Below are 230,686 nucleotides of genomic sequence, written 5' to 3'. Positions count from 1 at the left end.
GTAGTGGCACTCGATGGAGGTGCCCAGCGTGCCCAGCATCTTGCACCACGCCGCGGGCACCGACAGCCCGCGCCCGCCCTGATGCTGGCGCGAGAAGGCGAAGAAGAGGAAGGTCACGCTCATGACGAGGTTCACCATGAACGCGCCCATCAGCCCCAGCATGTCGTGGTACTGGACGTAGAAGGCATACAGGCCGAACGTCGAGAGCATCACCGTGCCAGCAACAACCGCGTAGAAGCTGTTGCGAATCTCCGGAATCGTCTGCAGCTCCCGGCCGTAGCGCAGCAGCTGGTAGACGATGACCAGGTCCACGAAGAACCACACCCGGTCGAAGAAGTGCCAGAGCGGCACCGGATTGGGGATGACCCACGAGGCCAGTGTCTCCCAGGCCAGGTTCATGCAGATGGCCACCAGCGGCAGGCCGTAGGACTTGTCCTGGAAGCACTTCCGGATGATGAGGACGTAGGCGAGAATCCAGAAGACGCAGCCAATCTCACCGATGACGTTGAACCACGCGAACGGATCGAACGGACCGCCGCGAACCTGCTCGAAGGTGAAGGTCGGGTGCATGGTCAGACCACCTTCTTGCTGGAGTCGTTCTGCTCGGAAGTCCGGTGCTGGGCGGCCGCCGCCGATAGGAGCGCCGCCTCGGTCTCGCTCCTGCGCCGGGCGTTCGCGGCGCGGGTGCCCGCCTTGATGCGCCACCGGTCCTGCAGGTGCTCCGGGATGTAGAAGGGCGTGCGCTGGCCTCCGCGTTCCACGAGCAGCATCCCCTCGACGATGTCCTTGCTGATGAAGCGCAGCAGCTTCGCCGCGACGAAGGTGTTGTCACCCACCCAGTCCGTGAGCTCGCCCACGTACTTCACGGCCTGGGGAATGATGGCCGTCCAGTCCGGCTTGGGCACCTTCAGCATGTCCGCCACGTTCAGCCCCTGCCACTGGTCCTGGTCCAGGAAGAAGTGGATCATGCTCGCCGGCAGCCCATCCAGGATGTCCGGCGTGAGTGCCTGCATGCCCTCGATGAGCTCGGCCGTCATGGCCACGCCCTCCTCCGAGTACGCCACCTGCCGCTGGCGGATGAGCCGGGTGAGCTGGCGCGCCTCGTCCACGTTGGCCGGAATCAGCCGCTCGTCCACGCCGATGATGCGCCCCACGGCCGTCCACGCGTAGAGCCACGCCTCCTGCTGCTCCGGCGTGAGCTCGATGTGGAGGGCCTTCATCCCCTCGAGCACCACGAAGGCGAAGGTCATCAGCGTGCCGGCCAGGTCCTCCTGGTTGATGGGCTCGCCCAGCTCCCGCGCGTCCCAGGGGTGGCGCGTGTCGTGGCGGATCATGTAGCGGACGGCCGCATGCATCAGCCGCACCTTCTGCGTGGTGCACACGCCTCGTCCGTCGGGCTCGAGGCCGCCCTCGGTCATTACATCCACGACCATCTGGGCCGTCTCGAAGACGCGCCGCACGGGACGCTTCTGCAGGAATCCGGTGCGGTAGAGCACCTGGACACCCTTGCGCGCCGCGTACGCCGCCGGCAGCGAGTAGAAGCCGAGGATCATCATCACCTCGGGGCCGAAGAGGTCGAAGAGCTCCTGGCCCTGGCGCAGCTTCTCTGAATCCAACCTCGGCACGGACGCCCGCGTGCGCGCGAGGTAATCCCTTACATAGGGTGGCAGCTGGCTGGATGGCAGATCATCGTTCTCGACGAGGGTCCTCATCAGCCGGTTGACCGCGTCCACCTTTCCTTCAGTGAACAGTCTTTCGATCACTGCATCGGCGAGTGGATCCATCCTCGTCCGCATCTCGTCCATGAAGTCATGGGTCCAGAGACTCGACGGCATGTGGTGCGCTCCCGCGGGATGATGTGAAACGTTCCCCCCTCCCGCTGACCTTGAATTGTAGTCGGCGGGTTCCGCGATGCTGTGAAGCGATTCACAGGGAGTGAGGATTCAGGACAACGTCTCGACGGTCTGCAGTGCGCCCGTGGCTCCCAGTCGCTCGAAGATGAGGACGGCCCGGGACTGGTGGATGGCGCGGGTGCCGCCGGGGGCGCGGGCGGTGCGGGCCAGCTCGTAATGGGCCAGTCCCTCATCGGTGGGCATGCGGTAGGTGCGCGCGTGGTCGATGGCGCGCAGCCACAGGGACTGGGCACGCTCGGTGCGGCCCTCCAGCCATGCTTGTGTCCCCTCCAGGCGCGCGGCGCGGCTGAGCGCGGTGGGGTAGAGCCGGCTCGCCTTGCGCAGCGCTCGGAGGGACTCGGCGGCCAGGGCCCGGGACTCGGCCTCCAGGGGAGTTCCCGTGCCTCGCTTCTCCTCCCAGAGCTCCAGGCACGCCTGGACCAACGCCGTCAGGGAAGTGAGGTCGGACCACACCACCAGCGGGCGCTTGCTCAGCATGCGCAGGGCCTCGCGCGCATGGACGATGACGCGGGCGTGCTCGCCCGTGCGCCGGGCCACGAGCGCCGAGTTGCAGTGATAGCGCGCCACGGCGAGCGGATCCGCCCACGGCAGCAGGAACTCCGCCTCGCGCAGCCGCTCCACCGCCTCGTCCAGCCTCGCGAGCAGCAGCAGCGTGGGCGCCATCTCCGTGAGGGCCCACATCATGTTGACGGCGTTGGAGGCCTCGTTCGCCACCCGCAGCATGGACTCGCGCACGTACTGCGCGGCGCCCGGCTCGCGCGCCATCTCCAGCCCCATGCCCAGCACCTCCAGGCCCATGCACAGGGTGGAGCGATCGTTGCTGCGGCCGGCCGCGGCGACGCCCGTCTCCACCTGGTCCAGACCTTCCTCCCAGCGCCCGAAGGTCAATTGGTAGGCGCCATGGACGATGTCGGTGATGGGCGGCCGGGTGTCTTGTTTGATGCTGGCCCGGCGAAAGTACCGGTCCGCCAGCCCATGCATCCGGCCCAGGCCCACCATGTACCCCACCGCGTTGTAGGCGAGCGTCGCCGACGCGTAGTCGCGCGCCGCCTCCGCGTTGTTGACGGCGACGAAGTTGGACGTCATGTGCTCGAGCATCCGGTCCGCGAAGAAGCTCTGCTCGGAGAGCGTGCTGAAGATGCTCGCGGCGATCGCGAGCCGCTCCCGCTCCTCGGGCGTAGCCGGCTCCGGCAGCCAGCGCCCCAGCGTCATGTGCGAGGCGTGCCGCATCAACTCCCACGCCAGCCGGCCACCCCAGCCCCACGGCGTGGAAGGCCGCGACAGGCCCAGCAGCCTCAAGGCGTTGTCACAGTGATTCCGGCTGTGCTCCGTTTCACCGAGGATGTAGTACGCGTTGCCGAGCCGCGCGTTCCAGCGGGCGCTGCGCAACGCGTCCACCGGCTCGGAGCCATTCGTGGACAGCTCCAGGGCCCGCTTGAGCAGGGCGATGGTCTCGGCATGTGCCCCGCGCGAGAAGGCGGCCTCCGCGGCCTGCTCCAGGTGCTCCAGCGCCCGCCCGGGCTCCTCCGCCAGCCGCCAGTGGTGCGCCAGCAGGGGCTGCAGGGGCTCGCCCCGCTCCTCCTGCTCGCGCTCGTGGAGGAGCGCCACCGCCCGGTGCAGCTCCCGGCGCTGGGAGAAGGCCATCAGGTGGTACGCCGCTTCCTGCACGAGCACGTGCTTGAAGGCATACACCGCGCCGCCCATGGAGTCCTCCTCGCGCTGCACCAGGCCCAGTTGCTCCAGCGCGGCGAGCTGCTCGGGCAGCGTGGCCTTGTCCTGCTCCACCGGGTGTACGGCCCGCAGCAGCTCGAAGGAGAAGGTGCGGCCGAGCACGCTGGCCACCTTCAAGGTGAGCTGCTGCTGCTGCGTGAGGCGGTCGATACGGCTGGTGAGCAGGCCCTGGATGGTGCCGGGCAGATCCAACCCCATCTTCTCCACCGAGCGCGCCACCAGCCGGCACTCGTCGCGCTCGATGACGAGGTAGCCCGCGTCGCGCAGGGCACACGCCAGCTCCTCGCTGAAGAAGGGGTGGCCCTCGGCACGGTCGCGGATGAAGGTGCCCACCTGGGCGGGAAGGTGGCGCACGCCGAGCCGCTGGCGCACCAGGGTCAGCACCTCCTCGTGGGGCATCCGCTCGAGCGGCAGGTGCACCGTGCCGGGCGCGTCGCGCAGGGCGCGGTACTCGGGCGGGACGCTCTCGCCCAGAGGCCGCAGGGAGAGCACCAGCAGCAGCCGCTTCACCCGCCGCTGCACCGCCTGCGCCAGCTCCCAGGAGGAGGAGTCCAGCCAGTGCGCGTCCTCGAGCACCACCACCCGCGGACGCTCCGCGGTGCACTCGTCGAGCAGTTGTACCAGCAGCTCGCGCGTGTTGGCGCCGCGCAGGCTGGCGGACATGCTCCGCACCACCTCGTTCTCCGGCACCTCCACCGGCAGCACCCCGTTGAGGAGTGGCGCCCAGGCATCGCGCTCGGGCCTCGCGCGCAGCCGCTCCATCAGGAGCGCGGTGCGGGCGGCCTCGTCCGGCAACCCCTCCAGCCCCAGCAGGCGCGAGAGCACGGGGCGCCACGCGCGGTAGGCCGAGGCGTGCTCCATCGACGTGCCCGCTCCCAGCGCCGTGGAGAGGCCCGCGGTCCGGGCCCGCTCCAGCACCTCGCCCACCAGCACGGACTTGCCGATGCCAGCCTCGCCCTCGAGCAACACGGTGGCGCCCACGCCCCGCTCCGCCAGCGCCCGCACCCCCGAGGCCAGCCGCGTGCGCTCCTCCTGGCGTCCCACCACCCGCGTGTCCCGCGTGGACGCCTCCGCTTCCCGGGTGCTCTCCTCGGGGCGGAACACCGGCACCGGGTGTGTGATCCCCTTCATCCGCAGCGGCGCGAGTGTCTCGAAGCGCAGCCGCGAGGAGACCAGTCTCAGCGTGGTGGCGTCGCAGAGCACGTCGTCCGCCGCCGCCTGCATCAGCCGCGCGGCCAGGTTCACCGTATGGCCCACCATCACGTACTCGCGCCGCGTGGCCCCGCCCGTGGTGCCGCAGAAGACGCGCCCGGTGGCCAGACCCATGCTGTGGCGCACGCCCTGCTCCCTCAACGCCACCCGCAGGTCGAGCGCCGTCTGCACCGCCCGCGCCGCGTCGTCCTCGTGCGAATGCGGCGGCAGCCCGAAGGCCGCCACCACCACCACGCCCTTGTCGTCCACCACCACCTGGTTGGCGCTGCCCTCGTAGCGGAACAGCACCGACTGGAGGGTGCGCAGCGCGCGCTGCAACTCCTCGGGCTTCTGGCCCGCGGCGAACTCCCGCGCGCCCAGGTTGATGAACAGCACCGTGACGGTGCGGAACTCGGACAGCCACTGGCCATGCCCGGCCTCCAGCCGGTGCGCCACCACCAGCGGCAGGTAGGCAAGCAGCGCCGGCTCCAGCTCCGGCCCCGGCTCCAGCGGGCGCACCTCCGGCAGCGGCACGGGCTCCATCTCCACCAGCTTCCAGCCCGCCGTCCCCCGGGGCTCCGCCTGGGCGCCCTCCAACAAGAGCCAGGCGCGCGGGCCGAGGATGATCTCCCCCGGTTGCGCCGCCTGCTCCGCCTGCGTCATCTCCAGCAGCGGCTCGCCCGAGGCGAGGAACTCCCAGCGTCCCTTCTCTCCGCCCACGTCGGAGAGCCGCACCGTGCCCGCGCCGATGCCCACCTTCAGCCGCAGCCGTACTCCGTCCACCGGCTCGCTGCCGTCGATGAGGGCCTGCGCCACCTGGGCGCCACGGGCCGCCAGACGCACCGCGCGTGACAGCCCTCCGCTCGGATCCGCCGGCCACAGCGCCACCAGCGCGTCCCCGGCGAAGCGCAGCACGTCACCGCCGTGGACGGTCAGGGTGTCGATGAGCCGTGAGAAGCACGCGTCGAGAATGCCGCGCAGGCGCTCGGCGCCGGACGGGCCGCTCTTCTCCATCGCCTCGGCCAGGGCGGTGAAACCCGTCAGGTCGGCGAAGAGGACCGCGCCCTGCTGCTCGCGCCAGGCCCCTTCTCGCGGGCGCGCGTCATCCTCCAGGAGGGCACGCACCAGCGAGCCGGGCAGGAACGCCGACAGTGCGTGCAGCCTCGAAGGGGAAATCATGCCGGGCCCACCGCCGCCGGGTGGGGTGCCGGGGCGGAAGTGGGCCCATTCGTAGCAGATGACCGCCGCTCCGGCCACCCTCGCGGCCGGGGGGCGGGTGAGCAGGCAGGCAGGCAGCTACGCGGGTTCGCGCTCCGTGCGGATGCCGTCCAGACTCCGTCATGCGAGGGCTCCGTGCCGCGGCCCCTGATACACCAGCTCCGCGCCGTTCTCGGGGGCGTGCGTGACGTTGCGGCGCACCGGACGCTCCTGCTCGCCGCTCGCGAGCGCGAAGCGGTGCGCCGCCAGCAGCGTGCCCAGGGCGATGCGCATTTCGTACAGGGCGAAGGCCGCGCCGATGCAGCGCCGCGCCCCACCACCGAAGGGCAGGTACTCGAAGGGCGAGAACTTGCGCTCCAGGAAGCGCTCCGGCCGGAAGCGCTCGGGCTCGGGGTAGAGCACCGGATCCCGGTGCACGACGCAGATGGCGGCCATGATGCCGGTGCCCGCGGGCAGCTCACGTCCACGCAGGGTGAAGGGCGCCACGGTGCGGCGGCCCACCACGGGGATGATGGGGTGCAGGCGCAGCGACTCGTCGCACACCGCGCCCAGGTAGGGCAGCTTCGCGAGCGCCTCCGGCTCGGGCACCGCTCCCAGGGGGGCCAGCTCCTTCAGCAGCCGCTCGAGCGTGTCGGGGTGGTGGTGCAGGTGGTGGAGCGCCCAGGCCAGGCCGATGGCCGTGGTCTCGTGGCCCGCGAGCAGCAGCGTGCGCAGCTCGTCCTTGAGCTCCGCGTCCGTCATGGGCTGGCCTTCCTCGTCCCGCGCGCCGAGCAGCAGGCTGAGGATGTCCTCGTGCCCCTCCTCGTGCCCGCGCCGCGTGGCGAGCTCCTCGGAGAGCATCCGGTCCAGCTCCGCCACGTGGCGCTGGAAGCGCGCCCAGGGACCCAGGCCGCCGAAGGAGCGCCGCAGGGGCTTCGCCGCCATCAGCAGGGGCGTATAGGACTCCATGTAGACCGACAGGGCCTCGCGGAAGCGCCGCATGCGCTCCGGCTCCTCGATGCCGAAGACGGCGCGGATGATGACGTCCAGGGAGATGGCCTGGGTGACGTCCTGGGCGCGGAGGGTGCTTCCCGGCCGCAGGCCCTCGGCCGCGCGCAGGGTGATGTCCCGCATCAACAGTCCGTAGGCGCGCATGCGCTCGCCGTGGAAGGGCGGCATGAGCAGCTTGCGCTCGCGCTTGTGGCGCTGCCCTCCCATCAACAGCAGCGAGTTGTCCCCCACGGCCGGCGCCAGAATCAGGTGGCCCAGCGGCTCGAAGAGGGCCGGGTCCGCGCTGAAGATGTCCCGGACGCCCTCGGGGTCCCCCGTGACGACCACGTCGCCCACCGGCAGCGCCGCGGTGAAGGGGTCCCCGTAGCGCGAGCGGCACTCGGAGAGGAAGGCCGTGGCGTTCTTGAGGAAGCGGAACGTCTGCAGGGGCTTGAGCTGGCGGGGCCCGGGCGGCAGCTGTGGGGGGGGCATGGCGCGTCCTCCTGGTGTGCGAGCGGCGGAAACTCTGGAAACTTATGCCTCAGCCGGCGAAGGGCGAGAAGTTCACCACCACCTGCCGGTCGGGGACGAAGGTGCGGCGCGCGAAGTCCCGCACGGCCCCTCGAGGTAGGCGCGTGGGAGGAATCAACAGCCGTGCTGGATTCAGGGGGCCCGAGCGCGGCTGGGCCACCTCGCGCGCCAGCTGGGTTCCCCGCCCCAGGTCATCCTCCTCGCGCTGCGCGTACTCCCGCTGGATGTGCCGGTCCACCAGCTTCTCCTCCGCGGCCGTCGGGGGCTCCGTCGCCAGCCCCGCGAAGGCCAGCTGCATCCGGTCCGGCAGCGTGCTCGAGTTGATGGAGGCACTGAAGGCGAGCGCCATCAGGAAGGTGTTCCCCCGCAGCGTCATGCACTGCACCTCCATGCCCATCGCCATCGGCTCCTCGATGTGCAGCGAGCGCAGCAGCCGCAACTTCAGCAGGGCCGCCGCGCGCGGGCACGTGCCCTGGTCCCTCGGCGCCACCGCGTACCCATACGCGATGAGGCTGAAGTAGGCGCGCGTGGTCTGCTCGATGGGCAGCAGCGGCGGCGGCACCTGCGCGGGCTTGTACTCTCCGGGCCGCGAGGGGGGCAGCCGCACGGAGCGCTCCAGCATCCCGAGCACCTCCTCGCGCTTCACCCCGCCCGTGACGACGATGCTGGTGTTGGCCGGGAGGTAGTGCCGCGTGTAGAAGCCCGACAGGTCCTCGCGGGTGATGCCGTTGAGCGTCTGCTGGGTGCCGAGGATGGAACGCGAGCCCGGCCCCGCGAAGAGCGTGTCCTCCAGGTGCTCGTGGAAGCCCGGGCCCTGGCCGAAGTACTGGCTCTCGGTGCCAATGATTTCCACCTCGCGCTGCATCTGCCGCGGGTCGAGCTTGGGGCTGGTGACGATGCGCACGAGCTGCTCGGCCAGTGGCAGGAAGGACTCCGCCGGAGCCTCCAACACGTAGGTGGTGGAGTGGGCGCTGGTGAGGCCATTGAATCTACCGCCCGCGGCCTTCACCGCCTGCTGGAAGTCATCGCCCCGCACGTCGAAGGTGCCGTGGAAGATGAGGTGCTCGAGCAGATGCGCCAGCCCTTCCTTGCCCCCGGGGTCGTTGCGCGAGCCGGTGCGCACCACGTAGTGCAGCGAGGCCCACGCCGCCTGGGGACGCAGCGCGAGCACCAGCTCGCTCCCATCGGGGAGCTTCTCCACCGTCGGACGCAGCGTCGGGGCGGCCTCCACCGCGCCACGGGCCCGGGCTCGGGCCCGGCCACGGGCCAGGGACACGGTGGAGAGGAGCACCAGGGCCAGCAGCACGGCCCGGCCCGCGAGGGGCATCAGCGGGTTCGTGCGCACTAGCGGCCCTCCATGACGGTGAGGAAGTGGATTTGAATGGAGGACTCCTCGCGCAGCCAGGCGGAGGCCACCTCGCGCAGGGCCTCGGGGGTGAGGGACTCGAGTGCCGCGGGCAGCTCCGGGCCGTACCAGGCCGGCCGCTCGCGGGCGGTCCTCAGCGCCTCGGCCACCTCGAGCGGTTCGCGATCGGCCAGGCGCAGCCGGATGAGGTTGGCCTTCTGGTGGCGCTCGAAGGCGCCGGGCTCGAGCTGGCCCTCGCTCACCGCGCGCACCTCCTCGCGCAGGAAGGGGCCCAGGTCGATGCCCGAGCGCTCCGCGGCCGGGAGGATGAGCGCGAGCGCGTCGAGCGAGGCGGTGAAGACGGGCTCGGAGGCGAAGCTGTAGCCCACCCCGGCGTTGCGGAAGCGCTGGAAGAGCCGCTCCTCCAGCAATGTCGCGAGCACCCGCGCCGCCGCCGCGTCGCGAGCCGTCTGGATACGGAGGGGATAGGCGAGCACCTGCACCTCGCGCGAGGCGGGCGTTCGGCGCTTGTAGGGCAGCTTGAACGTGGGACGCTTGCGCTCGAGGACGGTGCCGCCGCGGAAGCCCGACACCAGCTTGCGCAGGGCCTTGGCGTCGAAGCGCCCGGTGGCGATGACGGTGGCGTTGCACGGCGCCAGCATCTTGGAGAGGTGCTCGCGCACCGCGTTCAGCGGCATGCCCTGGGCGTCGGACACGGAGCCGAGGTGCGGATCCCTGTAACGCGTCTCCTCCTCGAGCATCGCGCGCACCAGCAGCAATTCCAGCCAGACATCCGGGTCGAGCGGCTGCGCGTCGTTCTCGGCCCGCTCCAGCGCCGCCTCGTAGCGCCGCGGGTCGAGCTTCGGCGAGAGCACGGTGGTGAGGAGCGTGCGGGCGAGCGCGTCGAAGTCCTCGGGCGAGGCGGTGAGGGTGAAGCGGCTCTCGTGCAGCCCGGTGCGCATCTCGAGCGTCGCGGCGGCACCGTAGAGCGCGGTGTACAGGGACGCGTAGCTGCCGCGCGCGTTGGCGTGCAGCAGCGCGTGCTGGGAGATGCGCGTCAGCCCGTTGACCATGCCGTCATCCGCGGCGCCCACGTTGAAGACGATGGTGAGCGTGGAGCGCTTCGCCTCGCGCGGGGCGAGCACCAGCAGCGGGTGGTGGGGCGAGGCGCGGGACGTCTCCACCTCGAAGGGCGCGGCGAGCACCGAGGGCGCGAGCAGCAGGAGGGCCACCGAGGCGGAGAAGGAGAGCGCGAGACGTGTGGAGCGCATGACGCCGTGGGGACTGGTAACGGAAGGAGGGTCGAGGCAGGCTGGCCCGCGAAGACTGCCATGAGCACCGCCCTTCCGTCCTCCTGCCCCTCCTGCCAACACCCGCTCTCCCTGTACCAGGGCCGCTGCGCCCGCTGTGGAGCGCTCCTGGAAGACTCGGGCTCCGGGTTGGAGTTGGACCTGGGCGGGGATTCCGGGTTGGAGCTGGACCTGGACAGGGGCCCCTCTCGAGGGCGCCAGGGATTGGACCGGGATGCACTGCCCGTCCGCGCGCCGCAGTGGAGCCCGCCGTCTTCCTCTCCCACGCCTCCGGTGAGGAAGGCGACACCTCCGGTCTCCGTCCCGGTGGGCCGAGGAGCCGCGGCGCCTGTCGAGGCCGTGGAGCCCGTGGTGGCGCCGCGACCGGGAGCGGCCCGGAAGCTCTTCGCCGTGGGCGTGCTGGCGCTGGTGGGGACGGGGGCCGTGTTGCTCACCCAGGGCCTGCTGCCCGCGCGCTTCCCGCCGCTGCTGACGATGCTCGTGTGGGTGCCCGCGCTCACGGGGGCGCCTTCGGACTTCTTCGCGCCCTCTGCGTGGGTGCTGTCGCTGCTGCCGTGGGGCCTGTTCGCGCTGGCGCTGGCCGTGGGACACCGGCTGTCGCTGTGGGCCCGAGTGCCCATGGAGCAGGGCCTGGTGGAGTGGTTGGCGCTCGCGCTCGTGCCGGGCGTGCACCTGGTGGGAGGACCGCTGGTGCTGGGCGAGCTGGGCTCGTCCGCCGAGTCCCTCGAGCCCGGACTCCGTCTGCGATTGAAGGTGAGGACCGTGGCGGCCGTGGCGCTCGACGTCCTCTCCGTGTCGTTCGGAATTCAAGCGGCGCGCGAGCCCGGGGAGGTCCTCTTCGTGGCGGCGTTGGCGCTCCGGGTGCTGTCGGTGGCGGCCTTCGCCGGGGTGCTGTTCGGGGTGGGAAGGGCACTTCGGGTGCTGGCACGCGGCAGCGAGGCACCGGTGACCACGGGAGGGAAGGGACGGGGCTGGGGCTCGGCCGCTCGAAGGGGTGGCTCCAGGGGGCCGCTCGTCACGGCGGCGTGGGCAGTGGCGCTGGGAGTCTGCGTGGTGGCGGTTCCCCTCGTGTGGTTCATCCGGAGCGAGGCGAGGACGTGCGAGTCGGGAACGGCGCTGCGCTCCACGCAGGGAGCCGGGGGCCGGTGGGTGGGCGCGTGCGTGCTGCCGGATGGACGGAGGCAGGGACGGGCGCAGACGCGAGCCTGGGACGGGCGGCTGCTGGAGAGCGGCGAGTACCGGCAGGGACAGCGGCACGGCACCTTCCGCATGTGGAGCGAGCGGGGCGTGTTGCTGGAGGAGTCGTCCTACGCCGAGGGGCAGCCGGACGGGAGGTGGAAGCTGTACAGGGCGGACGGGCAGCGCGCGCTGGAGATGGGGTACGCGGGAGGACAGCTCTCAGGAGAGAGCACCACGTACTACGCGAACGGGAACCCGAGGTACCGCAAGAACTACCAGCGAGGCGTGGTGCACGGGCGGCACGCGAGGTGGTTCGAGTCGGGGCTGGTGGAGGTGGAGGGCGCGTTCAACCAGGGGAGGCCGTCGGGGTGGTGGGTGCAGCGGAACGCGGAGGGCAAGGTGGTGAAGCAGTGGAGCGAGGGCGGCCTGAGCGCGGACGAGGAGACGGCGGGCGTATCGGCCGTGTTCATGGGAGATGCCACGCTGGCGTCGTCACGAGTGATGGGCCCGTCCGATGTGGTCGAGCTGCGAGCGGGCCACACGCGGGAGTGGTGGCAGAAGCGGCTCGGAGAGCTCAAGATCGAGGCGGGAAGGGATTCAGAGAGCGCCGCGCTCTACCAGCTCACGTTGCGGCGAGCGCGGGCCAACGGCTTCGTTGTTTTCGAGAAGACCGAGGGCGTGGAGCTCGCGCTGGAGCCCGTGCACTGATCAGCGGGGCTCGGGTCTGCGCACCCGGGCCACCTGCTTCGTGTGGGCGATGGCCTCGAGGTTCTCCTCGCGGAGGGGATTTGCACGGCGTAGGGCTTTCGTTCTGCGTTCGGCGTCTTCGAGCAGGGTCCAGGCCTCACGGGCCCGTTTGGGGAACAGGTCCAGGGACTGGACGTAGAGACAGGCCGCATGCACGCGGTCGTCCGAGTCGGAGAGCCCCAATCGCTGGAAGCGGCGCAGCGCGCGTCCGAAATCCTTTCAGGGAAGGCCGAAGGCGAACGCTTCGGTGAACAGGGTCCGGGCGGTACGCGCCCGGATGAGCCTGCGCTCGCTCTCCGTGCGAGCTTCACGCAGGAATTGTTTCTCCTGGGCCAGGAGCGCGCGCTCGAACTCAGCGTAGGGAACCCTGGCCGCGAACAGCTCCTGATGAAGTTGATCCCTTCGCATCGCGACCGAGCGCCACCAGTCCTGCCGGTTACGGTTCATGCTCATGTCCCCCGGCAGATCTTGCCGTTGACCCGAGCAGGCAAGAAGCCTCTCCGGTAGCCCACGCATTTTCAGGCCCCCCATAGGAGGAGTGTAGCGCCTGGTGAGGTGGCGAGTTGGATGGGAGCTTCGATGCGTTCGACTCGTGACAGCAGGCGCTTCGAGCCGCGTTACGCCTCGCGCTTCTCCAGCGCGGCGAGCCGCTCCAGCAACGCGCGGCCCTTCGCCGGATCCGTCATGTGGATGAAGGCGGCCATGCCCTTGAGCTGCTCGAGCGTCTCGCCTTCCTTGCCTTGCTTGCCCTTCTCCCGGTTGTGCAGCGCCGCTCGCAACTGGCGCAGCACCTCGCGCGGCACTCGCGCTCCGGGCTGGCCCTTCGGGGCCTCGTTCACCACCAGTCCCGTCACCACCTGCCGGTTCCCCGGACGCATCACTCGCGTCTTGTCCGGGTGCACCCGGAAGCCCTCCGCCTCCAGCACCTTCTCCACCCGGGCGATCAGCACCGCCACTGGCGCTTCCGTCTTCCCCCGGCTCCTGCGCCAGGAGAACGTCATGTCGTCCGCGTAGCGCGTGTACGTGAAGCCCAACCGCCTCGACAGCGCCGACAGCCGCTTGTCCAGACGCAGGCACAGCGCGTTGGTGATTCCCGGTGACGTCGGCGCCCCTTGCGGCAGCGCGCGCGGCCCCTTCGCCACGTACAGCGTCTTCCCGCGGAACTGCACCACCTCGCGCGGCGCCTCCGTGGCCATCAGCGCCAGCAGCGTCGCCGAGCCCTCCGCCAGCCCTCCCTTGCGCAACAGGCCCTTCACCCGCTGCCACGTCACCGACGGGAAGAAGTCCTTGATGTCCATCTTCACCACCACGTCCGCGCCCTTGTGCGCCAGCGCGTTGGTGACGATGGAGCGCCCCGCCACGAAGCCGTGCGCTGCTCCGTGCACCGGCAGCCGCTCGATGACGTTCGCCAGCACCCATCGCTGCGCCTGCTTCAGCTCCTTCTTCGGCGAGGTGATGGTCCGCTTCCCACCGTCCCGCTTGGGAATCTCCCAGCTGCGGTAGTGCGTCCCCGTGTCCACCTCCCGGTGGTAGCTGAACCAGCGCAGCCTCGCCACGCTCAGCCCCAGCGCCTTCGCCAGCGTCTGGGCCGACTCCAGCTCCGGCAATCCGTTCGCCTTCGCCCGCTCCTCGCGGTCCTTCAGGTCGAACTTGTCCGGGCCTCCCGCCTCCTCCCAGTGCACCCCCGCGCCCAGGTGGTTGATGTGCGCGGTGCGCCACGCCTCCCACGCCAGGCGCTTCAACGCGCGGCGCTCGGCGGCCTCTGCCTTCTTCTTCTCCTTCCAGGCCGCCTTCTCCTTCTCGGAGAGGCCGCTCGGATCCTCGTGCTCGGGCGCGAGCCCCTTGGCCTTCAGCTCGGCCTCGACCCACGCCTCCTGGCCGCCGGCCTCTTCAATCGCCTTCCAGCGAGCCAGCCGTGCCTGCTCCTCGCGCTGGCTCACCTCGCGTTGGGCCACCACGTTGGCGGAGGCGGGAACAGGGGCGGGGGCGGGCACCACCACGGGGGCCGCTGCGGGGACGAACGTCTCGAGCTTCGCGGTCATCGCGGCACCTCGGTACGGCGAGGAGACGTCATGGGGGACGGGGGGGCGCGAGCGGTCGAGAGAGGCCTGGAATCCACCACCTGCTCACCTGGGGCACGGTAGCCTCACCGGCTCTCCCCGGTAGAGGGGCATGGGCCCCTTGGGGAAACGGCGGTTGCGTCGTTGGCTCAGCTCCCCGAGGGGCCCATGCCCCTCTACCGGGAGAGAGCCAAGAACAGGCTACCTTGCGGAGAGTGTCCTGCATTGCTTCCAGAGCGGCGCAGCGCCGCTCCCGCGCTCGAGGCGCGAAGGCTGATGCTTTCCGGACCTCTCTCGACCACTCGCGCTACCTGGCGCGTTCGCCGTGCTTCGTCGCGTCCACCCCTCCTGAGGGGTTTTCTACACCATCCCGGATGCCGAGTCGATGAAGGCCGTCAGGTCTCCCACGGGCGCAGGGGCGTGAGCAGGCCGGCCTGGGCGAGGCGCTCGGCCACGTCGCGCGCCAGCTCCACGTGGGCGGGGTTGGAGGCGGTGAAACGCTCGGGGGTGAGGATGACGAGCGTGCCCTTGTTCTCCACGGCCTCGATGTGGACGGGCGGAGGCAGGGGGGGCAGTGGGCCGCGCCGGTGGGAGAAGTACATGAGCCAGCCGACGAAGGTGCCGGCCCTGGCGGATTCCGGCGCCACCAGGTTCCGATGCTGAGAAGAGGTGGCGATGCCCCACTCGGGTTCGAAGGCCATGGCCATGGCGCGCAGTATCTGGGCAAGCACGGAGGTCTGGAGTACGCGCTCCTCGGCGGGGCCTTCCTCTGGCGGGTTGAACAGGCACGAGTTGGAGACCCAGACGGATGCATCACCACAGAGGAGTGACAGGGTGCTCGCTGCCTCGTGGGTCTGCCCATTCCAGCCCCTCAGCGAGAAGCCGTCGTCGGCGAAGCGTCCTTCCTTCTGCGCTTGCTGGTGGAATACCTTCGCGAGACTCGCGGCATCGGGTTCAAGGCGATGCTTCAGCGCCTCTTCGAGGGTGCGGCCTTTTCTGAACCAGTGAGCGAGGCTCGGGTCGCACGAGGCCAGCAGACGGAAGAAGGACTCCGCACGCTGGGCGCAGGTCTCGGCCGACTCCCGCCGGGATAGCCAGTAGGCTCCCACGTAATATGTTTCCTTCATTCGAGTGAGTCCTCACCGTGCATGGGTATGGATGACCTTGATGCTGCCGGAGTTCTGTTGCTTGAGCAGCTCGCGCATGAAGTCCGCTACCTCGCGCTCGGCGAAATGCCATTGGATGGGAGTCCCACGGGCTGCTTTGACCTGGCGCTCGGCCTGTTCGAGCATTTCCTCGACGCCCTCGAACCACTGCTTGCCCTGCATTTTCTCGAGGAGCTTCTTGTAACCAGGGCCCTTGACCTCGATGAGCACGCCGTCCTTGAAGCCGTCGAAGTGCACGTAGTCCTTGGGTCCGGGGCCTGTGCGGACGCGGTAGACCCAGCCCTCCGGGGCACCCGTCATCTCGGACTGGAATCGCTTGGCCTCATCGCTCATGTGCTCCGTCTTCTGAATCCACTGGCCGGGCCCTTCGGGAGGCGGAGGCCAGGACTTGCTGCCCCCGGTCACCTCGCTGCCCTGCGCCATGAGGACGATGGAGATAGGCGTAGCTCCGGTCCCGACCACCGCCGTCACGGCTCCGGCGGGTACGGCCACCTCGTGCACCGCCAGTGTGCCCCTTGCCGAGAGGGCGAGCACCGGCAGCCGCGTGGCGGAGGCCAGTCGCAGTCCCACCGTAGTCGCACCTCCCTGGAGCGTCAGCACGTGGGTGGCCAGCCGTGCCGCCTCGCGAATCTGGTCCTCCAGGTTCATCGCCCCGTAGCGGGCGAAGTACTCGGGCGAGCTGGCGATGAGACCCGACACCGCTGTGGGCAGGTGGGCCAGACCTTCCAGGGTGCGAGCCGGCTCGGTGAGGAGGGCCGCCAGTCCCCGTGCCATCTCCTCCAGTGCGGCCTCCGCACCCAGCAGTGCAGCGGTGGCGGGGTCTCTTCCCGCGCCCCGTTCGCCCACGGGTGGTGACTCCTGCTTGTGCAGGGCCTCGTCCACGATGAAGTAGACGCCACCCCCGTCGAAGTGGAATGCGCCCACGCGCATACGCTGCACGTACAGCTCCCCCTGCTGAAGGGTGGGCTGTCCCAGCCAGGAGATGGGCGTGCCGGTGAGCGCCACGGCGCAGTAGCCATCCGGCCGGGCCACCACCAGACGGCGGAAGCGCTCGGTGCGGGCGAGCAACTCGGCGTAGGGCAGGGTTCTGCCAGTGGCGGAGGACTCGTGTAGCAGGCGCGCCAGGGTGGTGCGGGGGGCGAAGGTTCTCAGGTTGGCGGGGCCGTCCACGAGTCCCCGCCAGAGGGCCTGGGCCTTCTCCGGGGTGAGGGGCTGGCCTGGTGGCAGGTAGACGGACTGCGGCAGTCCGCTGTGCCGCAAGAGCAACTGGAAATCATCCGCCTCAGCGGCGAGGGCACCGGAGGCCAGCAGCAGCAGCACGGCGGCCAGGTGCGCGGCGGATGTCAGCGGTCTCATGGCTTCATGCTGACAGGTGGCGCGTGCAACAGCCACACGGACTGGTCGAGCGGTGACGCGCATGGGGGGATGAATATAGAAGGCGCCCCCATGGGTGAATGGGGACAGGCGACGTTCTTCCGGACCAACGACCTCGATGCTCTCGAGCGAGCCATCCGCGACCTCTGCTCGGAGGAAGGCCTCGTGGCGGCGCCCTACGTGCGGCGCGAACGCGAGACATGGGACAGGATGCAATATGGAACGGGGGCGACTTCCGATCGGTGGGCTCTTGCGCTCGGGGCCAGCCGAGGCGGCTGGTCCGTCGTCAAAACCGCGCCTCTCGACCTGCTGGCGAAGCCGGGGCCGTCGGGCGAGCATCGGCTCGGCATCATCGCGCGCGCTTTGCGGTGCGACGCCCTGCACGTGTCGCTCCAGGACGGCACGGCGATGGTGATGGCGCAGCGGGAGGAGCACCCGGGGGACTTCCAGCACTGGGCACGAGAGGTGAGCCGAGCCCCGCGCACAGTGGATGACCGCTACTCGAGGTATGACCTACCGATGCTCTGGGCCGGGCCGCATGCGGTCGTGGTCGCCGACGCGAGCGCTGGCACCAGTTGGCGCACGGACGAGGGGGAGACGCTGGCCGTGCTCGACCGGCGCACGAAGCAGCGGCGCCCCCTCTTCGACGCGGCGGGTCTCGAGCCGCTTGCTTTCTCCGCGAGCGGCTCGCGGTGCCTCGCGAGAGCCGGTACGCGGAGGCTCTTCGTCGGGAGCATCGGCTACGAGCGAGCGTGAGCGCTTCTGGTCGGGTCCTACCAGAAGCACTATGGTGGAACGACACACGATGATTACGCGCCTCTTCGTCGACAACTACCGCTGCTTCGAACGGGCCACGCTCGAACCGGGCGCGCTCACGTTGCTCCTGGGCCCGAATGGTGCAGGCAAGAGCGCGGTGTTCGAAGTCCTGTTCAAGCTCCGGCAGCTCGTCGTTGACGGTAGCCCCGCGGCGTCGCTGTTCCCGGATTCGACGCGAACCCGTTGGCTCGACAAGAGCATCCAGACGTTCGAACTCGAGCTGCGAGGACCGGATGGAGCCTATACGTACCGACTGGCCATCCGTCACGAGCGAGGTCAGGACAGCTTCATCGAGCGTGAGGAGATCCTCCGCGAGAACCAGGTGCGCTATTCGTTTTCTGGAGAAGAGGTGAAGGTCTGGCCCTGGACTGGTGGTGTTGCCTTCACCTTTCCGGCAGGGTCCAAGGTGTCGCCGCTGTCGAACCTGCCGAGCAAGTACCGGTCGGAGGGGTTGACCTGGGTGACGGACAGGTTGGCGCGTATCTGGGTCTTCCGACCGGTGCCGCAGACCCTGGATGCCGTGGCTCGGGAAGGCAAGGGAGGCTTCCTGGAACGAGACCTGTCCAACTTCGCTTCCTGGCTTCTGGCCATGCAGGACGCTCGTGCGGCGTTCTCACGCAACCTCAAGCGAAGCCTGCGCATCGTGCTCGAAGGGTTCCGGGATTACGAATTCGAGCAGCAGGGGCGTGGCAGTCATCTGCTCCAGTTCTCGTTTGCCTCACCGCGACGGCGTGGGCGCGTCGTTTTCGCCTTCAACGAGCTCTCCGAGGGGCAGCGCGCGCTGGTCGTGCTCTACGCGTTGCTGCACGCGGTTTCCGGTGAGGCGAGCACGCTCTGCATCGACGAGCCGGAGAGCTTCCTCTCGCCGCGAGAGATACAACCCTGGCTCAATCGCCTCATGGACGAGACGGAGGCGGGTGGCCAGGCGCTGCTCATCTCCCACAACCCCGGGTTGATCGACTTCCTCGCGCCCACGCAGGGTCTTCTTCTCGAGCGCGAGGGCGGTGGGCCAGCACGGGTACGCACGGTCCCTGGCGATGGCGCGGGGTTGCCCGTGTCCGAATTGCTCGCGCGAGGGTGGGTCGATGAGTAGCCGACGCGTTCGTGTGGTGGTCCTCTGTGAAGGTGTGGCTGACTACCGGTTCGCTTATCGGTGCCTCCGGCAGTGTGGATGGAGAGAGGACCAGATCACCGCGAACATCTCCAGGAGTGGAAGGGGCTCGGCATACGACCACGTGCTTGGCGCCTATCCGGCGGAGGTTCATGCCAACCGCAAGGGCGGGGGACAACGAGATCTTCTCGTGGTCATTGATGCGGATACCCAGCCAGAAGGAGGAAGGGAGCGGCAGCTCGCCGAGCGCTTGCGAGTCGCGGGTGAGCCGGCGCGAGGAAGAAAGGAGCGGATCTCCCTCTGGGTACCCCGGCGCCAGATGGAGACCTGGGTTCACTTCCTGAAGCACGGGAAGGCGGACGAGCAGACCGACTACAAGAGGCTCCATGCGGTTCGGGACGAGGATCGCCAGCCCGCAGCGCAGAAGTTCGCGCGGATGCTGGCAACGCGGCAACCGCTGCCTCATGGGGTGGTGCGCTCGATGCGGAAGGCCGTGGACGAGTTCGAACGAATCCGGGCCGCACCGGTTGGGTGGAGTCCGGTGCGGCGTAAGCGCAAGGGGCGTTGAGCAGGCTCCTGGCGGTTACACCGTCCCGCCCACCGAGTCGATGAAGCCTTCGGCCGCCAGCGACTCCAGGCGTGTGAAGTAGGCCGTGCGCGCCTCCGAGTCCGTGTCGAACCACAGCCGCTGGTGGCGCTGCTCGCCCAGGCGCGGGCCCCACTCGACCGACACCAGCTTGCCGTCCAGTGACACCCGGTACACCTGCTCCTGGCCGGACTCGTCGCGCCGCACGTACGAGCGCGTCTCCGCGCGGATGAGCGCCCGGCCCTTCGGCGTCTGCCGCAGTGCCTCCTCTTGTGCCCTCTGCCTCGCATACGCCAACCGCAGGGCGATCATGTGCTCGCACGGACCCTCGCGCAGCCCCGAGCGCCGGTAGGGCGGGCAGCCACAGCTCGCCTCGCGCACCCGGCCTTCCAGGTCCAGGAGGAAGCTCGGGAAGAAGCTGCGCACCGCCTCGCGGTCCACCACCTCGCCGTGGAGCTTCGTGCCCACGCCCACCACGTCGTGCACCTTGGTGAGCTTCACCTCTCCCGCTCCCGGGCCGCCGTCGCCCAGCAGCCGGTGTGCCCGCTCCTCGCGCTCGTTGCCGTAGCGGATGACGGCCTCGTCCACGGGCGTGGCGAGCAGCTCGCGCGGCCGGTACGTCCCCCGGGCGATGTCATAGAGGACGCGCCCGCGCAGGCACTCGAGCTGTAGCGCCGCTCGCACCGCTTCCTTCGGCGCGTCCGTGCCCGAGGCGAGCTCCTCGAAGGTCCGAGGGCCCTCCGTGCGCAGCCGGTTGCGCAGCTTCTCCGCGAGCCCGTCCGGCACCGCGCGCGGCATGAGCGCATCGAAGGCCGCGGCGCTGGACCAGCCGCTCTCCGTCCACCCGGTGAGCGCCAGTGTCAGCGTGGCGGGACCGAGATCAATCACCCAGAACACCGGCAGCCCGGGCCCGAGCATCTGCACGCGCACGCCCTGGGCGTGGGGCAGCAGTCGCGCGAGGGCCGCGAGCCGCTGCCGCCCGAAGGTGCGCACCACCGCGGGCGTGCTGCCCTGGTACTTCGGCCCGTGGCACTCCAGCACCAGTTCCCACGGCTCCAGCACGAGCCTCGGCTGTGCGCCGGGGACGAGCTCGAAGCGCAGCGCGCGCGGTGCCTTCTTCGCCTTCCGGGTGCGCAGCGCGAAGAGCAGGTTGTACAGGTCGATCGGCGCGAGCGTGCAGGTGCTCGCGGGCAGGGTGGCGGCGGACTGCACCTGGAGGAAGCCGCGCAGCCAGGCGTGGGGCACCTCCACATTGCGCGGGGCTCGGGCCTGCTCGGTGCTTCGCGCGGGCAGGGCCACGTGGGCCTCCAGCGACACCGGCACGTAGGTGCGCAGCCGGTCCACCTTGGCCAGCAGGTCCGCCGGCACGTCCAGGAAGGTGGAGCCGTGCGCGGCCTCGCGGCCCTCGAAGAGCGAGTTGTCGAAGGACAGGCGCGCATAGGCGCTCTCGTCGCGGGAGAACACCTCCAGCGACACCTGGTCCGGGTCCACGGTGAGCAGCGGATCCAACACCGCGTCCGCCTGCTTGTCGCCCTCCAGGGACTGCTCCAGGAAGGCCTTCTGGGCCTCCCAGATTTGAGCGGTGGCGCGCTTGCCCTGCTTCATCAGGTACGCGAGGTACGCGGTGCGGTCCTTGCCCCGGTAGCGCAGGTCCGAGGCGAGGATGCCCAGCGTGGCGGCGAGCGCGTCGCGGAAGAGGGCGGGCTCGCGGACCCGGCCGCGCACGCCCACGGTGCCACGAGAGCCCTCCAGGGCGAGCAGGACGCGCGAGGCGTCGGCGATGGCGTCCACGTCACTCGTGGTGGCGTAACGCAGCTCGACGGCGTGGTGGGTGGCGGTGCTCACGACGGGCTCCCTTCGTTCTTCCGGGCGCGCTCGGCGGCGCGGAGTGCTCGTTTGTGGGCGCGGTAGGCGGCCTTCCGCAGCTCCACGGATTGCGACTTGTCGAAGGCCTGGCCGCGCAGCAGTTCCGCCGCGTCGGTCCCTCCCAGGCGGCCCAGCGCGGCCCACGTATCCTGCCGCACCTGCTCGTCCTTGTGGGTGGCCAGCGGGCGCAGCGGCTCCAGCTCCTTGCCGGCCAGCACGGAGGGCAGGGCCATGCGGCGGGCCTCGGAGGTGGCGAGCTGCTTCGGGCCGCGCACCGTCGCACCCGCGGGGCCCGTGGCCACCGGATCGAACGGCTGCACCGCGAGCGCCCACTCGGCGGCTCGCTCCGGGGCGATGCTGGCCAGGGCGGTGGTGGCGGCCTCGCGCACCTCGGCGTCCGGGTCCGTGAGCGCTGCACGCAGGGCCTCGGGGGCCGTGTTCAGCCGGCCCAGCGCTCGGGCCGCTTCGAGGCGCACCCCGGCGGGGGCCTTGGTCTCACCGCCCTGGAGGATCTCCTTCGCGGCCCTGGCCAGCTCCGTCACGCCCAGGCGAGAGCCCGCCCACAGCAGCCGCTCCCAGGCCTTGGCGAGGGGCTCGCGCTTGGGGGCGGGCGTGGAGGCCCACTCGGAGGCGGTGCGGCGCTCGGCGGTGGTGATGGAGCGGCCCAGCGAAGCGCGCTCCTCCGTGGACCAGGCGCGGGTCGTGTCCTGCTCACCGGTGCGCGCGCCCACCAGCCACGCGGCTTCCTCGCGCGCGGAGGGCTTCTCGTGGCCGAGCAGCATCGCGAGCGCTCCAGCGGGCAGTGACGCGCGCCGAACAAGTCCCCGGCGCAGCCGCTGCCGCAGCTCTTCCTTGTCCAGCGTGGCCAGGCGCGGCAGGAGCTGCATCGGGTCCGCCTCGGTGGCCAGGTAGCTGGCGGCGGGCTCGGAGATGTCCTCCTGATCGCTGGCCACGGCGAGGAACTCCACCCGGATGCGCTCCTTGGGGAAGAGCGCGTCGAGTGCCTTGCGCGCCTCCTTGCGCAGGTCGTCATCCCAGTCGTTCAGCACCGAGGCCAGCGCGCCCTCGGCCGCGGTGTCTCCCAACCTGCCCAGCTCCTGGGCCGCGGTGGTGCGCACCTCGTTGTCGGTGTCGTCGTCGCGCAGGAGCGTCTCCAGGCGCGAGCGCGCCCGCTCGCCGCCGATGAAGCGCAGTCCCCGGACGCCGGCCTTCTGAAGCGCGCTGTCCCGGGCCTCCAGTGCGGTGAGCTCCACCTTCTCCTCGACGCGGCGGCGGTCCTCGCCCTCGGGTAGCTTCGGGGCGAGCCGGCCCAGTCCCTCGAGGGCCGCGGCCACCATGCTCGTCTCCACCGGAGCCTCGGGCGTGCCACCGGCCGCCACCTGCTCCAGCTCGGACAGGGCGCGCGCATCACCCAGCGTGCCCAGGGCCAGCAGTGCTCGCTCGCGCTCGCCCTCCTCGCCCGCGCGCACGTACAGCAGCAGCGGGCGCAGGGCGCTCGTGCGACCCCGGGAGGCCACGCCCTCGGCGGCGGGCAGCATCAGCTCGCGTGCCCCTCCGAGCAGCACCTCCTCCAGTGGCTCCACCTTCGCGCCCTTGTTCATCACCCGCGAGGCGTAGCGCGCCACCGACTCCATGCGCACCGTCACGTCCCGGTCCGCGAAGAGGCCGGTGAGCAGCTCGTCCTGGCCCACGTCGTCGCCCTGCTCCAACTCGGTGGCGGCGGCCTTGCGCACCATCGGGTCCGCGCTGCGCACGGCCGAACGGAGGAAGCGCATCGCCAGGGCCATGTCGCGCTTGCGCTCGCCCTTCTCGTCCTTCTCGGGCGGGGTGGCCACGTCCATGGCCGCGCTCACGCAGGCGTGGCGCACCAGGGGCGTCTCATCGTCGAGCTGCCGCGCCAGGGCGTCCACGGCCTCGGGGCGACGGGTGCGTCCCAGCGCCTTCACGAGGGCGAGACGCTCGGTCGCGTCCGTCGCGACACGCAGCCGGGCGGCGAGCGCCCCCACGGCGACGGCCGAGCCGAGCCGGGCCAGCGCTTCCTGTGCTCGCTTCACCGCGGCGGCGTTCTCCGAGCGCAGGAAGGCGGCGAGCACTTCCACTGCCCGGTCATCCTGACGCCATGCCAGCAGCTCGGCGGCGCGCAGGCGCAGGTCCTCGTGCTCGCTGCCCGCGGCGCGGCCGAGGGCCTCGGTGACGCGCGAGTCATTGGCACCGGCGAGGCGCTCGATGACGCCCACGCGCAGGTCCGCGTGCTCGCTGCCGAGTGCGGCCAGCAGGGGCTCCAGGCTGCCCGGAGGGCTGAGGCGCTCGAGCAGCTCGAAGGCGTACTTGCGCACGTCGGCCAGGGGCGAGTTGAGCGCGGCGGAGATGCGGCCCTTCGCGGACTCCCCGCGGGTGGCGAGCTCATCCAGCGCGGCGCGCGCCACGTCCGGAGAGAGCGAGGCCAGGGCGAGCGCCAGCGGCTCGTCGGAGTCGGCGGGGTACAGCTCCTTGAGTCCGGAGAGGGCCGCCTTGCGCACCAGTTGGTGCGGATCCTCCAGGGCTCGCAGCAGGGCGGCCACGGCGGCGGGCGTGCCGGCATGGCCCTCCTGGGTGAGCTTCACCACGCGGTCCACGGCGTCGCGGCGCACGCGGTGGCCCTCGTCATCCCCCGAGGACACCTGTCGCAAGAGGCCCACGTAGGCGCCGAAGGCGAGCCGCCGCAGGTGCTGCTTCTCGGCGGAGACGAGCGCCTCGGGCGAGGGCTCGGCGGTGGCGGCCTTTCCGGTGCCGGTGGAGAAGAGGCGGCGCAGCCAGTTGCGCGCGGGCTTCTCCTCCTCCACTGGCCGGGCCTGGGTCACGGGCGACGTCTCGGGCTTCCAGGGGGCCTCGAGCGAGCGCGGGCGGGCCACCTTCGCGGCCTCGCGGAAGTAGTCGAGCGGCTTGTGGCGCAGTTGCAGCACCTGGGCCGCCGCGTAGCGCTGCTCGGGCACGTCGCTGGCGAGCGCCTCGGCGAGCCCCACCATGTTCCGGGCGCGCTCGTTCTCGGCGGGCCAGTCCTTCATGTCGCCGGCCTTCTCGGGGCGGGGCGGCTGCAGCACCTCCACGAGGTGGGCGTGGTACGCCTCCGTCTCGGTGCGCAGCTCCAGCGCACGGGCCGCGGCGTAGCGCACCTCGGGGCGAGCGCTGGAGAGGGCGCTGGTGAGCAGATCGGGCGGCTCGCCCCGGCGCGAGGCGCGGAGGTCGCGAGCGAGGATGATGGCGAAGACGGCCTCCTGTACCTCGCGGGCCTTGTCCTCCAGGCCGTGCAGGAGGCCACTGTCCCCGTCCGGGCCGAGCGCGGCGAAGGAGAGGATGGCGCCGATGCGGATGGGCTGGTGCTCGTGGCGCAGGTTTCCGGTGAGGACGGGCAGGGCGCGCGTGTCGCCGAGGCGCGACAGGCCATCCGCGGCCCACGAGCGCACGGCGACGTCCGAGTGTCCGAGCGCATCCAGCAGGTAGCCCTCGTCGCCCCGGCGGCTGGCGGTGGCGAGGCCCCGGGCGGCCTGCTCGCGCACCTCGCTGGCCTCGTCCTTGAGCAGGGTGGTGGCGAAGAAGGAGAGCAGCCGGCGCGAGCCGAGCGTGGCCAGGGCCGTGGCCGCGCGGTGACGCAGCGGCGCGAGGAAGGCCGGCGGGTGGATGCGCTGCAACTCCTTGTCGGTGAGGAGGTTGCGCATCGGCTCGATGATGTCCTCGGCGCCGCGGGCGGCGAGCAGCTCGGCCGCGCGCACCTTGAGGGGCAGCTCACCCGAGCCGAGGCCCGCGAGCAGGGGGCCGTTCTCGTTCTTGATGAGCTTGTCGAGCGCCTCGATGGCGGCGAGGTAGACCTGGGGCTCCTCGGCCAGCAGCAGCTTGAGGAGCGGCGAGCGCACCGCCTCGGCGGGGGCCTGGGTGGCGTTCTTCGCGGCCAGGGCGCGCAGCGGTGCATGCGCGGTGTCCATGGCGGCGAGGTGCGGCTCCGCCTGCTCCTTGCCCGCGTGCTTCACCCACGCCTCGTAGGCGGCCTGGGCCACGCCGGCGTCGCGGTCGCCCACGGTCTTCTTCAGCCGCTCCAGCGCCCAGTCCTCCTTGAGACGGGCGGCGAGCTCGTCCACGGCGCGGCGGCGCAGATCCGGGAAGCGGCCGGAGAGCGCGCGGTCCAGCGCCTCCTGGGGGTTCTTCTCGTTCCACGCCCAGAGGGTGCGGAAGGCCTCGTCACGCACCTTGGCGGACTCGTCCTCGAGCGCGTCGCCGAGCAGGTGCACGGCGGCCTCGGAGCGCTTGCCCGGGAGCTTCACGAGCCGGTCGAGGCCCCGGACGCGCACGTCCTCGAAGGCCGAGCGCAGGGCGGCCTCGGCGCTGGAGAGGGGCGCCTCGGTGTCGAGCGTCACCACCGCGTCGAGGGCGGTGGCGCGCACGTCGGCGTTCTCGTCGTCCAGCATCCACACGAGGCGTTCGCGGGCGCGGGAGTCCTGGAGGGCGCGGAGAGCGTCGGCGGCCTGGCGGCGGATGGCGGCGTCGGGCTCGCGGGAGAGCTGCAGCAGCGCGCCGAGCGCCCGGGCATCCCCGAGCTGCGCGAGGCCCCGAGCGCCCCGCACGGCGGTGTCCGGAGTGCGGCAGGCCATGGCGGCGAGCAGCGGCTCCAGGCTGGCCTCGGAGAGGGGCTCACCGGCCTTGCCGAGGGAGGGCATGGCCTCACGGGCGGCGCGGGCCTCGCCATCGGTGGGACGGGGGCGGCGGGAGAGCCGCCGTGCGACGTCGAGGGCGGCGCGGGCGAAGTCCTCGTCCTTCTCCTCCAGCACGTGGGCGAGCGGACGGCGCTCCAGCACGCGCACGGTGAAGGCCACGCGGCGCACCTCGGCATCCGCGTCATCGAGCGCGCGGGCCACGAGGGGCTGCAACCGCGGCGAGCCCAGCCAGCCGGCACCCGTGGCGCGGATGAGCACCTCGGTGCGCAGGTGCGCGGGGCCGCGCTCGAAGGCCGTCTTCAGTGGCTCGGTGCTGTCCTGGGGGAACACCTGCGTCAGCGCGTCCAGCGCGGTGAGGCCCACGCTGGTATCCGCGTCCGTCAGCTTGCTGGCGATGAGGCCTGGCACCAGCGGCGAGACCTTCGCGAGCGAGGCCAACTGGCGCAGACCGGCGATGCGCGTGTCCGGGTAGCGCGAGTCCAGCGCGGCGCGTGGCGCGGCGAGCGGAGACTCCTTCTCCAGCGCGGTCAGGGACGCCAGCGCGGCGGCGCGCACCAGCACGTTCTCGTCGTCCAGCCGCTCGCGCAGCTTCGCGCGGGCACCGGTGCGGCCGAGCCGGCCCAGCTCCTCGGCGGCCAGCTTGCGCACCTCGTACTCGCGATCCGTGGAGAGCACGGAGAGGACGAAGTCGAGCGCCTCGGGCTCCTCGAGCGCGGCGGCCTCGCGCACGGCGGCCTCGCGCTTGGGACGGTTGCCCCGGCGGGACTCCTCCAGCAGGTTGAAGCCGTGGGCATACGTGGCGATATCGGTGGCGGGCTTGCCCTCGGTGTCGAGCTCGAAGCGGCGCACCGTGCGATCCTCGCCGCCCGCGTAGAGGGAGCCGAGCTGCGCCTTGGCCATCCGCGCGTTCACGGGCGGCGCGAAGACGAGCGCGTGCACGGGCTTGCTGCCACAATCGAGCGTGCGCGGCTTGCGGCGCTCGTCCAGGCGCCACGCCTTCACCTTGCCGTCGTCACCGGCGGAGAAGACGCGGTCCGCGGCCTCCTCGCCGCGCTCGGCGGAGGGCGTGGGCGGGAAGAGGAGGGCGAGCACGGCGCCGGCATGGCCGGAGTCCTTGTCTCCACGCACCTCGGACTCGACGGCGCCCACGAGGTACCAGATGCGCAGCTTGCCGTCGTCGCCAGCGGACACGAGGCGCCCGTCGCGCGGGGTGAAGGCGAGCGCCCGTACCGCGCCCTCGTGGCCCGGCATGTCACGGCGGGCTCCAGTGGCGAGCGTGAAGGAGCGCACCACGGAGTCATCTCCGCCGCACGCGGCGTAGGTGCCGGAGGGGTCCACCACGACGGCGCGCAGGGGCTGGGGCGAGGCCTGCCATTCGTGCACGCGCTTGCCCTGCTCGAGCGTCCAGGCGCGCAGGGCTCCATCCGTGCCCACGGTGAAGGCGCGGGTGCCGTCCGAGGTGACGGCGATGGCGGTGCAGGCGCCGCGGTGGGCCTCCTTCAGCTCGCGCTGCACGGCTCCATCGCCGAGCGCGCCGATGCGCACGGTGCCATCCGCGCAGGCGGCGATCCAGCTCTCGCCTGCGAGGGCGAGCCCAAGGACAGCGGCGGGAAGCTCCACGCTCCAGGCCACCTTGTTGGTGGCGGGCTCGAAGGCGGTGAGGCGGCTGTTCACGGAGGCGCGAGCACCCCCGACGAGCAGCAGACGCGCGTTGGCCGCGAGCGCGCGGACCTTCTCGTATTGGCCGATGGCGAGTGAAGCCATACGTCAGATTCCTCCGAGTTCCACGCCGGGGTGCGCCGGTGCCAACCGCTCCACGTCTACTGCCGTCAGCTCGTCGCTCGTACCCATCGAGTGGAGGGGTTTAGCACAGGTGGACAGAGAGACGGCGGGAGCGGAAGGGGCACGCACTGCTTCGAGTCAGGTCTTCACGAGCCTTCTGGATGGCTGGGAGCGGGCTCTGGCGTACCTGGCACGGTGGTCGCGGGTGGTGGCGACGCGGGAGGTGGTTCCGCCGGAGGCGGAGCTTCAGGCGCGGGTGATGGAGTCGGAGTGGGCGCTTCGGCTTCCGGAGTCGAGGGCGGAGTGCCAGGTTGCGGTGCCTGCTCGGGCTGTGCAGGTGTGCTGCTGGGAGGCGCAGGGGAAAAGAAGGAGTCATCCGCGGGTGGGGGTGGGGCCTCGGCCACCACTTCCCCTTGAGGCGTGACCGCGTACACGTACCACCAATCGAGCACGCGGTAGCGTGGGCCGCTGCACCGATCGAAGCGTTCCTCCAGCATCACATAATACAGGCCCGGCGTTGGACCTCTGTAGACGGCGACGTCCAACCCCTGCTCAGGACTGGCGCACCCCCAGAACATGCCTGGATCCATGGCAAGACCCTGTTTCACCATCTCGCGGATGGCAGCTGCCGCGGCGAGTGCAGCTCCCGCTTCCATGAACGGGACGATGTTCTTGCCCGAGTAATCGTCCGGCCACTCGACCGTTCCCTTCCAGGCAGTCCTGGGCACGGCACATCCGGGAAGCACCGTTACGAGCCCTGCGAGCGCATACGCCTTGAGCATTTCTCTCTCCTGGACTGGCGTCTACTCATGCAGCAGCCGCAGAGGTTGATCGCATTGGGGCGGGCGCCCCTCTGTGCCTGGAGTACAGCGGCCGAGGGTGACCCAGCCAGTCTTTGCCGCGCTCCACTGCTGGAGTTCGCCCGTTGGGAAGTAGCGCAGATAGAGACGTGTCCCACCCTGATGCTCCGCGACCAGCGCCGAGGCCATCTCGATGCCTGTGTCTTTGTAGGTAGCCGGAGCCGGGTTGCCTGGAATCAGACGGACTTCCGCCATGGCCACAGAGGGGTCGAACGCATCTGTCGGCCAGACTCTGATGTCTCGCGAGGAGGGAGGCGCACCACACGGATGGTTGTGGATGTATCCCACGACCCATACCTGCGAGGCTGGATGGTCGTCGTCCTTCACCGCGAAGCGAGGGAGGCATGAATTGTGGCTTCCCTGGATGGGCTCTGTCACACGCCAGGAAAGTGAATCGTGGTCGCCAGCGACATAGACCGTCGAGCAATACTCGGTGGACAATCCCACGATGGGGCGCTTCGTCATCGGGTCACAGACCTTGGCTCCAGGACGCTCGAGGAGCGCATCGGCCACGTCCCGGAGCAGGTCGATGGGGATGGAGGTGTCCCCCGTGGGCATTTCGATGGCGGGCACCTCGGACCAGGGGCCTCGGGCGACTCTTTGCTGCTGGGCAGAGGTGTTCAGTGAGGGCGAGGTGGCGCAACCCACCGCCAGCATGAAGCCCACCGTCACGAGAGGCGGGAGCGCGCCGCTCATGGACATGCTCCCTCGGGGTGGACCATACGTCAGAATCCTCCGAGCTCCACGCCGGGGTGCGCCGCGCGCAGCCTCACCAGCGAGGCCAGGCAGCTCTGCCACTCCCCCTTCGCCAACGAGCCGGTGAACTCACCGAGCACGGGGGCGACGACGCGGGCGAAGCTCTCGTCCTCCAGTCCCAAATCCCTCACCAGTTCAATCACGCGGCGCTTGGCCTCGCTGGCCGAGACCCTCCGGGCCACGTTGCCCTCGCGGGCCTCCTTGGTGCGCCCCGGCGGCAGGCCGAAGAGCATGCGGCGCAAGAAGGTGCGCAGGGCCTCCACGTTGGCGAAGCGCTCGGTGGCGCCCACCGGAGACTCCGTGGCCCCCGAGGGCTTCCACCCCTCGGGCAGGTGGAGCGGGCGGTGCTTCTCCCAGAGGAGGCGGATGGCGAAAAGGCCCACCTCTCGGTCGGCGCTCTCCATGAGCCAGGCGAGACGCTCGGGCCCGCCCAGGCGCGCATAGTGGCGGCGGATGAGCTCCACGGCCACCTCGCGGGTGGAGCGCTTGGTGCTCTCGGTGAGGGTGAACACCTTCACGGCATCCAACTCGTCGGGGGTGAGGGTGCGGCGCTTGTCGGCGCTCTCCTCGCCCGCGTCGAGCAGGGCGTCATAGGCGAGGTTGCGCACCTCCTTGGCGTTGGCCTCGGCGAGCTCGTACACGCGGGTGTGCCAGCCCCAGGCGCGCAGCTCCACGCGCGTCACGGCGAGGGCGAAGTGGCGCACGTCGTCGCGGGCATCGAAGAGGGCGGACCAGAGGCGCTCGGGGGTGTACGCGTTGCGCGGCGCCCGGGGCTTGAGCTGGTAGGATCTGGACTCGGGCTGCTCGGGGCCGATGACGGGGTGGTGGCAGCGCAGGTACGTCTGCGCGAAGGCGCGCACGGGCGCGGGCTGCTTCGAGCCGAGCGCCAGCTCGAAGAGGCGCTCCAGGCCCGCGTTGGCATCACCGGACTCGCTGAAGTCCGCGGGCACCACGTTCTCCAGCAGGTAGCGGTGGGCGAACTGGTGCAGGGTCGGGTCCGCGCGCCGGGCGAGCGCCAGCAACCAGGGAATGCCCATGTCGCGCGGGGCGAAGAGCTTGCGGTTGCCGAGCAGCTTCAGCGCCACCTCGCGGTACTTCGCGTTGAAGACGAGCCCCTTCACGCGCTCCACGTCGAGGCCGGGCAGGGCGTCGGCCTCGGTGAGCCAGCCGGAGACGGTGTCGCCGAAGCTCGGGTGGATGGAGCGGTCGAGCAGCCAGTCGGCGCCGATGTCCGCGGGCTTGAAGGCCCCGAGCGACTCGAGGGCCAGCTCCTCCACGTCGCTGCCGTACTCCTCCAGGCGCTCGTCATCGAGCAGGGCCTTCCAGAAGGACACGGGCAGCTCGCCCTTGCCGTATTTGGACTTGAGGTACTTCGCCGCCCACTGGAGCTGCTCCTGCTCGCCGAAGAGCATGTCGAAGAGGAACTTCTGGGTGAGCTCGGCGCGGTCGAAGCTCTGCTCGAGCGCCTTGGCGGCGAACTTCGCGGTCTGCCTGTGGACGAGCAGCCGGCCGAGGAAGTCCGGGCCGAGCTCGCGCGGGTTTCGCTTCTCGAGCACGGCGGCGGCGAAGGCCTTCACGTCGGAGGAGTCGCTCTCGAGCAGCTCGGCGAGGCGCTCGGCGGGGAGGTCCTGCGCGTGGGCGCGGGCGTACTCGATGGCGTAGGCGCGGGCCTTGTTGCTCGGGGACACGAGCAGCGCGAGCACCGCCTCGTGGAGCCCGAGCTCGCGCAGCTTGCCCTGGTGGAACTCGGGCGAGCCCTGGAGGGTGTCGACGAGGAACTCGTGGGCGCTGGCGAGGGGGCGGCGGGCGAGCCTGTCGAGCCAGGCGGGGGTGACGTTGTTGCGCAGGACGTCTGGGAAATCCTTGCGCAGGCCCTGGATGGCGAAGCGGGCGGCGGGATCCGACTGGCAGGTGTCGAGCAGCCGCATGAGGGCATCGGGCGAGCGCTTCCATGCATCGGGGAAGGCGCGCTTCTTCACCATGTCGCTGGGGGGCTCGATGGGGAAGGAGTCGGCGTGGTAGCTGTCCGTCTCGTGGGCCCAGATGTGGTTGGAGACCCAGCACGAGCGCCACGAGGTATCGGGCTCGTAGTGGCGGAGCACCTCGACGGCGAACTGGGGATAGAGCTCGGGGACTGCCTGGCCGAGCTGGCGCAGGTAGCGCCAGGCGCGGCGCTGGAGATAGGTGAGGGTGCCCTTGGAGACGTCGCGGGTGCGGTAGGCGTTGGAGCGCTCGGTGTCGAAGCGCCAGGCGAGGACGCCGAACATCTCGGCGTCGTGGCGCTGCTCGGCGAGCTTGTAGATGCGCTTGAGGCCGCCCCAGAGGCCGAAGCGGAGGTCGGCGCGGCGAGCGAGCTCGAAGAGGGCGGCGCGGGAGGCGCTGGTATTGCGCTCGTAGAGGGAGACGAGCAGGTCGGCGAGGGCGAAGCGCGCGGGGAGCGGGACGTCCTTCTGGGCGAGGTAGCGCTGCCAGGCGTCGCGGGCGCCGGAGTGGCGGGCCTCGGCGCTGTGGCGGGCCTGGGACTGGCGCAGGAGGTTGAGGAGCCCGTCGAAGGTGAGGGCTCCCTGGGGGCGCTTTTCGGGGACCTTGTCGGGTTGGCCGAGGAAGGCCAGGACGGCCTCCGCGAGGTCGGGCGCTTCCGCCCGTGACAACCGCTCCAGGTCTGCTGCCGTCAGCTCGTCGCTCGTGGCCATCGGGCGACGGGTTTAGCACAACCGGACAGTCGAGCGGCGTGGGACCGAGGAGATGGCGCTCTCCTGGAATGGCAGCGAGCTTCGAGCGAAAGGGCGCCGTGGGCAGCCTCATCGAAGCTCCTGGCCAGATCGGCTCCGCCGGGCGGTGCATCTCCAGGAGCGCCGCATCCTCAGGACGACCTATTTGCGCCAGCATGTTGGCCGCCCGGGTGGCGCAGTTGAGAGACGTTGCCGCGAGCAGTCCCCGTGCCACGGTGTGCAACCTGGAGCGTGCTTCGGGTGAGAGCGTTGAGACGACTCGCTCCTGGTTGAGCAGAAGAATGAGCAGACGCTCGCGGTAGTACGCGGCCTCGCTATCGTGGCTCACGGCCGTATCGAGCAGGGTCCCCGCCGTGGAGATGAACGCAGGGAGGGTGGGCACCCATGCCTCTGGCACCTCTTCTTCGAGCACCGTGAGCACTTCCGTCTTGTACTTCACGGGCACCGACGCGTCCTGGGCCCATGCGCGGATTTCCTCTGGTGTCTTCTCCAGGATCAGTCGCAGGCCCTGGTTGCAGTCTGCGCACCAGGATTGTCCGTGCACCTGCTTCCTCAATCCGACCCAGCGCCTGGGTGATTGCTTCTGTTACCGCGCAGGCTTGTTGATGGAGATGTGAGCACGCTTGTTGATGGTCACGCGGCGAGGGTGGAGTCACCGCACTGGGTGATGGAATGGGCCGGGCGGCGAGCCACCGGGAGCTGAGCGAGGGTGGCTCGCCGGGGCAGGAGGCTGCTACGCCAGCGAGGGGCTGTGCTGGCGCTCGAGGACCTCGCGGACGACATCGGAGTCGACGAGCTTGCGCTTGCGACGTGCGGCCTTTTGCAAGCACAGGGAGGCGAGCCGGTCGAGGTCGCGATGCAAGCTTTCCGCGGGCCTCCGGGTCATAGGGGCGGGCGTGGAGCAGGGAGGTGCCCAGGCGGGCGCAGGCGGTGGCCAGGGCCTTGCCCGAGTAGGTGGAGCCGTTGTCGAGGTAGAGGGCGTCGGGGCGCCCAAAGCGGCGCAGGGTGGCAGGCGGAGCGCCAGCGTGCCTGGCGCTGTGCAGCAGTCGTTCTCCCCTGCACTGAGCCCGGCCGCGAACCTTGAACGTACTGCGGCGAGGACACTTCCCTCGCCTCTTGCCGCGTGCTGCCTGAGACCCTACTGTCCTCGAGCTGGCTCCCCCGGTATGGGGGTCCACCGGTCTATGATCTTGTTGGTGTCCTGCCCCGGTTGCCGGGGGTCCACCACTTGAGCGCACCGCAGAAACACCCTCCCCGTTTCCGGGGTTCCTCCGTGCGGCGTGCAAGTTGCAGCACCCTCCCCGTGTGAGCGGGGATCCACCTCTGGGCCTGAATGCGGTAGTGGCTTGGCGGAATTCGCCCCGCGCGAGCGGGGGCCTCGTGCAGCACCAAACGCATCCTCGCGGCCCGCTGGTACTCCCAGTGGGCCGCGGGTGCGTTCAGGGTCCGTGTCTGAACCACCGGCCGCGCAGTCGCTAGGACCCGCAGCATACTCTGCCTCGGAGAGCTCTTCGTCCGGCCTGCGGCATGGAGAGGCGAGCTGCGACCAGCAAGGGGACCTCGAGCGCTTGGTGTGACGTGCGCCCGAGTGATGGGCCCGCCTCGGCATGGAGCCCAGGAAAGATGGAGAAAGCCGACGGAAGCACACTATGAAGTCGGGCCGCCAACTCCGACTTTCAAGGTAGATTTCTCCCGGCTTGTCCTGGTTGTCCTGACTATTCGATGCGTCCTGCTAGAATGGGAGCACTCCGTCAGGGGGCCTGATGATTTCCACACTGCTGGCGCTGCTGCTGCTGTCCCAGGTGGAAGGGCCGACCGCCTCCCCCGCTGGAGCCGCGCCTGCGCTGCTCGCGGCATCCAGGGTGGGAGGGTGGCGCTACCTGACATGCCTGGAGGCCACGGGGCTGGCGCTGCTGCCGAGCGGTAGAGGGGGAGGAGTAGAGGGTTATGCCCAGCTGACGCCCATGCTGGTGGTGGACAGGGGTGAGGCACTCGGCCTCAACCTGGGTGCCCCGGTGCGGCTGCGTCTGGCAGGCGGCGAGCTGGGCGCTGGGCTGGTGCGCCGGGAGGACTGGGACAGCCTCTCGGACTGGGGGCAGTTGGTGCACGCCCTCAAGATCGGCTCGGATACTTCCCCGGTGGGCCTATGGGTGGGTGCCCTGGAGGGCTACAGCCTCCTCTCCGGGCACCTGGTGCGGCGCTACTCCAACCGCGCCAACCCGGACTACCACCCGGCGGGCGCTTCCCTCACCGGCACCCTCGGCCCCCTCTACGTGGAGGCCTTCGCCTCGGACGTACTGGGCGCGCGCCTCATGGGCACAGGTCGAGGTGGACTTGCAGCACCTCTTCACCGGCCCACCGAGGCAAAAGGGCCGCTACACGCTGGGGCTGTCGGCGGTGCATGACTGGGGCAGGGCCGGAGGAGTGTCACCGCCGGTGACGCTAGCCCACCTGGACGGGACGGCTGTGGTGGTGGTGCGCCCAGACTTCGAGCTGCACGTGCTGGGTGGCTGGGGAGACCGCCCGGGTGTGGGCGGCGCCTGGGGGGCGGTGGCCGGTGTGGGGGCAGACGCCCTTTCCCCCACCCTGGACATGAAGCTGCGGCTGGAGGTGCGCAGGCAGCACGGGGGCTTCCGCCAGGGATACTTCGGCTCGGACTACGAGCTGGGGCGCCTGCGCGCGGTGGGCACTCCCGGGCTGCCTCTGGCACAAGCCACCTTCCCCGACGGGTATTCCACCTACGCCGAGGCGATGGTGGCCTGGGACGGGGTGCGGCTGGGTGGGCTGCTGCAACGCCACCTGCACCTCTCTTTGGGCGTGGAGGTGTTTGGCTGGAGCCGGGTGGACGTGGACGGACGCCTTGCGGTGCAGCTGGCCAACCGCGGCGTGGAGGTGGCCCTGAATGGGTTGGCGATCGGCCTCGGCCAGGTGGGGGCACGCCACCTGTACTCCGGCCAGGTGCGCTGGCGCTTCGGCAACACGCTGTACGCGTTGGCCGAGGGCGGCACGCTGCTGTACCCGAAGGCGGCCGGGGCGCTGCACCCAGGTGCGTACGCCGCCTTGGGCCTGGGGGTGGACAATGCGCGCTGAGGCCCTGGCGCACAGGTGGGTGTCGCTGCTGCTGGGAGCCGCGCTGCTCACCACTGGCTGCGTCACGCTGGCGCCGCAATCAGGCGGGAGAATCTCCGAAGGCCCGCGCCCCCTCTCTACGTTGCGAGAGACGGAGGCCAGTACCCTACTCGAGGCTCCCTCCCCTCTCGCTTCCACGGAGACAAACGAGCCGGGGCAACTCTCGTCCGCCGAGCCAGGCGAGCAGGAGCGGCTGCACCGCCGTCGGAGCGCCCGTGGACTGGGCCCGGATGCCGCGCTGGCGAGCACGGGCGAGGCACCACCCCGCGAGTTGGTCAGCGCGGAGACTGCCATCCAGGGTCCACCCTCCTGCGGAGGTGTGGCCGTGCCCCCAGGCTGGCCCGACCTCTCCTCCGATGACAGGGAGGCCCTCCTTGCCCCCTTCCTCACATGCACCTCACCCGCGGAATTCCTCGCGCTGCAGGAGCGCGTGGACATGCCCCGCCTCGTGGAGTCCTTGGATGACTGGCGCGCCGTGCGCCTCGGCGCCCAGGGCACACCGCGCGAGGACGCCGCCCGCCTCCTCAACCGCAAGCGCACCTCCTTCCTCGTGGAGGCCACCGAGGATTATGGAACCGTCAGAACCGAGGTGCTCGCCGTCTTCGTAGTCAACTCGGCCCATGACGACGACCTGAGGGAGATTCTCTTCCTGTTGGCCCAGGACAAGCGGCTGGAGGAGCTGCTCGCACTCCTGCCCGCCTTCCAAGTGGCACTGGAGAAGAGAGGGCTGAAACCCACGGCCCGGCCCGACAGGGACTTTGAATGGAAGGACGTGGGCCGAGGCCTTGCCCGCGCCGGCAGGGACGCGCTCTCCAGCGCCCCGATGAGCGGTGACGGGGCAGCCTTCGCCTTCTCCACCGTACGAGGCCAACTGCCGCCGGAGTACCAGGAGGCCCTCGACGAGGCGGAGAAGAGGTGGGCAGCGCAGCACTTCTCGGCCGGCGACGTGGTGCTGGGCGGCTTCGACCACCTCACCTTTGGCGTGCCGCTGGGTTTCTACGGACTGCTGGCCAGCACGGGCCATGGCGCGCAGTCGCTGGCACAGGGTAAGTACGAGCAGGCCACGCGCGAGCTGGCGCCGGCGGCGCTGCTGGTGGCCCTCTATACGGGCAGCAAGGGCGTGCGCTACCTGTCCGAGGCCCGAGGCGCACCAGGTATGGGGCTGAGCCTCCTCACCGGACTCGAGGCGATGGAACTGCGGCTGCGGGCCCTCAAGGACACGGCGCGGCAATTGGAGGGGCTGCTGGGCGTGGAGGGCCTGCGGGAACTGGCCCGGTACCTACAAGCCAGCCGTGAGGCGGGCCGCTTTGTCGCCGTAGGCGGGGCGGACGCCGCCCTGGCTCTATACGAGGCCCGGGGGGATGTGGCCAAGGCACGGCCGCTGATGTCCAAGGCCAGTCCCGAGGCTGCAGGCCCCTCGCCCGGGAAGAGCGGTGCGGGGACAGGCACCGGGGAGGCGGCCACCGTAGCGGACGAAGCCGCACGCCCCTCTCGCTCCTCCAACGAGGCCCGTGGCGTGGAGCGCCCGGGCAGCCTGGCCTCGCTGGTGGACGACGGGGCCGGCCACACGCGGGAGGTGGTGGAAGCAAAGCTCTCGGCGGTGGAGCTCGAGTCCACGGGTCCGCGCCTTCCCAAGGACGTGGGCGTGCTGGAGAAGCAGCGTCCCTCCCTCGATGTCCCGCCTCCCGAGGCTCGGGGCAACCCACGCTGGCGCGAATACGTCGACTACTACGAGAAGCGCCTGGGAGAGGTGAAGGAGGGCAAGGCCGCCAAGGGCCCCCTGCCGTGGGAGGCCTACGAGCAGATGCGGGCGTGGTTTGCCCGGGGGCTGGCCTTCGAGCGCGTCATGGTGGCACTGCTGGAGGCCGACGCACAGCTGCCCCGCGCGCAGCGCCGCTTCCTCGGGGACTTCGACAAGCCCCGCATTGAAACGAATGTGGGCGTGAGGAAGCCGGGCCCGGGCCTGCGCTTCGCGGATGTGCTCGTCATTGAAACGGGCGAGCTCGCCGGACGGCCCCGTCGCGTGGAGACGTTCAGCTTCAAGAGCCGCGACCTCTCGGCAATGGGGGAAAAGGAGCTCACAGCGCAGATGACTACCGACGCGAGCGAGGCCCTACAGAAATATGGCGAAACGCTGGATATCCGCCGAGGCCCCCTCCAGTCCCTTTTCCCGGGGGGGAGTGAGGTGCAGGTCCCGAGAGTCCGCCTCATCTACGAGGGGGGCGACCTCAAGCCCAAGAATGGAATCCTGTTGGAGAGAGCCGTGAGCGAAACCAAGGAAGCGGTTCCGGGAGTCGAGGTGGTGTTTCAATGAAGCGGCTGAGCGTGCACGATTTGCAGCCGGAGGATCTCCTCTGGCTCACTTTCGACACTGTATTCGACCAGCACGGGGCGCTGGAAGGACAGTTGGAGCCCTTTCTCCAGGCGCTCGAGGAGTACGCCGACGGGTGGATGCCGGACGTCGTCGAGGGTAAGCGGCGACGCAAGTACTCCCACGCCGCCGTCTGGAAGTCCCTGGAAGAGGAGCGCGGCGAAAGAACATCGGGGATCGGACTTTATCGGACGAAGTGGCCCGCGCTGGACATGACGCTACGACTCCGGTTTCCGCCGCTGCCACCCAAACTGGGAATCTTCATCAACGTGAAGCCCCTCTCCTTCTTTGCGGAGGCGGAGCGCTGCCACCACCTCGTGGAAATGGTGCGCGCCTGGGCGTCCCATTATCCCGTCACGCATGCCGTGGCCCACAGCATTGATGACATGGAGTTGGCGGGCTCTCCCAATTTCGGCCGCGACGATGAGACTCGACGCAGAGATGGTTTCGACAAAATCTACGAGGTATTCTGGCTCAACGTCTTCGGCCCCAAGCTGGTGGAAACCGTGGGACGCGAGCGCATGCTGTCCACGCCGGCTCACCGGGTGGAGGAACTCCCCAACGGCTCCATCCTCCTGGTGACGTGGCCCACCGTGGCGGACTTCTCCAGCAAGGAGGCACGGCGCGCACAGGCTCGCGCTCACACCCACCTCCGGCCGGACCTCGACTTCGACACCGTGCTGCGCACCTTGCATGAGCGCAGTGCCATGCTGGCCCCCGTGGAGCCCCGCTTCCACCCGGACCTGGCCCCGCTCCTCTCGCGTGTGGTGGACCGCGCCGCCAGTCACGTGCGCCAGCGCAGGATTGCCGAGCTCAACGCGTGGCAACCACCCGAGCCCGAGGAGTGGCGTCCCGCCGACTCCGCCCTACCTTCGGACGTAGACGACCCGGAGGGCGCTCGCGAGCATTACAGTACCCTCGCCGAACACCTCGTGGCGCTGCTGCACAGCAAGGTGCCCTCCGTCTTCGAGGCGACGCCCGAGTCCCTCACGGACGCCGACTTCTACTTCTGGCGCGAGGAATTCCCGAAGAGCCGCCTGCGCGAAGCCATTGAAGAGCACGCGGTGCCTGCCATTGGCGCGTACCTGGGTGAGGTACTGGTGCGCAACCTGGGCGGCCAATGGATTCCGCGAAAGAAGCTCGACGAGGCACAGGTGCTCGTGGGTAATCGCGTCTGGCTACCCTTTGCCCGGGCACGCCACTACATGCGCTCGCGACAGGCACTGCTGGACTACTCCCTCACTCAGCTCTACCGCGTAGCCGAGCGATACCGGGATTGAACAAGAGCAGACCCGGTGCGGTGCCGTTCGTCCCTGCTCCGCGTCGACTTGCCGGTGCTCTACCCTTTTACGGGAACGTGATGTTCCCCAGGGTGACGGTGCGCTGGCGATCCGCGTGTCGCTGAACATGAAGAAGCGCGGGAAAATGAACCAGCCGGTTTGGGCGCGAGGAGCGGTGGGGCTCGCGCTCCGAGGAGGCCCGCACCGCAGTTGGGTGCGGGCCGGAGCGGAGCCACAGGGTATTGCCGCGCACACTTGTTGATGGAGATTTGGACCGGCTGGTTGATGGGCATCAGCGAGGACGCACGGGCGCGCATCACACTCGTTGATGGGGCCCTCGCCGGACGTGAGCGGTGGGAGCGCACGTCCGGCGAGGGCTGTCCTCATGTGCTACCGCTCCCGGTGAAGCCGATCGAGTCGCTCGTCGCCCGCGGTGGCCATTGGCTCCATTCTAGCCTCGGTTCAAGCACTCGAAGGGTAAGGTACGCAGGAACGATGAAGTTTAATAAGTCATTTGTTTCTTGAATTGAGCATGCTTACGATGAGGAATGCTCACGGCTGAATCTCGAGCGCTGTTCGAGAGTGGGTGCATCTACCGGGCCGTAGGCATGTCGAGACGTAGGCGCTCCATCGCGCACATTCCCGGTCCACTGGATGCGCGGCAGGGGAGGACACGGAGTTTCCAGTGGGCCGGATCCACGCACACCGGAGAGACGTCTTCATGCGAATCACGAAGAGCGCAGTCCTGTCACTCTCCTGCTTCGCCCTGACGGCCGGCGCGCAGGAGCCGGCCCGGGCGCAGGTCCCTGCCCCCGTCATCCCAGGCAAGTTGCTGAAGTCCGCCGAGCCCATCGCCGGGCAGTACATCGTCGTGCTGAGGGACTCCGACGTGGCCCTCGCCAGCGTGTCCTCGATGGCCCAGGGGCTCGCCGCCCGCCATGGTGCCCAGGTCACCCGGACCTACTCGCACGCGCTCAATGGCTTCGTGGTGCGGACCAACGAGGCCGGAGCGCGCGCACTCGCCGCCGAGCCTCAGGTGTCCTACGTGGTGGAGGATGGCTACGCCTACGCCGTCGGCTCGCAGAGCGGTGCCACCTGGGGGCTGGACCGTATCGACCAGCGCGATCGGCCGCTGAACAGTGTCTACAATTACAATATGACCGGCAGCGGGGTGCACGCGTACGTCATCGACACGGGCATCCTCACCACCCACTCGGACTTCGGCGGCCGCGCCACGGGTGACTTCACCTCCATCAACGACGGCCGCGGCGCCTCGGATTGCAACGGGCACGGCACGCACGTGGCCGGCACCGTGGGCGGCTCCACCTGGGGAGTGGCCAAGAACGTCCGCCTGCACGCGGTGCGCGTTCTCGACTGCAACGGTTCGGGCTCCTGGTCCGGCGTCATCGCGGGTCTGGACTGGGTGACGGCCAACCACACCAAGCCGGCGGTGGCCAACATGAGCTTGGGGGGCGGGGCCAACCAGGCCGTGGATGATGCGGTGCGCCTCTCCATCGCCGCGGGTGTCACCTATGCTGTCGCCGCCGGTAACGATACGGCCGACGCGTGCACGAAATCCCCGGCTCGCACGGGTGAGGCCCTCACCGTGGGCGCCACCGACAGCTCGGACACCCGGCCTTCCTGGTCCAACTACGGCTCGTGTGTGGACATCTTCGCCCCGGGCGTGGGCATCACCTCGGCCTACCACACTGGTGGCACGGCCAGCATGGATGGCACCTCCATGGCTTCCCCGCACGTGGCTGGCGCGGCGGCCCTGTTCCTCCAGAGCAACCCGAACGCCTCGCCTGCTGCGGTGAGCTCGGCGCTCCTCAACAGCTCGACGGGAGGCAAGATTGTCAACGCGGGGAGCGGCTCGCCCAACCGTCTGCTCTTCAGCGCCGCGACAGCTCCGTCTGCCTGTGGCGTTCTGTTCGCGGACCAGGCGCTGGGGCGCGAACAGTCGCTCTCGGCCTGCAACGGCAAGGCCGTGCTCGCTCACCAGGGGGACGGGAACGTGGTCATCTACGACCGTCTGGGCGCGCTCTGGTCGACGAACACCTGGGGCTCCACGACGTCGTCCTTCGTCATGCAGGGGGATGGAAACCTCGTGCTGTACTCGAGCACGGGGAGCCCCCTCTGGTCGTCGAACACCTATGGGCGCCCGGGGGCCTACGTGGCGATGCAGGACGACTGCAACCTCGTCGTGTACGACGCCAGCGGTCATCCGCTCTGGGCGAGCTACACCTCCTGCCGGTAGCGCGGCATCCTGGTGCCTGACGGAGGGTCCTCCTCGGGCAACCTTATGGGGGTGGTGGCCGCGGCCCAGTCGCTTCCCCCGCGTCACCGCTCCCAGAGCGTGGCGAGCTTCAACGGAAGTACCGCGAAGGGGTCGGCGTGCACGGTGGCTCCCCCGCTCCAGTGACCCTGCCGGTTCCAGCGCCGGCCCTCCAGCCGGTAGACCTCCAGCGCCTGCTGGAGGGGATCCACCAACCACAGGAGACCCCCGCCTTCACGGGCATAGGCCTTCATCTTCTTCTCCCGGTCCAGCACCGCCGTGGAGGGCGAGAGCACCTCGCACACTCAATCGGGAGACAGAGTGAAGGCCGCCGTATGCGGCATTTCTGGCATGCGCTCCCGGCGCCAGCCCGCCAGGTCTGGCTCCAAGGCGTCGTCTCCCAGGTGCAGCTCGGGCTCGACCAGGATGAGCCACCCTCCGGGTCCTCCCTCGCCCAGGTCGAAGGGACCGCCCAACAGCATTCCGAGTCGGGAGGCGGCCCGTCCATGGGGTGACGCCGGGCGGGGGCTCACGTACAGCTCGCCATCGACGATCTCCCCCACACAGTTGGGAGGGACGGTCTCCAGATCCTCGTAGGTGGCCCTGCGCTTCGACCCACTCATGCCTGGAGCATGGGGAGTCGAAAGCGCTTCTTCAAGCGGCCTCCAGGGATTGTTGCTCACGCCATGACCCATGCAGGCAGTCCAGACATGACTTCATACGTTGGCGACTATGACCCAATATGGAAAGTCACCTTCACCGAGCGGGGGAAGCCGTGGAGAGCAGGGAGACGTTGCTCCCGTCGAGTCCCGGCTTCTTCACGGGGGACCGCAGCTACCGCTCGCGTCGCGGTTGTTGGCGTCGAAGTCGTGGACGCGGAATTTCTTCGCTTGCGCCCGGGTGGTGAAGGTGGACCCGTGCGGGTGGCACGCGTCGCATTGCCACGTTCCCGGTTCCTCTCCCGGCTTGAGCTCCAGGAGGGTCGCGGTTGGCTCACGGGTGTACGGCATCACGACCTTGAGCCGATAGGCCTTCTCTCCGGTCTTCTGGATGGACTGGATGTCGTGGATGTCAGTGTCCTGGGCGAGGACGGCATGCAGCTGCCATCCGCCGTCCTCCGTTTGTTCGATGCCCAGGGCGGGCGTCTGTGAATAGCAGTACCTGGGCCGGACCCACTCCCCCTCATGCCGCACCAGGACGAGCAGTCTCCCCGGCAGCCGCTCGAGCAGCGCGCGCTCCGAGTCCAGAAGGGAGGGCGTGCCGGGCTTCCACTCCCTCCTGAGGCGCTCGAGGGTGGGCCCCAGCTTCTCCAACGCCGCGTCGATGATGGCCGCCCCTCCCTTGGGCGTGGCGATGGCGAGAGGCGAGCGGCCGAAGGTCGCCTCGGAGACGACGAGGGGCGAGCCGCGCACGGCCAGGTGAAGACCCACGTCCTCGTAGGCCACGAAGTCGGCCTGCCCCTCCTCCACCATGCGAATGCATTGGCGCAGTCCTTCGCAGTCCACCGCCGTCGCCTCGGGCAGCGCGGCCTCCACCGCATCACGGACCGCGGCCGATGGTACGGCCACCCGGCCCACGAGCCGCCGCAGCTTCTCCGTGGAGATGCCGCCCTTGCGCCCCGCCAGCCGATAGGACAGCTTGAGATAGGGGCGGGTGAAGTCCACCAGTTGTGCCCGCTCGGGCGTCGGGGTGATGGAGTTGAGGCTCACATCCACCTTGCCCTCGGCCACTGCTTTGAGCGTGTCCAGCTTGAATCGCCGCTGCGTATCGACGAACTCCACCTCGCGCCCCAGCTCCCGGCCCAGGGCCAGGGCCAGCTCGGCCTCCAGGCCCACCCTGCCGCTCCGGTCCGATCCGTGCAGCGGCATGTAGTTGCCGGACAGGGCCACCCTGAGGGGCTCGCCCTCGGCCCACGAAGCCATGGGCAGCACCAGCAGGGCGATAGCGCCCCACGTTCCAATCCCGCGTGTCATGAATCCCTCCCCAGGGCGCGAGGATAGCCGGGCATGGCCACCCGGAACACCTGGGGGAAATGCGCCTGGCCGCGCGGGGCCACCCCTCAAGGCGTGGAGGCCACGTCCTTCGAGCCGCCGGCGGGCACCAGGTCGGAGTAGCGCGCGGTGATGCGCAGGTGCTTGCGGTAGAAGAGCAGGCCGCCCTCGGCGTCCACGTGGAGCGTGTCGAGCACCTGGCCCACCGCCGGGTGGGGACGGAAGTCCATGCGCACGTCCACCCGGTCCGCCATGTGCGGCAGCTGCGTGGGGCTGTAGCTCAAGCGGATGAGCTGTCCCGTGCTCGGGTCCACGAGCGCCTCGCCCTTGTGCACGGAGGGCGCCTTGTCGGCGCGGGGCTCGAAGCGCAGGCGCAGCCGGTTGGGCTCCTTGGGATCCCTCCCCGCCAGCGAGAAGCGGTGCTGCCCCAGGTAGGAAGCCGCGAAGGGCAGGTTGACCGAGTTGAACTCCGCCCGGCCCTGGCCCTTGCGCTGGCGCTCCTCCAGGTCCTTGCGCATGGCCTCGGTGGCGTCCTGACCGTCCTTGCGCGCCTGGAGGATTTCCCGGTGCTGCTGGCCGTCCTTCACCCGGAGCCGGTCCACCCGCTCCTGGGTGTGCTTCACGTTGCCGTCCCCGTCGAGCTCCTCCACGCGCAGGGTGATGGTCATCTCCTCCACCTTGCCGGCGAGCAGCTCCTCCATGCCCCACGTCGTCTCACCCAGCCGCCGGGCGAGGGTGTCCGCGTCCATGGTGGGTGTGGAACCTTCCTGTGCCTGCACAGGTAGGAACGAGAGCAGGAGACTCACCAGGGTGAGCGCGCGAAGCATGCAGGGCTCCTGGATGTAACCGCGCGAGGCGGCGGGGGGGCGGGAAGATGCACCATGCCGCGCGCCAGCGGAAGTGCGCATTCCACGAGTTCTTCCCGCCACCCCATGTGAGCCCGCTGGACCCTGCTCGCCCGGCGATGCTCACCCTCCCGAGGGCGGAGCCGCGTCGATCGGCTCGGGGGCCTCCACGGGCGGGCGGCGCTGCTCCTGCTCGGGCGTGGGCCGCTGGCGCTTCTCGAAGGGCTCCAGCCGCACCGGCCGGCCCGACTCCGCCGACGTGTAGAGCGCGCGGATGATGCGCACGTCGGCCAGCCCCTCCCAGCCGTCGGGCTCGACCCGCTGGTCCTTCAAGATGCAGTCACTGAAGTACGAAATCTCCGGGCCGATCTGGTCGCGAGCGGGCAGGGTGCGCTTCTGCTTCTTGCCCTTCGTCTCCAGCTCGAGGGTCATCTTCCCCTTGTAGTCGTAGGCGTTCTCCAGGCGGAGGCTGCCCTTGGTTCCCACGAGCTGATACGTGGACGTGCCCGCGGCGCCGAAGCTGATGTTGAACGAGGCCAGGCGCTCCTCCGGGAAGCGGAGTACCGCGGACACGGCCTCCTCGGTGTCGGCGAAGCGCGGGTCCGTGCCCTTCACCTTGAAGGCGAAGACCTCCTCGGGCTCGGCGCGGAAGAGATAGCGCGCCGCGTTGACGCAGTAGACGCCGATGTCCCACAGCACTCCACCCCCCTCCTCGCGGTCGATGCGGATGTTGGGGCCTTGAATCTGGAAGCTGAAGGACGAGCTGAACAGGCGCGGCTCTCCAATCTTCCCCTTGCGCACCGCGTCCACGGCACCCAGGTTGGCGGACTCGAAATGCAACCGATAGGCCGTCATCAATTTCACGTCGCTGTCCTCGGCGGCGCGAATCATGTCCAGGCACTGCTGCTCGTCGAGCGCCAGGGGCTTCTCGCACAGCACGTGCGCTCCGGCCCTCGCCGCGCGCACCGCGTACTCGGCGTGCAGCGAGTTGGGCAGGGCGATGTAGACCGCGTCCACCTCGGGCAGGGCGAGGCACTCGTCGAGCTGGTCATAGCCGTACACGGGGACACCGTGGCGCTTGCCCAGCACGCGGTGTTTTTTCGCATCTCCCGAGACGAGTGCCACCAGTTGAGAGTTCTTCTTGGCGTGTTTGAACGCGGGGAGGATCGCATCCTGCGCGAAGTGTCCGAGCCCCACCACCGCGTAACCCACCTTGCGGTTCTTCGTGCGCGTGCGCCGCGCTTGCTGTCCTCTGTCCTGCGTGCGAGCCATTGCCATTCCTCCTGGAGAACGTCGGGTCGGCAAGCTCCGCATCGTGGGGTGCGCCGACAACCCACCTCCGCTCGCGAGTGGAACTCCTGTCGGAGGCAGGACGCCCTGGCCTGGAAGGAGGGCCGCCAGGCGAGCAGCGGGTGGGAGGGGGAGAAGCGCTCCGCGCCGGGTGTTTGCTCGTGTCCAGGTCACGACGCCAACGGGCGCCGGCCTGGCGGACGGAGACCGTGCCGATATGAAGCCAGAGCCCACCCGTAGAATGGGGGGAGGGCGTGGGTCCGCGTTCGCCCGCATGAGCGGGGTCGGGGCCATGCTGCTCCTCGCATGTGGATTGAGCGCCGCGAAGGAAACGAAGGACATGGCAAGGACGGGAACACGGGCGGAAGCCCCACATGACGAGACGAAGGAGGGCCGGCTGCACGCGCGTCCGCATCTGCCCTCGGTGGAGGCGGAGCCGGCGCGGGGCCCGAGGCCGTTGGGGTTGGGCGGAGAGCGCGACGGGCTGCTCTACATCCCCAAGGGGTACCAGGCGGATCGGCCCATGCCCCTGGTCGTGATGTTGCACGGCGCGGGAGGCGATGCACGCCACGCGCTGAGTCCGTGGCAGGAGCTCGCGGACGAGGTGGGCCTCCTCCTGCTCGCGCCGGAGTCCCGGGGCCCGACGTGGGATCTCATCAGCAGCGAGATCGGCTTCGGGCCGGACGTGGCCTTCATCGACCGGGCGCTGGCGTACGTCTTCGAGCGCTACGCGGTGGATCCGGGGCGCATCGCCCTCGAGGGCTTCTCCGACGGAGCGTCGTATGCCCTGTCGCTGGGCCTCACCAACGGGGACCTGTTCACCCACGTGGTTGCGTTCTCACCGGGCTTCCTCGAAACGACGGCGCGGCGGGGCGAGCCGAAGCTCTTCATCTCCCATGGGGTGAAGGACGAGGTGCTGCACATCGACCCGTGCAGCCGGCGCATCGTCCCGCGCATGGAGGGGGCGGGCTACGCGGTGCGCTACCGCGAGTTCGACGGGCCCCACACCATCCCCGACGACATCGCGCGCGAGGCGTTGGCCTGGTTCCTCACGCCGTGAGTGCTACGTGGGGAAGCCGGCCGCGTCCTCCGGAGAGGTGTAGCGGGGCGCGGGGGGCTGGACGTCCCGGTGCTTCCACGCGCGCGCGGCGGCCACGCACCAGGCGGTGACGAGGACGCCCTCGGCCAGCGCATCCAGCAGGTACACGGGCGAGATGCGTTGGGGCGAGTAGACGACGTCCACCGCCGCGAGCGAGGCGGCGCTCCCCGCGGCCAGCAGCATGAGCTCGGGGGTGACGCGGCGGCGCAGGCCCGCGGCCAGCAGCGTGCCGCCGACGACGGCGATGAGCGCGCCCACCGTCTTCACCAGCCAGCCCTCGGGCTTGGGGCCCGTCACGGCCTCGAAGCTGCGCAGGTGGACGATGGGCCAGACGCCGCTGGCGAGATAGAAGACGCCCTGCGCCACGCCCAGGCCGGATGCGAGGGGATCCTGCTCCAGCTTCAGCTCCTCGACTGCCTCCATGTGCTCCTCCGGTGCTCTGGAGGGAGAAGATGGGGATGCTCCTCCGCAATCGCTTGCTCGTCTGGTGTCCTGACGGGCCTACCGCGAGGGGTACAACACGGGCTCCACCGTGCGCAGCACCGCCTCCAGGCACGGGAGTCCCCGCTGGCGCACGGCCTCGGCCGCCTCTCTCGCCCAGGACAGCACCTCGCCCCGGTCCTCCTCGGGCATGCCGTGGAAGCGCGCGTCGCCCGAGCGGAGGTCCTCGGCCACGTGCGCCGCCACGCCCAGGTTCCGCCCCACCTCCACCGCCCGCCCCGCCAGCGCCGTGCCCTCCCACAACACCCGCAGGTACAGCGCCCACTGCGCTCCGGCGATGCCCTCGGCCACCTGTTTGAAGCGAGGCGCCGTCCACGTGGCCGTGCGCACCTCGAGCACCTGCAGCCCCGCCGCCGTCACCATCCTCCCCGCCGTCTCCGCCAGCAGCGACGCGGGCAGCTCCGCTCGAGCCAGCGTGGCGAAGCAGAGGGACTGCAGCGCGAACTGCACCCCGGGGCCCACGCGCTGGGGCTCCGCGAGGTACGTGCACTCGCCATCCGTCAGGTCATCCGACAGGTTGGCCGCGCAGGAGCAGAGGAAGAGACCCGCGGCGCGCCGCAGCAGCACCTCGCGTCCGAGCCCCGCCTCCGCCCCGGCCGCGTACAGCAGGGCCAGGGGCCCGGGCCGGCCCGCCTCCAGGGCCCGGAGCACCTCCCGCTCGGCCTCCTCCGGAAGCTCCTGCCGGCGCAGCGCGCGCAGTGCCTCCTGGAAGACGGCGCCCGCGCTCATCGCAATTCCCTTGGCAGCAGGATGCGCAGCTGCGCGCCCGTCGGGGTGCGGTTGTTTCGCTCCAGCGTGCCCCCGCTGGCGCGGATGAGGCACTCGGAGGTGTAGAGGCCCAGGCCCGTGCCGTTCGGCTTGGTGGTGGACAGGCCCTCGATGGGGGCCCGCAGCTTGTCCGGAGGGAAGCCCGGCCCGTCGTCCGCGATGAGCAGCTCCAACCGTCCGCTGAACGGCTCGGTGCGCGCGAGGATGTTCACCGTCGCCGCGCCCTGTCTGCCATCACCCTCGCACGCGTTGAGCACCAGGTTCTCCACCACCCGCCGCAGCGTGGTGACGCCCCCTCGTACCAGCGCGTGCGACGCCTGCTCCTCCACCTTCACCTGGATGTTCACGTCCGGGAAGCGCCACCCCAGGCTGGTGCGCACCGACTCCAGCACGGGCACGACGTGCACGTTCTCCGGCTCGCTGTTCACCGAGCGCCGCCCCTTCTGCCGGATTTCAATGACCATCTCGCGGATGCGCGCGAGGCCGTCGTTGAGCTCGCGCACCAGCTCCTCGAACTCGGCGCGCGGCAAGGTGTTGCGCTGCACCCCCATGATGGAGAGCATGTCCGCCGCCGCGCTCACGCTCATCAACGTGTTGTTGATGTCGTGGTTGTAGCCGAGGATCTGAACCATGGCCTGGGACAGCCGGCCCACGTCGCGCTCCTGCTGCTCCAGGATTTGCGCCTGCACGGCGGCGCGCAGCTGCTCGGCCTCGGCGCGGGCCTGATCGTGCTTCAGGGCGAAGGCGCCCGTGTACATCTCCAGGATGATGGCCAGCGGCCCCATGACGGCGAAGAGCGCCACGTGCTCATCCGTCCGGGCCATCAGCGCCGCCAGGCCCAGCGCCACCACCGAGCCCAGCGCGACGAAGGGCTGGCTGGGCGCCACGCGGTGCAGCCGGCCATAGTAGCCCGCGACGAAGAGCAGCACCGCCGCGAACACCATGGCTCCCGGCATCGCCGCCAGGGCCATCAGCGCCGCGAGGGAGAACTGCAGGGCGGCCGTGCCCGTCAGCAGGTACAGCCAGCCCCACGTCTCGATGCGCTGGCGGCCCCGGTGCAGCAGGGCGAAGCCAACACCCAGCGCCATGGAGGGCGCCAGACATGCCAGTGCCTTGACGAAGGACAGGTCGAAGAAGCGCTCCGCCCCCGGGGCCCAGGTCGCCAGCGCCAGCACCGCCGGCATGATCAACGCGGAGATCAGCCAGGCCCGCAGCGACGACGCGGCCAGCACCTCCTGGGTGTCCTGCGAGCGCACCCAATGTTTGAAGGACTCCTGGAGAAGTCGGCGCCAGCGGACGGGGAGGCTCATAGGGTCGCGGTCAGATAGAAGCCGGCCGCCTTGTTGATGGCATTCGCCTCTTGCCCCACCTGCTGCACGCGGCGGTTCAGCTCGTTGACGATATCGGGGTTGCCCCGGTGGAGGACCTTCACCTCCACCGAGCCGCCGGAGAGCACCTGGTGGAGGGCCTCCAATATCGGCCTCACCTCGGGGCTGAGCTCCAGCTCCCCGTCAGGACCTTCCACGGCGCCCAACTCCTGGATGCGCATCATGTACTCGTTGAGAGAAGAGGCCACGGACAACCCCACCACGCGGGGTCCTCGTATGTCGTTGTAGCTCATTGCTGCGGTTCCTCCGCCAGCTCGAAGGCTGGACTGTTGTCTGCGTGAAGGGGGGCGGGCAGGGGCGTCCCTGCTCAGGGGGTCGGGGGAGAGCGGGTGAGCAGTGCCTCCAGCTCCCGGCGCCCGAAGGGCTTGGCCTGGAACCACTGCCTGCCGGGCTGCTCGATGAAATCGGGAGGGCAGTGCGTGCCCGAGATGAGCACGCGCCGCGCGCGGGGGACGTGGTGCTCGACCCAGCGCAGGAACTCGGTGCCACGCTCGCCGGCATCCAGGTGTTGGGCCGCGAGGATGATGTCCACGGCCGGGTCCTCCTGGAGGAGGGCGCGCGCCTCGGCGGCGGAGGTGGGGCAGCGCACCTCATGACCGAGCACCTGGAGGGTCCGCTCCAGACCGCGAGACACCCGCGCATCACAGTCCAGGACCAATACCTTCATGGGCGGGCCTCCTCTCCTGCTGGGCGGGGCAGTGGAACCAGCCGCGAGGCGGCGCGAGGTACAGGCCGCCTCCCACGGCGGTGGCGTAGCGGAGCATGGCGTCCGGTGTCTGGCCATCGGCGCCCAGCAGCGCATCCAGCGCGCGCCGGTAGCCGTCCGGATCCGCGGAGGCGGCCAGGAAGGCCAGACCCTCCTCGCCTCCATGCCGGAAGGGGAAGCCGCGGCGGATGAGGAGCTGGTTCTCCCCGGCGCCGGACGCGCGCGCCCGGAGGATGTGGGCCTCGGCGGGCGCATCCACGACGAGCTCACCTTCGCGGGTGCGGCCCACCACGCGCTCCTGGGCCTGGGTCCTGAGGTGGTTGAAGAGGTCCAGATCCTGCTGGAAGCGCAGGTAGAGCAGCCACGAGGCACCCGCCAGCGGGCCCGAGGGCACGATGGCGGTGCGCCGCACCTGCTCGCGGGTGGGCTTCAGCAGTCCGTCACGGAAGCCGAAGGGCTCCCTCCCCACGCCGATGCGGCCGCCGAGCAGTTCCTCCTCGAGGTAGAGCACCCCCTTGGACAGCGCGAGGACGCGCCGCAGGGCGCACAGCAGCAGCTCACGCTCGCACGTGCTCATCTGGACGAGCACGTGGGCCTGGCTGGAGGGAAAGCGCGCCGTGGGCCCCTCCCGAGGCAGGAGCGCGGGCTGCGTGGGTGACTCGGGGAGCAGCGCCGGCTCCAGGCCGAGCACCATGCGCAGCCCCTGGGTCGCGCTCAGCTCCTCGTGGATGGAGGAGACGACTTCCCGCAGCTGCGGGAGGGCCGCGTTCCGGGTGAGCCGGAGCACGGCCAGGCCACTGAAGGCGCCGGGTGAGTGGAAGATCCCTTCCTGCGGCATCATCGCTGTATCCCCCCACCGCCGCGCCGGTGTCCTGGCTCGACGGTTGTGTGTGCGTGGCAAGGACTGCCTGCCCCGCATGGGCAAGCAGAACCCGGCCGGTCAGGTGAAGTCAAACGGCGCCCGGGAAAAGTGTCGCTTTCGTGTCGTACCCGGGAGATGGCAGCCCCATGGATTGTTCGCGAGCGGGCGCTCACGAGGTGGCGGCGTCCCGCTCGAGGTGCTTCAACAATCCCAGGAGGCCCAGCACATAGCTTTGTTTTGAAAACCCACCGACCTGTCCGATACACACCGGGGCGATCACCGAGTGTCCGCGGAACTCCTCTCGGGCGTGGACGTTGGACAGGTGGACCTCGACGGTGGGCAGGGCCACCGCGCTCAAGGCATCTCGAATGGCGATGCTGTAGTGGGTGAGTCCTCCCGGATTGATGAGGATGCCTCCCCTGGCGGTCTCCATCGCCTCCTGGATCTTGTCGATGATCGCCCCCTCGTGATTGGACTGGAAGAACTCCAACTCGACGGCGTGCTGCCGGGCGATTTCCGAGAGCAGGCGGTTGATATCCACCAGTGTATCGGAGCCGTAGATCTCCCGCTCCTTCCTTCCGAGCAGATTCAGGTTGGGGCCATGGATGACCAGGATTCTCGCCATGGTGTTTCCTTTCGTGGGCCGTGAGCGTGTTAGCCCGCGCGCGGAAGAGAGACAATCGCCCCGCGGGGCTGGACATCCAGATTGTTCAGAGAGCTCGCGAGGGGCCGAGCTTCACGGGCGCTCGGAGTTGATTCGCATCCCGTCTGGACCCAGCTTGTCCATGGTTCGTAGCGGGTGAGTCCCGGCCCATGCACCGGCTGCGAGGCTTCGGCTCCCTCCCTGGAGGGCGGCGCGGATGTTGGCTGGGGTACGTGTTTCAGGAGGAAGTAGGTATGCGTCGCATCCTGAAGATGATTCGTGTCAGCCGTGCTGTTCTGGGGATGGTCCGCGATGCCGATGATCCCAATCACGTCTTCGATCTGATCGAGGCGATGTATGCCTCGACGGACACGGCGCGGACGGTGGTGGAGCGGATGTCCCGGGACCCGGAGCTCGCGCGGGTGCTGCGGGAGCGCCCCCGGCTGGGGCACGTGGATGTGGAGGCCCTGTGCCGGCTGCCCGAGGGCACACTGGGGCGGGCCTTCGTGGAGCTGCTGCGCGAGTATCGCCTGGATGCGAACGTGCTGCGCGTGCAGAAGGCCGACGACGCGGGCAGCTACGTGAAGGCCCACCTGTTCGAGACGCACGATCTCTGGCACGTGGTGACGGGCTTCCGCCCGGACTCGGCGGGAGAGATGGGGCTGCAGGCCTTCTACTTCGCGCAGAACGGCTCACGCGTGTCGATGGGCGTCTTCGTGGTGGGCCTGGCCTTCACCTTCCTGCGCAGATTCGAGCTGTGCGAGGTGGTGATGCCACAGGTGGCGCGGGGGTGGCTGTTGGGGCGGCGGGCGAAGCGGCTGTTCGGTACGGATTGGAAGAGATTGATGGACAGGCCCCTGGCGGAGGTGCGCGCCGCGTTCAATCTGGATCTCGACTCGGTGGACAGGATGCTGCGGGAGATCGAAGTCTCCAGATTTTCCGTGGTGCCAGCGACCGTTTGAGGCAGTCGGGGGAGTGAGTCTTCATCACCCCTCCCCGAAGTCGTCCTGCCTCGCGGACGGATACTGCCTGACGAGCGGGGCGATAGCGCCCGGAAGAGTCGTGTCCAGATTGTCCCCGCCCAAGCCCACGAGTTGGCTTGCAGCAGAGGAAAGGTGCCAGTCATGCGCTCGAGTTTTGAGAAAAGATTGCGGAACCTGCAGACGCCTCCCGTCATCTCCCGCTACTTCTCCGGGGAGGGCCAGGCGGACTGCATGCCTCCCGAGACGTTGGCCTGGTATCAGCGCGAAGCCCTCGAGGCCGTGGTCCGGCGCGCGTATGACCATTCTTCCTTCTATAGGGAAAAAATGGACCGGGCCGGGGTCTCTCCGAAGGACATCGAGTCGCTGGAAGACATCACCCGGCTCCCCTTCCTGACGAAGGACGAGCTCCGCGGCAAACCCTGGCTCCTGCTGACCTGCGACAAGAAAGACGTCGTGCTCATGCAGGTGTCCACCGGGACCACGGGCGGTGAAGAGATCTACATGGCGTACACATGGAATGACTACCTGCTCAATGATCTCTCCCCGCGGTACACGAAGCTGTTCCCGGTTGGACCCGGCGACGTCTGCCTCAATGCCCTTCCGTACGAGATGAGCACGGCGGGGCTCGCCTTCCACAAGACCTTCATGGATGGCTATCAGTCCACGGTCATCCCGGCCGGAAAGGGGGGGGCGTACTCCACGCCCAAGAAGACCCTCAAGATGGTCCGGGATTTGCGTCCCAACGTCGTCGTCACCAGCCCCTCCTGGTCCATGGTCCTGGCGGAGGAGGCGGCGCGAGGCGGGTTCGATTTGACGAGTCTGGGAATCAAGAAGATGTGGTTGACCGGCGAGGGCTGCTCGCCTGCCTTCCGCGAGCGCGTGGAGAAGATCTGGGGGACCACGGCCAACTACTTCTATGGCTCCCTCGAGTGCGGGATGCTCGGAATCGAGTGCGATGCCCAGAGTGGGTACCACCTGGCCCAGGCCCACGTCCTCATGGAGATCGTGGACCCCAAGACAGGGGCGAGCCTGCCACCGGGGGAGATCGGAGAGATCGTCGTGACGGCGCTCCTGCGCTACGACAGTCCCATCATCCGGTTCCGCACGGGGGACCTGGGTTGTCTGGAGACGGCCCCGTGCGCCTGCGGCTCCACGCTCACCCGGTTCCACATGAAGGGCCGCGCGTTCGATCAGATCTACTTCCGGGGCAAGCCGTTCTCACCCTTCTTCGTGGAGGAGTTCCTGATGCGGATTCCCGAGGTCGGTAACTGGTTCCAGTTCGTCATGCCGGCCTCGGACAGCGCGCGCATCAAGATTCGCTGCGAGCTGGCCAACGGCGTCCTGCCCTCCGCGGAGCTGGCCTCCATGATCGCCAACAGGATGGAGGCCTCGACCGGCCTGCTCTTCGACATCGAGCTCGTGGATTACCTGCCCCGCCCGACGGCCAAGGCGACCCGCGTCGTCCGTGAGTGATTCACCCGAAAGTCCCAGGAGTCCTTTCATGATCATCGACGCACATGCACACGTGTCTCCCACCACCTATGGCGCCACGGAGCAGTACCTGAAGGTTCTGAGGCAGAGCGGTATCGAGCAGGCGGTCATCTGCCCTGGCGCCATGCTGGATGTGAGGAAGATGAGCGAATACGTGTCCGGCCAGAAGAAGCCGGACGCGGTCCCGAAGAACGACTATGTGAGCCAGTCCGTCCAGTCCAGTCCCATGCTGATCGGAATGGCTTGCGTGGACCCGTGCGATCCCCAGGCCGTCGAGAAGCTGGAGCAGTACCTGGAGCAGGGGTTCCGGGGCCTGATGGTGTCGCCCCTGGTCCACAAGTTCTCGTTCCCGGATGAGCACATGGCCGCCCTGGCCACGCTCTGCGGCGAGCGCGGCGTGCCCATCGTCTCCCACAACGGGTGGAGGCCGGGGGCGAACACCGCCGACTACGTCCTGCTGGCCAGGAAGTTCCCTCGCACGAACTTCATCCTGGAGCACATGGGGGCGCTGCCCACGGACCTGGAGGCGGCGAACGCGGCGGCCGAGCTGGACAACTTCTTCCTGGAGACGTCGCTCAGCAGCTACCTGCACGTCGTGGAGACGGTGAAGAAGACGGGGGCGAGCAAGGTCATCTTCGGCTCCGAGTACCCCCTCTCCCATCCGGCCCTGGAGCTGCGGAAGGTCTTCCTGCTCCCCCTCTCGGACCGTGAACGCGAGCAGATTCTGGGCGGGAACATCCGCGGGCTGCTCCACCTGGCCTGAACACGAACACGGGGGGATTCACCCATGGCAACATCAGAAGAGCACCTGGAGCGCATCAATCAAGTGCTGCGGCATGCGCGCGGCTCCGCCTTCTACCGGGAGCGCCTGCCGGATACACCGCTTCGCTCCTGGGAGGAGTTCCAGCGGCTTCCCTTCACGACGAAGGAAGACCTGCGCCAGCAGTCACCTCACGGCCTGGTCTGTGTCCCGCCCCAGGAGCTGCGGCAGTACCACGAGTCGTCCGCGACCACCGGCACGCCCGTCTCCTCCTGGTTCAGTGGTGACGACCTGGAGGAGATCCACTCGCGGTTCTCGGAGTGGGGCGTCGGGTTCACGCCCGGGGATCGGGTGCTCATCCGCTTCCCCTATGCGCTCTCCACCATCGGGCACTTCGTGCATGGCGCCGCCCAGCACAAGGGCGCCTGCGTGATTCCCGCGGATAGCCGGACGAGCATCACCCCGCTGCCGCGAGTCATCGAGCTCCTGAGGAAGTTGCAAGTCACCGTCCTCGCCACCATCTCTCTGTCGGCGGTGATGATCGCCGAGGCGGCGGAGATGGCGGGGCTCGAGCCCCGCAGGGACTTTCCGCACCTGCGAGCCATCTGCTGCGCCGGGGAGCCACTGACTCAATACCGACGCCAGCTCCTGGAGGATCTCTGGGGCGTCCCCGTGTATGACAATTATGGAATGACGGAGACGGGGCCCCAGGCCATGGATTGTCGGGAGCAGCGGCTCCATCCCTGGCGGGGGCACTTCTGGATGGAAGTGCTGGATGAGCGGCTCGAGAAGGAGGTGGCACCGGGCGAGACGGGGAACCTGGTCGTCACGTCCCTCACCCGGAGGGCCTCGCCGATGATCCGCTACATCACCGGGGACCGCGTCCAACTCCTGGAGAAGCCCTGCGGGTGTGGTGAGCCGGCGACCCTGCGGATCCGCGGCAGGGAGGACGACCTCCTGTGGGTGAAGGGCAGGCCGTTCGACCTCTGGAAGTTGGAGGAGATCGTCTCCCAGCTGCCCAGCCGGCGCTTCTGGAGGGTGAATACCGAGCCAGACGGGCGGCTGCACTTCGTGGTGGAGAGGGAGCGGGACGGGGACTCGCTGAGGCCAGCGCTCCTGTCCCGGTTGGAGGAGCACCATGACGTCCGGTTGAAGGTGGAGCTCGTCCCCAAGGGGACCCTCTACGACCGCAAGGAGCTGATCTCCTTCGGAATGGCGGGCAAGCCCATCTACGTGTCCTCGTCACGGCCGTAGCTGGAAGTGGTGTTTGGCGACAAGGATTCCGTCCGCGGTACTCATCCCGGCAACACATTCGCCGCGGGCGGTTCTCATCCAATGGAGCGCCGGGGGGGAAACACAAGTCATGACCACGATCATCACCAACAATGTCACTGACGCCGTGTCCATGCAGAAGCGGGAGCGCATCCGGCTTGAACGCATCGAGGGCGACCGCAACCGCGTGGAAGACGCGAGCGCCCTCATCGTCTGGTTCGACACGGCGGGCCTGACCACGCCCAATGACAACGCGGGGCTGCTCGCGCGGATCGTCAACCTGGCCTACACGGGCGTCCTCCTCTACCCGGACAACATCGAGGCGCTCGCGCCCGCCATCCCGGCGCGCATGCTCAAGGTCTTCAACGCCCGGAGCGTCGAGGACCTCGAGCGGCTCAAGTCCTTGAAGCAGCTCGGCGGGGACGTCGTGGTGGCCAGCTCGGAGCACCTGGTGCTGCAGAAGGCCGCGGAGCTGGGGCTGAAGACGTGCTTCCGGGCCTACGTGGACGACGGGGCCAGCCTGCACCAGTCCATCCAGGACGGCGCCAGCCACGACTACCTGATCGTCCGCTTCAGGGATCCCACCAACATCCCGCTGGAGCTGGTGATCGCCTCGCTGCAGGCCACGCACACCGTGCTCATCAAGGAGATCAACACGCCGACGGACGTGGATGACGCCATCGTCACCCTGGGCGTGATGGAGGTCGGCGCGGACGGCGTCATGTTCTCGCCGCGCTCCCACGAGGTGCTCAGCGAGTTCACCTCGCGGCTCGGCAAGCTGGACCGCGCGGACGTGAAGCTGGAGGTGGCCACCCTGGTGCGCAGCGTGCCCGTGGGCATGGGCTACCGCAGCTGCATCGACACCTCGACGCTCTTCTCCCCGACGGAGGGCATGCTGGTGGGCTCCACCTCGCAGGGCGGAATCCTCTGCTGCCCCGAGGTCTTCTTCCTGCCGTACATGGAGCTGCGCCCCTTCCGGGTGAACGCCGGCGCGGTCCACAGCTACGTGTACAACTTCGGCAACCGCACGGACTACATGAGCGAGCTGCGCGCGGGCGCGCAGATCATGATCGTGGATCGCACCGGCAAGGCGCGCCGGGCGAGCGTCGGCCGCATGAAGACGGAGGTGCGCCCGCTGCGCCTCATCGAGGCCGAGTTCCAGAGCGGCGAGCGCATCAACATCCTCATGCAGGACGACTGGCACGTCCGGATCTTCTCGGACGAGGCCAAGCCGCTGAACATCACCGAGCTGCGCCCCGGTGACAAGGTGCTCGCGCACCTGGCCCGGCCGGGCCGCCACGTGGGCATCAAGGTCGACGAGCACATCATCGAGACCTGAGGTGCATCGCGCGGCGCACCTCATGATCCAGGGATTTGGAGGCTGAAAAATGAATGGCGTTGCCAAGCAGATCCGCTGGTCGCACTTCCTGGACCGGCGGAGTGGTAGGGGGATCATCGTGCCCATCGATCATGGATTGTCGATCGGGCCGGTGGAGGGGCTGGCCAGTGTGGAGCAGGTGTCCCGGTGGATCGGGCACCCGGGAATCACTGGCATCATCGCCCACAAGGGGATGGTGGATCGGCTTGGGAGCAACGAGTTGCTGAAGGGCATCGGCGTCATGGTCCATCTCAATGGCATGATGTCGCTGGCCTCGAGCCCGGACCGCAAGGAGAGGTTGACGTCGGTGGAGGCCGCGCTCCGGCTCGGAGCGGACGCGGTCTCCCTGCAGCTCAACTTCGACGGGACGAACGACGCCCACAACCTGACGCAGCTGGGGACGGTGGTGGACGAGGCCCAACGCTACGGCATGCCCGTGCTGACCATGCTCTACGACAAGGTCTCCTGCGACAAGCTGGAGCACCGGCTGGCCAGGCAGCGGCACCTGATACGGGCCTGCGTGGAGCTGGGGACGGATGCGCTCAAGCTGGCCGCCCCCGATGATCTCTCGCTGATGCCCACGCTGCTGGAGGGCATCCTGGAACACACGGCCGTGTTCTTCGCGGGAGGGGCGGTGCGCTCGGAGGAGGAGATCCTCTTCCTGGCGGAGGAGGTGGTACGCTGCGGCGCCACCGGCCTGTGCGTGGGGCGCAACATCTTCCAACGCGAGTCCGCCCGCGCCACCCTCACCCGCCTGCAGGAGATCATCCTGGGGCGCGCCGGGAGCATCGACGGGGAGCCGAGGCCGCGTGTCTCCTGGGATGACCTCCCCAACCGTGCCCCCGTCCAGTGGTCCTCCGTGGTGGAGGAGGTGGTGAAATGAAGCCCACCGTGATTGGGGCGCCACCGGGAGGTGGCGTGGCGTCCCCGGGTCAGCGGCGGCCCCTGATCGTCAAGAAGTTCGGGGGGACCTCCGTGGCGGGCATCGATCGCATCCGGCGCATCGCCCGCATCGCCCTGGAGTGCCAGCGGGCCGGCAACGACGTGGTGGTGGTGGTGAGCGCCATGGCGGGCGAGACGGATCGCCTGTTGAAGCTGGCGCACCAGCTCCTCCCCCTGCCGGACTCGCGGGAGCTGGATGTGATCGCCGCGACGGGGGAGCAGGTGTCGGTGGCGTTGACCGCCCTGGCCATCCAGGCGGAGGGAGGACAGGCCTTCTCCCTGCTGGGACACCAGCTCCCGGTGCTCACCGACAAGGCCTTCACCCGGGCCCGCATCCAGTGGGTGGAGCAGGGCCCCATCCGCCGGGCCCTCGCTCGAGGGCAGATCGCCGTGGTCGCTGGCTTCCAGGGGGTGGATGCGGAGAACAACATCACCACCCTGGGACGAGGCGGTTCGGACACCACGGCGGTGGCGGTGGCGGCGGCGCTGAGGGCGGACGTCTGTGAAATCTACACGGACGTGGACGGGGTCTACACGGCGGACCCCCGTATCTGCCCCTCGGGCCGCAAGCTGGGGGCGGTTGCCTACGAAGAGATGCTCGAGTTGGCTTCCCTGGGAGCGAAGGTCCTCCAGGTGCGCAGTGTGGAGATCGCGATGAAATACGAGGTTCCCGTGCACGTACGCAGCTCGTTTTCGGAGGAGGAGGGGACGCGGATCCTTCCGCGGGAGCAGGTGCTGGAGGCCAGGAGGCTGACGGGCCTGGCCTGCGAGCGGGGGCAGGCGCGGGTGGAGGTGCTCGGGGTGGAGTGCCGCCCGGAGCAGGTGGCGGAGCTGACGGACCTGCTGGCCGAGCTGAACGTGAGCGTGGACATGCTCTGCCATGCCCGCTGCTCGCCGGAGAACACCCTGGCGAACATCAACTTCACCCTCCCGGAGGCGGACCTACGCCGCTCTCTGCAGTCCCTGGAGCAGTTCACGACCCGGCTGGGAGCCCGTGAGCTGCGGGTGTCGGACGGCCTGGCCAAGGTCTCGCTGGTGGGCATTGGCCTCCGCTCGGATCCGGGGATCGCCGCGCGCCTGTGCCGCTGCCTGAATCAGCACGGCATCTCCGTGTCGGGCCTGGTGGTGAACGAGCTGCGGGTGAGCTGCCTGGTGGAGGCGGCGGCCGCGGACAACGCCGTCCGCCTCCTGCATGAGCTCTTCGAGCTCGCTGGCGAGGCGCCCGTCGAGACCGAGCCCCTGGTCTCCAGCGCTCCGGCCTGAGCGGCGGACGCGTGGAGTCCTCACCGCGGGCTGTCCGGCCCCTCCCTGCCGGGCAGCCCGCGGTGCCGTGCTCAGTGCCCGTGGTGTCCGCCGCCGCCGCCGCCGCCACCGTCGCCGCCCGTCGAGTCCGGCGGGACGATCTCCTGCAGCTCCATCATGCCCATGTCCTCATGGTCCAGGATGTGGCAGTGCATCACGAACCTTCCGATGTAGCGCTCGTAGCGGGTGCGCACCCGGGCGGACTGGTTCGCTCCCACGAAGAGGGTGTCCTTCCAGACGTGCTTCCCATTGCTCTTCATCACCTGGAAGGGATTGACGTGGATGTGGAAGGGATGGCCCTGGTGGCTCGAGGAGGAGATGAACCACTCCTCCACGTTCCCCAGCACGAGCCGGCGGGGAGGGGCATTCGGGTCGAACGGTTTGCCATTGATCAGGAACCTGGGGGGGGTGACGCTGAGGTCCATGTCGAACTTCACCTCCTGGGTGCCGGTGAGCTCCTCGTTCGTGATGGGTTCGAGGGGCACCAGCGTGGCGAGTGCCCGCTCATCGGGCAGCGACATCTGGACGCTCGGGCCCTCCACCACGACGCGAGCCAGGATCTTGCGCGTCTCCGCCACGCCATTGAGCGAGCGCTCGGGAGGGCTCGCCTCGTCGATCAGCAGGTAGGTGTCCGGCCTCTGCTCGGCCTTCACCATCACGTCCACCCGGTAGCCGGGGTACATCTCCGTCTCCGTGACCGTGTCGATCCGGCCGCTGGTGATGCCATCGTGAGCGATCTGATGCTGCATCATCACGGTCCGCGAGTCGCTCTCTCGCAGGAGCTTGAGCCGGAGCGACTCCATGGTGCCCGCATGGATGAACCTCCAGCGTTGCACCTCTCCGGGCTTCATCTTGAAGGTGGGCACGAACTCCCCATTGATGAGGGTCCGCCGGCCGGACAGCTCCCAGTTGTTCGGGGTGAACACCTGGTAGCTCTCGATCATGTTGGCCTGCGTTCCGGGGACGTAGGGGTCATCGACCAGGGCATAGGGGATCTGCTCGAAGACGAAGATCCGCTCCTGGGCGGCCTTGATGACGGGGAGCTCGTCGATGTTGCCGCGGATGATCAACGCGCCGACCATGCCGCTGGAGACCTGGAGGGCCACCGAGCCGTGCTTGTGGGCGTGGTACCAGTAGGTCCCGGCGGGGTGGTCGGTGGGAATCTTGATCTCATACTCGAACTCCTCCTGGGGGCCGAATGCCAGCAGCACGTTGTCCGAGTTGCCCTCCGGAGACACGTGCAGGCCATGGGTGTGGAGGTTGGTGACGTTGAAGCCGTGCGGGACGTTGGGATCGGGCGTGGGGGGCCGCGGCTCCGGCGGGAGCTGGTTCTTCAAGTGGATATGCAAGGTGTCCCCGGGTCGCGCCTCGATGATCGGACCGACGAGCCCGCCGTTGTAGGAGCGCAGCTTCACCGTGTCCCATTCCTTGCACTTGCCCTGCTCCTTGACCCGGCAGATGCGGTTGGTGGCGTACTGGACCACCAGCTCCTCGTAGATGTTCTGAATTGGCCATGGCCAGGGTTGTGGTCTGGGTCTGGCACCCGCCGCCGTGCCTCCCATCAATCCGATGATCAATAGCAGCATGCCACGACTCTCGAGAGTCAATAGCCACCGCTGTACGGGATGACGCATGGAGCGGGTGTGCCGCCCTCGCTCGACTTCGGTCCGCTTGCTCTTGGGGGCCAACTTCATTCCTGCACTTTCTCCCATTTGAATCCAACCAGGCATGGGGAGAGGCAAGGTAAAGCGGGCTCGGCGCCACGCTCGGGTGGAAATGCTGGAGCTTATTCTGGCAAACGGCGCCAGCGTATTGGATTGGAAGATTCATTGTCATGCGATCAGGAAGTGATGAAGGATTGCCCCGTTGCCCTGGGGGAGGGAGCGTCTGAGCGCTTCCCGACCCTGAAGTGGGGCTGGCTGCCTGGCGGGCTCCTCTGTTCACCCATGGATGCACGGCCCATCTTCCGACCGGAGGAGGTGCGTCCATGGCCGGACCCAAGCAGGTGAGCGAGCGCGATGCGCACGGAGACGTGGAGCGGGTGCTCTACGAGATGAGGCAGTCCCTGCGGGTGACGGGGCTGGACGTGACGGTGCGCACGTGGGCGGGCTTCGAGCGCTTCCTGGTGGGGATGTGGGAGGCGATGGGGCCGAACACGGAGACGCGGGCCTTCGAGTTGGCCGCGGACGAGGTGCGGGCGCAGGCGGTGGAGGCGGTGAATCGCCTCGGGCGACTGGGGGCGTGGGACGCGGTGCGCCTGGGGGAGAGTCAGCGCTACCAGCTGCGAGGCGCGCTGGCGCTGTACCACTACCTCAATCCGAAGATGCTGGTGTTCACCTCGGCGGTGAAGCTGGCGCTGCAGGACGAGCGCGTGGGGGCGTTGCAGCCCCTGGGGAGCGCGGAGCGGATAGAGCGGGGGCCTCCGGCGCGGATGATGGCGATGGAGTGGGTGCCGGAGTGGCCGGACGACGCGCGGCTGCGGAGGCTCTTCACGGACATCCTCGAGACGGTGGGCCCGCCCGCGGTGCCGGGAGAATTCCGGGGGCTTGCGTTGTGGCCGGACTACCTGGACGCGGTGTGGGAGCGGCTGCGGCCTCGGATGAGGGGGGAGTCATGGGCTCGTGCCTGTGACGCGCTGTTGGCCACGTCCCGGCGGCTCGCGCGGGAGCTGCCGTACGAGGTGGCGCTGTCGAGGGAGCGCCTCGTCATGCTGCGCGAGGACGCGGAGGTCATCCTGCGGGTGACGGATCAATGCGAGTGGCGGTTGCCCGTGTTGGTGCTCGGGATGGCGACGCTGGTGAGCGACGTGGGCGACCTGGAGCGGCGGCAGCCCTTCCCGGCGGAGGCCCGCCTGGTATCGGACTTCGTGGCGGCGGAGGAGCTGCGATGAATTGGCGCGACTATCAGTCGATGCAGCGGGTGGTGGAACTGGGCCACCGCTTCATCAGCTACGTGGACGAGGGGCGCGGCGAGCCGCTGGTGCTCCTTCATGGGATTCCCACCTGGGGTTTCCTGTGGAGTGGGCTGCTACCGGCGCTCTCCCTGACGCACCGGGTGCTGATTCCGGATCTGCTCGGGTATGGATATTCGGACAGGAGGGAGGGCTTCGAACGCTCCATTACACGGCAGGCGGAGGCGGTGGACGCGTGGATGGACCGGCTGGGGGTGAAGAACGCGGTGGTGGTGGGGCACGACATCGGCGGCGGCGTGGCGCAGCACCTGGCGGTCCGGTTTCCCCAGCGGGTGTCGAGGCTATGCCTGATGAACAGCATCTGCTTCGACTCGTGGCCCATCGAGATGATGGTGCAATTGGGACACCCTCGCGTGGCGCGGAGGCTGTCGGCGCGGGTGGTGTACCGGGCGTTGAGGATGGCGCTGAAGCGGACGGGCTTCGCGACGGCGCCGCCGGACGGAGTGCTGGAGGGACTGCTGGAGCCGTACGCGACGGAGGTGGGCAAGACGTCGCTGGTGCGCAACGCGGCGGCGCTGGACACGAACCAGACGCAGGAATTGGTGGCGAAGCTGGCGCACGTGGCGGTGCCCACGCGGCTGGTGTGGGGCGTGGACGACACCTTCCAGCCGGTGAAATGGGGCGAGCGGCTGGCGTGGGAGATTCCAGGCGCGAAGCTGGTGCGGGTGGCGCACGCGAGGCATTACGTAATGTGGGATCAGCCGCACGCGGTGATGACGGCGCTGTATGACTTCCTCGGGATGGAGGCGCGGCCGATGCTGGAGGGCGCGGGCGCGCTCATTTGATCGGCATGCGCAGGCTCCTCGCCTTCCTGGCCCGCTTGGGGCTCAGCTCGACGCCCACGGCCTCGAGCCCGAGCTCATTGGCGACGGCGAGCACGGTGCCATGGCCGCAGAAGGGATCCACGATGGTGCGCGTGGGGGTGTTCTCCAGCACGTAGCGGCAGGCGACGAGACAGGCCTCGACGCCCATGCCTCGCGTCCAGGTCACCTCGCCCGCCTGGGGGAGCACGTCGGCGGTGGACTTCGAGAGGTCGGCGCGAATGCCTCGCGAGAAGCACAACATGTGCGAGTACGCCGGCCGCCCGAAGGTGACGCCTCCGGGCGGCGCGCGGCAGACGACCTTGTGCCACAGCAGCGCGTGTCCCTGCTGCTCGGCGGCCTTCTGGACCAGGTAGCCCTTGTCGACCCAGGTCCCGTCCTTCTTGATGTCGGTCTGGTAGAAGACCGTGACGCCGTCGTCCGGGCAGCGCGAGAGGACGAGCGCGGCGGTGCGGATGAACCAGTCCTTCCACCCGGCGAGGGAGAGCGAGGGGAACTCGGACACGTCGGGCATCGAGGTGATGAGCGAGCATCCGGCGAGCACGCCCTGTCCCTCCAGCCACGCCAGGGCGTCCGCGCAGTGAACCGTCCTCTTGCTCTCGTCGGAGGCCATGCCCGTCAGCGGCGCTTGACGTTGAAGGGGCCGAAGCCCTGGTCCGCCGGCATGACCTCGACCACGTTGATGTTCACGTGGGCGGGGCGGGTGACACACCACTGCACGATGTCGGCGATGTCCGCCGCCGTGAGCGGCTCCATGCCCTCGTAGACCTTGTGGGCGCGGTCCGCGTCGCCCTTGAAGCGCACCACCGAGAACTCGGTCTCCACCATGCCGGGCTGGATGTCGGTGACGCGCACGCGCGTGCCCGCGAGGTCGGCCTTCAGGTTCTCCGTGAATTGATGCACGAAGGCCTTGGTGGCGCCGTAGACGTTGCCGCCGGGATAGGGGTAGGTGGCGGCCACGGAGCCCAGGTTCACCACGTGCCCGCGGTTGCGCCGCACCATGCCGGGAAGGAGGGCGCGCGTCACGTAGACGAGCCCCTTGCAGTTGGTGTCGATCATCGTCTCCCAGTCATCGAGCGACGCCTGGTGCGCGGGCTCGAGGCCGAGGCCCAGGCCGGCGTTGTTGACGAGCACGTCCACGTCCGAGAACCCGGGGGGCAGGGAAGCGAGCGACGCCTCGACGTCCTGGCGCGAGCGCACGTCCAGCACGAGCGGGTGCGCGGGCGTCTGGAGTTTCGCCGCCAGGGCCTCGAGCCGGTCTCCCCGGCGCCCCGCCAGCACGAGCCGCGCTCCGGCCCGGGAGAGAGCAAGGGCACAGGCCTCGCCGATTCCCGCGCTGGCCCCCGTGACGAGGGCTGTCCATCCTTGAAGGGTCTGCATGGGGCGCGGATTCTATTGAGACGTCCGGAGAGTGCACGCCTCCCGTGTGTTGGGTGGAGTCCATTTCATGAATGAATCCGAGAAGCGGGCTTTCCGGGGACGTGCTCGCGATAGACTGGCGCACATGACGCCATCCCGAGGGCTCACCGCGCTGCACCTGCGCCAGGGCCACCCCGACTTCCTGGATCTGCCATGGCACCTGCCGCTGGCGGAGTGGAACCCGAAGGTGTGCTCCCGGTTGGTGGAGGTCCCCCGCGGTCTCTCCCGGCACACGGTGGTGTTCGTCAGCTACGGCTCGGACATCTACGCCCTCAAGGAATTGCCCGTGTCCGTGGGGCAGCGCGAGTACGACGTGCTGCGCGGGCTGGAGGAGCGCCGGCTGCCGGCGGTGACGGCGGTGGGGCTCACGCGGGTGCGGGCTCCGGAGGAGTCCGGGGAGGAGCTGGCCATCCTCCTCACCCAGTACCTGCCCTCGTCGCTGCCCTACCGCGTGCTCTTCATGAACAGGGGCCTGGAGCGCTACCGCGAGCGGTTGCTGGACGCGATGGCCAGCCTGCTGGTGCGGCTGCACCTGGGCGGCTTCTTCTGGGGTGACTGCTCGCTGTCCAACGTCCTCTTCCGCCGCGACGCGGGCGAGCTCCAGGCGTACGCGGTGGACGCGGAGACGTCGGAGCTGCACACGAAGCTCTCCGACGGCCAGCGCGAGCTGGACTTGCTCATCATGGAGGAGAACGTCACCGGGGGGCTCGCGGACCTGGCGGCGATGGTGGAGCTGCCCTCGACGCTCGACGTGTACGCGACGGCCCCGAGCATCCGCCAGCGCTACGAGCGCCTGTGGACGGAGACGCACAAGGAGATCTCCATCTCTCCGAGCGAGAGCTACCGCATCCACGAGCGCATCCGCGCGCTGAACGAGCTGGGCTTCTCCGTGGGCGAGGTGGACCTGGTGGCGAGCGGAGACGGCAGCCAGCTGCGGATGCGGACCATCGTCACGGACCGCGAGTACCACCGGCACCAGCTCCACAACCTGACGGGCGTGGTGGCCGAGGAGCGGCAGGCGGCGCTCCTGCTCAATGAAATCCGCGAGATGAAGGCCACGCTGACGCGCGAGGTGAACCGGAGCGTGCCCTTGAGCGTGGCGGCGTTCCGTTGGCTGGACGAGCGCTTCCGGCCGACGGTGAACCGGTTGCACAAGGAGCTCGGACCCGCGGCGGACGAGGCGGAAATCTACTGCCAGGTGCTGGAGCACAAGTGGTTCTTGTCGGAGCGGGCGAAGCGGGACGTGGGCCTGGAGGTGGCGGTGAAGGGCTACGTGGCCCTTCGCCGGGAGCAGCCCGCGCTGGCGCTCCTGCGCTCGGCGAACGCGCCGCTGGTCACCGTGGAAGCCGAGGCCGCGTCCGAGCCCGCCCCGGCTCCCACCGACAAGGCCTCCGCTAGATGACGGCGTCGGTGGCGCGGCGGACGCGGCCCCAGTCGAAGTTGTCCGCCGGGTCCACCTTGCGGCCCGGGGCCACGTCCTTGTGACCCAGGATGTTCTTCATGGGGACGTTGTACGTCTTGGCCAGGTACGGCACGAGCTTCTCCAGCGCGCGGTACTGGGCCTCGGTGAAGGGCGTCTTGCCGCTGCCATCGTTGGTGATTTCAATGCCGATGGAGCGGGCGTTCACGCTGGGGCTGGTGTCCCCGTGCAGCGACGACTTGCCGGCGTGCCACGCCGCCATCTTGTCATCCACCAGGTGGTAGATGGTGCCGTCCTTGCCGATGAGGTAGTGCGCGCTCACGTCCGTGCCCTTCTTGGTGAGCGTGGCCAGGTCCGACGAGACGTTGTTGGAGGCGGTGTGGTGCAGGATGATGCTGTCGATGTCCGCGCCGTTGCGTGAGCCGTAGTTGGCCGAGGGCACCCACTTCATGTCCGGCTTCGTCACCTTGCCGGGCGCGGGGGTGGAGGGAGTGGAGGGCGCGGGGGTGGAGGGCGCGGGGGACGACGCGGGCGGCTTCTGGCCGGCGAGCGCCTTCTCCAGCGCGGCCTTCGTCTTCGGGCCGTACTCACCGTCCACGCCCAGCTTCCACGTGGACTGGAACTTCTTCACGGACGCTTCCGTCTGCGGGCCGTAGACGCCCGGGCCGGTGTTCATCTGGGTCTGCGTCATGAAGCCCAGCTTCACCAGGGCCGTCTGCAGTTGCTTCACCGCGGCGCCGCTATCGCCGCGCTCCAGGCCCGCCGCGGGCGCGGTGACGGAGGGGGCCGGCTTGCCGGTGGAGGGGGCCGCCGGGGTGAGGTCCTTGAGCATCGCGGCGCGCGTCTTCGGGCCGTACACCCCGTCCGCCGCCAGCTTGTTCGCGGCCTGGTACTTCTTCAGCGAGGCCTCCGTCTGCGGACCGAAAGTGCCCGGGCCGGTGTTCATCTGGGCCTGCGTCATGAAGCCCAGCTTCACCAGGGCTGTCTGCAGTTGCTTCACCGCGGTGCCCGAAGCCCCCTTGGAAAGGGTCCCCGTGGGCAGGGGCGGAGTGGACGACGCGGCGGTGGTGCGGGCGAGGTGGGTGCGGAACGAGGCGGAAACGGTGCTCACTGTGACTCCGGGGGGGGCGCACTGAAAAGCGATGACGACGATGAAATTGTCGCCGAAGCGCCACGAAAGTTTCGTCCCCACCTTCTCCTACCGTCTCGCAACCCGAGACGACCCCGACGCTCTGTCGCGCCGGGGTCGCACGGAGTGTCGCGGGAGCTACTTCGCGATGAGGACGATGAGGCCGCGTCCGCACACGGTGTAGTTGTTGCCTTCACCGCCGACGTCTGCCTCGGTGCCAGGGCTGGCCACCTGGTTGGTGCCCTCGGCCCAGTTGCAGGTATCCGTCACGCGGTACCAGCGCTTGCCCGCGAAGGGCCAGGGCAGCGAGAACGCCACCGGGTCCTGCCAGCCGTTGTAGGCCACGTAGATGGCGGCGGCCGGATCACCGAACTCGGTGCCGTCGATGCGGAAGGCGAGCGCGTGATTGCCGCTGTTGCCCATGTACGCGGAGTCGGCCACGGCGCCGCTCGGCTGGAACCAGCGCATCTGCTCCATCACGTTGTTGTTGTTGTCCACGCCGCTGAAGAAGTTGGCCGGACGCAGCGCCGGGTGGGCCTTGCGGAAGGCGATGAGCCGCTGGGTGAACGTCTTGAAGTACGCCTGCTCCGTGCTCAGCGAGTAGTTCAGCCAGTTGGCGCTCGAGTCCAGGTTGTACACGTTGTTGTTGCAGTACTGGGTGCGCAGGAACTCGTCGCCGCCAGTGAACATGGGCGTGCCGGCGCTCAGCATCAGGAAGGCCAGGCCATTGCGCGCCGCCTTGCGCTGATCCGCGGCCACCCCACCCTGGTCCCAGCTGTGGTTGTTGTCCTCGCCCCCATCGGACGGGCCGTAGGGCCACGGCTGGCCGTTGTTCTTGCTGTTGCAGCTGTAGAGGTCCTTCAGCGTCATGCCGTCGTGGGCGACCATGAAGTTGATGGAGTTGTAGGGCTTGCGGCCGTCATCCCCGTACAGGTCCGAGGATCCCGCGAAGCGCGTGGCCAGGTCGCCCGGCGTCACCGCCTCCACGCCCATCTGGTTCTGGTCCTTGCGGAAGGTGTCGCGGTACTTGCCGTTCCACTCGGACCAGCCGCTGGGGAAGTTGCCCACCTGGTAGCTGTTGCCGCCAATGGCCCACGGCTCGGCGATGAGATCCGCGCCGGTGCCGCCGCCCGCGGGCCGCGGGGACAGGTTGCTCCAGATTTTGTTGAGCGCCGTCTCGGCGTTGGTCTTGTCGTAGTTGAAGCAGCCGTGCTCGCAGGTGTTGCCCAGCACCGAGGCCAGGTCGAAGCGGAACCCGTCCACGCCCAGCTCGTCCTTCCAGTACTTGAGCGAGTGGAGGATGAGGTTGCGCGCCGTCTCGTTGCGGGTGTTGAAGTTGCCGCCCACGCCCGTGTTGTCCCAGCTGTTCTGCATGTCGCTGGTGAGGCTGTAGTACGTGGGGTTGTCCAGGCCGCGGAACGAGATGAGGTTGTACGTGTTCTTGTCCGTGGAGCTCCACGCGCCACCCTCACCGGTGTGGTTGTAGACCACGTCGATGAAGACCTTGATGCCGTTGTCGTGGAAGGCCTTCACCATGGCCTTGAACTCCTTCGTGGGGCCACCCGCCGACTTGTCGCAGGCGTAGCGGCGGTCCGGCGCGAAGAAGTTGAGGGTCATGTACCCCCAGTAGTTGTCACCCTCGGTGGAGGTGGCGTTGACGTCGTTGTCGTCGTTGTCCGTCTCCTGCACCGGGAGGAACTCCACGGCGGTGACACCGAGCGCCGCCAGCGACGCGGCCTTCTTCGCCGCGCCCGCGTAGGTGCCGCGGCAGGAGGTGATGCTCGAGTCGCCCTGGGTGAGGCCGCGCACGTGCACCTCGTAGATGATGTCATCCTTGAGCGCGCGCGTGGGCTTGGTGCCGTAGCTGGTGGTGTCCGGCGCCAGGACGATGCCCTTGGGCGCCTTGGCCCCGCTGTCCTTGAGCCGGTGGGAGGGGCCGGAGGCGAAGAGGGTGCCGTCCGTGTTGTTGGCGTTGGTCGGGTCGTGGCTGATTTCCAGCGCGTACGGGTCGACGAGCAGCTTGTTCGGATTGAAGCGGTTGCCGTTCGCGTCGACGTCGGCGACGAAGCCCAGGCTGGAGCCCTTGGTCCAGCCGCTGTTGTACGTCCAGTTGGGGCCCCAGGCGCGGTAGCCGTAGTACACCGGGCCGGTGATTTTATGGGTGTTCTGAATGGTGGAGACGGGGAGCGTGAGCGTCCACACCTTGGTGGTCTCGTTCTTCGTGAGGGCGTACTTCGCGACTTCCTCGGCGCCGTAGGGCGTCTGGTAGAGGTAGAGCTCGATGCGCGTGGCGCGCGACGAGTAGACGTTGAAGGTGATGTGGCTCTTCGTCGCGTTGTACTGGGCGCCGAGCGTCCAGGAGATGGCCTCCTGCTGCGTCGTGCCCACCGTCTCCTGGACGCCGTCGAGGGTGCGGACCTCGGCCTCCTCCGGTGTCGGGCCGCAGGAGAGGAACGGTGTGGCGAAGAGACCCGCGGTGAGCAGGGCCCGCCACGAGCGGCGGTTTCCGGTTGCTGACTTCATGGAGTGACTCCCAGGCGCGATGATGGGGGGGTAACAGTCGGACGTGCGGGCCCGCGCCTACCCGGCTGCTCCAGTTTCCACACCCCTCTGACCCACGAGTCAATCCGGGGTGGAACGGACTCGCCCCGGCACCGCGGCTCTGCCCGCTTGTGAGCAGCGGGTGGACCCCGGAGTCGCGTGCGTGCCGCGCCGTGTCAGTTCCCCGCGGACAGTGCCGCCCGGCGCACGTCGTTCCGCGGCGCCATGTCGCACGGTGTCAGGTTACGTAGGGTTCGGTGCGGACGACTCGTCACGGTGGACGGACTACACTCCCAGTGGGGATTTCGCGTAGCATCCGCGCCCCTTTTGGTTGTCCCTCGCCGCGGCACCCCCACCGCGGAATCCCCCTGGAGGGAGGCATCCCATGGCTTGGAGAATGTCCTTCGACTACGACGAGGTGCACGACGTCGTCACGGCGACCTTCGAGGACTGCATCCTCAACAACGCGCTGGACGTGGCGCGCTGGCGCACCGAGGTGGAAGGCCACCTGTCGCGCTTTCCGTCGAAGGTGGATCTGCTCATCAACCTGGATGGGTTGGTGGTGAAGTACACGGCGGGCCGGGTCTTCGGGCGCGAGCGCACCGAGGTGCTGGCGCGCTACACCCAGCGCTCCTTCCGCTACGGCGGCGACGAGATGACGAAGATGTTCGTCAGCACCAGCGGCGTCATCAACGGCGCGGCGGTGAACGTCTTCAACTCGCGCGACGAGGCCCTCGCGGCGCTGCTGGCGGATCGGAACGCGCAGGCGGGGGGCAAGAACTCGCCCTCCGGCTCCGGCAAGAAGGCCGTCTGAGCGGGCTCCCCTCTCCCGGAGGGAGAGGGAGCATGCGGACCCTACTTGAAGAGGTGGGAGAGGGAGAAGTGACCGGCAAAATAGGATGCGGGTTGACTTGACGTGCGGGGTAGATAGGGTTGTTGCCACCATGCCAAGTCATGTGCCCCTCGAAGTCCGGAAACGATTGGCCCAGGCCATCCGGAAGACCCTTCGCTCCGTCCGGTTGCTCTCGGAGCTCACCCAGGCGGAGATGTCCCAGCGCATTGGCATGAGCGCGCAGGCCTATGGTCGTTTCGAGCGAGGCAGCCCGAGCATCGTGCCGAGCGCTCCGACCCTTCGTCGGATGTACGAGGTGCTGTGCGGCTCGCTGCAGGACCTGCTGGGTCTGGAGGTCCCCGGGAGCGCGCGGGCCCCACGTCCGGTGGCGAAGCCATCCTCCGGCAGGAGCCGCCCCAGGCCGCCCGCCTCCTCACGTCCGGGTTCCCACTCGCGCACGAGGCAGACGCGGCGTCTGGCGCTCCGGGTGGACATGGAGTGAGGTGCGGCCCATGAGCCAGCGGCTCCCGGCGCGGCGCTTCCTGTACTGCCTCCTGCAGGGGGATTCCTTCTCTCCCTCGCTCGCCGAGGAGCGCACGGGGCTCCTCCTGGTGGACAAGAACGAGCCCGGCGAGGTGGCTCCCTCGGGGCGCTACGACGGAAAGGCCCTGCCGTATGGGAGCGCCATGCTGGTGTTGCTCGACGATGACCTGGAGCCCGGTGCCACCGCCCTGGAGCCCCTGCGGGCCTTGAAGGCGCGGCTGCCGGACCTCCGGGCCGTGGGGGTCACCGGGGTGTCGCTCTTCCTGGTCGTCGCCTACGAGGGACAGTGCCACTTCGAGCTCTCGCCCGAGGAGTTGGGGGAGATCGCCGGGCTCGGCGTGCCGCTGGCGGTGTCCTGTCATCCCGCGGCGACGTAGTCCGTACGCGCCTGCCCCCCGGACGGCCAGGGCCCGCGGGCGTCGAAACCCTTCCCGCGAGGTCCTGAGTCACGCGCTACACTGACGCGTCCGACTCCCATGACCCGCAACGCCGTCGCCTCCGTGCTCCTGCTGTGCATCGCGCTCGCGAGCGTGGTGGTGGGCGTGGTGCACCTCATCCGCAGGGATCGCGCGGCGCTGGTGGAGCAGTTCGCCGCGGACCGGAAGGCCCAGGTGGAGGCCGCGGCGCGCGAGGTCGCCGATGCGCTCGACGACGCGGCCGATGACCTGCGCTTCGCCGGTGAGCTGCTCTCCCGTCCCGGCTCCATCACCGAGCACCGGCGCGAGCTGCTCGCCCTCCTGGAGGTGGTGGGGCAGTACAAGGCCATCCTCGTCCTGGACTCGGAGGGGGCGCAGCGCTTCGCCATCATGGACCGGCGCGCGGGGCCGGCCGTCACCCGGGGGGCCGTGGGCACCGTCCTCACGGAGACGGCGCGCGAGGCGCTCACCCGGACGCCTGGAGACATCCTCACCTCGCCCCCGGTGGCCGCCGCGCCCGGCGGCTGGTCCCGCGTCTTCGCCACCGCCTATGCGCCCTCCGAGGACGGGCCCGGCGGCGCGGTCGCGGTGCTGGTGGACACCGAGCCCTTCTTCGCGCCCCTGAAGCTCATCGCCACGGAGCCCGAGGCGAAGCTGCTGCTCATCGGCGCGCACGGCGTGCCCACTCCGGCGAGCGACACCACCCTCATCGACTGGTACAAGCGGTTGGAGGCCGAGGCGGGCCGCGTCCCCTCCTTCGCCGAGCTGGTGCGGCACATGCGCGCGGGCGAGCACGGCACGGTCCGCATCCCCGAGGGCGAGGCCGCGTGGCTGGGCCTGGGCGCGGCCGATGCCATCGCCGCCTATACCCCCATCCGCATGCGCGGTGGCGTCCACTGGGCCGTGGCCACGCTCGCCACCACCGAGGAGCTGCGCGCCCACGAGCGCGGCGTCATCCTCCGCGTGGCCCCCGGCGCCATCCTGGTGACCTTCTTCCTCGTCGTCTTCGGCGCCTACGTCATCGTCGCCTCGCGCCGCGCCGTCGCGCTGCAGGAGAGCCGCCGCCACGCGGACCGGCTGGCCCACCTGCACGAGAAGACGCAGAAGATCCTCGACAACATCCCCACGGGCGTCCTCGCGCTCTCCGCCACCGGACACATCACCGCCGTCAACCAGGCACTGCGCGAGCGGCTGCCTCCCACCGCCGTGGGCGCCTCGCTCCCCGAGGCCTTCCCCCACGCGCCCGCCGCCGTGGTGGACAGACTCACCTCGCTGGTGGAGGGCGCCTGCTCCGCCGAGCGCGTCCTCAGCCTGCATGGCGAGCCGCTGCCCCTCTTCGGGGAGGAGGGCCAGTACCGCATCCACGCCGTGCCCCTGGAGCGGCTGGACGCCGAGGTGCGCGTGCTGCTCGTGGTGGAGGACCTGAGCAACGTGCATGCGCTCGAGTCGCAGCTCTTGCGCGCGGAGAAGCTGGCCACGGTGGGCATCCTCGCCGCGGGCATCGCGCATGAGATTGGCACCCCGCTGGGCGTGGTGCGAGGCCGGGCCGAGTACGTGCTGGGCAAGCTGGGCGCGCAGCACCCTCAGGCCACGGGCGTGCAGGTCATCATCGAGCAGATAGACCGGGTGAGCCGCACCATCCGCCAGCTGCTGGATTTCTCGCGGGTGCAGCCGGCGCCGGTGCGGGGCGTGGCGCTGGGGCCGCTGCTGCTGGGCGCGCAGGAGCTGCTGCACGGCGAGGCCGAGCGGCGCAAGGTGAAGGTGGAGGTGGACGTGCCCGAGGGGCTGCCACCGCTGTCGGCGGATCCGGATCAGCTGCAGCAGGTGGTGCTCAACCTGGCCCTCAACGCGTGTGACGCGTGCGAGCCGGGGGGCACGGTGCGGCTCGGGGCCCACGTGGAGGCGCCGGGCGAGCCGGGGGCGTGGAGCGGGGTGCGGGTGACGGTGCGGGACGACGGGTGCGGCATTCCACCGGAGAGCCTCAACCGCGTCTTCGATCCGTTCTTCACCACGAAGAAGCGCGGCCAGGGCACGGGGTTGGGCCTGACGGTGGTGGCTCAAATCGTGCGCAACCACGGGGGCCGCATCGAGCTGGAGAGCGAGCCCGGCCAGGGCACGTGTGTCACGCTGTGGTGGCCCGCCACGCCCCTGCAGAGCGAGGAGCGACATGCCGTCTGAGGGACGAGTGCTGGTGGTGGATGACCACGTGGAGATGGCGCGGCTCTTGGCCGACTATCTCTCGGACGCGGGCTACACGGTGGACGTGGCCACCAGCGGGCAGGAGGCGCTCGCCGTGGTGCGAGGGCGCGTGCTGGACGCGGTGGTGTGCGACCTGCGCATGGAGCAGGTGGACGGCTTCGACGTGCTGGCGGCGGTGCGCGAGGTGGACCCCGCGCTGCCCGTGCTCATCATGACGGCCTTCGGCGGGGTGGAGAACGCGGTGGAGGCCATGCGGCGCGGCGCCACGCACTACTTCACCAAGCCCTTCCGCCTGGACGAGGTGCTGCTGTACGTGCAGCGCGCCATCGCCGAGCGGCGGCTGCGCGAGGAGAACCGGGCCCTGCGTCAGGCGGTGGGGGACCGCTCCGCCTTCGCGGCGTTGATCGGCCGCAGCGCGCCGATGCGCACCCTGTACGAACTCATCGAGCGCGTGGCGCACTCCCCCGCGCCGGTGCTGGTGCGCGGCGAGAGCGGCTCGGGCAAGGAGCTCGTCGCCCGCGCGCTGCACTTCGAGGGCCCTCGCAAGGCCGGCCCCTTCGTGGCGGTGAACTGCACGGCCATCCCCAACGCGCTGCTGGAGAGCGAGCTGTTCGGCCACGTGAAGGGCAGCTTCACCGGCGCCACCACGCCCCGGCGCGGCCTCTTCCTGGAGGCGGACGGGGGCACGCTCTTCCTCGACGAGATTGGCGACATGGCGCCCGAGCTCCAGGCCAAGCTGCTGCGCGTGCTGGAGGACGGCGAGGTGCGCGCGGTGGGCGCGGATGCCTCGCGCAAGGTGGACGTGCGCGTGGTGGCCGCCACGCACCAGGAGTTGGAGGCGCGCGTGCGCGAGGGGAGGTTCCGCCAGGATCTCTTCTACCGGCTCAACGTGGTGCCGCTCCTCGTTCCGCCCCTGCGCGAGCGGCGCGAGGACATCCCCCTCCTGGTGGAGCACTTCGTCGCCCAGTCGCGCAAGCGCAACCCCCGCGCGCGCCTCACCGGCTTCACCCCCGAGGCCCTCGCCGCGCTCGCCGCCGCTCCGTGGCCCGGCAACGTGCGCGAGCTGGAGAACCTCGTCGAGCGGCTCGCCGTCGTCACCGTGCAGGAGTCGGTGGACCTGCCCACGCTCCAGCTCCACGCGCCCGGTGTGACGGTGGAAGCCCATCCCCTGTCACGCGCCCAGGCGCGGATGATTCCGCTGCGACAGCTCGAGGGCGAGTACATCGCGTACGTGGTGGCGCAATGCGGTGGCAACAAGACCAGGGCAGCGGAAATCCTGGGCATTGACGTTTCCACCATCCACCGCCGGGAGCGTGAGCGGAGCGGAAACAGCGCGTAGTCGCACGCGCGGTGGTAACACTCCGGGCCTCTCTTCTTCACTGGAGGCCCGACGTGTCACTGCCCGGAGACGCCACATCTCGAACCCTCATGTGCGTGCTGAGTGCGTTGCTCGTGCTGGCGAGCGCCGCGTGTGAGCCGGAGCGGAGGCCTCCACCCGATGGGGACGTCGGCGGCCTGCCGCCGGGCAAGAATCCCAACAACAATTCGGACGGGGGCACGCCGCCGGACGGCGGGCTCGTGATCCCCAGCGACGGCTCCTCCTTCGCGGCGAAGCCCTCGTGCGAGAGCGGCGCGACATGCGAGGGAGCCTGCCCGGATGGCAGCACCCGCTGCGCGGGCAACTGTGGCTTCCTGGCCCCCGTGGAGTACCCGTTTGCCGGGGACCCGAAGGCCATCGCCATCGGAGATCTCAACGGTGACGGCCGGAGCGACATCGTCACGGCGAACAACGATGGCAGGGCAGTGGCCGTCCTGCTCAACCAGGGCGGGGGCCGCTTCCAGAAGCCCAGCTTGTGGACGGCCGGCAAGGATCCCTCGGCCGTGGCGCTCGTGGACCTCGACGGGGACAAGAACCTGGAGGTGCTCGTCGCCAACAGTGGGGACTCGAACCTCGCGGTGTACCGGGGCAAGGGCAATGCCTCCTTCCAGGCGCCGGTCACCCAGGCGGCGGGAGGCCTGAACCTCGATGACCTGGCGGTCGCGGACTTCGGCGCCGGGAGCAGGAGCGTCGCCCTCGTCCGTGGCTCCGCGGGCAAGCTCTCCCTGTTCCATGTGAAGGACGATGGCTCGTTGAGCACGGCGGTGGACTACCCCGCGCCCTCGAACCCCTCCGCCATGGCGGTCGCGGACTTCGATGGAAATGGCTCGCTGGACATCGCCGTCTCCCACCCGTCCAACTGTAGCGAGCCGACGAACAAGGACTGCCAGTCGGTGGGCGTGCTGTTGAACAACGGGGATGGCACGTTCCAGGAGCAGCGCCTCACGTCCACGGGTGGCTCGCCGCGCGCCCTCCTGGCGGCACAGCTCGACACCGGTTCGGCGATGGACCTGGTGGTCGCCGATGGGAGCAACAATCGGGTGCTTGTCTTCAGCGGAAGGAATGATGGTTCCTTCTACGAGCCGGTCGCGTACGCCGTGGGCAAGGCGCCCTCGCGGATGGTGATGGCGGACATCAATCGGGACTTCTTGCCGGACCTGCTCGTCGCGAGTGCCACGGGCAACGAGGTGAGCCTGTTGCTCGGCCAGGCGGGTGGCACCTTCGCACCGCAGGTGCCCATCACCGCCTGGCCCCAGGACACGGGACTCCAGGGTCTGGCCGTGTCGGACTTCGATGGGGACAGAGCACAGGATCTGGCCGTGCTCACCCGCAGCGGCATCCAGATGGTGTGGGGCATCTGCCATTAGTCCCACGTTCGGCGGCGCGTGGGCTGTCCGGGGGGAGTCGCTTCGGTTAGCCTCGTGGGCCGAGTTCGTCGTCCATGAGAATGGGGGGCCGCCATGGGATTTCTCTCGCGGCTGTTCGGGAAGAACGAAGCAGTTGCGAAGGGAGCGCCCATGGCCGTGCCCCGGGAAGCACCGGGGCACATTCCCGTGGCGGCCGTGTCGGAGGAGTACGCGTGGCTCCGGGACAGCCCCTGCGCGTGTGGCGGCGCGTGGTCCCTGGTGCGGCAGACGAGGGGCTCCAGCCCGGGTCTGCCCGAGCACCTGAAGTTGGACAGGCTGCAGGTGATTTGTAACGACTGCGGCCGGGAGTCCGTCTTCCTCTTCCAGGTGGACACCCACTCGCCGCAGTACCTCGAGGAGCAGCAGGAGCGGGTGAAAGGTCTCTTCGACGAGCCTTAATGGGTGCCGGAGGGATGGGTGTCCGTACCGAGCAGCTCCTTCACGCGCTCGACCACCGGGGGCAGCACCTCGCCGATTCCTGCCTCGATGCGCAGGTGGGCCAGCTCGTCGAAGGGCGTCTCGCCCCGGTTGAGGAGGATGAGCCGGGCCCCCATCTCCAGCGCCACGCGCGGCATCTCGTTGGCGGGTGACACCACCAGCGACGAGCCGATGGCGAAGAACACGTCACACCGCTCGGACTCCGCGAGGGACTTCTCTATCTCCCGCGCGGGCAGCGGATCCCCGAAGTTCACCACCGAGGAGATGATGCGGCCCTTGCACGCGGGGCAGTGCGGTTGTCCCTTCAGGGGGCGCTGGGTGCGGTAGCCCTCGCCCCATACGCGCCGGTCCCAGCCCACCTGCTCGAGGGTGTAGCGGCCGTCACAGGCCAGGCAGCGCATCTGCTTCCCGTTGCCGTGCAGCTCCGCGAGCTTGTCGAGCGGGAAGCCGGACTCCAGGTGGAGGTTGTCCACGTTCTGCGAGATGAGGAAGCGCAGCTTGCCCAGGCGCTCCAACTCGACGAGCGAGTGGTGCGCGACATTGGGCCGGATCTGCGAGGCGGGCTTGCCCCACTTGGGAGGAGGCAGGCCGGCATCGCGGCGGGTCCAGACGCCATCGGGGCCGCGGAAGTCGGGCAGGCCCGAGTCGGTGCTGATGCCAGCGCCGGTGAAGGCCACCAGGTGCTGGCTGGCGGCGATCCACTCGGCGGCTTTTTCAATCTGTCGATTCAGGTGGACGCTCATGGTCTTTCCTCGCTGGCCAGCGAAAAAGGCCAGACAGGTGGCAACCCACGAGGTCGGCCGGAGCATCCCGCGCCGAGGCCTTCGACTGCCAGGGCTCTGGCCGGACGGGCGTCTCCGGGTCCGGGTTGTCCCTCCCCGCCGTGGGGCTGACCTTTGTCCGAGGTGAATCGGCTCCATCCCAGGAGCCCTGGCGGAGGAACGACACATGGCGGATCCACGGAATGAATCCGGAAGTGGCGGCATGGGGCAGGGCCCGGAGCCGGGCTCTGGCGAGAAGCGCGAGGGCGCGAGCGAGAGCTCCAGTGAGCGGAGCGGCCTGCCCGAGCACCGGGACATGAGCGTGCGGCGTGACCTGGGCGAGGGAGACAAGGACAACCTCACCGAGCGTCTCGGCACGCCCACCGAGTCGTCGACGGAGTGAGCCCCATGCAGCTCAGAGGAGGAGGCGCTCGCCAACGGGCGGTGGGGTGAAGCGGCGGAGCGCGTCGTCCTTCCAGTGGAGGAAGACGAACGAGGAGTCCTCGAGCGGCTTGTCGAACGTGAAGCCGAGCCGCGTGGGGCCCTCGTCATCCGCGTCCAGCACCGTCACCGTCATGCCCGTCAACGCCACCCGCGCTCCCTTGGGTAGCGGATGGCTCCTGCCGCGGAAGACGATCTCGAACTCGTTGGTGAAGAAGTGGCCCCGGGTGAGCGAGAGCTCGAAGGAGGCCGGCCCCGTGCGGGTGAATGCGTGCGGCTCCGAGGACAGGGACAGCTGCCTCCAGGCGAGCGGCTTCGGCATGCCACGCGCGCCCATCATCATGGGCCCATAGAGACCGATGGCTGGATTCGGTATCGGGAAGAGCACCACGCGCTGCCCGGGGAGCCGTTGGTAGTCCAGCTCCTGCTCCAGGGTCTGGAGGATCGACTCCGTCTGCTTCCCCGCCTGCAGGAGGCCGAAGGTCATCAGCAGCCAGAGGAGCGGCGCCACCACGAGGTGCGTGAACGCGAGCACGCCGGCTCCCACCGCCACGCCCCGGGAACGCTCGCCGCGCGCCCGCGAGCGCCATGCGGACACGAGCACCACCGCCACGGCCACCGCGCCACCGAACCCCGGGACGAGCAGCAGGCGGCTGGCGGGAAAGACGGAGGCCACCGGCAGCAGAGCCAGCGCCGAGCCGAGGAAGAGCCAGCGGCAGTGCCGGCGCTCGTCCTCGGTGAGGGACGGCCACGCCGCGCGGAGCAACAGCGTGAGCAGGCCGAGCCCGAGCAGCCCCACGCCCACCAGCACGGCCCGGAAGGGCGGGCCCGCCACCCAGAGCTCCGGGGGCACATGCAGCAGCAGGCCACCGAGCAGCGTTGGCACCCGCGCCATCGCCCCCACCAGGAAGCGTCCGGGCTCGCCCACCGGGTCCAGGTAGGAGCCGGAGCCGTAGGCGCCGAACTCGCGCAGCTTGTACATCACGAGGTAGGCGAGCCCGAGCAGCGCCGCCGGGGCGATGGCGCGCAGCCGCTCCTTCACGCCGCCCCGGTCTCCGAGCAGCTCGTAGGCCAGCACGTACGCGAAGACACCCATCGCGCTCTCTCCGCCCAGCAGGCCCACGGCGAGCCCACCCAGGGACAGGGGCAGGGCCCACGGCCGGCGTGCCTCGCGCCACTCGAGGTGCATCCACAGGCCGAACAGCGCGGGCACGGCGGCCACCATCGCGTTGCGGTTGGCGAGCCACCCCACGGTCATGCAGTGCGCCCCGTTGATGGCGAAGAGGAACAGCGCGAGCGCCCCGATGGTGCCCGGCAGCAAGCGCCGCAGCAGCGTGCCGAGGAGCGCCACCGTTCCCAGGTACCAGGCCAGCGAGTGCAGGTGCCAGGCCACGGCGTTGCGGCCGAAGAGGTTGTAGTCCATCACCGTGAGCGCGCTCGACAGGGGGCGCCAGAAGGCGAGCCGCAGCTCGGGCAGTGTCCACCAGGGGTAGGGGCCCTCGTTGATGATCCGCCGCATGCGCTCGAGGTCACCGCCCGCGAAGCGGAACAGGTCGTAGCGCGAGCCCATGGCGGGCTGGCCCTCGAGGATGAGCAGGTGGCCGAAGTCATCGCTGAAGAAGCCGAGCCACACGGTGGGCAGGGAGAGCACCAGCGCGGCCAGCAGGGAGAGCCAGAGGACGCGTGGGAAGGTGAGCCACCGGCCCCGGGAAGGAGTGTCCATGCGTCTCATCTTGCCCGGTTCGTCAGCTTCGCCGAGAGCTGGTGCGGCTGCTCGCGGACCGGGGGTCCACCGCATCTGGAGCCGCTTCGACGCCACCTCCACCCACTTCTACCGCTACGCGAAGTACGTGCAGGACGCCAAGGTCATCCTGGACGTGTTCGTGAGGCACGTCCCCGTGGAGCCAGCCACGCTGCTCACCTTCTACGGAGACATCCACAGCACGGATGGCTGCGTGTCCGTCCTGGCCGCCCGGCAGCTGCTGGCCCGGGGGGTGAGCCCCATCGGGCGTCCAGAGCTGGTCACTCGTGCCCGCTGAGCCGGGGCTCCGGGTTTGTGGAGGGCGAGGACCCACCGGTATGTTGACTCCTGTTTCAAGCATGGAATGGGAGTCGCGTGACCATGAACCGAGCGGATGCGAAGCACCTGGCCCTCCTCGTCGTGAGCCTGTCGCTGGGGGTGGTGGGCTGTAGTGAGGAAGGCGCTCTACCCGTCACCTATACGCCGCCTGCGCCACCTCCCTCCCTCCAGGCTGTCTCCGCGTCGCCCGAGTCCGTGGGGCCCGGGGAACTGCTGCTCCTGAAGGCCACCGCCAATGCCCCGCACGGTGCCTTGTCCTTCTCTTGGTCCACGACCACGGGCTTCGTGCGCGCGCCGGAGAGTGACGCCGACTCCAGCAACACCGTCTGGATGTCTCCGTCCTGCCTGCCGACCGATGTGACCCCCACGGTGACGGTGACGGTCTCCGATGACCTGGGGCGCAGCGCCTCGCACTCCTTCCCGGTCAAATGGACGGGCCCTGCCTGTACGCGGCCCCTGTGTGCCTTCTCGCTCGAGAAGGAGCGTCTCGCGGCGGTGGCTGACTGCACCACGGACTCCACGCTGTTCATCCCGGACGCCTACACCTTCGATGGCCAGGGCCACTCCGTCACGGCGGTGGACCCTCCAGGCGGCCACTTCACCGGTGCCATCATCCGAAACCGGGGGAGCACCGCGCGCGTGCGCGGCGTGACCGTCTCCGCGAGCGGATTGAGGGACATCTGTGAGGGAGATGTGGCGAGGAGGCTGCGTGGCATCTTGATCGAAGGCGCCTCGGGAGAAGTCGCCGACAGCAGGCTGGGTGGTCTCTCCAGGGGCGATGGGAAGAGCGGCTGCCAGGAAGGTTTTGGCATCGAGGTACGCAATGATGACGCGAGCCGTGGCTCGTTCCAGGTGGACGTGCTGCGCAACCACGTTTCCGGGTACCAGAAGGTCGGCATCCTGGCGACTGGCGCCGTGGATGTGACGATCGACGGCAACACGGTGGATGGCGGGGGGGCGGTCGACTACATCGCTCGCAACGGCATCCAGATTGGCAATGGGGCCAGGGCACGGGTGACGAAGAACAAGGTCTCCGGGAATGCCTATACCGACACCCGCATCACCGTGGGCTCGGGTGTCCTGGTCAGAGTCGATGAAGGCAAGCCCCTGGTGACCGGGCTCGTCATCGAGGGTAACACCTTCATCGACAACGACGTTGGGATCTATCTCGCGCAGGACGTGGGAAACCCCATCGAATTGCCGGAGCGCGCGCGAATCGCCGATAACAGGCTCGAGAACAGCGAGGAGCCTCTTCCGACGGGGTATCAGGCCGCCATCACGGACTACTACGGGACGGGGAGCATCATCACCTCGAATGACATCAAGGGGATGGGTTACGACCCGGAGACGGTGCCCGATGTCACCTTCGCCGTGGATGTGTACACCACGCTGCCGGTGTCGAAGCTCTCGTTCCTCACGTCCTCATACGACATCGCGACCGGCGCCTGCTCTGGCAAGGTCACCGTGCAGAGCCAAGACGATCATGGCAACCTCGTGCCCTCGTCGGGGTCGTTCACCCTGGAGGCCGACGGGCCAGCGGCTTCTGGCGTCACCTTCCATGCCGACCCGGGTTGCTCCGGTGCAGCCATCTCCTCCGTGGACCTCTCCAATCCGCAGGCGGAGGCGATTTTCTATTTCAAGTCCTCACGGCCGGGCACGGTGACGGTGCGGGTGTCCGGCGGAGGCCTGGTCCCGGCCTCTCAGGACCAGATCATCCACTGAGCGAACTGAAGTCAGCCCTCTCCGGGGAGACCTCCTGCGCCAGGGACTCCGCGGCTCGTGCGGAGCCACGGCCTCGTATGCGCTGACCTCCGGCCGCGCTTTTCACGGACCTGTCCGACAGTCGGACAAGTGGCGGAGGTCCGTGCCCGGAGGGGCTCCGGGTCTGGCGTCATGCGGGCCCCGTGGCAATCCGCCAGGGCGGTCTTGCAGGCTGCCACGTCTCGCCGCGGTGCGTCGGAGCGCTCCCGAGGGAGAGGCTACGGGCATGTGGCTTGCTGATGCATGGGGGCGGAGCCTCCATGCACCCCTCCTTGCCGTGCTGCGTCATCCTCGCGCCGGATGCGGACGAGTCGCTGCGGTCGCTGTTGAGCGACGTGCTGAGCGACATGGGCATCGCCTTGCGTCCCTGGGGCGGTGCGGAGCGGCCGGACGTGGTGCTCGCGCTGGTGCAGCGCGAGGACAGTGTGTCGCGGGTGCTGGAGGTCGCGGGGAATGAGGCGGGCCCGGCCCCTGTCTTCGCATTGCTGCCCTTCGAGGACGAGCGGTTGCGGCGCCTGGCCATGAGCCTGGGCGCGCAGGGCTGCTACGCGCTGGGCACGCCGCTGGAGTCGTTGAAGGGGCTGCTGCGGAACGTGGCGGACGCATGGCGTACGCGGGGTGAACGCGGGGAGGCACGATGATGGAGCGGGAGACCGGGCTGGTGGCGCAGTCGCGTGCGAGGCCCGTGTTGAGATTGGTTCCCGCCCTGGCGCCGGAGCCACTCACCCCCTCGGGCGAGCGGGTGCTGGTGTCGGCCGAGGGCTTCCGGCTCACCAGTGAGCGGCTGGAGGCGGCGGGTCGCTCGTGGCGTCTGGAGGAGCTGCGCGGTTTCGGCACGCGGCACGAGGCTCCGGGTCTCAAGCTGCCGTTGTCGCTCGGCGCGGGGGCGGCGCTGGTGGTGCCAGCGCTGCTGCTGCAGCCGGGCTCGTTCCGGGTGACGGCCGCGCTCGCGGTGGCCACGGTGCTCGTCTTCTCCTCCATCGCTCGGCTGGTGATGGCGGCGGACACCTACTGGCTCACCGTGCGCACCGCCGAGGGCGAGCGCCTGGTGCTGTGCAGCCATGATCATCAGCTTTTCGCCCGGGTGGTGGAGGCGCTCGGCGAGGTCCTCTCGCCTCCCGAGCCCAGGCCCGTGACACCCGAGCCTGGAATGGCGGTTCGCCGGCTGGCCCTGGTGCGCTGAGGTTTCCCTCCCAGGGAAGAGCGCGCTTCTCCGGGCAGGAGTAGGGGAGTAGGGTGGAACGACATGACCGCGCATGTCGTGCTCTTCTCTCTCTCTGTGCTGTGGGTGGCTCTTCCGTCCCGAGCAGCCCCGTACGACCTTCCGGCGCTGGAGGCCGTGAAGGTGAGCGAGCACCCTGGTCCCGGTGAGGGCCGAGCGCTCACGCTTACGTTCAAGCGCCTCCCGCCGGAGCCGATCCTGGCCCGGCTCACCGTCGAGGAGGCACGAGCCTTCGTGGCGGAGCTGGAGGCGGCATTCGAGGCGCCGCGAGCAGGGCCTCGTCATCTGACAAGAAGCTCGGCATGTGGCGTGATCGCGAGCACCGCGCTCTGTCCACCGGCGAAGACGCAGGCTTCGGACCTGGAGCGCAGGCTGCGTGCGAGCCATGAGGAGATTTTCGGAGTCGCCTCGCTGCCACTGTCCGGCTCGCTGGAGGACAGCCGGTGGTTCCTGGCACTCAAGCTTTCGCCCCGCTACATGGGCGAGGGGGTGCGCGAGGCTGCGATGGAACTGTTTGGCTCGCCCACGGTCGCGTACTCCGTGGCCTTGTCCATGATGCTCTACATGATGGCTTGGGCCGCGCCGGAGCCCGTCTTCTCCAAGGCGTTGGCCGCGGCGGTCACCCTCGGGCTGATGATGACCTACACGACGGCGGAGCTCTACGCCGTGGGGATGGTCTGTCTGACGCTGTACCGGGAGGCGGAAGCCGCGAGGACCCAGGAGCAATTGGATGCGGTGGCCGAACGATTCGGGAAGGCGATGGGGGAGTAGGGCTACGGGTGTTGGTGACGGTGGCGGGGGCGAAGCTGGCCAGGGGACTGCCCGAGGTGCCCAAGGGAGGCATGTGGGCGCGCCTCTCTCCGCCACGCTTCGTCCTGGCGGGAGGTGTGATGGTGGGGGCGAGGGCCCGTGCGCAGGTGAGCGTTGCCAATGGCACGGTGGTGCTCATGGGCGTGTCGGCAGGTACGACGGGCGCCGCAGTGGCCTCGGCGGGAGCCTCGGCCCGGACGACGGGCGCCTGCCGGGATGCTTCGGACAAGGGCGACGCCAAGGGACACCACATCGCCACCGACAAGAACGATGTCTCCGATGCCAGCGGCGGTCCGTGGACCCCACGGTTCAAGGACCTTTTCGACCGAGCGGGGATGGGCCTCGATGAGCCCGCGAACATCGTTTATCTCATCGGTCATGTGGGGCCTCATCCCGAGGAGTACCATCTGAAGGTCTACGAGCGGCTCCAGCTCGCGTTGGGTCAATGCGGGACGAAAGCGGAATGCCGGAGCAGGCTCGTGGCGGAACTCGACAAGCTCGCGGCCGATATCTGCAAACCCGGTTCGAGGCTCAACAAGCTCGCGACGAGAAAACCATGAGTGCTCGAAACAGGTATTTCGCGCTGCGGGATGACATGCGCATTCCCGGCCGCTGGCATCTGAGGAGCCCTGTTGATGCGCAGGGGCAGTTGATCGAGCCCTGGCCATTCACGGAGGGGCTCGCTCTCGATACGAAGAGGGTGATTCATTTCCCCGTGAATCCATCTGGCTCCGCGCTCGATTTCACCCTGGCTTCTTTTTCGATTCCTGTCGTCAACGGCCGGGTCGCCTCTCTTCTCGAGCAGTTGGGGTTGGTGTCGTCTGAGGTGCAGCTCATTCCGGCTGTGGTGGAGGGGCAGTCGGAGCCCTATTTCGTTCTCAATACCCTGCAAGTCATCCGCAGCATCGACGATGCCCGTTGCGAAGAGGTGCTGTACTGGCTTCCGGAGGACAATCGCCCGGACAAGGAAGGCCAGTACAGGGATGTCAGTGGCTTGAAGGTGGACCCGGAGAAGATAGGAGACGCCAACGTCTTCCGTCCTTGGGGCTGGACGGTCGTCCTCATCGTCTCCGAGCGCGTCAAGCTGGCCATGGAGAGAGAGGGGCTCACCGGTCCCAGGTTCGTCGAGGTCTGAGCTACCCTCGCGTTCATGTCCGGCCTCTTCCGCACCCTGCGCCGCCGCCGTCTGCTGCGCCGCCCGTTCCCTCCCGAGTGGCTCGGCTACCTGGAGCAACGCGTCCCCTTCTTCCGGGAGCTCGCGCCTCCCCAGCGCGAGCGCTTCCTCGAGCAACTCAAGGTCTTCGCCTGGGAAAAGGAGTTCATCGGCGCCGGCGGCTTCTCCATCACCGACGAGGTGCGCGCGGTCGTGTCGGCCACGGCCGTACGTCTGGTGCTGTACCTGGACCTCTCCTATTACGACCGGCTCCGCGAGGTCATCGTCTACCCGGATGCCTTCCGGATTCCGGACCGCACCGGCGTGGTGCTCGGCGAGGCGAAGAACTGGGGCACCGTCATCCTCTCGTGGCAGTCGGTGCTGGCGGGGCTGCGCAACCCCCATGATGGCCACTCCACCGCCACGCACGAGTTCGCCCACGTGCTGGACCGGGAGGATGGCGCCTTCGACGGCACGCCCCAGCTGCGCCGCTACTCGCACTACCGAGCGTGGGCCTCGGTCATGGGCGAGCACTTCCTCAAGTTGCGCCAGGGCCGGAGTCTCGAACGTCAGGTGCTGGACGACTATGGCGCCCTCAACGAAGCCGAGTTCTTCGCCGTGGCCACCGAGTCCTTCTTCGAGAAGCCCCTCCAGATGCGCGAGAAGACGCCCGCCCTCTACGAGGAGCTGCGGCGCTTCTACGGTGGGGATCCCACGCCCGGAATGTAGGGGCACAAACGAGAGAACGGGCCGCTCGGGTTTCTGCTCGCTTCGGGGCCGTGCGGGTGCGCCAGCGGACAGCGGGACGAGGCGGGACGTCTCCTCGGAACGAGTGGGGGTTGCCGATGCGTCACTTCATTCCGAGCATGTGCTGGAGAGCGCTCGATGGGGGGTTCTCTGTTTCGAGCCGCTCGCGCATCGCGTCGCATGGCGTGCTCTCCTGGGAGGTGTGAGATGCGCTTCACCGATTACCTGTCGGAGGACTGCATCTGTCCGGACCTGAGGGTCCAGGACAAGGCGGGGGTGTTGCACGAGCTGGCCGGAATGCTGGCGGCGAGGACGAGAGCCCCGCGGCAGATGCTCGAGGAGCAGCTCGTGGCCCGGGAGCGCATCTCCAGTACGGCCATCGGTGAGGGCGTGGCCATTCCCCACTGCCGGTTCGACCGGTTGCGGCAGATCACCGCCTGTGTCGCCGTGGACCCCGAGGGGGTGGACTTCGACGCCCGGGATGGCAGGCCGGTGCGGCTCTTCGTGACGCTCGCCTCGCCGACGCATGCGCCGGGTACGCACCTCAGCGTGCTCGCGCGCATCGCGGCGCTGCTGAGGGATGCCCGGCTGCGGCAGGCGCTGGTGGAGGCCGGCTCTCCCGCCGCCATCCGCGCGCTCCTGGTGCGGGCCGAGGATGACTACCTGGCCAGCCAGTTCCCCCGTCACGACGTCAGCCAGCACGCCAGTGGCCTCTGAGGGGTGGCTCCTCCGCTCGCGCCTGTTTCCTTACCCTCCCTCCGTGGGAGCGCGGCCGTCTTTCAGGACGCAGGGTGAGGTGGGGGGTCATCGTGCAGGTTGCAACCGCGAGGGGAGACCCTGACGCGTAACCCCTCGGAATTCGAAGAGGTGGCGGGCCCGGGTCCTGGTACAGCGGGTGCTCTAGCGAAGGGGACGAGGTGCTCATGTCCCTTCTCGCGCTTCCCTGCTTGCTCTCTTTCGCGCTGCTTGGCCAGTCCGAGCCGCCCGCGCCGCAGTCCTCTGCGCTCGAGTCGCTCGTCTCGCGGCTGAAGCCCGAGGGCGGAGTCGACGTCTACTACGGCTACAACTTCAACCGGCCGGCGGACGGAGCCCACTTCATCCCCGGCACGGGGACCACGGCCAAACGCGACAACGCGCTCTCCCTGAACCTCGCCAGCCTGGGCGTGAGCCTGGAGCCGGCGCCGGTGGGCCTGCGCGTGCTGGTGGGCATTGGCACCGCGATGGAGGTGGTGCACGGCGCCGAGCCGGAGGGGACGGCGATCGGGCCCCAGGTGTGGCGCTTCCTCCAGCAGGCCTCGCTGTCCTACGCGCACGGGTCACTCACGCTGGAGGCCGGCGTGTACCCGAGCCACATAGGCCTCGAGTCCTTTCAATCCCAACTCAACTGGACGTACACGCGCTCGTGGATGGGCGAGCTGTCGCCCTATTACCAAACGGGTCTCAAGGGCACCTGGACGTTCTCCGATGCCTGGAGCGCGCAGCTCCACTTGCTCAATGGCTGGCAGACCATTGGCGAGAACAACCGGGGCAAGGCGCTGGGCACGCAGGTGGCCTACGCGGGTGAGCGGCTCTCCGCTGCCTTCAATACCTTCATCGGAGAGGAGGGCTCGGAAGACGCCACGGGCTTGCGCCTCTTCGGCGATGTGGTGGCCACCTATCAGGTGACGGACTCTGTCCGTGTCTCGGGCACGGCGGACGTGGGCACCCAGCGGCGCCCCGGGCAGGACGCGGCCCTCTGGTACGGCGTGGGCCTCAACGCTCGCGTGCAGGTGGCTCCTCCCGTGGCGGTGGTCGCGCGCGCGGAGCTCTTCGATGACCGGGAGGGCCTCATCTCCGGCACGGCCCAGCGGCTCGTGGCGGGCACCTTCACCCTGGAGGTGCGGCCCGCGGAGCACCTCGTCCTCAAGCTGGAGGCGAGGCACGACCGCTCCACCGTGGATGTCTTTGGCCCGTATCGCGACCAGACCCTCGTGGTGGGTGGCGCCACCGCCTTCTTCTAACCCGGAGCAACCCTCGCATGGACCTCGTCCTCGTACTCGTCACCGTCGGTTTCTTCGCGCTCGCGTGGGCCTACACCCACGGCAGCGAGCACCTCTGAAAGGCAAGCCGTCCCATGAGCTTCGAATACGTCGCCGGCGCCGCGCTCGCGGTGCTGCTCACCGTCTACCTCGTCTACGCCCTGCTGCGGCCAGAGCGCTTCTAGGGGCCTCGCCATGACTCTCATTGGTTGGTCGCAGATATTGCTGTTCTTCGCGCTGGTGCTCGCGGTGACGAAGCCGCTGGGCACGTACCTCTTCCACGTCCTCGAGGCGCCCACCCAGCCCCTGCCGAAGGTGCTCGGGCCGGTGGAGCGCCTGGTGCTCGCGCTGTGCGGCGGCAAGGACGCGCAACGCGAGCAGACCTGGAGCCAGTATGCCCTCTCGCTGCTGGCCTTCAGCCTCTTCGGGCTGCTCGGTACCTATGTCATCCAGCGGCTGCAGCACGTGCTGCCGCTCAACCCGCAGGGCCTGCCCGCGGTGGGGCCGGAGTTGGCCTTCAACACGGCCGCCAGCTTCACCACCAACACCAACTGGCAGTCCTACGCGGGTGAGTCCACCCTGAGCTACTTCAGCCAGATGGTGGGGCTGACCTGGCACAACTTCACCTCCGCGGCGGCGGGTATGGGCGTGGCGCTGGCGCTCGCGCGTGGCTTCACCCGGCGCCCCGGGCCCGAGGGGCAGAAGACGTTGGGCAACTTCTGGGTGGACCTCGTCCGCGCCACGCTCTACGTGCTGCTGCCCCTGTGCATCGTCTACGCGCTCTTCCTGGTGTCGCAGGGCGTGTTGCAGAACTTCGCGCCCTACCTGGAACTGACCACGCTGGAGGGCGTGAAGCAGACGCTCGCCATGGGTCCGGTGGCCTCGCAGGAGGCCATCAAGATGCTGGGCACCAACGGCGGCGGCTTCTTCAACGCCAACAGCGCCCACCCCTTCGAGAACCCCACGCCGCTCACCAACCTGGTGCAGATGCTCTCCATCTTCGCCATCCCCGCCGCCCTCACGTACACGTACGGGAAGATGGCGAGGGACACGAAGCAGGGCTGGGCCCTCTTCGCCGCCATGAGCCTGCTCTTCTTCGTGGGCGTGACCGCGGCCTACGCCGCCGAGTCCCAGTCCAACCCCGCAGTGGCCGCCGCGCAGGTGGCGCAGGCCGGGAACATGGAGGGCAAGGAGGCACGCTTCGGTATCTCCGCCTCGGCCCTCTTCGCCACCGTCACCACGGACGCCTCCTGCGGCGCGGTCAATGCCATGCATGACAGCTTCACCTCGCTGGGCGGCCTGGTGCCCCTGGTGAACATGCAGCTCGGTGAGGTCATCTTCGGCGGCGTGGGCGCGGGCCTCTACGGCATCCTCGTCATGGTGGTGCTCGCCGTCTTCATCGCCGGCCTCATGGTGGGCCGCACCCCCGAGTACCTGGGCAAGAAGATCGAAGCGAAGGAGATGAAGCTCGCCATGCTGTACGTGCTCATCTTCCCGCTCGTCATCCTCGGCCTGAGCGCGGTGGCGGCGGTGATTCCCCAGGGGCTGTCCTCGCTCAACAACGCGGGGCCGCACGGCCTGTCGGAAATCCTCTACGCCTTCACCAGTGGCACGGCCAACAACGGCAGCGCCTTCGCCGGCCTCAACGCCAACACGCCCTTCTGGAACATCTCCCTGGGCCTGGCCATGCTCGCCGGGCGCTTCCTGATGATCATCCCGGTGCTGGCCATCGCCGGCTCCATGGTGGGCAAGAAGGTGGTGCCTCCGGGTCCCGGGACCTTCCCCACGAATGGCGCGCTCTTCACCGGGCTGCTCGTGTGCGTGGTCGTCATCGTCGGCGCGCTCACGTTCTTCCCCGCGCTCTCACTCGGCCCCATCGTCGAGCACTCCCTCGGCCAGGCCGGAAAGGTGTTCTGATATGGCTTCTCCTTCCGCGAAGCCGGCCTCGCTCTTCGAGCCGGCGCTCCTGAAGCAGGCCTCCCTGGACAGCCTGCGCAAGCTGCACCCCCGGGATGTGGCCAGGAATCCGGTGATGTTCGTGGTGTGGGCCGGCAGCCTGCTCACCACGGTGCTGGTGGTGAAGGACCTCGTCACGCCGGGGCCGGCGGCCACGCCCACGTGGTTCACGGTCTCGGTGATGCTGTGGCTGTGGTTCACCGTGCTCTTCGCCAACTTCGCCGAGGCGGTGGCCGAGGGGCGTGGCAAGGCCCAGGCGAGCTCCCTGCGCAAGATGCGCAAGGACACCCTGGCCCGGCGTCTGGTGGATGGGAAGGAGGAGCGCGTCCCGGCCCCCAGCCTGCGCAAGGACGACCTCGTGGTGTGCGAGGCGGGCGACGTCATCCCCGGTGACGGCGAGGTGGTGGAGGGCATCGCCAGCGTGGACGAGTCCGCCATCACCGGCGAGTCCGCCCCCGTCATCCGCGAGTCCGGCGGCGATCGCTCGAGCGTCACCGGCGGCACGAAGGTGCTCTCCGACCGCATCGTGGTGCGCATCACCGCGGACCCGGGCGAGTCCTTCCTGGACCGGATGATCGGCCTGGTGGAGGGCGCCGCGCGCCAGAAGACGCCCAACGAGGTGGCCCTGCACATCCTCCTGGTGGGCCTCACCCTCGTCTTCCTGTTGGCGTGCGTGTCGCTGGTGCCGATGGCGCTCTACTCGGGCGTGAAGCTGTCGGGCACGGCGGTGGTGGCGCTGCTGGTGTGTCTGATTCCGACGACGATCGGCGGCCTGCTGTCCGCCATTGGCATCGCCGGCATGGACCGGCTCCTGCGCAAGAACGTGCTGGCCATGAGCGGTCGCGCGGTGGAGGCCGCGGGCGACGTGGACACGCTGCTGCTGGACAAGACGGGCACCATCACCCTGGGCAACCGCATGGCCACGGAGCTGCTGCCCCTGCCGGGCGTCCGGAGGGAGGACCTGGCCGAGGCCTCGCAGCTCGCGAGCCTCGCGGACGAGACGCCCGAGGGCCGCTCCATCGTCGTGCTGGTGAAGGACTCCTACCGGATGCGTCCGCGCGAGCTCCAGGCGCACCAGGCCACCTTCGTGCCCTTCACCGCGCAGACGCGCATGAGCGGCTGCGACCTCGTGGAGCCGCACCCTCGCAGCATCCGCAAGGGCGCGGTGGACGCCGTCATCCAGTACGTGGAGGCCCAGGGCGGCTCCGTCCCGTCCGAGCTGCGCGAGACGGCGGCGCGCATCGGTGATCAGGGCGGCACGCCGCTGGCGGTGGCCGATGGCGCGCGCGTGCTGGGCGTCATCCACCTCGAGGACGTGGTGAAGGGCGGCATCAAGGAGCGCTTCGAGCGCTTCCGCGCCATGGGCATCCGCACGGTGATGGTCACCGGCGACAACCCGCGCACCGCGGGGGCCATCGCCCGCGAGGCCGGCGTGGATGACTTCCTCGCCGAGGCCACCCCCGAGGCCAAGCTGGCCCTCATCCGCGCCGAGCAGGCCCGGGGCAAGCTGGTGGCCATGATGGGGGATGGCACCAACGATGCTCCCGCGCTCGCCCAGGCGGACGTGGGCGTGGCGATGAACACCGGCACCCAGGCCGCCAAGGAGGCCGGCAACATGGTGGACCTGGACTCCAATCCCACCAAGCTGCTCGAGGTGGTGGAGGTGGGCAAGCAGCTGCTCATGACGCGCGGCACGCTCACCACCTTCTCCATCGCCAATGACGTGGCCAAGTACTTCGCCATCCTCCCCGCGCTCTTCATGGGGGTGTTCCCCCAGATTGCCCCGCTCAACGTCATGGGCCTGTCCTCGCCCTACAGCGCCATCCTCTCCGCCGTCATCTTCAACGCGCTCATCATCATCGCCCTCATCCCCCTGGCCCTGCGCGGCGTGCGCTACCGGCCCCTCGGCGCGGCGGCGCTCCTGCGGCGCAGTCTCCTCCTCTATGGCGTGGGCGGCGTCATCGTTCCCTTCCTCGGCATCAAGGTCATCGACGTGCTCCTCACCGCCGTGGGCCTGGTCTGAAAGGAATCACCCTCATGGTCTCCACTCTCGTCACCGCCCTGCGCGCCTGTCTCGTCACCCTGGTGCTCACCGGCGGGCTCTACCCGCTGGTCGTCACCGGTCTGTCCCAGGTGCTCTTCCCCGACGAGGCCCATGGCTCGCTCGTCACCCACCAGAAGGGCCAGGTGGTGGGCAGTGCCCTCATCAGCCAGGGCTTCTCCCAGGCCGGCTACTTCCAGCCGCGCCCGTCCGCGGCCGGCAACGGCCACGACGCCACCGCCTCCTCGGGCAGCAACCTGGGCCCCACCTCCCAGAAGCTGCGCGACCGGGCCGTGTCCGAGGCCGAGCGCCTGCGCCAGGAGAACCCGGACGCTCCGGGCCCCGTGCCCGCGGAGCTCGTCACCGCGTCCGGCTCGGGGTTGGATCCGCACCTGTCTCCCGAGGCCGTGCGCTGGCAGGTGCCCCGCGTGGCCCGCGCCCGACATGTGGACCCCCAGCGCATCCTCGTCGTGGTAGAGGCGAACACCGAGGGCCGTACCTTCGGCGTCCTCGGAGAGCCCCGGGTGAACGTGCTCCTGCTCAATCTGGCGCTGGACCGTCAATTTGGCGAAGCGGCCCACCCGGTGCGCACGACGTCGGGAGGGCAATGATGGCGAAGGGGCGCGCCGAGGACTTCCTCGAGCTGGTCGAGCGCGGCCGGCGCGGGCGGCTGAAGCTGTACATCGGCTTCGCCGCCGGCGTGGGAAAGACGTACCGCATGCTCGAGGAGTCCCACGCGCTCCGCCAGCGCGGGGTGGACGTGGTGCTCGGCTTCATCGAGACCCACGGCCGGGCCGAGACCCAGGCACTCGTCGCGGGGCTGGAGGTGGTGCCTCGCGAGGTCTTCACCTACCGCGACGTCTCCGTGGAGGAGATGGACCTGGACGCGGTGCTGGCGCGCAAGCCCCAGGTGGCCGTGGTGGACGAGCTGGCCCACACCAACGTCCCCCTGGCGCGCAACCGCAAGCGCTACCAGGACGTGGAGGCGCTGCTGGCCGCCGGCATCAACGTCATCGGAGCCTTCAACGTGCAGCACCTGGAGAGCCTCAATGATCTCATCGAGCGCGCCACCGGCATCCGCGTGCGCGAGACGATTCCCGACAGCTTCCTCAAGAGCGCGGACCAGGTGGTGAACCTGGACCTGGCGGTGGAGGATCTGCACGAGCGGCTCGAGGCGGGGAAGATCTACGCGCCGGACAAGGTGCGGCACGCGCTGGAGGGCTTCTTCCGCCAGGAGAACCTGTCCACCCTGCGTGAGCTGGCGCTTCGCGAGGTGGCCGAGAGCCTGGAGCGGGCCACGGGCACCCGGGCCCGCCCGGGCGGGGAGCCACAGCAGAAGGGCGGGAGCTGGGGCCGGGTGATGGTGGCGCTCAGCAGCAATCCACCTCACGCGGCCACGCTCCTGCGTCGCGGCTCCCGCATGGCGGGACGGCTCAACACCGACTGGTTCGTCGTCTACGTGGAGACGCCGCACGAGGCCCCACACCTCATCGACGCCGAGGCGCAGCGCCATCTGCTGGGCAACATCGAGCTGGCGAAGGAACTGGGCGCGGAGGTGGTGCGGCTCAAGGGGGATGACCCCGTGGTGGCGTTGCTGGACTTCGCCCGTTCCCACGGGGTGGGCCACATCATCGTGGGCCGCTCGCGCCAGCCCTGGTGGAAGCGCGTGCTGGGGCGAGCCTCGGACGTGCGGCTGCTGCGCGAGGGCGAGGGCTTCGACCTCCACGTGGTGTCCTTCGAAGCGCCGCAAGAGGAGCGCCGGCCATGACCCTGCGCAACAAGCTGCTCCTGGCCCAGGTGCCCCTGGCGCTCGCGCTGCTGCTGTTGGGGGTGCTGGGCGTCAGCACGCTCGGGAAGTTGGGACGCGCCGGTCAGGAGATCCTCGCCGACAACTACCGCAGCGTGCTGGCCATGCAGCGCATCATCGAGCACCTGGAGCGCATGGACAGTGCCGCCCTCTTCATCGTCGTGGACGAGCGGCGGCGGGGTCTGGAGCTGGCGGACGCGCACCTCCAGCCGCTCGAGGCGGAGCTGAAGGTGCAGGAGAACAACATCACCGAGCCCGGCGAGGCCGAGGCCACCACCCAGCTGCGGCGGGCCTGGGCTCGCTACCGCTCCGCGTACGAGGCCTTCGCCACCGCGGAGGCGCCCGAGGCCCGGCGCTCGGCCTACTTCGACGCACTGGCACCGGCCTTCCGCGAGGCCAAGGGGGCCACCCAACTCATCCTCGCGCTCAACCAGGACGCCATGGTGCGCAAGAGCGACGCCTTGCAGCGGCGGAGCCGGCGGGTGAACACGCTCATGGTGCTGGCGGTGGTGGCGGCGCTGGTGGGTGGCTTCCTCGCCTCGGCGTCACTCACCCAGCGGGCGCTGCGGCCGGTGTCCGTGCTCTCGCGGGCGGTGCGGCGGTTGGGGCAGGGGGACCTGTCCACTCGCGCGGTGGTGGAGGGGCGGGATGAGATCGCCCAGCTCGCCCGAGACTTCAACGGCATGGCGGCGGCGCTGCTGCAATACCGTCAGAGCTCGTTGGGGGAGCTGCTCCAGGCCCAGGCCTCCTCCCAGGCCGCCATCGACAGCCTGCCGGACCCGGTGGTGGTGTTCGGTCTGGATGGGAGCGTGCTCAACATCAACCGCGCCGCGGAGGAGGTGCTGCGGTTGTCGTTGGAGGGCGGCGGCGCGCTGGGTCAGGTGACGCCCGAGGTGCGCGAGGTGCTGGAGCGGGTGCGCTCGCACGTCCTGGGGGGCAAGGGGCCCTACCTGCCTCGAGGTTATGAGGAGTCGGTGCGGCTGGAGGGTCCGGACGCGGACCGATGGCTGCTGCCTCGCGGCAGCCCGGTGTACGGCGAGGGCGGGGGGGTGGTGGGGGCGACCGTCATCCTCCAGGACGTGACGCGGCTGCGCCGCTTCGACGAGTTGAAGAATGACCTGGTGGCCACGGTGGCGCATGAGTTCCGCACGCCGCTCACCTCGCTGCGCATGGCCATCCATCTGTGCCTGGAGGAAGTGGCGGGCCCCATCACGCCCAAGCAGGCGGACCTGCTGTTCGCGGCACGCGAGGACTGCGAGCGCTTGCAAGGCATTGTGGATGACTTGTTGGATTTGTCGAAGCTGCAATCGGGGCGGCTGAAGCTGGAGGTTCGGCCGGTGTCCACGGAGGAGGTGCTGGAGGCGGCCCTCGTCCCGCACCGGGCGGTGGCGGATGATCGAGGCGTGCGGCTGTCCTCGGAGCGCGAGCTGGAGGTGGCGCGGGTGGAGGCGGACCCCGAGCGGTTGCAGTTGGTGCTGTCCAACCTGGTGGCCAACGCCGTGCGGCACACGTCGCACGGGGGCGAGGTGGTGGTGAGGGCCCGGCGCGACGGAGGGCGGGTGCGTTTCGAGGTGGCGGACACGGGCGAGGGCATCGCACCGGAGCATCAGCAGCGCATCTTCGAGAAGTTCTTCCGTGTCCCTGGCGCGAACAGCGGAGGCGCGGGACTGGGATTGTCCATCGCTCAGGAGATCGTCCAGGCGCACGGCGGGGAGATGGGGCTCTCCAGCCAGCCCGGACAGGGAAGCACCTTCTGGTTCACCCTGCCGGGCTCGCCGCGCGAGGAGGAACAGGGCTGAGGGACAGAGTGTCACGCGCGCCCGGAGTGAACGCGGGTCATTCTGTCAGTTCTGGGTTGCGCGAGAGGGGTGCTCTCCCTCGGACGCCTCGCATGGCATGTGCGCTGCAATCGTTCGCTGCATGCCGTTGGCCGGACGGTGAATGGGAGCGAATGTGTGATGCGGACGCGGATGCGTTGGACTGTGTGTGTCGTTGCAGTGGGGTTGGGACTGGTGCCGATGACGAGCCGGGCCGAGGAGGCCGTGGAGCTCGAGACGGCCAAGGAGGGGCGGAGCACGTTGGTGATGGCTCTGCCGCTGTCGGGTCTATCGAGTCAGGTGGGCGCCGGCGTGGAGCAAGCCATAAGCCCTCATGTGGCGCTCGCGGGAGCGGTGAGTACCTGGGGGTCGTTCTCGCGCCAGTACGCCTACATTCCCGTGGAGCGCGGCCTCCCCAATCATCACTGGGGCGTGGGGGTTGATGCGGGCGTGCACTTCTACCTCACCGGCCGTGCTCCGGAGGGCTTCTGGGTGGGGCCACATGTCGAGATGTCGATGACCCGCCAATACACCGAAAACCTGCTCGCTTTCAGCGGGGGGGGCCTGGCTGGGGCCAATGTCTACGCCTTTCACTCGCGGAGGGTCGATTACGGAGGGAGCATGCGTCTGGGCTATACCGCCATCGTTGGCCCTGGACTGACCGTTCAGGTGGGCGTGGGCCTCGCTGCGCTCTCGAGCCGCAACTCGGACTTCACCCCGACGATCGTGTCCACTGGGGAGGGGGAGCCGCGCCTGGGCATTTTTGCTTCGTCCCCCCCTCGCAGTTGGTCGGTGGCTCCTCGCATGACGGTGGGTCTGGGCTGGGCGCTCTGAGGGGGCGGCGTGCACACCCGGCGGCTCACTCCGTGCCACGAGGAATCTTGGTACTGCTCTGAGACGTGATGAGAGGGGGAGGCAAGAGGTTTCGGACCTCCTCAACGAACTTGGGCACGGAGCGGGCCATCCCCTCTAATAGCTTCGCAAGCGATATTGGAGGGTTCTTCAGAGCATGGGCTTGAGCCCGCAGCAGTTCTAGCATTGCGCCCCGGTCTTGGCTGAGCAGGTGTTGCAGGAACGTGTCTGGATCCTGGGCTTGGATACCGGGGGGCAGATGCTCTTTCCGAAAGTGGCGCAGGTTGCTCGTCACAATGGTTTGTGCGCCAACGTGCACCGCTGCGGCGAGGACGTGCCGATCATTTGGATCGTTCGTCATCGCCGGAATGAGTCCTTCATGCCCCGTCACCATTGCTTCGGGGAAGGCCCTCTTCATCGCGGCAACGCGCCTGGTTGCCTTCTCCTCCGTCAAGCCCATCGCCTTGACGAGGTTTTGCGTGTCTCTTCGAGAATCAGCTCCGTCCAGTAGAGCTGGACGAGCCCTTCGTTGGCTGCTCCCAACAGTGTGTCACAGATGGTGAGGGGGATGAGGACGTTCGCGTCGAGAACAACCGAAAACGGATCGTAGAGCACGGAATGGGAGAACCTTGCAGGTGCTAGCCAAGTTCGGGGTAGCCCCCTGCCTCCTGTGTCTCCTGCATCATCGCGTCGAGCTGTGCACGGCGCTCTGCCTTTCGTCGTGCACGAAATTCCAGCACATCCTTGCTGTAGACGCGGCGGTGGGTTCCCGTGCGGTGGAAGGGGATTTTCCCTTCATCCAGTAACTGCACGAGATACTGTCGCGAGACGTTGAGGAGATTGGCGGCCTGTTGCGTCGTCAGCTCCTTGTGAACGGGCACCACTGTGGCTGCGTCGCCAGCGGCGAGAATGGCCAGGAGTTGCTGGAGCAAGGTGAGTACGTCCGTTGGCAACTGCATGGACTCATGGTTGGGGCCAAGCAGTGAGAAGAGTGGCTGACCGCCCTTGTCGCGCAGCTCCTTGGTGATGAGCTGTGCGAGCCGCTGCACTTGCTGCTGCGTCGCCTCGCTCGTAGCGGCGACCGGCTCTGAAACACGCGGAGTGTCGAGCGGCGATAGAACATCTTCAGTGTGCGTAGTCATGGGCCCCTTCCTGGGCGGACGAACACATGCGACTTTCCTGGTTGGGCATAACCCTCTGGTTATAATGAGCATATCCGACGCAAACGCAAGTTCAGGCTGACTGGGTTGCCTGCGATGCTTGGGGTGTTGTCTAACCTGTTGAAATCAGGAGATTTCTTCGTCGTTTCGGAGGGCCCTGTAGCATTCCCAGCAGAGGGGACTGGGTTTTTCTGGGGGGTAGATGCCGTAAGTGCAGGTTGTGAGGAGGCGGGCAGGCCCTCGTGTGGAGGACTTGTGGATTGGCCGGCAAGTAGCCGCAGGGAACGAAGCAGGTCTGCTGCTAGAGGCCCCTGTGCCTCATGATTCCTGGGCCGTCTCGTACTTCTTGCGCTTGCGCCAGAGCGTGGACGCGTCGATGCCGAGGATGTGCGCCGCCTCGTCCAGCGTGGGGACGCTCGCCATCACCCGGAGGATGTGCTCGCGCTCCACCTCCTCCAGCGTGTGCGGCCCGCCCAGCGCCACCCCCGAGCCCGTCGCCGCGGCGATCCGCTCCGGAAAGGCTTGCGGCTCCAGCACCTCCGCTGGCCAGACGATGAGCGCCCGCTCCAGGGCGTTGCGCAGCTCGCGCACGTTACCCGGCCACGCGTAGGCCCTCAGCATCTTCTCCGTCGCCGGGGACAGCTCCGGCGCCGGCCTTTGCGCCGCCCGCGCGAAGAAGGCCACGAAGCGCCGCGCCAGCGGGAGGATGTCCTCGGGCCGCTCCCTCAACGCCGGCAGCTTCACCTCGATGACGTTGAGCCGGTAGAGCAGGTCCTCCCGGAAGTGCCCCCCGGCCACCGCCTTCTCCAGGTCCCGGTTGGTCGCCGTCACCACCCGCACGTCCGCCCGGCGCGTGCGCCCCTCGCCCAGGCGCTCGAACTGCTTCTCCTGGAGGAAGCGCAGCAGCTGCGCCTGCGGCCCCGGGCTCATCTCCGCCACCTCGTCCAGGAAGAGCGTTCCGCCCTCGGCCTGCTCCACCCGGCCCGGCTGGTCCCTCACCGCGCCGGTGAAGGCCCCTCGCACGTGGCCGAAGAGCTCGCTCACCAGCAATTGCTCGGAGAGGGTGGGGCAGTTGACGGTGACGAAGGGCCGGCGGCGCCGCGCGCTCAGTGAGTGCAGCACTCGCGCGAGCACCCCCTTGCCCGTCCCGCTCTCCCCGCGCAGCAGCACCGCCGCGTCCGACGCCGCCGCCCGGGTGATGAGCGCCAGGGCCGCGTGCATCGCGGGTGAGGCCGTCTCCAGCGTGGCCTCGGGGACGGACTGCGCGAGCTGGCCCTCCAGGTTGCCCAGCTGCGAGCTCAGCTCCCGGTGCGCCCGCGTCTTCTCCACGAGGTGGCGTATCTGCGCGGGCGTGAAGGGCTTGGGGAGGTAGTCGCGCGCGCCCCGCTTCATCGCCTCCACCGCCGTGTCGAAGGTGGCGTAGGCGGTGATGAGGACGACGTCCAGGGTGGGGGACTCGGCGAGCAGCCGGGGCAGCAGCTCCAACCCGCTCGAGGTCCCCAGGCGCAGGTCCACGAAGGCCAGGTCGGCCGGAGCCTGGGCGAGCGCCGCGAGCGCGGCGTCGGGCGTGGAGGCCTCGCGCACCTCGCAGCCGAGCCCTTCCAGGCACATGCGCAGCGTGGTGCGGATGTTCCGCTCGTCATCCACCACCAGCACCCGCATCGGGCGGGGCTCCACCACGGGCGCGACGGGTCCGGCCTCCATGTCCCTACTCCGCTTCCGGCTCGGGCGCGTCCTTGGCGGGCGTGCTGGCCGCCTTCTTCCGGGCGCCACCGCGCGAGCCCCGGGGCTTCCTGCCCAGGAGCGCCGGGCCACTCACCTCCTCGGGCATGAGGCCGGTGGTGGGCGTGCCCTCGCTCCGCGCGAGGCGGGGCTTGATGCGGCGAGGGGGGAGCAGGTCCGGCTCGCCGGGCACCTTCTGGGCGAGGAAGATGGCGGCGTCCAGCTTGTAGAAGTTGCGCGCCCGGTACCAGGAGAGCGCGGACTCGTTGTTCTCGGCCACCTCGAGCACCAGGTGGGTGCAGCCCCGGGTGCGCGCCAGGTGCTGGAGCTGCTCCATGATGAAGCTGCCCACGCCTCGTCCCTGGTAGTCCGGGTGCACGGCGAGCTCCTCGACGAAGAGGGGCCGCATGCCGCGCTTCTCGAACCAGCGCGGGTTGACCCAGTTGTCGTCACCCGTGGCCTCGAAGGCGCACTCGGAGTAGCCGACGATTTCTCCGTTCACCTCGTAGACGAGCTGCTCTATCCACTCCGAGGAGTACACCTCGAGGAAGCGCCGCTTGGAGCGGGGCCGTTGGTACTCCACCGTCTCCCGGTTGACGTCCCGGAAGACGAGCTTGAGGAACTCCCAGGCCCGGTTGAGGTCGCGGCGGTGGATGCGCCGCACGCGCACCTCCAGCGTGTCCTTCTTCTTGCGCGAGGGAGCTTTCGTCTCACCCATAGAATCCCAGTCCTAGCCGACTCGGAGGCCCGATGCGCGTGGAACCGTACGGGACTACCCACTGCCCACCATTGTCCGGGGCGGGGTGCGCTCCCGGACGGCCGGCTACCCGCCGGGCGGGGGGAGCATCCCCCGAGCCCCGCCAGGGTTCCCCCCTTACCCCGGGGACGAGGAGGCCCGGACGGGCAGTGGGGCGGCGGGCGTCGGGGGAGCGCATCCGGTATCCTGAGGTTCGCGCGGTGGACACCCGCCGCCAGGGTTGGAAAGAAGGAGAGTCATGTCCAGGCGTTGCTCGCCCCGGATCAAGGGGGGACGATGACGTTCAAGCAGAAGGTCACGCTCCTGCCGGTGGTGGCCACCCTCTTCCTCCTGGCCATCCTCTTGTTGTCGTTGAGGGTCGGTCAGGACGCCACGCGGCTGGCCGCGCGCATCGTCGACGGGTACACGCCGACACTCGCCTCGGTGCGGAGCCTGGATTCGCTGGCGGCCTCGCTCAAGTGGGACCTGCGTGAGGCGTACCATGCGCGGGACGTGTCCCGGCTGGTGCCGATGCGGGGGCGGGCCGAGGACTTCCTGGAGGAACTGGCGCACGGGGAGAAGAACCCGGTGATGGAGGCCTCGCGGCTCCAGTCGCTGCGCGAGTCCTTCGAGGCGTTCTGGTCCGAGGGCCAGCGCGCCGTGGAGCTGTCGGCCCGGGGGGAGCCGGGCGCGGAGGCGGCCTTCCTCCAGGCGTTGGAGCGCCACGCGACGCTGCAGCAGTCGTTACGCGGTGCGGGGGAGTGGGCCCAGGCCGGGCTGGAGCAGTCCTTCGATGAGATGCGCGTGTTGCAGCACTGGCGGCAGGGGTGGGTCATCTCCCTGGTGGTGCTGTGCATCCTCTCGCTGGGGTTGCTCTCGTCCTGGCTGGTGCGGGGCGTGGTGGGGCCGCTCACCCGGCTCACGGAGGTGACCACGCGCATCGCCACCGAGGGAGACCTCACGCAGTGCATCGACGTGGACTCGCGGGACGAGCTCGGGCAGCTGGCGCGGGGCATCGAGGCGTTGGTGGTGCGGCTGCGCACCGTGCCCGTCACGTTGCAGGGCACGGTGGACGAGCTGACGCAGGCGGCGGCGCGGCTCACCGAGGCCAGCCAGCGGCAGCTCGCGTTCCTCAACCACCAGTCGCGCAGCCTGTCCGAGGCGGGCACGACGATGACGGAGATCGCCCAGACGTCCAACCTGGCGGCGAGCCGGGCGGAGATGGTGCTGAAGGTGGCGGCGCAGGCGGATGCCTTCAGCGTGTCGGGGCGCAACTCCATCGAGAGCAGCGCGCAGGGGTTGCAGCAGCTCCGGGCACGCGTGGAGGCGTTGATGCGCAGCGTGGCGCACCTGTCCGAGCAGGCGGCGCGCGCGGGAGAAATCATCGGCAGCGTGCGCGACCTGGCGGACCAGTCGAACGTGCTGGCGCTCAACGCGTCCATCGAGGCGGCGCGCGCGGGTGACGAGGGGCGCGGCTTCGCGGTGGTGGCGCGGGAGATGCGGGCGCTGAGCGGCCAGTCGGTGCAGAGCACGCAGCGCATCGGGAAGATATTGCTGGAGATCAACCAGGCCATCCGGCGCGCGGTGTCCATCGCCGAGCAGGACAGCCAGCAGATGGAGGCGGGGATTACGCAGGTGCTGACGTCGGCGGACCGGCTGCGGGAGATAACGACGGTGGTGCACGAGAGCAGCCAGGCGGCGAAGCAGATCGTCTCCTCGGTGACGCAGCAGAACACGGGCATCGCGCAGATGACCGAGGTGATGACGACGCTGTCGCAGATGATGAGCGACGTGGTGGAGTCGACGATGAACGCGGAGGAGGCGGTGGTGCAGGTGAATGCCTCGCTGGAGCGGCTGAAGCAGGTGGCCGCCAGCTTCCGCGTGTGAGCTGCATGGCTCGGGAGGTGGGCGTGGCGGCTCACCGTCCCGCTCAGGCAGTTGCGCCACGAGCATGAAGCCGGCGACGCCGAGCACGAACACGCCGAACCCCTTGTGCAGCGTGGCCGGAGAGGCGTGGCCCGCCAGGGGTCCGCCGAGGAAGCTGCCCGCGACGGCGGTGCCCATCAGGGCGGCCGTGAGTCCCCACGGCAGGTGGACGTGGCCCAGGTGCCCGAGCAGTCCCGGGCTCCCTCACGTCCACCCGCCACGTCGAGTCCCCCGCCGCCGCCAGGGCGCTCACCTCCACGTCCCGGTAGCCCTCCGCGCGCGGCGTCCCCTTCTCGTGCAGTTCGCTTATGTCGTGTCCTCCCCGTGGTCCCGTGGCGTCAGGCCATGGCCTGGTGGGCGGGCTTGCCGCAGGCGCGGTTCGCGGGCACCGCGATGTCCAGCTTCTTGGGCGGCGCCAGCTTGCGGTTGTTCATGAACTCGATGAACGCCTCGCGGCTCTTGCCGGCCAGCCGCGGGTTGTGCCGCTTCTCCTCGCCAATGGTGCTCATCATCAGGCCCGCGTAGTCGTGGCCCGGGTACACCTCCGTCTCGTCCGGCAGCGTGAAGAGCCTCCCGGTGATGGAGTCGTAGAGCTGGCCCGCGTTCCCGTTCTGGAAGTCCGCGCGGCCACACGCCCGGATGAGGAGCGCGTCCCCTGTGAACAACTTGTTGCCCACGAGGAAGCTCAGGCTGTCGTCCGTGTGCCCCGGCGTGGCGATGACCTGGATGCGCAGGCCTCCCACCGCGAGCTCCTCCCCGTCCTTCACCTGGAGGTCCACGCAGGGCGCTCCCGCGGGGCTCGCCGCCACCCGCGCCCCGGTCCGCTCTCGCAGCTGGCCCGCCCCCGTGATGTGGTCCGCGTGCACATGCGTCTCCAGCACCAGCGTCAGCTTCAGGCCCAGCTCGGTGAGCAGCTGGAGATCTCTGTCCACCTGCTCGAGCACCGGATCGATGAGCGCCGCTTCTCGCGTCGCCTCGTCCGCGATGAGGTAGGTGTACGTCCAGGTCTCGGCGTCGAAGAGTTGTCGGAAGAGCATGCGCGAGGGTCAGTGCGAGCGCCGTGCCAGCCCCCGGTTTCACTCGGGGGGCACGGTGGTTAACGCGTTACCCTCACCCTGACCCTCTCCCGGAGGGAGAGGGGATTGGCTCGGTGAAACGTTTCATGAAACGGGGTGAAACGGGTGGGTGTTTCCCGGTGTCCCCGGCCGTCCGGAGCCGGCGCCAGAGCGTCACCCGGCTGATGCCCAGCTGCCGGGCGGCCTCCGTCCGGTTTCCTCCCGCCCTCGCCAGCGCCGCCCTCAGCTCCTCCGGGTCGTGCTCCCTTCCCGCGTGGTTTGGGTGCTCTCGCGGTGGTGGCGGGTGGGGCTCGGAGAACTCGGGGGGCAGGTCGGCCTCGTGCAGCACCGGGCCCTCGCCGATGACGTAGGCGTACTCCATCACGTTGCGCAGCTCGCGCACGTTGCCCGGCCAGCCGTGGGACTCCAGCAGCCTCCGGGCCCCGGGCGAGAAGCGCTCCACGTGCCGGGGGCCGTTCTGTTGCAGCTCGTCGAGGAAACGCCGGGCCAGGGGCAGGATGTCCCCCTGGCGCTCGCGCAGCGCCGGCAGGAAGAGGGGCACCACGCGCAGCCGGTACATCAGGTCCGCCCGGAAGCGGCCCGCCTCCACCTCGCGCCGCAACGGCCGGTGGGTGGCCGCGACGATGCGCACGTTCACTGGCACCGGCGAGCGTCCTCCCACGGGGATGATGGTGCGCGTCTCCAGCACCCGCAGCAGCTTTCCCTGGAGCTCCAGGGGAATCTCCGCCACCTCGTCCAGGAAGAGCGTGCCCCCGTCGGCGAGCCGGAAGTGGCCCGGGCTGTCGCGCACCGCGCCGGTGAAGGCCCCTCGCACGTGGCCGAACAACTCGCTCTCCAGCAGGCTGGGAGGCAGGGCGGCGCAGTTGATGGCGCGGAAGGGGCCCTTGCGCCTCGCGGAGATGGCGTGCAGCGCGTTGGCCACCAGCTCCTTGCCCGTGCCGGACTCGCCCCGCACGAGCACGCTGGACTCGGTGCGCGCCACCTTCTCCACGATGCGGAAGAGGCGCTTCATCCCCGGGTCGCGCGTCCACATGCCGTGGAACGTCTCCTCGGTGCCGCCCTCCGTGCCCTCGGTCTCCGTCTCCGCGCCGAGCAGCACCACCCACCCCAGCCGTCTGGTTCCCTGTTCCAGGGTGAGCGCCCGCACCTGCATCACGTGCATGCGTCCATCGGCGCGCAGCGTGGCCTCCACCTGGCGGCCCTGGGTGAGCAGCGCCTCGAGTCCCCTCGCGCCCTCGGTCACCTCGAGCGCCTCCCGCAGCGGCGTCCCCGGCCGGACGGCGGCGGGGCCCAGGCGCGTCTCCGCCTCGGGCGTGGCGACCATCACCCGCTGGTGGGCATCGACGAGGAGGACGGGGCCCGCGAGGGCCTCCAGGGCGGGGAGCACGAGCGGGGAGCTGGCGGAGGGCGTGGCGCGCGAGGTGGGCACGCCCGCATGCTATGCCCGTCCACGCAACATCAGCTTCCAGTAGAGCTGAGGCAGGCCGTACTTCTTGAGCAGCCACATGTCCTTGCGCTCCTTGAGGGTGTCGATGAGCGGGATGCTGGGCGTGGGCTTGCCGTCATAGTCGAACTCGGCGAGCAGCAGCTTGCCGTAGCCGGTGGTGAGCGGGCAGGACGCGTAGCCGTCGTACTTCGCGGTGGGGGCCCGGCCGGCCATGACGGCGAGCAGGTTCTCCACCAGCACGGGCGCCTGCTTGCGGATGGCCGCTCCGGTGCGCGAGGTGGGCAGATCCGACGCATCCCCCAGCGCGAACACCTCCGGGTGGTCCGGGTGCTGCAACGTGTACTTGTTCGCCTTCACCCAGCCCCTGGTGCCTCCGTCCTGCCAGGCGAGCGGGCTGCGCTTGATGAAGTCCGGTGCGCTCTGCGGCGGGCACACGTGGAGGATGTCGTAGGGGATGACCACCTCCTCGGTGCTCCCGTCCGCCAGGGTGCGCGTGAAGACGGCCTCGTTCTTGTCACCGCGGACCTCGGTGAGGTCGTGCTGGAAGCGCGTGTCGATGCCGTAGCGCTTCACCACCTGCTCCAGCACCTCCGCGAATTCCTTCACCCCGAAGATGGCCTTGCCCGCCGAGGCGAACATGACGTGCGACTTGTCCGCGAGGCCCTGCTTCCGGAAGTGGTCCGCGGCCAGGTACATGATCTTCTGCGGCGCCCCCGCGCACTTCACCGGCGTGGCCGGGTGCGTGAAGAGGGCCGTGCCACCCCGGAACGCGCGAATCATGTCCCACGTCCTGGGGGCGTAGCGCACGTCGTAGTTGCTGGAGACGTTGGGCCTCAGCTCCAGCGCCTCGCGCAGGCCCTTCACCTTGTCCCAGTCGAGCTGGATGCCGGGCGCCACCACGAGGAAGTCGTACTCGATGCGCTTGCCACCCCGGGTGCTCACCACGCGGGCGACCGGATCCACCTCCTCGGCCCAGTCCTGGAGCCACGTCACGCCCCGGGGAATGTAGCTCGCCTCGTCGCGGACGGTGTCCTCGACGCGGGCCTCGCCAGCGCCCACCAGCGTCCAGAGCGGCTGGTAGTAGTGGTGCGTGCTGGGCTCGAGGATGGCCACGTCCCTCTGCCCGGCGTGCGCCAGCCGGGCCGCCACGGAGATGCCCGCCGTTCCTCCTCCGATGATGAGGACCCGGTGCCGCTCGGTCCCCGGAACCCGAGCCACCGGTACCATCACTGGATCCCTGCACACCTGCTCGGTCACCACTTCACTCATCTCGGCCTCCCGCCCCCGAGGGGCAGCCCATGTTTCGTGAAACACCCGACTCCCTCTCACTGGAGCCCGGTTGGCTTCACGCGGATTTGTGCAGTCCGCGTGCCAGCGTTCGACGCCCGGCATTCGAGAGGTCCCGTGGCGAGCGGATGGTCGCGAAAGTGTTTCACGGTGTTTCATCCGTCAGCTGGAGACACCCGGCCGGGGAGGGGGGCCCTCGTGCTTTCCTGGAGGGCGGCCGGCACCCCTCGCGGCACCACCCGACTCCCTAACTTCCTGGAGTGAGCCCCTCCTTCTCCCGGGAGAGGTGTGGCCGCGAGGCCAGGGGAGGTGAGATGAGCAAGGATGCTCTTCGGGAGGACGTGCATGCGTGGACGTCCCTGGGCATGCGAGGACTCTCCGGTGCATCCGAGTCCGGTGACTCCTTCCTGAAGGAGGTGCTCCAGGTCGAGCCGTCGTCGAGACTGCCGGTCCCCGGGGAGAGGCTCGGGGGCCCGGAGGGCGGGCGCTTCGAGATATTGGCGCCGATGGGGCGCGGGGGAATGGGGCAGGTGTTCCGCGCGCGCGACGAGACGTTGCGGCGCGAGGTAGCGCTCAAGTTCCTGCTGCCGCGTCCGGGCTTCGAGGAGCTGGCGCTCGCCGAGGCGCGCGTGGTGGCCCGGCTGGACCACGAGAACATCGTCCGCATCTTCGACGTGGCGGAGTGGAGCCGGACACCGGGAAAGGACCGGGTGCCCTTCCTGGTGATGGAGTGCCTGGAGGGCGAGTCGCTCGCCGCGCTGCTCGTGCGCGAACGTCCGACGCTCCGGCGAGCGCTGGAGCTGCTGGAGGCCATCGCCTCGGGCCTGGCGCACGCGCACGAGCGGGGCATCGTCCACCGCGACCTCAAGCCGGGCAATGTCTTCCTCACGAGGGAAGGTACGGTGAAGCTGCTGGACTTCGGCCTGTCGCACCTGGCCGTGGAGCCGGTCGGCTCCGAGCTCCAACCCGCCGGAGGAACCCCGGCCTACATGGCGCCGGAGCAGTGGCGGGGCGAGGTGCAGGACGCTCGCACGGACATCTGGGCGGCCGGCGTGGTGCTCTACGAGATGCTCACCGGCGAGCCGCCCTTCCTGGCGGCCACGATGGGGGAGCTGCGCAAGCGGGTGACCTCACCGGAGCCCGCGCCGCTGGTGCGCATGCGCCACCCGGAGGTGCCGCGGCAGGTGGAAGTGTTGCTGGCCACCGCGCTGGCCAAGGAGCCGGCCCGGCGCTTCGCTTCCGCGCTGGAGCTGCGGGAGGAGCTGCGGGAGCTGCGCGGGCGTCTCTTCGGTGCCGGGCGTCCGGAGCGGGAAGCCGCCGCCGAGCCCCAGAGGCGGCAGGTGACGCTGGTGTCCTGTCAGCTCGGAGGACTCGCCGAGGGCGGAGCGGCGCTCGACGCCGAGGACGTGGGTGAGCTGGAGCTGGCCTTCCACGAGGCCTGTGTGGAGCTCGTCGAGCGGCACGGTGGCTCCGTGGCCCTGTCCGTGGGCGGAGAGGTGCTGGCGAGCTTCGGTTGGACGCAGGCGCGGGAGGACGACTCGGAGCGGGCGGTGCGCGCGGCGCTCCAGCTCACCGGGGAGCTGCGGGACAGGCTCCAGCGCCGGTTGCCGCACCTGCCCCTCTCGGGCCTGTGCGTGCGCGGCGGCGTCCACACGGAGTTGATGGCGGTGGGCACTCGGTTGCAGGGCGAAGCCCCGAATGTGGCCGCGTGGCTCGCTCGGCGGGCCGGGCCCGGTGGCGTGGTCATCAGCGAGAGCACCTGGACGCTGGTGCGTGGTGCCTTCCTCCACGAGCCGCTCGGTGCCTGGTCCTTCGAGGGGCTCTCGGGCAGCGTGCGCATGGAGGCCCACCGGGTGCTGGGCGAGCGGGAGGTGGTCTTCCGGTTCGAGCGGGCGCGCGTGGCCCGAGGCCTCTCGCCCCTGGTGGGACGGGAGCGCGAGCTGGGGCAATTGCTGGAGCTCTGGGAGCAGGCACGGCGGGGACAGGGCTCCGCCGTCCTGGTGAGCGGCGAGGCGGGTATTGGCAAGTCCCGTCTCATCGAGGCGCTGTGCGAGCGGGCGGCGGAGTCGTCCTCGCTGATTCGTGTGCAGTGCTGGTCGCGGTACAGCACCTACGCCCTGCATCCCATCATCGAGATGCTTCAGTCCGCGGTGGGCATCCGGCCGGAGGATGCTCCCGCGCTGCGCCTGCGGAAGCTGGAGGAGCGGATGCGGCAGCTGCGCATGCCCCAGGAGGACACGCACCTGCTGGCGCTGCTGCTGGCCCTGCCCGTCCCCAGGGACCTACCCGTGCTCCAGCTCACGCCCGAGCGGCTCAGGGAGAGGACCTTCGCGTCCCTCGGGAGCATCCTGCTGCGCTGTCCTTGTGATGCTCCGCCGAAGCTCCTGGTCGTCGAGGATCTGCACTGGGCGGACTCCTCGCTCTTGGAGCTGCTGGGTTACCTCCTGGAGCGGGTCGGGAGCGCGGGGTTCCTCATCGTGCTCAGCGCGCGGCCGGAGTTCCAGCCGGACTGGTCCCGGCGCGCCGGGTTCCACCGGCTCGTATTGGAGCGGCTGCCGGCCGGGTCCTCCGCGGACCTGGTGCGGGAAGTGGCCGCCGGGAAGCGCGAGCTGTCGGTGGGGACGGTCCAGGCGCTGGTGGAGAGGACGGATGGTGTCCCGCTCTTCATCGAGGAGATGACGCGCATGGTGTTGGAGGGCGGGGCGGCGGCGTCCATCCCGCTCACCCTGCACGAGCTGCTCCTGGCCCGGCTGGACATGCTGCCCTCGCGCCAGAAGGCCCTGGCGCAGCTGTGCGCGGTGGTGGGGCGCGAGTTCTCGCACGCGCTGCTCGTGGCGGTCGCCGAGCGGGAGGAAGCCTTCCTGCGGAGGGAGCTCTCCGGGTTGATGGAGGCGGGGCTCCTGCAAGAGCAGGAGGGGATGGATGGGCGGGCGTACCAGTTCCGGCACGCGCTGCTCCAGGAGGCGGCGTACCAGTCGCTGTCCCGGAGCGCGCGGCGGCGCCATCACCGGCGTGTCGCGCGGGTGCTGGAGGAGCACTTCCCCCAGGTGGTGGACAAGCGGCCCGAGGTCCTCGCGCACCACCTCCTGGAAGCGGGGGAGGATGCGCGAGCCCTCGACTACTGGGCGCGGGCCGGCCAGCTCGCCCTCGAGCGTCTGGACAGCTTCGAGGCGTGGGGGCATCTGTCCCGGGCCCTGGAACTCTTGCCCGCCCTGGAGGAGGGCCTTCCGCGCCTTCAGTCCGAGCTGAGGATCCGCATGGCCCTGGGCCTCGCGATGCTGCGGGTGCATGGCTTCGAATCACCCGAGGTGGAGCGGATGTTCGCCCGCGTCTGGGAGCTCCTCCACCAGATAGGTGAGGCACTGCCGCGGATCGGTCTGTCCCTCTGGGGTCTCTTCGCCTACTGCCGGTCTCGCTCCGACTACCAACGGGTCATGGAGTTGGCGGAGCGGTTCGTGGACCTGGGGCAGCGCCATGGGCAGCCGGGGCTGTGGAGCCAGGGGCTCTGGACGCGGGGGATCATCCTCTTCTTCTGGGGACGGCCGCGGGAGGCCGCACGGGAGCTGGAGCGCCTCCTGGGTAACTCGGACGTCCTCCTCGAGGAGCCGCGGGCGCCGTCCCTCCAGTATTGGGGCGCTCCCCGCCCGCTGGCGCTGGCGTGTGGCGCCATGGTGCAGGCGATGCTTGGCCACGTGGAGGCGTCGCGGCGGTGGGCTCGGGAGGCGCTGGAGTTGGCCGGTCGCATCAAGCATCCCCAGACCCTGCTCTTCGTGCAGGTCTATACGCTCATTGCCTGCATGATTCGCCGGGATGCACGGGAGGCGCTGAAGCTGGCGGAGCGGCACCTCGCCTTCGTGAGTGGGCGCGGCGGCTTCGTGCAGTGGCCCACCTGGGAGACGCTCCTTCGAGGCCATGCCCTGGCCGAGCTGGGGCGGCCGCGTGAAGGTCTCGTGCTCGCACGGAGGGTCCTCGAGTCCTGGCGCTCGCGCGGCATTCGTGACGGGGTCTCCTACTGCCTGGGGGTGATCGCGCAGCTCCATCTGGAATTGGGGCAGGTCCAGGAGGCGTTGGCGGCGCTCGATGAAGCGCTGGTCGAGAGCGAGGCGACGGGAATGAACATCTCCGATGCCTGGCTACACCAGCTCCGGGGCGAGGCGCTGCGGCGATTGGGACGGGAGGAGGCGGCGAGTGCCAGCTTCATCCGCGCCATCGCGATCGCGCGTGAGCAGGGGGCCGGCCTGTACGAGCTGCGCGCGACGGTGAGCCTGTGCCGGCTGCTGCGGGACAGGGGACGGCCGGAGGCGGCGCGGCGGATGCTGGAGCGGGTGTATGGCCGGTTCGCGGGGGAGGGCGAGTGCCGCGATCTCGAGGAGGCGCGGGCGCTGCTGGCGGACTGCGAGCGCACCCTCTCGTGCGGATGATCATTCCGCGTCGTCGGGCCGCACGTGCAGGACCTTGCGGAGGAACTCCCGGGTGCGCGGCTGCGTGGGCCGGGTGAAGATGACCGAGGGCGGGCCCTGCTCCAGGACGGTGCCCGCGTCCATGACGAGCACCCGGTGGGCCACCTCCCGCGCGAACCCCATTTCGTGGGTGACGACCATCATGGTCATGCCCTCGCGCGCCAGGTCCTGCATCACCTGGAGTACCTCGTCGGCCAGCTCGGGGTCGAGCGCGGAGGTGGCCTCGTCGAAGAGCATCACCTCCGGCTCCATGGCGAGCGCCCGGGCGATGGCCACCCGCTGCTGCTGGCCTCCCGAGAGGCGCGCCGGGTACTCGTCCTTCCTGTCGAGCAGCCCCACGCGCTCGAGCAGCCGCAATCCCCGCTCCTCCGCCTGGGCGCGCGTCAGGCCCTTCACCCGCATGGGCGCCTCGATGATGTTGCCCAGGGCCGTCATGTGGGGGAACAGGTTGAAGCGCTGGAAGACCATGCCGATGTGGGTCCGCTGGCGATCCACCTCGGCCTCGGGGCGGGGCACGAGCCGTCCGTTCTTCTCCGCGAGTCCCAGCAGCTCGCCGCGCAGCCAGATGCGTCCCTCGGTGGGCGCTTCCAGGTGATTGAGGCAGCGCAGCAGCGTGGACTTGCCACAGCCGCTCGGCCCGATGACGACGACGACCTCGCCCGTGGCCACCTCCAGGTCGATGCCCCGGAGCACCTCGCGCTCGCCGAAGGACTTGCGCAGCCCCTCCACGCGGATGATGGGCGCGCTCATGTGCCTCGCGCCTCCAGCCGGCGCTCCAGCCGCTGGGCCAGCGCCGTCAGCGCCACGACGATGAGGAGGTAGCCGACCGCCGCCCAGGCATACACCTCCGGGCGCAGGTACGTCCCCGCCAGCTGCCGCGTCTCGTAGAGCAGCTCGGGCAGGGCGATGACCATCACCAACGAGGTGTCCTTGGAGAGCGCCGCCAGCTCGTTGACGAGGGGCGGGATGAGGCGGCGGAACGTCTGCGGCAGGATGACCCGGCGCATGGCCAGCTCGTGGCTCATTCCCAGCGCTCGCGCCGCCTCCATCTGTCCCTTGTCGATGGACTCGATGGCGGCCCGGAAGATCTCCGCGATGTAGGCCGCGGCGTTGAGCGACAGCGCGGCGAGCCCCGCGGCCATGGGCCCCAGCCGGATGCCCACCATCAACGGCAGCGCGAAGAAGATGAAGAGGAGCTGCAGGAGCAGCGGTGTCCCGCGGAACAGGGTGATGTAGGCCGTGGCCACGCCGCGGAGGGCCGAGCGGCGGGAGATGCGCGCCAGCGACACGAGCAGCCCCAGGGCGAGGCCGAGCACCCCGGAGCCGAGCGTGAGCTGGAGTGTCACGCCCATCCCCTGAAGCATCCGGGGCAGCACCACCTCGCGGGAGAACGTCCAGAACCCCTGGGGCTTCCGGGCCTGTCCGAGCTCCCCTCCGAACCAGTGCTCCGAGAGCCGCTTCAGCTCCCCACCGCGCCGGATGTCCTCGAACGCCCGGGTGATGGCGGCGGTCAGGTCCGGGTCCGTCTTGTTGATGGCGATGCCGATGGGCTCCGCCTCGAGCGCCCGTCCGGTGACGACGAAGGTGTCATCCCGCCGGGAGAAGAACAGGCCCACGGGCTCGTCGATGACGATGACGTCGGCCTGGCCCGACTTCAGCGCGGTGAAGCACTCGATGGCACCCGGGAAGGCCTGGAGCTCCCGGATGGCGATGCCTCGCGCCACGCGCTGCTCCACCCACCGCTGCGAGGTGGTGTTGGTCTGCACCGCCACGCGCTGGCCCGCGAGCTCCTCCTCGGTGCGGATGCTCCGGCCCCGGGTGGTGACGAACACCTGGGACATGCGCGCGTACTCGACGAAGTCGACCTGCTGCTGGCGCTCGGGGGTGATGTTCATCGACGAGACGATGATGTCGTAGCGGCCCGAGGTGAGCCCGGCCAGGATGCCGTCCCAATCCATGACGATGAACTGCGCGGTGACGCCGAGCCGGCGCGCGAGCTCCCGGGAGAGATCCACATCGAAGCCCACGGGCTGGCCGTTCTCCAGGTACTCCATGGGCGGGTAGGTGGCGTCGATGGCCACCCGTAGCACGCCGGAGCTCTGGATGCGCTCCAGGGCGCGTGGCTCCTCCCCCGCGGCGGAGCTCGCCAGGAGGACCGCCAGCAGGAGACAGGCTGTCGCGAGACCCGAGCGCATCATGATGTCGAAGCGTCGATGATGAGCGCCCCCCTGGGGGGCCGCAAGCACGGGAGACGGAAATGTGCGCACTGGGACTCCTGGATACGCTCCAGGCGGGCGGTCCGGAACTGGTGCCCCGGACATCCGCTCTGTTACACCATGAGGCTCTCAGGTCATCGTCCACTCCACTGTCCACCGCGGTCCAGGGATGCGCACTGCTCGGGAAATTCGGAAGGAAATCGAGACACGCTTCGGGTTCTTCCCTCCCTTCTTCGAGCCCGCAGAGAGCGATCCCCAGGTGTTGGAGAACCTGTGGCAGCAGACGATCCATGCCTACCTGCAAAGTCCCCTCCCGGTCCTCTTCCGCGAGAGGCTCTTCGCCTATCTGTCGCGCTACTGCGAGGTGCCCTATTGCCTGGTGTGCCACTCGTGCGCGCTGAGGCCCCTGGGGATGAAGGCCTCGGAGGTGCTGGAGCTGCTGGAGGCCCTTCCGCCCGCGCACGGGGCCATCGATGAGACGCTCGCCCGCATGGAGGCCATGGGAGGGGAACCCGGCGCCTGGCCCGAGTCCGGCTCGGCGCAGGAGGAGGACCTGTTCCGCTGCTGCGTCTTCCTCTTCGTCCAACAGGCCCATGCGGAGCGGTGCCGGGAGCGGGTACGCCGGCTGCTCGGCCCCGTGCTCTACGCGCACCTGACCCTGTTCCTCGCCTACGTGAAGTCGTGTCATCTGTGGGTGGAGGCCCATCCGGAGCTGTCCTACGAGGCGGACCAGCGCGCCCGGGAGCACCTGGGCCCCCTGCTCCGGGAGGAGCCCCGGCTGGGGAGCTTCTTCGCCAGCTACGGCGAGCGGGTGCGCGGCGAGCGGGAGCAGCGCGAGCGTCAACTGCTCGAGGCGGCGGAGGCGGGCCACCGCGCGGAGGTCCTCTCGGAGACCCTGCGCCGGCAGGCCCACGCGCTGCGGGAGAGCGAGACGCATCTGCGGCTCGCGTTGGATTCGGCCGAGCTGGGGACCTGGGACCTGGACCCTGGCACGGGCGAGCTGCGCTGGGACGCGCGGTGCAAGGCCCTCTTCGGGCTGCCAGCGGATGCTGCGGTGGATTACGCCGCCTTCACCGCCGCCCTCCACCCGGAGGATCGGCCGCGGGTGGACGCCCTGGTCCAGCAATCGCTCGTGCTCGGCGGTGGCGGGGAGTTCCGCGACGAGTTCCGTGTCCGAAGAGTCTCCGATGGCGTGGAGCGGTGGATTGCTTCTCGAGGCCGTGCCTTCTTCGATGCGCAGGGAAGGGCCGTGAGCCTCCTCGGCACGGTGATGGACGTCACCGAGCGCCGGCGCCTGGAGGACAACCTGCGCTTCCTCGCCCAGGCGAGCGAGATGCTGGCCGCTTCGCTCGACTACGAGAGCACCCTGCGGCGCGTGGCTTCGTTGGCCGTGCCCGTGCTCGCAGACTGGTGCTCGGTGGACATGGTGGAGGAGCAGGGGCGGTTGCGCCGGCTCATCACCTTCCACAGTGATCCGGAGAAGGTGCGTCTGGGCAATGAGATGCACCAGCGCTATCCCCAGGAACAGGAGGATACCTCCGGCCCCCTCTCGGTGCTGCGCACCGGAGAGCCGGTGCTGGCGGAGGAGATCTCCGACGAGATGCTCGCCCGCTATGCGAAGGACGCGGAGCACCTGCGCTACCTGCGCGGGCTGGGGCTGCGCTCCCTGCTCATCGTGCCGCTGCGCTCGCGCGAGCGGGTGCTGGGCACGCTCACGCTCGTGCGCGCCGAGTCCGGCCTTCGGTATGGGCAGGAGGAGCTGCGTCTGGCCGAGGACCTCGCGCGCCGGGCGGCCCTCGCGGTGGACAACGCACTGCTCTACCGCGAGGCGAGGAAGGCCATCGAGCTGCGCGAGGGCTTCCTCCAGGTGGCCGCGCACGAGCTGCGCACGCCCGTCACCTCGCTGAAGCTCAACGCGCAGGTGCTGCTCAACTGCGCGCGCCGGGAGGAGGCCTGGTCCGAGCGGCTCATGGCACGGCTGACGGGGATGGAGCGGGGGGTGGGCCGACTGGGCGTGCTGGTGGACGAGCTGCTCGATGTGTCCCGCATCACCTCGGGCCGGCTGGTGCTGCACCCGGAGGAGATGGACCTGGCCGAGCTCGTCCGGGAGGTGGTGGGGCGCATCCGGCCCGAGGCCGACCGGTCCGGCTGTGAGCTGCGTCTCCAGGTGCCCGGGCCGGTGGTGTCCTGGTGGGACCGGCTGCGCCTGGAGCAGGTGCTGAGCAACCTCCTGTCCAATGCGCTCAAGTACGGAGCGGGCCATCCGGTGGAGGTGTCGCTGCACGTCTCCGGGATGCGGGTCCTCCTCCAGGTGCGCGACGAGGGCATCGGCATCGCTCCCACCCAGCAGGAGCGCATCTTCGAGCGCTTCGAGCGCGCGGTGAGCGACCGGAACTACGGCGGCCTGGGGATGGGGTTGTGGATTTCCCGGGAGATCGTCACCGCCCTGGGGGGCTCCATCCGCGTGGAGAGCACGCCGGGACAGGGGGCCACCTTCACGGTGGAGCTGCCCTGGAGGGAAAACCCGGGCGCGGAAGCCTGACCTCGCCCTCCTTCCTGCTCCTGACTGGCGCTCCTGGCGCACTGCTCCGGAGGCGGGGCGGGCGCGCACCCTATGTCAGGGGCCGGACATCTCAGGAACTCCCCCAGGCGACCTCGGCTGCCTGCTCGGGCGCGCTACTTCGTCCCGGGTGCGCGGACCCGCAGCCCGTCGATGATGACCGTGAGCATCCGCCGTGCGCGGGCCGGCTCCGACGCGGGCTGCTGCCCGGTGAACGCCACCGCCACGGCCAGGGCCTCCAGGTCGTCGTGGTCGATGTCACTCCGGATTTCTCCGGCCGTCTGGGCGCGAGAGAGGAGCGCTGCCCCGGCTTCCTTCACCTGCTCACACGCCGTGGACACACCATGCAGCCCCGCGCGGATGGTGCCGACCATGCCCTGGTACGTGGTGAGGTGCTTGATGAGGACCTTCATCCACGCCACCACGGCGTCCACCGCATCCGGGGTTTCGAGCAGGGCCCGTCCCTTGTCGCGGAGCGCCACCAGTCGCTCCTCCAACGTCGCGACCAGGAGCGCGTCGCGGTCCGGGAAGTGGCGGTAGAGCGTCCCGATACCCACCCCCGCGCGCCGCGCGATGTCGTCGAGCGAGGCGTCCGCGCCGTACTCGGTGAAGGCCTCGTGCGCGGCCACCAGGAGCTGCTCGCGGTTGCGCCGTGCATCCGCGCGCAGCGGTCGCTCTGCTTCCGGGGTGGGTCTTCCTGGAGAACGGGCCATGGCGCGAACCTCGTGTTGCGAAGCGGAGGATGCCTCCGTATATAAACGGAGCAACCCTCCGCTTGTGATGTGTATTTCGCGGTGGGACTCGGGAGGACACATGCGCCGGATTCGGGTGGGAGTCATTGGAGCGAGCACTCGCGGTGGCTGGGCCACGCAGATGCATCTGCCGGCGCTGAAGGCGCTGCCTCGGTACGAGGTCACCGCGGTCAGCACGACGCGGCGGGAGAGCGCCGAGGAGACGGCGCGCCGCTTCGGGGTTCCGCACGCCTTCGACCGGGCGGAGGCGCTCGTGGCCCATCCCGAGGTCGACCTGGTGGTCGTCTCCGTCCGGGGGCCGGACCACGAGCGGCTCGTCCGGGCGGCCGTGGACGCGGGAAAGCACGTCCTCTGCGAGTGGCCCGCCGGCACCTCGACGGCGCAGACGGCCGCGATGCTGGCGCGGGCCGAGGTCGCCGGCGTGCGCCATGTCGTGGGGCTGCAGCGGCGGCTGGCCCCCGGCGTGCGCTACCTGAAGGACCTGGTCGCCGACGGCTACGTGGGCCGGGTGCGCTCGGCGACGCTGCGCGTGGCCCTTCCATTGATGGGGGCCCGGCGCCCGGCGGCGGCCGCCTATACCGCCGATGCCGCGAACGGGGTGAACGCGCTCACCATCCTCGCGGCGCACTACCTGGACACGCTGCTGGCGGTGGTCGGCGGGATTCGCGACGTGTCCGCCGTCGTGGCCCGGCAGTTCGACCACACGGTCCTCATCGAGAGTGGCGAGGCCGTGCCGGTGACGTCACCCGACCAGGTCCTGCTCAGCGGGACGCTTCGGAATGGGGCGGTGCTCTCCGCCCACTTCGAGGCAGGGAAGCGCAGTGGTGGGGACATCGGCATCACCCTCACCGGCACGGAGGGAGACCTGGTCCTGCGCGGGGACCTGACTGTGGCGGGGACGCGAGGGGAGGGCACTCCGCTGGAGACGCTGCCCACGCCCGAGCGCTACCTGTGGCTCCCGGAGTCGGGGCTGAGCGGGGAGGCCCTGGAGGTCGCGCACCTGTATGCCGCGTTCGCTCGCGACCTCACCGAGGGCACCCGGCTCGCGCCGACCTTCCATGACGCCCTCGAGCTGCACCGGCTGCTCGACACCCTCGTGGAGGCTTCGGAGGCGGGCCGGCGGATGGCCGTGCTCCCCTCGGCGGAGGCTCGGAGCCTGTGACGCAACGCCATGACAGGACGGCTGCCTCCACACCTCACGCAGGCGGACACGTCGATGTCGAACGTCCTCCTGCGCAGCTCGGCCTGGTCCACTCGCGCCCTCCTCTCCTTCAGCGGCTCCTTGCTGGCCGCTGCCTGGGGCGCCTCGTTCGCCTCCTCCACTCCTGCTTGGGGGAGCGCAGCAGCTTGAACTTGCGCACCCGCTCCCGCAGGTCCTCTTTCGAGGCGATGCCAGGCGGTCTTTGCCGCCCGTCTGCCTTGGGGATGTACGTTCTGCGCGAAGGCCCGCTCGATACGCTGCGGTCTTCGTCCGTCGAGCAGGAGAAGGACGTCCTGGGAAGGTCGATGCAGTGCACGGAGGAAAGGGCCCCCACCATCACGGACAGCAAAGGCCTCCAGCGCCACGCACGCGTGTTCGTTGCCACTCCGGTTCCCTATCGGGATTCGCGGCGGGACCATACCATCTCCCTCCGCCCATGCCGCACGTGCTCGCCCTGCCCGATGGCCGTCATGTAGTCCTGGAGAAACCCGTGGTGTCCGTGGGCTCCGATGCCGCGTGTGACGTCGTCCTCCAGGCGCCAGGCGTGAAGCCCAGCCATGCGCTGCTCTTCCAGGACGCGCGGGGCTGGACGGTGTCCGCCGCGGCCAGGGGCTGCGAGGTGCGCGTGCGCAACAAGCGCGTGGAAGTGGCGCCGCTCGCTCCGGGAGAGTCCTTCTCCGTGGGACGCATCTCCCTCACCCTGCTCTCCTCCGAAGCGGCCCGGCCGGTCGTGGACTCCGCGCCGGAGGCGGCACCGGCGGGACGGCTGTTGGCGGTGTTGACGGGCTTCGCCTCGCGGCTGATGGTGCAGCGGCCCCCCGTGGAGCTCCTGGACGTGGCCATGCGCGGGCTCGCGGAGGTGGCGGACGCGGACGTGGGCTTCCTCGTGTCGGTGGAGGGGCCGCGGCGCCACGTCATATGTTCCACCGGGCCGGTGCCAGAGGCGGCGGTCGTGGACAGCCTGGTGGATCAGGTGGTGGCCTCGGGCGCTCCCGTGCTCGTGGCGGACGTGGCCGCGGACGCGGCGCTGGCCGGGGCGCCCAGTGTCGTGGCCCTGCGCCTCACCTCCGCCCTGGTGCTGCCCCTGCGCGGGGGAACGGCGCCGCTGTCCATCGTGTACCTCGGACGGCGTGGGGGCCGCCCGCCGTTCTCCCCGCGGGAGCTGGAAGAGGCCATGGCCCTGTCCTCGCTCGCGGCGTTGCTGCTGGCCACCTCGCGCGAGTTGATGGAGCTGCGCACGCGGGTGGACAGCCTCACCCAGCGCATCGAAGCGGCCACCTTCGAGGGGCTCATCGGCGAGTCACACGCGATGCGCGCGATGTACCGGCTGGTGGAGCGGCTGGCGCCCACCTCGCTCCACGTGCTCATCCAGGGCGAGACGGGCACGGGCAAGGAGGAGGTGGCGCGGGCGCTGCACCGGCGCAGTGGAAGGCGCGGGCGGCTGGTGGCCATCAACTGCGCGGCCCTGCCCGAGTCGCTCATCGAGCGGGAGCTGTTCGGCCACGTGAAGGGTGCCTTCTCGGGGGCGGGGACGGATCGGCCCGGGCTGGTGGAGGCCGCGGACGGGGGCACGCTCTTCCTGGATGAGGTGGGCGACATGCCGCTGTCGCTCCAGTCCCGCCTGTTGCGCGTGGTGCAGGAGCGCGAGGTGACGCGGCTGGGGGAGAACCATCCACGCAAGGTGGACATGCGCGTGGTGGCCGCCACGCACCGGCCCCTGAAGGCGCTGGTGGAGGAGGGCCGCTTCCGAGGGGATCTGCTCTTCCGCCTGGACGAGGTCCGCGTGGAGGTGCCGCCCCTGCGCGAGCGCGGGGACGACGTGCTGCTCATCGCCCACCACGTGCTGAGCCGCGAGGCCCGGCGCGCGCGGGGCTTCACCCAGAAGGCCACCGGGGCCCTGCGCGGCCATCCCTTTCCGGGCAACGTGCGCGAGCTGGTGTCGCGGGTGCGGCGCGCGGCGATCCTCGCCCCGGGAGAGCTCATCGGCCCCGAGGACCTGGAGCTGGGGGCGGACGCGGCGCCGCTGGTGCCGCTGGAGGAGGCGCGCGAGGCCTTCGTGCAGCGCTACGTGCGCGAGGCCATCGCCCGGAGCGGCGGCAGCAAGAAGGACGCGGCGCAGGCGCTCGGGATCGGGCTGCGCTCCATCTTCCGCTACCTGGGCGAGGAGCCCTGAATGTATTCCCGTGCATCCATGTCCCGACCCGTCCGACTCCTCGCGCCGCTCGCCCTGGTGACCGTGCTGGGCTGCCCTCTCGACATCGACGTCCGGGAGCCGGACACCGTCACCGACGCGGGACCGTGGGCGTGCGTGAAGGACCAGGACTGTCCGGACGGACAGCGCTGCGATGACGCCAGCGAGGACAACCATTGTGAGAAGGGCCCCCGGGTCACCCAGCCGTGTGGAGGCTATGGCACGTGCTCCTACGGGGTCTTCTGCGACGAGGGCCGTTGTGAGGAGGGCTGCCTGGGGATCCCCTGCCGGCTCGGCTACCAGTGCGCTCCGGATTTTGAATGCGTCGAGGCATGCACCGAGGGGCCTCCCTCGAACCTGGGGGCCTGGTGCAAAAGCTCCACCGAGTGCGGCCGCTGTGGCTTCTGCGTGGCCCTGGGGGGCGGAGAGAAACAATGCCATCAACCCTGCACCGCCGACGCGCAGTGCCCTGAAGGCGCACCGGGGACGTGTGTGTTGGTGGCGCCGGGGAAATCGGCGCGCGTCTGCCGGCCGGGGTGATTGCCCGGGTGGAAGGGGCTTTCTAGAATGGGCACGGAATGACGGACGAATTGCTGGCCGGCCGCTACCAGTTGGAGCAGGAGCTGGGGCGAGGCGGCATGGCCACGGTCTTCCTGGCCCGGGACACCCGGCTGGCGCGCCGGGTGGCGGTGAAGGTGATGCATCCGGGCGAGGATGGGCGCCGCGCCGAGCGCTTCCGCCGGGAGGCCGAGCTGGCGGCCTCCATCAAACACCCCCACGTGCTGGAGGTTCACGACTTCGGTGAGGACGCCCGCCGGGGGCCCTTCCTCGTGTGCGAGTGGGTGCAGGGCGAGGATCTGCGCGCGCTGGCCCACCGGCTCGCGCCCGTGCCGCCCGTGGTGGCGGCGGTGCTGGGCTGGACGCTGGCGCGGGCGCTGGGGGAGGCGCACGCGCACGGTGTGGTGCACCGGGACGTGAAGCCGGAGAACGTGCTCCTGTCGCGGAGCGGGACGTTGAAGCTGGCGGACTTCGGCCTCGCCGCGTTGGCGGACGACGAGCGGCTGACGAGCACCGGCACCGTCACGGGTTCGCTCGCGTACATGGCACCCGAGCGGCTGGATACGGGGGCCTTCTCCCCGGCCTCGGACGTCTACGCGGTGGGTGTGCTCCTCTTCGAGCTGGTCGCCGGGACGACGCCGCACGCGGGCAAGGGGAGCGGGCACCTGGTGACCGCGGTGATGACGCGGGACGCGCCACGGCTCGATGAGGTGGTGCCCGGCACGCCCGAGCCGCTGGCTGAACTGGTGGCCCGATGCCTCGCCCGGGACGCGCGCGCCCGGCCACGGAATGGCGCGGAGCTGGCTTCGCTCCTGGAGGGGGTGGTGGGACGCCTCGCCGGACCTCCCGCCGAGGTCTCCCGTGGCTTCTTCCAGGAGCCGGAGGCCGGATGCGCGAAGTGGCGCGAGGTCCACTTCCAACGGTTGCTGGAGGAGGGGGGGGCGCTGCTCTCCAAGGGGGAGGGAGCCCGGGCGGCGAAGCTGCTCAACGCGGCCCTGTCGCTCCGTCCGGACTCCGCCGAGGTGCGCGAGTTGCTGCGCGCGCGACCGCCCGTGCGCCGCTCGAGGGCCCTCGTGGGCGGCGCCGTGCTGGCGTGCCTTCTCGTGGCCCTGGGCGTCTGGGTCTGGGCGCGACACCCGGGAGCGCCAGAGGCCGTGGTGACGGCCCCGGTCCTTCCGGCGACCTCACCTCCTCCGGAGCCCGTTGCGGCGCCGGTTCAAGAACCTGCCCCGGAGCTGGTTCGGGAGCAGGAGGCGACCGCGCCCGTGGACTCGGAGCCGGTCCCTCGTGCCACGCGGACGCGGACGCCTCGCCCGGTGCCGTCGAAGAAGAGGACGGAGCCCCCGGCCGTCCACCCCGTGGAGCCACTCCGGGTGGAGGCGCCTCCTGTCGCCGTCGCTGAAACGCCCTCGCCAAAGTCGCAGGAGCCCGCGACGTTGCAGGTGGTGACGCGACCCTGGGCCGAGGTGTTCGTGGACGGGCAGAGCCGGGGCTATACGCCCCGCGTGCGAGAGCTGCGCCTGTCGCCGGGCACGCACCGGCTGCGCTTCGACAATCCGTTGTGTGACCCGATCGAGGAGATCCTCCAGGTGTCCCCGGGCGAGTCGGTGTCGCGCGAGCTCACCCTGCGGGTGCGCAAGGCCGAGGTGCGCATCGTCGCGCCCGTGGGAGCTCTCATCCTCGTCGATGGGACCGAGCTGGGTGTGGCGCCACTGCCGGGGCCGGTGACGGTGGAGCACGGCGGGCATGTGTTCTCGGCGCGGGTTCCAGGCGGAGGCTTCCTGCGACGCGAAGTGAACGTGGTGGCGGGAGCGCGGACCGAGGTGGTGTTGAGGTCCTCGCCATGATGGCGCTCGTGATGGCCGTGCTGCTGTCCTCCTTCCCGGAGCTGGAGCCCGCTCGCGAGGCGTACCAGGCCGGGGAACTGGCCAAGGCTCGTACCGAGCTGGAATCGCTCCTCTACCCGTTGCGGTTGAGCGACGCCGCACGGGAAGCCGAGGCCCACCTGCTGCTGGCCGCTACGTACCACGCCGAGGAAGACCCGGGCCGGGCGGAGCGCGAGGTCGTGGAGGGACTGGCGGCGAGCCCCGGTGCGAAGCTGGATCCACTGCTGTACCCGCCGGACTTCGTCGCCTTCGTGGAGCGGGTGCGCACCCAGCGCGCCGCGAGCATCTCCGAGCGGGCCGAGCAGCGCCGCCGTCCCGTGCTCATCCCTCCGGAGCGTCCCGAGCCCGTGCGGGTGGAGTGGGTGTCGCGACCACGGCCCCCCGCGCCCTCGAGGGGTTGGTACCTGATGCCCTTTGGCGTGGGTCATTTCGTGCACCAGCGGGAGACGAAAGGCACCGTGATGGCGGTGACGCAGGGGAGTGCCTTCGTCGTGTCCGCGGCCTCGCTCGGCACGGCGCTGGCGCTGCGTGGCTCCGACGGCAAATACACCGCCGAGGACGCGGCCACGGCCCGGGTGCTCAACGTCTCCTACCTGGTGGGGGCGTACGCCTTCGCGGCGCTCTATGCCTATGGCGTGCTGGACGGGCTCGTCTTCACGCCCGAGGAGCGCGCGCCGCGGAGCTCCTCCGGGGGTGGTTCCAGCGGCCACCCTCCAGCTCAGAAGGGGAGGTAGTAGTAGACGAGCGCTGGAAGCGAGTGTTGGCCAGTGGTCCCGGGGGGTTGGGGACCGGAGCGCTCCGGGAGGCGCCGGGCGGCCTGGAGGAACGTGCCAGGGTTGGCACGCGCGGGACTTCCCCGCGGACGCGCTTGTCATGGGCCTCCTGCCCTCATCTACCGGGTGTAGAGCGACAGCGGAAACGAACCCCCTCGCGCCACCAACGCTGACCCCCTGGGTCCAGCGCGCAGCCCATCCACCTCCGGCTGCTTCTACCCGGGCCCGCCGATTACCCTGAGCGCTCACCCACCGGCCCCGCTCACCCTCAAGCGCGGGCTGGACTTTTGTTCAGGCAGCGGATACTTCCTTGGCGAATGGCAACCTGCGGGGATGAGGAACGCCCATGAGCGCCGAGCGCACGCCTGCCGAGCCCGAAGTCATGGAGCCCACGTTCTGGCGGAAGAACGGCTGGGCGGCCAGGGTCATCAAGAACGAGGAGGACGACGGCTGGGCCGTGGAGATCCGCAAGCAGGGGCTCTCCGAGCCCGTCCTCATCAGCCCGTGGGTGATGGGCCGCGACAAGAAGAACCCCAAGCCCTTCGATGCGGCGGCGTTCGCCACCTTCGTGAAGACGGCCTCGGAGGTCCTTGATCGCTCCGCGCGACAGCGCGACCAGGCCCTGACCCGGAAGCTCTCCATCGCCTGGGAGGGCCGCTGGTACGAGGTTCGGCTCGAGATCGTGGCCGATGAGTATGAGCCCCACGCGCTGCTCTCGGCCATCGACGACGCTGGCGCGACCGTCGCGAAGCATCACGTGCCCGTGACCTTCAAGTTCACCCGGGACATCGCCAACGAGTGGGTGCGCGGCGGATTCTGCGAGCCCTGAGCGGGCTCCCTGACGGCACCCGACGGGGTGCTCGCCCTAGGGCTGGCCGGGGGAAGGGTTGCGCTCGAGGAGGTTGGGGGCCACGCCGGGACAGGGGGCCACCTTCACGGTGGAACTGCCCTGGAGGGTAGTGCCGGGCCCCCGGTGAGGGGACGAACGGGCTCGCTCCCGTCCTACCCGCGCACGAGCTCCCAGCCGAAGTGGCTGCCGGGGAAGAGAGCCCTGAAAGGGGACCGATGTAGAATCGGGTATGGAGCTTCCCGTCGCGGTCAAGGCGCTGAGCAAGCGCTGCAGCTCGGAATCACGGTGTACGAGGCCGTCATGACTGAGGGCTTCGACACCAAGGAACTCGCCAGCCTTCCCGCGTTGACCGACTTCCTGGGGGAACTCAAAGCTGGCGAGCGCGCACCGGACCTGGAGGCGCTGCACCTCGGCGTCATCACGCGCTGCTTCGGACAGGCACTCGGACGCCACTGGGCATTCAACTGTCTTGCAAGCACCAGAATCCTCCAAGTCGACAAGTATGTATACGATTCAAGTCAATATGGTCAGTGGAGGACCGGGAAGAAGCGGTACTGCCCGGAGGCATGCATGAAGCAACTCGCCATGTGCCTCGCACAGGCGGAGGTCAGTCCTGTGCGCTTCGAAGCCATGGACACAGCGATTGATTGGGTCAAGCGGCATCGAACCAAGATCCTGGCTGGTACGGTCATCGTCATTGCCGGCGTCGCCTTCATTGCTGTAGTCGGAGCTTCAGGTGGGGCTGCGCTCGTCTTCGTACCGGTCGTGTTGGTGGCTTCCTCGGGCAACCCCTCGGGGTTCGAGCTGATGCTGGAGACACTGTGACGATCGCCCAACTGCTCTCCGCATCGGAAGCACGGGTTGCCGACCAGTGGCAGAAGCTCCAGCCGCCCGGCGACTCCCAGGCATACCGTCTCCTGAGAGAGGCAGGCTTCTTCATCTGGCGAACAGGCCAGCTCTATCGCTTCGAGGACTATCTCGCACGCCCCTCGGCGGACCGTGCTGTCGATGTGAGAACCTCCTGGCGTGGCGAGAATGGCGAGGAGGCAAGCGGGGCCTGGCAGACGCTCTCTCGAATCGGCGACACCCTGCGCTCCGCGAAGAAGAAGAAGCTCATCCAGGTCGCCAGGGCTCAGCTCGAATTCATTGCTTCAACAGGCCAATGCGAGGAGTTTCACGACTACTTGAAGACCTTCTACCGCAATCCTCCTCCAGTCGTTGCCCGATTCGAGACGCGCGACGAGGCGGAGACCTGGTTGAGGAACCTCCCCGAGCCGCCCAGCAGCGCATATATCCTGGTAGGGAATGACTATCTGGAGGTCTTCTATTCTCGTGAGAGGGACGTGCGTGCCCTCCGACGTGATTACGCACTGGAACGATTCATCGAGGCCGTCACGTCACGCGGGTTGCCTGCCTCGGTGGCCTCGTTCGACACCCTCGCAGAGGCAGCGGTCTGGTGGAAGGGTCACCCTGTTCCGCCCCTGTCGGTCTTCGTGCAGATCGCGGGCGAGCACCATCTCGCGCTGTATCACAAGAAAATCGATTACCGCTCGCTGCACCCCATCTCCATCTTGGAAGGCTGGCGGAGGGAGCAGGAGAGAATCGCAGCGCAGGAGAAGGCGCGGAGCAGGTGATTGTCCATTCCGGAAGCTGAACCTTTCAGGCATGCCCCAACGGCTGCGGGCTACGCTTGAAGTGTTCGGGCCGGGTATGCGGGTGCTGTGCACGCACGACCCGTGCCCCAAGACAGGCGTGTCCGGTGCGCGCTCGTTGCGTGACTTGAGTCCCGCGTTTGGCAAGCGCTACTCGCGACTCTGCCCGCTGGACGTCTTCGCCTGTGCCAGGTGTGGGGGCAGGCCCGGCTCAGAGCGGCGGGCAACTTCTACTGGAAGCGGCGGGAATCGAAGCCGCGCCGGGCGGTGCGAAACTCCCAGCAGAATCGCGCCCTTACCTCGCAACCGCCCGGAATGCTTGGGAGTCGATATCCCGCCGCGTCCCCTCCTGTCCCGCCCCACTCCGGCCCATTCCGCAGGCTCACGCGACATAGACGCAACATGGCGGGGGCTTGCCCACCTCCCGCGGCTAGAGACAGACATCCCGGGCTGTGTGGCTCGCCGCTCCCGTGGCCGTCCTGAACGTGCAGCTCGCTCCCGCTGCTGGGTTCCTGTGCCGGAGCCGCTGCGGCAGGGGGCATCGGCTCTAACTACTGCGAGGGCTCAACCAGGGCGATACCGCTGGGGCCGGTCGAGGCGCGAGCGGCCTAGATACCCGACATCCCTCCAGTCACGGGCAAGCGGTCCCTCTCCCGGCACTCACTGCGAGCGCGCGCCCACTGGCATGGCTAGCTCCCTGGGAGCCATCCATAGGACCGAGCAGCCGCTGCCCTGCTCATCCCCTCGACCAACCCGACCCGCAGCAGCCGCCCCCCTGAAGCACTCTAACGCGTCACAGGTTCGCGTCTCACCGTCCCGTCGGCCGGGGGAGGCAGGGCGTGCACGCTCGCGCAGGGCCTGTACCATGCCCAGCATGGGCTGCGCGCTGCGTTGGTGCCTCACCATGGCCCCGAGCTGCTGCTGCACCCTGGCCCCCTGCCGCTCCCCTCGCGGGCGTTCGTGGCTGTCGGGGCGCGCTGTCATACTCCGGGCGGCCCCGCCAGGACCCGCCAAGTCCTAGCTCCAATGGAAGACCAGACCATGCGTTTCCGAGCGTGCATCGCACTTCTGCTCTATGTCTCAGCCTGCGCTACGTCAGCGCCCACCCCATCACAACCAGCGGCCCGGGACCCGAGGCTCGCCAACCTCCAGCGAGCGGCGATGCTGCCCTGGACGGACGGGGGGGCTTGCGCCGTCCGCGAAGCTTCTGAGCCCTGGCCCGTGCTGGCGGAGAGGTGCTACCACGCTCTGGACCATGAAAGGGTTCGGTTTCGGGACATCACGGGCAAATGCGCCGTCGCTTCCGCAGGTGCGGCAGTGGGCGTCGGACTCTGTGTCTTGGCGGCGCCGGAGATCATCGTGGGAGCAGTAATCGTCGCGGGCGTGGTGGTGGTGGGATTCGCTATCAAAGAGGCGCTGGATGCGTATGCTCTGGATATGGGGCGCCCCGAGGTAAGGCCCGCGCCTGAAACTCGGCCCATGTCTGAAACAGCGCCTTCCCCGCAGAACCCCTCGCCGAAGACAAGGCCCAAGCCGGAGCCCAAAGGGCCGGATTTACCTCCCATTGGCCCGGTCGAAGTCACGGAGCGAGACCGCCGCTGGTGCGAACCCATCCCGGAACCGCACGCGGGCGAGGATGACGCGCATAACAAGTGCGCCGATCAGTTTCCGCCTAATCGTTATCCCGGAATGGATGTGCTCGTGGGCGGTGTGAGCTTCGATGCACTGCAAGTCGGCGTGCGTGTGCTGTGGGAAATCAAGACCCATCGGTTTGACACATACCCTGACTTCATCCAAAGGCGGGAGATTGAGAAGGAAATCAAGCAATTGGACAAGCAACGAAAAGCTGCGCGAGACTGCGGATATGACTTCGTCGTTGGGGTTGGCACTGAAGAACACAAAGAAGCACTGGAGTTCCAGGCGCCCGAACTCAAGATCGTCGTAACGGGGTGCAAGCGATGACTACGCGAAAGAAACTCGGCATTATCGTTTATGCGCCTGCACTGGTGGCCAACGACCGACGCACGCTCGCTATTGTCCAGGAGATGGAACGGGCGCTCCCGGGTTTACGCATGGAGTGGGAGGTTTCTGAAGATGGGCGCCTCAACGCATTGCCGCAGCGCGACGCGTGGCTCGTAGAAAGGATTGAGGACGGGGGATTTCCTCTCGTGTGCAGCGGGGACGAGAGTTACCCCGTGACAGTTTGGGGAAGGGGAACATCGGGACTCTTCAGCCCAGGCGGTCAGGCCCAGTTTGAAGTGCATGCAGAGTTGCCGCTGGATGCCGTTGGCCTCTCAGCGGCGGCGGATGTGCTTGAAGCCATGGCAGAGGCCGCGCGTGCGCTGTGGGGGCATGCGACACCGTTCCGCGCGGGGGTGGAGATCGCACGGCAAACAATCGATCCGGTGCATAAGCCAGGGGTTCCTCCCCGGGGGCTGCCCGCCCTCAAGCTCCCAGAGAAAATCCCCACGCCTGAGATTCCGCATCGCCTCGGGTGGCTGAATTACTGGTCGGCCGCTGCCGCACGGGCCATCGGCTTTCCGGACCCCGCCCGCGACGCGGAGCTGCTGTCGCGCTCACGGCGCACCGCGACGGGCGGGTGGGTCGTCCGGCTCACCGATGCGCCGCTCGACCTGGACGACCCCGCTCACCTGGAGGCGCTCAAACGGGCCTACGAGCGCTTCCCGGAGATTGGCGGGCGCGCAGCCCCTTGAGACCTGGCACGGCGGGCCCCGCCTTCTGGCTCACCGGGAACGTGACGCTCCCAAGGGGGACGGTGCGGGGCCCCTGTGCTTCCCACTGCTTGAGGGTACAGGGGCAGCCGAACTGCGCGCGCTCCCCCTTGATGCCCACCACGACGGCACCGGCCCCATTCGCGGGAATGGGCGCCTCTTGCCACCGGGCAAGCTCCACTGGAGAGAACTCCCGAAGTCAGGTCTTCCATCCTACATCTTCGGTCACCGGGGGCTGACCATGCCCCGATGCTCCCTCCGCCGCTCGCTGGTCCGGTAGGCTCCTACCGAAACAGGTTCTTATTACGGCCTGTACTCTGCCAGGATTCGATTTTCTGGCAGAGCCCCCATGGCTTCAGCGACCCCTCCTCTCATCTGGTCCAGGAAGAGGGGGACCGCGTAGGCCTCCAAGGAAGAAGGAGGAGAAACCCAAGTCTCCAGGAAAGGAAGAGGAGCCGCGGAAGCGCCCGGTCAATCTGAGTCGTTGTCTCGATTCGTGTGCCGCTGGTGGCTCGGTCTTCATCAACTTCTGCAACGACATCGAAAAAACCGCGACACGTGCCGTTTGCTTCTCGAAAGCCAATGAGAGTGAGCAGCAGTGTCGGGGATTTTGTTCCAACTACTTCGGAAGAGGAATGCGCCGCGAAGGGGAAGTGGGGCGATGATGTCCAGTTGCCGACCACAGGCTCATGGAATCCACCAAACTCCAAGGGTCATGGCACCTGGACCTCGGAGGATGGCAAGTACTCGGTACAGTACAAGGAAGGCTATCCGGACTTCACCACGGCCACGGGTCCGGTGGGCTCGCCCATCGTCAAGGGCAAGGTCGAGATCGAAATGGACATGGGCGGGAACACCTCGAAAGACTTCACTCAAGCGGACAAGGCCATGCGGGAGCAGCACGGCAGTGACTGGAAACGTCCCGCAGGTTACACATGGCACCACAGTGAAGATGGCACCACGATGGTGTTGGTCCGTAGGGATGTCCATGACAAATCCATCGCGAGAGGAGGCAGCGGCGCTGCTCACTCTGGCGGTGCGAGCATCGCCAAATCTCCGGAGTTCTGATGAAGCCCTGGGAGCAGATGAAGTTCGAGTCCTCGGCCACGCGGCCCGGCCAGCGCTCGCGAATCCAGCAGTTCGAGCAACTCAGTGGAGCCCGCCTGTCGGCCGATCATCACCAGTTCCTGGTGGATGTGAATGGCGGCAGGCCCATCCACCCCACAGCACGCAACCCGGACGAGTACCCCGTGGTCGCGGTGGACTGGCAGGGCCGTCCGCCCAAGGGAACTCTGGATGAAGTGATCGTGGACTACCTGTTCAACGCCGAGGACTGGGTGGGCATCTACGAAGAGGAACGGAGTGAGAGCCTGACGTTGGCCGGCGCCTATCGGGAGTTCGTCCAAGAGGAGCCACGCATTGCACGCGGGTTCATTCCCATTGGTTCCGATCCCGGAGGCAGCCTGTTCCTGCTCGACGTGAGCGGAAAACGGCCTGGCTCCGTCTGGTTCTGGGCCCGCGACTGGTTCGACGCCAGCCACCTGGAGAAGGAGCCCTTCCACAACATCGGGTTCATCGCGCCGACCTTCTCCGACTTCATCTCGAAGATCCGATTCAAGACCCTCGATTAAGTCCGCGCGGACAACGATGAGCTACGTGTCCTGGTCTCGCGCGTACTTCGAGCGCATCCGACCCACGTTCTTGGAGTCCTGGACAAAGGACCTGAGGGCCCTGGCCGTTTCGCAAGTCCACCTTCCACTGACGCTGGTGGAGGCACGAGCGCTCTCGGTGACTCCTCCGCTCTGGAGAGAGCGGCTCGTCGCCTTGGACCCGGAGGGCCTGCATTCAATCGCCGCGAGACTCCAGAAAGTGCTTGAGGGGGCCGAGCAGGGGGTGTTCGTGCGTCTCGGCTCTGGAAGCCCGAAGGACTCGGCGCTCTTCCGTGACCATGGCGGGTGTGCCCGGACCCCGATGATGGCGCTCAAGTTCCTCCAGACATCTCCCCGCACGCGGGCTCATCTATCGCGCTTCCTGGAACTGGGTCATCCCGTCCATCTCTTCGTGCGGCATTGGATGCAAATCCCTCCGTGGCAGGAGTTTCGCTGTTTCATGCATAACCGCCGGTTGGTGGGCATCTCCCAACTCGCCCATTGGGGCGACACGCCCGATTACTCGCTCGCACCCAGGGCGGAGGAAATTGCCCGAACTCTGCGAGATTTCTTCGTCAGGGTGGCGCAAGTCAGTCACCTTGGCAGCGCGGTCTTCGACGTGCTGTGTGACTCCGGAGCGGGTGACGGTGCGTCTGTTGGGGTCTGGCTGCTGGACGCCAACCCCTGGGGTCCGGCAAGTGATGCCTGCTTGTTCGACTGGAGCCAACCCGAGGGCTTCGATGGAAGCTTCCGCTACCTCAAGTGAGGGAGCCGCTCACGTGCGTATTGGCGTCCACGAACAACGCGTGAGAAGGCTCTGGGCCGGGTAGGCCGGGGGGTCCCCGGGACGGGAGCGCGCGGTGTACACCACGCGCCTACCACACCGGGCGGCACCCGTCAGCTGCCCTCCTCGGCCACTCTGCACCAACCCACTACCTCAACCCTCCTCCACCCTTCTGTACGCCTCTGGATTTGGTCCAAATTTGGTCCGACAAGAACCGATTTGGTCCCCTCATGCGAGCCGCGTCTCCTCTTTCGAAGTGGGTTCGACTCAAGGCGGCGGGCAACCTCTATTGGAAGCGGCGGGAATCGAAGCCGCCGCCTGGCACTCCTGATTTCGAATATCCTGACTCCATGCGCCACCTCCCAGGTCTGAGCCCATTGCGAATGTTGTGCCTCGTCGCCGCCGCATTGCAGGCATCCGCCTGCGCGGGGGAAGTCCGGGAAGGCGACGAGGTGGACGGCGGAGTCAACGCGTCCGGAGATGCGGGGCCGGGCTCGGAGACTCCGGATGCGGGGCCCCCCTCCTGCTCGAATATCACCGGCGATCGCTCCACCCAGGTGTGTCTGCGCTGGAAGTGTGACCGCGCGGACCTCTCCGAAGGCACCTGGAGCGGAGCCGTGAACGGGTGCATCGCGGGCGACCTGGGGGCGAGCGCCCGCGCCAACGCGCTGCGGCTCATCAACCTCTACCGTTTTCTCGCCGAGCTGCCCGCGGTGACCACCGATGCGGTGCGCAATCAGAAGGCCCAGGAGTGCGCGCTCATGATGGACGCCAACAACAGCCTGAATCACAGCCCGCCCACCAGCTGGAGTTGCTACTCCTCCGGTGGCGCGGAGGCCGCTGGCAGGAGCAACATCTGCTCGGGCCGGGCCGTGGACTGCATCGACCTGTACATGTCGGACTCCGGCAACGCGACCACGCTCGGCCATCGCCGCTGGTTCCTCTCCAATCAGCTCGGGCCGGTGGGAATTGGAGGAACGACAGGAGGCTCCTGTCACTGGGTCATTGGCGGCAGCGGGAGTGCCAACCGCGCCTGGACCGCCTGGCCACCGCCGGGCCCCGTCCCCCTCGGAGCCATCCACATCCCGGGGAAGACCTCGGTCGATGTCACCGGGTGGTCCGTACAGACCTACGCGTCCAGCTACAACCTCGGGAGCGCGCAGGTCACGGTCACGGACAACGGACAGCCCGCTCCGGTCACCGTGACGCAGTTGCTCGCGAATTATGGCTCCGCCTACGCCATCCGTTTCAACCCACAGGGCTGGACCACACAGGCTGGCCATACCTATGCGGTGACCATCACCGCGCCAGGACTGACCAACCCCATCCGCTACACCGTGCAGCCGGTGAACTGCCCCTAGCTGGCTCCGCTGCGTTCCCTCGAGCGGGAGCGGCGCCGAAGAAGGAGCGGACACCACCAGTTGATGGGGCAGGGCTGGTGCGCAGGAGCGATAGCGCTGGAGGTGCTCGCCCGCCTCCCTGCTTCGGGAGAGGGGACGAGCGGGCTCGCTCCAGTCCTTCCGCAAGCCCAGGAGGTTGTCCTCCGAGCGCGGCATGCGGAGTGTTCACCCATCGGAGGTGAGCTCTCGTGGGAATGTTGGTGGACGGAGAGTGGCGTACGGACTGGTACGCCCCGGACGAGGCCGGACGCTTCGTGCGTCCGCGAACGCGCTTTCATGACAGGGTGTCCGCGAGCGGGGAAGGGCGCTTCCCGGCGGAGGCGGGCCGCTACCATCTCTATGTCTCCTATGCCTGCCCGTGGGCGTCGCGCACGCTCATCATCCGCAAGCTCAAGGGGCTGGAGAAGGCGGTGGGCGTCACCGTGGTGGACCCTCGCATGGGGCGCAACGGGTGGGGCTTCGGGTGCTATCCGCGCTCGGACGAGGACACGCTCAACGGCGCGCGCTACCTGAGGGACCTCTACCTCATGGCGGATCCGCACTACACGGGACGGGTGACGGTGCCCCTCCTGTGGGACACGCGCGAGCGGACGCTCGTCAACAACGAGTCGCGCGAGCTGCTGCGGATGCTGGACACCGAGTTCGACGCCTTCGCCGAGCACCCGGTGACGCTGTGGCCCGAGGCGCTGCGCGAGCGGGTGGACGCGACGATCGACGCGCTCTACGAGCCGGTGAACAACGGCGTGTACAAGGCGGGCTTCGCGACGAGCCAGGGCGCCTACGAGCTGGCGTGCCGTGAGCTGTTCACCGCGCTGGAGCACTGGGAGCGGGTGTTGGAGCGGCAGCGCTACCTGTGCGGCGACGTGCTCACCGAGGCGGACATCTGCTTCTACACGACGCTGGTGCGCTTCGACCTCGTCTATTACTCGCACTTCAAATGCAACCTGGCGCGTCTGCAGGACTTCCACAACCTGTGGAACTACCTGCTCGACCTGTACCAGACGCCCGGCTTCGCCGAGACGACCAACATCGACCACATCAAGGTGCACTACTACTGGAGCCAGGACTCGGTGAACCCCTCGCGCATCGTCCCGATGGGGCCCTACATCGACCTGCTCGCGCAGCACGACAGGGACCGGCTCGGCCCCCGCATGCTGGCCCCCGCCCCCGGCGTCACGCGTCACTGAGCCCGCTCGCTCCCTCCCTCAGGGAGCGTCCTGCTCCTGGCGGACGCAGTGTTGGTTCTCCAACGCTGCGCTCCCGCTTCGTCCAGGACAGGACCTGGCGGTATTGCCGGGATTGCATGTGTTGCTGATTATCTGGCCCTAGGGGAGGGCCGGGTGGGTGAGCCCCGGGGAAGCTCGAGGGCAGGGGGCCTCTCGTCCATTCCGGGTACACGCCCCGTTTGGAATCCACACCATGGTCCGGCACCAAAGCAGACGCACTCCCCGCACGGACACGCGAGTCTCCGGGCTGTTCATCCAACTGCTCACGACCGAGTGGACCACGGAGTCGCGGGGAAGCCCGGGGGCGCAGCGGCACAACGCCACTCCCGCCTCCTGGGTGCTCCCGGACGCATGGAGCGGCGCCGAGGACTCGGCCTTCCTGCTCCACCAGGTGTACTTCTCCGAGCAACGGCGGTTCCTTCCCCGGGATTGGACGGAGGTGCGCAAGGGCAGGTCCTTCGTCGAGGTGGAGGCCTTCTACATCGAGCGCTCGGAGGAGGGCGTCCGGGTGCTGCTCGACCATGGCCAGATGGGAACGCCCGGACGGCTCGAGTGGAGCGGTCCGTCCCGGGGCGAGCGTCACGAGGAGCTGTTCCGGCTGAGCCCCGGAGAGTGGGGACGCGGCGTCTACGACGAGCGCATCCCGTATTGGGAGACGGGGCACTGGGGCTACTGCAAGCACGTGCTCAACGTGGGCCTGCTGCGCGATGCACCGAGGGATGTGTTCGTTCGCACCGCGCCGAAGGCCGAGGTCATCCGGCAGTTCGTGTCCCGGCGGCGCGGGCCCGTGGCTCCGGGGGCGCATGGCCTCCGCGAGTCCTCCGTGGCTCCGTGAGTGGGGTGCTCGGGGAGAAGACGGGGGCACATACCCTCACCCCGGCCCTCTCCCAGGGGGAGAGGGGGATTAGCGCCCGAAGATGCCCTTGAGGCGCTTCTTCGCCTCTTCTTCCGCCTTCTTGCGCGCGGCCTCCGCTTCCTGCTTCGCCTTCTCCTCCAGCTCGCGCTTGCGCTTCTCCGCCTCGGCCTGCGCCGCCTGCTTCGCCGCGTCCGTGCCGCCGGTGATGATCTTCCCCACTTCCTTGCCCTTGTCCCCCAGCAGCTCCGTCGCCGCGCCCGCCGCCGCCATCTTCGCGATGGCCAACGCCGCCGGCTTTACGTCCAGCCCCGTCACCTCCGGGCTCCACGCCTTGCCCGTCAGCTTCAGCGCCACCGGGATGGGCTCGGTCGGCGTCGCCCGGCCCAGCGTCATCTTCTGCACCAGCGGTGGCCCGAGGCTCACCTTACCCGCCAGGTCCAGGGTCCCGTCCAGCCGGATGCCTCCATCGAAGCTCATCGCCGCCTCCGGCCGCGTCCAGGTGATGGGCTTGGAGAGCTGCGCCACGCCGTTCTTGATGGTCACCCCGAACGGCAGCTGCTCCGCCAGCTGCGTCACCCCGTCACTGCTCAGCGCCTTGCCCGCGAATGGCAGAGCCTTCACCAGGGGCCCGGACACCGCCGCCGGAATGTCCATGCCAACGAACGCCCCGCCCAGCAGGTTGCCATCGATGGCCCCGACGAGCCGCTCCTTCAGGCTCTCCATCTCGTAGCCCACGCCCGACAGGCTCATCTGGCCGTCGAACGTCCCCTCCAGCACCTTGCGCGGCACCCGGTCGGACAGCGCCTGCGCCACGTTCATGCCGCGCACCTCCGCCTTCAGCTCGAAGGGCCGCTGCTCCGCCGGAGGCCCCAGCCGCACCGAGCTGCCTCCCGCCGACACCGTGCCGCCGTACACGCTCGTGGTGAAGCGCTCCACCGTGATGAGGTCGTCCACCATCTTCAGCTCGGCCACCATGTTGGACAGGTCCATCTCGTTCATCCGCAGCGCGCCGATCTCGAAGAGCATGTCCCCGCGCATGCCGTTGAAGCGCTTGGGATCCTCGGGCGCCTCCTCCTGCTGGCCCGCGGGGCCGGCCACGGCGGCGACCTCCTCGTCCGTCATCAACAGCTCGTCCGCGTTGAGCCGGGGGCTCTTGAGCGCCAGGGAGAACGTCGTCGTCTGCTTCGCGCCCTCGCCCGCCATGGCCACGGAGGCCCTGCCCGACAGCGTGGAGTCGAGCAGCGCCACGTTCAGCCGGCTCAGGTCCACCTTCAGCGGCTGCTTGCCACGCTCCGGCTGGTAGGTGCCCACCGTGTCCACCGTGAAGGTCTGTCCCGGACGCTTGTCCAGCAGCAGTCCCGGCCGCATGTCCACGCCCGCGAGGTCCGCCTTCGCGTCGAAGCGCAGCGCGCCCCCGCTGGCCGCGGCGCCGGTGAGCCGGGCCGTCAGCCGCATGGGCGTGCCCGCCTCCTTGGAGAGCTGCTCGGGGATGCGCAGCCGCACCGGCGTCAGGTCCACCTCCGCCGTGAGCGCCTGCGACTCCTGCGTTCCTCCGCCCTTCACCACCAGGCCGATGGGGCCCGAGATCTGGTTGGCGAGTTGCTTGCGCAGGGGCGGGTAGTACTCGGCCAGCAGCGCCGGGTCGAGGTTCTGGCCCACCAGCTCGAAGTCCTGCACCGAGGGCGTCTCGGTGAGCAGCCCCTTCACCTGGCCCTTTCCGGTGAGGCGCGCGGGGCCGAGCTCCATCAGCAGCTTGCCCAGCGTCAGGTCTCCCGTCTTCATGTCGCCCGTCACGTCGGTGTCCAGCAGGAGGTCGAGCGCCTTGCCGCCCTCGGCCCCGGCGAAGCGCAGGCCCTGCGCGCGCAGGCCGCCCTGGAGCTTCGTGGGCCCGTCGCCACCGGGCACCGCCGCGCCGAGCTCCGCCGACCAGTCCGCGCTCAGCGTGCCCGCCTGCAGCCCCACGTCCGGGCCGAGGAAGGGCCCCAGCGGCGAGAGGTCGATGGGCTCGGACTTGAGCACCACGCGCTCGGGCACCGGGATGAGCGAGGGGGGCAGGGGCGTCGTCTTCAACGTGAGGTGGAAGTTCTGCTGCTGTGCCAGCACCGCGGCGTGGAGCACCGCCTCCAGCGGCTTGCCCGCGCGCAGGTCCTTCACCTCCACGTCGAGGTCGGAGATGGCCAGCTCGCGCGCCTGCGCCCCGCTCCGGTCGATGAGGCGGATGGTGGCGTCGGTGAGCGCCGCCCGGTCCACGCGCACCGCGGACAGGTCCGTCGGCTGCTCCTCGGCGGGGGGCTGCTCCTCCTGGGGCTGTTGCTGGTCGAGCTTCTCCATCAGCCGCGAGACGTTGGTGGTGCCATCCGGCAGCCGGACGACGTTGACGGTGAGCCCGGTGGCCTCGGCGTTCTTCACCTGGATGTCCTGGCCCCGCGAGGTCAGCGCGGGCCAGAGCGCCACGGACACGTCGAGCCGCTTCAGCTCCGCCAGTGGCACCTGCTCACCCTCGGCGGAGCCCACCACCACGTTCTCCACCTCGACGCCCACGTGGGGGAAGAGCTGCGTGTCGATGTCGCCAATCTCCACGGGCCGGCCGAGTGTCTGCGAGAGCTTCGTGGCCTCGAGGCGGGCGCGCTGGAGCAGGAAGGCATCGAGACGCCACAGGGCGACGGCGACCACGACGACCAGGAGCAGGACGATGCCGCCCAGGACATAGGGCCAGCGCTTCTTCTTGTTGGGGAGCTGTTCGGACATGACTCGCTACCTCCTCCAGCGAGCGGGCCTCGATGGGTTTCGCGGAGCCCGGACTGGCATGCAGGAGGGACCCATAGCCCAGGAGGACCCATCCCGCACGTTCCGTGTGCACGGGTGCTGAGGATTGGATGTTGAAGATGGCATTCAGGGACCTGGACGCCACGGGGATGTGGATATGCATCGTGGCCCCCGAGGCACGTCCGCCTGGCTGCCCGGGTTGCGAGTGCCGGGTGGCGGGGGGACACTGGGGGCTCCACCTTTCGTCCGAGACACCGTGATTCTTCGCACTCCCCTCTGTTGTGCCGCCCTGCTCCTGGCGTCCGCGTGTGCCCCTCGCACGGGAGCCGGGCCAGCCGCCGCCACGTCCGCCATGGCCGCCACGCCCGCCGATGCCGAGTACAACCGTTTCGCCCGCGAGTACCTCGACTGGTACTACGCCGCCCACCCGGTCCGCGCGACGAACCTGGGCCTGCACGCGTACGACGCGCGGCTGCCGGACATGTCGGCCGGGGCCTTCCAGCGCCGGGCCGGGGAACTGCGCGGATGGCTCGCGCGGCTGGAGCGGCTGGACCGGGCGGCGCTGACCGGAGACGCGGTGTTCGACGTGCGCATCCTGGAGAACGCCATCCGCGCGGAGCTGCTGGAGCTGGAGGAGGCGCGTGGCTGGCAGCGCGACCCGATGCTCTACAACTCCACCCTCGCGAGTGGCCTCTCGTCGCTGTCGCAGCGGGAGTTCGCGCCGGTGGAGGAGCGGATGCGAAGCCTGATGGCGCGGATGGAGCGGATTCCCGAGGTGGTGGCCGCGGCGAAGGCGAACCTGCGCGACGTGCCGAAGCCGTGGGCCGAGCAGGGCCTGCGGGACACGCGGGGCACGGTGGGCTTCCTGCGCACGGACCTGCCGGAGGCGCTGAAGGCACAGGGGCTGGAGCGGGTGGACGCCGGGCTGCGGCGGGAATTCTCCGACGCCCTGGCGAAGGCCACGGCCGAGGTGGAGGGCTTCGCTCGGTGGCAGGAGCAGGAGCTGTTGCCGAAGGCGAACGGGGACTTCCGGCTGGGGCGGGAGCTCTTCGAGCGGAAGCTGGCGCTGGAGGAGCACGTGGCGCTGACGGCCGAGCAGCTCCGGGACATCAACGAGCGGGCCATCCGCGAGTACCAGGCGAAGGTGGCGTCGGAGGCGGCGCGGGTGGACGCGACGAAGTCACCGGTGGCGGTGATGGACGCGCTGGTGCACGACCACCCGACGGCCGAGGAGCTCATTCCGACGGCGCGCAAGCAATTGGAGGCGTGCCAGCGGTTCGTGCTGGAGAAGGGGTTGATGACGCTGCCCTCGGAGCGGCTGCCGACGGTGCGCGAGACGCCGCCATACGCGCGGATGGGCTTCGCGTCGATGGACACGCCGGGGCCATTCGAGACGCGGGCGACGGAGGCCTTCTACAACATCACCAACGTGGAGCCGGGGTGGACGGAGGAGCAGAAGGCGCAGCACCTGACGTACTTCAACCACGCGGGGCTGCTGGGCATCACGGTGCACGAGGCGATGCCGGGACACTTCGTGCAGTTGCTGTACGAGGCCCGGATTCCCACGGAGGTGCGCAAGGTGTTCACGCCCGCGTCGCTGGTGGAGGGCTGGGCGCACTACGTGGAGCAGATGATGGTGGACGAGGGCCTCGGCGGGGGAGACCCGGCGGTGCGGCTGGGGCAGTTGCGACGAGCGCTGCAACGGCACGCGCGGTGGCACGCGGGCCTGTCGATGCACGCCTTCGGAGAGACGGTGGAGGGGGCGGCGAAGCGCTACGCGGAGATCGCGTACTTCGAGCCCTTCCCGGCGTTGCGCGAGGTGCAGCGCGGCACGTTCAACCCGACGTACCTCTACTACGCGCTGGGACGGATGCAGATTCTGAAGCTGCGCGAGGACTACAAGCGCTACCTGGAGGCGCGCGGACAGACGTTCTCGCTGCGAGACTTCCACGACCGGTTCCTGCAACTCGGGCTGCCGGTGTCGCTCGCGCGGCAGGCGTTGATGCCCGGGGATACGGGGCCCTCGTTGGAGTGAGGAGCTACTTGCAGGCCGACTTCACCCGGGCGAGCCAGTCCTGGTACTCGTCCCCCAGGTTCATGATGGAGTCGAAGCGCCCGGTGACGATCATCTCGACCAGCCGCCGGTCCCGGGCGATGAGCTCGGGGGTGCTCTCGGGAAATTCAATTTCCCGTACCCCATCCAACAAATAGTCATCGCTCTTCACCAGTATTTCGATGTAGCGCGAGAAGGTGTCTAAGAAGCGATCCACGTCCGAGGCAATGGGCAGGACGTACCTGTCCATGTACGCATTGATATAGACGACCGGTTGGCGTCCCTGCTCATCGGCCAACCTTGGCACCACGGCGTAGTAATAGGCGAGCTCAGGGACGGACCCGAAGATGACGGAGGAGCGGAAGGGCTCTTCCTCGTCGCGTAGTCCCTCGGTTCTCAGTACGACTCCGTTCAACTGGTCATCGACCTGGTCGAGGTCGAGTTCTCTCAGGAGCTTCTCTCCGAAATCTGCCCTGCCAAGACGCTTGTAGATGGCTGCGAGCACGGGGTCGAAGGGGTGTCCGGCCACGAGTTCTCCAGCTAAGGGGGGCGTGCGTCCCGGCGGCCAGATTTTCATAGGCAGCCCGTGCTTTCGGTACACCTCTATCAGCCGGTCGAGCCCAGGTAGTGGAATCTCCGCGTTCATGGTCGTGCTCATTTCAGGAGGAAGTCTACCAGGGCATTTACTTCTTCGAGGGCGTCCGCCTCGGCTCTGGCGAGCTCGGATGCGGAGCGACCCGCCTCATAACGTTGATTGAGCCAGCGGCCAAAGTGCCGGTCAACGAGGGTCGCCACTTTTCGCACGTCCTTCGAGGTGGCTTTGCTCTTCGCTCGCCGGAACGACGCCCAGACCTTGTTGATCTTCGTGTGCACGAGATCATGCACCCCCCAAAGATTCTCCCGTGCATTGATATTCAACCGCTCGAACAGATGAGCGTATTCGAGGGGAATACGATGATGCACGGGGTAGTATTTCCCACGTTCATCCAGCAGGATCTTCGCCAGGTCGGTATGGAGCTTCTCGTAGAAGTCGGTTTGCGCCATCCTCCTGAGATCCTTGCTCATATCTCGGTCCAGCTTGGTATCGAGGAGTTTCTCGAAGCGGGCCATGAGCTTGCGGAACTGTTCCTTCTCCGCTGCAGACAGTCCCTGCGTCTGGGCCTTCGTCCATAGGCGGTGGAACTGCTCCCGCTCCGCCGGGCGTACCCGGGCGAGGAAGGAGCGGAACCACGCCACGGCCTCCGAGCCACCGCGGGCCAGGATGGGGGCGAGTCTGGGGGCCACCGCCTCGAAGAGCGCGAGTCCACCGCGCACCGCGAGGCTGCTGACGAACCAGGTGGCGAGGAACTCCGTGCTGGAGATCCCCGCCTGGATGAAGGCGTCCTTTGTCTCCTCCCTCCACTCGCGAAGGATGCGCTCGTAGAGCGCGTAGTGCCCGGCGACAAGGTTGGGTGGGGCTCGCGGGTCCGGGCGCAGGGTCCCGGCCTCCCTCACGCGCCAGCGCGCATGCCGCTCCGTCTCGTGATGCTCCGCCTCCAGGCTCAACCGCACCGTGCGCGGTCCGATGCCGTGGGTGAATGGCAGGAGCGCCCGGGTGATTTGCTCGACCAGATTCGGCGAGGGCACTCGAACGGGCGAGCCGCCCCGGGACTCGTAGCGAACGGTCGTCGCGCTGAGGAGCCGGTCGTCATCCAACGAGACGTCCGCCAACAGAGTCGCACGGCTTCCCTCGGGGACACGCAGTCCTCTGCTGAGTTGGGAAGCCACGGCACGAGCCTGAGCGAGGGTATCTGCAGTCACACCCGTGCCCCGCACAGGCAACGTTCTGGCCTCCAGGGGCTTGGAGCCCTCGGCAGTGGTGAAGGACCGCAGCGCCCAACCTCGTCGCTCCCGGCGCAAGGTGAGGACCACCTCTCCGGTGCGAGTCCCCACGTAGGTGGGCAGGTGTTTCTCGAAGCCGGGAACGAACGCGTCCACCTTCTCCGCGAGGCCCGTCTCTCCGGTTGCTCGCTTCCAGGACAGCAGCGTCAGGGCTCCGTTCTGCGCCCAGAAGCGGAAGGTCAGCTCAACCCCTGCTTCCTCGACCTGGCCGAGCACTCCGCGCATTCCCGACAAGGCTGCCGCGGTCTCGGCCTGGCGCGCTTCTTCGTCCGCCTCCTCGTTGCGTGACTCCCATGGTGGACGCAGGTCCTCCCTTTCCGCGCTCGCGGGAAGGTCCTCCTCGGAGTCGAGGGAGTCCATCGCTCCCGTCGTCGCGCAGGCCTGGAGCACCAGGGCCAGGAGCCACATGCACCCCGCGGTTCGCGCCATTCCCCGTCTCATGTCGTGCCAGCTTGCCAGGACTCAAGCGAGAGCAGGGACCTTGAGCCTCGGCGACTTGTCCGATTGTCGGACAAGTCGGTGCGGTGTCATCTCCGCCAGGGGTTCCACCGCGCGCGTGAACTGGTACACGGACGCGTGCGAGCCGCCCGGCTGGCCGCGAAGCCCACCACGGCCTTGATGGTGCCAGAGGAGCCCAGCGCCACCCGGGGCAGTTGGGGGATGTTCCTGGGGAGGGTCTCGGCTGGTGGAGGGCTGGGCGCACTACGTGGAGCAGATGATGGTGGACGAGGGCCTCGGCGGGGGAGACCCGGCGGTGCGGCTGGGGCAGTTGCGGCGAGCGCTGCAACGGCACGCGCGGTGGCACGCGGGGCTGTCGATGCACGCCTTCGGTGCGTCGGTGGAGGGCGCGGCGAAGCGCTACGCGGAGATCGCGTACTTCGAGCCCTTCCCGGCGCTGCGCGAGGTGCAGCGCGGCACGTTCAACCCGACGTACCTCTACTACGCGCTGGGGCGGATGCAGATTCTGAAGCTGCGCGAGGACTACAAGCGCTACCTGGAGGCGCGCGGACAGACGTTCTCGCTGCGAGACTTCCACGACCGGTTCCTGCAACTCGGGCTGCCGGTGTCGCTCGCGCGGCAGGCGTTGATGCCCGGGGATACGGGGCCCTCGTTGGAGTGAGGAGCTACTTGCAGGCCGACTTCACCCGGGCGAGCCAGTCCTGGAACTCATCGCCCAGGTTCATGATGAAGTCGAAGCGACCGGTGTGGATCATCTCGACGAGCCGCCGGTCGCGGGCGATGAGCTCGGGCACGCTATCCGGGAACTCAACGTCTCGCCTGCCACCCGACCGGAAGCCCTCGTCCTGTACGAGCAGTTCGACGTAGCGCGAGAGAGTGTCGAAGAAGCGATCCACGTCCGATGCGATGGGCAGGACGTACCTGTCCATATAGGCATCGATGAAGATGACGGGCTGGCGGCCCCGCTCGTCAGCCAGCTTGGGCACCACGGCGTAGTAGTGGGCAAGCCCGGGGACGTTCCCGAAGATGACGGAGGAGTGGAAGGGCTCCTCCGGGCGGCGAAATCCCTCAGTGTCCAGCGCGATTCCGTTTCGCTGGTCATCGACCCGGTTGAGGAAGAGCTGCCCCCCGAACTCTCCTCCAAAATCAGCTCTGCCAAGTCTTCTGTAGACGGCCGCGAGTACAGGGTCGAAGGGGTAGCCCGCGACGAGTGCTCCCGCTTCAGGCGGGGATCGTCCTGGCGGAAGGGTTTCCATGTGCAGTCCGTGCTTCCGGTACACCTCCATCAGCCGATCGAGTCCAGGCAGTGGAATATCAGCCTTCATGGTCATGCTCACTTCAGGAGGAGGTCTACCAGTACCTTCACTTCGTCGAGTGCATCCGCCTCGGCTCTGGCGAGTGCGGACGCGGAGCGGCCCACTTCATACCGTTGGTTGAGCCAGCGGCCAAAGTGCCGGTCGACGATGGCCGCCACTTTCTGCACGTCTTCCGCGGTGGCCCTGCCTTTCGCCCGCCGGAAGGCCGTCCAGACATTGTTGATTCCCTCGTGCACGCGTTTGTGTACGCCCCACAGGTTTTCGCGGGCATTGATGTTCAACCGCTGGAAGAGATGAGCGTACTCCAGGGGAATGCGGTGGTGCACAGGGTAGCGAAATCCGTTGTCGTCGATCAGGAGCTTCGCCAGGTCGTAATGGAGCTTTTCGTAGAAGTCTTCGTGCGCCATCCGCCTGAGCTCACTGCTCTCATAGCGGTCAAGCTTGGTATCGAGGAGTTTCTCGAAGCGGGCCATGAGCTTGCGGAACTGTTCCTTCTCCGCTGCAGACAGTCCCTGCGTCTGGGCCTTCGTCCATAGGCGGTGGAACTGCTCCCGCTCCGCCGGGCGTACCCGGGCGAGGAAGGAGCGGAACCACGCCATGGCCTCCGAGCCACCGCGGGCCAGGATGGGGGCGAGTCTGGGGGCCACCGCCTCGAAGAGCGCGAGTCCACCGCGCACCGCGAGGCTGCTGACGAACCAGGTGGCGAGGAACTCCGTGCTGGAGATTCCCGCCTGGATGAAGGCGTCCTTTGTCTCCTCCCTCCACTCGCGAAGAATGCGCTCGTAGAGCGCGTAGTGCTCGGCGACAAGGTTGGGTGGGGCTCGCGGGTCCGCGCGCAGTGTCCCGGCCTCCCTCACGCGCCAGCGCGCATGCCGCTCCGTCTCGTGATGCTCCGCCTCCAGGCTCAACCGCACCGTGCGCGGTCCGATGCCGTGGGTGAATGGCAGGAGCGCCCGGGTGATTTGCTCGACCAGATTCGGCGAGGGCTCTCGAACGGGCGAGCCACCCCGGGACTCGTAGCGAATGGTGGTCGCGCTGAGGAGCCGGTCGTCATCCAACGAGACGTCCGCCAACAGAGTCGCACGGCTTCCCTCGGGGACACGCAGTCCTCTGCTGAGTTGGGAAGCCACGGCACGAGCCTGAGCGAGGGTATCTGCAGTCACACCCGTGCCCCGCACAGGCAACGTTCTGGCCTCCAGGGGCTTGGAGCCCTCGGCAGTGGTGAAGGACCGCAGCGCCCAACCTCGTCGCTCCCGGCGCAAGGTGAGGACCACCTCTCCGGTGCGAGTCCCCACGTAGGTGGGCAGGTGTTTCTCGAAGCCGGGAACGAACGCGTCCACCTTCTCCGCGAGGCCCGTCTCTCCGGTTGCTCGCTTCCAGGACAGCAGCGTCAGGGCTCCGTTCTGCGCCCAGAAGCGGAAGGTCAGCTCAACCCCTGCTTCCTCGACCTGGCCGAGCACTCCGCGCATTCCCGACAAGGCTGCCGCGGTCTCGGCCTGGCGCGCTTCTTCGTCCGCCTCCTCGTTGCGTGACTCCCATGGTGGACGCAGGTCCTCCCTTTCCGCGCTCGCGGGAAGGTCCTCCTCGGAGTCGAGGGAGTCCATCGCTCCCGTCGTCGCGCAGGCCTGGAGCACCAGGGCCAGGAGCCACATGCACCCCGCGGTTCGCGCCATTCCCCATCGCAGGGTGGCGTCAGCCTGCCAGGGATTGCTCGGCCTCACGGGCCCATCAAGGCGCGTGCTTCTCGTCGAAGGCGCGGCGCTGGTTCGCGGCCAGCACCGCGCCCGTCAGCGGGGTGGCCTCGTTCGCGGCGTCCTGTCGGTAGAGCAGGTCCACGAGGATGCCCTTGCGCAGGCCCTGCTTGACGGCGATGACGCCCTCCACGCCCAGGTACCGGAGCACACACTCGAGCAGGGTGGCGCCCGCGACGATGATGTCCGCGCGCCGGGGCTCGAAGTGCTCGTGCCGCTCTTCCGGCGTCATCTCCGCCAGCAGCTCCACCGCGCGCGTGAGCTGGTTCACGGACGCGTGCGAGCCGCCCCGGCTGGCCGCGAAGCCCACCACGGCCTTGATGGTGCCAGAGGAGCCCAGCGCCACCCGAGGCAGCTGGGGGACGTTCCTGGGGAGGGTCTCGCGCAGCGCCTCCTCCACGTAGCCGCGCATCAGCCGCAGCCGCTCGGGCGACACCTTCCCGGAGGTCTCGAAGAGCTCCGTCAGCCGCACCGCGCCCAACGGCAGGCTCCACAGCTCATCGGGCCGCTCCCCGGTGGCGAGGGCCACCTCCGTGGAGCCTCCACCCATGTCCACCAGCAGCGAGCGCGTCCTCGGCGGCGTGCGATGCAGCACGCCCAGGCAGATGAGGCGCGCTTCCTCCTCGCCGCTCACCACCTCCAGCTTCAGCCCCGTCTCGTCATGGACCCGCTGGACGACTTCCGCCTGGTTCCTGGCATCCCGCATGGCGCTGGTGGCCACCGCTCGCACCCGGGCCTCGTGCCGCTGGCACAGCACCGCATAGCGCCGCAAGGTGGAGACCAGCCGATCCGTCGTCTCCCGCGACATCCTCCCGCTGGTGAAGACGCCCTCTCCCGGGCGGATGGGGTCGCGCTCCTTGTGCAATCTCTCCAGGGCGCCATCGACAGGCCGCGCCAGCTCCAGGCGAACGGCATTGGTTCCCACGTCGATGGCGGCGAGGACGGACTTGGAGGTCGATGGTCCCATACTTGAGCCAACCTAGGCAGCGCATGTGACGGCGCCGTGACATGACGCCCCTGTTCACCGAGAGTTTTCACGGTCGACACATGGCATGCCGCGCTGCCCGCACCTCGTCCAGCCGGGCTCACGCGCCCCAGTACCAGGACCATTTCAACATCAGCGCGTCGTTGGCCGCGCCCGCCAGCAACCCGTGTGGCATCAGAGAGTGCGGTGGCCGCACGCCGTCCGCCACCGGCAGGCGCTGCTGTCCGTGCGTGTACACCACGTACAGCGTCGAGCCCAACCGGTACTCCCAGCGCAGCACCACGTTCAGGTTCAGCCCCACGTCGTGGAAGTCGTCCGTGTTTTCGTGCTCCACCGGCACCAGGCTGCTGAAGCGGATGGGCGAGCGCCTCGCGTCGGACACGCCCTCGTAATACGTGCCGTAGGCGCCATAGGCCGTGAAGAGCTGCGCGTAGGCCTGGAGCGTCAGCCGCGGAGTCACCACCCACTGCTGCCGCAGCGTCAGCGACAGCGTGTCCGACAGCAAGGGGCTCAGCAGGAAGCGGTCGTCACCCCTGTCCTCGATGAAGCGCGGCGCGGTGGTGGTGCGATCCAGGAGCAGCTCCAGCCGCGTCTCCAGCGCCGGGTGTGGCCGCACCGTCCCATACAGCTCCGTCGTCCAGCCCCAGGACGGAGCCACCGGGCCCGCCTGGAAGTGGCGCGCCGCCAACACGTAGCCTCCCGCCGACACCGGCCGGTTCTCGTTGCTCTCCACGATGAGCGCCAGGAAGGCCATGTCCTCGTTCTCCAGCGGCACGCCCGAGCCCTCCAGCTCGCGCACGTTCCATCCGCCGAAGTCCGCGCCCATCTCCAGTCCGACGGAGTCGAAGCTCGGCAGCTGCGCGACCGTGTTGAAGTTGATCCAGCTTCCCCGCTCGAGGTTCCGTCCATCCGTCGTCCAGCGCGAGCCTCCGGAGAGGTGGGCGGAGTAGGACTTCAGTGGCCCCATGCCATCGGGGCGCTGGTAGTGCAGCGCGGCGCGCGGCGCGTGCTCGTTCTGCGTGCGCAGGAAGCCGCTGGGATTGAGGTCCAGCCGGGGCGAGGTGAAGTCGTAGCCCACGTCCCAGCGGAAGCCCTCGCCTCCGTACTTCCCCGCTCGCACGTAGCCACCGAAGCCCATGTCCCCCCGGCGCAGCACGGTGCCATCCCGCAGCGTGCGCTCGGGCAGGCCTCCCACCACCTGCGAGCCGTCCACCTGCCCCATCAGCCCGTACTTCCCGTCCGCCGTCTTCAGGTCGAAGTCCACCGCCGCGGCGTTTCCGCCCCGGGCCAGGCACGGGACCGGTTGCTCGTCCTCGTCGAGCGCCGCGTCCTCCCGCGTGCAGCCACCGATGAGGGGCGTGGCCATCGTCACCATGCCCCCCACGCGCGAGCTCGCGCCCACCTTTCCGCGCACCACCGCGGCCAGGTAGTTCATGGGCACCTCCGGCTTCGTGGGCAGCGCGTTGTTGGGGCCCAGGTGCAGCGGACGCGTCAGGTACAGGCCCACGTTCCGGTCCGGTCGCGCCTCGTCCACGTCCCGTTGCCAGGGGCCGGTGACGACCGCGTCCAGCAGGCCCACCTCCACGCCCTCGGCCACCGTGCCCGTCAGCTTCGCCGCGCCGAGGATGGGCGTCCCCAGCCCGATGCGCCGCGAGTAGAAGAGCGTCTGCGGCATCCCCTCTCCGCCCACCTGGTTGAACAGCTCCATCCCCTGCGTGAAGAAGGTGCGTTTCTCCGGGAAGAAGGTCTCGAAGGTGGACAGGTTGAGGATGAGCTCGTCCGCCTCCACCTGGCCGAAGTCCGGGTTGACGGTGCCCGTCAGCGCCAGGTTGCTGGTGAGGGCCAGGCGGAAGTCCAACCCCAGGTCCATCGACGGGTCCACCAGCCGGGGCCAGGGTCTCTCCGCGTCGGAGAACTGGGGCCGGGCCAGCGTGCGCGCCGCCAGGTACGGCACCAGCTCCACCGCTCTCTGGGGCCGCAGGTTCTCCATCCCCGTCAGGTGTCCCAGGCGCGACACCACCGCGTTGCTGGTGCGCGGGTTGAGCACCGTCTCCAGTTCCTCGTTGCGGCGCGCGATGTCCCGGCGCACCGAGAACCCCCACGTCTGCACGGGGGTCTCGGGGAATCGCAGCAGCGACAGGGGAATCGCGAGCTCGGCCACCCAGCCCTTCCCGGTAGTGCCCACCGCCGCGTCCCACACCCCATCCCAGTCCTCGGTGTAATTGCGATCGTCGTAGTAGAGGCCATCCGACTGCACCCCTCCCGCGTTCACCGTGAAGACGTAGGCCGTGCGGTGATCATGCGTTGGATCCACCAGCACCTTCACCCGGTCCGAGTACAGATCGCTGTCCCGGCGCCCCAGGTTGCGGTTGAGGAGCGCGGGCTCGGAGTCGTGGCAGGTGATGGCGACGTAGAGGTTGCGGTCATCGTGGAGGACGCGCAGTTCGGTGCGCTCGCTGGGGGCCTTGCCCGCCTCGGGGAAGCGCTGCACGAAGCCGTCGAAGACGGGCGCCTTCGCCCAGGTGTCCTCGTCCAGCCGGCCGTCCACCACCACCGGACCGCTCGTCCGCGCCGCGTGGATGAACTGGTTGCGGCCCGGTCCCTCGACGGCCGCCGACGCCATCCCCGCCCACACGACTCCGGTTATCAATGTCCATTCGCGCAGCATGTGAGAGACCCCCCTCCGGAGCGTCGGGCCGCTATTACTTCCCGCGCGTATTCTTATTCCTGGAGAGGGAACGGACGTAATTCGCGTCGATTGCGTGGATGCGCATCTCCACGAGTTGCTTGAGCGTGACGTCCGGGTAGCCGGCCTCCCGGATTTCCCGAACGTACTCGGGGGTGACGCGGTGGATGCGCATCGTCAGCAGGTCCTCCAGGGAGAGCTCGCCGAGCCCCAGGCCCTTTGCCTCACTGATGAACTGGGGTGTGATGCGGTGGATGCGCGTGGACAGCAGCTCGTCGAAGGTCAGCTTGAGGTAGCCCAACCCGGCGAGCTCGCGGATGTGCTCGGGCGTCACCTGGAAGATGGCCACCTGGAGCAACTGGTCGTGAGACATCTTCGTGTAGCCGAGCTCCGCCAACGCCTTCACCCGGGCCGGCCCCACGTCGAAGATCGCGAGCTGGAGCTGCTCGAGCGGAGAAATCTCCGTGTACCCGAGCTTCGCCATCTCCTGGCGGTACGAGGCACTGGGGGCGAACTGGTAGTGGCCCGCGCCCTCACCGCCGGAGAAGCGGCCCTCGAAGTTCAGCGTGCCCGCCTCGCGCACGAGCTGGAACTTCGTGTCCGCCCCGTCCGCGGTGTTCAACCCCTGGAAGGCGGAGCGGGGAACGGTGAGGCCCATCTGGCTTCGCTCCTCGAAGCGGAAGCTCAGATTCAGCTTGTCCTCGCGCGCCGTGGCCGTCCACGTGCCGGTGTTCGGCGAGGCGGCCAGCGCGGAGAGGGTCCACAGCAGCACGGCGGCGAAGAGGGGAATGGGATTCCTGGGGATTCGCATGGTTCGATCTCGGGCAAAAGGAGGCCCGGCGGCGCGCGCGGGGAGCGCGGCCGTGGGCCCGTGGGAGGTGAGGGGATGGGAACGGCGGGTTACTGCTTCTTGCGCAGCTCGCGGATGAAGTCCGCGTCCACGCCACTGGTGCGCAGGCGGACGAGCTCATCGACGGAGAGCTTGTCCAACCCCTCGTCGCGCAGCTTGCGGATGAAGCCCGCGTCCACGCCGAGCGCGCGCAGTTGCACCACGTCCTCCGCGGGGAGCTTGTCCAGCCCGGCCTCGCGCAGCGAGCGGAGGTACTCCGGGGTCACGCCGAGCGCCTTGAACTGCACCAGCTCGTCCGCCGGGAGCTTGTCGTAGCCCGCGGCCTTCAGCCCCTGGACGAATGGGCCATTCACCCCGAGGGCTCGCAGCTCGATGAGGTCGTCGAAGGACAGCGTGTCGTAGCCGGCGGCCTTCAGCTCGTTGATGAAGCGCTCGTCCACGCCGAGCGCCGCCGCCTGCGTGAGTCCGTCCGCGGAGAGCTTGCCGTACCCGGCCGCCCCGAGTGCCTTCACGCGCTCGGTCGTCACGCCAAGGTGCCGCATCTCCACCAGCTCGTCGGCGGTGGGCTTGCGGCCCAGCAGGCCCGTCATCTCCCTGGCGAACCCGGGCGTCACGTGGGCGTGGCCGAGCTGCACCAGGTTCTCCACCGTGGGCTCGTAGCCGAGCGACTCCAGCTCCTTCACGCGCTCCGGGGTGACACCGGCCACCTTGAGCGCGACGAGCTGATCCACCGAGAGCTGCTTGTCGCCCACGCGGGTGGTGTCCTCGTCCTTGTCGTCGCCTCGCTTGCCGGCGCCCACCGGCTTCGGCACGGGCACGGGAATCGGAGCGGGCGCCGGAGCCTGGGCGAGGATGTTCCGCGCCAGCGCCGGACCCTGGGCGGAGAGCGCGGACAGGACGCCCGGCACCACGGTGGCGACCACGCCCTGGGCGAAGGATTCCACCTCCCGCTCGGAAGCCGGGAGGGAGGCGGGGCCCTTGGCCGCGAGCGGAGCGCTCGGGGGGGCCAGGGGCGCGGGAGCCTCGGCCGTGGCCGCGGGACGCTCGGGGAGGACGAGGGCCGCCAGGGGCGCCGCCACCGCCGCGCCGCTCATCAGCGTGACGACCGAGGCGCCCGCCACCCACCGCGAGGAGCAGCGCGCCGCGGGGGCGACCACCAGCCGGCGGACGCGGTCCGTGAGCGAGCCACCCAGGGCGGACATCGCCGGGCTCGACGCCTCGAGGGGCATCACGCGCAGGGACTCCAGCGCGGTGAGGGCGCGGGCGTAGGAGACCGCGTTGCCGCTCGTACCCACGGCGATGTCGTCGCAGCAGTGCTCGCGCTCGACGCGGATGACGCGCGACATCCACCACACCGCCGGGTGGTAGAAGAGGAGCGTCTCCACCAGCGTCTGCACCAGGTTCACCACGAAGTCGTGGCGGCGGATGTGGGCCAGCTCGTGCGCCAGCACCATCTCGAGCTGACGCGCCGACAGCCCGGTGAGCGCCGTCACCGGCAGCAGCACCACCGGCCGCAGCCAGCCCACCGCCGCGGGCACGTCCAGCGCCGCCGAGCGCAGCAGCCGCACCGGACGCGTCAGGCCGAGGCGTTGGGACAGCTTCTCCAGCGCCTCCTGCCACTCGGTGGGCGCGGGCTCGGCCTCACGCACCAGGCGGCGCAGCTTCAGCCACCCCGAGAGCAGCCGCAGCGACGACACGGCCACGCCCAGTCCCCACGCGAGCACCAGCCAGTGCATGTGCTCGCCCACCCGCGACAACGCCCGCTCCAGCACGGGCGTGGGCTCGGCGGCGCGCGGCGTCAGCGTGGGGACGGGAGCGCTCACCGGCTCGCGGGTGTGGAGCATCACCGGAGCGGAGGCCTCGGGGAGCGGCTCCTCCTTCTGGAGGGAGGTGTAGTGCCGCCAGCCGGTGAGCGCGGGCAGCACGAGCATCAGCGTCAGCGCGCCACAGGCCAGCAGGTAGCGCACGGAGGCCGCGCGACGATCGAGCACGCGCAGGGCCACGGCCAGCGCCCCTGCCACGAGTGCTCCCTGCCAGAGGAGATGCAGCAACGCCCAGCCCAGGGACTGCGACACGGCTCCGCTCATGGCTTCTCCTCCTCGAGGGTGTCCAGCAGCTTGCGCAGCTCGGCGAGCTCCTCGGCCGAGGCCTTCTTCGTCGACAACGCCTGCATGGCGAGCTGGGCGGGCGAGCCGCCGAACGCCCGGTCCAGCAGCTCCGTCACGAGCTGCCGCTGCGTCTTCTGCTGCGTGGCTCGCGCGGTGTACACGTGCGCCCGTTGGGACTCATCGCGCTGCACGAGCCCCTTGTCGGTCATGATCTGCATCAGCTTGAGCACCGTGGTGTAGCCCGTGCCGTCCGGGCCCTTGTTCAAGGCCTCGTGCACCTCGCGCACCGTGCGCGGGCCTCGCTCCCACAACACCTGCAGGATGCCCAGCTCCGCGTCCGTCGGACGCGGCAGCTTCGGTTCACTCATCGCACTCCCTCCCGTCAGCTTCGATGGGAGAAATATACGAAGCGATTCGTAGATGTCAACGAAGGGCTTCGTAGATGGGGTGGGCCCCGGACGGGAAGGGCCGCCGTTCAGAGGGGGACGGCGGTGCAGTCGATTCCCCGCACGGAAATTCCGAAGTAGTGGCCGATGCCCCACTCGCGGAGTACCTCGTCGACGATGGCGACGGCGGCATCGGCGTCCTTCCAGTCCGTGATGCCGACCGAGTAGTTCCAGGTGTCGAAGTCCTGCCCGACGGGTTGGGCGCACACGCCCGCGCCCATTCCGTTGACGTCGATTCCGCGCGCCTGGAGCCGTCTTCCAACCTCCGCGCCCACGGCGTCGGCGGGGACCTGGGGGCACACGTCTGGCGCGGCCTGGGGTGGAGGCACGCAGATCTGCTCGCCAGTCGCGCTCTCCATGACGAGCCGGCGCGTCCCCTGTCCATGGACGCGGATATAGGCGCCGCGATCCATGCCGCTGCCTCCCTTGGTGCACGCGAGCGGCTCGTCGATCCTCGGGCCCTCCGTGGCGCCGATGGGGGTCTGGAGTTGGGCCCGGGTGCCACGAGGCCCGTCACACAGGGGGTTGGCCGGACTCCGATTGCCGCTGGACGCGCAGGAGGACATGCCGGCTACGGTGGTGACCGCGAGGACGAGGACGAAGGGGGTCTGTCGGAGCATGACCGGACGCTACACCGGGACGGCGCACGCACAGCCGGCTCTTGGGATGAGCTACGTCCAGTGAACCCATGCTCGTCAGTATGGCTGCAATCAACTGATGTGACTGCATTCGACGTCACCGGGCGGTTAGGGTGCGCGCATGAGTGAAGCCTCCTCGGTTCGTCCTCCCCTGACCCTGCCTCCCATTCCGGCGGTGCTCCTCGCCGTGGTGAGCGTGCAGGGTGGCGCCGCCTTCGCGAAGGAGCTGTTCCCGGTGCTCGGCTCGGCGGGCACGGCGGGCCTGCGCATCGGGCTGTCCGCGCTCATTCTGCTCACGGTGTTCCGTCCGCCGCTCGCTCGGCTCACGCGCGCGCAGTGGGTCGTGGTCATCCCGTATGGGGTGGTGCTCGGCACGATGAATTTGAGCTTCTACAAGGCGCTCGAGCGCATCCCGCTGGGACTGGCCGTCACGCTGGAGTTCGTGGGGCCCCTGGCGCTCGCGGTGTTCGGGTCGCGGCGCGCCTCGGACTTCCTGTGGGCGCTGCTCGCGGCGGTGGGCATCGCCCTCATCACCCCATGGCGTGGGGGGGTGGGCTCGCTCGACGTGCTGGGTGTGCTGCTGGCGCTCTTCGCGGGTGCGTGCTGGGCGGCGTACATCGTGCTCGGCGGGCGCGTGTCCAGGGTGTTTCCGGGAGGGCAGAGCGTCGCGACGGGAATGTTGTTCGGGGCCCTGACGGTGCTGCCCTTTTCATTCGCGGAGGGCCTCGCGGTACGCCTCACGCCTCCGTTGTTCGCGGCCGGCCTGGCCGTCGCGCTCCTCTCCAGTGCGGTGCCGTACACGTTGGAGATGATGGCGCTGCGAGTCCTGCCGAGCCGCACCTTTGGCATCCTGATGAGTCTGGAGCCCGCGGTCGCGGCGCTCGCTGGCCTGGTGTTCTTGCGCGAGCAGCTCACGGTGACGCAGTGGCTCGCGCTGGTGTTCGTGAGCGCCGCGTCCGCGGGGGCCGCGCTCACCGCGCGCCGCGTGCCTCCTCCGGTGGAGGCCTGACTCGGCCAACCCGGGGGGCTTGACGGGTGTACCAGGGTCTCTCGTGATTCCGGAGCGACGGCTTTCAGGTCGCATCGCTTCCGGAGGCATGGTGTGGGTGGTACCCGAGCCGACCACCAAGGCCTTGGTGGCCCCCTGATGGCCGACATGGCACACCACGCCACCACCTTCGAGGAACTGCGCGCGGCGGGCGAGGACTTCGGCAAGGTGCTGGGCGAGGACGCGGCACGGGCCCTGATTCTCGCGGTGGCTACGCTCAGCGGGCACACACTGGGACAGGTGGCTTCGCGGGTGAAGTCGCTTCCGGGCTTGTGGGGTGCCACCCGGGCCGGCGTGTGCCCCAGGGGGCCGCATGGCCTCTGCACTGGCCCGGCGTGCAGCCCGGGTGACACCCATCAACGGCCCTTCTCGCCGAGTGTCCAGGGGCCGGACGCCGGGCCAGCGTGGTGGCTCAGTTACGCTTGAAGCCGATGGCGTCGGCGCGGCCGTCACCCGTCACGTCCGCCACCGCACACACATCCTGCGCGAGGCAGATGCCGGTGCTCCACAGCCAGCTATAGCCGTCGAAGCTCAAGCCGCTGGAGGTGGCTGCGTACACCGTGCCCTGGCTGCCGCGCACGAAGGTGACGATGTCATCGCGGCCGTCACCATTCACGTCGCTCACAGCCGGAATCTCGCCGTTGTAGGCAAAGTCGCTGTGCCACAGCCCGGCGCCGCCAAAGCTGGAGCCGGTGGACAGGGCCACGTACACGTCACTGGCGGAGCCATGGGTGAAGGTGACGATGTCGTCGCGGCCGTCACCGTTGAAGTCGCCCACCTTCGGCGTCTCGCCAGTGTAGGCGAAGTCGTCGTGCCACAGCCCGGCGCCGCCGAAGCTGGAGCCGGTGGAGAGCGCGACATAGACGTCATTGGCGGGGCTGTGCGTGAAGGTGATGATGTCATCCTTGCCGTCGCCGTTGACGTCTCCCACCTCGGGCGTCTCGCCAGAGTAGGCGAAGTCGTCGTGCCACAGCCCGGCGCCGCCGAAGCTGGAGCCGGTGGAGAGCGCGACATAGACGTCATTGGCGGGGCTGTGCGTGAAGGTGATGATGTCATCCATGCCGTCGCCGTTGACATCTCCCACGCGCGGGGTCTCGCCGTCGTAGGCGAAGTCGTCGTGCCACAGCCAGCCGCTGCCGTTGAAGCCGGTGCCGGTGGAGAGCGCGACATAGACCTCATGGGCAGTGCCTCGCGTGAAGGTCACCAGGTCCTGCCGGCCGTCACCATTGAAGTCACCGGTGAGGCAGACCTCGTTGCCGATGCAGAAGCCGTCGTGGCGGGCCTGGCCGCTGGAAAAGCCAGAGCCGGTGGAACTGCCCACGAAGACGTCGCCGCCACCGCCGTACAGGCGCGCCAGGCCGGCCACGTCACCCTGGCTCAGATTGCCCCCGTTGTTCCACGTCGGGTTGCAGTAGGCCATGAGCGAGCCCTGGTCGAAGTTGCCCACGTACATGTCGCCGTTGGTGGAGCCCTGCGGCGAGTCCGTGCAGCTCGACGGCTTGTCTCCCCGGTTCTGCTCGTGGGCCAGACTCAGGGCATGGCCGAACTCGTGCATGCCGATGGCCTCGATGCAGTAGCGCCGCCTCGAATCTCCCACCTCCGCCGCGTTGCAGCTGTTGTAGCTCCAGTTGTTGAAGGTGAAGTTGAGCACCATGCCATTGGCCATGCCGTCCAACCCTTTGCCCAGTGCCTTCACTCGCGGGTGGTTGTCGGACGTGGTGTCGGAAATCTGGATACGGATGCCCGAAGAGAACAAGCCGCACTGGCCCCAGCCGGTGAAGTTCACGTGGAAGAACGGCTGCCCCTCGAAGCGCGACTCGACGACGCTGCGCACCCAGCCTTTCTCGACGTCGAAGCCGGTGCTGTCCCAGCATACGGGGATGCTGGCCACGCCATTGCTCATGGGCCACGCGCTGCTGTTGTGGATGTACGAGGGATCCTTGCGCGAGGCGAACCGCTCACCGGTGGTGGGCTGCGATTCTTCGGTGGCGGGACCTCCACAGCCCAGGGCCCACGAGCTCGCGAGCACCGAGACGGCCAGCTTGAACAGTCCATAGGTACGACGATGCATAGCTGTCTTTCCTTTGGCGCAGGCGGATGCGCCGCCTGGCAATCACGGGGGATGAGACCGGCCGTGACGGCACTCGGCTGGGCGTACCGCATGACGAGGCATTGCTTTCTGCCCGTCTGGTTGTTGCCCGGATTCCGGCTGCCATCGTCCCCCCATCAACGAGAGGTGTTGTCCACTCGTCGACGGTGCGCGAGATAGCAGTTCTGAATTGCTCAGTCCAGGTATTTCAGAAGCACCAATAAAATACGGACAGTGATGCCTGGAGGCTGCTCATGGCACCATCATGTGACTTGGTATGGATATGGAAGGCCTGTTGAGGTGTGGCGGGCTGGAGCGCAGGGACCAAGGAGGACTCCAAGGGAAGCCGCCCACGAGTTGCCTACGACTTCAGCCTGAGCAAGGGCGTCGACGTGGTTGACCCTGCAACGGGCACCCGGTACGAGATTCTCTCCGGAACGGCGTCGAATCTGGCGCGGCATGGCCGGCGCATGGCGGGCGAGTTCTTCCGGATGCTCACCTTCTGAAAGGGGCGGCGATGGATTCGCTCGGGAACATCGTCTTCAACGACCGGGAAATCACAAACGAGCGGCTGGAGCTGACGGACAACAAGGCGAACTACATCCTCGGCCCCAACCTGACGCTGAAGAACTGTACCCTCGTGCTGAAGGTGTCCGCTCGGCGCCTGAAGAGCAGTCGATAAATCCCTCGCGGGAGCAGAGCGCGATCAGGAAGTGGAGGGGAGGGCGGAGGTAATCGCCCATCCCGAGGCGCGGAGTTGGAGGGGGGGTTGTACAGGTGGAAGCAGGCGAGAGCGGGATTCAACCACACAGCCCGGGGGCTCATCGCCTGGTTGGAGCCTGAGAGGCCCGGTCACACCACACGCGGCAGGGGGCTGGCCGTCAGAAGCCAGCAGGCAAGGCGGTGACCTGGTCCACCGGCACCGGACTGATGCCGCCACCGAGAGAGGCCGCGTTGCCTGGAGCCAGCTCGAGGAGGTGAGCCGGCTCGGCAAGCGCGCTCTGGCGCGCCGGCAGCGCATCCACCAGAGGCTGGCCGTGTGCGGCCAGGTTGTGCGCCAGGGCCACCAGCAAGGCGACACACTTCACCTTGTCCAGCCCCCGCACCGTCACCTGCGTCAGGCCATAGCGCCCCTTCACCTGCGCGTTGACGTTCTCCACCAGGCCGGCGCGGGCCTTGTACTGCTCCTTGGCCTCGTCGGTGCGCATGCGCTCACGCCACGCCTCTACCTCGGGGGAATGGTCCCCCTGCTGCCCGGCCTGGGCCATGCGCTCGGGCACCGAAATGAGCGCTTCAACCCCCTTGGCCGAGCACTGCTTCACGTCTGCGCACGTGGCATGGCCGCCATCGGCCAGCACGCGCTCGGGCACCTGGCCCGTGCGTTGCTCAATCTGCTCCACCCTGGGGCTCACGCTGCCCATGTCGCTGCCCTGGTTGGTGACTTCCACTCCCACAATCGTTCGCGGCCCTCCCAGCGCCTCCCCAGCCACCGCGAATTGCAGGTTGTAGGCGGGTCGGAAACCCCCATCGGCCATCTTCATCACCCGTGCATCCGCATCCGTGGCGGAGGCGCGCACCTTCTCCTTGTCCGCCCCCTTCTTCCTGGCCTGCTGTTGCTTTATCGCCTCCAGCGCCGCGTCCACCCGCGCCTGGTAGTCACGCGCCTTGGCCTCTCGTGTCGCCTGCTGCCCACGCGTCAGCTCCGGGTCGTCCTTCTGCGCCAGCACCGCTTGCAAGTGCAGCTCGGCCTGCTCCTGGCACTCCCGCGGCGACTGCTCTCGCCGGAACGAAGGCGCCGAGGCACTGGCCCTCACCCGCGTGCCGTCCTGCGCCACCTGCTCCAAACTCACCAGCCCCTGCTGCAACAGCACCGAGAGCACGTCGGTAAACACCTGCTGCAACACCTCCAGGTGCTCCACCCGGAACTGGCTCAGCTTGTCGTGGCTCACCTTCACTCCACCGGCCAGCCACTGGTACGCCCTGTCCTCCTCGCACCGGCGCGCCAGCTCCGTCGCCGTCCCCACTCCCTGCTCAATCCCGTACACCCACAGCGCCAACAGCAACCGGGGACTTGTCACCGGGCGTCCCGCATGTCCCTCCACCGCCTTGGCCCCGGCCAGAAAACCTCTCAGGTCCAACGCCTCCACCGCCGCCGCCACTACCCGCACCGGGTGCTCCGGCTCCACCAACTGCTCCGGCATCTGCTTGAACAGCCAGCCTTGCGACCTGTCCGGCTCTTTCGTCCGGACTCTTCCCTCTGCTGCCCGCGCTTTCTTCTGGCTCACTCCCCTGCCTACTTCACATGGTACCTCTTGCACCCGAACCCCAGGGGTGGGGCTTTGCCTTCCCCACCCACCTTTGGATCACCCAGCTTTCACTTCCTGGGATTTATCGAGCGCTCTTGAGCCTCAAGCAGCCCCGGTTCATCGACTGCACCTTCGAGGTGAAGCAGGAGCTGAAGAACTACCAGAGCTGGGTGGCCGCGTCCCTCAAGGGCTGCCGCTTCAAGGGACGGCTGACGGGGTGCGACTTCGGGCGCTGGCCCGAATACATGAGCCTGCCCTGGTATCAGCACGGCTCCATCGAGGACTGCGACTTCTCCGAGGCGCGTCTGGATGCCTGCCGCATCATGGGCTCTGACCCCGCCACCATCCGCTTTCCCAAGTGGCCCTGCTTCACCATCCTCGACCCCATCGGGCGAGCCCCCGAGCTGCGCAGCGTCAAGTGGCCGGGCCTCGTTGGTGACGTCATCGTGGATGATCTCCACACCCATCCGCCTCAGACCAGGGCACTGACCTACTACGCCCCCGTTCTCGCTGAACGGCTCGAGGCCTCTCTCGAAGAGATCCGCGCCGCCATCGAGAAATTCGACTGCATCCTCGCGTGAGAAGAGGCGGGCGGCGCGCGCGCCGATTGTCTGCCTGGCTGCAGGGAGACTGCACTGGGAGGGGGACTTCCTGCCCACGAGTGCACGCCCCACCTTCGAGGGAGGTGGATTGTGCTTCAGGAGGCTCGGATGGCGGACAAGCAGAAGGAAGGAACGGGGAAGGCGAAGCGGACGGTGGTGAGGCGGCGCCGCACGACGGGAGGAGCCGCTGGGCGCATCGCGGTGCGCCGAGATGCCGCCCCCTATCGCAGCGCTGCCGCGGACGAGCACTCCGTGCAGGTGCGTGAGCACATCGAAGCGGCCCTCGTCGAGGCTCGGCGCATGCGTGAGGACATCGAGCAGCGAATCGACCGGCGCCTGCAGGAGGAGGACACGGCCACGCCCGGACAGGTCATCACCCGGCTGTCGGCGACGACGGGCCCGCGCACGGTGCGGCCCCTGAGCTCCGAGCTGCGCGCCAGGAGCGAGGACAGGAGCCGGCCCAAGACGTCGAAGTAGGCGCCTTCCCTCATGGCTTACGGGGCTCCCCGCCTCGTGCGGACCTGCTCGAGCGCGGCCTCGAGCTGCTTCGTGTAGTCCACGCCGGTGTCCTCATCGACGAACCGCTGGCCCGGTGCCAGGAAATAGCCCGAGCGGGCATAAGCCATCTGGAGGAACCGGGCCTGCTGCTCGGGATCCAGCTCGCGCCAGCTCTGGCCCTCGTCCAGCGCCGTGCGCCAGTCGGTGCCGTCCCCGAACCACCGGGCCCATAGGGTCTCGCACACCGGGTCCGTGCCGCCCGCCTGGTATTGCCACACGTGCCCCATGCCGCGAACCAGCAGGTGCATGGGGAGCAGGAGCGCACCCGCGGCCGACCGGGGAAGGTCTCGAGGTACATAGAGCGTGTTGCCGAGCACGAAGGCCCGGCCCGGCAGCCCGAGCAGTCCCAGCCTCCCGACCTTGAGGCGCACCCGCTCGTAGTCGAGGCCGTCACCGAATACCTTGCGCAGCTCCGTGAGCTGCTTCGCGCTGAGCGCGCATCCCCTGGGCTCCAGGCCGAGCGGTGTCTGGAGTCCGCTCAGCACCCGTCCTCCCAGGCCCAGCAGCACGTCCAGGGGCACCTGCACGAGCTTCATCACCGCGCGCCGCAGGTTCCGCCCACCTCGGGCGAATCTCCCCACGAGGAGCCCCGCGAGCCCGAACACGAGGCACTTCACGGCCATCCCAAGGTTCCTCAGTACGCCGAGGAACGCGCTCGCGAGGGCGGCGAACGGGCCGGAGCCCCCTCTCGGGGCGGGCCCGACGTGGGCCACGATCGGTGCGTCAGGGGTGGAGACCGTCAGGGGACTCGGAAGGGAGGGAGACGGAGACAAGGACCGGGTTCCCATGACACCTCCTGGGAAGCAACCAACCTGGGCGCTGCACGGTGGGTCCGCGTCCTCGAAGTGACACCTGTTCCCCTGGCGCGGGTGTGTCCTCTCCAACGGACACCCGGTCCCTCATTGATGAGAACCTGACGGCGATGAGCACCCGTCAACGTCCGGTGAAGCGGGCCTCGCGGCGCTCGACGAAGGAGAGGACACCCTCGCGCGCATCCTCCGTGGTGGAGAGCTCCATCAGCTTGGGCAGCAGTGCCCGCGCAGCGGCCTCGGGGCCCTCGGTCAGCGTCTGCCGGGCCGAGGCGAGTGTCGCCTGCACGCCCAGGGGCGCCTGTTTCGCCACGGTCTCCGCGAGGGCCAGGGCGCGCTCGTGCTGCTGTCCAGGGGGAACGACATCCTGGACGAGCCCGATGCGGTAGGCCTCGCGCGCGTCGAACTCGTCGCCGGTGAGCAGCCAGCGCATGGCGTTGCCCCAGCCGGCCACCTGGGGGAAGCGCAGGGTGGCGCCGCCGAAGGGGAAGATGCCGCGCTTGATTTCAATCTGCCCGAAGCGTGCGTCCTCCGCGGCGACGGTGATGTCCGCCGCGAGGATGAGCTCGATGGACAGCGTGAGACACAGGCCCTGCACCGCGACGACGAGCGGTTTGCTTCGCACCGCGCCATGGATGGCCCACGGGTCGATGGCGCCTTCCGGGTAGAGCGCGGGGGCCACGTTGGCCAGGTCCAGGCCGGCGGAGAAGTGGTCCCCCTGGGCGAGGACAACCATGCAGCGCACGTCGGGGTTGCGGTCCGCGCTCGTCATCGCCGCGGAGAAGGCCCGCAGCATCGCGAGATCGAAGGCGTTGCGCTTCTCGGGGCGGTTGATGCCGATGAGGGCGAGGGGGCCACGCACGTCGAGAGTGATGCGGGGATCGGTCGTTTCCATGGGTCTCCCTGGTCAGGCGAAGGGAGGCCCATCTTCGCCGGAAGCTCCCGGGCGCAGGAGCCGGAACTCGGGCGAACGGAGTCAGCTCCTTCACACTCCGTTCGCCAGCAACGATCTCCTCCCCGCCGCCCTCCGGCCGCACTTTTCTCCAACTCGTCCGACAGTTGGACAAGTTGGAGACCGGCTCCATTGCCTTCTTGCTCTGCGGCTCAGAACGCGGAGCCGCTGACGCGCTTGCCCGGCGAGCTCGACAGGCTCGAGAGCGTGGTGTGCAGCACGAAGGAGCCGCCGCTGGAGGCATCCGGGCTGCGGTTCATCGACACGCCGTCCGTGCCGGAGAGTGACGAGGTATAGGTGGTGGAGCTCACCGTCGTCCCCGCCGCGTTCTTCAGCGTCACGGTGTCGCCACTGTTGCCCAGGGCGAGCGACCCCGTGGAGCTGCCCACCGCGTTCGTCACACCCGAGGGAATGCCCGAGGCGCTGCCGAACACGGCGATCGCCGCGCCCGCGCCCAGGGTGGTGCCGCTCGCGAAGGTGTGGCGCACGCCCGTGCTGTCGGACACCGTCCAGCCGGAGAGGTCCGCGGCCGTGCCTCCCGAGTTGACGAGCTCGACGAACTCGCCGCTCACGGTCGAGCCCGCCTCGTTGGCGAGAATCTCGTTGATGAACACGTTCGCGGCGGTGCCTCCGCCGGAGGAGGTGGTGATGGTGAAGGCCGCGTTGCTCGTGTCGGTGGTGGCGGAGTTGGAGGCGTCGCTCACGCGGACCCGGGCGGTGGTGGTGGCGCTGCTCGGCACCGTCCAGGTGTAGCTGCCCGTGGAGGCCGAGGTGCTGGAGGTGAGGGTGGTCCAGGTGGAGCCGTTGAGCGTGTACTCCACCTTCACGTTCGTCACGCCCGAGGCCGTCCAGGTGATGGCGTGGGTGCTGCCGCCCGCCCAGCTCTCGCCGCCGTTGGGCGAGGTCACCGTGATGCCCGTGGTGGTGGTGTCCGACGGGATGAGGAAGTCCTTCACGATGGCCATGTGCTGCATGTTGGTGGCGCCGCTGTCGGAGCTCAGCGCCGGGGAGAGCTCCGAGATGGGCGAGTACACGCGCGTGTCCGCCACCAGGCCCGCGCTGAACGAGCTCGAGCCGATGACCACCGACGTCTGGTAGGCGCGCAGGTCACTGTCGATGAGGACGTGGTCGTACGGCTTGGTGCGGCCCGCGTTGGTGTTGGTGTTGCCGTTGCGATCCGCCGGGTAGGGACTGGCCGTGGACACCACCTGGGCGAAGGTGCTGAAGCAGGACTCGCCGCGGCTGTCGGTGTTGAAGTCACCGCCGATGGCCAGGTAGTCCCCCGTGGGGATGTTGGCCTTGATGAAGTTGACCAGGTTGGTCGCCTCCGTGTTGCGCACGGTGCTGCTCGTGGTGAGCAGGTGCACGCTCACGACCCAGAGGTCCTTCGGGCCCGGCACGTCGATGCGCGCCCACGCGAAGTCCCGGTTGCTCACCTGCGTGTCATCCCACTCGCCCGCGGCGATGATGGGGTAGCGGCTGATGACGCCGTTCGGAATCTGCGCGCCGGCCTCGCGGTAGTAATGGAAGCCCGTGCCGAACGCGGTATCCACGAAGCTCCGGATGGCGCTCGCCGAGTTGTCCCCGTAGTTGAACTCCTGGATCATCACCACGTCCGGATCCAGGCCCTGGAAGATGCGGGTGCCGTGGCCCGGATCGTAGCTCTGGTAGTTGCCGCTGGAGGTGTTGGCGGCCACCAGTCGCAACCGGACGTTGAGCCCGGCTTCCTGCGTGCCCTGGAGGTCCTCACCGGACTCGTCCTGGGGCGTGCCACCACAGGCCGCCAGCAGGAGGGAAAGGACGGCCGCCAACAGGCGGCCGTCGCGGAGGGAGTGACTGGCGGAGTTTCTTGTCATGCGCACGGTGTGACTTCCTGCCCCGGAGTGGGAGCGACGAGAGGGACTCTCGTTTTATCGGAAAATTACACCGTGCTGTTGCGTGCGGAAATATTCAGAAATGCTGCGGGCTCAGCCCACCACCCTGGTGGACTCGGGCCGAGGGGCCGGAGCCGGTGAATCCGGGTCCTCCTGACCGAGCGCCGCCAGCTTGCGCGCGAGCTGCGCGGCCTGCGCGCCCTTGGAGGCCACGTCTCCGCCCTGCACGCCCACCAGCGACACCCGGGCCCGCTCCAGCAGCGCCACCTGCGCGTGCAGCTGCGCCAGCAGCCGCTCGCGCTTGCGTCCCAGCATGTCCAGGTGGTTCAGCTCCTCGCCCAGGGACGAGGCCGCCAGCTCGAGCTGTCGTCGCGCCACCGCGTCCGTCGTCGCGGCCGCCTTCGCGCGGAGCTCCTGGACCTGGGTGTCCAGCTCTCCCTGCGGCACCGCCCGGAGCTGTGCCTCCAGCTCCGCGTGTGTCTGGGCCAGGGTGAAGACCTCGCGCGCCATCTTCTCCAGCACGCCCACCAGCTCCGTCTTCCCGGGGCCCGCGGACAGCCGCGCCGCCTCCTTCTGGCACTGCTGGTACAGCGTCACCGCGCGGGACACCAGGCCCCGGGCCTCGCCCGACAGCTGCTTCTCCAGCGCCGAGCCGTGCGCCTCCACCGCGTTGCCGTGCACCGACACGTGCGTCGCCAGCGTGCCCACGCTCCAGAAGAGCGCCACCGCCGCGAGGCCCAGCACCGTACCCACCGCTCCCAGGCGTCCGTCGAAGACGCGCGCGTCCATCACCGCCTTCACGTACAGCCCCAGGGGCACCATCGCCCCCGCGCCCACCGCTCCGGCCAGCACCTGCGGCGCTCTCGGCCGCCACGCCGTCCCCAGCGCTCCCACCAGGCCCGCCGCCATCGCTCCCATGCAGGCCTCGGCCCAGGGCGTTGGCACGTTCAACACATCGGGGATGTTGAGCAGCACCGGCAGGCCCACCAGCATCCCCAGGCGCACCTTCCAGTCCACCCGCGCGCCCGCCAGGGCCGCTCCCGCCACCGCGAAGAAGCCCGGGTCCACGTGCAGGTGCACCCGCGCGGCCACCGCCGCCAGCAGGCCCGCGAGCGCTCCGCCACCCAGCGCACGCAGGGTGCGCACCTCGAAGTCCTCGCGTTCCCGCAGCTGTACCGACAGGGGCATGGCCGGCCTTTCCTCAGTAGGCGTTGTTCTGTCCGAAGGTCTTCAGCGACTTGCGATGAAGCTGTAACGCCTCACGCCTCACGGAGGTTTCATCCCGTGCGTTGCGATAGGCTGCCTGGGTCTGCTCCACGTCCGCAAGCTCACCCGAGAGCGCCTCCGCCGAGGTGCCGAACAGCCGACGTGCGTTGTCCAACATGCCCAGGGCCCGCTCCCGGTTGCCCCGCTTCATCTCCTCGGCCGCCGCCTGCATCTCCCTGGCTCCGAGCGCCCGCGCCGCGTACACCCGCACCTCCTGGTCCAGGTTCGCCCGCACCAACGCCTCGTCCTCCGTCACCTTCGCCGACAGGTCCAGCTTCACCTCCACCTGCCGCTCGGCCTCCACGTCGAAGTAGCGCAGCCGCGCCCCCAGCACCCCGCGCGCCGCCTCGGTGGCCTCCAGCGACAGGGTCAGCTTCACCACCACCTGGGCGCTCTGCCCACTGGCCAGGTCGTACAGGGGCACCACCAGCGTGCGGCCCTCGCGCCGCGTCGACACGCCCATCGCCTCCGCGTTCGTCACCCCCTCCGGCAGCTCCAGCCGCAGCTCCACCCCGCGCGCCAGCGTCCCCGCCGCCTGCTCCAGCTCGCGCTGGAAGATGTCCGCCAGCCGCTCCGGGTCCTGGATGTAGCCGTAGAAGCCGCCGCCCTGCTCGGCCAGGCCCCGCATCAGCCGCTCCTTGATGTCCTCGCCCACTCCCAGCGCGCTCACCGCCATTCCCTCCCGCTGGTACGTGGCCGCCAGCCGCCGGAGGTCCTCTTCCCGGGTGAGCCCCACGGTGGGCTCGCCATCACTCAGCAGGAGGATGCGGCTCACCCGGAAGTCCGTCACGTACGGCCGCAGCTCCTTCGCCGCCGCCTCCAGGCCCCCGCTGATGTGGGTGGAGCCCTCGTCCTGGATGGCGTCCACGAAGGCCAGCATCTCCTGGCGCGTCGTCTCCGACACCTCCTGGCTGGGGAAGACGCTCACGTCCGTGCCGTAGTGCACGAGCGCCAGCCGATCTCCCGCGCTCAGGCTGCGCACCAGCGTCAACGCCGCGAGCTTCGCGTTCACCAGCTTCTGGCCCCGCATGGAGCCCGAGCGGTCGATGACCAGCGCCAGGCTCACCGGCATCCGCTTCTCCATGCGGCGCTCGTCCGCGCGCACCGTCAGCGCGGCGAAGGCCTCGCTCGGCCCGGCCATGAGGTAGGCCCCGGACAGCTTGCCCTCCAGCGTCAGCGCGCCGTCCTTCGCGGTGACGGGGGGCAGCACCACGCCCGTGGGGGCCTCGTCGGGCCGGGCCACGGTGTGGCTCGTGTCCTTCTGGCGGGGCGGGCCCACCCCCACCGCCGCGAGAGCGAGCAGTGCGGCGGTGGCCAGCAACAGGTGTGTCCGGTTCATCGGGAGGCCTCGGGGAGCGGGGGAAGGCGGGAACCCAGCCTCTCCCAGGTGCCCCGTCCTCCCCATCCGTCACCCGGAGGAGGTCGGACAACCGACCGATGCCGTCAGTTCCCGGCCGCCACCAGGGTGTGGCTCATCACCAGCTCACGCACCACGCGTCGCACCGCCGTCTCGTCGAAGGGCTTCTCCAGCGTGGGGTTGGGCACCCGCGACAGGAAGTCCCGCGCCCCCTGGGTGAAGGCGCCACCGGAGACGAAGACGAAGCGCCGCTCCAGCCCCGAGCCGCCCTGCTGCACGGCCTCGTACAGGTCCTTGCCTCCCAGGTCCGGCATCATCACGTCGCACAGGACGGCGTGGAAGCGGGTGTCCGCCGTCAGCCGCTCCAGCGCCTGCCGTCCGCTGGTGGCCAGCTCCACGTCGTGCTCGCGCAGAATGCGCCGCAGGGCGCGTCCGACGGCGGGCTCGTCGTCCACGATGAGCACCCGCCCGCGCAGCGTGGTCGGCGCCGGAGTGGCCGCCGCGGGCTTCACCGGCCGGGCGCCCTTCTCGGACGCGGGCAGCAGCACCCGCATCGTGGTGCCGCGGCCGGGCGTGCTCTCCACGGAGATGTCTCCGCCCAGGCTGGTGATGATGCCGTGGCAGATGGACAGGCCCAGGCCCGTGCCCACGCCCACCGGCTTCGTCGTGAAGAAGGGATCGAAGATGCGCCCCAGGACCTCCTCGGGGATGCCCGCGCCCGTGTCCTGCACCTCCGCCACCACCCGCCCGTCCGGGCCCAGGCGCGTCACCACGCGAATCTCATTCTTGTCCGCCGCGCCCTCGGGGATGGCCTGCGCCGCGTTCACCACCAGGTTGAGGAACACCTGGCACAGCCGGCCCTCGTTGCCGATGACGGAGGGCACCGGCCCGTACTCGCGCTTGAGCTTCGCCCGGTGCTTGATTTCGTTGGCCGCCAGCATCACCGCCGAGTCCAGCACCGCGTGCAGATCCACCGCCTCCAGCCGCTCCTCGTCCTGGCGGGAGAAGGACTTGAGCTGGCGGACGATCTGCCGCACGCGCTCGGCGCCCTCGCGGGCCTCCATCAACACCGAGCGCCACTCGTCCACCTCCGGGCGCGACGCGATTCCCCCCGGAATCACCGAGGGCATGCGGCGCAGCTCGTCCAGGAGGAAGCCCAGGTTGGAGATGACGAAGGCCAGCGGGTTGTTGATTTCGTGGGCGATGCCCGCCGCCAGCGTGCCCATGGAGGCCATGCGGTCCGCCAGCGACAGGCGCGACTGCAACTGCCGCTGCTCGGTGACGTCGCGCGCGATGGACACCACGGCCGGCTCTCCGTCGAAGAGCAGCGGCAGCGAGGCGAACTCCGCCACCCGCACCTTCCCGTCGCGCCGCAACAGGCGCCGCTCGCCCGTCACCAGCGACACCGTGCCCTCGGGCGGCAGCGGCTCGTCCACCAGGAACTCCTGCAGCCGGCGCCCCATCACATCGCGCGGGCTCTCGAAGCCCAGCGCGTACACCAGCGCGGTGTTGGCGTAGATGATGGTGCCGTCGCGCTGGATGATGGCCGGCTCCGGCACGCCCTCCATGAGGATGCGGAAGCTGGCCTCGGACAGCTTGAGGGCCTCCTCGAACTGGCGGCGCTCGGTGATGTCCCGGGCGATGCCCTCCACCGCCACGCACAGCCCCGAGCCGTCCAGCACCGGCGTCACCACGTGCTGCAGCCACACCGTGCGTCCGTCCCGCCGCTGGAAGCGCACCACCACGGGCGTGTCCTGCTTCTCCGGCTCCACCAGCAGCTGCTCGAGCACCTCCCGGTCCTCGGGGTGCACCTGGCGGTGCCACAGCTCGGGGTCCCGGTAGTGCTCCTCGGGGGTGAGGCCCAGGTTCTTCGTCACCACGCCGCTCACGAAGGCGAAGCTGCGCGTGCCCGCCAGCTGGTAGCGGTACAGCACGTCCGAGGCGTTCTCCGCGATGCGCCGGAAGCGCAGCTCCCGCTCACGCAGCGAGCGCTGGGACTGCCGCTGCTCCATGGCCAGCGCGATGGCCCCGGCCGCCGCCTTCAGCAGGTCCACCTCCAGCTTGTCCCACTCGCGCTCCTCGTCGCAGTTGTCGAAGCCGATGAAGCCCGCCAGCGTGCCGTGCACCCACAGGGGCAGCGTCAGCAGCGAGAGGATGTGCTGCGGCTCGAGGATGGCCCGCTCCTCCGGCTGGAAGTCCCTCACCCGCCCGGAGAGGCTCTGCCCGCGCGACAGCAGCTCGTACAGGCGCGGCATCAGCCGCTCCATGGGCATGTTCTGCAGCGCCGGGTTGTCGAGCTCCGGCTTCACCCCGGGGGCGCACCACTCGGCCCGCTGGCTGAAGAGCAGATCTCCATCCGGTGCGCGGTGCGCCTCGAAGATATAGGCGCGGCTGGCCCCCGAGGCCTCTCCCAGCGGCTCCACCAGCTTCTCGAGGAAGCTCTCCGAGGGCGGGGCCGCCAGCAGCCGCTGTTGGATCTCCACCACCGCGGTGAGGTAGCGCTCACGCCGGGCCAACGCGTCCGTCGCCCGCCGCCGCTCGGTGATGTCATGGAGGGTGCCGCACGCTCCCAGGTACGTCCCGTCTTCCGCCAGCAGTGGCCGCACGCAGACCTCTACCCACCGGAACCCTTCCTCCCGGGTGCGGTAGCGCAGCTCGTGTTCGCAGCTCTCCCGCTGCCCCACCGCCAGTGCGCGGTGCGCCTCCTGGCTCAGCTGCTGATCGGCCGGGTGGACGAAGTCCATGTGGTGCTGGCCCAGGCACTCCTCGACCGTGAAGCCCGTCAGCTCCGTCCATGCCGGGTTCAGGTACGTCCACTGCCCGTCCGCGTCGAGCTGGAACACCACGTCCCGCAGGTTCTCGACGACCAGTCGGTGGCGCTGCTCGTGCGCGGGGGCGTGAGGGTGGGTCGGCTTGGGCTTCGGGTGCATGGGTGGGCGGCTTCGGTTCCTCGGGCTGGGGGAGACCCGGGGAACTGCCTTGCTGGAGAATTACGATAGCCTGCCCTACACCTTTTCTGCACCTTCCACCAAGAAAACGCGTATTCCCCGTGAAAGAAGGTCAGCTCGCGGCGACCGCCAGGGAGATGGCTGGTTGCCCGCGGGGCAGGCGGACGTAGAAGCAGCTGCCCTGCTGGGCGCCGGGGCTCTCCGCCCAGATGGTGCCACCGTGACGCTGAACGATTTCACGGCAGATGAAGAGCCCCAGGCCGAGCCCGCCGAAGTGGCGCGCGGTGGCGTTGGAGGCGCGAGCGAAGGGCTGGAAGAGGAGGGCGACGCTCTCGGGGGGGATGCCGATGCCCTGGTCCCTCACGCGCAGCTCCACCGCGTCCCCGGTGAGGTGGAAGCTGACGCGCACGGTGCCACCCTGCGGGGAGTAGCGGACGGCATTGGACAGGAGGTTGGTCACCACCTGCTCCAGGCGGGGCCCGTCCCAGGTGCCCTCCACGGGCGCCTCGGGCGCCTCGAGGAAGAAGCGCAGCCCCTCGTCGCCGCGCAGCTCGAAGCGCTCGATGACCTCGCGCACCAGGGGCACCAGGTCCACCGGGGCGCGCTCCAGCTCGAAGCGGCCGGCCTGAATCCTCGAGGTGTCCAGCAGATCATCCACCAGGCGGGTGAGGCGGTCCGTCTGCCGGGCCATGGAGCGCAGGGCCTTGAGGGTGCGCTCGCGCTCGGGGAAGTCGCCGCCCTTCTCCATGCGGTTGAGGGTGAGGGCGGCGAAGCCCTTGAGGGGGGTGAGGGGGGTGCGCAGCTCGTGGCTGGCGACGGAGAGGAACTCCTCGCGCAGACGCACCGCCTCGCGCAGCTCGGCCTGGGCGGCCTCGGTGCGCGCGGCCATCTCGTTGAAGCCCCGGCACAGCTCGCCCAGCTCGTCGTCCTCCTCCTCGGGCACGCGCCGGGACAGCTCGCCCCGGCCGATGGCGGCGGTGGCCTCCACCAGCGTCTCCAGGCGGCGGATGATGTCGCGCGCGACGAACTGGGAGAGGGCCAGGAGCAGCAGCACGCCGAGCGCGAGCAGGGCGATGAAGGCCACGCTGGTGCGGGTGATGGCGCGATAGGCCACGCCCATGTCCTGGGTGACGACGACGCTCCACTCGGTGCCGGGCACGGGGGCGTCCGCGGCCAGGAGGATCCGCTGGTCGTCCGGGCCGAACGTCTCCACCACGCCCTCGTCGTTGCTGGACAGGTGCAGGCGCAGGGCGCCGGGCAGGAGGGCCTGGCTCAGCAGGGGGGCGCCGGGCTGGGTGTCGCGCAGGAGCAGCAGGCCGCGTCTGTCCAGCACCTGGACGCGGAAGCGCTGGGCCGCGGGCGTCACCGCCGCCGACAGGCGCTCGAGGGACAACAGGCCCACGAGCATGCCCTCCAGCTTCCCATCCTGTTTGAAGGGCAGGGCCACGGCCACGTGGGGCAGGCCGAGCTGGCTGACGTAGGGGCGCGAGACGTAGGGGGCGCCGGTGCTCAACACGCCGGCGTAGTAGTCGCGGTGGGAGAAGCTGCCCAGGTCCTCCTTGCCGTAGGAGGCGGCGAGCCCCAAGCCCTCCTTGTCCACGGCGATGGCGGCGTCGAAGGCGCGCGCCTGGGCGGGGAGGTTGCGCAGGTAGAGCTCCAGCAGCTTGCGATCCCTCGAGGCGAGGGCGGAGCGGAAGCCGGGGGACTCCAGCATGAGCTGCAGGGACTCGCGCGCGTCGTCGAGGTAGCGCACGAGGAAGTCCGCCTCGCCCGCGGCGGCGCGCACGGTGTCGTCGCGTACCTGGCGCTCGATGGCGCTCTGGGCCTGCCACGTCGCGAGTCCCCCCAACGCCAGCAGGGGCACCACTCCGGCGAAGGCCAGTCCGCGCAGCAGCTTGAAGCCCACGGTGCGCGGTGCGCGGGGGCGCAGGCCCAGGGCGGCGGTGACGCACGCGAAGGTGAGGATGATGTAGACGGTGGCGGCCGGCCCCGAGCCCATGAGGCCCAGTCCCCAGGCCAGCAGGGAGAAGTCCACCGCCAGCAGGCCGAAGAGGACGCGCGGCAGCCGGGGCCAGCGCGTGTCGACGGGGGCCAGCAGCCCCGCTCCGCAGCCCAGGAAGACGAGCCCCATGGGCACCAGCAGGGGCGCCAGCGAGGCGTAGAAGACGGGCGGGAGGTGCTGGTGCGCCACCAGCATGATCAGCCCGAAGCAGAGGGCGATCAGCCCCACCGCGCCGCGGAACACCTCGCGCTTGCGCCAGGAGGGGGAGGCTTCCAGCGCCACGCCCGCGAGCAGCACCGGATACAGGATGGCGCCGGTGAGGCCGCCGGTGCGCACGTTGAGCACCCACCAGTAGAGGCCCGTGACGGCACCGAAGCCCACGCGCCCCAGCAGATCCAACCAGCGCGGAGCGTGGGGGTAGAGCATGGTGGCCATCAGCACGATGCTGCTGGCCAGGTACGCCACGCCCATGGAGCGCACGTACGGGTAGAGGGGGCGGAAGGAGGCCGCGTGGAATTCGTACGGCGCGTACGTCATCGCCACGCCGAAGATGAGGCCGAACATCGCGGCGGGCCAGGTGAGGGGCAGCGAAGGTGTGCGAGCGGGCTCGGCTCCCATGAAACTCCCTTCCAAATCAGCTTGGCCGGATCAAATCCACCGCCCGGAAGTGGATCGTCCAGCGTTGGACAGGCGCATGCGTCAGGCCGTGGCCTGCCGGGGTAGCTCCACGGTGAAGGTGGCGCCGGCGCCGGGAGCGCTGCGCACGCCCACCGTCCCGCCCAGGGCCTCGACGATCTGCCGGGTGATGTAGAGGCCGAGCCCGAGTCCACCGTAGTGGCGATCGGACACGGCGCGCTCGAAGCGGCCGAAGAGGCGCGGCAGGTTCTCCGGGGCGATGCCGATGCCCTCGTCGCGCACCACCAGGCGGGCGAGCCCGGCGCTCGTCTCCACGCGCAGGTGCACGGGCTTGCCAGCGCCGTACTTGAGCGCGTTGGAGAGCAGGTTGGTCACCACCTGCTCCAGCCGGAGCCTGTCCCAGGTGCCCACGGCGGAGCCGGAGGTCTCCAGGAGGATGGGGCTCTGGGCCTGGGAGGCGGGCAGCTCGAAGCGGGCGGCGACCTCCTGGGCGAGCGCGGTGAGGTCCACCTCCTCCAACTCCAGGCGCAGCCGTCCGGCGTGGATGCGGGTGACGTCGAGCAGCTCGTTGACGAGCGCGTTGAGGCGGCTGGCGTTGCGGTCGATGTTCTCCAGCTTGGCCATGAGGGCGGGAGCGGACGGAGCGGCCTCGCCTCGGCGGGCGCCGCGCAGCAGCGACTGCACGTTGAGCTTGAGGGAGGTGGTGGGGGTGCGCAGCTCGTGCGCGGCCACGGTGAAGAACTCGTCGCGCTGGGCCACGGCCTGGCGGGCCTCGCGGAAGAGCAGGACGTTGTCCACGGAGAGGGCGACCCGGTCCGCCAGGTCCTCGGCGAAGCGCAGGTCATCCTGCCCGTACACGCGCTCGCGGAAGGTGAAGAGGACGAGCGCGCCCAGGGTGCGTCCGCGCGCGCGCAGGGGCACGGTGAGCAGCGAGCGCGTCCCCAGCATCCGCATGAGGCGCAGGTGCCCGGCGTCCCGGGTGAGGGACTGGAGCAGGGGCGTCGTCACCTCCGGGAGGAGCTGGGAGGTGTCCTGGGGCAGCCTCAGCCCCACCAGGCCGGGCTCGTTCGAGGCCTGGGCGGCGGTGTACCGCAGCACCTCGGTGAGCAGCGCCTCCTGGGAAGGCTCGTTGGCCACGGTCTCGAGCAGGAGCGGCTGTCCGCGGCTGTCCATCACCTGCAGGACGCAGCCGTCGCCGAGCGTGGGGACGCAGCGGCGGGCCAGCTCGTGCAGGGCGGCCTCCACGTCGAGCGACGCGGTGAGCAGGTGGCTGGCCTCGGCGAGGAAGCTCGTCTCCAGCTCCTCGCGCTTGCGGCGGGTGATGTCGTTGAACCAGATGGAGAGGCCGTCCCCTCGCTTGAGGGCGACGAGACGGAACCACCGCTCGTTGTGGGCGAGGGGGAAGTACACCTCGTCCACGTAGGGCTCGCCCGTCTGCACCGCGCGCACGAAGTGGGCGTGGATGCCGCGGTTGCGCGCCTCGGGCAGCAGCTCCACGATGCCCCGGCCCACCACGAAGTCCAGGCTCATGCCCATCATGGCCTCGGCGGCGGGGTTGGCGTACTCCCAGTGGAAGTCCACCAGCGTGCCGGAGTCGTCGCGGACGGCGCGCACGGCCATGTAGCCATCGGGATGAGCCGTGGCGAAGCCCCACTTCTCATAGATGGGCTCGGCGATGGGCTCGGCGGTGACCTCCTCCGGAGTCTCCGGACGGACGCTCTTCGTGGCGGCACGGAGCGTGGGCACGACATACCTCCTCTGGCGCAGGGCCCCCCAGTGGCCTGCTCTTCACTGGAATTGTGAAAGGAGGCGAGACGCCGAATCAAGCCGACGGGGTCAGGCGACCTCGAGGACCGTCCACTCGCGTACCTCGCCGGCCAGGGTGATTTCGATGGTGTCACCCGCACGACGTCCGAGCAGGGCGCGGCCGACGGGGGAGGCGGGGGTGATGACGGAGAGGAAACCATCGCCGCCGGGGCCGGTGAGCTCGGTGCCGGCGCCCACGGGGAGGAGGAAGAAGGTGCGCTCGGAGAAGCCGTCCTCGTCCTCGGTGGACACGTCGATGATGGCGCCCAGGGCGACGGGGCCCTTGCGGGAGAAGCGGGGGAGGCCGGCCTCCTGGAAGTCGGTGAGGGCCTTGAGCTCCTCCTGGACGCGGCGGGCGCGCTGGGCCTGGCCGGTGGCGAGGCTGCCGTACTCGATGACGGCGCGTCCGTCCTCCTTCTTCTCGGACTCGGTGGCCAGGGAGCGGGCGGCCTCCCGGGCCTCGAGCTCGGCGCGGTGGGCGAGCCGATCACTCTGGCGGAGCCGATCGGCGAGTTGGTCGAGCAACGTGTTCTTGTCCAGCAGTGGCATGCGTGCGACAGGACTGTAGCGTCCCGGCGCGAGGGCTCCAGTTTCCGGCTACAGTCCGGTGCCCATGACGCCGAAAGAACTGTCCGAGAAGGCTCGCGAGCTGGTGGGTCAGGGGTGGGTGCTGTTGGACGTGCGCACGCCGGAGGAGTTCCGTCAGGGACACCCGGAGCCGGCGCGCAACATCCCGGTGCAGGAGCTGCCGCAGCGCGTGCAGGAGGTGGGCCCGCCGGGGACGAAGGTGGTGGTGTACTGCCTGGCGGGAGGCCGCAGCGCGATGGCGGCGCAGATCCTCCGGGCCCACGGCTTCACGGACATCTTCGATTTGAAGTCCGTGAACAACTGGTAGGGCCGGGGCTCGGCGAACGGCGCCGCCCTCAGGACAGGGCGGGCTTCGTGGACGGACTGGCGGGCGCGGGAGCGGGCTGCTCGCGGATGCCGATCAGGACGAGGAGCGCGGCCACGACGAGCGCTCCGAGCATCACGTGGAAGCCGACGGCGGCGTCGTTGTCGTTCCACTTGATGGCGTAGCCGATGAGGATGTTGGTGAGGAACCCGCCGATCTGCCCGCCGGTGTTGATGAAGCCGGCGCCCGAGCCCATGAGGCGGGTGGGCACGAGAATCATGGGCAGGGCCCAGATGGCGCCAGCGGCCATGAAGAGCAGGAAGCCGGCGATGCACTGGGCGATCATGTACGGCACGGGCGCGTCGATGCGCGTGAACAGGTAGAGGCAGACGCCGCCGAGGGCCTGGCAGCCGAACACCAGGTACTTGCGCCGGCCGCGGAACCAGCGATCCGACACGTAGCCGGCGAGCATGCAGCCGATGCCACCCGTGAGGAACGGGAGCGCGCCGACGAAGCCGGTCCTCTGGAGGGAGAGCTTCTTCACCTCGAGCAGGTACGTGGGCAGCCAGTTCAACCAGCCATACATGGTCAGGTTGTAGATGAGGGCGACGAAGAAGAGCACCCAGATGGCGGGGGAGCGCAGCAGGTCCGCGAAGCTGGCCTTCTCGAGGGTCTGCTCGGCGTTGGCGGCCTGGGAGAGGCTGTCGCGCTCGAACTCCTCGAGCTCCTCGCGCGAGACGCCCGGGTGCTCGTGGATGGAGTTGGTGATGTACAGCCAGGCGGCCACCACGCAGAGCACGCCGGCGCCGCCGAGGACGTAGAAGCTCGTCCGCCAGCCGAGGATGGGCAGCAGCCACGCGAGCAGCAGCGAGGAGATGGCGGGCCCGAGGGCGACGGACGAGAGGATGGCCGCGTTGGCGGTGCCGCGGTTCTTCTTCGAGTACCAGTTGCCGATGACCTTCCAGACGGCGGCGGGGAAGATGCCCTCACCGACACCGAAGAGGAAGCGCACCACCAACATGCTGGCGAGTCCGCCCACCACGCCGGTGAGCGCGGTGAAGACGGACCACCAGGCGAGGGCGACGAGCAGCACCTTGCGAGGGCCGATGCGGTCGGCCAGCATTCCGCCCGGAATCTGGAAGAGCGAGTAGCCGAGGAAGAAGGCGCTGAGGATCCACCCGATGCGCTCCGGACCCACCTGGAGCTCCTCGCGGATGAACGGGATGGTCATGTTGATGGCCATCCGGTCCAGCCAGGCGACGAGGTAGCACAGGAGCAGGGCGAGGCCGACCTTGTAGCTGGTCTTGAAGGTCATGGAGGGTGGGAGCATAGCCCGAACCCTCCGAGCGCCGTCACTCGCCCCGGTGCAGGCCGCGCAGGAACACCTTCACATCGCTGGATGCCGGTGGAGAGCTGAACGGTGCCGTGGTGGAGGGAGGCGGCGGACTCGGAGGCGAGTGCCTCTTCCTGGACGGAGGCGGAGGGCGCGGGGTCGAGGTGGTGGAGGCCGTCTTCCGGTTGTCGACGTACTGCGCGGACCCGGAGGGGTTGGGGGCGGACGCGGCGGTGGCGCAGTTCCAGGTGGCGAGACGGGGCGTCATGTACCTCGACGGAGGCTGGAGCGAGCTGGTGAACGGGCTCGCCGCGGTGGCGGGTGCATCGGAGGTGGAGGTGGTGACCTCGGCGCGAGTGGAGTCGGTGGAGCGGGACGAGGGAGGGCCGCGCCCGGGCGTACGGGGGCTGCGGCTGGCGGACGGGACGGAATACGAGGCGGGGGCGTCGCTGACGGGATTCCTGGAGGCGCTGGTGTCGGGGGACACCGAGGCGGCGGAGGCGTTGCTGGCGGAGCCGGTGAGAGCGCTGACGGACGGGGGCGGCGAGACGTACTCGGCACGGGTGCCAGTGGTGGGGTTGAAGCGGGTGGCGCTCTTCTGCCGGCGGGTGTTCGAGCTCCGGGGCACGCCGGACACGGTGGAGTGGCGGATGCTCAACGGCCTGCCGGCGCTCGTGGTCGGGTGGCACGAGAACAAACCGGGGAGGGCCAATCGAGCCGTCATCCGGGTGGACGTCGACGCGGAAGGCCGCATCACCGAATCGCACCTGGTGCAGACGAGCCGCAAGCTCGCGGGCCCGCGTCCAACGGGCTGAGCTACACGGGAACCGCGACGAGCTCCTCGACGAGCTCGCGCAGGCGCTGGGCGCGGTGGGTGATGCGGAAGCCGGAGGCCTCGACGAGGGGAACGGTGTCGCGGTTGAGCTGACACCCCATGGCGAGGCGGCTCCAGACGGGGGTGAGCCGGTCCTGGAGGCGGGCGACGGTGGGGTGGGGGGAGCGGACGTGCTCGAGCAGCCTCAACTGGCCGCCGGGGCGGAGGACGCGGCGGATCTCCGCGAGCCCGCGGGCGGGGTCCTCGACGGTGCAGAAGACGAGGCAGGCGACGACGGTGTCGAAGGAGCCATCGGGGAAGGGGAGCTGCTGGACATCGGCCCGCATGAGGGTGACGCCCGGGCGGCGGTGGCTCGCGCGGGCGAGCAGCTCGGGGTCGATGTCGATGGCGACGACGGATGAGACGGAGGGCGGGTAGGAGAGCAGCCCGGTGCCGGTGCCGACCTCCAGGACGCGTCCGGAGAGCCCCTCGACGAGCCGGTGCCGGGCACGATCGAGTCCGAGCCAGCCGACGGGGACCATGACGGCGTCATACAGCAGGGCCCTGGCGTTGCTCATGCGTCCCCCCATCCGTGACTCCCTGCCCGGGAGTCCTCAACGTGCCTGCGCCTGAACGCCGTTCCCCGGTCCGACCTGGGCGGAGGGCTTCCTGGCGGGGGCCTGCCACTTCACCAGACCGTAGATGCCGAAGGCGATGAGCGCGAAGCATCCGTACTGCGCGGGCGTCAGGCCGAAGTACCTCGCGTCGACATAGGAGAGGTCCGTGGCGCGCAGGGAGTCGAAGAAGAAGCGGCCGAAGGCGTAGAGGATGGAGAGCAGGGGCAGCAACTTCCCCCTCAGCTTGCCCGCGTTGCGCAAGCCCCACAGGAGGCCGGAGATGGCGAAGAGGAAGATGGCGTCATACATGCCCAGGTCGTGACGAGGCCCGCCGGGGAAGTTGACCGCGAGGAAGAAGTCGGTACGGACGCCGGGGTGGTCGTGGACGGCGAAGCAGCCGAGCCGGGCGACGGCCCAACCGGGGGCCACGGACAGGGCGAAGGCGTCGGCGTAGTCGCGGAAGCGCAGCTTGCGCACCCGGAAGAAGACCACGGCGGCGAGGATGCCGCCGAGCAGCCCTCCGAAGGAGGACAGTCCATCCCACACCTTGAAGATCTGGAACGGGCTCTTGGAGAGCTCCTCGGGGTGGTAGCCGAAGAGGTGGACCAGGTGTCCGACGACCACACCCACGCCCACGCCCCAGGGCGCGTAGTCCTGGAGGGGCGTCGAATCGAGCCCTTCACGCTCGGCCTGACGGGATAGGAGCCGGGCGGCGAGCAGGATGCCGAGCGCCACGAAGATGCCGAAGGGCTCGATGGTGAGGGGTCCGAGCTTGATGGGGGGGACGTGCAGGTAGGGAATCACGAATCTCTCCGGCGGGGGCGGATGGCACTCCGCCATAGTCCGCCTTGGCACCACGGTGGCGAACAAATCATGGGGAAGGCGACTTCCCCAGGGTCATCTGGGGGCGGGCGGGCGGACATGCGCCGGGGTCCGACAGGGGGCTTGCCGCCAGGGCCGGAATTTCGGGCCCGCACGACGCCTGGCCGCTATTTTCTGACCTGTCACGGTCCGTATTACGCTCCCAACCTGTGAATCCTTTCCGGTTTCGTACGTTGTGACCGTCATCCACTGGAACGCCCAGGGGCGCCCATGACGTCCAGAGCGGGGATTGGCGCGGGTCATGTCAGGGGGGGCCGTTCTAGTCACACTGTGAGCCGATGGTGTGAACGACGACGGTGTCCCCCCCCCCTTCGCCTGGGCGCGGCCGGCGCCCATCCGAGGTCCGGCCCGCGCTGTCAGTGAAGTCGGTATTCTGTAAAGGAGCGAACCCATCATGAAGTCCTATCTCCTGGTTCCGAAGGAGTCGATCGAGACCCGCGCCCGTCCGGGCGTGCGGGGCACGGAGCAGGGAGAGCGTGTGCTGCAGCGCACCACCGCCCTTCAGTTCATGATCAGCGGGCGGGCACCGGACATGCTGCGGAGTCTCGGGTTGCGCTCGGCCACCCTTCCCGGTCGCCTGCCCGAGGTGAGCACCCCTCCCACCCCGCCGAAGAAGAAGAAGTCGACGCGAAGCCGGAGCCGCAAGGGCGAGGTCCAGCTGGTGGCCACCGAGGGTCCGGTGATGGAGCCGGCCTCGGCGACCGCCTCGGACGTGGGCACCTACCGTCACATGCCGCTCATCGGCGCCACCATGGCCCACTTCACCTCGGAGAAGGCCGAGCGCATCGCCAAGGAGGAGCTCGGGCGGGACTTCGAGTTCATCCCGGACACGGTGCAGCTCACCTTCCCGGGCCCGGTGTCCGCGGGCCAGCTCGGTCCTCGCAACCGGGGCCTGTCCTCGCTCGTCAACCGGGAGTGGCCCGAGGAGTGCGGCGTCAACGCCGCCCACGCCCAGGGCATCAAGGGCGCCGGCGTGATGCTCGGCATCCTCGACACCGGCGTGGACGCGGACCACCCCGAGCACCAGGACCGCGTCATCCAGTTCCGCTACGTGTCGCTCTTTCCCAACTCGCCGCAGAACCCGGCGCGCGACGTGCGCGGCTTCGACCCGGACGGCCACGGCACCCACGTGGCCGGCATCGCCGCGGGCCTGTTCCACGGCGTCGCTCCGGAGGTGGACCTCTACGTCGCCTCCGTCATCGAGTCCGAAACCATACGCACGAGCCTGGGCCGTGTAGCCGCCGGCATGGAATGGCTGCTACACCAGTTCTCTCGGCCCGAGAACTCCATGCGCCCGGCGGTGGTGAACATGTCCCTGGGCTTCCCCATGCAGCCGCCTCCAGGAGTCAGCGACATGGAGTACCGCCTGAACATCCGCGCGCTGCAGACGCTGGTGCGCCGGCTGGTGGACTCCAACGTGCTGCCCGTGGTGGCGGCCGGCAATGGAGGCGCTGGCACGGCAGGCTACCCCGCGGGCTTCCCAGAGGCCCTGGCCGTGGGGGCGGTCGACTTCGCGAAGCGCGTGGCCAGCTTTTCGGCAAGTGGCGTGGTGAATCAGCGCCCTGTCCCCGACGTGATGGGTTACGGCGTGAACGTCTACTCGAGCACAGAACGAAGGTGTAACAACCAGGCGTTCTATGAACGAATGAGCGGAACGAGCATGGCCGCCCCTTACGTCGCGGGTCTGGCCGCGCTATATCGCTGCCGTTCCCCGGACTTGACGGCACTCGAGGTCAGGGATTTGATTCTGGACAATGTGCTGAGACTGCCCAAGACCCCCGCGGGACGCGCCGGCAGGGGTCTGGCGGTTTACAAGTGATGGCGGCTACCAGGGCCGGCGGCGGATGAGCGCCGGGCCTGTGGGAGGAGTTGTTATGAGCAGGAAGGCAGCCACATCGCCGCGCCGGACCTCCGGCCGTTTTCCAAAGATGTCCGCCGTCACTCCCCTCCCGGGCTCCCGGGTGGAGAGTGCGGAAGGATGGATCGAGGCCCTGGTCATGCCCCGGGAGGAGCCCGGAGCCGCCTGGCAGCCGTCCGTCCAGCGCGACCGCTCGCTCGTCCACAAAGCCGCGTGCGAACAGAGCAAGCAGTTCCGCGACTCCGTGCTGAGCTTCCTGCAGGCCCATCACCTCATGGGCGCCGTCAGGTGGATGAGCGATCCCGGCTCCACGCCCATGGTGACGCTCTACTGCACGCCCCGGGTGTTGGAGCAGCTCCAGCGCTCGCCGCATTTCGACGCCGGCCGCACTGCTGGCCTCGAGATGTTCACCTGAGCCAGCCCCTCTGGTTGGACACCAGAGCGGGGCTCCAGGTTTCCCTCGTCGTCGGGAGTCCCGTGACTCCTGTGCTCGGCTCCGGATCCGCCTCCTGGGTGGGGGACCCTTCGCCTGCCCTGCTCGACCTTCCGAGCATCCCGTCTATTCCCGACTGGAAATGATTTACTCACCTGACTTCCGGTCGGCAACCCCCTGAACGTCCGTTGCCCTTGCGGATGCGGGAAGAAGTCCCACCTTGGACCCTTTTTGTTGGGCCCATGGGACCGCGGGGCAATGCGCTGCTCGATTGTCCCCCGTGCGACCTGGCTGTGCGTTTTCGCCGCCATTCCCTTCAAACGAACGAGCCGCGCAAAAGGGTCTGACGCCCTTTCGCACGGCCCGTTGGCTGGCGTGCGGTGCCCGTGAGGGCCCACGTCGCCCAGGCTACATGTTGAGGCCGCCGTCCACGTCGATGGTGCGACCGTTGAAGTAGTCACACTCGAGGACGAACTTCACCGCGAGCCACAGGTCCTCGGGCAGGCCGATGCGGCCCACGGGGATGTTGGCCACCAGCGCGTCGCGGGCCTTCTGGTTCATGCCCTGCGTCATCGGCGTCTCCACCATGCCGGGGGCCACGGCGCCCACGCGGATGCCGAAGGGGGCGAACTCGCGCGACCAGGTGACGGTGTTGGCGGCGAGCGCGGCCTTGGCGGACACGTAGTTGCTCTGCCCGCGGTTGCCGTGCCGGGCGATGGAGCTCATGTTGACGATGACGCCGGGGCGCTGATCCGTCTGCACCATCTTCGCCACCACCTCACGCACCATGAAGGTGGCGCCGGTGAGGTTGACGCCGATGACGGCGTTCCAGTCCGCGGTGGACAGCTTCTTCACCTCACCGGTGGCCTTGTCCTTCTTCACCAGCAGCGAGTCGCGGAGGATGCCGGCGTTGTTGATGAGGCCATTGAGGCCGCCCATGGCCTCGTGGGCCCACTGCACGAAGGAGACACACTCCTCCTCCTTGGACACGTCCAGGCGGCGGCGGTGGATGGCGGCGGGCAGCGAGGCGAACTGCTCCTCGTTCACATCTCCCACGGCGACCTGCGCGCCGGCCTCGTGCAGGCGCGTGGCGAAGTGGGCGCCCATGCCCCGCGCGCCGCCCGTGACGATGACCTTCATGTCCTTGAGTTGCATGTGTTCCCCTTGGGTGGCTGACGCAATGCGTTGCATGCCGTCCGTGCGCCAGCGGATGAATGACTGTTTTTGACAATACCGCGAGGGGAGTGTTACGCAAGGTTGAAAGATGAATCGGTCTTCAACTTCGCCAGCCGAACGCCTCGTTCCAGCGACCCCGCGAGGGCAGCGCACGCGCCTGCGGGTCTTGCAGGCGGCGGAGCGTGTCTTCGGAGAGAAGGGCTACGAGCGCGCCTCCATCGCGGATATTACCCGGGAGGCGGAAGTGGCGTTGGGGACTTTCTACGTCTACTTCCCGGACAAGCTGTCCGTCTTCGTGGAGGTGGTGGACGAGCTGGGGGCGCGGCTGCGCCGGCTCATCTCCGAGGCGGTGGCGGGGTGTGAGGGCCGGCTCGAGGTGGAGCGCGAGGGCCTGCGTACCTTCTTCCAGTTCGTGGGGGAGAACCGCAACCTGTACCGCATCGTCCGGCAGGCCGAGTTCGTCGACGAGGCGTGCTACCGGCGCTACTACGACCGCTTCGCGCGGGGCTACGTGTCGGGGCTCGAGCGCGCCATGGACGCGGGCGAGGTGCGGCGCATGGATCCAGAGGCGCTGGCCTACTGCCTGATGGGCCTGAGTGACTTCCTGGGCATGCGCTGGGTGCTGTGGGAGGGCGAGGGCGGCCTGGAGCACGTGCTGGACACCGCGATGGATTTCATCCGCCACGGCATGGATGCATGTCCGGCCGGGGCAGGCAATGGCAACAAGAAGGGGCCGCGCAAGCCGCGCGCCTCGCGGAGCAAGACGCGATGAGATACGCCAACATCCTGGCCACCGGCCGCTACGTCCCCGAGAAGGTCCTCACCAACGCCGACGTGGAGCGCATCCTCGGCGAGAAGGTGGACGAGTGGCTCCAGCAGAACGTGGGCATCAAGCAGCGCCACCTGATGGCGGATGACCAGGTGACGTCCGACCTGTGCGTGGGCGCCGCGAAGCAGGCGATGGAGCGCGCGGGCGTGAAGCCGGGCGAGCTGGATCTCATCATCATCGCGACGGACACGCCGGACTACCTGAGCCCGGCCACGGCCTCGGTGGTGCAGGCGAAGCTGGGGGCCAGCAACGCGGGCACGTACGACCTCAACTGCGCGTGCGCGGGCTGGGTGACGGCGCTGGACGTGGCGAGCAAGACGATCGCCGCGGACGACAGCTACAACCGCGTGCTGGTGGTGGGCGCGTACGGGATGTCCCGGTACATCAACTGGAAGGACAAGAAGACCTGCACGCTCTTCGCGGACGGCGCGGGCGCGGTGGTGCTGGGCGCGGGTGACAAGCCCGGCTTCATGGGCGCGAAGCTGCTGGCGGCGGGCGAGTACCACGACGCGCTGGGTGTCTACACGGGCGGCACGTACCGGCCCTCCACGGCGGAGACGGTGGCGCTCACCAACGGCAAGCCCGCGGTGCAGTTCGTGCGCAAGTTCCCCGCCACCTTCAACACCGAGCGCTGGCCCATGCTGCTCAAGCAGCTGCTGGAGCGGGCGAAGCTGACGATGAACGACGTGGACCACTTCGTCTTCACGCAGCTCAACCTGCGCACCATCGAGGCCACGATGAAGGTGCTGGAGCAGCCCATGTCCAAGACGAACTGGACCATGGACAAGTGGGGCTACACCGGCTCGGCCTGCATCCCCATGACGCTGGATGACGCGGTGGTGGAGGGCCGGGTGAAGAAGGGCGACCTGGTGGCCCTGTGCGCCAGCGGCGGCGGCCTGGCGATGGCCTCCGCGCTCTACCGCTGGACGGCCTGAGCGGTCACGACGGGAGGGGACACGCATGTTCATCGGCGACTGGATGGGCCGGGGGGCCACCTACTGGCCCGAGCACACGGCAGTGGTGGATGTGGCCAGGGGGGAGTCCGGCCGCTTCTCCTACCGGGACATGAACGCGCGGGCCGAGGCGCTCGCGGGCTGGCTGCGTGACGTGGCCGGCGTGTCCCGGGGTGAGCGGGTGGGCCTGGTGGCCCACAACGGCGTGGAGTACCTGGATGTCTTCTTCGCCTGCGGCAAGCTGGGGGCCATCTTCGTCCCCTTCAACTGGCGCCTGCACGCGCAGGAGCTGACGGACCTGGTGCGCGACACCGGTCCTCGCGTGCTCTTCTTCAGCGATGACTTCCGCGAGGGCCTCGCGGCGGTGCACGCGCAGGTGGGGGACGCGCTGAAGCTCGTCCACCTGGAAGGGCAGGGGCTGCCCGGGAGCCGCCCGTACGCCGAGGCGCTCGCGCACGTGTCCGGCTCGAAGGTGACGAACGAGCAGGTGAGCGAGGAGGACATCATCTGTCTGCTCTTCACCGGCGGCACCACGGGCAGGTCGAAGGGCGCGCGCATCAGCTACCGCATGGTGGCGTGGAACACGCTCAACACGCTCATCCACGAGGTGCGGCCCGGGGACATCACGGTGACGCACACGCCCATGTTCCACACGGGCGGGTTGCTCGTCTACACGGTGCCGATCCTCACCTGCGGCGGCACGGTGGTGCTCATGCGCCGTTGGGACGCGGATGAGATGCTGCGGCTGGTGGAGCAGGAGAAGGTGACGCTCTTCTTCGCCGTGCCCACGCAGTACCAGCAGATGTATGACTCGCCGCGCTTCCGCTCGGCGGACCTGTCCAGCGTGCGCTTCGTCACGAGCGGTGGCGCGCCGCTGCCGGTGCCTCTGCTGCAGGCGTGGCAGGCCGTCCACAAGGTGCCCTTCAAGCAGGGCTTCGGCATGACGGAGTTCGGCCCCGGCATCTTCAGCATGGGCCCCGAGTTCGCCATGTCCAAGGCTGGCTCCATCGGCCGGCCCAACTACTTCGTCGACGCGCGGCTGGTGGATGACGACGGCCGCGACGTGCCCGAGGGCGCCACGGGCGAGCTCATCCTCAAGGCCCCTTCCATGTGCTCGGGCTACTTCGAGAACGCGGAGGCCACGGCCGAGGCCATCGACGCGAACGGCTGGTTCCACACGGGGGACCTGGCGCACCGCGACGCGGACGGCTTCTTCTTCATCAACGGGCGCAAGAAGGACATGTTCATCTCCGGCGGAGAGAACGTGTATCCGCTCGAGCTGGAGACGGCGCTCTACGAGCACCCCGCCGTGCAGGCGTGCGCGGTGGTGGGCGTGCCCGACCCCAAATGGGGCGAGGTGGGGCGTGCCTTCGTGGTGCTCAAGCCGGGTGCGCAGGCCACGGCCGAGGCACTGCTGGAGCACCTGCGTGGCCGGGTGGCCCGCTACAAGGTCCCGAAGAAGGTGGAGCTGGTGACGTCCCTGCCCGTGTCCGCGGCGGGGAAGATCCTCAAGCGCGAGCTTCGCGAGCGGGCCATCGCGGCCGACAGGAGCTGAGCGCCATCCCCTCTCCCTCTGGGAGAGGGTCATCCGGACAGAGCGAAACAGTCGAGCCGGCACATGCCGGGGGGAGAGAACCGTCTCATGAAGAAGCAACTGCTGTCGGCGGTGATGCTGTGCACGCTGGGCCTCGCGGGTTGCGGCGACGAGGCGCCGCCCGCTCCGACGCCCGTGGATCCCAACCAGAAGGTGACCAACCAGCTCGAGGGCAAGACGCTGGTGATGCAGGGGGAGAACATCCCCAGCCATACCAACGGCTACAGCGAGAACGTGAACCTCGAGGGTTTCACCCAGTGCTACAACAAGGTCGTCATGACGGTGGCGAGCGGCAACTTCACCGTCACCAGCACCCTGGGCACCCTGCGCGATGCGCCTGGCAGGGGCGACGTCGGCACGTGTGACAACGCGGCCGCGGGAGTGGAGCTGGCGCCGCTCATCACGACGAGCTACCGCATCGAGAACGCCCGGGAGGACCTGAGCTGCTTCGATGTGACGTTCAACTACCCGGCCGGCTTCACGCAAGAGGGACGTGGCAGCCTGAGCGCGGATGGCAGGACGTTGAAGCTGGAGCTCTTCGTCTCGCAGCAGGCCATCGGCCACCGCTGCGCGGATGGCGAGGTGGGCTCGCGGACGGTGACGTTCCTGGGCGAGCCGTTCACTGGCAACGCGGTGCAGACGTACATCGCCCAGTAACCGCGCGCCCGGGCGCGCACCCTCTCCGGAGACGAGACACGTATGACGCGGTGGTGGCTTCCTGACGTGAAGGGCAGGAGTGCGATGCGCGGGTGCGCGCTGGCGGTGGCGCTCGGCGCGCTGGGGCTGGCGTCGCCCGCGGCGGGGCAGGGGAGTCCTCCCCTCCCGGGCGCGTATGCCGATTGGTTGGACGCGAAGGATCGCGAGGAGGATGCACCGCCTCGCGAGCTCATCCTCATCAACTACTTCTTCACCCGCGTCTCGGCGACGAACCAGCTCGGTGACCCGACGGGGCTCAAGGGCGTGGCGCTGGGCCCCATCGGACAGGTGGCGGGCAGCGCGGTGCGGGTGGAGAACAGGAGCGCCTTCTTCGTCGAGCAGCGCTGGATTCCCGTTCTCGAGTACAGCCCGTTCTTCGTGGACGGACTGGCCTCGTTCCGGGCCCAGTTGGAGGTGGACTACCTCTGGGGCCGCTCCGCCAATGCCCTGCAACAGAACGAGGGCGGTGGTTTCAACGCGGATCAGGTCAACATCCAGACGAAGAACGTCAACGTCTCCCTCTACCCGACGAAAAACCCCGAGCAGCTCACCCTGCTCATGGGCACGCAGCCCGTCTACGACACGGTCTACGATCCAACGCGCACCCCGCTCAATGAGCTCATCCGCACCGGCTACAAGCTGGCCTTCCTGGGCAGCGATGCCACGGGCCTGTCCGTCTTCAGCAACGCCCTCGGGGGCCAGTCTCGTCTGAGTTTGCTGCCGCTGGGCAGCGCGCAGGCGGACAAGGCGGAGCGGAACGACCCGCGGCTCAAGTTCGTCTGGTTGGGTATGGCGGACCATTCGTACCCGGTGGCGCCGGGGACGAACGTGGGCCTGTCCCTGTGGTACCTGCGCGACGAAACGAAGGGCGTCGCCTATGCCTTCGAGGGCCTGGTGCCGAGCGGGCCCGGGTCGAACAACCTGAGCAACTTCACCGGCGTGCCACGGTTCTCCATCGATCGGCCCACGGGCTGGGTGGCGTGGGCGGGTGCCAACTTCCACCACAACATCGACTTCCGCACCGGCCCCTTCGGCGCCTCCGGCTTCGTCATGTACAACCGGGGCCGCTATCGCAACAACAAGGCGGACTCGGCGCTCAACCGGCAGGTGGATATCAGTGGCCTGTCCGCCAACCTGGAGCTGCTCTACAACTACGGGCGCACGTCCAATGACATGGTGACGCTCGAGGGCATGTTCTCCACGGGTGACTCGAACCTGGCGGACGACCGCTACACCGGCGCCTTCACCCTCAACCAGTACGGCCTGCCGGGCGCGGTGTGGTTCAACCACAAGATGCTGCTGCTCTTCCCGTTCACCAGCACCGTCAACAACTACACGGGCGCGGTGACGGACATCTCCAATCAGGGTTTCGGCTTGCAGACCGTCATCGCCACCGGTGCGTATGACCTCATCCCCCACAAGCTGAACCTCAAGCTGGGCGCGGGCGTCGCCACCAGCGGTGTCACCCCTCCCGAGGAGACGGTGGGTGTCGCGCGCGGCCGCTTGATCGGCACCGAGCTCAACGCCGAGCTGCGCTACACCCTCCGCTACCTCATGACCGTGGGCCTGCACGGCGGCTACATGTTCCGCGGCGGCTTCTACAACGGCAACCCACGCATCACCGCCAACCCGTGGGCTGCCTTCACCACCTTCACCTGGTACGCGTTCTGATCATGAAGACTCGTGCTCTGGGCCTGCTCGTGCTGGCGGGCCTCTCCACCGGGTGCGTCACCTCGTACAAGTCGCGCCCGCCCCTGTCCTTCCAGGAACTCGACTACTCCTCGCTCGAGGGCAAACCCTGGCCGGTGAAGCGGCTCTCCCTGCCCGATACCGCGGCCACCCATGGCACCGCACGCGTGCCCGAGGTCGCCTACGTCGAACTCAACCCCGAGGGCAGGCAGACCATCCTCTTCATCCATGGCCTGGGCTCGTACCTGAAGTTCTGGCGCTACCAGCTCGACGCCTTCGCCGAGCAGGGCTACCGCGTCATCGCCGTGGACCTGCCCGGCTACGGCAAGTCAGACAAGCCCGCCTCCTTCCCGTACACCATGGAGGCCATGGGTGATGCGGTGCACGAGCTCGCCCGGAAGCTGGGCGCGGACAAGCCCATCCTCGTCGGGCACTCCATGGGTGGGCAGACGGCGCTCTCGTATGCCATCCGTTACCCGGAAGATTTGAAGGCGCTCGTGCTCACCTCGCCCGCGGGCTTCGAGAAGTTCAGCCCCAGGGAGAAGGCCTGGTTCAAGCGCTCCTTCAGCACCTCGCTCATCCAGAACGCCTCCGAGTACGGCATCTGGGGCAGCGTGCGTCAGTCCAACTTCGAGCGCTGGCGGCCGGAGCTCGAGTGGCTCATCGAGGAGCGCGTGCGCGTGGCGAAGAGCCCCGAGTTCGACGCCTACGCCTACGCCAACGTGCGCACCGTGGATGGGCTCGCCCATGACGACTTCGTGCGCGACAGCCTGGAGCGCGTCACCGTGCCCACGCTCATCATCTACGGCGAGGATGACCGCCTCATCCCCAACCCCTTCCTCCACGGAGGCGAGGCGCGCGGCGTCATGGCGTACGGCCACGAGCACATCCGAGGCTCGACGCTGGTGGGCCTGGAGCGCTGCGGCCACACCATCCAGATGGACTGCCCCCAGGAGTACAACGCGCGGGTGCTCGCGTTCCTGAAGGGCCTGGAATGAAGAAGGCGGATGCCGGAGCGTGCCGGCATCCGCCTCGTACCTCACACCGCCCGGGCGCTAGTCGCGCGAGGCGAAGTGGTCCGACATCTTGCTCCACACGGCCGGGGTGACACCCATCTCCAGGTGGCCGTAGGGCATGCCCTCCTGTTTGGCGGACGCGGTCTTCTTGGTGGACGTCCAGTGCTGGGTGAGCTGGTCCATCGCGGCGATGCTCGCGTTGAACAGCACGCCGTCACCGTTCACCGAGCAGGTGCTGCACGCCATGCCGTCCGTCTCGTAGCGCGCGTCCGTGCTCGCCCCGTACGTGGTGCCGTAGAGGACGTAGAGCGAGGGCAGCCGCGAATCCAGGCTGCGCTGGGACAGCCGGGTGATGAACTTGCCGCCCATCTCCTTCGCCGCCGCGATGCCCAGGCCCTGGATGATGCGGTACTTGTAATAGCCAAAGGCGTATGTCTCGTAGCCTGGCGCGTATTGCACGTGGTAGGCGAAGCAGGGGCTGCCCACCGGGTCGAACGCCGTGGCTTTGCACTGGGTGTGGTCGCTGTCCAGGTAGCCCCCCGCGAGGTACACGAGCTTCTGGTCCACCCATGGGAAGTAGCGCGCCTCGTCCTGGTCCACGTCCGACCACTCGTAGGTGTCGCGGTCCGGGATGGCGTAGGTGCCGCGCAGGTCATCCGCCGCCTGGAGCTGGCCCACGTACGCGTTCACGTACCTGCCGCTGTCGTTCACGCTGCCGAACATGCTCATGTTGTACTCGTCGAAGTTGAACGAGCTCGACGAGACGCCCTGGTTCACATTCATCGTCTTCAACGTGCCGCCCGTGACGGGCTTGCCCGTGGAGTCCAGGCTGGTGATGTTGGAGACGTAGATGCGGCGGAAGTAGTCCGGCCAGGTTCCGCCGGAGCCCTCGCACACGCTCTCCGCGTAGGGGTTGTTGTACCAGGGCACGTCCGGGCCCCAGTTCACGCACTGGAAGGCGGAGAAGTACGTCCACGGCATGGGGCCGCGGCCCACCGGCGCGTTGCTCGACGTGCTGGCGATGGTGAGCGTGTGGATGGGGTGGCGGAAGTTCAGGTCGATGCCCCGGTGCGGACCGCTCAGCGCCACGTAGACGCGCACCGTGTCATTGTAGGCCGGCACCGCCCTGGCCTGCTCCGCCGCCATGCGCTCGAAGAAGCGCGTGGTGCTGAAGCCCGTCCAGCTGGGCGCGTTGGTGAGCCACGCGTCCGCCGCGAGCACGCCCTTGCTCCACGCCACCACGTCCACGCGCGGCACGCCCGGGTGCAGCGCCTTGATGCGGCTCACCGCGTTGGCCACGTGGGTGGCCTGGCTGAAGTTGTCGCCGTGGAAGTTGCCGAAGGTGACGGCGTAGACGCAGCGGCCCTTGGCCTCCAGGTCCTGCACGAAGCCCGTCACCTGCGAGGCGCCGCCGTACGCGCTGCCCGTCCCGTCGTTGCCGTTGGGGAAGAGCCATACGTTGCCGTCCTGCATGGCGCCGTGCACCAGCAGCGTGGGCGTCAGGTTCACGTTGCAGGTGCGCGCTGCCGTCTTCCGGCCCTTGTGCAGCAGCACGAAGCGCGCCTCGGGACGCGTGGGACCCGGCACGGGGCAGGTGCTCCCCGCCGTCGTCGCGCAGCTGTTCTTGTAATAGAGGTTGAAGCCGTTCACGAGCTGCTGGTTGAGCGAGCCGTAGTACGTGCGGACCGGATACTCCGAGGACTGGTAGGTGTCCTGGTCGCGCAGTTTCTCCGTGCGGCGGTTGTAGTACTCGCTGCGGAAGAGCTGCTTGCCCTCGAGCAGTTCGATCTGCCCCCAGGACCAGCTCGGCGGCGTGTACGCCCCCACGACATTATAGCCGTTGCTCGGCGCCGAATTCGCGTCGAAGTAGGGCGCCAGATCCGTGGGCAGGGCGGCTCCGGCCAGGGGTGCGGCCAGGAGCGCCGCCGCCGAGAGCGACAGCTTCAACGACGTCTTCATACGACCTCCATCATGTCGGGTTGTGTTCGTGCGTCGGGGGGGAATGCTGGGAAGGCCTAGCGGGCGTGCTCCAGGAGGAACGGGAAGGCGAGCCGCTCGAACTCCTGGGGCTTCTCCACGTGCGGGCTGTGGCCCGTCTCCGGGAGCACCTCCTCGTGGAAGCGCCCGCCGTTGGCCGCGTAGCGCTCGAAGAGCCTGCGCGTCTGGAGAATCATCGGCTGCGGCGGGTACGTCTCCTCGCCGGGCCAGCCGGGGATGGCGCCCAGCTTGCCGAGGTAGCCGAAGTCGAAGAGCGAGGTGTCGGAGACGATGACGTCGTCCGCGCCGCGGATCCACAGCACGTCCGGCTTCTGGGGGATGGAGGCGAACGGGCTCAGGTTGAAGTACTTGGGTGAGAAGGAGTTGTTCATCCCCGTGGTGCCCGGCGCCACGCCCGGCCAGTTCGGGCTCTTCTCGAAGGTGCCGGGGTAGTGCGCGTCCCCCACGCGGGTGGAGAGCACCGACTCCAGCAGCGCCTCCTCGTTGGGCGCCTTGAAGGGGGGCTTCACGTAGCAGCCGTTCATCACGTTGCGCGGCGACGTCTGGCTCTCCGCCGAGCGATCCTTCCGGGCCAGGCGCTGCGCGAAGTCCGGGTTGGCGGTGCCTCCACCCGAGCCCGCGAAGTCCGGCCAGCACGGCGTTCCGTCCGCGTCACGCGTGCCGCCAAAACCATACGGGGACACGGGCGCCTCCAGCACCAGGCCGGCCACGCGCTCCGGATGGTCGATGGCCAACTGCATCACCACGCCCGCGCCCGCCGAGTGGGCCACGAAGAGCGCGCGCTGGATGCCCAACGTGTCCATCAGCGAGGCCACGTCGTCGCTGTGGTCCCTCATGCCGCGCGTGGCGTCGATGGGCTTGGGCTCGGTGTCCCCGTAGCCCCGCAGGTCCGGCGCGATACCGCGTAGACCCTCGGGAAGGCGCGAGAGCAGGGTCTCGAAGAAGGCGGAGGACGAACAGTTGCCGTGCACGAACACCACCGGAAAGCCGTCCTCTCCGGCCATGCGCGTGTGCATGGTGAGCCGCTTCGTCTGAATGCTGCGGGGCTCCACGACTCGGGCCTTGTCGGTCATCTACGCCGCTCCTTCGAGGTTGTTGCTGCGCTGAGAACCAGGGCCTCTCGCGGGAGCTCCTCTCGCGTGCGTCACGCCCGCGGCACCGGTCCCCCCGGCGAAGATGATGCCTGATTCATGTCTCAATATTTGATAACCCGGACCTCTCGCGCCGGTCAAACAATCCCTTTCAGGTTTCACCGCTCCGTCCCCGCTCGCTGATTCTTGACGCGATGCGTGATTGTGACGGTTTACAGCAACCCCCTCCCTGAGTCGTAGTTCGTAGGTATACGAATGCCCGACTTCTCCCCTCCCCAAATGCGGCCCTGCTGCATAGGTTGGGTGACGCATGAGGTCAGGAATCGCAGGGATGACTCTCTGCGTCATGCTGTTCCTGGCCATGCGTGTCTCCGCGGCGGGGGAGGAGGCGCGGCCGGCGGTTCGTAAGCCCAGGCTGCGCGCGGTCACGGTGTCGGGTGGGGTCGAGGAGGTACGCGTGGCCGCTCGGACGGCGACGCGGATCCGTTTCGACACCGCCGTGGACGCGGTGCGCACCCGCCTGGAGGATGGGCGCGGGCGCTTCGAGCCCTTGCTGGTGAGTCAGGGGTTCCTCGTCGTCACCCCGCGCGAGGAGCTCTCCACGTCCGAGCAGGTGACGCTGCGAGTGGTGTTGTCGGATGGCACGCGGGTGCCCTTCGTGCTCGCGGCGAGCCCCACCGAGGTGGACGTCCAGGTGCGCGTCTCTCGGCCCGGCCCGGTGCGGGTTCCCTCGGCGGGGGAGGTGCCGTCGGTCGTGTCCGCGGTGTGGCGCGAGCGCGTGCGGGAGCTGCGGGCCGGTGGCGTGGAGTGGCCCGAGCGCCGCCGCTCCCGCCGGAGCGAGGGTCACGCGGGCCGGCTCGCGGAGTCCATGCTGGTGCTCGCCGCGCGCTCGGAGTCACCGCCCGGGGAGGTGGTGTCATCGCTCTGGCACGAGGGCACCGGGCCCGAGGTGGTGGAGCGGCGTCCCTTCCACTCGGAAGGACTGTCCGGCTTCGTGGTGCGGGTGAGGAATCCGGATCCGCTGCGGCCCTGGGTGCCCGGCGCGGTGCGGGTGCGTCATGTGGAGGGAGGAGCGGAGGTGGAAGTGCTGGCGCTCCGCATGGGGCCCAGGTCGCTTCCTCCTGGGGGGCGGGGCTGGCTCGTCATCGTCACCCGGGCCCTGCCCGAGGACGGGAGGGCCCGTTTCGAGTTGCTGCTGCGTGGACGGAAGGGCGTCGCGTTGTGACTGGCCTTGTCTGCAGTCGTGTACCCGGAGGAGGACGTCATGAAAACGAACACGAAGAATCACTGGCGTCGTTGGATGTTGATCATCGGCTCGGCCGCTGCCCTTGCTGGAGGGGGGGCCGCCTATGCCATGAAGGGGTGCTGGAAGTGCCAGCCGTGCGGCTGCGGCTCGGATGGGGGGTACATCCTGTGTTGTGACATCTCCGTTTGCTGAGGGGTCGTGGTACGGATTGAAGGTTGGTGCGGAACCGCGTCACTCCTCCCTCGGAAGAAGAGGGAGGCGGGCCCCCCCTGGGCTCTTCGCACCGTGCATGGGTATGCCCACCGTTCACGGAGGGGAAGACATGAGAGGCGCAGCACATGCGGCGTGACAGGACACGTCCGAAGCGGGCAGCGCTCGCGTTCGCGGCGGGAGGCGTGGCGATGTTTCTCTGGCAACTCGCCACCGCCTCACCCGCCCCGGGCCCGAGGGAAGCTCCTCCCGAGACTCCCGGAGTCTTCCATGAACGACCCCGGCCTCGAGCGCTCCCTCAAGGCGCCTCCGTGCTCGATGCCAGCTTCGCGGCCTCCTCCGCTTCGCGCCTGGTGGCGGCCGTCCCCGCGTGGATGCAGCACCGCCCTTCCCTGGCCGTGCCCGAGCCCGCTCCCGAGATACCTGCTGCTTCTTCTTCCGCGCCCCTGGCTGGCACCGTCCTGCCGCTCTCCTCGGAGGAGATTGCTCCGGATGGGCTCCCGGCCTCGGGGATGCGATGCACCCGCTCGGGCGAGGGCTTCGACTGTGGAAGCTGCCGCACGGATGGAGACTGTCCCGCGGGCCAGGGGTGCGTGGCCAATCGCGAGACGCGCCGCTTCGAGTGCATGGCCTCCGAGTGTGAAGAGGACGTGCACTGTTTTCCCGGCTCCGTGTGCCGCGCCGTCACCACCGGCGCCACGGGCACGGTCGTCCGCCGCTGTGTCCCCGAGGGCGTGCGCCGCGAGGGCGAGTCGTGTGACTCCCTGCCCGTCTCATCCACGGGCGCCTGCCGTGAAGGGCTGCGGTGTGTCCAGCAGGTGTGCTCCGCACCGTGTGCACTCGATGGGAGCGCCGCGTGTCCCTCGGGCTACGTGTGCACCGACAGCCTCGACGGCCCGGGGTGTTTCCCGGACTGTCAGAAGCTCGGGTGTCCCAACGGGCAACACTGCGAGCGCATCCGGGACAACCAGTATCAATGTCTCGTGGATTCCGAGGGTGATTGTCGCGACACCCCGTGCCCCGAGGGCGAGCGCTGCAACATGCGCATGTCCCGGGGCCGCGCCGTCTTCTGGTGCGCCCGTGTCTGCAACCCCGTGCTCCCCAGAACGTGTCCCGCCGGGAATGTCTGCGGCATGGGCAGCCCCACCGTGAGCACCTGCTTCCGCCAGTGCGAGCCCCTGGACGACAAGGCCTGCGGTCCCGGGTGGTCTTGCTCCACCGTCACCGAGGACATGTCCGTCTTCGGGTGCAGCCCGGAGCTGGAGCCATAGGGTTCAGGGGACCACGACGCGGCTCAGGTGGGCTCCCAGGCGGGTCGTGAGCTCGTAGTGGATGGTCTGCGCCCAGTCCGCCAGGTTCTCCGCGTGCAGGTGCTCGTCTCCATCCTTGCCGAGCAGCGTCGCCGTCAGCGGCCGCTCGTCATGCGTGGCGCGTGTCACGTCCACGATGATGTGGTTCATCATCACGCGCCCCAGCACCGGGCAGCGCCGCCCGTTCACCAGCACGTGCGCCTTCCCTGACATCAGGCGCGCGTAGCCGTCGAAGTAGCCCACCGGGAGCACCGCCACCCGCGTCGCCTCGGGGCACCGGTACGTGCACCCGTAGCCCACGTAGCTCCCCGACGGCAGCCACTTCACCACCTGGCTTGGGCAGCGCCACGACAGCACCGGCCTCAGCTCCGGCACCCGCCCGAGCACCAGCCGCGCCGACAGCCGCGTCTCCGTCGACGGCCACAGGCCATACAGCGAGATGCCTACCCGCTGCGCGTCGTAGCGCGCCCTCGGCAGCACCAGCGTCGCCGCGCTCGCCGCCATGTGCCGCTGCAACGGCTCCTGCACCGGCACGCTCGCGCGCAACGCCATCAGCCCGCCCTCGAAGACGTCGAGCTGGGATTCGGCGTACGTCTGCTCCGTCACGTCCTCGGTGTTGGCGAAGTGGCTCAGCACCCCCACCACCTGGAGCACGTCCGCCGCGTCGCGCAGGAAGTCCAGCTCACCCCCGGCGATCTGCCCCGGCGTGAAGCCCTCGCGCCCCAGCCCCGTGTCCACGTGCACGTGCGCCCGCAGCGGATGCTCCAGCTTCGCGCGGCGCAGCTCCGCCACCGTGTCCTTCCACGAGCCATCCCCCACCACCACCTCCACCCCCGCCCGGGCCATCGCCACCGCCTCCTCCGCGTCCATGGCTCCGATGACCAGCGCCTGCTTGCGCGGCAGGCCCCGCGTCTGCTCCAGGGCCCGCATCGTCAACGCGTCCCCCGGCGTGATGAAGTACATGACGTCCACCAGCGGGTGCACCAGCGGCAGCATCTGCGTCAGGCCGTGGCCGTACGCGTTGCCTTTCAGCACCGCGCCCAGGGCCCTCGGTCCTCCCGTGTCCGCGGACAGCTTGCGCAGCGTGGTCACGTTCGCGGCGAGTGCTCCCGCCGACAGCTCCAGCCATGAGGCCACCCGGCCGGCTGCTCCCGCAGTCACCTCGTGCATCTTCCGCCTGCCCATCCTTCGCGCCACCCGGCGCGGCTGTGATGAAGAGGGCCTTCGCGCTCGTGCACGGGCCTCTTCACTTCGCGTTCTGCGCCAAAGCCTGCCGCTTTGCACGTGCCTTCCGAGCGGCCAGGCGGCGCGGCGTCCGATGCTTCGAATGGTGGACGGTGGTTCCTCCCTGCCTTCCCCGCCGTCGTGCGCATCCTCTCCGGCAGGAGGTCACACCCATGAGTCTCTGGCAGAAGCTCTCCTCGCGGTTCCGTGGTCACTCCGACGAGGACACGCGGCAGTCCGCCTCACCCGAGTCCCCCGGCATGACCTATGCCGACCTCGAGCGCGACAAGGAGCTCAAGGAACGGCAGGTGTCCGGCGTGTTCTCGCCTCCCCTGGGCAAGGACGCCTCGGCGGTCGAGGAGGATGAGTAAGGCTCCTCGTCCGCCAGGGGCACGGGCAGGGAAGACGGGGGCGGATACCCTCACCCCGACCCTCTCCCGGAGGGAGAGGGAGGGCGGGCGGGCGAGGGGCGTGTGCGGACCTGTGATAGGTCGCTGGCTCCTCACTCCTGCTTCCTTGCCCACCATGCGCTTCCTGCTCGCCGCTCTTCTCGTCGCGCTCCTCTGTGCCGTGCCTTTCATGGCCTCCGCTCAGACTCCCGCTCCCGCGGCCTCGTTCCTCCTGCGCCCCGCTCGCGTCTTCGATGGTGTCTCCGCGAAGCCCCAGGAGGGTTGGGTCGTGCTCGTTCGCGGGGACCGCATCGCCGCCGTCGGGCCCGCCGCCCGGGTGTCCGCCCCCGCCGGCGCCGAGGTCGTCGAGCTCCCCGGCACCACCCTCCTTCCCGGTCTCATCGAGGGGCACTCGCACCTGCTCCTCCACCCCTACAACGAGACCTCCTGGAATGATCAGGTGCTCCGCGAGTCGCTCGCGCTCCGCGTCGCCCGCGCCACCAACCATGCTCGCGATACGTTGCTCGCCGGCTTCACCACCGTGAGGGAGCTCGGCACCGAGGGCGCCGCCGATGCCGACGTGGGGCTCAAGCAGGCCATCCAGCAGGGCATCATCCCCGGGCCCCGCGTGCTCGCCACCACTCGCGCCCTCGTCGCCACGGGTTCCTATGGTCCCAAGGGCTTCGCGGCCGAGTGGCACGTCCCCCAGGGCGCCGAGGAGGCCGATGGGGTCGATGGGCTCATCCGCGCCGTCCGCGGGCAGATGGGGCAGGGCGCCGATTGGATCAAGGTCTACGGTGATTACCGCTGGGGGCCCAATGGCGAGGCGCTCCCCACCTTCTCGCTCGAGGAGCTGAAGCTCATCGTCCAGACCGCTCGCGACGGCGGCCGCCCCGTGGTGGTCCACTCCAGCAGCCCCGAGGGCATGCGCCGCGCCGTGCTCGCCGGTGCGGAAACCATCGAGCACGGTGACAACGCCACCCCCGAGGTCCTCGAGCTCATGGCCGAGCGCGGTGTCTTCCTGTGCCCCACGCTGGCCGCCGGTGACGCCATCCGCCAGTACGGCGGCTGGAAGAAGGGCACCGACCCCGAGCCCGCAGCGATTCAGCAGAAGCGCGCGAGCTTCCGCGCCGCGCTCGCCGCGGGCGTTCCCATCTGCAGCGGCAGTGATGTGGGAGTTTTTCCTCACGGGGACAACGCCCGCGAGCTGGAGTTGATGGTTGGCTACGGCATGACGCCCGTGCAGGCGCTGAAGGCCGCCACCTCCGTGAACGCGCGCATGCTCCACATGGAGGACCGCATCGGCCAGGTGAAGGAAGGGCTCTTCGCCGACCTCGTCGCCGTGGAGGGAGACCCGAGCAAGGACATCGCCTCTCTGCGCCGTGTGCGCTTCGTCATGAAGGGCGGCACCATCTACCGACGGTAGTACGACGGGCGGCTCCCTTCTCCAGGGGCCGCCCGTGGCTCACTTCGATTCTGGCGACGTGCTACCCGATTACGGGTAGAGGCTGGCCGCGCCCTGCTTGTCCTGGGTGGTGAGCGTCAGGTTCCAGGTGTTGGTGCCGTTGCACTGCGGGTAGTGCATCACCGAGCCGGAGTCGTACGACGTCAGCGCTCGCCACTGGTTGTCCTCGTAGCAGGCGCCCGCCTCGGGACGGGTGTGCTCGTGGCGGAAGCCGAGGGTGTGTCCCAGCTCGTGGCGGAGGATGCCGTCCAGGCCCGGCGCGCCCGACTGGAAGGACGAGTTGTCGATGAGCACGTTGCGGCTCCGGCGGCTGGAGTTCGGGAAGAACGCGCGCGCCAGGTACTGGCCTCCCGCGTTCACCGGGCTCACGTCGAACACCACGTTGCCGTTGCGGCTGGTGCAGTTTCCGTCCTCGGCCGTCACGTGGATGAAGTTCACCTTGGCCGCGCCCTCCCAGGCACTCGCCGCGGTGTTCATCGCGCTCACCACCTTGCTGTAGTTACCTCCGAACTTCGTGCTCACGCAGTAGGTGAGGTTCAGCGCCTGGCTGGCCGTCCATTTGATGTCCTTGCCGCCCGTGTTGTAGACGCACAGCTCGCTCGCCGTCTGGCCCACGTCGCCGCCCGCCATCTGCTCGTACACCGCGCGCAGCTCCGCCTCGTCCTCCGCCATCTGATCCCCGGCGTAGATGAACACGCCCGTCTCCGGCTCCTGGTAGACGTTCGCGCGGAACTCCTCCCACGACATCTTCTGCTGCTCCTCGGGAGCCGCCTCGGGGCCACCACAGGCCGTCCCGAGAAGGGTCACGCCGGCCAGAAAAGCGACAGAGCGAAACTTGAGCATCGGAGTTCCTTTCGATTGAGCGATGTACCGGCCCGCGGAGGGTGTCCTCCCCCGTCCGGCGTGGCTCGCCTCTGAGCAGCCCTCGTGCCAGCTCGAACTCCTCCGTGATTCCAAGGGGTTGTACCCACTCGCGAGGTCCTCGATGGTGCAGCCAGGCTCCATCCAGTGACGCTGGAAACGTCAAGGATGTTGGCAATCTTGGGATTTAATCCTTGAGTCCTGCGAGGTTGAGAGGAGGAGATGGAGTGTCCGAAATCAAGACAGTGCCTGTCCTGAATGAGGACAGGTGCCCTGGTCGAGGGCATCGGCATCGGTCGCAACCCGGGCCGTGTTGTTGCGACAATCCCAGGACGAAGCACCCCCGGTGCGCTTAGCGAGGACCTTCCATGAGCATCCGAAGGATTGGCGGTTTCAATCCCTCCGTTCAGACCGCGAACCTCATCGAGGCGCAGCGGCGCGTCCAGTCCGTCGAGAAGCACGCCGGGACCGAGGACACCGAGGTGCTGAGCGAGGAGCAGGCCCTGGAGGCACTCAATGCCCGGCAGCAGGCCGAGCTGGATGCACTCGAGGCCGAGCGCGCGCAGCAGGCGCGTGAGGTCGAGGAGCTGCGCGCCAGGTTGATGCTCGCCGATGGTTACGAGCCCGCCCCCCGTGAGCTCGTGGACCTGAAGGGCGGCGCGACCGGGAAGGAGGTGCTCCCGGACGATCGGGCCGGGGCGGGCAGGCCGGGCGTCTCGCTCGCGCACCTGGCTCGGGCCAATGTGTACGAGTCGGTGTCCAGGGCGGAGCGGGCCGCGGCGGAGCAGGCCGAAGCGGAGCGGGCCGCGCTGGCCCAGGCCGGGGCGGCTTCCGTGGAGGGGGGGCCCGCGGTGGAGGAGAATTGGATGGAGGCGGAGCTCTCCGTGCTCCAGTCGGACCTCGACGAGCTGGACGCGCTCGAGGATGACGAGGTGGCGTACAGCGATCCGGGCGCGGACTCGTTCGTCGCGAGCCTCGAAGACATCGCGAACCTCGAGGAGGGTGGGGCGGACGTCGGCGACCCGGGTGCGGACTCGTTCGTCGCGAGCCTCGATGACATCGCCCTCCTCGTGCCCGAGCCGGCGCCCGAGCCGGCGCCCGAGCCGGCTCCCGAGGCCCTTGCCGCGGGTGCCACGCCGTCCGGGTCCAGCGAGCCCTCCGTCATCATCGCGGACGAGGTGTCCGCTCCCGTCCCCGGAGAGGCCGTCGCTGTCTCCTCCTCGGAGCCGCGGGCCACGTCCGTGGGGCTCCCGTTCGACGACGAGCCGAAGGCCGGGTGAGCCCTGGCCATGCGCAAGGTGGTCATCCCCCGCGCCGGCGGTTACGACCGGCTCACGTTCGAGACGCAGCCCGAGCCCACTCCCGCTCCCGGGGAGGTCGTCGTCACCACGGAGGCCATCGGCGTCAACTACGCCGACTGCGTCATCCGCATGGGACTGTATGCCTCGGCCAAGGAGTACGTGGGTTGGCCCATCACCCCTGGCTTCGAGTTCGCCGGCACCGTCTCCGCGGTGGGCTCCGCCGTCTCGGACCTCGCTCCAGGGGCCAGGGTATTCGGCGTCACGCGCTTCGGGGGTTATTCCACCCATGTCGCCGTGCCCCGGCACCAGGTGTTTCCCGTGCCCGCGCGCTTCGACCTGGCCCAGGCCGCGGGCTTCCCCACTGTCTTCCTCACCGCGTACTTCGCCCTCTTCGAGCTGGCCCACCCTCGCCCGGGGAACACGTTGCTCGTGCACTCGGCCGCGGGCGGTGTGGGTGGCGCGCTGCTGCAACTGGGGCGCATCGCCGGCTGCCGCACCGTGGGCGTCGTGGGCTCCAGCCACAAGGTGGAGGCCGCGCGGGCCCTCGGCGCGGACGTCGTCATCGACAAGAGCCGCGAGGACCTCTGGCGCGCCGCCGAGCGGGCCTCTCCCCGCGGCTACGATGTGGTGCTCGACGCCAATGGGGTCTCCACGCTCCGTGAGAGCTACCGGCACCTCGCACGGCCCGGCAAGCTCGTCATCTACGGCTTCCACTCCATGCTGCCACGCGAGGGCGGGAGGCCCAACTGGGTGAAGCTCGCCTCGGACTTCCTGCGCACCCCGCGCTTCAACCCGCTCGAGCTCACCCACCACAACGCGAGCGTGCTCGCCTTCAACCTGTCCTATCTCTTCGAGCGGCGGGACGTGCTCGCGGAGGCCATGGGCCGGTTGCTCGCGTGGGTGGACGAGGGCCGCATCACTCCACTCTCCGTCACGCGCTTCCCGCTGGACCGCGTCGCCGAGGCGCACCGCGCGCTGGAGTCCGGCTCCACCGTGGGCAAGCTCGTGCTGGTGCCGTGATGGGTGGTGCTACGTGGAGCGCGGACCTCGGGATGGCGAAGCCCCGCTCACCCGTGGTGCACCGCCTCGATGTTGTTGCCGTCCGGGTCCAACACGAACGCGCCGTAGTAGTGGGGGTGGTAGTGCGGGCGCTCTCCCGGCACGCCGTTGTCCTTCGCGCCGGCCTTCAGCGCCGTCCGGTGGAACGCATCCACCGCCCCCCGGTCCCTGGCCGTGAAGGCCACGTGGCGGGGGGTGGCGGGTGTCTTCACCTCGATGATCCAGAGGATGCTCTTGCCGGGAGGGCCGAAGGCGCACATCCGCCGGGTGGGGAACTCCGGGTCCCACGTCGTGGTCATCTCCATCACGAGGCCGTGGCCCAGGGGCTCGAGCACCGCCGCGTAGAACGCCTTCGAGGTGGGGTAGTCCGTTGCATAGAAGCTCAGGTGGTCGATCATGGTGACGGCGTCTTACAAGGGTGTTTCGGACGTGTCTTGAGCGTGTTCAACCCGGGGTTCTCGATACCCACACCCCGTCCCTCTCCCGGAGGGAGAGGGGACCTACCTGGAAAAGTGGGTCACCTGCTCTCGGAGCTGGCGCGCTCGCGCTTCCAGGTCCTCCACCGCCTTCGTGATCTGCACCACCTCCTGCGCCGAGTCGTCCGCCTGGCTCGATAGCGCGTGGATTCGCAGCGTGAGCTCCTCGCCCGCCTCCGCCTGGGCCGCATGGGCTCGCGCCGTGTCCTTCACCTGCCTCTGAATCTCCTCCGCCCCCGCGACGATCCGCTCCAGCGCCTTCCCCGTCTCCTCCGAGAGCGCCAGCCCCTCGTGCACCCGCATGCGGCCCTCGCGCATCTGCTCCGCCGCCGCCTGCGTCTCCTCCTGGCTCTGCTTCATCAGCGCCCCAATCCGCTCCGCCGCCGCCCGCGCCTGCTCCGCCAGCTTGCGCACCTCCTGCGCCACCACCGCGAAGCCCTTCCCGTTCTCTCCCGCCCTCATCGCCTCGATGGACGTGTTCACCGCCAGCACCCGCGTTTGATCCGCCACGTCCGAGATGAGCTCCACCGCCTGCTCCACCTCCTCGCTCCACCGCGTCAGCCGGTCCACCGTCTTCGCCCAGCGCTCCACCACCCGGGCGATCTCCTTCATCTTCTCCCCCGTCCCCCTCACCACCGCGCCCCCCTCGCGTGCCACCCGCTCGTTCGTCTCCGCCGACCGCGCCGTCTGCCCCGCCTGGTGCGCTCCCACGGCCAGCTCCCGGGTCATCCCCAGCACCGCTTCCGACATGTTCTTGAGCGCCCTCGACTGCTCCTGCGCCGCCCGTTTCAGTCCGTCCGCCGAGCCGTGGATGTGCTCCGCGTCCGTCTCCGTCGCCTTCGACACCTCCCCCATCTCCCGCAGCATGCGATGCACGTTCGCCACCATCGCGTTGAAGGCCTGGCCCAGGTCGCCCACCTCGTCTCGTGAGGGCACCACCACCGCCACCCTCAGGTCTCCCCGCGCCACCTGTCCCGCCGCCTCCACCAGCGAGCGCATCGGCGTCAGCACCCGCCGCGAGAAGTACACCCCCGCCAGCCCCGCCAGCACCACACCCGCCAGCAGCGCCACCCACATCCGCCGCTGGACCGCCGCCACCTCGTGCTCGATGTCCTCCATGTACACGCCCGTCCCCAGCACCCAGCCCCACGGCTCGAACAGCTTCACGTAGGACAGCTTGGGAATCGGATGGGGCTCGCGCGGGTGTGTCGCCAGGTACTCCACCGCGCCCTCTCCCCGCTCGCGGGCCAGCTCCACGATGTCCACGAACACCGGCTTGCCCGCCACGTCCTGGTACCCCCTCATGTCCTCGCCCATGCGCTCCGGCAGGAAGGGGTGCATCACCAACCGCGTGTCCAGGTCGTTGAGCCAGTAATACTCGCCGTTCGCGTAGCGCAGGCCCTCCAGCAGCGCCGCCGCTCCCCGGCGCGCCTCCTCGGGAGTCAGCTCGCCCGAGCGCACCCGCGCCTCGTACGCCTGGAGGATTCCGTGGCCCGCCTCCACTAGCTGCCGCACCGCGCGGAGCCTCGCCTCGCGCAGCCGCTGATGGATGGCCGGTAACAGGTACAGCTGCTGCAACATCCACAGCGGCAGCACGGCGATCAGGATCGCCACGTAGAACTTCAACAGCAGGCTACGCCGTCGTCCAATCCCGAGCGCCATCCCGCTGAGCCTAGGGCAAACCCGAGCGATTGATCAGTACCCGACAGTCCGCTCAACAGCGGGGCAGGTTCGCGTCGGGTGGGCAATTCCACTCGGCGTGACAGCAATCGCCACCCTCGCTGCCGCAGGGCACCTGGCACGTCTCCACCCAGTCGCAGGGGTGGTTCTCCGTGCTCGAGGCCCGCGGCGTCGTCTCGTCCCCGTGCCGCGGCGCTCCACAGTCTCTCGTGCCCGGCTCGCACCTCGTCACCCCGGGCCGGAGCTGCTCGGGGGTCAGTGCTCCCACCACTCCCACCGGAGCTCCGGTGAGCATTCCCGCCACGACCAGCAGGCAGATCCTCGTCGCGTTCATGACCCCACCCCCCGTGCTCGCGCACGTCACATGAGCTCGCCGTGTGTCTTTATCTGCCCACTGCGCGACGCGGTGGATAGTGGGTTCAGTGGGGAATTCGTGACCTCGTCACCCAATGGGCGGTGCGGGTGTCCGGACGATGGCACTCACCTGTCCGCCCATACCCTCACCCCGGCCCTCTCCCGGAGGGAGAGGGAGGAGAGGGGGGCTACAGCTCCGACAACAGGCGGCTCAGCTCGTCCGGCTTCACCGGCTTCACCAGGTGCAGATCGAAGCCCGCCTGGCGCGCCCGGCTCTGGTCGTCCGTTCCGCCGTAGCCCGTGAGCGCCACCAGCCGGATGCCCCGGCCCATCTTCGCCCGCAGCTCCTCCGCCACCCGGTAGCCGTCCAGCCCCGGCAGCCCGATGTCCACCAGCGCCAGCTCCGGCGTGCGCTGCACCGCCAGCTCCAACCCGCGCAGTCCGTCCGCCGCCACCTCCACCCGGTGGCCCCACGTCTCCAGCAAGTCCTGGAGCGCCTGCCGCGCGTCCACGTTGTCCTCCACCAGCAGGATGTGCCGGCGCCGCTTCACCAGCGCGGGCAGCACCACCTCCTGCTCCGACACCGTCGCCGCCGGCAGCAGCGGCAGCCACACCACGAACTCGCTGCCCCGTCCCGGGCCGTCGCTGTGCGCCTCCACCCGGCCCCCGTGCATCTCCACCAGGTTCTTCACCAGCGTCAGCCCGATGCCCAGCCCTCCGCGCGTGCGCTCCAGCGATTCGTCCGCCTGGGAGAACAGCTCGAAGACCGCGGGCAGCAGGTCCGCCCGGATGCCGATGCCCGTGTCCTTCACCCGCACCACCGCGCCCGGGCTCCCGTCCTCCGCCGCCGACAGCTCCGCCCGTACCTGGATGGAGCCGCCCGCGTCCGTGTACTTCGTCGCGTTGTCCAGCAGGTTGGTGAAGACCTGCTCCAGCCGCGTCGTGTCTCCCTCCACCCACAGCGGCACCGACGGCAGGTGCGACTCCAGCTTCAGGTGGCGGCTCTCCGCCAACGGGTGGAGCGCCGTCAACACCTGCTCCAGCACGCCCCGCAGGTCCACCCGCAGCCGGCGCAGCTCCACCTTGCCGCGGGTGATGCGGCTCACGTCCAGCAGGTCGTCCACCAGCCGCGCCAGGTGGTTCGTCTGGCGCTGGATGATGGAGATCATCCGGCCGTCCTTGGGGTCCACCGAGGCCCGGCGCTCGAGGATGCCCACCGCGGTGGTGATGGCGGCCAGGGGGTTGCGCAGCTCGTGCGCCAGCATGGCCAGGAACAGGTCCTTGCGCCGGTCCGTCTCCGCCAGTTGCTCCGCGCGCCGGCGCAGCTCCTGCTCCGCGCGCCGCATGCGCAACAGCGAGCGCACCGTGGCGATGAGCTCCTCGCCCTCGAAGGGCTCGGTGAGGTAGGCGTCCGCGCCGCCCTCCAGCCCGCGCACCTTCTTGTCCGGGGTGACGTAGGTGGCCGAGGTGTGCATCACCGCGATGGAGGCCGTCTCCGGCCGGGCGCGCAGCCGCTGGCACACCTCGTAGCCGCTGATGTCCGGCAGCTTCACGTCCAGCACCACCACGTCCGGCCGCTCCTGCTCGGCCAGCCGCAGCGCCTCTTCACCCGTGGCCGCTTCCAGCACCCGGTAGCCCGCCATCGTCAGCGTGCGCGTCGACAGATAGCGGGTCGCCTCGTCGTCGTTGACGTTGAGGATGGTCGCGCAAAGGGTGATGTCAGCCACGTCGGCTCTCTCCGTTGTCGGTGCCCAGGCCCGTCTTGTGCAGTGCGTCCCGGATGCGGGCGATGGCCACCTCACGACTCAGCGTGTGCTTGGCCAGGATGGTCGCGGTCTCCTTCGCCAGCCGCTGGCGTTCGTCTTCCCGCAACTGTCGCGACGTGTGGAGGATGACGGGGATGTCGCGCGTGCGTGGGTCGGCCTTCAAGTCGTCCAGCACGTCGAAGGCCGTCATGTCCGTGAGCACGAAGTCCAGGAAGATGAGGTCGGGGACCTGCTCGCGCGCCAGCTGGATGCCCGCGGGCCCGTTGGACGCCTCCGCCAGCATGTAGGGCGTGTCCTTGAGGAGCTGCCGCAGCAGGTAGCGGTGCACGTCGTCGTCGTCGATGATGAGCAGCTTGCGCATGGGGCCGGTGCGCGCCATGGAGGCCAGCTTGCTCAGGAGCTGCTCCTCGACCACGGGCTTGAGCCAGAACTCGTCCGCGCCCAGCGCGCGCGCCTTGTTCTCGCGGTCCATCAGCGTCACCACCAGGATGGGGATGTCGCGAGTGGCCGCGTTGCCCTTGAGCTCGGAGAGGAAGCCCCAGCTCGTCTCGCCCTCCAGCATGACGTCCAGCACCACCGCCGCCGGACGCACCCGCTGGATGGTTCGCCGCGCCTCGTCCACCGTGCGCACCGGCAGCACCTGGAAGCCCGAGCGCGCCAGGTACTTCCCGTAGAGGAAGAGCGTCTGCCGGTCGTCCTCCAGCACCAGCACCGGCGCGCGGGCTGGATCCAACTGCTGGCTGCGCTCGGCGAGGCCCGCCATCTCCTGCACCTCCGGGTGCACCCGGGGGATGGTGAGCAGGAAGGTGGAGCCCTGGCCCGGCGTGCTCTGCACCGTGAGGCTGCCGCCCAGGAACTCCGCGAGCCGCCGCGACAGCGCCAGCCCCAGGCCCGTGCCCTTCACCTTCTTCTGCAGCGGGCTCTCCACCTGGGTGAATTCCTCGAAGATGCGCGTGTGGTGCGCCTGCGCGATGCCGATGCCCGTGTCGCGCACCCGGAAGCACACCGTGTCGTCCGGGCCCCGCTCGGCCGAGACGGTGACGTGGCCCTTCTCCGTGAACTTCAGCGCGTTGGACACCAGGTTGCGCAGCACCTGGCTCACCTTGGCCTCGTCCGTCTCCAGCGTGAGGTTCGTCTCGGGCTCCTCGAAGCGCAGCTCCACCGCCGAGTCCGCCGGCACCAGCGGCCGCATCATCCCGCGCAGCGCCCCCAGGAAGTCCCCCGAGCTGAAGCGCGTGGGCCGCAGCGTCGCCTTGCCGGACTCCATCTTGGAGAGGTCCAGCAGGTCATTCACCAGCTCGAAGAGCGCCTCGGCCGAGGTGCGGATGAACTGCACCTGCTTCTGCTGCTCGGGGGCGAGCGGGCCGTTGACGGGGTTGAGCAGCAGCCGCGCCAGTCCGAGGATGGAGTGCAGCGGGGTGCGGAACTCGTGGCTCACGTTGGCCACCACGCGGCTCTTCACTTCCGCGGCGCGCACCAGGCTCTCCGTCTTCTCGTCCAGCTCGGCGTGCAGGGTGCGCACGCCGCGGTTGGACTCCTCCAGCTCCCGGTTGAGGCGAAACAGCTCGTCCGCGCGCCGCTTGAGCTCGCGTTGGTTGCGCTCCGCCTCGCGGTGCATCGCCGCCAGCTCGCTCATCGTCTCGCTCACCTGCGAGAGCGAGGCGGCGTAGTCCTCCGCCACCAGGCTGCCCACCAGCGCCACGCCTCCCTCGTGCGGGGCGCCCCGGAAGGCGAAGGTGCGCGGCATGCCCGCCACGCAGAGGATGATCTCCCAGCCCTCCACCCGCTCGTCACGAGCCAGGGTGATGAGCTTGTCCACCTTGTCCTCGGTGCCCTGGGCCGCCAGCGCACGCAGCGGCTGGCCCGGCACGGCTTCCAGCAGCCGCACCGCGCGATCATCCACCCAGGCGAGGGTGCCAGACGCATCGCACACCAGCGCCACCTCGCGGCTCAGGAACTGCCACAGGGACGCGGGTACGGGCGTCGTCATGAGTGCTCCTTTTCCAGGGCGGTGCGCCCTGTCGCCACCGTCGCACGGGGCAACTCCGAGACGGAGGCCTCCTGGGCGAGCGCCGACTCCAGCGCCTCCAGCAGCCCTCGGTAGGTGTACCGCAGTTCCCTGTTCGGCCAGAAACCCGCGTACCACCGCACATGCTCCACGAACAGCCCCGGCCTTTTCGTGCCGAGCGCGTCCATCAGGTATGACAGTTGCAGTAGCAACTCTTCCTCCAGACGACGCGCCTGCTCGGGTGTTGGAGGGCCCTCCCGGGCCGACAGCATGTGGAGGGTCTGGCGCACCAGCGCCGAGCGGGCCTCGTGGACGGCGCGCGCGGGGCCCTCGGGCCACTCCAGGGCGGACTCGGCCGCGCGCACGTACTCCAGCGCCTGTACCAGGTAGCGCACGTGGAAGACGGCATCCTCGCCGCCAAAGCGCCGGGCCCGGTCCTCGCCGTAGCGGGCGAACCAGAAGGGGTCCTCGTAGAGCCCCGAGACGGACGTCTCGGCGAGCCGCTGGGTGCGGCCCTCCACCAGCCTCGCGAGAGATTGCATGGCTACACCTTGAACATCCTGCAGGCCGCCGCGACCAGCTCGCGCGCGTCCTTGCCGAAGAAGGGCACTCCGAGAGCCGCCTCCACTCCGGGAGCCCAGGTGAAGGCCAACCCCCCCACGGCCACGGGCAACATCGGTGCGACCTCGCGCACCGCGGCCATCGCCTGACGCAACGCGGGGAGGTGGTACGTCATGGTAACAGACAGCGCCAGGAGATCCGGTTTGGAGCCGAGCACCTCCCGCACCAGGTGCTCCGTGGGGACGCTGGCTCCGAGGAAGCGCACGTCGAAGCCCGCCATCTCCAGGAAGTCACTGGCCATGCGCGCCCCCAGCTCGTGCAGCTCGCCCTCCACGCACGAGACCATCACCAGGCGGCCATTGGGTGGATCCCTGGGCAGGTGACGGTAGAGGTGCGACAGGGCCAGCTGGGAGATGGCGGTGGCCATGTGCTCCTGCGCCACCGAGATGTGGTTCTCCTGCCACAACCGGCCGATCTCCCACTGGGCCTTCTGGATGACCTCCAGGTGCAGGGTGGGCAGGGGAACTCCCCGGAGGACGCCCTCGTCCACGAGGAGGCGCAGGGCCTCTCGGCGGTTTCCCGCGAGTTGGGCGGACAAGTAGGAGTCCTTGAGCGCTTCAAGGGTGTCGGTCGTCGTCACGGAGGGATGAGCGCGTGCTGGGGTGTGGGGAAACAGTATCCGGGTGGGTGCACTCCTTAGAGGCGGAAGTCTCTGGACGCCACGGGAAGTCAACACGTCCACGGGCAGGCGTAGGCCCACGTGCATTGGCCGCTCACTCAACCCCTCGGAGAGCGGGGGAGGGAGCGCAGGAGCGGTAAAAAGGTGAGGGTCGGAAGAGGGCGGTGACACTTCGTCCGGGGGCCGGTGTTCCCATGACGCAGGAGACACCATGCGTCCCCCCTATCGCACCCCCGATTGGTTGCTCGAACGGATCGCCCTCGGAGAGCTCCCCCCCGAGATGCTCGCCGCCGCCAGGGTCCGTCTCCTCGAGGAGCCGGACGGCGCCGCCCGGCTCGCCGCGCTCGAGGCCGACACCGCCGCCATCCTCGCCCGGCTCCCACCCTCGGAAGTAGCCCGACGGGTGGAGTCCCGGGTCCGCGTCCAGCGGGCTCGCGGGGAGCGTCCCTCCCGCTCCTTTCTTCCCGCCTTCGCCCTCGTGCCGGCGCTCGCGGTCGCGGGCCTCGCCGTCCTCGCGCGGCCCCAGGTCTCCGCCCCGGTGGGCCCCGCGGTGGAGCTGGAGGAGACGCGGTTGAAGGGCCTGGGGGCCCGGCTCACCGTCCACCGCCAGCACGCCGACGCCGCCGAGGAGCTCGCGGATGGGGCGCTCGCGGCTCCCGGGGACGTGGTGCAGCTGGCCTACGTGGCCGCGGGCCAGGCGCATGGCGTCATCCTCTCCGTGGACGGACGGGGCACCATCACCCTGCATGCCCCCGAGTCCGGTACCGCCTCGGTGCCGCTCGCGCCCTCCGGCACCCACGTGCTGCCCGGCGCCTACGCCCTGGACGACGCGCCCGGCTTCGAGCGCTTCTTCCTCGTCACCGCCGAGGCCCCCTTCGCCCTGGACGAGGTGCTCGCCGCCGCCCGCTCGCTCGCCACCCATCCGGAGGCGCGAACCTCGCGCTTGCCCCTGCCTTCGCGGTACATGCAGACATCCTTCCTGTTGGAGAAGTCCTCGCCATGAGCGTTTCCAGAGCCTTCGTCCTCCTCGGCCTGCTGCTCGCCGCTCCGGCCCTCGCCGAGACGGGCACGGTGCGGCGGCTCGCGCTCCTCGTGGGCGTCAACGACGGCGGCCCCGAGCGCGTGCGCCTGCGCTACGCCGTGTCGGACGCGAAGTCCTTCGACAAGGTGCTGGGCGAGCTGGGCGGAGTCGCCGCCGGGGACCGGCGCCTGCTGGTGGAGTCGGGGCGCTCGGAGTTGCTGACGGCGCTCGGGGAGCTGCGCTCGCGCGCCGAGGCCGCCCGGGCGTCCGGGGCCTCGCGCGTGGAGGTGCTCGTCTATTACTCGGGCCACTCGGACGAGGAGGGGCTGCTGCTCAAGGGCGAGCGCCTGGACTATGGCGAGCTGCGCCGCGCCCTGAATGCCCTGCCCGCGGACGTGCGCATCGCCGTGCTGGACAGCTGCGCCTCGGGTGCCTTCGCCCGCACCAAGGGGGGCACCCGCCGGCCCGCCTTCCTCGTGGACTCGGGCAACAAGGTGCGGGGCCACGCCATCCTCACCTCCTCCAGCGAGGACGAGGCCTCGCAGGAGTCCGACAGGCTGGGCGGCTCGTACTTCACCCACCACCTGATCTCCGGCCTGCGCGGCGCGGCCGACTCCACCCGCGACGGGCGCGTCACCCTCAACGAGGCCTACCAGTTCGCCTTCCACGAGACGCTGGCCCGCACCGAGAAGACGCGCGGCGGCGCCCAGCACCCGGCCTATGACATCGAGCTGGCCGGCTCGGGGGACCTGGTGATGACGGACCTGCGGGCCACGTCGGCGGGGCTGTACCTGGCGGAGGCGCTGGAGGGCCGGCTCTTCGTGCGCGACGAGGCGGGCAACCTGGTGGTGGAGCTGCAGAAGCTGCCGGGCCGGCCCACGGAGCTGGGACTGGCGCCCGGGCGCTACCACGTGCGGCGCGAGCTGGACAACAGGGCCTCCGAGGCCACCTTCTCGCTCGTGGAGGGCCAGCGCACCCCGCTGTCTCCCGCGAGCTTCACGAGCGTGCCGCTGGAGGCCACCGTGTCACGCGGGAACGTCGGTGGGGCGATGGGTGTCGAGGCGGCCCTGGCTCCGGTGGAGGCGGGGAGTCCGGCCGGGCGGCCGCGCACGCGGCTGGCGACGGCGCTGAGCGTGATTCCGTCGCTGAGCACCAATACGCTTCGTGCACCGGGCCAGGCGGTGGAGAACCAGTTCGCGCTCGGCATGGTGAACGGGGGCGCGGCGGTGCGGGGCGCGGCGCTGTCGCTGCTGGCCAACTGGTACGACGAGGAGGCCCACGGTGCGCTGCTGTCCACGGGCATGAACATGGTGAAGGGCCGCTCGAGCGGAGTGCAGGCCTCCTCGGTGGCGAACATCGCGCTCGGCCCGGTGGATGGAATGCAGGCGACGGCGGGCGTGAACGTGGCGCGCGGGGACGTGGAGTGGGGGCAGCTGGCGGGGGTCATGAACGTGGCGCGCGGGGACGTGGGGCTGGGGCAGCTGGCGGGGGGAGCGAACGTGGCGACGGGCTCGGTGTGGGGCGTGCAGCTGTCGGGCGTCGGGAACGTGACGGGCGGGAGCTTCGGAGGCTTTCAGGGCTCGGGAGGCTTCAACGTGGCGCGGGGTGAATTCGAGGGCTTCCAGGGCGCCGGGGTCTTCAACGTGGCGGGCGGCGCGGTGCGGGGCGCGCAATGGTCGGCGGCGTTCAATCGCGCGGGCAACGTGTCGGGCATGCAGCTGTCGCTGCTGAACGTGGGCGGGGACGTGTCGGGCCTGCAGCTGGGGCTCGTCAACGTGGCCCGGGTGGTGCGGGGCGTGCAGTTCGGCCTGGTGAACGTCTCCGAGGAGGTGAAGGGCGTGCCCTTCGGACTGCTCTCCTTCGAGAAGAAGGGGCAGTTCCACGTGGAGTTCTACGGGAGCGACATCCACCTCACCAACATCGGCGTGAAGTTCGGCGGCAAGTACGTGTACACGACGCTGCTGGGCGGCATCGGGCCGGACGATCGGATGGAGCGCTTCAGCCTGGGCCTCGGGCTGGGCGTCCACCTGCCGCTGTGGGGCGATCGCATGTGGCTGGATGGGGACGTGGCGGGCAGCACGATGCGTCGAGTGAGGGACCCCTTCGGGGGCAGCGACAACCTGCTGGCCCAGGCGCGCCTGATGCTCGGGGTGCAGCTCTTCGAGCGCTTCGCCCTCTTCGGTGGGCCCACCTACAACGTCTACTTCGCCTTCAGCGAGGCGGACCGGTACAAGCTCACCTCGTTGCCGGTGCAGGAGGATCGGATCGACACCTCCTCCTCGGTGCAGTTCTGGCCCGGCGTGCAGATTGGCATCCGGCTCTGAGCAGGTCGGGGCCACACGCGAAGCGCCAACGGCTCGTCCTCATGTCATTTCTCCCGGTGACGCCAGCGTGCATCCGAGCCCGTTCTCCAACCCGTGGCCCACCGTGTGGACAGAGGGTTCAACCCGGGTTCACCCGGTACCCTCACCCCGTCCCTCTCCCGGAGGGCGAGGGGAAATGGGCCTCGGAAGAACGGAACGCGCGTGTTGTTGGGCGCGGGAGGAGTCGGGTAACTCTCCGCCATGAGCATGTGCACGGTGGTGGGGTTGCTGGGAGGCCTGTTCCTCGTCGGATGGGTGGCGCTGGCCATCTTCTTCTGGCGCAGGGAGAAAGAGGCCAGCCGACGTCACAAGGAGCAGCTGCGTCTGCTCGGGACCGGGGAGATCCTCTCCCGCGCGTTGAGCTGGGGCTCCTCGAACCGCCATCCGGACCACCCCGCGGTGAAGGAGTTCCGCGCCCTGCTCGAGCAGCACCGCTACGCGGAGATGCTCGAGGGCTGGCGCGCGCTCACCACCTCCCTGTACGCCCTGGAGGAGCACGTGTCGGCCAGGAGCTCCCTGCTCTACGACAGCGATTCCTTCCGCGTGCTGCGGGACTACGTGGAGGTGCTCCACGAGCGGCAGCAGCGCGGGGAGTAGCGTCAGACCAGGGAGCCCTGCGTGGGGGCCGTGGGCAGGACGAGCGTGACGGTGGTGCCCACGCCCTCGTCGCTCTGGAGGGAGATGGAGCCGCCGTGGTCCTCGATGACGCGGTGGCAGATGGCCAGGGACAGGCCCTTCCCGGTCCACTGCTGCTTGGTGGTGAAGAAGGGGTTGAAGATGCGCTCCAGGTGCTCGCGGGGGATGCCCCGGCCCGTGTCCCGCATCTCCACCTTCACCAGCTGCGCGTCCACCACGTGGGTGGCCAGCGTGAGGGTACGCTCCGGCCTGTCCCTCAGGGCGTTGAGCGCGTTGACCAGCAGCCGGCTGAAGACGTCGCCCAGCGCCTGCGTATCGGCGAGCACCTTCACCTCTCCGGAGAGGAAGTGGCGGTCCACGCGCACCCCCGCCTGGGTCAGCTCCGGGCCTCGCGCCTCCAGGACGCGGTTGAGCACCCGGTGCAGGTCCACCGGGCTGCGCCCCGATTGCTGGCGCTCGGAGAGCAACTGCAGCTCGCGGACGATGGTGGCGATGCGCTGGGCCTGGTTGTGGACGGTGTTGAGCATCCGCCGGGACGGGTCCTCCTCCGGTAGGTCCATCAACATGAGCTGCACGTTGCCCAGGATGGCGGCGAGCGGGTTGTTCATCTCGTGGGCCATGCCGGCCGCCAGGTCTCCCATGGCCGCCAGGCGTTGGCTGCGCGAGAGCTGGGCCTGCGTCTGCTTCAGCTCGCGGGTGCGCTCCTCCACCTGGGCCGCGAGCTGCTCGTTGAAGCCCAGCAGCTCGCGGTGGGCCGTCTCCAGCGCCTGGCCCATGTCGTTGAAGGCGTGCGCCAGGTCTCCCAGCTCGTCCCGGCGCTTGAGGGAGATGCGGTGGCCGAGGTTGCCCCGGGCCAGCTCGCGCGCGCCCTCGGCCAGCCGGGCGATGGGGCGTGCCAGGGCGCGGGCCAGCAGAGGCGACAGCACCAGCACGCCCAGCAGGGTGAGTCCCAGCACCTCGAAGGTACTCCGGGCCAGGGCCTGCAGCGGAGCGAGCGCGGCCTCGCGCGGGCGGGCCACCACCGCCACCCAGCCCAGCTCCGGCACCGGGCTGAAGGCCGCCAGCCACGTTTGTCCGTCCTCCTCGTAGTGGCCCTGTCCCGGCTGCCTCGCGCCCCGTGCCTCCGGCAGCCTCGCGGAGAAGTCCTCCTGGAGGGGCGTGTGCTCCGCCCTTCCATCCAGCAGCAGCCGGCCCCGGTCATCCAGCAGGAAGACGCGCTCGTGGCTCTCGCCGCCGGTGGTCAGCCGCTGGGAGAGCTCCTCCAGGCCCAGCTCGGCGGCGAGCCCTCCGCCGTGGGAGCCGGACTCGCGCGCCGCCACCACCACCGCGGGCCGGTGGCGCACGGCGGTGAGGTAGGGCGCGGAGATGGTGTACGCGCGGCCCGCGGGCACCCGGGAGAGCAGCTCCGCCGCCCGCCGCTGGAAGTCCTCCACCTCCGCGGCGGTGACGGTGTCGTGGCGGCGGAACTGCGGCTCCTGCCGCGCGAAGGGCTCCGGGTCGTCCACGAAGACGCTGGCCAGCAGGTGCGCCTGGGCATCGAAGAGTCCCACCTGCGTGATGCGGTCTCGCCGCAGGAAGACGCGGGTGAGGAACTCCTGGGCCGCGGCGGGGCCGAGCGTGGTGGGGTCCTGGTGGAGCAGCGCCGCCTCGAGCTCCGTGGCCAGCGAGAGGACATGGGTGGCGGCATGCTCCGCCTCGGCGAGCGCGGTGCGCCGGTGCTGCTCGTCCACCGACGCCGCGAGGGCCCGCTCCGCGCCCCGCCATGCCAGCAGTCCCGTGGCCACGGTGGGCACCGCGGCGAAGGCGATGAGCAGCAGCAGCAGCCGGGAGCGGATTCTCATGGACTCGGGCTCACTTCACCGGCGCCGGGCAGCTCGCCTGCAGGCTGATGCAGGCCGAGCCCGACTTGCTGTTGTCCGTGACATCGGTGGCGGTGACCAGCAGACAGTCGTGGGGCGTCTTGCCCGCCAGCTCGCTGATGATGACGTTCGGCTCGGTGGTGGTGCCCGCGCTGAAGGCCTGCGTGGTGATGGGGGAGATGTTGCCGAACGGCGTCACCGTGAGCCGGGCCGTCCCCGTGTACGAGGTGACGACGTTGCCCCACGTGTCGAGCGCCCGCAGGGTGAGCTTCCACCGGTCCCTCTCCACGATGCAGTCCGGCGCCTGGACGTCGAAGCGGACGAGGGCGCCGGGGTGGATGTCGAAGGTGCCGGCCTGCTGCCCCTGGAGGTCTCCGGAGACGACGGTCACCCGCGTGCCGGGGTGGGACTGCGTCACGGTGAGGTCCACGTCGGCCTGGCCCTGGAAGCCGCTGAAGGTGGAGGGCGTGACGCGGCTGCCGTCGATGTTCTCGGCGCCGAGCTTCAGGGTGTACACGTCCCGGGTGGTGTTGCCATGGGCGTCCACCGCGCGGATGCGCACCCGGAAGGGCACGCCCGCCTTCTGCGCGCCCGGCGTGTCCTCCACCACGAAGCGCCGCGTGGCGCCAGGGCGCACGGCGAAGCCTCCGGTGGAGGTGCGCAGCTCTCCGGGCTCCTCGGGCGTGCCCTCGACGAGCTCCAGGTGGGTCTCCTCCACGGCGGTGGTCAGTGTCACCGGGAGTTGGATGGAGCCCGTGAAGATGCCGGTGGTGGTGGGGCTCAGCGCGCCCTCGGGGACGCCGGCGGCGGAGAGCGTCACGGACATGGACGTCTCCGAGGGGTTGCCGAAGCGGTCCAGTGCCTTGATGGTGAGTTCGAAGGGCTCGCCCGCGCGCTGGGGCCCCTGCACGGGCGACACCTCCAGGCGCGTGGGCCGGCCTCCGAGAATGGAGAACTCCTGCGAGGCGCCGGTCACGCCGGCCACGCTTCGGTAGGTGGCCACCACCTTCACCGTCTGCACCCGGGTGAACTCGGCGTCGAAGGCGGCCTTGCCCTCCTCGAGCACCACGCTGCTCAGCGAGAAGCCCGGATCGAAGGGGTCGGATTTCAGCAGCACCTCCTCGGTGTCGTGCGTGCGGTTGCCCCACTCATCGAGCGCCTGGATGACGAAGTGCTCGGCGATGCCCACCTGCAGGGGGCCGGAGCCGGAGCGCTGAACCTCCAGGCGGCGGACGGGTCCGGGCTTCACCTCGATGCCCACCGCATGGGGCTCCAGCTCGGTGAGGGTGTCCTGGTTGATCGCCCTCACCGACAGGAGCACCTCCGCCGCGCTGCGCGTGTCCTTGTAGAGCAGGGACAGGGTCCCCGCTTCCTGCATGGTGAGGGAGAGGGTCGGGTGGTACGCGTCGGACGTGTCGACGGCCAGGCCGCCGCCGGGAGAGGTGGTACGCAGGTCGAGCTGGAGGCCCTTGGCCGGGAGCGAGGCCGGGCCTCCGCTGGAGTCCAGCACCTCCACGCCGAGCGGCACGGGCTGTCCGGCCACCAGGGGCGAGAGGGGCACCCGGGTGAAGCGCACCGCGGTGGGGGGGCCGAACCGTCCCACCGCCACCGTCTGGGTAATGGAATCGAGCTGGCCGCTGTTGGACTTGAGCGTGTGGTAGCCCGGCGTGGTGTCCTTGTACATGAGGTCCACCCCCGACTCTCCGGGCGCGAGCGTCACCACCAGCTCGGCCTCGGCCGTCTGCTCCTGGCCCAACAGGGCGACGAGGCCGGTCTTCGAGTCGCTGGCGATGCTCAGGGTGCGCGGGGTGGAGGTGGGGGTGGGCAGGCCATCGTCGTCCCTCAGCTCGAGGCGGATGGCCTCCGTCCACTGCTCGGGGTGGGCCCAGCGTATCGAGGTGACGAAGACGAGGCGCTGCACGTCCCGGTCGATGACCGTGAAGGCGCCGGGCAGGGTGGCGGAGCGGCCCTGGGCATCGGTGACGGTGATGTCGTGTTGGCCCGGGGGAAGGGTGGCCGGAGCGGTGGCCTCGAGCGAGTCGCGGGAGACGAATTGCACGCCATAGGCGCGCTCGGGGCCGATGCGCACCTCGAAGCGGTTCTCCAGCGAGGGGGGCTCCTTCGTCGAGCCCAGGTCCACCGACAGATCCGGCGCGAAGGCACCGCTGAGCGTCAGGCGCTCGGGGGCGCCGAAGGGCCCGCTCTCGGGAGACACCTTCTCCAGGCGCGGCGTGTCGGAGCGGGTGCCGCAGGAGAGCACGCAGACCAGGAGCCATGCGAGCGGGAGCGGGCCGGGCGAGCGCCGGAGCCAAGAGCCTTCCACGGTACGGGAGCGCATCCGTGTCTCCTTTCGTCAGAGCGGGAACCGGTAGCCGAGTGAAGTGGAGAGCCCGCCGATGGGGCCCTGGAAGGTATTGCCCGCGGGGAGCCGGGCGAGGCCATAGCGCCCCTGCAGCACGAGCTCACCCGGTCCGTACGCCCAGGTGAGTCCGAGCCGCGCGTGCCCACCGAGCACGGGGGTGAGCAGGCGCTGGGCGCCGCCCTGATCCAGGCTGAGGCGCCAGGTGATGCTGACGAGGTGCGCGTCGAGCCCGGCGCCGGCATAGGCGGAGAGCGGGCCCCCGAGGGGCACGAGCCAACGCGCACCGGCGGACAGGGTGGTGGTGAGGGCGGTGCCGGACAGCTCGAAGGACTCGTGCGCCGTGCTCTCGCCGCTCAGGGAGAAGCCTCCATGGGCCACCTGGAGCGAGGCGCTGGCGGCGAGCCGCTCGCCGAACGCGTAGGGCCGTACGTCTCCCTCCAGCTCCAGGGCGGGCTGCACCAGCCGGCCGAGGTTGCTCTGCGCGCCGAGCCGCACGGTGAAGCCCCGGGGCGTGCGCGAGCCGAGGGTGAGCCGGGCATCCCCCCGGGCCTCGCCGGCCGCGGCGAGCAGGGTGGCCACGCCGCCCTCGCATCGGGAGGGCGCATGGAAGCGGGTGACGAACTCGCCCCCGCCGAGCGACGCCACGCGCTCGAAGTGTCCGTGCTCGGCCTGGGTGCCCGCCGCGCTCAGGGTGATGGGCACGCCGTCCAGAGGGTTGCCGTTGGCGTCCTCGACGAGGAGGTGCACCTGTGCGCTGTCCTGGCCGTCGCAGAGCACCGCGCGCTCCTCGGGGCGCACGCGCAGGCGGGCGGGGGGGCCGGGGACGAGCCGCACGGTGGCGCGGGCGAGCTCCTCCCCCCAGCGGGCCTCGACGCGCGCCTCGCCGGCCTTGCGGCCCGCCACCAGCTCGACGGTGGCCTGGCCCTCGCGCATTCTCACGGAGGCGGGCACCGTGCCGAGCGTGGTGGAGAGGGACACCTCCGTCCCTTCCGGAACGAGGGCGCCTTTCGCGTCGCGGGCGGTGAGGTGGAGCTCGAGCCGCGTCGCGCCATCCGCGGGCAGCTCGTGCGTGCTCGGCTCCAGGGTGAGCCGTGGAGGAGGGCGCAGCGTCAGGGCGAGCGAGGCCGGGGGCGCGCCATCGAGGAGGGCGTCGAGCCGCGCCTCTCCTCCGCCGACGGGAGCTCGGTAGCGCGCCAGATAGGTGCCATCTCCGCGATCCTGCAGGGGGGCCACCTCGCCGCGCGTGGCCTGGAGCCGGACGGGTTGACCGGGCAGCGCGCGTCCCCGCTCGTCATGGACGCTCACGGTGACGTCCGTGCCCGAGCGCCCATCCGCGAGCAACTCGCGCGTGACGGCCTCCAGGGTGAGCACGGGCTTCACGCCGGGCCTCAGTTCCACGCGGACGGAGGAGGACTCCCCACCCCCCGACTGGGCGGTGAGCACCGCCTCGCCCGGGGAGGCCCGGGGGAGGGGAACGAAGGTGCCCACGTGGACACCGGGTGCCACGCGCTGGGGCTCGAAGGTGCCTCCGCTCCGCGAGAAGGACGGCGGGGTGTCCAGCGGCGCACCCTGACCGTCGATGCCGAAAGTCCAGACGCGCACGCCGTGCACGCCGTCTGCCTCGAGGGAGGACTCCGCGCTGATCAGCAGCACCACGGGCCGGGACGACACGGGGAGCGGCAGGGCCTTGTGCCGTGCCGGCTGGCCGGGCTCCGTGGTCGTCACGGTGGCCTGGGTGTGGGTGGGGCCGAGGAGCACGGACACCTCGGCCTGTCCCTGGGCGTTGGCGCGCACGGGGCCGTAGAGGGTGTCTCCGATGCGGACCTCCACGCGGCCCAGGGGCGGGAGCCCGGTGAGTGGCAACACCTGGCGGCGCTGCACCTCGAGCACCACGGTGGCCAGGGCGCCCGAGGAGGGGGACACCGCGGCGCAGAGGATGGGCGCGAGGGTCTCGGCGCGCGGCGGGGCGAAGGTGGCCTCGAGCGTGTCGGAGGCGGAGCGCCGCGTGGAGAGGAGCCGGCCCGTGCTGCACGCGAGGCGCGCGTCGGCGGGCAGCCCGGAAAGGGTGAGGGTGGAGCGGGTGTCGCGTCCGGAGAGGAGCTGGCGTGGTGAGGCCTCCAGCCGGGGAGACGGCACCGCGTGGGCGGAGCCGGCGAGCAGGAGGTACGGCAGGGCCAGCAGTCCGAGGAGCCCCCGGGCCGCGCGCATGACATGGGGTGTGATGACCACTCGCCCCATCATGACGGAAGCCCCCCTGCCGGTGAACCCGGAGGGAGGCAGGAGGCTCCTTCCGGGAGGATGTGGGACGGGGGGACTACCGGCCCTCGACGACCTTCTTGACACGTAGCACGGTGGCGGCGCCACCAGGGCCCGCCTTGGGCACCGTGTCCACCGTGGCTTCCACCTTGAGTCCGGCGCCGCGGCCCTGGACGGACTCGAGGAGGGTGGCGCGCCGATCCTCGGGCAGGCCGAGCGCGGAGAGGTCCACATCGGTGATCTGAATGCCCTCCGCGCCGGGCTGGTCCACCGGGGTGGCGATATAGGACGGGCAGGGCGCGGTGATGCAGCGCACCCCGCTGTCCTTCACCAGGTACACCACGGGCTTCGCGGCGGCGGTGTCCCGGGCGCCGGTGTCGGCGCCGTCGGTCGGGAGGGCCTGCCCCCGCTTCCCGGCGGCGTCGGCCGAGGCGGAGGAGGACGGGGCGGGCTTGGAGGTGGGAGGCGTTTCCATCAGGGGCGCGGGCTGGGTGGTGGGTGCGGAGGTGGACTCGGTGGGCCGGGGCTCGGGGGTGGTGCGGTTGCTGCAGCCGGCGAGCAGGCCGAGCGCGAGGGCGGCGGAGAGGAGGGGATGACTCGAGGTCATGGTTCGGGCTCCGGAAGGGACGCGGCGGTCTCGCCGCCTCCCGGGGTGATACCACTTCCTGTTCCTGGCGGGGCGCATGCCCGGGTTATTCGGAGGCGAAGGCGCCGAGCTCCTCGCCGAGCTCCTCCGCGCGCAGCTGCTCCTCGGGCTCGAAGACGAGGGCGGCCGAGTTGACGCAATAGCGCAGCCCGGTGGGCGGCGGCCCGTCATCGAAGACGTGGCCGAGGTGGGCGCCGCAGCGGCTGCACGACGCCTCGGTCCGGGTGTGCAGGAAGGTGCGGTCATCGTGGTGGGCGATGTGGCTGGACTTGATGGGCGCCCAGAAGCTGGGCCAGCCTGTGCCCGAGTCGAACTTCGTCTTCGAGGAGAAGAGGGTGCAGCCGCAGCCGGCGCAGCTGTAGATGCCCCGGCCGTGGTGATTCCAGAAGGCGCCGGTGAATGGGGGCTCCGTGCCCTTCTGCCGCATGATCCGGTACTGCTCCGGGGTGAGCTGCTCCCGCCACTCGTCGTCGGTCTTGTAGAACCTGTCGTGCATGGCGCCTCCGCGTCCTGCCCGCCCTAAGTTATGGGGGCGGGGCTGGCTGGAAGCAGCGACCGGTCGGCTGGTCGGTAGGATGAAGTGCTACCTGTATGCCCGTGCGCGGGGAGGCAGTTCAAGTCCCCGTCTCCCCGTATACTGGTCGAGTCGGCATGACCGCAGACGTCAGGTTCGTTGACGGCTTGGCCCCCCCGGGCTACATCCGCCTCGGGCGGCCATGGAGCCGCCGTTCTTTCCCGTAACCCCCCGGTTCTTCAAGGACCCCGAGATGGAATTCCGCATCGCCGCCGACGAGCTGAAGAAGGCCCTCTACCGCGCCCAGGGCATCGTGGAGCGCAAGACGACGATGCCCATCCTGGCCAACGTGCTGGTCACGGCGCACAAGTCGGGGGTGACCGTCACGGCGTTCGACCTGGAGATCGGCATCGTCTCCGAGCACCCGGCCGAGGTGGTGAAGCCGGGCGCCGTCACGCTGAGCGCCAAGTACGTCTTCGACATCGTCCAGAACCTGCCGGACGCCCACGTCACGCTCAAGAAGCTGGCGAACAACTACGTGGAGATCTCGAGCGGCTCGGCGCACTTCAAGATCGTCGGCACCGCGCCCGAGGAGTACCCGAAGCTGCCGCGCGAGGAGAGCGCCCCGCTGGTGCAGGTGATGGGCAACACGCTGCTGGAGATGATCAAGAAGACGCAGTTCGCCATCTCCACGGACGAGACGCGCTACATCCTCAACGGCGTCTTCTTCGAGCCGCAGGCCGGCGGCAAGGTGCGGATGGTGGCCACGGACGGTCACCGCCTCTCGCTCATCGAGCGCGAGCTGCAGGGGGACTTCAAGCTCAAGGGTGGTGTCATCATCCCGCGCAAGGGCCTCTTGGAGCTCAAGAGGCTCCTGGACGAGGCGCCGGACGCGGAGTGCCACCTGGGGTTCGCGGAGAACTCGGCGCTCTTCAAGAAGACGGGCCTGACGATGGTGATGCGGCTCATCGACGGGCAGTTCCCCGAGTACCAGCGCGTCATCCCCAAGGAGGGGGAGAAGGCGGTGCTGGTGCCCAAGACGCGGCTGCTCGAGGGCCTCAAGCGCATCGCGCTGCTGAGCGCGGACAAGAGCTACGCGGTGCGCGTGGGCCTGGCGGAGAACCAGCTGCTCATCACCGCGAACAACCCGGACCTGGGTGAGGCCAAGGACGCGCTGGACATCGCCTACCGGGGCACCCCCATCACCATCGGCTTCAACGCGCGCTACCTCATCGACGTGCTGACGGTGACGGACACGGACGAGGTGGCCTTCGAGCTGGGTGACGAGCACAGCCCGGGCGTGCTGCACGCGCCGGGGGACCGCAGCTTCACGGCCGTCGTGATGCCGATGCGCGTCTGAGCGAAGTCGTCGCACCCATGAGCAGCTCCCAGCCTTCCGCCGTCGCGCCGCCCGCCCCGGTGCCAGGCCCCCGCGACACGGGGCTGGACCGTGCGCGGGCGGTGGCCGTCATCGCGATGGTGATGGGCCACACGCTGGACGCGGTGCTGTCGGACGCGGCGCGCGGGGGCCCGGGCATGCGGGCGTACTGGTCCATGCGGGCCGTGACGGCGCCGCTGTTCCTCTTCGTGGCCGGGTGGGCCTTCGCGACGACGGTGCGGCGCACGGGCGCGCATGGCCCCCGCGTGCTGCGCCGGTACCTGCCGCGCGTGGGGTTGCTGCTCGGCTGGGGCTACCTGTTACGTTGGCCCGGTTGGGGGCTGCCAGCGCTGTTCGCCGGGGAGCTGGCGGTGTGGCGGCACTTCCTGGCCTTCGATGCGCTGCATGGCGTGGCGGGGGCGCTGCTGCTGGGCGCGGGCGTGCTGGCGTTGCTGAAGGGGCGGGCGGCGCGGATGGCCGCGCTGGCCTTCCTGGCGGTGCTCTTCCCCTGCGTGAGCGCGGGGTTGCGCGCGGTGGTGGAGGCGGGCGGGTGGCCGCTGGCGCTGGAGCAGGCGCTGGTGGGCAGGACATCCAGCTTCCCGCTCTTCCCGTGGTCGGCGTACTTCTTCCTGGGCGGCTTCACGGGGTTGGGGCTCGCGGGTGTGAGGCGCGTGCCGCACTGGTTGTGCCTCATGGGCCCGGGCGCCGTGCTGCTCGCGCTGATGACGCTGTGGGGCGGGGACCCCGGGAGGGGTGCTCCCACGCTGGTGCTGTGGCGGGTGGGCCTGCTGACCGTGGTGGCGGGGCTGGCCATGCTGCTGCCCTCGCGGCTGGACGGGCTGCTGGGCCCGGTGGGCCGCGCGTCGCTCTGGGTCTACGTGGTGCACCTGCCCATCGTGTACGGCTGGTCCACCTTCCCGAGCCTCGCGGGCTGGTTGGGGCACTCACAGGACGTACTGCCCGCGCTGGGCCTGGCGCTCTCTGTACTGGCGGTGTCGCTGGGGCTCGCACTGCCAGCGAAGAAGCTCTACGGCCGTTGGCGCCGGAGGGCCTCGGCTCCCGATGTGTCCGCCGCGTCGGCGCTCGCCTCCAAGCCCCCCGTCTCGGGCTGAGCCTCCGTCTTCCCGTATACTGAAGCGACAGCCGCGCCACCCCGCTTCAGAAGAGGCTTCCGGAGTCATGTCGTCGCATCGGTTCGCCATGTTCCTGGCGGTGGTCCTCGTTTGCTGGGGAGGCGACGTGGCGCGCGCGGGGGAGCCCCCGGGGCGCATCGGCTTCCGGAGCTACGGCACGGATGCCGGCATCGAGAACCAGGACATGTCCTGGGTCTTCCAGGATGGGGAAGGGTTCGTGTGGGTCTGCGCGGCGGACGCGATGTACCGCTTCGACGGTGAGCGCTTCGAGCGCTTCGGGCTGGAGGCCGGCCTGCCCTCGCCGATCGTGAACGACGCGACGCTCGACGCCGAGGGGCGGTTGCTCCTGGTGACCCGGGGCGGCGTGGTCCGCTGGGACGGCAGCCACTTCGTCTCCGTGCCGATGAACGGTGTCTCCTCGCGGGTGCTGCGGCTCCGTCTGGACGCCCGGAAGCGGATGCTCGTGGGCAGCGAGGACGGTCTGTTCGTGGAGTCGGAGCCGGGACGCTTCGTCCTGTCGCCCGGGTGGCCGGGTGGCGCGGCCCAGGTGCTCTGGGTGGATGCCTCGGGTGCGCTCCAGGTGGGCTCGGAGTCGCGCCTGCTGACCCGGGATGTCCACGGGGTCTGGAGGAGCCGCCGGCTGCCGGGGCCCGAGCTGCGCAACATCCTCTCCATCGCGCGGGACGGACAGGGTCGCCTGTGGCTGAGCGGTGATGGGTGGCTCCTCGTGCAGTCCCGCGAGGGAGGGGTGCTCGAGGAGCGCTCCCATCTGCTCGCGGGGGGGCTGGGCGCGGGGCACCGGTTGCGCGTGGGGCGGCGCGGGCAGCTCCTCGTACCGAACAACCGGGGCCTCATCGTGGTGGAGGGGGAGCGCTCGGGGTTCCTCCGGCTGGGCCTCACGGAGCGCTCGGCGCGGATGTGGGACGTCCTGGAGGACGAGCAGGGGACGCTCTGGGTCGCCAGCCTGGGCGTGCACCGCTCCGTGGGGCGTGGCCTGTGGACCGTGCACGACTCGGCCACGGGGCTGCCGTCGAGCATGATCTGGGGCCTGGACCGTGGTCCCGATGGGACGCTGTGGGTGGGCAGCGATGTGGGGCTGTCACGCGGCACGCCCGAGGGGTGGGTGCCCGTCGGGCTGAGCGGCTATTCACTCAAGGCCGTGGTGGTGGCCCCGGACGGCGCCGTGTGGGCCGCGGGCAACCCGGTGGGACTTCATCGCTACGAGCCCTGGAGCGGACGAGCGCGGACGTTCGCCGAGGCGGACGGCTACCCGGCGCGCTACACCTTCGACCTGCACTGGGAGCCGGATGGCACGCTGTGGGCGGCCACCACCAGCGGGCTGATCCGCGGGGTCCGCATCGGCGAGGTGTGGTCCTTCCAGATGGTGCTGGCCAGCAAGGGGATGTCCTTCTTCGGCGTGGAGCGGGACGCGGCGGGACGGCTGTGGGCCGCGGGCGACGGGCTCCACGTGCGCGAGAAGGGGGTGTTCCGGCGCCTGGGCACCGCCGAGGGGCTGCGCAACGACCGGGTGCGCTACCTGGCGATCCGGCGGGATGGCCGTGTGTGCGTGTCCTATGACGACCCCCTGGGCCTGAGCTGCTTCACGTACCGGGACGGGCGCCTCGTCGACGGCGTCCACCTGGACCGGAACACGGGGCTCCACAACGGCATGGTCTACTTCGTGGGGGAGGACTCGGTGGGCCGGTTGTGGGTGGGGACGGGGGCCGGGGTGCACGTCGTGAGCGCGGACGGCGTGTTCGAGCAGTTCGGCGCGAGCGGGGGCGCCCCGGGCGACGACTGCAGTGGCAACTCCTTCCATGCGGACCCCGATGGGCTGGTGTGGGTGGGCACCTCGAGTGGCCTCGGCCGCTTCGAGGGGGCGGGCTACTTCGGCCCGGCCGAGCCTCCGCGCGTGGTGTTGCTGGACACCGTGCTCGGCTCCCGCTCCTTCCCCCGGCCACCGCCGGAGGGCCTCGAGTCCACCCTTGGCGAGTCGACGCTGGACGTCCGGCTCGCGGACCTGGGCGCGTTCGACGAGCGGCGCGTGGAGCACGAGGTTCGCCTGGTGGGGCTGGACGACTGGCACCCCACCGCGGGCCGCTCGGTGCGCTACAGCGCCCTCTCCCCGGGGAGCTACCGCCTGGAGGTACGCGCGCGCAACGGACGGGGCCCGTGGGGGCCCGTGGTGGGGTTCTCCCTGGTGGTGCATCCGCCGTGGTGGGCGGCCTGGTGGGCGCGGGGCCTGGGGGTGCTGCTGCTGGGGGCGTGCGTGGCCGGCGTGGTGCGCTGGCGCGGGCTCGCCCTGAAGCGCGAGAACGTGGAGCTGGAGCGCCAGGTGCGGGCCCGCACCGCCGAGCTCGAGCGGGCCCGCGAGAAGGTCATCCAGGCGGAGAAGCTCTCCGCCATGGGTCAGCTCCTGGCGCGGCTCTCGCACGAAATCAACAACCCGCTCACCGCCATCCACAACAACCTGCCTCCGGTGCGCGAGTACTTCGAGCAGCTGGAAGAGGTGCTGCGGCTGTGTCGCGAGCGGCTCGCCGCCCACCCCGAGGACGCCGGGGTCGTCGAGCGGCTGTGGAAGGAGTTGGACATCGACTTCGTGCTCCAGGACACGCCCGAGGCGCTGGAGGCGATGCGGCACGCCACGGAGCGCATCCGCTCCATCCAGGAGGACCTGCGCGCGTTCCTGCGCGGGGATCGCCCACGCCTCGAGCTGGATGATCTCAACACGTTGGTCCACGAGACGGCCGAGCTGGTCCGCCGCTCGTTGCCCCGCGGCGCGAGGATCGACGTCCGGTGTGGCGAGGTGCCCCGCTTCCCCTTCCACAAGGGCCAGCTGGGACAGGTGCTGCTGAACCTGATGCGCAATGCCTTCGACGCCATGGGCAACGAGGGCCAGGTGCGGGTGAGCACGGACGTGCGCGACGGCATGGTCGAGCTCGTGGTGGCCGATGACGGTCCGGGTATTCCTCCGGAGGTGAGGGAGCGCATCTTCGAGCCCTTCTTCTCCACGAAGGACGTGGGGAAGGGCTCGGGGCTGGGGCTGGCCATCTGCCAGCAGATCGTCACGGAGAACCACGGGGGGACGCTCGTGCTGGACACGTCCGTGGCGCGGGGCGCCTGCTTCCGGGTGCGGCTGCCGCTGGCCACGTCCAGGCACGCGGTGGCGGCCTGAGGGACTTTCGCCTGCCATGAGCCGGGCGGTGGGACCAGGGATGGAATGCCCGGTTGCTTTCACTTCCAGTGAAGTCGGACGGCCTGGGAAGACCCGAGTTGTTCTCTTCCCATCAACCTGCCGGTCCGCCATGGACCGACTTTCTCGGGGGAGGCGCGAGCCATTATAGGAAGAGCCGGCGCCCGGCCACACGCGTCCCCCCTGCGTCCGAATGGCGGAACCGGAGTGCCACGGAGTCACGTACACCATGACCGTTGTCGCCGCGCGTCCAGAAGCCCTGGTAACCCCCGGGCAGGCGAGCGTCCTGCTCGTCGATGATGACGCCGCCAACCTCGCCGCCGTGGAGGCCATCCTCGCCCCCCTGGGCCAGCGCCTGGTGAAGGCGGGCTCCGGACAGGAGGCGCTCCGGCGCGTGCTCGAGACGGACTTCGCCGCCGTCCTCATGGATGTGCGGTTGGGGGACATGAGCGGCGTCGAGGTGACGGCGCTGTTGCGCCAGCGGGTGCGCAACCAGCGGACCCCCGTCCTGCTCATGACGGCCGGGGACGGCGACGAGCGCGAGGTGCTCGAGGCCTACGCCCACGGGGCGGTGGACTACCTGCGCAAGCCGCTCGTGGCCCCGGTGCTGCGCGCCAAGGTGGCCGTGTTCGTGGAGCTCCACCTCGCCCGCGAGCGGATGCGGCTCCAGGAGGAGTCCCTGCGCGCCCGCGAGCGCGAGACCCTGGAGGGCTCCCACCGGGAGATGCTCCACCACCTGCTCATGCAGGCGCCAGCGGCCATCGCCATCACCCGCGGGCCCGACTTCGTCTTCGAGTTCGCCAATCCCCTCTATTCGGAGGTGCTGGGCCGCCCCATGCAGTTGGGCAAGCCCCTGCGCGAGGTGCTCCCCGAGGTCCTCTCCCAGCCGGAGGTCATGGCGGCCCTCCAGGGCGTGATGGAGACGGGCGAGTCCTTCCAGGCCAACGAGTTCCCCATCGCGCTGGACCGGAAGGGCAACGGGAAGCCGGAGGAGTATTTCTTCAACCTCATCTATCAGGCGGTGCGCGACGCGGACGGGCGCCCCACGGGCCTGCTCACCTTCGCCGTCGACGTGACCGAGCATGTCCTGGCGCGGCGCCGCAGCGAGCGCCTCGCCGAGGAGCTCCGCCTCCAGACGGGGGCACTGCGCACCAGCGAGGAGCGGCTGCGGCTGGCCGTCACCTCCACCGCGCTCGGCACGTGGGACCTCGACCTCCTCACCGGGGCGCTCCGGTGGGATGCGCGCTGCAAGGAGCTCTTCGGCCTGCCGCCCGAGGAGGACGTCACCTACGAGCGCTTCCTCTCCCTGCTGCACCCGGAGGATCGCCAGCCCACCGACGACGCCGTGCAGCGCAGCTTCGACCCGGGGGGCCGTGGCGGCTACGACATCGAGTACCGCACCGTGGGTCCGTACGACGGCGTCGTGCGGTGGCTGCGCGCCACGGGCCGGACCTACTTCGAGCAGGGCCGCGCGGTGCGCTTCATCGGCACGGTGCAGGACATCACCGAGCGCAAACGCTCCGAGGCGGAGCGCCTCGAGTTGCTCGCGCGTGAGCGCCGTCGGGCCGAGCTGCTCAAGGAGCTGGCGCAGACGGCGGTGGCCCTCAACTCGGCGGACAGCCTGGATGCCATGCTCGCCCTCACCACCGAGCGGGTCCGGGCGCTCGTCGGTGCCCACCAATCCGTCATCAGCCTGACGGAAGATGGCAACTGGACGCAGGCCATCAACGCCGTCTCGCTCTCGGACAAATACGCGGCCTGGCGCGACTACGGCGAGAAGACGGACGGCAGCGGCATCTACGCCCTGGTCTGCCGGACGAACCAGCCCCTGCGCATGACCCAGGCGCAGCTCGAGGCCCACCCGATGTGGAAGGGCTTCGGCCGGCACGCGGCCACGCACCCGCCCATGCGCGGCTGGCTCGCCGTGCCGCTGGTGGGCCGCGATGGCAGGAACCTCGGCCTCATCCAGCTCTCCGACAAGCTCGAGGGAGACTTCACGGAGGAGGACGAGCTCATCGTGGTGCAGCTCGCGCAGCTGGCGAGCGTGGCCGTGGAGAACCAGCGGCTGTACCAGCTGGCCCAGACGCAGCGCAGGAACCTCTTCGAGGCGCTGATGCAGCTGCCCGCCTCGTTCGCCGTCCTGCGCGGTCCCGAGCTCGTCCACGAGATGGGCAACCGCGTCTACCAGCAGCTCACGGGCGGGCGCCCCCTGCTGGGGATTCCCGTGCGCCAGGCCGTGCCCGAGCTCAAGGGACAGGGCTTCTTCGAGATGCTCGACAACGTGTACCGCACGGGCGTGCCCATCCAGAAGCAGGAGGTCCCCACCCGCTGGCACCGGACCGCCGGCGCGCCCCTGGAAGACGGCTTCTTCAACATCGCCTACCAGCCGCTGCGGGACGCGGAGGGGAAGGTGGAGGGCATCGTCGCCGCCGCCTTCGAGGTCACCGAGCAGGTGCTCGCCCGCAACAAGCTCGAGGCGCTGGCCGCGGAGCTGCGCGAGAGCGAGCAGCAGTTCCGCTTCCTGGCCGATTCCATCCCCCATCTCGTGTGGATCGCCGACCCGGAGGGGGTGGTGACCTGGACCAACGAGCGCTGGACCGACTTCACCGGCATCACCACCGAGCAGATGCGTGGCTGGGGATGGAAGGCCGTGCACGACCCGGCCGATGTCGAGCGGGTGGTGTCCACCTGGCGCAGGGCGCTCTCCGAGGGGGTGTCCTGGGAGGAGCAGTTCCGGTTGCGGCACAAGGGCGGCGGGTTCCGGTGGTTCCTCGCGCGCGCCATCCCCGTGCGGGACACCGAGGGCCGCATCGTCCGGTGGTTCGGCACCAACACGGACATCGACGAGGAGCGGCGCACCGTCGAGAACCTCCGGCGCGCGGAGGAGGAGATCCGCCAGCTCAACGCCAGCCTGGAGCAGCGCGTGCGCGAGCGCACCACCCAGCTCCAGGAGGCCAACAAGGAGCTGGAGTCCTTCAGCTACTCGGTCTCCCACGATCTGCGCGCCCCGCTGCGCCACATCACCGGCTTCGCCCAGCTCCTGGACCGGCGCGCGGGTGCCTCCCTGGACGACGTGTCCCGCGGCCACCTCAAGACGATCCTCACCGCCGCGCAGCAGGGGGGGCAGCTCGTCGATGACCTGCTCGCCTTCTCCCGGATGGGCCGGGCCGAGCTGCGTCAGACCCGGGTGGACCTCAGCGCGCTCGTGCAGGAGATCCGCCGGGAGCTGCTCACGGAGGCGAATGGGCGCGAGGTCGAATGGCGGGTGGGCGAGCTGCCTTGGGTGGAGGCGGACCCATCCCTCCTCCGGCAGGTGTTACGCAACCTGCTCGGCAACGCATTGAAGTACACCCGGCCCCGGCCCCAGGCGCTCATCGAGGTGGGGGCGAGGGAGGAGGCGGGCGAGGTGGAGATCTGGGTGCGCGACAACGGCGTGGGCTTCGAGATGCAGTACGTGGACAAGCTCTTCGGCGTCTTCCAGCGCCTGCATACCGTGGAACAATTCGAGGGGACGGGCATCGGACTGGCCAACGTGAGGCGCATCATCTCGCGGCACGGAGGCCGGACCTGGGCCGAGGGAGCCGTGGACCAGGGCGCCACCTTCCATTTCACGCTACCCCGGGCCACGCCCTCCTGACATGCCGCAGCGGCAAGGACGATCATCCCCGTGACCGAGCTCAAGAGAATCCTCCTGGTCGAGGACAACGCCAACGACGTGGCCCTCACCCTGGCCGCCCTGGAGGAGGCACACCTGGCCAACGAGGTCGTGGTGGTGCGTGATGGGCAGCAGGCGCTCGACTTCCTGCGGCGGCGCGGGTCCTACGCCGACCGGCCGGATGGGCACCCCGCCGTGGTGTTGCTGGATTTGAAGCTACCCAAGGTGGATGGGCTCGAGGTGCTCGCCCAGGTGAAGAACGACCCCGAGTTGAAGCCCATCCCCATCGTGATGCTCACCTCCTCGCGCGAGGAGCAGGACCTGACGCGCAGCTACGGGCTGGGCGTCAACGCCTACGTGGTGAAGCCGGTGGCCTTCCCTGACTTCGTCGAGGCCCTCAAGGACCTCGGGCTCTTCTGGGCCGTGGTGAACCAGCCGCCCCCGGGGGCCCTGCCTCGCGGAGGTGCGCGATGAGCGCCACCCGCGGAGCCCTGGAGGTCCTTCCGTCCCACCCCAGCGGGGAACCGCTGTCCCTCCTCCTGCTGGAGGACAGCCCTCTGGACGCGGAGCTCATCATCGCCCAGTTCGAGGAGGGAGGACTCTCCATCCAGGCGGAGCGCGTGGACAGCCAGGCGGACTTCACGCGGGCGCTGGCGCGGTGCCGCTTCGACATCATCCTCTCGGACTACAACATCCCCGGCTTCGATGGGCTGAGCGCCCTGGCGGCCGCGAGGCTCGCCTGTCCGGACACGCCCTTCCTCTTCGTCTCCGGCGCGCTGGGAGAGGAGCGCGCCATCGAGCTGCTCAAGCGCGGGGCGACGGACTACGTCCTCAAGGACCGGCTGGAGCGCCTGGTGCCGTGCGTGAAGCGCGCCCTGCGCGAGGCCGAGGGGGAGCTGCGGCGCAAGCGCACCGAGGAGGCCCTGCGCAAGTCGGAGGAGCGCTACGAGCTCGCCCTGCGCGCCACGTCCGATGCCATCTGGGATTGGGACATGGAGACGGACACGCTGCTCTGGCACGGAGGGGCCGTCGGGCAGGTATTCGGTTACTCCCCGGAGGAGCTGGGGCCGGATGTGGAGGGCTGGTCGCGGCTCATCCACCCCGAGGATCGCGAGCGGGTGCTGGCCAGCCTCGAGCGCGCCAGGGAGTCGCGGGAGGAGCACTGGCAGGGGGAGTACCGCTTCCTGTTCAAGGACGGGACGTGGGCGCACGTGGTGGACCGGGGCTACATCGTCCGGGACGCGGGAGGAAAGCCCGTGCGCATGGTGGGGGCGATGCAGGACATCTCCGAGCGCAAGCGCGCCGAGGAGGAGCGCCAGCGTCTTCTCGAGGAAGCCCACCAGCGTGCCGAGTTCGAGCAGCAGCTCATCGGCATCGTCAGCCATGACCTGCGCAACCCGCTGAGCGCCATCCTCACCGCGGCGGCGCTGATGCTGCGGCGGGAGGACACGCAGCCGTGGCAGGCCAAGACGGCGGCCCGCATCGTGTCCGCGGCGGAGCGTGCCCACCGGATGATTCGCGACCTGCTCGACTTCACCCAGGCGCGCATGGGGGGAGGCATCCCCGTGCGGCCCGTGCCTTGCGACGCCCACGAGCTCACGCAGCACGTGGTGGACGAGGCCCGGACGGCCCACCCCGAGCGCGACATCCAGGTGTCTCGCGGCGGCGATGGCCAGGGGCACTGGGACTCGGATCGCATCGCGCAGGTGCTCGCCAACATCCTCGGCAACGCGCTGAAGTACAGCCCCGAGGGTTCACCCGTGTGGGTCGAATCCCTGGGCGTCGGGGCGCATGTGGTGCTCCGCGTGCGCAACGCGGGCGAGCCCATCGCGCCGGAGCTGTTGCCCCGCCTCTTCGAGCCGCTCACGCGAGGCAGCGGGCGGCTGGAGCGCTCGGACCGGAGCATCGGCCTGGGGCTGTACATCGTCCGTCAGCTCGTGCTGGCGCACGGAGGCACCGTGGAGGTCGAGTCCACGGCCGCCGAGGGCACCACCTTCACCGTCCGGCTGCCCCGCATGCCTCCCGCGGCGAGCGTGGAGACGTCCGGGGCCGAGCCACGGGGCGGGTAGTCGAGGGAGCGTCGGAGCCGCGCTCCAACCAGCGCGGGACGGGCAGCCGCTTGGAGCGCGGGAAGGCGGGGTTGAAGAGCTTGCTCGCGTAGGGGTTGCCGGAGTCGCACAGCACGGTGACGACGGTATGCCCCGGCCCCATCTTCCTGGCGAGCCGGATGGCCCCGGCGACATTGACGGCGCTGGAGCCGCCGAGACACAGGCCCTCGTGCTCGAGCAGTTAAGAGGACGGGGAGGGCCTCCTCGTCGGAAATCTGGAGGAACTCGTCGATGGGGGCGCCCTCGAGGTTGGCGGTGATGCGGCCCTGGCCGATGCCCTCGGTGATGGAGGAGCCCTCGGCCTTGAGCTCGCCGCGGGTGTTCCAGTTGTGGCTGTCCACGAACAGTGAGCTGACCACGGTTACGTTATCAGTAGGGTTGAGATGCCGACTTCTACGGTGAGGTCACAAGTTCAAGATCCATTGGACTTCACCTGGGCCAGCGACGAGTGGCGCCTTTCGGTTATGGGGGGCGGGCTCACTGTCGTGTTGTCGCACTGCGGTGAGCGCCTCATGCCCCGCGCTCGTCGGCAAACCCATCAAACTCATCGATACCGGGGTTCAGCGAATACCAAGGGGACGACCTGGGCTTCTCCGATGCGGCCAAGGTCGGTTTCCGACGCCTGACTCCTTCGATGGGGCGGGGGGGCGGAATTTCAAGTTGGTTCTGTTGCACGTCTGCGAGGACTTCCTCCACGCACTTGCTCAGTCGCTCTGCGTGCGATGGACTGAGCGCCCAATCTCCTTTCTGGGCTGGGATCAAGCAGGGAGGTTGCAGCGAGTCATCTCTAGATACCTGGGTTTCTGTGTGCGCGCTTGAGCGCGTAGCTCTAGGGGATCGCGCTGTTCGGCATGGGTAATGCGGAAGCGGCGATGCCGGAACGTTTAAACCCCAATCTGGAGTGGGAGAGAGTATCCCTCGCGGGAAGAGGGTAGGTGCTGATGGTGGTTGACTCCAAACGCGGCGGTGGTAGAAGCCGCGCCCCCTCGACTGGGCGAAGTCGCAACGGCGGCGGAGAACCCGGGCGGGCAGAAAGACGGAATACGGAGTCAGCAACACGAAGTTGACTCCAAACGCGGTGGTGGTAGAAGCCGCGCCCCCTCGGACGGGAAGGCGAAGCCGCACTGGCGGCGGAGAACCCGAACGGGCTGAAGAAGGAATACGGAGTCGGTGGTACGGAGTTGACTCTCAACGCGGCGGTGGTAGAAGCCGCGCCCCCTCGACAAAGCGGAAGTCACCTCGGTGACGGAGCTTGGCGGGAGGGAGCAAGAGAGTCAGCGAAGGCGGTTGACTCCAGGTGCGGCGATGATAGAAGCCGCGCCCCCTCGGACGGGAAGCGAGGCCGCAACGGCGGCCGGGAGCGCCGGACGAGCGAAGTGAAAGAGGAAATAGAAAGTCAGCGAGCGAAGTTGACTCTCAACGCGGCGGTGGTAGAAGCCGCCTCCCCACGAAACGGCGGAAGTCGCGCAGGCGACAAAGCCGGGACGGGGCGGAAGAAAGAGTCGACGAAGCGAGTTGACACGAGACGCGGAAGTGAAGTAGATTCCGCGCCCCCTCGACAGGAAGAAACAAGGCGCCCCGGCGCGGTGTTGACTCCTCACGAGGCGAAGCGGTGAACGGGGCGGCA

Annotated in this window: 177 protein-coding genes and 5 pseudogenes (1 of these 182 cut by a window edge); 96 read left to right on the top strand and 86 right to left on the bottom strand. The window is 69.3% G+C overall.

What is annotated here, in order from left to right:
• The 6 genes from JQX13_RS12485 to JQX13_RS12460 form a co-directional block, all read right to left on the bottom strand.
• Window positions 1–570 carry the 5' portion of a hypothetical protein gene (locus tag JQX13_RS12485; protein WP_203409228.1) on the bottom strand. The gene continues 180 nt to the left of window position 1, outside the view, so 570 of the gene's 750 nt are visible here — the first part of the coding sequence; the start codon lies at window positions 568–570; its stop codon lies beyond the left edge, outside the window.
• A 2-nt stretch (window positions 571–572) separates the two neighbouring features.
• Window positions 573–1,835, bottom strand: a complete 1,263-nt coding sequence (locus JQX13_RS12480) for an oxygenase MpaB family protein (protein WP_203409227.1) — start codon at window positions 1,833–1,835, stop codon at window positions 573–575.
• Between the two features lie 108 nt (window positions 1,836–1,943).
• On the bottom strand, window positions 1,944–6,014 hold the full coding sequence (locus tag JQX13_RS12475; RefSeq protein WP_203409226.1) for an AAA family ATPase: 4,071 nt from the start codon (window positions 6,012–6,014) through the stop codon (window positions 1,944–1,946).
• A 159-nt stretch (window positions 6,015–6,173) separates the two neighbouring features.
• Window positions 6,174–7,514 (bottom strand): cytochrome P450, encoded by a 1,341-nt coding sequence (locus JQX13_RS12470; RefSeq protein ID WP_203409225.1) that lies wholly within the window; start codon window positions 7,512–7,514, stop codon window positions 6,174–6,176.
• A 49-nt stretch (window positions 7,515–7,563) separates the two neighbouring features.
• A complete protein-coding gene (locus JQX13_RS12465; RefSeq protein ID WP_203409224.1) occupies window positions 7,564–8,898 on the bottom strand; it encodes a M16 family metallopeptidase in 1,335 nt (444 codons plus the stop codon).
• Window positions 8,898–10,169 (bottom strand): insulinase family protein, encoded by a 1,272-nt coding sequence (locus JQX13_RS12460; RefSeq protein WP_203409223.1) that lies wholly within the window; start codon window positions 10,167–10,169, stop codon window positions 8,898–8,900. Before JQX13_RS12460 ends, JQX13_RS12465 begins: the two co-directional genes overlap by 1 nt.
• A gap of 60 nt (window positions 10,170–10,229) precedes the next feature.
• Between JQX13_RS12460 and JQX13_RS12455 the strand changes: the two genes are divergently transcribed.
• Window positions 10,230–12,095: a hypothetical protein gene (locus JQX13_RS12455; protein WP_203409222.1), complete on the top strand. Its 1,866-nt coding sequence runs from the start codon at window positions 10,230–10,232 to the stop codon at window positions 12,093–12,095.
• Here JQX13_RS12455 and JQX13_RS12450 read toward each other — a convergent pair whose 3' ends face one another.
• From JQX13_RS12450 to JQX13_RS12430, 5 genes are all read right to left on the bottom strand, one after another.
• Window positions 12,096–12,290 carry a hypothetical protein gene (locus JQX13_RS12450; protein WP_203409221.1) on the bottom strand — a complete coding sequence of 65 codons (195 nt, stop codon included), beginning with the start codon at window positions 12,288–12,290 and terminating at the stop codon, window positions 12,096–12,098.
• Between the two features lie 63 nt (window positions 12,291–12,353).
• A complete protein-coding gene (locus JQX13_RS12445; protein WP_203409220.1) occupies window positions 12,354–12,587 on the bottom strand; it encodes a hypothetical protein in 234 nt (77 codons plus the stop codon).
• 164 nt (window positions 12,588–12,751) lie between these two features.
• Complete coding sequence (locus tag JQX13_RS12440; protein ID WP_203409219.1) at window positions 12,752–14,176, bottom strand: reverse transcriptase family protein; 1,425 nt, start codon at window positions 14,174–14,176, stop codon at window positions 12,752–12,754.
• 413 nt (window positions 14,177–14,589) lie between these two features.
• Window positions 14,590–15,321 (bottom strand): immunity 52 family protein, encoded by a 732-nt coding sequence (locus JQX13_RS12435; RefSeq protein ID WP_203409218.1) that lies wholly within the window; start codon window positions 15,319–15,321, stop codon window positions 14,590–14,592.
• A 12-nt stretch (window positions 15,322–15,333) separates the two neighbouring features.
• On the bottom strand, window positions 15,334–16,716 hold the full coding sequence (locus JQX13_RS12430) for a Tox-REase-5 domain-containing protein (RefSeq protein WP_203409217.1): 1,383 nt from the start codon (window positions 16,714–16,716) through the stop codon (window positions 15,334–15,336).
• A gap of 90 nt (window positions 16,717–16,806) precedes the next feature.
• Between JQX13_RS12430 and JQX13_RS12425 the strand changes: the two genes are divergently transcribed.
• The 3 genes from JQX13_RS12425 (at window position 16,807) to JQX13_RS12415 (ending at window position 19,229) form a co-directional block, all read left to right on the top strand.
• Window positions 16,807–17,490, top strand: coding sequence for a hypothetical protein (locus JQX13_RS12425; protein WP_203409216.1), 684 nt, complete (start codon window positions 16,807–16,809; stop codon window positions 17,488–17,490).
• Between the two features lie 49 nt (window positions 17,491–17,539).
• Window positions 17,540–18,643, top strand: a complete 1,104-nt coding sequence (locus tag JQX13_RS12420; protein ID WP_203409215.1) for an AAA family ATPase — start codon at window positions 17,540–17,542, stop codon at window positions 18,641–18,643.
• A gap of 208 nt (window positions 18,644–18,851) precedes the next feature.
• Window positions 18,852–19,229: a hypothetical protein gene (locus JQX13_RS12415; protein WP_203409214.1), complete on the top strand. Its 378-nt coding sequence runs from the start codon at window positions 18,852–18,854 to the stop codon at window positions 19,227–19,229.
• 15 nt (window positions 19,230–19,244) lie between these two features.
• On the opposite strand, the gene JQX13_RS12410 is transcribed toward JQX13_RS12415, so the two are convergent.
• From JQX13_RS12410 to JQX13_RS55350, 5 genes are all read right to left on the bottom strand, one after another.
• The gene (locus JQX13_RS12410) at window positions 19,245–21,092 is read right to left on the bottom strand and encodes an SWIM zinc finger family protein (protein ID WP_203409213.1); all 1,848 of its coding nucleotides are present in this window, start codon (window positions 21,090–21,092) and stop codon (window positions 19,245–19,247) included.
• Window positions 21,089–27,562 carry a HEAT repeat domain-containing protein gene (locus JQX13_RS12405; RefSeq protein ID WP_203409212.1) on the bottom strand — a complete coding sequence of 2,158 codons (6,474 nt, stop codon included), beginning with the start codon at window positions 27,560–27,562 and terminating at the stop codon, window positions 21,089–21,091. The genes JQX13_RS12410 and JQX13_RS12405 overlap by 4 nt, the downstream gene beginning before the upstream one ends.
• Before the next feature lie 821 nt (window positions 27,563–28,383).
• Window positions 28,384–29,136 carry a hypothetical protein gene (locus tag JQX13_RS12400; protein ID WP_239014717.1) on the bottom strand — a complete coding sequence of 251 codons (753 nt, stop codon included), beginning with the start codon at window positions 29,134–29,136 and terminating at the stop codon, window positions 28,384–28,386.
• Window positions 29,137–29,165: 29 nt separating this feature from the next.
• Window positions 29,166–31,889 (bottom strand): hypothetical protein, encoded by a 2,724-nt coding sequence (locus JQX13_RS12395; protein ID WP_203409211.1) that lies wholly within the window; start codon window positions 31,887–31,889, stop codon window positions 29,166–29,168.
• Between the two features lie 772 nt (window positions 31,890–32,661).
• A complete protein-coding gene (locus tag JQX13_RS55350; protein WP_275424993.1) occupies window positions 32,662–32,790 on the bottom strand; it encodes a hypothetical protein in 129 nt (42 codons plus the stop codon).
• 901 nt (window positions 32,791–33,691) lie between these two features.
• On the opposite strand from JQX13_RS55350, the pseudogene JQX13_RS12390 reads away from it, so the two are divergent.
• The 4 genes and pseudogenes from JQX13_RS12390 to JQX13_RS12375 all read left to right on the top strand — a co-directional run bounded on the left by JQX13_RS12390 (window position 33,692) and on the right by JQX13_RS12375 (window position 40,965).
• Window positions 33,692–35,018 (top strand): annotated as a pseudogene (locus JQX13_RS12390) (hypothetical protein).
• A gap of 475 nt (window positions 35,019–35,493) precedes the next feature.
• Window positions 35,494–37,371 carry a hypothetical protein gene (locus JQX13_RS12385; RefSeq protein ID WP_239014716.1) on the top strand — a complete coding sequence of 626 codons (1,878 nt, stop codon included), beginning with the start codon at window positions 35,494–35,496 and terminating at the stop codon, window positions 37,369–37,371.
• Window positions 37,368–38,708, top strand: coding sequence for a hypothetical protein (locus tag JQX13_RS12380; RefSeq protein WP_203409209.1), 1,341 nt, complete (start codon window positions 37,368–37,370; stop codon window positions 38,706–38,708). The genes JQX13_RS12385 and JQX13_RS12380 overlap by 4 nt, the downstream gene beginning before the upstream one ends.
• Before the next feature lie 721 nt (window positions 38,709–39,429).
• Window positions 39,430–40,965: a S8 family serine peptidase gene (locus JQX13_RS12375; RefSeq protein ID WP_203409208.1), complete on the top strand. Its 1,536-nt coding sequence runs from the start codon at window positions 39,430–39,432 to the stop codon at window positions 40,963–40,965.
• A gap of 83 nt (window positions 40,966–41,048) precedes the next feature.
• Here JQX13_RS12375 and JQX13_RS12370 read toward each other — a convergent pair.
• From JQX13_RS12370 to JQX13_RS12355, 4 genes and pseudogenes are all read right to left on the bottom strand, one after another.
• Window positions 41,049–41,606 (bottom strand): annotated as a pseudogene (locus JQX13_RS12370) (Uma2 family endonuclease).
• 195 nt (window positions 41,607–41,801) lie between these two features.
• Window positions 41,802–42,956, bottom strand: a complete 1,155-nt coding sequence (locus JQX13_RS12365; protein WP_203409207.1) for a substrate-binding periplasmic protein — start codon at window positions 42,954–42,956, stop codon at window positions 41,802–41,804.
• 86 nt (window positions 42,957–43,042) lie between these two features.
• Window positions 43,043–43,801, bottom strand: a complete 759-nt coding sequence (locus JQX13_RS12360) for a hypothetical protein (protein ID WP_203409206.1) — start codon at window positions 43,799–43,801, stop codon at window positions 43,043–43,045.
• Between the two features lie 141 nt (window positions 43,802–43,942).
• Window positions 43,943–45,091, bottom strand: a complete 1,149-nt coding sequence (locus JQX13_RS12355) for a Gfo/Idh/MocA family protein (RefSeq protein ID WP_203409205.1) — start codon at window positions 45,089–45,091, stop codon at window positions 43,943–43,945.
• Between the two features lie 358 nt (window positions 45,092–45,449).
• On the opposite strand from JQX13_RS12355, the gene JQX13_RS12350 reads away from it, so the two are divergent.
• Complete coding sequence (locus JQX13_RS12350; protein ID WP_239014715.1) at window positions 45,450–46,169, top strand: alpha/beta hydrolase; 720 nt, start codon at window positions 45,450–45,452, stop codon at window positions 46,167–46,169.
• 3 nt (window positions 46,170–46,172) lie between these two features.
• Here the strand turns inward: JQX13_RS12350 and JQX13_RS12345 are convergent, their stop codons facing one another.
• The 7 genes from JQX13_RS12345 to aroQ form a co-directional block, all read right to left on the bottom strand.
• Complete coding sequence (locus tag JQX13_RS12345; RefSeq protein ID WP_203409203.1) at window positions 46,173–46,631, bottom strand: hypothetical protein; 459 nt, start codon at window positions 46,629–46,631, stop codon at window positions 46,173–46,175.
• Window positions 46,632–46,709: 78 nt separating this feature from the next.
• On the bottom strand, window positions 46,710–47,438 hold the full coding sequence (locus JQX13_RS12340) for a hypothetical protein (RefSeq protein WP_203409202.1): 729 nt from the start codon (window positions 47,436–47,438) through the stop codon (window positions 46,710–46,712).
• Window positions 47,435–48,733, bottom strand: coding sequence for a sensor histidine kinase (locus tag JQX13_RS12335; RefSeq protein ID WP_343211080.1), 1,299 nt, complete (start codon window positions 48,731–48,733; stop codon window positions 47,435–47,437). Before JQX13_RS12335 ends, JQX13_RS12340 begins: the two co-directional genes overlap by 4 nt.
• A gap of 50 nt (window positions 48,734–48,783) precedes the next feature.
• Window positions 48,784–49,098, bottom strand: a complete 315-nt coding sequence (locus JQX13_RS12330; protein WP_239014714.1) for a hypothetical protein — start codon at window positions 49,096–49,098, stop codon at window positions 48,784–48,786.
• 74 nt (window positions 49,099–49,172) lie between these two features.
• Window positions 49,173–49,532 carry a hypothetical protein gene (locus tag JQX13_RS12325; protein WP_203409200.1) on the bottom strand — a complete coding sequence of 120 codons (360 nt, stop codon included), beginning with the start codon at window positions 49,530–49,532 and terminating at the stop codon, window positions 49,173–49,175.
• Window positions 49,507–50,412: a Dyp-type peroxidase gene (locus JQX13_RS12320; RefSeq protein WP_203409199.1), complete on the bottom strand. Its 906-nt coding sequence runs from the start codon at window positions 50,410–50,412 to the stop codon at window positions 49,507–49,509. Before JQX13_RS12320 ends, JQX13_RS12325 begins: the two co-directional genes overlap by 26 nt.
• Before the next feature lie 190 nt (window positions 50,413–50,602).
• The gene (gene aroQ / locus JQX13_RS12315; protein ID WP_203409198.1) at window positions 50,603–51,058 is read right to left on the bottom strand and encodes a type II 3-dehydroquinate dehydratase; all 456 of its coding nucleotides are present in this window, start codon (window positions 51,056–51,058) and stop codon (window positions 50,603–50,605) included.
• A gap of 272 nt (window positions 51,059–51,330) precedes the next feature.
• On the opposite strand from aroQ, the gene JQX13_RS12310 reads away from it, so the two are divergent.
• The 7 genes from JQX13_RS12310 (at window position 51,331) to JQX13_RS12280 (ending at window position 59,165) form a co-directional block, all read left to right on the top strand.
• Entirely contained in the window at window positions 51,331–52,038 is a 708-nt protein-coding gene (locus JQX13_RS12310) for a Coq4 family protein (protein ID WP_203409197.1), read from the top strand.
• A 162-nt stretch (window positions 52,039–52,200) separates the two neighbouring features.
• Window positions 52,201–53,532 (top strand): phenylacetate--CoA ligase family protein, encoded by a 1,332-nt coding sequence (locus JQX13_RS12305; protein ID WP_203409196.1) that lies wholly within the window; start codon window positions 52,201–52,203, stop codon window positions 53,530–53,532.
• Window positions 53,533–53,560: 28 nt separating this feature from the next.
• Window positions 53,561–54,313, top strand: a complete 753-nt coding sequence (locus tag JQX13_RS12300; protein ID WP_203409195.1) for an amidohydrolase family protein — start codon at window positions 53,561–53,563, stop codon at window positions 54,311–54,313.
• A 24-nt stretch (window positions 54,314–54,337) separates the two neighbouring features.
• A complete protein-coding gene (locus tag JQX13_RS12295; RefSeq protein ID WP_203409194.1) occupies window positions 54,338–55,564 on the top strand; it encodes a phenylacetate--CoA ligase family protein in 1,227 nt (408 codons plus the stop codon).
• Window positions 55,565–55,673: 109 nt separating this feature from the next.
• Entirely contained in the window at window positions 55,674–56,921 is a 1,248-nt protein-coding gene (locus JQX13_RS12290; RefSeq protein ID WP_203409193.1) for a 3-dehydroquinate synthase II, read from the top strand.
• 49 nt (window positions 56,922–56,970) lie between these two features.
• On the top strand, window positions 56,971–57,843 hold the full coding sequence (locus JQX13_RS12285; protein WP_203409192.1) for a class I fructose-bisphosphate aldolase: 873 nt from the start codon (window positions 56,971–56,973) through the stop codon (window positions 57,841–57,843).
• Complete coding sequence (locus tag JQX13_RS12280; protein ID WP_203409191.1) at window positions 57,840–59,165, top strand: aspartate kinase; 1,326 nt, start codon at window positions 57,840–57,842, stop codon at window positions 59,163–59,165. The genes JQX13_RS12285 and JQX13_RS12280 overlap by 4 nt, the downstream gene beginning before the upstream one ends.
• Before the next feature lie 71 nt (window positions 59,166–59,236).
• On the opposite strand, the gene JQX13_RS12275 is transcribed toward JQX13_RS12280, so the two are convergent.
• Complete coding sequence (locus JQX13_RS12275; protein ID WP_239014713.1) at window positions 59,237–60,790, bottom strand: multicopper oxidase family protein; 1,554 nt, start codon at window positions 60,788–60,790, stop codon at window positions 59,237–59,239.
• A gap of 401 nt (window positions 60,791–61,191) precedes the next feature.
• On the opposite strand from JQX13_RS12275, the gene JQX13_RS12270 reads away from it, so the two are divergent.
• Window positions 61,192–62,094, top strand: coding sequence for a halocarboxylic acid dehydrogenase DehI family protein (locus tag JQX13_RS12270; protein ID WP_203409189.1), 903 nt, complete (start codon window positions 61,192–61,194; stop codon window positions 62,092–62,094).
• Window positions 62,091–62,960 (top strand): alpha/beta fold hydrolase, encoded by an 870-nt coding sequence (locus JQX13_RS12265; RefSeq protein ID WP_203409188.1) that lies wholly within the window; start codon window positions 62,091–62,093, stop codon window positions 62,958–62,960. The genes JQX13_RS12270 and JQX13_RS12265 overlap by 4 nt, the downstream gene beginning before the upstream one ends.
• Here JQX13_RS12265 and JQX13_RS12260 read toward each other — a convergent pair.
• Together JQX13_RS12260 and JQX13_RS12255 are read right to left on the bottom strand one after the other, a co-directional pair.
• Complete coding sequence (locus JQX13_RS12260; RefSeq protein WP_203409187.1) at window positions 62,953–63,609, bottom strand: DNA methyltransferase; 657 nt, start codon at window positions 63,607–63,609, stop codon at window positions 62,953–62,955. The two genes, JQX13_RS12265 and JQX13_RS12260, sit on opposite strands and share 8 nt — an antisense overlap.
• Window positions 63,610–63,614: 5 nt before the next feature.
• Window positions 63,615–64,376 (bottom strand): SDR family oxidoreductase, encoded by a 762-nt coding sequence (locus JQX13_RS12255; protein WP_203409186.1) that lies wholly within the window; start codon window positions 64,374–64,376, stop codon window positions 63,615–63,617.
• Between the two features lie 124 nt (window positions 64,377–64,500).
• Here JQX13_RS12255 and JQX13_RS12250 point away from each other — a divergent pair, with 124 nt between their 5' ends.
• The gene (locus JQX13_RS12250; RefSeq protein ID WP_203409185.1) at window positions 64,501–65,817 is read left to right on the top strand and encodes a DUF4032 domain-containing protein; all 1,317 of its coding nucleotides are present in this window, start codon (window positions 64,501–64,503) and stop codon (window positions 65,815–65,817) included.
• Here the strand turns inward: JQX13_RS12250 and JQX13_RS55345 are convergent.
• A complete protein-coding gene (locus JQX13_RS55345; RefSeq protein WP_275424992.1) occupies window positions 65,810–66,946 on the bottom strand; it encodes a peptidoglycan recognition protein family protein in 1,137 nt (378 codons plus the stop codon). The genes JQX13_RS12250 and JQX13_RS55345 overlap by 8 nt on opposite strands.
• A gap of 156 nt (window positions 66,947–67,102) precedes the next feature.
• Window positions 67,103–69,487 carry an isoamylase gene (locus JQX13_RS12235; RefSeq protein WP_203409184.1) on the bottom strand — a complete coding sequence of 795 codons (2,385 nt, stop codon included), beginning with the start codon at window positions 69,485–69,487 and terminating at the stop codon, window positions 67,103–67,105.
• A gap of 403 nt (window positions 69,488–69,890) precedes the next feature.
• On the opposite strand from JQX13_RS12235, the gene JQX13_RS12230 reads away from it, so the two are divergent.
• The 7 genes from JQX13_RS12230 to JQX13_RS12200 all read left to right on the top strand — a co-directional run bounded on the left by JQX13_RS12230 (window position 69,891) and on the right by JQX13_RS12200 (window position 76,678).
• Entirely contained in the window at window positions 69,891–70,319 is a 429-nt protein-coding gene (locus JQX13_RS12230) for a hypothetical protein (RefSeq protein WP_203409183.1), read from the top strand.
• Between the two features lie 166 nt (window positions 70,320–70,485).
• On the top strand, window positions 70,486–70,839 hold the full coding sequence (locus JQX13_RS12225) for a helix-turn-helix transcriptional regulator (RefSeq protein ID WP_203409182.1): 354 nt from the start codon (window positions 70,486–70,488) through the stop codon (window positions 70,837–70,839).
• A gap of 10 nt (window positions 70,840–70,849) precedes the next feature.
• Window positions 70,850–71,257, top strand: coding sequence for a hypothetical protein (locus JQX13_RS12220; protein WP_203409181.1), 408 nt, complete (start codon window positions 70,850–70,852; stop codon window positions 71,255–71,257).
• Window positions 71,258–71,356: 99 nt separating this feature from the next.
• Window positions 71,357–73,474, top strand: coding sequence for a two-component system sensor histidine kinase NtrB (locus tag JQX13_RS12215; protein WP_203409180.1), 2,118 nt, complete (start codon window positions 71,357–71,359; stop codon window positions 73,472–73,474).
• Window positions 73,464–74,834 carry a sigma-54-dependent transcriptional regulator gene (locus JQX13_RS12210; RefSeq protein ID WP_203409179.1) on the top strand — a complete coding sequence of 457 codons (1,371 nt, stop codon included), beginning with the start codon at window positions 73,464–73,466 and terminating at the stop codon, window positions 74,832–74,834. Before JQX13_RS12215 ends, JQX13_RS12210 begins: the two co-directional genes overlap by 11 nt.
• A 53-nt stretch (window positions 74,835–74,887) precedes the next feature.
• Window positions 74,888–76,240 (top strand): FG-GAP repeat domain-containing protein, encoded by a 1,353-nt coding sequence (locus JQX13_RS12205; RefSeq protein WP_203409178.1) that lies wholly within the window; start codon window positions 74,888–74,890, stop codon window positions 76,238–76,240.
• A 93-nt stretch (window positions 76,241–76,333) separates the two neighbouring features.
• Complete coding sequence (locus JQX13_RS12200; RefSeq protein ID WP_203409177.1) at window positions 76,334–76,678, top strand: hypothetical protein; 345 nt, start codon at window positions 76,334–76,336, stop codon at window positions 76,676–76,678.
• Here JQX13_RS12200 and JQX13_RS12195 read toward each other — a convergent pair.
• The gene (locus JQX13_RS12195; RefSeq protein WP_203409176.1) at window positions 76,675–77,460 is read right to left on the bottom strand and encodes an SIR2 family NAD-dependent protein deacylase; all 786 of its coding nucleotides are present in this window, start codon (window positions 77,458–77,460) and stop codon (window positions 76,675–76,677) included. The genes JQX13_RS12200 and JQX13_RS12195 overlap by 4 nt on opposite strands.
• 205 nt (window positions 77,461–77,665) lie before the next feature.
• Here JQX13_RS12195 and JQX13_RS12190 point away from each other — a divergent pair, with 205 nt between their 5' ends.
• Window positions 77,666–77,881 (top strand): hypothetical protein, encoded by a 216-nt coding sequence (locus tag JQX13_RS12190; RefSeq protein WP_203409175.1) that lies wholly within the window; start codon window positions 77,666–77,668, stop codon window positions 77,879–77,881.
• A gap of 12 nt (window positions 77,882–77,893) precedes the next feature.
• Here JQX13_RS12190 and JQX13_RS12185 read toward each other — a convergent pair whose 3' ends face one another.
• The gene (locus tag JQX13_RS12185) at window positions 77,894–79,642 is read right to left on the bottom strand and encodes a hypothetical protein (RefSeq protein WP_203409174.1); all 1,749 of its coding nucleotides are present in this window, start codon (window positions 79,640–79,642) and stop codon (window positions 77,894–77,896) included.
• Here JQX13_RS12185 and JQX13_RS12180 point away from each other — a divergent pair.
• The 16 genes and pseudogenes from JQX13_RS12180 (at window position 79,641) to JQX13_RS12105 (ending at window position 96,165) form a co-directional block, all read left to right on the top strand.
• Complete coding sequence (locus JQX13_RS12180) at window positions 79,641–79,958, top strand: hypothetical protein (protein ID WP_239014712.1); 318 nt, start codon at window positions 79,641–79,643, stop codon at window positions 79,956–79,958. The two genes, JQX13_RS12185 and JQX13_RS12180, sit on opposite strands and share 2 nt — an antisense overlap.
• Before the next feature lie 83 nt (window positions 79,959–80,041).
• Entirely contained in the window at window positions 80,042–81,721 is a 1,680-nt protein-coding gene (locus tag JQX13_RS12175) for a right-handed parallel beta-helix repeat-containing protein (RefSeq protein WP_203409173.1), read from the top strand.
• A gap of 299 nt (window positions 81,722–82,020) precedes the next feature.
• Window positions 82,021–82,401, top strand: a complete 381-nt coding sequence (locus tag JQX13_RS12170; RefSeq protein WP_203409172.1) for a DNA-binding response regulator — start codon at window positions 82,021–82,023, stop codon at window positions 82,399–82,401.
• Window positions 82,398–82,943, top strand: a complete 546-nt coding sequence (locus JQX13_RS12165; RefSeq protein ID WP_203409171.1) for a DUF6232 family protein — start codon at window positions 82,398–82,400, stop codon at window positions 82,941–82,943. The genes JQX13_RS12170 and JQX13_RS12165 overlap by 4 nt, the downstream gene beginning before the upstream one ends.
• A gap of 63 nt (window positions 82,944–83,006) precedes the next feature.
• Window positions 83,007–84,352: pseudogene (locus JQX13_RS56245) on the top strand (AHH domain-containing protein).
• Entirely contained in the window at window positions 84,349–84,927 is a 579-nt protein-coding gene (locus JQX13_RS12155; RefSeq protein ID WP_239014709.1) for an imm11 family protein, read from the top strand. Before JQX13_RS56245 ends, JQX13_RS12155 begins: the two are co-directional and overlap by 4 nt.
• Window positions 84,928–84,942: 15 nt before the next feature.
• Entirely contained in the window at window positions 84,943–85,674 is a 732-nt protein-coding gene (locus tag JQX13_RS12150) for a M90 family metallopeptidase (RefSeq protein WP_203409170.1), read from the top strand.
• A gap of 225 nt (window positions 85,675–85,899) precedes the next feature.
• Window positions 85,900–86,409, top strand: coding sequence for a PTS sugar transporter subunit IIA (locus tag JQX13_RS12145; RefSeq protein WP_203409169.1), 510 nt, complete (start codon window positions 85,900–85,902; stop codon window positions 86,407–86,409).
• Window positions 86,410–86,615: 206 nt separating this feature from the next.
• Entirely contained in the window at window positions 86,616–87,692 is a 1,077-nt protein-coding gene (locus JQX13_RS12140) for an outer membrane beta-barrel protein (protein ID WP_203409168.1), read from the top strand.
• Window positions 87,693–87,805: 113 nt separating this feature from the next.
• Window positions 87,806–87,895, top strand: a complete 90-nt coding sequence (kdpF, locus tag JQX13_RS12135; RefSeq protein ID WP_203409167.1) for a K(+)-transporting ATPase subunit F — start codon at window positions 87,806–87,808, stop codon at window positions 87,893–87,895.
• A 10-nt stretch (window positions 87,896–87,905) separates the two neighbouring features.
• On the top strand, window positions 87,906–89,627 hold the full coding sequence (gene kdpA, locus JQX13_RS12130) for a potassium-transporting ATPase subunit KdpA (RefSeq protein ID WP_203409166.1): 1,722 nt from the start codon (window positions 87,906–87,908) through the stop codon (window positions 89,625–89,627).
• A gap of 1 nt (window position 89,628) precedes the next feature.
• Window positions 89,629–91,689 carry a potassium-transporting ATPase subunit KdpB gene (gene kdpB / locus JQX13_RS12125; RefSeq protein WP_203409165.1) on the top strand — a complete coding sequence of 687 codons (2,061 nt, stop codon included), beginning with the start codon at window positions 89,629–89,631 and terminating at the stop codon, window positions 91,687–91,689.
• A 14-nt stretch (window positions 91,690–91,703) separates the two neighbouring features.
• Entirely contained in the window at window positions 91,704–92,318 is a 615-nt protein-coding gene (gene kdpC, locus JQX13_RS12120) for a potassium-transporting ATPase subunit KdpC (RefSeq protein WP_203409164.1), read from the top strand.
• A complete protein-coding gene (locus JQX13_RS12115) occupies window positions 92,318–93,475 on the top strand; it encodes a sensor protein KdpD (protein ID WP_203411997.1) in 1,158 nt (385 codons plus the stop codon). The genes kdpC and JQX13_RS12115 overlap by 1 nt, the downstream gene beginning before the upstream one ends.
• A complete protein-coding gene (locus JQX13_RS12110; protein WP_203409163.1) occupies window positions 93,472–95,313 on the top strand; it encodes a sensor histidine kinase in 1,842 nt (613 codons plus the stop codon). The genes JQX13_RS12115 and JQX13_RS12110 overlap by 4 nt, the downstream gene beginning before the upstream one ends.
• A gap of 171 nt (window positions 95,314–95,484) precedes the next feature.
• Window positions 95,485–96,165: a hypothetical protein gene (locus JQX13_RS12105; RefSeq protein WP_203409162.1), complete on the top strand. Its 681-nt coding sequence runs from the start codon at window positions 95,485–95,487 to the stop codon at window positions 96,163–96,165.
• 25 nt (window positions 96,166–96,190) lie between these two features.
• Here JQX13_RS12105 and JQX13_RS12100 read toward each other — a convergent pair whose 3' ends face one another.
• From JQX13_RS12100 to JQX13_RS12085, 4 genes are all read right to left on the bottom strand, one after another.
• Complete coding sequence (locus JQX13_RS12100; RefSeq protein ID WP_203409161.1) at window positions 96,191–96,637, bottom strand: hypothetical protein; 447 nt, start codon at window positions 96,635–96,637, stop codon at window positions 96,191–96,193.
• 184 nt (window positions 96,638–96,821) lie between these two features.
• Window positions 96,822–97,325 (bottom strand): helix-turn-helix domain-containing protein, encoded by a 504-nt coding sequence (locus tag JQX13_RS12095; RefSeq protein WP_203409160.1) that lies wholly within the window; start codon window positions 97,323–97,325, stop codon window positions 96,822–96,824.
• Window positions 97,326–97,661: 336 nt separating this feature from the next.
• Window positions 97,662–99,047, bottom strand: a complete 1,386-nt coding sequence (locus JQX13_RS12090; protein ID WP_275424991.1) for a sigma-54-dependent transcriptional regulator — start codon at window positions 99,045–99,047, stop codon at window positions 97,662–97,664.
• A gap of 4 nt (window positions 99,048–99,051) precedes the next feature.
• Entirely contained in the window at window positions 99,052–99,783 is a 732-nt protein-coding gene (locus tag JQX13_RS12085; protein WP_203409159.1) for a GNAT family N-acetyltransferase, read from the bottom strand.
• A gap of 315 nt (window positions 99,784–100,098) precedes the next feature.
• Here JQX13_RS12085 and JQX13_RS12080 point away from each other — a divergent pair, with 315 nt between their 5' ends.
• Window positions 100,099–101,688, top strand: coding sequence for a methyl-accepting chemotaxis protein (locus JQX13_RS12080; protein ID WP_203409158.1), 1,590 nt, complete (start codon window positions 100,099–100,101; stop codon window positions 101,686–101,688).
• Between the two features lie 377 nt (window positions 101,689–102,065).
• On the opposite strand, the gene JQX13_RS12075 is transcribed toward JQX13_RS12080, so the two are convergent.
• The 3 genes from JQX13_RS12075 to JQX13_RS12065 form a co-directional block, all read right to left on the bottom strand.
• Window positions 102,066–102,764 carry an MBL fold metallo-hydrolase gene (locus tag JQX13_RS12075; protein WP_203409157.1) on the bottom strand — a complete coding sequence of 233 codons (699 nt, stop codon included), beginning with the start codon at window positions 102,762–102,764 and terminating at the stop codon, window positions 102,066–102,068.
• A gap of 73 nt (window positions 102,765–102,837) precedes the next feature.
• The gene (locus tag JQX13_RS12070; protein WP_239014708.1) at window positions 102,838–104,232 is read right to left on the bottom strand and encodes a sigma-54 interaction domain-containing protein; all 1,395 of its coding nucleotides are present in this window, start codon (window positions 104,230–104,232) and stop codon (window positions 102,838–102,840) included.
• A 9-nt stretch (window positions 104,233–104,241) separates the two neighbouring features.
• Window positions 104,242–105,519, bottom strand: coding sequence for an NAD(P)/FAD-dependent oxidoreductase (locus tag JQX13_RS12065; RefSeq protein WP_203409156.1), 1,278 nt, complete (start codon window positions 105,517–105,519; stop codon window positions 104,242–104,244).
• A gap of 332 nt (window positions 105,520–105,851) precedes the next feature.
• On the opposite strand from JQX13_RS12065, the gene JQX13_RS55340 reads away from it, so the two are divergent.
• Window positions 105,852–109,958, top strand: a complete 4,107-nt coding sequence (locus JQX13_RS55340; protein WP_203409155.1) for a protein kinase domain-containing protein — start codon at window positions 105,852–105,854, stop codon at window positions 109,956–109,958.
• Here JQX13_RS55340 and JQX13_RS12055 read toward each other — a convergent pair whose 3' ends face one another.
• A complete protein-coding gene (locus tag JQX13_RS12055) occupies window positions 109,959–110,747 on the bottom strand; it encodes an amino acid ABC transporter ATP-binding protein (RefSeq protein ID WP_203409154.1) in 789 nt (262 codons plus the stop codon).
• A complete protein-coding gene (locus JQX13_RS12050) occupies window positions 110,744–112,195 on the bottom strand; it encodes an ABC transporter substrate-binding protein/permease (protein ID WP_239014707.1) in 1,452 nt (483 codons plus the stop codon). Before JQX13_RS12050 ends, JQX13_RS12055 begins: the two co-directional genes overlap by 4 nt.
• Before the next feature lie 187 nt (window positions 112,196–112,382).
• Here JQX13_RS12050 and JQX13_RS55335 point away from each other — a divergent pair, with 187 nt between their 5' ends.
• On the top strand, window positions 112,383–114,755 hold the full coding sequence (locus JQX13_RS55335) for an ATP-binding protein (protein ID WP_203409153.1): 2,373 nt from the start codon (window positions 112,383–112,385) through the stop codon (window positions 114,753–114,755).
• A gap of 134 nt (window positions 114,756–114,889) precedes the next feature.
• Here the strand turns inward: JQX13_RS55335 and JQX13_RS12040 are convergent, their stop codons facing one another.
• A complete protein-coding gene (locus JQX13_RS12040; protein WP_203409152.1) occupies window positions 114,890–115,486 on the bottom strand; it encodes a TetR/AcrR family transcriptional regulator in 597 nt (198 codons plus the stop codon).
• Window positions 115,487–115,586: 100 nt separating this feature from the next.
• Here JQX13_RS12040 and JQX13_RS12035 point away from each other — a divergent pair, with 100 nt between their 5' ends.
• The 16 genes from JQX13_RS12035 (at window position 115,587) to JQX13_RS11960 (ending at window position 133,262) form a co-directional block, all read left to right on the top strand.
• The gene (locus JQX13_RS12035; protein WP_203409151.1) at window positions 115,587–116,687 is read left to right on the top strand and encodes a Gfo/Idh/MocA family protein; all 1,101 of its coding nucleotides are present in this window, start codon (window positions 115,587–115,589) and stop codon (window positions 116,685–116,687) included.
• 532 nt (window positions 116,688–117,219) lie between these two features.
• Window positions 117,220–118,899 (top strand): sigma 54-interacting transcriptional regulator, encoded by a 1,680-nt coding sequence (locus tag JQX13_RS12030; RefSeq protein WP_239014706.1) that lies wholly within the window; start codon window positions 117,220–117,222, stop codon window positions 118,897–118,899.
• Window positions 118,900–118,917: 18 nt separating this feature from the next.
• The gene (locus JQX13_RS12025) at window positions 118,918–119,457 is read left to right on the top strand and encodes a latent transforming growth factor beta-binding protein (RefSeq protein ID WP_203409149.1); all 540 of its coding nucleotides are present in this window, start codon (window positions 118,918–118,920) and stop codon (window positions 119,455–119,457) included.
• 38 nt (window positions 119,458–119,495) lie between these two features.
• Entirely contained in the window at window positions 119,496–121,322 is a 1,827-nt protein-coding gene (locus JQX13_RS12020) for a serine/threonine-protein kinase (protein WP_203409148.1), read from the top strand.
• Entirely contained in the window at window positions 121,319–122,095 is a 777-nt protein-coding gene (locus JQX13_RS12015; RefSeq protein WP_239014705.1) for a hypothetical protein, read from the top strand. Before JQX13_RS12020 ends, JQX13_RS12015 begins: the two co-directional genes overlap by 4 nt.
• A 385-nt stretch (window positions 122,096–122,480) precedes the next feature.
• Complete coding sequence (locus tag JQX13_RS12010) at window positions 122,481–122,963, top strand: hypothetical protein (RefSeq protein ID WP_203409147.1); 483 nt, start codon at window positions 122,481–122,483, stop codon at window positions 122,961–122,963.
• Between the two features lie 321 nt (window positions 122,964–123,284).
• Window positions 123,285–123,809 carry a hypothetical protein gene (locus JQX13_RS53960; RefSeq protein WP_239014704.1) on the top strand — a complete coding sequence of 175 codons (525 nt, stop codon included), beginning with the start codon at window positions 123,285–123,287 and terminating at the stop codon, window positions 123,807–123,809.
• The gene (locus tag JQX13_RS12000) at window positions 123,806–124,618 is read left to right on the top strand and encodes a hypothetical protein (RefSeq protein ID WP_203409146.1); all 813 of its coding nucleotides are present in this window, start codon (window positions 123,806–123,808) and stop codon (window positions 124,616–124,618) included. Before JQX13_RS53960 ends, JQX13_RS12000 begins: the two co-directional genes overlap by 4 nt.
• Window positions 124,619–125,677: 1,059 nt before the next feature.
• Window positions 125,678–126,598, top strand: coding sequence for a DUF6310 domain-containing protein (locus JQX13_RS11995; RefSeq protein ID WP_203409145.1), 921 nt, complete (start codon window positions 125,678–125,680; stop codon window positions 126,596–126,598).
• Window positions 126,595–127,350 carry a DUF5953 family protein gene (locus JQX13_RS11990; protein ID WP_203409144.1) on the top strand — a complete coding sequence of 252 codons (756 nt, stop codon included), beginning with the start codon at window positions 126,595–126,597 and terminating at the stop codon, window positions 127,348–127,350. The genes JQX13_RS11995 and JQX13_RS11990 overlap by 4 nt, the downstream gene beginning before the upstream one ends.
• Before the next feature lie 606 nt (window positions 127,351–127,956).
• Entirely contained in the window at window positions 127,957–128,436 is a 480-nt protein-coding gene (locus JQX13_RS11985; protein ID WP_203409143.1) for an HNH endonuclease, read from the top strand.
• Entirely contained in the window at window positions 128,436–128,999 is a 564-nt protein-coding gene (locus JQX13_RS11980) for an SMI1/KNR4 family protein (RefSeq protein WP_203409142.1), read from the top strand. Before JQX13_RS11985 ends, JQX13_RS11980 begins: the two co-directional genes overlap by 1 nt.
• Before the next feature lie 16 nt (window positions 129,000–129,015).
• Window positions 129,016–129,783 (top strand): cell division cycle 123 family protein, encoded by a 768-nt coding sequence (locus JQX13_RS11975; protein ID WP_239014703.1) that lies wholly within the window; start codon window positions 129,016–129,018, stop codon window positions 129,781–129,783.
• A 401-nt stretch (window positions 129,784–130,184) separates the two neighbouring features.
• Window positions 130,185–131,162: a CAP domain-containing protein gene (locus JQX13_RS11970; protein ID WP_203409140.1), complete on the top strand. Its 978-nt coding sequence runs from the start codon at window positions 130,185–130,187 to the stop codon at window positions 131,160–131,162.
• A gap of 233 nt (window positions 131,163–131,395) precedes the next feature.
• Window positions 131,396–132,388 carry a glutathione S-transferase family protein gene (locus JQX13_RS11965; protein WP_203409139.1) on the top strand — a complete coding sequence of 331 codons (993 nt, stop codon included), beginning with the start codon at window positions 131,396–131,398 and terminating at the stop codon, window positions 132,386–132,388.
• Between the two features lie 232 nt (window positions 132,389–132,620).
• Complete coding sequence (locus JQX13_RS11960; protein ID WP_203409138.1) at window positions 132,621–133,262, top strand: hypothetical protein; 642 nt, start codon at window positions 132,621–132,623, stop codon at window positions 133,260–133,262.
• 69 nt (window positions 133,263–133,331) lie between these two features.
• Here JQX13_RS11960 and JQX13_RS11955 read toward each other — a convergent pair whose 3' ends face one another.
• Window positions 133,332–136,031 carry an AsmA family protein gene (locus JQX13_RS11955; protein ID WP_203409137.1) on the bottom strand — a complete coding sequence of 900 codons (2,700 nt, stop codon included), beginning with the start codon at window positions 136,029–136,031 and terminating at the stop codon, window positions 133,332–133,334.
• A gap of 274 nt (window positions 136,032–136,305) precedes the next feature.
• On the opposite strand from JQX13_RS11955, the gene JQX13_RS11950 reads away from it, so the two are divergent.
• Window positions 136,306–138,084, top strand: a complete 1,779-nt coding sequence (locus JQX13_RS11950) for a DUF885 domain-containing protein (RefSeq protein ID WP_239014702.1) — start codon at window positions 136,306–136,308, stop codon at window positions 138,082–138,084.
• Between the two features lie 4 nt (window positions 138,085–138,088).
• On the opposite strand, the gene JQX13_RS11945 is transcribed toward JQX13_RS11950, so the two are convergent.
• Window positions 138,089–138,748, bottom strand: coding sequence for a hypothetical protein (locus tag JQX13_RS11945; protein WP_203409135.1), 660 nt, complete (start codon window positions 138,746–138,748; stop codon window positions 138,089–138,091).
• Window positions 138,749–138,756: 8 nt separating this feature from the next.
• The gene (locus JQX13_RS11940) at window positions 138,757–140,412 is read right to left on the bottom strand and encodes a hypothetical protein (protein WP_203409134.1); all 1,656 of its coding nucleotides are present in this window, start codon (window positions 140,410–140,412) and stop codon (window positions 138,757–138,759) included.
• Window positions 140,413–140,668: 256 nt separating this feature from the next.
• Here JQX13_RS11940 and JQX13_RS11935 point away from each other — a divergent pair, with 256 nt between their 5' ends.
• Window positions 140,669–141,103, top strand: coding sequence for a DUF885 family protein (locus JQX13_RS11935; RefSeq protein ID WP_239014701.1), 435 nt, complete (start codon window positions 140,669–140,671; stop codon window positions 141,101–141,103).
• Window positions 141,104–141,107: 4 nt separating this feature from the next.
• Here the strand turns inward: JQX13_RS11935 and JQX13_RS11930 are convergent, their stop codons facing one another.
• The 8 genes from JQX13_RS11930 to JQX13_RS11895 all read right to left on the bottom strand — a co-directional run bounded on the left by JQX13_RS11930 (window position 141,108) and on the right by JQX13_RS11895 (window position 151,204).
• Window positions 141,108–141,773 (bottom strand): hypothetical protein, encoded by a 666-nt coding sequence (locus JQX13_RS11930; RefSeq protein WP_203409133.1) that lies wholly within the window; start codon window positions 141,771–141,773, stop codon window positions 141,108–141,110.
• A gap of 2 nt (window positions 141,774–141,775) precedes the next feature.
• Entirely contained in the window at window positions 141,776–143,431 is a 1,656-nt protein-coding gene (locus JQX13_RS11925; RefSeq protein WP_203409132.1) for a hypothetical protein, read from the bottom strand.
• Between the two features lie 55 nt (window positions 143,432–143,486).
• Complete coding sequence (locus JQX13_RS11920) at window positions 143,487–144,476, bottom strand: Ppx/GppA phosphatase family protein (protein ID WP_203409131.1); 990 nt, start codon at window positions 144,474–144,476, stop codon at window positions 143,487–143,489.
• Between the two features lie 118 nt (window positions 144,477–144,594).
• Entirely contained in the window at window positions 144,595–147,162 is a 2,568-nt protein-coding gene (locus JQX13_RS11915) for a DUF5916 domain-containing protein (RefSeq protein WP_203409130.1), read from the bottom strand.
• Window positions 147,163–147,196: 34 nt separating this feature from the next.
• Window positions 147,197–147,991: a 4-hydroxy-3-methylbut-2-enyl diphosphate reductase gene (locus JQX13_RS11910; protein ID WP_203409129.1), complete on the bottom strand. Its 795-nt coding sequence runs from the start codon at window positions 147,989–147,991 to the stop codon at window positions 147,197–147,199.
• Between the two features lie 89 nt (window positions 147,992–148,080).
• Window positions 148,081–150,117, bottom strand: coding sequence for a M56 family metallopeptidase (locus tag JQX13_RS11905; RefSeq protein ID WP_203409128.1), 2,037 nt, complete (start codon window positions 150,115–150,117; stop codon window positions 148,081–148,083).
• Complete coding sequence (locus JQX13_RS11900; protein ID WP_203409127.1) at window positions 150,114–150,506, bottom strand: BlaI/MecI/CopY family transcriptional regulator; 393 nt, start codon at window positions 150,504–150,506, stop codon at window positions 150,114–150,116. The genes JQX13_RS11905 and JQX13_RS11900 overlap by 4 nt, the downstream gene beginning before the upstream one ends.
• A gap of 107 nt (window positions 150,507–150,613) precedes the next feature.
• Window positions 150,614–151,204: a hypothetical protein gene (locus JQX13_RS11895; protein WP_203409126.1), complete on the bottom strand. Its 591-nt coding sequence runs from the start codon at window positions 151,202–151,204 to the stop codon at window positions 150,614–150,616.
• A gap of 139 nt (window positions 151,205–151,343) precedes the next feature.
• On the opposite strand from JQX13_RS11895, the gene JQX13_RS11890 reads away from it, so the two are divergent.
• Window positions 151,344–152,231: an EamA family transporter gene (locus JQX13_RS11890; protein WP_203409125.1), complete on the top strand. Its 888-nt coding sequence runs from the start codon at window positions 151,344–151,346 to the stop codon at window positions 152,229–152,231.
• 88 nt (window positions 152,232–152,319) lie between these two features.
• Window positions 152,320–152,540: pseudogene (locus tag JQX13_RS11885) on the top strand (AHH domain-containing protein); the annotation flags it as partial.
• Between the two features lie 142 nt (window positions 152,541–152,682).
• Here the strand turns inward: JQX13_RS11885 and JQX13_RS11880 are convergent.
• Window positions 152,683–154,341 carry an FG-GAP-like repeat-containing protein gene (locus JQX13_RS11880; RefSeq protein ID WP_203409124.1) on the bottom strand — a complete coding sequence of 553 codons (1,659 nt, stop codon included), beginning with the start codon at window positions 154,339–154,341 and terminating at the stop codon, window positions 152,683–152,685.
• 320 nt (window positions 154,342–154,661) lie between these two features.
• Here JQX13_RS11880 and JQX13_RS11875 point away from each other — a divergent pair, with 320 nt between their 5' ends.
• Together JQX13_RS11875 and JQX13_RS11870 are read left to right on the top strand one after the other, a co-directional pair.
• A complete protein-coding gene (locus JQX13_RS11875; RefSeq protein WP_203412656.1) occupies window positions 154,662–154,865 on the top strand; it encodes a hypothetical protein in 204 nt (67 codons plus the stop codon).
• 11 nt (window positions 154,866–154,876) lie between these two features.
• Entirely contained in the window at window positions 154,877–155,041 is a 165-nt protein-coding gene (locus JQX13_RS11870) for a hypothetical protein (protein WP_203412655.1), read from the top strand.
• Between the two features lie 199 nt (window positions 155,042–155,240).
• On the opposite strand, the gene JQX13_RS11865 is transcribed toward JQX13_RS11870, so the two are convergent.
• Entirely contained in the window at window positions 155,241–156,644 is a 1,404-nt protein-coding gene (locus tag JQX13_RS11865; RefSeq protein WP_203409123.1) for a transposase, read from the bottom strand.
• Window positions 156,645–156,760: 116 nt separating this feature from the next.
• Between JQX13_RS11865 and JQX13_RS11860 the strand changes: the two are divergent.
• Both JQX13_RS11860 and JQX13_RS11855 read left to right on the top strand, forming a co-directional pair.
• Window positions 156,761–157,246: pseudogene (locus JQX13_RS11860) on the top strand (hypothetical protein); the annotation flags it as partial.
• Between the two features lie 129 nt (window positions 157,247–157,375).
• Complete coding sequence (locus tag JQX13_RS11855) at window positions 157,376–157,744, top strand: hypothetical protein (RefSeq protein WP_203409122.1); 369 nt, start codon at window positions 157,376–157,378, stop codon at window positions 157,742–157,744.
• A gap of 17 nt (window positions 157,745–157,761) precedes the next feature.
• Here the strand turns inward: JQX13_RS11855 and JQX13_RS11850 are convergent, their stop codons facing one another.
• The 9 genes from JQX13_RS11850 to JQX13_RS11810 form a co-directional block, all read right to left on the bottom strand.
• Window positions 157,762–158,448, bottom strand: coding sequence for a hypothetical protein (locus JQX13_RS11850; protein ID WP_203409121.1), 687 nt, complete (start codon window positions 158,446–158,448; stop codon window positions 157,762–157,764).
• Window positions 158,449–158,758: 310 nt separating this feature from the next.
• Window positions 158,759–159,529, bottom strand: coding sequence for a crotonase/enoyl-CoA hydratase family protein (locus JQX13_RS11845; RefSeq protein WP_203409120.1), 771 nt, complete (start codon window positions 159,527–159,529; stop codon window positions 158,759–158,761).
• A 209-nt stretch (window positions 159,530–159,738) separates the two neighbouring features.
• Window positions 159,739–161,442 (bottom strand): lamin tail domain-containing protein, encoded by a 1,704-nt coding sequence (locus JQX13_RS11840; protein ID WP_203411992.1) that lies wholly within the window; start codon window positions 161,440–161,442, stop codon window positions 159,739–159,741.
• A gap of 111 nt (window positions 161,443–161,553) precedes the next feature.
• Window positions 161,554–162,648, bottom strand: coding sequence for a hypothetical protein (locus JQX13_RS11835; RefSeq protein ID WP_203409119.1), 1,095 nt, complete (start codon window positions 162,646–162,648; stop codon window positions 161,554–161,556).
• A gap of 13 nt (window positions 162,649–162,661) precedes the next feature.
• Complete coding sequence (locus JQX13_RS11830; RefSeq protein WP_203409118.1) at window positions 162,662–164,065, bottom strand: vWA domain-containing protein; 1,404 nt, start codon at window positions 164,063–164,065, stop codon at window positions 162,662–162,664.
• 104 nt (window positions 164,066–164,169) lie between these two features.
• Window positions 164,170–167,013: a PAS domain S-box protein gene (locus JQX13_RS11825; protein WP_203409117.1), complete on the bottom strand. Its 2,844-nt coding sequence runs from the start codon at window positions 167,011–167,013 to the stop codon at window positions 164,170–164,172.
• A 130-nt stretch (window positions 167,014–167,143) separates the two neighbouring features.
• Entirely contained in the window at window positions 167,144–169,651 is a 2,508-nt protein-coding gene (locus tag JQX13_RS11820) for a sensor histidine kinase (protein WP_203409116.1), read from the bottom strand.
• A gap of 81 nt (window positions 169,652–169,732) precedes the next feature.
• Entirely contained in the window at window positions 169,733–171,415 is a 1,683-nt protein-coding gene (locus JQX13_RS11815; RefSeq protein WP_203409115.1) for a sensor histidine kinase, read from the bottom strand.
• Between the two features lie 90 nt (window positions 171,416–171,505).
• On the bottom strand, window positions 171,506–172,024 hold the full coding sequence (locus tag JQX13_RS11810) for a GreA/GreB family elongation factor (RefSeq protein ID WP_203409114.1): 519 nt from the start codon (window positions 172,022–172,024) through the stop codon (window positions 171,506–171,508).
• A gap of 64 nt (window positions 172,025–172,088) precedes the next feature.
• On the opposite strand from JQX13_RS11810, the gene JQX13_RS11805 reads away from it, so the two are divergent.
• A complete protein-coding gene (locus tag JQX13_RS11805) occupies window positions 172,089–172,370 on the top strand; it encodes a rhodanese-like domain-containing protein (RefSeq protein ID WP_203409113.1) in 282 nt (93 codons plus the stop codon).
• Window positions 172,371–172,398: 28 nt separating this feature from the next.
• Here JQX13_RS11805 and JQX13_RS11800 read toward each other — a convergent pair whose 3' ends face one another.
• Window positions 172,399–173,697, bottom strand: a complete 1,299-nt coding sequence (locus tag JQX13_RS11800; RefSeq protein ID WP_203409112.1) for an MFS transporter — start codon at window positions 173,695–173,697, stop codon at window positions 172,399–172,401.
• A 95-nt stretch (window positions 173,698–173,792) separates the two neighbouring features.
• On the opposite strand from JQX13_RS11800, the gene JQX13_RS55330 reads away from it, so the two are divergent.
• The gene (locus JQX13_RS55330; RefSeq protein ID WP_203409111.1) at window positions 173,793–174,515 is read left to right on the top strand and encodes a hypothetical protein; all 723 of its coding nucleotides are present in this window, start codon (window positions 173,793–173,795) and stop codon (window positions 174,513–174,515) included.
• 1 nt (window position 174,516) lies between these two features.
• Here the strand turns inward: JQX13_RS55330 and JQX13_RS11790 are convergent, their stop codons facing one another.
• Window positions 174,517–175,092 carry a class I SAM-dependent methyltransferase gene (locus JQX13_RS11790; RefSeq protein WP_239014700.1) on the bottom strand — a complete coding sequence of 192 codons (576 nt, stop codon included), beginning with the start codon at window positions 175,090–175,092 and terminating at the stop codon, window positions 174,517–174,519.
• 36 nt (window positions 175,093–175,128) lie between these two features.
• Window positions 175,129–175,935: a prolipoprotein diacylglyceryl transferase gene (locus tag JQX13_RS11785; RefSeq protein ID WP_239014699.1), complete on the bottom strand. Its 807-nt coding sequence runs from the start codon at window positions 175,933–175,935 to the stop codon at window positions 175,129–175,131.
• A 472-nt stretch (window positions 175,936–176,407) separates the two neighbouring features.
• On the opposite strand from JQX13_RS11785, the gene popC reads away from it, so the two are divergent.
• Both popC and JQX13_RS11775 read left to right on the top strand, forming a co-directional pair.
• Window positions 176,408–177,832 (top strand): subtilisin-like protease PopC, encoded by a 1,425-nt coding sequence (gene popC / locus JQX13_RS11780; RefSeq protein WP_203409109.1) that lies wholly within the window; start codon window positions 176,408–176,410, stop codon window positions 177,830–177,832.
• Window positions 177,833–178,010: 178 nt separating this feature from the next.
• Window positions 178,011–178,286: a hypothetical protein gene (locus tag JQX13_RS11775; protein WP_203409108.1), complete on the top strand. Its 276-nt coding sequence runs from the start codon at window positions 178,011–178,013 to the stop codon at window positions 178,284–178,286.
• A 426-nt stretch (window positions 178,287–178,712) separates the two neighbouring features.
• On the opposite strand, the gene JQX13_RS11770 is transcribed toward JQX13_RS11775, so the two are convergent.
• Window positions 178,713–179,459 (bottom strand): SDR family oxidoreductase, encoded by a 747-nt coding sequence (locus JQX13_RS11770; protein WP_203409107.1) that lies wholly within the window; start codon window positions 179,457–179,459, stop codon window positions 178,713–178,715.
• 109 nt (window positions 179,460–179,568) lie between these two features.
• On the opposite strand from JQX13_RS11770, the gene JQX13_RS11765 reads away from it, so the two are divergent.
• From JQX13_RS11765 to JQX13_RS11740, 6 genes are all read left to right on the top strand, one after another.
• On the top strand, window positions 179,569–180,252 hold the full coding sequence (locus JQX13_RS11765; protein WP_203409106.1) for a TetR/AcrR family transcriptional regulator: 684 nt from the start codon (window positions 179,569–179,571) through the stop codon (window positions 180,250–180,252).
• On the top strand, window positions 180,249–181,244 hold the full coding sequence (locus JQX13_RS11760) for a 3-oxoacyl-ACP synthase III family protein (protein ID WP_203409105.1): 996 nt from the start codon (window positions 180,249–180,251) through the stop codon (window positions 181,242–181,244). The genes JQX13_RS11765 and JQX13_RS11760 overlap by 4 nt, the downstream gene beginning before the upstream one ends.
• Before the next feature lie 25 nt (window positions 181,245–181,269).
• Window positions 181,270–182,817: a class I adenylate-forming enzyme family protein gene (locus JQX13_RS11755; protein WP_203409104.1), complete on the top strand. Its 1,548-nt coding sequence runs from the start codon at window positions 181,270–181,272 to the stop codon at window positions 182,815–182,817.
• Between the two features lie 87 nt (window positions 182,818–182,904).
• Window positions 182,905–183,513, top strand: coding sequence for a hypothetical protein (locus tag JQX13_RS11750; protein WP_203409103.1), 609 nt, complete (start codon window positions 182,905–182,907; stop codon window positions 183,511–183,513).
• 42 nt (window positions 183,514–183,555) lie between these two features.
• The gene (locus JQX13_RS11745) at window positions 183,556–185,223 is read left to right on the top strand and encodes a hypothetical protein (protein WP_203409102.1); all 1,668 of its coding nucleotides are present in this window, start codon (window positions 183,556–183,558) and stop codon (window positions 185,221–185,223) included.
• Window positions 185,223–186,239 carry an alpha/beta fold hydrolase gene (locus JQX13_RS11740; RefSeq protein WP_203411990.1) on the top strand — a complete coding sequence of 339 codons (1,017 nt, stop codon included), beginning with the start codon at window positions 185,223–185,225 and terminating at the stop codon, window positions 186,237–186,239. Before JQX13_RS11745 ends, JQX13_RS11740 begins: the two co-directional genes overlap by 1 nt.
• A gap of 57 nt (window positions 186,240–186,296) precedes the next feature.
• Here JQX13_RS11740 and JQX13_RS11735 read toward each other — a convergent pair whose 3' ends face one another.
• Window positions 186,297–188,216 (bottom strand): esterase/lipase family protein, encoded by a 1,920-nt coding sequence (locus tag JQX13_RS11735; RefSeq protein ID WP_203409101.1) that lies wholly within the window; start codon window positions 188,214–188,216, stop codon window positions 186,297–186,299.
• Between the two features lie 56 nt (window positions 188,217–188,272).
• On the bottom strand, window positions 188,273–189,328 hold the full coding sequence (locus tag JQX13_RS11730; protein ID WP_203409100.1) for an alpha/beta fold hydrolase: 1,056 nt from the start codon (window positions 189,326–189,328) through the stop codon (window positions 188,273–188,275).
• 349 nt (window positions 189,329–189,677) lie between these two features.
• Between JQX13_RS11730 and JQX13_RS11725 the strand changes: the two genes are divergently transcribed.
• The 3 genes from JQX13_RS11725 to JQX13_RS11715 all read left to right on the top strand — a co-directional run bounded on the left by JQX13_RS11725 (window position 189,678) and on the right by JQX13_RS11715 (window position 192,073).
• A complete protein-coding gene (locus tag JQX13_RS11725) occupies window positions 189,678–190,571 on the top strand; it encodes a DUF2381 family protein (protein WP_203409099.1) in 894 nt (297 codons plus the stop codon).
• A gap of 39 nt (window positions 190,572–190,610) precedes the next feature.
• A complete protein-coding gene (locus tag JQX13_RS11720; protein WP_203409098.1) occupies window positions 190,611–190,784 on the top strand; it encodes a hypothetical protein in 174 nt (57 codons plus the stop codon).
• A gap of 329 nt (window positions 190,785–191,113) precedes the next feature.
• Window positions 191,114–192,073: a hypothetical protein gene (locus JQX13_RS11715; RefSeq protein ID WP_203409097.1), complete on the top strand. Its 960-nt coding sequence runs from the start codon at window positions 191,114–191,116 to the stop codon at window positions 192,071–192,073.
• Between the two features lie 3 nt (window positions 192,074–192,076).
• Here the strand turns inward: JQX13_RS11715 and alr are convergent, their stop codons facing one another.
• Window positions 192,077–193,282: an alanine racemase gene (gene alr, locus JQX13_RS11710; RefSeq protein ID WP_203409096.1), complete on the bottom strand. Its 1,206-nt coding sequence runs from the start codon at window positions 193,280–193,282 to the stop codon at window positions 192,077–192,079.
• Window positions 193,283–193,509: 227 nt separating this feature from the next.
• Here alr and JQX13_RS11705 point away from each other — a divergent pair, with 227 nt between their 5' ends.
• Both JQX13_RS11705 and JQX13_RS11700 read left to right on the top strand, forming a co-directional pair.
• Entirely contained in the window at window positions 193,510–193,707 is a 198-nt protein-coding gene (locus tag JQX13_RS11705; RefSeq protein WP_203409095.1) for a hypothetical protein, read from the top strand.
• Between the two features lie 208 nt (window positions 193,708–193,915).
• A complete protein-coding gene (locus tag JQX13_RS11700) occupies window positions 193,916–195,151 on the top strand; it encodes an amidohydrolase family protein (protein ID WP_239014698.1) in 1,236 nt (411 codons plus the stop codon).
• Between the two features lie 69 nt (window positions 195,152–195,220).
• Here the strand turns inward: JQX13_RS11700 and JQX13_RS11695 are convergent, their stop codons facing one another.
• Window positions 195,221–196,033: a M57 family metalloprotease gene (locus JQX13_RS11695; protein WP_203409093.1), complete on the bottom strand. Its 813-nt coding sequence runs from the start codon at window positions 196,031–196,033 to the stop codon at window positions 195,221–195,223.
• A gap of 386 nt (window positions 196,034–196,419) precedes the next feature.
• Between JQX13_RS11695 and JQX13_RS11690 the strand changes: the two genes are divergently transcribed.
• The gene (locus JQX13_RS11690) at window positions 196,420–197,331 is read left to right on the top strand and encodes a hypothetical protein (protein ID WP_203409092.1); all 912 of its coding nucleotides are present in this window, start codon (window positions 196,420–196,422) and stop codon (window positions 197,329–197,331) included.
• 9 nt (window positions 197,332–197,340) lie between these two features.
• A complete protein-coding gene (locus tag JQX13_RS11685; protein ID WP_203409091.1) occupies window positions 197,341–198,372 on the top strand; it encodes a synaptic vesicle VAT-1 family membrane protein in 1,032 nt (343 codons plus the stop codon).
• Window positions 198,373–198,419: 47 nt separating this feature from the next.
• Here JQX13_RS11685 and JQX13_RS11680 read toward each other — a convergent pair whose 3' ends face one another.
• From JQX13_RS11680 to JQX13_RS11650, 7 genes are all read right to left on the bottom strand, one after another.
• Window positions 198,420–198,809 carry a VOC family protein gene (locus tag JQX13_RS11680; RefSeq protein WP_203409090.1) on the bottom strand — a complete coding sequence of 130 codons (390 nt, stop codon included), beginning with the start codon at window positions 198,807–198,809 and terminating at the stop codon, window positions 198,420–198,422.
• A 102-nt stretch (window positions 198,810–198,911) separates the two neighbouring features.
• The gene (locus JQX13_RS11675) at window positions 198,912–200,501 is read right to left on the bottom strand and encodes a methyl-accepting chemotaxis protein (protein ID WP_239014697.1); all 1,590 of its coding nucleotides are present in this window, start codon (window positions 200,499–200,501) and stop codon (window positions 198,912–198,914) included.
• A gap of 100 nt (window positions 200,502–200,601) precedes the next feature.
• The gene (locus tag JQX13_RS11670; protein ID WP_203409088.1) at window positions 200,602–200,901 is read right to left on the bottom strand and encodes a hypothetical protein; all 300 of its coding nucleotides are present in this window, start codon (window positions 200,899–200,901) and stop codon (window positions 200,602–200,604) included.
• 208 nt (window positions 200,902–201,109) lie between these two features.
• The gene (locus JQX13_RS11665) at window positions 201,110–202,648 is read right to left on the bottom strand and encodes a response regulator (protein ID WP_203409087.1); all 1,539 of its coding nucleotides are present in this window, start codon (window positions 202,646–202,648) and stop codon (window positions 201,110–201,112) included.
• Window positions 202,641–204,677 (bottom strand): ATP-binding protein, encoded by a 2,037-nt coding sequence (locus JQX13_RS11660; RefSeq protein ID WP_203409086.1) that lies wholly within the window; start codon window positions 204,675–204,677, stop codon window positions 202,641–202,643. Before JQX13_RS11660 ends, JQX13_RS11665 begins: the two co-directional genes overlap by 8 nt.
• Entirely contained in the window at window positions 204,674–205,237 is a 564-nt protein-coding gene (locus tag JQX13_RS11655; protein WP_203409085.1) for a hypothetical protein, read from the bottom strand. The genes JQX13_RS11660 and JQX13_RS11655 overlap by 4 nt, the downstream gene beginning before the upstream one ends.
• A gap of 2 nt (window positions 205,238–205,239) precedes the next feature.
• Complete coding sequence (locus JQX13_RS11650) at window positions 205,240–205,896, bottom strand: cobalamin B12-binding domain-containing protein (RefSeq protein ID WP_239014696.1); 657 nt, start codon at window positions 205,894–205,896, stop codon at window positions 205,240–205,242.
• A gap of 250 nt (window positions 205,897–206,146) precedes the next feature.
• Here JQX13_RS11650 and JQX13_RS11645 point away from each other — a divergent pair, with 250 nt between their 5' ends.
• From JQX13_RS11645 to JQX13_RS11635, 3 genes are all read left to right on the top strand, one after another.
• Window positions 206,147–206,938: an ActD-like protein gene (locus JQX13_RS11645; RefSeq protein WP_203409083.1), complete on the top strand. Its 792-nt coding sequence runs from the start codon at window positions 206,147–206,149 to the stop codon at window positions 206,936–206,938.
• Window positions 206,935–209,280, top strand: a complete 2,346-nt coding sequence (locus tag JQX13_RS11640; protein ID WP_203409082.1) for a caspase family protein — start codon at window positions 206,935–206,937, stop codon at window positions 209,278–209,280. Before JQX13_RS11645 ends, JQX13_RS11640 begins: the two co-directional genes overlap by 4 nt.
• Window positions 209,281–209,520: 240 nt before the next feature.
• The gene (locus JQX13_RS11635) at window positions 209,521–209,916 is read left to right on the top strand and encodes a hypothetical protein (RefSeq protein WP_203409081.1); all 396 of its coding nucleotides are present in this window, start codon (window positions 209,521–209,523) and stop codon (window positions 209,914–209,916) included.
• 2 nt (window positions 209,917–209,918) lie between these two features.
• Here JQX13_RS11635 and JQX13_RS11630 read toward each other — a convergent pair whose 3' ends face one another.
• From JQX13_RS11630 to msrB, 5 genes are all read right to left on the bottom strand, one after another.
• Entirely contained in the window at window positions 209,919–211,796 is a 1,878-nt protein-coding gene (locus tag JQX13_RS11630) for a sensor histidine kinase (protein WP_203409080.1), read from the bottom strand.
• Between the two features lie 10 nt (window positions 211,797–211,806).
• A complete protein-coding gene (locus tag JQX13_RS11625) occupies window positions 211,807–214,152 on the bottom strand; it encodes an IPT/TIG domain-containing protein (RefSeq protein ID WP_203409079.1) in 2,346 nt (781 codons plus the stop codon).
• Window positions 214,153–214,167: 15 nt separating this feature from the next.
• Complete coding sequence (locus JQX13_RS11620; RefSeq protein WP_203409078.1) at window positions 214,168–216,417, bottom strand: invasin domain 3-containing protein; 2,250 nt, start codon at window positions 216,415–216,417, stop codon at window positions 214,168–214,170.
• 73 nt (window positions 216,418–216,490) lie between these two features.
• The gene (locus JQX13_RS11615) at window positions 216,491–217,039 is read right to left on the bottom strand and encodes a DUF6748 domain-containing protein (protein ID WP_203409077.1); all 549 of its coding nucleotides are present in this window, start codon (window positions 217,037–217,039) and stop codon (window positions 216,491–216,493) included.
• Window positions 217,040–217,124: 85 nt separating this feature from the next.
• Window positions 217,125–217,574 (bottom strand): peptide-methionine (R)-S-oxide reductase MsrB, encoded by a 450-nt coding sequence (gene msrB, locus JQX13_RS11610; RefSeq protein WP_203409076.1) that lies wholly within the window; start codon window positions 217,572–217,574, stop codon window positions 217,125–217,127.
• Window positions 217,575–217,845: 271 nt separating this feature from the next.
• Between msrB and dnaN the strand changes: the two genes are divergently transcribed.
• From dnaN to JQX13_RS11580, 6 genes are all read left to right on the top strand, one after another.
• Window positions 217,846–218,952 (top strand): DNA polymerase III subunit beta, encoded by a 1,107-nt coding sequence (gene dnaN / locus JQX13_RS11605; RefSeq protein WP_203409075.1) that lies wholly within the window; start codon window positions 217,846–217,848, stop codon window positions 218,950–218,952.
• A gap of 17 nt (window positions 218,953–218,969) precedes the next feature.
• The gene (locus JQX13_RS11600) at window positions 218,970–220,082 is read left to right on the top strand and encodes an acyltransferase family protein (protein ID WP_203409074.1); all 1,113 of its coding nucleotides are present in this window, start codon (window positions 218,970–218,972) and stop codon (window positions 220,080–220,082) included.
• Between the two features lie 67 nt (window positions 220,083–220,149).
• Window positions 220,150–223,278, top strand: coding sequence for a sensor histidine kinase (locus JQX13_RS11595; RefSeq protein WP_203409073.1), 3,129 nt, complete (start codon window positions 220,150–220,152; stop codon window positions 223,276–223,278).
• 247 nt (window positions 223,279–223,525) lie between these two features.
• A complete protein-coding gene (locus tag JQX13_RS11590; protein WP_203409072.1) occupies window positions 223,526–226,933 on the top strand; it encodes a PAS domain-containing protein in 3,408 nt (1,135 codons plus the stop codon).
• Window positions 226,934–226,963: 30 nt separating this feature from the next.
• Entirely contained in the window at window positions 226,964–227,425 is a 462-nt protein-coding gene (locus JQX13_RS11585; protein WP_203409071.1) for a response regulator, read from the top strand.
• Entirely contained in the window at window positions 227,422–229,020 is a 1,599-nt protein-coding gene (locus tag JQX13_RS11580) for a sensor histidine kinase (protein WP_203409070.1), read from the top strand. The genes JQX13_RS11585 and JQX13_RS11580 overlap by 4 nt, the downstream gene beginning before the upstream one ends.
• The last annotated feature ends 1,666 nt before the right edge of the window (window positions 229,021–230,686 follow it).

Source organism: Archangium violaceum (assembly GCF_016859125.1).
In the GTDB taxonomy this organism is placed as follows: domain Bacteria; phylum Myxococcota; class Myxococcia; order Myxococcales; family Myxococcaceae; genus Archangium; species Archangium violaceum_A.
Note: the sequence above shows the minus strand (reverse complement) of the source record. Positions and strands in the feature narration are given on the sequence as shown.

Coding starts and splice junctions, on each gene's coding strand:
- JQX13_RS12220 (WP_203409181.1), top strand. CDS start 70,850: ATGAGCCAGCGGCTCCCGGCGCGGCGCTTCCTGTACTGCCTCCTGCAG.
- JQX13_RS12190 (WP_203409175.1), top strand. CDS start 77,666: ATGGCGGATCCACGGAATGAATCCGGAAGTGGCGGCATGGGGCAGGGC.
- JQX13_RS12165 (WP_203409171.1), top strand. CDS start 82,398: ATGATGGAGCGGGAGACCGGGCTGGTGGCGCAGTCGCGTGCGAGGCCC.
- JQX13_RS11810 (WP_203409114.1), bottom strand. CDS start 172,024: ATGCCACTGCTGGACAAGAACACGTTGCTCGACCAACTCGCCGATCGG.
- JQX13_RS11735 (WP_203409101.1), bottom strand. CDS start 188,216: ATGAAGACGTCGTTGAAGCTGTCGCTCTCGGCGGCGGCGCTCCTGGCC.
- JQX13_RS11870 (WP_203412655.1), top strand. CDS start 154,877: ATGGATTCGCTCGGGAACATCGTCTTCAACGACCGGGAAATCACAAAC.
- JQX13_RS11800 (WP_203409112.1), bottom strand. CDS start 173,697: ATGCTCCCACCCTCCATGACCTTCAAGACCAGCTACAAGGTCGGCCTC.
- JQX13_RS12040 (WP_203409152.1), bottom strand. CDS start 115,486: ATGGCCCGTTCTCCAGGAAGACCCACCCCGGAAGCAGAGCGACCGCTG.
- JQX13_RS12150 (WP_203409170.1), top strand. CDS start 84,943: ATGTCCGGCCTCTTCCGCACCCTGCGCCGCCGCCGTCTGCTGCGCCGC.
- JQX13_RS11900 (WP_203409127.1), bottom strand. CDS start 150,506: ATGAGTGAACCGAAGCTGCCGCGTCCGACGGACGCGGAGCTGGGCATC.
- JQX13_RS12195 (WP_203409176.1), bottom strand. CDS start 77,460: ATGAGCGTCCACCTGAATCGACAGATTGAAAAAGCCGCCGAGTGGATC.
- JQX13_RS12375 (WP_203409208.1), top strand. CDS start 39,430: ATGCGAATCACGAAGAGCGCAGTCCTGTCACTCTCCTGCTTCGCCCTG.
- JQX13_RS11615 (WP_203409077.1), bottom strand. CDS start 217,039: ATGACCTCGAGTCATCCCCTCCTCTCCGCCGCCCTCGCGCTCGGCCTG.
- JQX13_RS12275 (WP_239014713.1), bottom strand. CDS start 60,790: ATGCTGCTATTGATCATCGGATTGATGGGAGGCACGGCGGCGGGTGCC.
- JQX13_RS12170 (WP_203409172.1), top strand. CDS start 82,021: ATGCACCCCTCCTTGCCGTGCTGCGTCATCCTCGCGCCGGATGCGGAC.
- JQX13_RS12250 (WP_203409185.1), top strand. CDS start 64,501: ATGACGCCATCCCGAGGGCTCACCGCGCTGCACCTGCGCCAGGGCCAC.
- JQX13_RS11625 (WP_203409079.1), bottom strand. CDS start 214,152: ATGCGCTCCCGTACCGTGGAAGGCTCTTGGCTCCGGCGCTCGCCCGGC.
- JQX13_RS11960 (WP_203409138.1), top strand. CDS start 132,621: ATGGTCCGGCACCAAAGCAGACGCACTCCCCGCACGGACACGCGAGTC.
- kdpF (WP_203409167.1), top strand. CDS start 87,806: ATGAGCTTCGAATACGTCGCCGGCGCCGCGCTCGCGGTGCTGCTCACC.
- JQX13_RS11990 (WP_203409144.1), top strand. CDS start 126,595: ATGACTACGCGAAAGAAACTCGGCATTATCGTTTATGCGCCTGCACTG.
- JQX13_RS11955 (WP_203409137.1), bottom strand. CDS start 136,031: ATGTCCGAACAGCTCCCCAACAAGAAGAAGCGCTGGCCCTATGTCCTG.
- JQX13_RS12255 (WP_203409186.1), bottom strand. CDS start 64,376: ATGCAGACCCTTCAAGGATGGACAGCCCTCGTCACGGGGGCCAGCGCG.
- JQX13_RS12050 (WP_239014707.1), bottom strand. CDS start 112,195: ATGATGCGCTCGGGTCTCGCGACAGCCTGTCTCCTGCTGGCGGTCCTC.
- JQX13_RS12470 (WP_203409225.1), bottom strand. CDS start 7,514: ATGCCCCCCCCACAGCTGCCGCCCGGGCCCCGCCAGCTCAAGCCCCTG.
- popC (WP_203409109.1), top strand. CDS start 176,408: ATGAAGTCCTATCTCCTGGTTCCGAAGGAGTCGATCGAGACCCGCGCC.
- JQX13_RS12015 (WP_239014705.1), top strand. CDS start 121,319: ATGATGGCGCTCGTGATGGCCGTGCTGCTGTCCTCCTTCCCGGAGCTG.
- JQX13_RS12285 (WP_203409192.1), top strand. CDS start 56,971: ATGAATGGCGTTGCCAAGCAGATCCGCTGGTCGCACTTCCTGGACCGG.
- JQX13_RS11640 (WP_203409082.1), top strand. CDS start 206,935: ATGAGCGTTTCCAGAGCCTTCGTCCTCCTCGGCCTGCTGCTCGCCGCT.
- JQX13_RS12365 (WP_203409207.1), bottom strand. CDS start 42,956: ATGACACGCGGGATTGGAACGTGGGGCGCTATCGCCCTGCTGGTGCTG.
- JQX13_RS12200 (WP_203409177.1), top strand. CDS start 76,334: ATGGGATTTCTCTCGCGGCTGTTCGGGAAGAACGAAGCAGTTGCGAAG.
- JQX13_RS11580 (WP_203409070.1), top strand. CDS start 227,422: ATGAGCGCCACCCGCGGAGCCCTGGAGGTCCTTCCGTCCCACCCCAGC.
- JQX13_RS11890 (WP_203409125.1), top strand. CDS start 151,344: ATGAGTGAAGCCTCCTCGGTTCGTCCTCCCCTGACCCTGCCTCCCATT.
- JQX13_RS12480 (WP_203409227.1), bottom strand. CDS start 1,835: ATGCCGTCGAGTCTCTGGACCCATGACTTCATGGACGAGATGCGGACG.
- kdpA (WP_203409166.1), top strand. CDS start 87,906: ATGACTCTCATTGGTTGGTCGCAGATATTGCTGTTCTTCGCGCTGGTG.
- JQX13_RS12330 (WP_239014714.1), bottom strand. CDS start 49,098: ATGAGCTACAACGACATACGAGGACCCCGCGTGGTGGGGTTGTCCGTG.
- JQX13_RS12440 (WP_203409219.1), bottom strand. CDS start 14,176: ATGACCGCGAAGCTCGAGACGTTCGTCCCCGCAGCGGCCCCCGTGGTG.
- JQX13_RS12185 (WP_203409174.1), bottom strand. CDS start 79,642: ATGGACACTCCTTCCCGGGGCCGGTGGCTCACCTTCCCACGCGTCCTC.
- aroQ (WP_203409198.1), bottom strand. CDS start 51,058: ATGGCGAGAATCCTGGTCATCCATGGCCCCAACCTGAATCTGCTCGGA.
- JQX13_RS11855 (WP_203409122.1), top strand. CDS start 157,376: ATGGCGGACAAGCAGAAGGAAGGAACGGGGAAGGCGAAGCGGACGGTG.
- JQX13_RS11750 (WP_203409103.1), top strand. CDS start 182,905: ATGAAGAAGCAACTGCTGTCGGCGGTGATGCTGTGCACGCTGGGCCTC.
- JQX13_RS12445 (WP_203409220.1), bottom strand. CDS start 12,587: ATGAGCATGAACCGTAACCGGCAGGACTGGTGGCGCTCGGTCGCGATG.
- JQX13_RS11770 (WP_203409107.1), bottom strand. CDS start 179,459: ATGCAACTCAAGGACATGAAGGTCATCGTCACGGGCGGCGCGCGGGGC.
- JQX13_RS11655 (WP_203409085.1), bottom strand. CDS start 205,237: ATGCAATCTCTCGCGAGGCTGGTGGAGGGCCGCACCCAGCGGCTCGCC.
- JQX13_RS12230 (WP_203409183.1), top strand. CDS start 69,891: ATGGCTTGGAGAATGTCCTTCGACTACGACGAGGTGCACGACGTCGTC.
- JQX13_RS11945 (WP_203409135.1), bottom strand. CDS start 138,748: ATGAACGCGGAGATTCCACTACCTGGGCTCGACCGGCTGATAGAGGTG.
- JQX13_RS12010 (WP_203409147.1), top strand. CDS start 122,481: ATGAGCGCCGAGCGCACGCCTGCCGAGCCCGAAGTCATGGAGCCCACG.
- JQX13_RS12395 (WP_203409211.1), bottom strand. CDS start 31,889: ATGGCCACGAGCGACGAGCTGACGGCAGCAGACCTGGAGCGGTTGTCA.
- JQX13_RS11635 (WP_203409081.1), top strand. CDS start 209,521: ATGAGCATGTGCACGGTGGTGGGGTTGCTGGGAGGCCTGTTCCTCGTC.
- JQX13_RS12280 (WP_203409191.1), top strand. CDS start 57,840: ATGAAGCCCACCGTGATTGGGGCGCCACCGGGAGGTGGCGTGGCGTCC.
- JQX13_RS12360 (WP_203409206.1), bottom strand. CDS start 43,801: ATGCTTCGCGCGCTCACCCTGGTGAGTCTCCTGCTCTCGTTCCTACCT.
- JQX13_RS11700 (WP_239014698.1), top strand. CDS start 193,916: ATGGCCTCCGCTCAGACTCCCGCTCCCGCGGCCTCGTTCCTCCTGCGC.
- JQX13_RS12420 (WP_203409215.1), top strand. CDS start 17,540: ATGATTACGCGCCTCTTCGTCGACAACTACCGCTGCTTCGAACGGGCC.
- JQX13_RS12145 (WP_203409169.1), top strand. CDS start 85,900: ATGCGCTTCACCGATTACCTGTCGGAGGACTGCATCTGTCCGGACCTG.
- JQX13_RS12260 (WP_203409187.1), bottom strand. CDS start 63,609: ATGGCCTCCGACGAGAGCAAGAGGACGGTTCACTGCGCGGACGCCCTG.
- JQX13_RS11725 (WP_203409099.1), top strand. CDS start 189,678: ATGACTCTCTGCGTCATGCTGTTCCTGGCCATGCGTGTCTCCGCGGCG.
- JQX13_RS11975 (WP_239014703.1), top strand. CDS start 129,016: ATGAGCTACGTGTCCTGGTCTCGCGCGTACTTCGAGCGCATCCGACCC.
- JQX13_RS12425 (WP_203409216.1), top strand. CDS start 16,807: ATGGGTGAATGGGGACAGGCGACGTTCTTCCGGACCAACGACCTCGAT.
- JQX13_RS12455 (WP_203409222.1), top strand. CDS start 10,230: ATGAGCACCGCCCTTCCGTCCTCCTGCCCCTCCTGCCAACACCCGCTC.
- JQX13_RS11695 (WP_203409093.1), bottom strand. CDS start 196,033: ATGCTCAAGTTTCGCTCTGTCGCTTTTCTGGCCGGCGTGACCCTTCTC.
- alr (WP_203409096.1), bottom strand. CDS start 193,282: ATGCACGAGGTGACTGCGGGAGCAGCCGGCCGGGTGGCCTCATGGCTG.
- JQX13_RS11880 (WP_203409124.1), bottom strand. CDS start 154,341: ATGCATCGTCGTACCTATGGACTGTTCAAGCTGGCCGTCTCGGTGCTC.
- JQX13_RS12235 (WP_203409184.1), bottom strand. CDS start 69,487: ATGAAGTCAGCAACCGGAAACCGCCGCTCGTGGCGGGCCCTGCTCACC.
- JQX13_RS11980 (WP_203409142.1), top strand. CDS start 128,436: ATGAAGCCCTGGGAGCAGATGAAGTTCGAGTCCTCGGCCACGCGGCCC.
- JQX13_RS11685 (WP_203409091.1), top strand. CDS start 197,341: ATGCGCAAGGTGGTCATCCCCCGCGCCGGCGGTTACGACCGGCTCACG.
- JQX13_RS12175 (WP_203409173.1), top strand. CDS start 80,042: ATGAACCGAGCGGATGCGAAGCACCTGGCCCTCCTCGTCGTGAGCCTG.
- JQX13_RS11760 (WP_203409105.1), top strand. CDS start 180,249: ATGAGATACGCCAACATCCTGGCCACCGGCCGCTACGTCCCCGAGAAG.
- JQX13_RS12020 (WP_203409148.1), top strand. CDS start 119,496: ATGACGGACGAATTGCTGGCCGGCCGCTACCAGTTGGAGCAGGAGCTG.
- JQX13_RS12430 (WP_203409217.1), bottom strand. CDS start 16,716: ATGAGACCGCTGACATCCGCCGCGCACCTGGCCGCCGTGCTGCTGCTG.
- JQX13_RS11660 (WP_203409086.1), bottom strand. CDS start 204,677: ATGACGACGCCCGTACCCGCGTCCCTGTGGCAGTTCCTGAGCCGCGAG.
- JQX13_RS11620 (WP_203409078.1), bottom strand. CDS start 216,417: ATGATGGGGCGAGTGGTCATCACACCCCATGTCATGCGCGCGGCCCGG.
- JQX13_RS12355 (WP_203409205.1), bottom strand. CDS start 45,091: ATGGCTCGCACGCAGGACAGAGGACAGCAAGCGCGGCGCACGCGCACG.
- JQX13_RS12210 (WP_203409179.1), top strand. CDS start 73,464: ATGCCGTCTGAGGGACGAGTGCTGGTGGTGGATGACCACGTGGAGATG.
- JQX13_RS11590 (WP_203409072.1), top strand. CDS start 223,526: ATGACCGTTGTCGCCGCGCGTCCAGAAGCCCTGGTAACCCCCGGGCAG.
- JQX13_RS12215 (WP_203409180.1), top strand. CDS start 71,357: ATGACCCGCAACGCCGTCGCCTCCGTGCTCCTGCTGTGCATCGCGCTC.
- JQX13_RS12290 (WP_203409193.1), top strand. CDS start 55,674: ATGACCACGATCATCACCAACAATGTCACTGACGCCGTGTCCATGCAG.
- JQX13_RS12300 (WP_203409195.1), top strand. CDS start 53,561: ATGATCATCGACGCACATGCACACGTGTCTCCCACCACCTATGGCGCC.
- JQX13_RS12080 (WP_203409158.1), top strand. CDS start 100,099: ATGACGTTCAAGCAGAAGGTCACGCTCCTGCCGGTGGTGGCCACCCTC.
- JQX13_RS11705 (WP_203409095.1), top strand. CDS start 193,510: ATGAGTCTCTGGCAGAAGCTCTCCTCGCGGTTCCGTGGTCACTCCGAC.
- JQX13_RS12075 (WP_203409157.1), bottom strand. CDS start 102,764: ATGCTCTTCCGACAACTCTTCGACGCCGAGACCTGGACGTACACCTAC.
- JQX13_RS11915 (WP_203409130.1), bottom strand. CDS start 147,162: ATGCTGCGCGAATGGACATTGATAACCGGAGTCGTGTGGGCGGGGATG.
- JQX13_RS11920 (WP_203409131.1), bottom strand. CDS start 144,476: ATGGGACCATCGACCTCCAAGTCCGTCCTCGCCGCCATCGACGTGGGA.
- JQX13_RS11910 (WP_203409129.1), bottom strand. CDS start 147,991: ATGCGAATCCCCAGGAATCCCATTCCCCTCTTCGCCGCCGTGCTGCTG.
- JQX13_RS12460 (WP_203409223.1), bottom strand. CDS start 10,169: ATGCGCTCCACACGTCTCGCGCTCTCCTTCTCCGCCTCGGTGGCCCTC.
- JQX13_RS12095 (WP_203409160.1), bottom strand. CDS start 97,325: ATGACTACGCACACTGAAGATGTTCTATCGCCGCTCGACACTCCGCGT.
- JQX13_RS11930 (WP_203409133.1), bottom strand. CDS start 141,773: ATGACCATGAAGGCTGATATTCCACTGCCTGGACTCGATCGGCTGATG.
- JQX13_RS12345 (WP_203409203.1), bottom strand. CDS start 46,631: ATGGAGGCAGTCGAGGAGCTGAAGCTGGAGCAGGATCCCCTCGCATCC.
- JQX13_RS12405 (WP_203409212.1), bottom strand. CDS start 27,562: ATGGCTTCACTCGCCATCGGCCAATACGAGAAGGTCCGCGCGCTCGCG.
- JQX13_RS12065 (WP_203409156.1), bottom strand. CDS start 105,519: ATGAGTGAAGTGGTGACCGAGCAGGTGTGCAGGGATCCAGTGATGGTA.
- JQX13_RS12265 (WP_203409188.1), top strand. CDS start 62,091: ATGAATTGGCGCGACTATCAGTCGATGCAGCGGGTGGTGGAACTGGGC.
- JQX13_RS11825 (WP_203409117.1), bottom strand. CDS start 167,013: ATGCACCCGAAGCCCAAGCCGACCCACCCTCACGCCCCCGCGCACGAG.
- JQX13_RS12325 (WP_203409200.1), bottom strand. CDS start 49,532: ATGAAGGTATTGGTCCTGGACTGTGATGCGCGGGTGTCTCGCGGTCTG.
- JQX13_RS12400 (WP_239014717.1), bottom strand. CDS start 29,136: ATGAGCGGCGCGCTCCCGCCTCTCGTGACGGTGGGCTTCATGCTGGCG.
- JQX13_RS11600 (WP_203409074.1), top strand. CDS start 218,970: ATGAGCAGCTCCCAGCCTTCCGCCGTCGCGCCGCCCGCCCCGGTGCCA.
- JQX13_RS11835 (WP_203409119.1), bottom strand. CDS start 162,648: ATGCCCCTGTCGGTACAGCTGCGGGAACGCGAGGACTTCGAGGTGCGC.
- JQX13_RS12270 (WP_203409189.1), top strand. CDS start 61,192: ATGGCCGGACCCAAGCAGGTGAGCGAGCGCGATGCGCACGGAGACGTG.
- dnaN (WP_203409075.1), top strand. CDS start 217,846: ATGGAATTCCGCATCGCCGCCGACGAGCTGAAGAAGGCCCTCTACCGC.
- JQX13_RS11790 (WP_239014700.1), bottom strand. CDS start 175,092: ATGAGCAACGCCAGGGCCCTGCTGTATGACGCCGTCATGGTCCCCGTC.
- JQX13_RS55340 (WP_203409155.1), top strand. CDS start 105,852: ATGAGCAAGGATGCTCTTCGGGAGGACGTGCATGCGTGGACGTCCCTG.
- JQX13_RS11745 (WP_203409102.1), top strand. CDS start 183,556: ATGACGCGGTGGTGGCTTCCTGACGTGAAGGGCAGGAGTGCGATGCGC.
- JQX13_RS11905 (WP_203409128.1), bottom strand. CDS start 150,117: ATGAGCGGAGCCGTGTCGCAGTCCCTGGGCTGGGCGTTGCTGCATCTC.
- JQX13_RS11995 (WP_203409145.1), top strand. CDS start 125,678: ATGCGTTTCCGAGCGTGCATCGCACTTCTGCTCTATGTCTCAGCCTGC.
- JQX13_RS11840 (WP_203411992.1), bottom strand. CDS start 161,442: ATGACAAGAAACTCCGCCAGTCACTCCCTCCGCGACGGCCGCCTGTTG.
- JQX13_RS11595 (WP_203409073.1), top strand. CDS start 220,150: ATGTCGTCGCATCGGTTCGCCATGTTCCTGGCGGTGGTCCTCGTTTGC.
- JQX13_RS11970 (WP_203409140.1), top strand. CDS start 130,185: ATGTTGTGCCTCGTCGCCGCCGCATTGCAGGCATCCGCCTGCGCGGGG.
- JQX13_RS11630 (WP_203409080.1), bottom strand. CDS start 211,796: ATGAGAATCCGCTCCCGGCTGCTGCTGCTGCTCATCGCCTTCGCCGCG.
- JQX13_RS12090 (WP_275424991.1), bottom strand. CDS start 99,047: ATGGAGGCCGGACCCGTCGCGCCCGTGGTGGAGCCCCGCCCGATGCGG.
- JQX13_RS11730 (WP_203409100.1), bottom strand. CDS start 189,328: ATGACCGACAAGGCCCGAGTCGTGGAGCCCCGCAGCATTCAGACGAAG.
- JQX13_RS12155 (WP_239014709.1), top strand. CDS start 84,349: ATGAGTGCTCGAAACAGGTATTTCGCGCTGCGGGATGACATGCGCATT.
- JQX13_RS12310 (WP_203409197.1), top strand. CDS start 51,331: ATGCGTCGCATCCTGAAGATGATTCGTGTCAGCCGTGCTGTTCTGGGG.
- JQX13_RS53960 (WP_239014704.1), top strand. CDS start 123,285: ATGACTGAGGGCTTCGACACCAAGGAACTCGCCAGCCTTCCCGCGTTG.
- JQX13_RS12110 (WP_203409163.1), top strand. CDS start 93,472: ATGACCCTGCGCAACAAGCTGCTCCTGGCCCAGGTGCCCCTGGCGCTC.
- JQX13_RS12385 (WP_239014716.1), top strand. CDS start 35,494: ATGCCCCGCCTCGTGGAGTCCTTGGATGACTGGCGCGCCGTGCGCCTC.
- JQX13_RS11720 (WP_203409098.1), top strand. CDS start 190,611: ATGAAAACGAACACGAAGAATCACTGGCGTCGTTGGATGTTGATCATC.
- JQX13_RS12435 (WP_203409218.1), bottom strand. CDS start 15,321: ATGAAGGAAACATATTACGTGGGAGCCTACTGGCTATCCCGGCGGGAG.
- msrB (WP_203409076.1), bottom strand. CDS start 217,574: ATGCACGACAGGTTCTACAAGACCGACGACGAGTGGCGGGAGCAGCTC.
- JQX13_RS12340 (WP_203409202.1), bottom strand. CDS start 47,438: ATGAGCGCGGGCGCCGTCTTCCAGGAGGCACTGCGCGCGCTGCGCCGG.
- JQX13_RS11765 (WP_203409106.1), top strand. CDS start 179,569: ATGAATCGGTCTTCAACTTCGCCAGCCGAACGCCTCGTTCCAGCGACC.
- JQX13_RS11965 (WP_203409139.1), top strand. CDS start 131,396: ATGTTGGTGGACGGAGAGTGGCGTACGGACTGGTACGCCCCGGACGAG.
- JQX13_RS12350 (WP_239014715.1), top strand. CDS start 45,450: ATGGCAAGGACGGGAACACGGGCGGAAGCCCCACATGACGAGACGAAG.
- JQX13_RS11895 (WP_203409126.1), bottom strand. CDS start 151,204: ATGCTCCGACAGACCCCCTTCGTCCTCGTCCTCGCGGTCACCACCGTA.
- JQX13_RS11670 (WP_203409088.1), bottom strand. CDS start 200,901: ATGAACGCGACGAGGATCTGCCTGCTGGTCGTGGCGGGAATGCTCACC.
- JQX13_RS11820 (WP_203409116.1), bottom strand. CDS start 169,651: ATGGGAGCCGAGCCCGCTCGCACACCTTCGCTGCCCCTCACCTGGCCC.
- JQX13_RS12295 (WP_203409194.1), top strand. CDS start 54,338: ATGGCAACATCAGAAGAGCACCTGGAGCGCATCAATCAAGTGCTGCGG.
- JQX13_RS11680 (WP_203409090.1), bottom strand. CDS start 198,809: ATGATCGACCACCTGAGCTTCTATGCAACGGACTACCCCACCTCGAAG.
- JQX13_RS11775 (WP_203409108.1), top strand. CDS start 178,011: ATGCCCCGGGAGGAGCCCGGAGCCGCCTGGCAGCCGTCCGTCCAGCGC.
- JQX13_RS12035 (WP_203409151.1), top strand. CDS start 115,587: ATGCGCCGGATTCGGGTGGGAGTCATTGGAGCGAGCACTCGCGGTGGC.
- JQX13_RS11690 (WP_203409092.1), top strand. CDS start 196,420: ATGAGCATCCGAAGGATTGGCGGTTTCAATCCCTCCGTTCAGACCGCG.
- JQX13_RS55335 (WP_203409153.1), top strand. CDS start 112,383: ATGCGCACTGCTCGGGAAATTCGGAAGGAAATCGAGACACGCTTCGGG.
- JQX13_RS11925 (WP_203409132.1), bottom strand. CDS start 143,431: ATGGCGCGAACCGCGGGGTGCATGTGGCTCCTGGCCCTGGTGCTCCAG.
- JQX13_RS11850 (WP_203409121.1), bottom strand. CDS start 158,448: ATGGCCGTGAAGTGCCTCGTGTTCGGGCTCGCGGGGCTCCTCGTGGGG.
- JQX13_RS12105 (WP_203409162.1), top strand. CDS start 95,485: ATGCGTTGGACTGTGTGTGTCGTTGCAGTGGGGTTGGGACTGGTGCCG.
- JQX13_RS12115 (WP_203411997.1), top strand. CDS start 92,318: ATGGCGAAGGGGCGCGCCGAGGACTTCCTCGAGCTGGTCGAGCGCGGC.
- JQX13_RS12475 (WP_203409226.1), bottom strand. CDS start 6,014: ATGATTTCCCCTTCGAGGCTGCACGCACTGTCGGCGTTCCTGCCCGGC.
- JQX13_RS12180 (WP_239014712.1), top strand. CDS start 79,641: ATGCGTCTCATCTTGCCCGGTTCGTCAGCTTCGCCGAGAGCTGGTGCG.
- JQX13_RS11645 (WP_203409083.1), top strand. CDS start 206,147: ATGCGTCCCCCCTATCGCACCCCCGATTGGTTGCTCGAACGGATCGCC.
- JQX13_RS12305 (WP_203409196.1), top strand. CDS start 52,201: ATGCGCTCGAGTTTTGAGAAAAGATTGCGGAACCTGCAGACGCCTCCC.
- JQX13_RS11830 (WP_203409118.1), bottom strand. CDS start 164,065: ATGAACCGGACACACCTGTTGCTGGCCACCGCCGCACTGCTCGCTCTC.
- JQX13_RS11940 (WP_203409134.1), bottom strand. CDS start 140,412: ATGGCGCGAACCGCGGGGTGCATGTGGCTCCTGGCCCTGGTGCTCCAG.
- JQX13_RS11755 (WP_203409104.1), top strand. CDS start 181,270: ATGTTCATCGGCGACTGGATGGGCCGGGGGGCCACCTACTGGCCCGAG.
- JQX13_RS12085 (WP_203409159.1), bottom strand. CDS start 99,783: ATGGGTGAGACGAAAGCTCCCTCGCGCAAGAAGAAGGACACGCTGGAG.
- kdpC (WP_203409164.1), top strand. CDS start 91,704: ATGGTCTCCACTCTCGTCACCGCCCTGCGCGCCTGTCTCGTCACCCTG.
- JQX13_RS11805 (WP_203409113.1), top strand. CDS start 172,089: ATGACGCCGAAAGAACTGTCCGAGAAGGCTCGCGAGCTGGTGGGTCAG.
- JQX13_RS12140 (WP_203409168.1), top strand. CDS start 86,616: ATGTCCCTTCTCGCGCTTCCCTGCTTGCTCTCTTTCGCGCTGCTTGGC.
- kdpB (WP_203409165.1), top strand. CDS start 89,629: ATGGCTTCTCCTTCCGCGAAGCCGGCCTCGCTCTTCGAGCCGGCGCTC.
- JQX13_RS12025 (WP_203409149.1), top strand. CDS start 118,918: ATGTCCCGACCCGTCCGACTCCTCGCGCCGCTCGCCCTGGTGACCGTG.
- JQX13_RS12380 (WP_203409209.1), top strand. CDS start 37,368: ATGAAGCGGCTGAGCGTGCACGATTTGCAGCCGGAGGATCTCCTCTGG.
- JQX13_RS12320 (WP_203409199.1), bottom strand. CDS start 50,412: ATGATGCCGCAGGAAGGGATCTTCCACTCACCCGGCGCCTTCAGTGGC.
- JQX13_RS12055 (WP_203409154.1), bottom strand. CDS start 110,747: ATGAGCGCGCCCATCATCCGCGTGGAGGGGCTGCGCAAGTCCTTCGGC.
- JQX13_RS11845 (WP_203409120.1), bottom strand. CDS start 159,529: ATGGAAACGACCGATCCCCGCATCACTCTCGACGTGCGTGGCCCCCTC.